Here is a 225,224-nt window from a genome sequence, read left to right as displayed (position 1 = left end):
CTGCAAGGCGGGCCACAACCGCATCGTGATCTGCACCCGCTGCTTGGGCGGCGCGAATGGCCGGACTGATCGCAAGGTGCTTGCGATGCCGCAACAATTGCGCGTTCACATGGTCGTAAAAGTGATGCAGCGTTTTTGACGTACAAGCGGCAAGCAAGGCGCGGTGGAACCGGTCGTGCAATGCCTCCCACGCATCAAAATCTGCTTCTGTCAGTTTGGCTGCATCCACCGTGAACCGGCTAAGTCTAAAATGGGCCGTGACGATTTCCTCTTCCCAGGCTTCGTCGCCCTGAACCATCGCATCCCGCAACATCGCCAGTTCAACCGTTTGCCGCGCATTGGTCAGGTCGTGCAGCTCCGCTTCGGACACCGGCGCCACGATAAACCCGCGATTTTCCCGCGAATGCACCAGCTGTTCGGATTCCAGACGCGCCAGAGCCTCCCGCATGGGTGTCCAGCCAAACCCGTATTGGGCGCATAGTTTCTTAAGGTTCAAAGGCGCATCAGGGGCCAGCCGCGTAAACAGAATATCCTGCTTTAACGCCTGATAGGCATCTTCTGTTTTGGACACGGGTGAGGGCTCCTGCTAGATGGCATCGATATATTTCGCGGCACATTCGGACCGAGTATATATATCCCCATCTGCAGGACAATCCGCGATTTACTTCCTTGCATCCGATCGGATCCGCGATGCGCTGTCCCCGAGCTACTGAATAAGACTACCCGCCAGAACGTATGCGACTCTCTAGGATTGTTGACAATCCTAGACTGCAACCTCACTGTCGCGTGGAAAGCCCTCCCCCAAAACCTTCGAATAGATAGCGACTTTTAGAATGACTGATACAACGCATACCACACACGATGCCGATGAAGATATTCGCAATCAGGACATTAAGATCTACATCAATGGAGACTTGTTCCATCGGGACGAAGCCAAGGTTTCGGTCTACGACAGTGGTTTTATGCTTGGCGACGGAATGTGGGAAGGTATGCGCCTTTATGACGGGGTCTGGGCCTTCTTTGACGAACATATGGACCGGTTTTTCGGTTCGTGCAAAGCTGTCTCTCTGGATGTGGGCATGGATCGCGCGGGCATTATGGAGGCGCTTACAAAAACGGCTGCGGCCAATGGGATGACAAGGGATGTCCACTGTCGTTTGATGCTGACACGGGGGACCAAGGTCAAACCCTTCCAGCACCCTTCGCTCAGCCGTTCGGGGCCGACACTGGTGATCATCATGGAGCATTCCAAACCGGTAGACAGCCTGCACAGCGCAGGAATCCGGCTTGCCTCTGTTCCGCAGGTGCGCGGTCTGCCCAACAGTCAGGACGCCAAGTTCAACAGCCACTCCAAGCTGAACTGCGTCATCGCCTGTTTGCAAGCAGAACAGGCCGGCGCGGATGAGGGGCTGATGCTGGACCCGCATGGTTTTGTGAATACCACCAACGCCTGCAACTTTTTCATTGTGCGAAAGGGGGAGGTTTGGACCTCTACCGGCGATTACTGCATGAACGGCGTGACCCGTCAAAAGGTGATTGATCTGTGCCGCGCAAACGACATCCCCGTGTATGAGAAAAACTACTCGCTCTATGAGGCCTATAGCGCGGATGAAGCTTTCCTGACCGGCACATTCGGCGCACAAACACCGGTGGCAGAAATTGACGGGAAAAAGATCGGTTCAGGCAATCGCCCCGTCATGGCCCGCATCCAGAAGCTTTACAAAGAGTTGATCCGCGAGAACGTTGCCGAACATCAGGGCTGATCACGTTCTTGGTCCTGACAGGACGGCCTTTTATAGCGTGCGGCGCGCCGCTTCGATCATGAAATCAATGAAGCTGCGCACCTTTGGGTCCTGCAAGCGCCGATGGGGATAGAGGCACCCCATGACCGAGGCAACCGGCGGCGTGTCCGGCAGGATTTCCACCAGACGCCCCGCTGTCAAATCCGCCGCCACATCAAAGCGGGGCTTGTTCACAATACCCCGCCCGTCCAGTGCCCACTGGGTCAGCACATCCCCGTCGTCGCTGTCATATTTCCCCGCCACTTCGCATTTTTGCGGTCCGTCCGGTGTCTCCAATGTCCAGAAGTATTCAGGAGAGCGGGGATAGCGCAGCAACAAACAGTTGTGATCGCCTTGCGTCAAATCCTGCGGTGATTTCGGCGTGCCGTGCTTTTTCAGATAAGACGGCGCTGCACACAGCACGCGCGGACAGTCGACGATTTTTCGCAGTTTCAACGTAGAATCCGGCGGCGTGCCGACGAAGAATGCCACATCCAGCCCGTCCTCCAGAATATCCACCTTCCGGTCCGACAGACGCAGGCGCACTGAAATATCGGGATAAAGGTCCACGAACTCCGGCACCAGCGGCGCAACGATACGTTTGCCCATGCCAAGGGGGGCTGTGACATGGATCGTCCCGCGTGGATTCCCTGCAAACCCCGCAATCACCGCTTCGGCATTTTCAAGGTTTTCAATCACCAGTCGGGCGTGGTCGTAAAAGCTGACCCCTGCATCTGTCGGGGACAGTTTACGGGTGGTCCGATTGAACAGGCGCACCGCAAGGCGGCTTTCCAGCTCTTTTATCCGGTTGCTTGCCACAGCAGGCGTCAGACGCAAATCGCGCCCGCCAGCGGTGATACTGCCCAGTTCGACCACACGTACAAAGACCCGAAGACTCTCCAGATAGGGCATAGCGTTAACCTTTCTCTCTGTAGGTAAACCCCTGCAATATCAGGGTGGAATCGCCAATTATCAACGAAACGTTGAAAAAGCTTACCATTCTGGCGTGTTTTTATGAACTGAAATCTGGGGCAAGACGGCATTCAAAGCAACGTCGAGAGGATACGACGATGACCCCACGCACCGAAATCCGCTTTATGCTCAACGGCCGCAATGTCTACCTGAGCGATATTTCCGCCAGCGATACGCTGCTGGATTATTTGCGGCTGAACCAGCGTCTGACTGGCACGAAAGAAGGCTGCGCTGAAGGTGACTGCGGGGCCTGCACCATTCTTGTGGGGCGCTTTCATCAGGGAAACTTGCGGTATGAAGCGGTGAACGCCTGCATCCGGTTGATGGCCTCGCTCGACCGATGCCATGTGGTGACAATCGAATACCTGAGCGGGCCGCAAGGCCGGTTACATCCTGTGCAACAGGCAATGGTCGAGCATCACGGCAGCCAGTGCGGGTTTTGCACTCCCGGCTTTGTCATGTCGCTTTATGCCCTCTGGATGCAGAACCCTGACCCGAGCGAAACCGAGATCGAAACCGCATTGCAGGGCAACCTCTGCCGCTGCACCGGTTACGCACCAATCATTCGTGCAGCCAAAGCGATCACGTCCTATGGCAGTGCTGCACATGACGTGTTGATCACGGAACGGGAGGGCATCACCCGAAACCTGAGCGCTCTTGAAGACAACCGTCGTGTGGAGCTGGTCAAAGATAACAGCCGCGCCATTCTGCCCGCGGATGTGGACGATCTGGCACAAGCATTGCTGGAATACCCGCAGGCCACCCTCGTCGCCGGTGCAACAGATGTCGGGTTGTGGGTGACAAAATTCCTGCGAGATATCTCTCCGGTTATTTTCCTGAACCATCTTGATGGGTTGAAACAGATCATCTCGGATGGATCTGGAATTAGCATTGGCAGCGGCGTCAGTTATTCGGATTGCGGGAAGGTGCTCTGTGAAACCTACCCCCACCTTTCTGCTTTTTGGGACCGGATCGCGGGATGGCAAATCCGCAATATGGGGACCATCGGCGGCAATGTGGCGAACGGCTCTCCTATCGGGGATATGCCCCCAGTCCTGATCGCATTGGGCGGCGAAATCACTCTGCGGCGTGGCACTGAACGGCGAAGCCTGCCGATTGAGGAGTATTTCATCGACTACGGCAAACAGGATCTGGCGGAGGGCGAGTTTTTGGAACAGATCACAATTCCCAAACCGCAAGCTGCCAATCTGCACGCTGCCTATAAAATCTCCAAACGGCGGGATGAAGATATTTCCTCTGTCTGCGCCGCATTCAACGTATCCGTGGACGATGGCATCATCACATCCGCCCGCATTGCGTTTGGCGGCATGGCGGCGACCCCGAAACGGGCATCCGCAGCGGAAGCTGCGCTGCTCGGCGCCCCCTTCAGCGAAGCCACTCTGATCAAAGCTGCTGCAAAACTGGCCGAGGATTTCACCCCGCTCAGCGACTGGCGCGCGTCCGCCGAATACCGCCTGAAAGTGGCGCAAAACCTGTTCCGCCGCTTTTATCTGGAACACAGCGAAACCGGCGCAGATGCGCGGTTGGTGCAGGCTTAAGGAGACGACCATGAAAGACGAAAGCTTCAAACTGGACCAGCGCCACGACTCTGCTGTCAAACACGTCACGGGCCGCGCTGAATACGCTGACGACATTCCCGAACCCGCCGGCACCCTGCACGCCTATCTGGGTCTGTCGACGCGCGCCCATGCCAAGCTGCTTTCGGTTGACCTGTCCGCCGTTCGCGGCGCGGCTGGTGTAGTTGGTGTTTTGACCGCTGGCGATATTCCGGGCGAAAACGATGTCAGCCCGACAGGGCGCAACGATGAACCGATCTTTGCCACAGACAAGGTAGAGTTCTGGGGCCAGCCGATGTTTGCAGTGGTGGCCGAAACCCGCGATGCCGCCCGCCGCGCGGCTTTGTTGGCAAAGGTAGATTACGAAGACTTGCCCCATACGCTCGACGCGGCAGAGGCCCGTGCGCAGGGCGGGGACTATGTGACGCCGCCGCTCAAACTGGAGCGGGGCGATGTTGCCCCTGCCCTTGCCGCAGCAGAGCACCGGATCAAAGGGCAGATGCGGGTCGGCGGGCAGGATCATATGTATCTCGAAGGCCATATCGCCTTTGCCATTCCGGGCGAGGATGACGACGTGTCAATCCATTCCTCAACCCAGCATCCATCTGAAGCGCAACATATGGTGGCCCGCGTGTTGGGCCTGAACTCCAGCGATGTGACGATCAACGTGCGCCGGATGGGGGGCGGGTTTGGTGGCAAAGAAACCCAGATGAACCTGTTCTGCGCCGTGGCTGCACTGGCCGCGAAAAAGTGGAACCGCGCGGTCAAAATCCGCCCCGACCGCGATGACGATATGTCCGCTACAGGTAAGCGGCACGACTTTGTGATTGATTACGACGTGGCCTTTGATGGCGAGGGAAAGATACAGGCGTTGGAAGGCAATTTTGCCGCCCGCTGCGGTTTTTCCTCGGACCTGTCCGGACCTGTGACGGATCGGGCGCTGTTCCATGCGGACAACGCTTATTACTACCCCAATGTGCTTTTGCATTCGCACCCGATGAAAACCAACACCGTGTCCAACACCGCCTTTCGCGGTTTTGGCGGCCCCCAAGGTGTTATCGCGGCAGAACGGATCATGGAAGAGATCGCCTATGCGCTGAACAAGGATACGCTCGAAATCCGGCGCGCGAATTTTTACGGCACAGAGGATCGCAATGTGACGCCTTACCATCAGACGGTGGAGGACAACATCATGCCCCGCATCATCGACGAATTGGAGGCGAGCGCGGATTATCAAGCACGGCGCAACGCGGTGCTGGCCCATAACGCCAAAGGGGGTATCACCCGCAAGGGCATCGCGCTGACGCCTGTGAAATTCGGCATTTCCTTTACAGCCACATGGTACAACCAAGCCGGTTCGCTGGTGCATATCTATAACGATGGCTCTATCGCGCTGAACCACGGCGGGACCGAGATGGGTCAGGGTTTGAACACCAAAGTCGCCCAGATCGCAGCGGATGCTTTCGGCGTGGATTTCGAGCGGATCAAGATCACAAAGACCACCACGGAAAAAGTGCCCAACACCTCGGCTACGGCGGCTTCCTCGGGGTCTGATCTGAACGGAATGGCAGCACTTGACGGGTGTGAGCAGATCAAGGCGCGGCTGGTGGAATTTGCCTGTCAGCATTGGCAGGCAAAACCGGAAGACATTCGTTTCGCCAATAACCTTGTCTATATCGGGGCAGATACGGTGGCATTTCCCGATTTCATCAAACAAGCCTACATGGCGCGGGTGCAACTTTCGGCGGCGGGATTTTACAAAACTCCGAAAATCCATTGGGACCGTGAAACGGGCAAGGGCCGCCCGTTCTATTACTTCGCTTACGGCGCATCCTGTTCAGAAGTCACGATTGACACTTTGACCGGCGAATATTCCGTGGATCGCACCGATATTCTGCATGATGTGGGACAGTCCCTCAACGCACAGCTTGATATCGGGCAGGTGGAAGGCGCGTTCATTCAGGGCATGGGCTGGCTAACGACGGAAGAGCTGTGGTGGGACAAGCAAGGCCAGTTGCGCACCCATGCGCCCTCGACCTATAAAATTCCGCTTGCCTCGGACCGTCCCCGTGAATTTAACGTGGCGCTGGCCGATTGGTCGGTGAACCGCGAAAAGACGATCAAACGGTCCAAAGCCGTGGGCGAGCCGCCCTTCATGCTCGGGATTTCAGTGTTTGAAGCGCTTTCCATGGCAGTGGCGAGCGTCGCGGATTACACCGTCTGTCCCCGCCTTGACGCCCCTGCCACACCGGAGCGTGTTTTGATGGCAGTGGACCGTTTGCAGGACAGGGGCTAAATCATGAGCCTCGCTATTTTTCTGTCTGATCCCTTTGAAACGATCCGCATCTGCCTAACCCGTGTGCGGGGTTCTTCGCCCCGTGGCGAAGGGACGGAGATGTTTGTGACAGGCGCGGGGCTGTATGGCACCATCGGCGGCGGGCAGCTGGAATATATGGCCATAGATGCGGCGCGCGCCCTTCTAAAACAAGGTGGAAACCACCGACAACTTGATATCCCCCTCGGCCCCGAGATCGGCCAGTGCTGTGGCGGGCGCGTCGAAATTTCTTTGCAAAGAATGAGCAATTATGCCCGCGATCAGGCGCTGTTACAGGCGCAGGCCGAACGGTCTGCCTATCCGCATCTCTATATCTTTGGGGCGGGTCATGTTGGCCGCGCTCTGGCCGCATTCGCCGAAGCTCTGCCCCTGCGCACCATTCTGATCGACAGCCGCAAGGACGAACTCATGCAATGCAACGCCCTTGTGGAGTTGCGCGAAAGCGCCCTGCCAGAGGCCGAGATTGATGCGGCCCCCGCTGGCAGTGCGTTCGTTGTGCTGACGCACGATCACGCGCTGGATTTTCTGCTGACCGCACAGGCATTGCAAAGGGACGATGCCGCCTATGTCGGGATGATCGGTTCTGCCACCAAACGGGCGAAATTCAAACGGTTTGCAGCGGAGAGCTATGAAGACTTACAGACCGGCGGCTTGACCTGTCCTATCGGCGCAATGGGGAGTGCCGACAAACGACCTGCCGTCATCGCCGCCTGTGTCGCGGCCGAAGTGATCACTGCATTGACCGGCAGCCCTGCTGGGGTTCGCGTAGAGAAGAAAGTTTTAATCGCAGAGTACTAAGCAATACGGCCCAAGCTGTGGAGGGAGGAAACGTCACAGCACGGACCGGATTATAACGGGGAGGAACCCAACAATGTCACACCCATCCTACAGCTACAGGTTATTCGCCCGTAGCGATTACAGCGCCTTCTGGGCGCTTTTCACCGATAACCTCGTCAATTTGATGGTGTTGTCAGCTGTCTGTCAATTTGTCTTTCAGATGCCTGCCGAGATCGTCTATGGCCGGATTGTACCGGGGGCCGCGATCGCGATCCTCGCCGGTGTGGCGGTCTACACTTTGATGGCGAAATGGACGGCCAACCGGACCGGACAGCACGTTACTGCCCTGCCTTACGGCATTTCAACGCCGGTGATGTTTGTTTATCTGTTCGGTGTGATCGGTCCGATTTACTGGATGACGCAAGACGCGGTTCTGGCGTGGCAGGTTGGTATTGGTGCCGGCTTTATGGGCGGCATAGTGGCCGCATTCGGGGCTGTGATCGGGCCGTTCCTAAAGCGGGTCACACCGCGCGCAGGGATGCTGGGCACGCTGTGTGGTATTGCGCTGGTGTTTATCGGGTCGGTGCCCTTGGCGCAGATTTTCGAAAATCCGGTGATCGGCTTTGCATCGCTCGCGATTATCCTGTGGGGATTGATCGGGCGGTTTCGCCTGCCGTTCAACATCCCCGCCGGCCTGCTCGCCATCGGGCTTGGCACTGTGGCGGCGATCATTTTGGGGCAGTCGTCCTTTCAGGTGGACGGGATCGGGTTCTATCCACCCCTGCCCTATATCGGCGATATGATTGCGGGTATCCAGTACCTGTTCGCCAATCCCGAACTGTTCCTTGTACTGGTGCCAGTGCAAATCTACAACTTCATCGAAACCATGAACAACGTCGAAAGCGCCGAGGCCGCCGGTGACAGTTATCCGGTCGGTTTTTGTCAGGTTACGGACGGGGTCGGCACTATGATCGGCGCCGTGTTTGGTTCCCCTTTCCCGACAACGGTTTACATCGGGCATCCGGCCTACAAGCAGATGAATGCCCATGCAGGGTATATCATTGGTGTTGGCGTGGTGATCGCGGCGGCTGCGTTCTTCGGTCTGTTGGCCTTTATCAACGGGGTGATCCCGATTGCCGCTGCTGCGCCGGTTCTGGTGTTTGTTTCTGTCAGCCTGATCACCAACACGGCCTATTCTGTGAAGCCGGCCCACATGGGCGCTGTCGCAATTGCGATCATGCCTCATGTGTCAAATTTTCTGGTCACAAAATGGGGCTCCCTGTCGAATGCACTGCGTAATTCCGGCGTGGAGGGGCTGCCCCAACTGGGTGATCCTGCGCTGACAGCAGCGCTGTTGCAAGAAGGCGCCCATTATGACGGCCACCTTGCACTGGCGCAGGGGGCGATCATCACAGGGCTTGTCTGGGGCGCGGTCTTTGCCGGCGTTATCGACGGGAAGTTCCGCAATGCCGGTTGTTTTGCGCTGGCGGCGGCGGTGATGTCCTCTGTCGGGATTATCCACGCGCCCGCGCTGCAATGGCCAGAGCTGGACAGTATCACCATTGGCTATCTGATCACCGGTCTGTTCCTTTTGATCTATCCGCTGCTTGCCCCGAAAGAGGATCTGCAATCCCGCGTGATTGTACCGGACGAGCCTGATCTTTTAGACACTTCAATGCCTGCCCAATAAACCAATATCCGGACAGGGCAGCCTGTCTTGTCCGGACCAACACAAAACCGAGAGCCCCATGACCGAGACACTACTGCGCGGACGCACCCTGACATTCCACCACCGACCTGAAGGGGTAGAGGACTCCGCCGCCTACACCTATGTCGAGGACGGTGCTGTCCTGATGCGGAACGGGATGATCGTGGCTTCGGGCAACTACGATCAGGTTCGCACACAGGCGCCAGGGGCCGAGGTCGTTGACCACCGCCCCCATCTGATCACAGCCGGTTTTATCGACACACATGTGCATTTCCCGCAGGTGCAGGTGATCGCATCTTGGGGCAGCCAGCTTCTCGACTGGCTGAACGGGTATGTGTTCCCCGAAGAGGCCCGTTTCATCGACCCCGTCCACGGGGATGAAATGGCCGGACGGTTCCTCGACTTGCTGACAGATCACGGAACCACCACGGCGGTTGCGTTTTGTTCGGTTCATTCTGCCTCGGTCGATGCCTACTTCGGCGCGGCGGCCGCGCGGAATATGCGCATGATCGGGGGCAAGGTGATGATGGACCGGAACGCGCCCGAGAATTTGCGCGATACACCGCAATCGGGTTTTGACGACAGCGCCGCGCTGATCGGCAAATGGCACGGGAAGGGCCGTGCAGGCTATGCGATTTCGCCCCGCTTTGCGATTACCTCTACACCCGAACAGATGGAGATGACAGCCGCTCTTGTCCAGCAGCATTCCGACTGCCATATCCAGACGCATCTTTCCGAAAACCGCGACGAGATCGCCTTTGCGACCTCTCTTTATCCCGACGCACATGACTATCTCGGGATCTATGAAGACTACGGATTGCTGAATGACAAGATGCTGCTTGGCCATGCCATCCACCTGAGCAACCGAGAGGTAGATACGCTCGCCGCGACCGGCGCCCATCCGGTGTTTTGTCCCACCTCTAACCTGTTTCTGGGCAGCGGCCTGTTTGACGACGCCCGCCTGCGTGGGGCGGGGACCACGAACGGAATTGCCAGCGATATCGGCGCGGGCACCAGCTATTCCATGCTGCAAACATTGAATGAAGGCTACAAAGTGCTGCAACTTCAGAACCAGAGCCTGCACGCCCTGCAAGCGTTTGACTGGATCACACGAGGAAATGCGCAGGTGCTGGGTCTGGCTGACAAAATCGGCACGCTGGACGCTGGCAGTGAAGCGGATGTTGTGGTCCTTGATGCGCGCGCCACGCCTGCAATGGCGCTGCGAATGGAACGGGTCGAAAGTCTCGCGGATGAGTTGTTTTTGTTGCAAACCCTTGGCGACGACCGCGCGATTGTGAAGACCTATGTGGCGGGTGAACCCTGCAAAAGCGCCCAATAGAAAAGCGCGACAGGGATTGCCTCCTGTCGCGCCTTACATCCGGTCTATCAGATTTCACAAAATTGCGGGGCCGATCGTCAACCCCGCTGCATCCGCCTGATTTTTGCAACAGCGCGGTCGAAGGATTCCTGATATCCCACCGGTTCAAAGAAGCGGCCATTGGCATCAAACAGCAACACGTTAGAGGAATGATCCATCGTATAGCCGTCATCCTGTGGCACTTTACGAGCGTAGATTTTGAACGCCTTCACGGCTTTCTCCACCTCTTCAGGGCTACCGGATACGCCAACAGCATCAGGCACCCAACCCACATAGTCCTTGAGGTTCTCCACCGTGTCCCGTTCCGGATCAACCGTGATGAAGAACACGCGGATCTGGTTGTCTGCACCAAGCTCTTCCTGCCATGTCGCAATATCCCCCAGGCTGGTCGGACAAACATCAGGGCAATGGGTAAAGCCGAAGAACACCGCAGAGGGGCGGCCCTTTAGACTGTCCTGTGTAAAGCTCTCACCGCTGGTGGTGACAAGTTCATAGTCCCCCGGCCCGATCACATCTGCCATCGCGTTTTGATAGCCAGGCTGGGCAAAACGGGCCCAGACAAAAAGCCCAAGGGCAATCAGGGCGACAACCCAGAGGCCCAGAATGGCATAGTGTTTACGTTGAAAAGTCATTTTATCTGCTCCGCTTTAGTGTCCATCGTGGGTTGAATGACCGCCCGATCCACGGGCGTTCGGGGCCTTGATGGCAAGCGGTACGGTGACCTCTCCGGCGGCTTCAAAAGTCAGGGTCACTGGCAGTACCTCACCTTTGACCAGTGGCTGTGTCAGCCCCGTGAACATCAAATGGAAACCGCCCGGTTTCAGTACAACGGTTTCACCCGCCGGGATCGCCAGACCGTCCTCTAGTTTGCGCATTTTCATCACCGAGTCCGTCATCGACATCTCGTGAATTTCACCGCCGGAGGAAACAGCGGTAGATACGGACACCAGACGGTCATCCGCGTCGCCATTGTTGGTCACCGTAAAGAACCCGCCGCCCACCGGCTGGTTTGGCAGGGTCGCACGGGCAAAGCCGTCTGTTATCGAAAGCTGCCCGAGGATCACAGCATGGGCTGAAGGCTTGCTGCTTGGATCCACTGTCACCTGTTCTGCGATGGCGAGACCGCCGAACCCTGCCAGAACACCGGCCAAAAGAATTGATTTATACATTAGATACTCCGAAAGATCGCGCAGGTGGACACACCACATCCCGCGCTTGTCTTGATGCGGACCTGTTCCAGTCCGCGCTACCAGTTTTGATTGCCTGAAAGCAGGCAGCTTTAGCTGAGCGTCGGAGGCGCGCGTACAGCGTAATGCGGTTGTTCGGCTTGTGTGTGACGGGTCAGCCCCGCCAGCGCCCGCCATCCGTCAAAGGGCAGCAGAATGGAAAGCGTTTCAACCGGACGGATCGTAGGTGCTTTGGATACGGTCAGACAAAACGGGCATTCATGCTTGTGGCCCGCAGTGCCACCTTCGCAAAAATCGGCACCTGTCAGGCCAAAGGCGAAAGCGGTTTCCAGCTTGTCCACTTCCCCTCGTTCCGGTGCCATCACTGTCGCAGAAGTGATGCCCGCCAAGGCAATCATAACTGCGGCACAGCAGGCCAGTAGGGAATATGTCAATCGACGGATCATAAGGGGCTTATACCCCTCAACATCCAGCAAGCTAAAGGGGCTGCGCCCCCGTGTCGCGTCTGTTCGCGGTGCGATCAGAAAGGGGGCGGTTTAATTGGTTTGAATTTTTTCCAACACCAGAAATGTCATCATGTTCACAGGCGGCAAGGGACGCTTTTCCACAAGCTTTAGGTTCGGTTGCTGAAGCACTGTGTCCATCGCGAAATCGGAATGCCAGCCGAGCAGATTGGCAAAAGGTGCAGACATTTTTTCAACCACCGCCATTGCGCCGTCTTCTTTGGCAAAGTGGTTGGTGATCACAATCTTTCCCCCCGGTTTGCAAACGCGGGCCATTTCTGCCATCACCCTTTCCGGCTCCGGCACCACAGACACGATGTGCATCGCAGCGACCGCATCAAAACAGTTGTCAGGGAAATCCAGCTCTCTCGCATCCATCTGGCGCAGTGCTTTTACGTGTTTCAGCCCCTGTTTTTCCACCTTGGAACGGGCCTTGTCGAGCATATCCGTGCTGAAATCCACGCCCGTCACATTCAGCTCTTCATGGTAGTGCGGCAGGGCAAGTCCGGTGCCCACGCCCACCTCTAGCACACCGTGGCAGTTTTTCTGGCGGTTGATGAACCCCACCGCAGCGCGTCTTCCGCTGCCAGTGATTATGCCGAACGTCTTGTCATAAACAGGAGCCCATCGCGCATACGAGGATTTGACTGCCTCAAGTTCCATCAAAACTACCCTTCTGTGTTTTTCTTCGCTCTTCGATCCAGTTGAAATGCCCGCACCAGTCCCAGCAGATAGATCACGCAGAACAGAACGAGTGTTGCCCAAAGATATGTGAACAACGCCGCCGCCATCAGCACTGCCACCAGCATCAGGTATTTTGCGTAAGTGCGGGCGATAGAGACGTTCTTGAATGAATATGTAGGCAGGCGGCTGATCATCAGCAAGCCGATCGCTCCGATATAAATAGCAATCGCAACAGGTGGGATTATCCCGATGTCAGGGAACAGGAAGGCCACAAACATCGGCAACATAACCAGCACCGCCCCTGCCGGAGAAGGCACGCCGATGAAGTGATCGGTTCCGCTGCTTGGGTCTGGGGACAGTTTTTCCAAACGGCTCGAGACATTGAACCGCGCCAAGCGCAGCACACAGCAGATCGTGTAACAAAGCACCGCAATCCAGCCCAATCCGGTGGTATCCGTCAGCGCCCAGTGGTGCAGGATCAACACCGGAGCCACGCCGAAATTCAGAAAATCCGCAAGCGAGTCCAGCTCCGCACCAACCGCACTGTCGCTGTTCATCATCCGCGCGAGCCGCCCGTCAATTCCATCCAGAACACAGGCCAGCAGGATAAGACGCACCGAGGTTTCAAAATCTCCCTGATACCCGAAACGGATCGCGGTCAACCCTGCACAGATTGCCCCGATGGTGATCACATTGGGCAAAAGCTGGAGTATGCTGATTTCCGCTTTAGTATCACTTGGGGGGGTGGACATGGCTTAATCCGTCCGCCCTGTCCGGCGCGGCTCGTCGCTGGTCAGATCAGCGAGAACCGTTTCCCCCGCGACCATATTCTGCCCCAGACACACCAGAGGCGCGACATCGTCAGGCAGATAGACATCCAGACGCGAGCCGAACCGGATCAGACCGAACCTTGCGCCAGTGCGGATGCCATCACCAACTTTTGAAAAACAAACGATACGGCGCGCCACCAGTCCGGCGATCTGCACGACGGCAATCTGGCGTCCGTCTTCCATTTCAATGCACAGGCTGTTGCGCTCGTTATCCGAACTCGCCTTATCCAGAGAGGCGTTAAAGAATTTACCCGGACGATAGGCAATGGCCGTAATCTTACCCCCGATTGGCGCGCGGTTCACGTGGCAGTTGAAGACGCTCATAAACACACTTACGCGGGTCAGGGGCGTATCCGCCATGCCAAGTTCCGCTGGCGGCACCGCTTTTTCGATCAGGGACACGACCCCGTCCGCCGGGCTGACGATCAGACCGTCCCGCTCCGGTGTGACCCGCTTGGGATCGCGGAAAAAGTAATAGCACCAGACTGTCAGGCCGACCCCAATCCAGCCGAGCACGTCAGCGATGAGGAACAGGACCAAAGTTACCGCTGCAAAGATAGCCACAAACTTGCGGCCTTCGGGGTGCATCGGTTTAATGAATGTATCGCGCATTTTCACGGAGAAGTTGCCTTTCGTGCCGAGTTGTCCGCTTTCTATCCCGAACACCAAGCACACTACAACGCGAAATATAACTGCTGCCATCTATCGGCAAGTTCAGGCGCTGTGAGCGATTAGCTGGCGGGCTAGAATGCACGGTATATGGCGTGCGTGTGTTCGCCTACATCAGGTTATACTCACTTTATGTATAGACATAATGCGATTGAGATTATACTTATTAACAAACTCGAAGGAGACTCACAGCCATGCCGAAACAGAACCGCCTGCTTACCGATTTGAATGCAGCAACTATGACGCAAACTGACGCGTCTTATGGAATGATCGAAGATGCGGCCATTGCGCTCGAGGGCGGACAGATCGTCTGGATCGGCTCTGACGCGAGTATTCCTGCGCAATATCAATCGTTTGAAAAGACATCTCTGGACGGAAAGCTGGTCACACCCGGCCTGATCGACTGTCACACCCATATCGTTCACGGCGGAGACCGCGCTGTCGAATTTGAGATGCGCCTGAACGGAGCATCTTACGAAGAGGTCGCCCGCGCCGGTGGTGGAATCGTCTCAACCGTGACAGCCACCCGCAACGCAAGCGAAGCCGAACTTACAGACGAAGCCTTGCGCCGCGTTGATGTATTGATCAGCGAAGGTGTCACCACGCTGGAAATCAAATCCGGCTATGGTCTGGATATTGAAACCGAACTGCGCATGTTGCGGGTTGCCCGTTCCATCGCGAACCACCGCCCCGTTCAGGTCGTAACCAGCTTCCTTGGGGCCCACGCAACACCCGCTGAATACAAAGACCGCGACGACGTCTATATAGACGAGGTATGCATCCCTGCCCTGCGCGCCGCCCACGCCGAAGGGCTGGTGGATGCGGTTGACGGGTTCTGCGAAGGTATTGCCTTCCAGCCGGATCAGATCGCCCGCGTCTTTGAAGTGGCTAAGGAACTGGGTCTTCCGGTCAAGCTGCACGCGGAACAACTGTCCAATCTCGGGGGCGCAAAACTTGCCGCCCGCTACGGCGCTTTGTCGGCGGATCATATCGAGTATCTGGATGAGGACGGTGTAAAAGCACTCTCAGATGCTGGAACCGTTGCCGTGATCCTGCCCGGAGCGTTCTATACGCTGCGCGAAACACAGGCGCCGCCGATTGATCTGCTGCGCAAACACGGCGTCCCGATGGCCTTGGCCACAGACATCAATCCGGGGTCTTCGCCGTTAAACTCCCTTCTGCTGACCCTGAACATGGGCTGCACCCTGTTCCGCATGACCCCCGAAGAAGCCCTGCGCGGTGTCACCGTGCAGGCGGCCCGTGCACTTGGCCTGACGGATCAGGGCACGCTTGCAGCGGGTCAAAAGGCCGATCTTGCGGTTTGGGATGTAAAGCACCCTGCCGAACTGGCCTATCGCATCGGATTTAATCCCCTCCACACCCGTATTTTCGGAGACCTTACATGACCACGCTTACCCTCACCCCCGGTTCTGTAACGCTGGACGATCTGGCCATGATCTACCGCGAGGGCACCAGTGTTAAACTGGACACCGCCTGCCACCCCGATATCATCGAAGCACATAAACGGATCGAGTCCGCCGCCAATGGGGATGCCGCCGTTTACGGGGTGAACACCGGCTTTGGCAAACTCGCCAGTGTTAAGATCAAATCCAAAGACACAGCAACTTTGCAACGCAACCTGATCCTGTCCCACTGCTGCGGCGTCGGGGAACCGATCGCGACCGGACACGCCCGCCTGATGATGGCGCTAAAGCTGCTGAGCCTCGGGCGCGGGGCCTCCGGTGTGCGGCTTGAGATCGTGCAACTGATCGAAGCCATGCTGGAAAACGGCGTGACGCCGCTGATCCCTGTGCAAGGGTCTGTCGGGGCCTCTGGCGACCTTGCGCCACTGGCCCATATGGCCGCTGTGATGATGGGACACGCCGAGGCGGAATTTGAAGGGGAAACCCTTTCCGGTGGCGAAGCCTTGAAACGCGCAGGCCTGACCCCTGTAGTGCTTGGCGCAAAAGAGGGTCTGGCGCTAATCAACGGCACGCAATTCAGCACGGCCTTTGCGCTTGCCGGATTGTTTGATGCGTGGCAATCGATGAGCTCTGCTTTGGTGACCTCTGCTTTGTCCACGGATGCCATCATGGGCTCCACCGCGCCGCTGCAACCGGAAATCCACGCCCTGCGCGGCCATGCCGGACAGATCGAAGCCGCCGCCACAATGCGCGACCTTCTGGAAGGCTCCGTCATTCGGGAAAGCCACCGCGAGGGTGACACCCGTGTGCAAGACCCCTATTGCATCCGCTGCCAGCCCCAAGTCACCGGGGCCGCGATGGACATGCTGCGCATGGCCGCCCGCACGCTAGAGATCGAGGCCAACGCCGCCACTGACAATCCGCTGGTGCTGGTGGGGGCCGATCTGATCGTATCGGGCGGGAATTTCCACGCCGAACCCGTGGGCTTTGCGGCGGATATGATCGCACTTGCCGTTGCCGAAATCGGCGCAATCGCACAGCGCCGCATCGCGCTGATCGTTGATCCGGTGCTGAGCCACGATCTGCCGCCATTTCTGACACCTAATCCGGGCCTGAACTCCGGCCTGATGATCGCCGAGGTCACAACCGCAGCCCTGATGTCTGAAAACAAACATCTGGCGAACCCTTGTGTCACGGACAGCACCCCCACCAGCGCCAATCAGGAAGACCACGTCAGCATGGCCGCCCACGGCGCTGTGCGTCTGGGACGCATGGTCGCCAATCTGGAGCGCATCCTTGGCGTCGAATTGCTATGTGCCGCACAAGGGATTGAATTCCGCGCGCCCCTGACCACCAGCGCCCCGCTGGAGCGTGTTGTGAAAGAACTGCGCAAGACTGTCGCCACGATCGAGGACGACCGCTATCTCGCCCCTGATCTGGAACAAGCGTCAACGCTGATCCGCACCGGCGCAATCCTGAAGGCCGCCGCCGTCACATCCCCCGCTCTCAGAGCCTGATCCATCCTATTACCGAGATTCATTTCGAAAGGTACCCCATGACCAATCCCCGTAAAAATGCCCGCGATGTCTTTCCCGCTACCGGCACTGAAATCACCGCCAAAAGCTGGCTGACCGAAGCACCCATGCGGATGTTAATGAACAACTTGCACCCCGATGTGGCTGAAAACCCGCACGAGCTGGTGGTCTACGGCGGCATTGGTCGTGCGGCACGTACTTGGGCGGATTTTGACAAGATCGTCGAAAGCCTGAAGGCGCTTGAGGAAGACCAGACCCTAATGGTGCAATCGGGCAAACCTGTTGGTGTGTTCCAAACCCACAAAGACGCGCCCCGCGTTTTGATCGCCAACTCCAACCTCGTGCCCCATTGGGCCAATTGGGACCATTTCAACGAGCTGGATAAAAAAGGTCTGGCAATGTACGGGCAGATGACTGCCGGATCGTGGATTTACATCGGCTCGCAAGGGATTGTGCAGGGCACCTATGAAACCTTCGTCGAGGCAGGTCGCCAGCATTTTGACGGCGATCTGAAAGGCAAATGGATCTTGACGGGCGGTCTTGGTGGCATGGGCGGTGCGCAACCTCTGGCGGCTGTGATGGCGGGGGCCTGCTGTCTGGCGGTGGAGTGTAATCCGGAATCCATCGACTTCCGCCTGCGCACCAAATACGTGGACGAAAAGGCCGAGACGCTGGACGAAGCGCTTGAGATGATCGAACGCTGGACCGCCGCAGGGGAGGCAAAATCCGTTGGCCTGCTGGGCAACGCCGCTGATATTTTCCCCGAATTGGTGAAGCGGGGCGTGCGCCCTGATATCGTAACAGACCAGACCTCGGCCCATGATCCGGTGAACGGCTACCTGCCGCAGGGCTGGACGATGGGACAGTGGCGCGAAAAGCGCGAGAGCGATCCAAAAACCGTAGAAAAAGCAGCACGGGCCAGCATGAAGGTGCAGGTCAAAGCGATGTGTGATTTCCACGCAATGGGCATTCCGACCGTGGATTACGGCAACAACATTCGTCAGATGGCGCTGGAAGAAGGGCTGGACAACGCGTTTGACTTCCCCGGTTTTGTGCCCGCCTATATTCGCCCGCTGTTCTGCCGCGGTGTCGGTCCGTTCCGCTGGGCCGCGCTGTCGGGTGATCCTGAAGACATTTACAAAACAGACGCCAAAGTGAAAGAGATCCTGTCCGAGGACGCCCATCTGCACAACTGGCTTGATATGGCCCGCGAGCGTATTTCATTCCAAGGGCTGCCCGCACGGATTTGCTGGGTGGGTCTGGGTGTCCGCCACAAACTGGGGCTGGCCTTCAACGAAATGGTGCGCAACGGCGAGTTGAAAGCCCCGATTGTGATCGGACGCGACCATCTGGACAGCGGCTCTGTGGCATCGCCCAACCGCGAAACCGAGGCGATGATGGACGGCTCTGACGCTGTATCGGACTGGCCCCTGCTGAACGCGCTTTTGAACACCGCATCTGGTGCGACTTGGGTGTCGCTGCATCACGGTGGCGGCGTTGGCATGGGCTTTTCCCAGCATTCGGGCATGGTAATTTGCTGTGACGGGTCAGAAGACGCCGACCGCCGCATTGCTCGGGTGCTTTGGAACGATCCGGCAACGGGCGTTATGCGCCACGCGGATGCGGGGTATGAAGAGGCCAAAGACTGTGCGCGGGAAAACGGCCTGAACCTGCCGGGAATTTTGTAATTTCCGCGGTCCGCACCAGCGGTTAGATCAATACACCGGCGCGCTCGACCAATGGGTTGGGCGCGTCGTTTTTATAGGGCAGCGATGCTTCGGCAGTGTGGTTAATCGTCGGTCAGCAGCTTCTGTGCGTTCGCGGCACTGACATCCCCGGACGCGACCAATGCGCGGGCGATCCGGTCTACGTCCGCACCCGTTGCACCGGCAAGGATCGCGATATTGCGGGCATGAAGCGCCATGTGACCCTTTTGGATGCCCTCGGTCGAAAGTGCGCGCAATGCCGCCATATTTTGTGCCAAACCGACAGCCGCCGTTACCTCGGCCAGTTCGACCGCAGATGTCACGTCCATCAGACGCAAGGCAGCCTGCGCAGAAGGATGGGTTTTCGTCGCCCCGCCCACCAGACCAAGCGCGAGGGGCAGTTCAATACTCCCCGCCAGCCCGCCATCCGCCGTCAGTTCCCACCGCGTCAGCGATGTGTAACGCCCGTCCCGCGCCGCATAGGCATGGGCGCCAGCCTCAATCGCGCGCCAGTCGTTGCCGGTGGCCAGAACGACCGGATCAATCCCGTTCATGATCCCCTTGTTGTGGGTCGCCGCGCGGTAGGGATCGATGATCGCCAGCGTGCAGGCCTCAACCATGCCTCTGGCCACATCCGCCCCGTTCAGATCCTTGGTATCCAGCGCCTCTGGGGGCAGTTCCACACGAGCGCGCACGATCCGTTTGTCCGCAAGATTGGACAGGATGCGCAGCCGCACCGTGCCACCTGTGATCTGTTCCACTTCGGGGGCAAGCGCCTCCGCCATCGTGTTGACAGTATTCGCACCCATTGCATCGCGCACATCAACGATCAAATGGGCCACCACCATCGGCCCAACAGGTGTGTCGTCGAAAACGTGAACCTCGATATCCTGACAGCCACCGCCAAGTTCGACCAACAGTGTGTCTTTCTTATTGGCCGCTGCAATCAGGCTGTCACGATTGGACAGGATACGCTGGCGGGCGGCATGGGGATCACCAAGCCCGAGCACTTGTACCTGTGCCCGCATCAAAGGCGCGGTTGCATTGGTTTTGAAACCGCCAAACCCCCGCGCAATTTTTGCCATGTAGGACGCGGCGGCCACCACCGATGGTTCCTCAACCGCCATCGGGACAAGGTATTCCTTACCGTTCACCACAAAATTCGTCGCAACGCCGAGCGGCAGTTCGAATTTGCCGACCACGTTTTCGATCATGCCATCGGCGCGGGCCATATCGAGAACATCCCGTCCGGCCAGAATATTCAGATCTTCGGGCGACAATCCGGCAGCCTGCCCGACAGCTTCAAGCCGTTGAGCAGGATCAAGCCCGCGCATGTTTTCAATCCGCGAGCAGATGTGGTTGTCTTGTGTCATTATAAACCTGTCCGGCCAAAGCCCTAGTAGAGTGTCTTTTGATAATTCGCTTGCATTGTCGCATCATCCACTACCTCAGCCTCTCCTGCGGCGTGATCGCGGATCATATCGCTGAGCGTGGCTACGGGCCGTTCGTCGGGCCAGTTCTCTGGTTTCCACAGTCCTGCGCGGATCGGTGCCTTGCCACAGTGCGTCAGTACTTTTTCCGCTGTTACCCGTGTGACCGTTTTAGGACTGCGCCCGTTGACCTGAAATTGCGCGCAAATCGCCGGATCGTCCAGAATTTCTGCGCGCCCGTTCACGCGCAGAGTTTCCCCTACCGTGGGAATTAGAAAGATCAGCGCCACTTGCGGGTTGGCCAGTATATTCATCAAACCGTCGATCCGGTTGTTGCCCGGACGATCCGGTATCAGCAACGTGGTATCGCTTTCTACCGTGACAAAACCCGCCGGATCACCCTTTGGCGACACGTCGAGAGTTTGCCCATTGCTTGTGGCCATAACCAGAAACGTAGAGTTTTCAATAAAGGCGCGGCAATGATGATCCAGCGTCGTGATCACTTTTGCCGCTGCCGCTGGAGAAGGGGCACCGTAAAGGCTGCGCAGTTGTTCGGGTGTCATAAAAATCAGGCTCCTGCATAAAGCAAATTTTGTTAAATCCGTATCCTGCACAAGTTCTGCATGCTCCAGCCCCCCGCGTCAAACCTGACCGATCCGGAAACCGCGTGACAGGTGGTTTCGCATTGCAAAAAGCAAAACCGCGCCGGGCGCCATTGACGCCAGTGTCACGGCCATGACCAGCCCGATATCGGTTTGGAACCCGAACAAGGAACTGATCGCCATGCTGATCGGCTTGCCGTTGGTGGTGGTCAGGATGCGGGCAAAAACCACCTCTACCCAAGAGAACATAAAGCAAAAGAAAGCCGCCACAGCGACGCCCGCCCTGATCTGGGGGATCAGGATCGACCAGATAAAACGGGGCCGCGAATAGCCATCAATAAAGGCGGTTTCGTCCATCTCCTTGGGGATTGCGGAAATGAAACCCTGCAAAATCCAGATGGAAATCGGCAAGTTGAACAGGCAATGGGCCAACGCGATGCCAAACACGGAATTGACAATCCCAAGGGCCGAGAACAGCTGGAACACTGGCAGCGTCAGCACGACAGGCGGGGTAATGCGAAAGGCGATGAAGGCCAGAAACAGGGATTTATCCCCCAGAAACGACATGCGTGAAAATGCATAAGCCGCAGGCAGCGCGACGGGAATGGTGATGCAGATGTTAATCAGCACGTAAGCAATGGAATTTGCGAAAGCGGCGCGCAGGTTGGGCTCAGTCAGGATGGTGGTGAAGTTGCGGATCGTGAATTGGCCGACCTCTAGTCCCTCATGGGGCAGCGTTGCAATAAAGCTGAGCAGGGTCATTTGCACAAGTGGCAAGCAGACGAAAACCATAAAAATCAGCAAGCCCGCGATCTTTATCGCGCCGAGGTGTCGATAGATCAGGATCATGACGCGGCCTTATCCTCCAGCTTGCCCTGCGCCTTGGTAAACAGCCACGCCACAGTCACGATGATTAGGAAATAGAGAACCGAGCGCGCCGCAGAGGGACCGTAATTAAACGCTTTTATTTCCTCCCCAAGATCAACCGCCAGAAACAGTGTCGCCTGTGCCGGACCGCCTGCGTTTATCGGGAACGCTTCGGTGTAGATCATAAAGGAATCCATAAAGCGCAGCAAAACGGCCATCAGCAGGACATTCTGCAAGCGTGGAAACTGGATAAACCGGAACACGTCCCAAGGACGCGCGCCGTCAATTGCAGCAGCCTGATAATAAGCGGCGGGAATGGTTGTCAGCGCCGAATAGCACAAGATCACCACAAGGCTAGTCCAGTGCCAGACATCCATCGCAACAATCACCACCCAAGTGTGAAGCACGGAATCCTTCCAATTCGCAGGCCATCCGAGAACCGCACCCAAACGCCCCAAAATTCCAGTGTCCGGATTGAGCAGGCTGAGCCACAGCGCGGGGATCATATTCCACGGTACCAGCAGTGGCAGTGCCACCACCACAAGCGACAAGCCGATCCAGATGCGCCCCCTCGGGATGCATAGGGCAAGCGCGATGCCGAGCGGAATTTGAATGAGTAGAACAATCATCGAAAACAGCGCACTGCGGGCAAAGCTCTGCCAGAAGCGGGCAGAGCCGATCAGTTCTGCGTACCATTCAAGCCCGACCCAAAAGCGCGAACTGAGGATGAAAATTTCAAAGAAGGAATAGTTCACAACCGTGATCAGCGGGATCAGCCCGATCAGGCCAAGCACTGCCATGGCGGGCAGCACAAAGAACCACCCGGTATTGTCTGTCGGTTTCATGCTAAGTCGCTCTGCGCCCCCGCAAACCTGCAGGTTCGGCAATCTCGACCTCAGTGCCCCAGCCGACGCAATCCTCCATAAGGGATTTGGGCAATTTGCCGTCTGTGTAGAACACATCCACGTCGCGCAGGGAACAGATGTTCAGGGGGGCTTTTCGCTGGAATTTCAGATGATCCGCCACGATCATGACCTTGCGGGACCGCTGGATCGCGGTGCTGCTGACCATGATTTCCTGACCGTCAAAATCCAGCAAATCTCCGTCCGTATCAATGGCAGAGCACCCCAGAACCGAGTAATCAAATTTGAACTGTTTCACCATCTCTACCGTTAACCCGCCCACAATACCGGAGTCCGCGCGGCGCAGGACACCACCCGCCAGGATGATCTCGCAGCTTTGGTTCGCGGCTAGAATATTCGCGATGTTCAGGTTGTTCGTCACCACCAACAGGTTTTCATGATCGAGCAGTTCCCGCGCCACCGCTTCCGTGCTGGTGCCGATGTTCATAAAAACAGATGCCCCATTGGGAATAGCCGCCGCACAGCGCTGGCCGATGGCCTTTTTGCCAGCCTCGTTCAAACGGCGGCGTTCTTCGTAAATGATATTCACCACCCCAGAAGGCATCACAGCCCCGCCGTGAACCCGCTCCAACCGCCCGCTTTCGGACAGTTCCGCGAGATCGCGCCGGATGGTTTGCACCGTAACATCGTAGCGTTCCGCCAGCCCGTCGACAGTGACTTTGCCTTGTTCCCGCGCAATTTCGAGAATTTCCTGCTGCCTGAAATTTGACACCATAATGATGTGTCCCTCTTCCCGTTTTCAACACCTGCCTTGGGTTGTCCTCCACCCTGCATCAATCAACGAGCGCCGACGAAGGTCAAGAGCGCGATTCGAGAAAGTTTGTGAAGCGCGGCGAAATATCGGTTAAAACGAAAAAATAAACAGAGCAAAATCAATGTTTAATCTGAAAAAGAAAATAAACGAACATTCGTTATTGCAACAAATCTGGAAATGCTGTTGGTATATTCCAAGTCACAAGCCGGAGGGTGGAGCCAAATTCGGTGATCGTTGTGATGGTGGAGGTATAAGTGAGTCAGCACGGAAATCAGGATATGATTGACCTGTTCGTCATTGGCGGCGGCATTAACGGATGCGGCATCGCCCGTGATGCGGCGGGACGTGGCTTGCGGGTTGAACTGGCCGAGATGAACGATCTGGCGTCTGCTACCTCTTCAGCATCAACTAAACTGTTCCACGGCGGATTGCGCTATCTGGAATACTGGGAAGTGCGTCTGGTGCGCGAAGCCCTGATTGAACGGGAAACCCTGCTCAAGGCGATGCCTCATATTTCCTGGCCGATGCGATTTGTGCTGCCCTATCACAAAGACATGCGCTTTGAGGGCGATACCCCCACGTCCAAACTGCTGGGATTTGTGATGCCGTGGATGAAGGGCCGCCGCCCTGCATGGTTGGTACGGCTGGGCCTGTTTCTTTACGATAATTTGGGTGGCCGCGAGATACTGGAAGGCACCAAGTCTGTCAGTCTGGACAACTCAGTCGACGGCGCGCCGCTGCAAGACCGCTTTCACAAAGCCTATGAATATTCGGATTGCTGGATTGAAGACAGCCGCCTTGTTGTGCTGAATGCACGGGATGCCGAAGCCCGCGGTGCGAAAATCAACGTGCGCACCAAGGTTGTGTCTGCCGAACAAGTGGACGGCCATTGGTCGATCACGCTGGAAGATACCGATACGGGCGACCAGCGCACCGTTACCGCGAAGATGCTGGTTAATGCGGGCGGGCCTTGGGTGGAAAACGTGATCCGCAACACCGCGCGGATCAACACAACCGAAGGCGTGCGTCTGGTGCGAGGCAGCCACATTGTGACCCGCAAGCTGTACGACCACGACAAATGCTATTTCTTTCAAGGCGAAGATGGACGCATCATCTTTACAATCCCCTACGAGACAGATTTCACCCTAATCGGCACCACCGACGCGGATCATGACGACGTGTCCCAAAAGCCGGAATGCACCCCCGAAGAACGGGATTATCTGCTTGAGTTCGCGTCAAACTATCTCAAGTCAACTGTCACCAAAGAGGACATCGTCTGGACCTATTCCGGCGTGCGCCCGCTTTATAATGACGGGGCAAGTTCGGCCACGGCGGCGACACGGGATTATGTGCTGAAGGTGGACACCTCTGCGGGTGCGCCGATGTTGAACGTGTTTGGCGGGAAGATCACTACCTACCGCCGTTTGGCCGAAACCGCGCTGGAAAAGATTGCGCCGCATTTTGACGGGTTGCCGGACCGCTGGACCGCTGGCGTACCTTTGCCGGGTGGTGATTTTCCGGTGCGCGGGGTTGAGGAGCTGAAAAGCAAGCTTTCTGCGCAATACGATTTTCTGTCCCCACGTTGGTGTGCCCGTCTGATCAAGGCCTATGGCACCGACGCTTTTGAAATTCTCGGCGATGCAAAATCTGCCGCTGATCTGGGGCAGGATTTCGGCAGTGACCTTTATCAACGTGAAGTGCTCTGGCTGATGGATAAGGAATACGCGCGCACGGCGCAGGATATCGTCTGGCGGCGCTCCAAATTGGGGCTGCGCATGACGCCACAGGAAATTGACGCGCTGGATAAATGGATGGCTGATAATTCTGCCACGAATTCCGGTCAGGCGCCCGCAAAACGCGCACAAGGAGAATAGCATGGCACTTGTACTTGAGGGTGTATCCAAGGTCGTGAACGGCCAGACCCATATCCACCCCACGGATCTTGAGCTGCGCTCGGGAACCATGAACGTGCTGCTTGGCCCGACTTTGGCGGGTAAAACATCCCTGATGCGCTTAATGGCGGGGCTTGATGTGCCCAACACCGGCAAGGTGTTCTGGGACGGCAAGGATGTCACCGGCATGCGGGTGCAGGATCGTGGTGTTGCGATGGTGTACCAACAGTTTATCAACTACCCTTCGATGACTGTTTATGAAAACATCGCCAGCCCGATGCGCCTTCTTGGCAAGACTGCGGCGGAAATTGACGCGGCTGTGAAGAAAGCCGCAGATCTGATGAAACTGTCGGAAATGCTGGACCGCAAGCCGCTGGAACTGTCCGGCGGGCAACAGCAACGGTGTGCGCTGGCTCGTGCGCTGGTCAAGGATGCGGGTCTGGTGCTGCTCGATGAACCGCTGGCCAATCTGGACTATAAACTGCGTGAAGAACTGCGCGCAGAGATCCCGAAGATTTTTGAGGAAGCCGGGTCGATCTTTGTTTACGCCACAACAGAACCTGAGGAAGCCCTGCTGCTTGGCGGGAACACGGCGACCATGTGGGAAGGCCGGATCACACAATTCGACAAGACCCCGATCGTCTACCGCCAGCCGGTAGATGCGACCACAGCGCGGGTGTTTTCCGATCCGCCGATGAACTTTCTCAACATTCGTAAATCCGGCGATACTTTGCACTTCGGCGACGGGCAAAGCGCCGGTTCCGCCGGATTTGCGGCTCTGCCTGACGGTGAATACGTGGCCGGTTTCCGGCCCAACCATCTGGAACTGGAAAACCGTGGCAATGCCACGCTGGAATTTACCGGAACCTTGCAGGTCAAAGAGATCACCGGATCAGAGACTTTCGTCCATCTGGATCATCACGGTGAAAATTGGGTGGGTCTGATCCACGGGGTGAAAGACCTTGAAATCGGGGTAGCGCTGAAAGTCTTTCTTGATCCCCGCCACGTTTACATCTTTGCGCAGGACGGCACATCTGTTGCCCCTGCTGCCTACGCTACAGAGACACAAACCGCGACAGCGACAGAGGGCTTGACCCATGGCTAAAATCACCCTCGACAATCTGGCTCATTCCTATCTGCCAAACCCGAAAGGGGAACAGGATTACGCCCTGAAAGAGCTGAACCACGATTGGGTGGACGGCGAAGCCTATGCGCTGCTCGGCTCCTCGGGGTGCGGGAAATCCACGTTGCTCAACATCATTTCCGGCCTGTTGCATCCCAGTCAGGGACGTATCCTGTTTGACGACAAGGACGTGACCCACGCGCCCACGACGGAGCGCAACATCGCGCAGGTTTTCCAGTTTCCGGTGGTCTATGACACGATGACTGTGCGGGACAATCTGGCCTTTCCGCTGCGCAATCGCGGGGCGGATGCGGCCTATGTGCGGGACCGTGTGCAACAGATCGCACAGATGATCGGCATGGAAGAAATGCTGAACCGCAAGGCCCGTGGACTGACCGCGGATGCCAAGCAGAAGATCTCGCTCGGGCGGGGGATGGTGCGTGAAGATGTGAACGCGCTGCTGTTTGACGAGCCACTGACGGTGATCGACCCACATATGAAATGGGAACTGCGCACGCAGTTGAAATCCCTTCACCACGAATTTGGCCACACCATGATTTACGTGACCCACGACCAGACAGAGGCGCTGACCTTTGCGGATAAGGTTGTGGTGATGTATGATGGTCGCGTGGTGCAAATGGGCACGCCGCAAGAGCTGTTCGAACGTCCTGAACATACCTTCGTGGGCTATTTCATCGGCTCCCCCGGTATGAACGTGCTGGATGCGACAGTGTCTGGCGACAAGGCGGTTCTGAACGGTACAGAAATTGCGCTTGGCCAAGGGTTCGGTGCGGTTTCTGGCAAGGTTGAACTGGGCGTCCGTCCGGAATTCACTACGCTGACCAGCGGAGACACCGGACTGCCCGTGACCGTTAAAAGGGTCGAGGACGTTGGCCGCCACAAGATCGTGCGCGCAGACTTCAACGGCACCGAGATCAACGTGATTGCCGAAGAAGGCAGCTCTATTTCACCGGATGCCAACCGGATCGTGTTCGATCCGGCGGGGATCAACATCTACGCGGACAGCTGGCGCGTTGCACCTGCGGGGGAGAAATAATGAACAAGACTGTCAACCAAAAGGCATGGTTCCTGATCCTGCCCGTTCTGGTGCTTGTCGCCTTTTCGGCTGTGATCCCGCTGATGACGGTGGTGAACTATTCTGTGCAGGACACTTTCGGTAACAACCAGTTCTTCTGGGCCGGTATCGACTGGTTCCGCGAAATGATGGCGTCCGAACGGATGTGGGATGCGCTGGGGCGGCAGATCGCTTTTTCCGCGATCATCCTCGCCATTGAAATTCCGCTCGGCATCTTTGTAGCACTGAATATGCCCAAGAAAGGGTTCTGGGCGTCCTTCTGTCTGGTACTGATGTCCCTGCCCCTGTTGATCCCGTGGAATGTGGTTGGCACGATCTGGCAGATTTTCGGTCGGGTCGATATTGGCCTGCTGGGTTACACGCTGGATGCAATGGGGATTGATTATAATTACACCCAGAACTTCTATGCCGCGTGGATTACGGTCATTGTTATGGATGTGTGGCACTGGACCTCGCTTGTCGCACTTCTGGCCTATGCCGGTCTGCAATCCATTCCGGATGCTTATTATCAGGCGGCCAAGATCGACCAAGCCAGCCGCTGGGCCGTGTTCCGTTTCATCGAGCTGCCAAAGATCACCGGCGTTCTGATGATCGCGATCCTGCTGCGGTTTATGGACAGTTTCATGATCTACACCGAACCATTCGTGGTGACGGGCGGTGGACCGGGTAACTCGACAACCTTCCTGTCGATTGATCTTGTGAAAATGGCGCTGGGGCAGTTTGACCTTGGACCGGCGGCGGCTTTCTCGATCATGTATTATCTGGTGATCCTGCTGATCTCCTATGTGTTCTACACCGTTATGACGAACCTCGATAAAAGGGATGGCCACTGATGTCTGTTTCTGCACAAAAACGCGGTGGCTTCCGCATCAAGGGCAACGCCATTGTCATGGGGCTCTATCTGTTATTCCTGCTGCTGCCGATCTATTGGCTGCTGACGATGAGCCTGAAGACCAACACGGAAATCCTGAACACATTTACTCTGTGGCCCCGTGATCTGACCTTTGACAACTATCTAACCATCCTGACGGATGCGTCTTGGTACACCGGCTATCTCAATTCGATGGCTTATGTAGTGATCAACATGGTGATCAGCCTCGCGGTGGCGCTGCCAGCGGCCTATGCTTTCAGCCGCTATACATTTATGGGCGACAAACACCTGTTCTTCTGGCTGCTGACCAACCGGATGGCACCGCCTGCGGTTTTCGCGCTGCCGTTCTTTCAGCTGTATTCCTCGGTCGGGTTGTTTGACACCCATATCGCAGTTGCGCTGGCCCATTGTCTGTTCAACGTGCCGCTGGCTGTTTGGATTTTGGAAGGCTTCATGCGTGGCGTGCCAAAAGAAATCGACGAGACCGCCTACATCGACGGCTATTCGTTCCCGCGCTTCTTTATCCGCATCTTCACCCCTCTGGTTGCCTCTGGCATCGGTGTTACCGCTTTCTTCCTGTTCATGTTCAGCTGGGTCGAATTGCTGCTCAGCCGGACACTGACCAGTGTGGACGCCAAACCTATCGCAGCCACCATGACCCGCACCGTCGGGGCTGCCGGTATTGACTGGGGCGTGCTGGCTGCTGCCGGTGTGCTGACCATCGTTCCCGGCGCATTGGTGATTTACTTTGTCCGCAACTACATCGCCAAGGGTTTTGCCCTGGGTCGCGTGTAAACAAACCGAAGGAGAGACCTTATGGAATGGATGGCATGGACCTGGCCCACTGCAATTTTCTTCGCAGTCATCGCCGCGACCCTGATCGTGTTCACGATCCTTGCGATTAAATTCCCCGAGACACCTCGGGTTGGCATTTTGCGGATTGAAACCACACGGGGGGATCGTCTGTTCATCACCCTGTTGGGGTCTGCCTTTATCAATCTGGCATGGCTCGCAACGACCGACGTGTCGCAATGGGGCGCGTTGATTGTCTGTTTTTTCTACGCCGTAGCGGTGTTTCGCTGGGTGTAATCAAAGTGGCCCACCGGCACGCAAGACCGGAAAGCCTTAATTGTTCAAACCTTGGGAGGAACAAAAATGAACTTGCGACTTAAAGGAACATCCGCGTTAAGCGTGGTGGCCTGTATGCTGAGCACGCCTGTGTTCGCAGATATGGACGCCGCCAAAGCGTTTCTGGATTCCGAAATCAAAGACATGTCCGTCCTGTCCCGCGCAGAACAAGAAGCAGAGCTTCAGTTCTTTGTGGATGCAGCCAAACCGTTTGAGGGCATGTCCATCAATGTGGTTTCCGAGACCATCGGCACCCACGAATACGAAGCCAACACTTTGGCACCTGCTTTTGAAGCGATCACCGGTATCAAGGTCACACACGACCTGATTGGTGAAGGTGACGTGGTTGAAAAGCTGCAAACACAAATGCAGTCCGGCGAAAACATCTATGACGCCTATATCAACGACTCCGATCTGATCGGCACCCACTGGCGTTACCAGCAAGCCCGCAACCTATCCGACTGGATGGAAGGCGAAGGCGCTTCTGTGACAAATCCGGGTCTGGATCTGGAAGATTTCATCGGTCTGTCCTTCACGACAGGACCGGATGGCAAGGTTTACCAGCTGCCGGATCAGCAGTTCGCCAACCTTTACTGGTTCCGGTATGACTGGTTCAACGACGACAAGAACAAAGCTGATTTCAAAGAGAAATACGGCTATGATCTGGGCGTGCCTGTAAACTGGTCTGCCTATGAGGACATCGCTGAATTCTTCACCGGCCGTGATCTGTCCCACATGGGCGTTGACGGCGACATCTATGGCAACATGGATTACGGTAAGAAAGACCCGTCCCTTGGCTGGCGCTACACCGATGCGTGGCTGTCCATGGCTGGTGCAGGCGATGTGGGTGAGCCGAACGGCCTGCCTGTGGACGAATGGGGTATCCGTGTGAATGAGAACTCCCAGCCTGTTGGTTCCTGTGTCGCCCGTGGCGGTGCCACAAACGGACCAGCAGCGGTTTATGCTGTGACCAAGGCAATCGAATGGCTGGAAAAATACTCTCCACCAGCGGCTGCCGGTATGACATTCTCCGAAGCAGGCCCAATTCCTGCGCAGGGTAATGTTGCACAGCAAATGTTCTGGTACACAGCCTTTACAGCGGCATCAGTAGAACCTGATCTGCCTGTAATGAACGAGGACGGTACACCGAAATGGCGGATGGCACCTTCGCCACACGGCGCTTACTGGTCTGAAGGCACCAAAATCGGCTACCAAGACGCCGGTTCCTGGACACTGATGAAATCCACACCTGTGGATCGCGCACAAGCAGCGTGGCTCTATGCCCAGTTTGTGACATCCAAAACTGTAGACGTGAAGAAATCCCACGTTGGTCTGACATTCATCCGTGAATCCACGATCCAGCACGACAGCTTCACCGAACGGGCGCCAAAACTTGGCGGTCTGGTAGAATTCTACCGCTCCCCTGCCCGCGTTCAGTGGTCCCCAACCGGTACAAACGTGCCTGACTACCCGAAACTGGCCCAGCTGTGGTGGCAGAACATCGGTGACGCAATGTCCGGTGCGAAAACCCCACAAGAAGCGCTCGACGCTTTGTGTGCCGATCAGGAAAAAGTTCTGATCCGTCTGGAGCGTGCAGGTGTTCAAGGCGACATCGGCCCGAAGATGAACGAGGAAATGGACCCAGAGCACTGGCTGTCCCAACCTGGTTCGCCTAAGGCCAAACTGGCCAATGAAGACGAAGAGCCAAAAACGGTTTCTTACGACGAGCTGATCAAATCCTGGCAGTAAGCCGGTGATCAAGGGGCGGTTCGCCGCCCCTGCGATCCGCAACACCGGACTGGCCCCGAATGCGCGGGCCAGTCCACCCCGCGCAGGCTTGCGGCCAAAGGCTTGACAGACGCCCGCGCACCGACATTCTATCGACATCTCAAAAACAGGTGGACATCCCATGACCCATATCCTCGCCATTGATCAGGGCACGACTTCGACGCGGGCCATTCTGTTTGACAAAAACATGAAACCTGTTGCCAGTGCGCAGGAAGAGTTCCGCCAGATTTTCCCCAACTCCGGTTGGGTCGAACATGATCCAGCGGACCTATGGGCGACGACAGCAGGCACCTGTCGCGCGGCGATTGAGCGGGCGGGATTATCCTCGCGCGAGGTGACGGCCATTGGCATCACCAACCAGCGCGAAACCACCATCGTCTGGAACGCCAAAACCGGCGCCCCGGTTTACAACGCCATCGTCTGGCAGGACCGCCGCACCGCTGAATATTGCCGCAGTTTGCGCGACAGCGGGCAAGGCGACATGATCGCAGACCGCACAGGATTGCTGGTTGATCCATATTTCTCCGGCACAAAACTGCGCTGGATCCTAGAAAACGTAGAGGGCGCACGCGAAGCAGCAGAAAACGGCGAACTGCTGTTTGGCACGGTCGATTGTTATCTGATCTGGAAGCTGACGGGCGGCAAGGTCCATGCCACGGACGCCACCAATGCAGCGCGCACCATGCTTTATGATATCCGCAAGGGCCGTTGGAGCAGTACAATTTGCGAACTGCTTGATATTCCGATGGAAATGCTGCCCGAAGTCAAGGATTGCGCAGCCGATTTTGGCAGTGCTCGGGCCGATCTGTTCGGCCATGAAATCCCGATTTGCGGCGTCGCGGGGGACCAACAGGCGGCCACGGTCGGGCAGGCCTGTTTCAAACCCGGGATGCTGAAATCCACCTATGGCACCGGATGTTTTGCCCTGCTTAATACGGGTGAGACCCCTGTTGTGTCAAAAAACCGGCTGCTGACGACGATTGCCTATCAACTCGACGGCAAACCAACCTATGCGCTGGAAGGGTCGATCTTTGTTGCGGGGGCCGTGGTGCAATGGCTGCGGGACGGTTTGCAGATTATCAAGGATGCAGCCGCGACCCAAGCGCTGGCGATGGAGGCGGATGACAATCAGGACGTGATCCTTGTCCCCGCATTTGTCGGCCTTGGCGCACCCTATTGGAACCCCGATTGCCGTGGTGCGGTGTTCGGGCTGACGCGGGGATCCGGTCCAGCGGAAATGGCACGGGCCGCGCTGCAAAGTGTCGGCTTCCAGACCCGCGATCTGCTTGATGCGATGTCGGCGGACTGGCAGGTCGACGGCGTGCAACCGACTCTGCGTGTGGACGGGGGCATGTCCGCGAACGACTTTGCCATGCAGTTCCTTTCTGACATTATCGCAGCGCCTGTGGACCGTCCGAAAGTACTGGAAACAACCGCACTGGGCGCGGCGTGGCTGGCGGGGATGCACGTGGGCCTTTACCCCGATCAGGAAACGTTTGCCAAAGGTTGGGCGCTCGACAAACAGTTCACGCCCGATATGAAAGAAGACCAGCGCAAAGCCAAATACGCCGGTTGGAAGAAAGCAATCGACGCCACGATGAGCGTTTGAGGTTCTGCGAAAATGACATTCACGAATTTCGCCTTTAGCGCCCCGAACTCGATCCACTTCGGGCGCGGCACATGTGATCTTGCGGCCAATCTGGCGGCAGGGTTCGGACGCTCTGTGCTGCTGGTTCACGGGGCGAACCCAAAGCGGGCCGACTGGCTGTTAACGCAATGCGCTGATGCAGGACTGAAGGTTGAAACCATCGGCTGCGCCGGGGAACCTGACCTGCCCCTGCTGGAAACCGCGCTGCCACGGTTCAAGGAAACACCGCCAGATCTGATCATCGCCCTTGGCGGCGGATCGGTGATGGATTTCGCCAAAGCCCTTGCCGCGCTGATCCCTTGTGAGGGCCCGCCCCGCGCCTACCTTGAAGGTGTTGGCGACGGGCGAACGCTCGACACCGCGCCGCTGCCGGTAATCGCGCTGCCCACAACGGCCGGGACGGGATCGGAAGTAACGCGCAACGCGGTGATCACCGTTCCCGATCGCGGCATCAAAGTCAGCCTGCGGGACCCCCGCATGATACCTCGTGTTGCCATTGTCGATGCAAGCCTGATGGAAAGCGCACCCCGCACCGTCAAATTATCCGCAGCACTGGACGCGGTGACGCAGGCTATCGAACCCTATCTTTCAACCAAGGCGAACCCGATGACGGACGCCCTGTGTCTGGCGGCGATTCCTGTCGGCCTATCCGCGCTGAAACCGCTGATTGAGGAAAATTCAGCGGAGGCGATGGACGAAATGGCCTGGGTCAGCACCTGCGGCGGGTTGGCGCTGGCGAATGGCGGACTGGGCGCAGTACACGGGTTCGCCGGAGTGATCGGCGGCATGACCAATGCGCCCCACGGCGAAATCTGCGGCACGTTGCTGCCAGCGGTCCTTGCCTCTCATCGCGCCCGCGCAGATGCAGACAGCGAGATCGCAAGGCGCACCGGTTGGGTGGTCTCTATAATTAGTGATATTTTCGGCAGCGCCGAACAGACAGACGGGCTGCAAGCCTTGCAAGATTGGTCCCGCGCACAAGGATTGCGCGGTCTTTCTGCGATTGGCCTGTCATCTGAAAGCTACGGGCAAACCGCAGAACTTTCGGCGCAGGCCTCTTCGATGAAAGCAAATCCATTCCTGCTGTCGATTGAAGAACTGACCGATATTCTGACCAAAGCGGCCTGATCGACGGTATCAGGCCTGCGGGAAATCCATTTCCGGCAGGTCGCGCAGGCTGTCGAGATCAAAGGTCCGCAGAAACTCCGATGTTGTCACAAAAGTATGGGGCGCACCGGCACGGGGGCTGCGGGGTCCGTTGGCAATAAGTTTGCGGTATTGCAGGCGGGACAGCAGATCGCGGTTCACGTCCTTGCCAAACACATCCTTCAAATCCGCGCGGCTGACAGGTTGCTGATAAGCGATGGTTGCAAGCACCAGCAGTTCGGCCTCGCTCAACCGCACCCCCTTATCGTCCCCGTGTCTGGCCTTGCGAATTGCAGGCGCGTATCTTTTGCGGGTGCGCATCATCCAGCCGCCGGAAACGGCCACCACCTCATAGGGACGGTGCGTGAGCGCGGCGTTTATGTCACCAATCAGCTTTTTCAGCGATGCGTCTTGCCCGATCACTGCCATCAATGTTTTCTTTGGGACCACAGTGTCACTTGCAAACAGAACTGCCTCCACCCGCGCCATCCACTCATGCCATCGTCTGTCGGGCGTCAATCCGGCAAGATCGCGATCAAAATCGTCTTCCTGCTCCATCACGCCAGCCCGTATAGTCGAAAGCTGCCCCGTCCGGTCAATTCTTTCGCCGCACCAAGACTGACCAAACGATCACAAAGCCGTCGGGCAGAACGATCGGTCATCGCAGTATTTGTGCCCTTGATAACGGGCGACAACATAGTGCTGGGCGAAACCGCATCTTCTTGCAGGAACAGCGCCACGGCATGGTCCGATCCCTTGGAGCGCAGTTTCGGCGCAATCTTTCGCAACACTGCCGCGCGACGACTGAGGTCATGGGCCATCCCAATTGCCGCTTTGGCAGAGCGGTTTAAAAGCAGATGAAAGTCCGGCTGTCGCAGATCGCGCAGAACCGCGCGGGTCATATAAAGCGCACAAAGCGGTAGTGGTGTCGACCAGCCAAGACCACGGGCCAGCACAGCATCCGCGCAGATCATCGCGGTTGCTTCTTCGCGCGGGTCGGCCTCTAGGATCAGACCTATAAGGCTGGCTGCTTGGGCTGCGGGGCTTCCGGTGGCTTCTGTCAGTTTCATCCAATGGGGTAGTGCCTCGGCGAAGGGGGTGGGCAGGGTCTCGCCCAATTGGTTGATCCAGTTCCTTGAGCGCAGCGGCAAGGCCGCGCTCCGCCGCCAGCGCAAATACATCTCTCCGGCGGGTCCCATCCCGTCACCGGGCCGTGTCAGATACACCGCATCGCGAATGGCCGCCGTGGTTTCGGCGCGCCCTTCAATGCGCAAAGCGGCCTCGCTCGCCAGCAAAGCCAAACGGTTGCGCAGCAACGCCACCGGAACCGCACCGCTTTGATCCGTGACCAGACCATGCAGCACACAAAGCGACGCGCCTGCCGCAAAGGCCATAGCCTCGGGTGTTTGCCCGTTCGCAGGCTCGGCCCAACGGGGTAACGGCGCGAAAGTGGTTTCTTGCGTAGGTGGGGTGATCTTTGCCTGCTTCATGCGATCAGGCTATCAGCATACGGCGGTTCAGGATATCGAAATCCATCAAACCGCCGCGCTTTTCATAGACGGTATCAGTCTTTCACAAACAGCTTTCGCGGCGTGTTGCAGAAACACTCATGGCCGGTCTCTGTGATCCTGATCGGCTCGGTTATTTCCAGACCGCCATCATCCAGCCACAGCGCTGGCATGAAATGGAACGTCATATCCGGTTCCAGCACCGTTTGGTCGCCGCGCCGGAAAGAGATCGTCCGCTCGCCCCAATCGGGTGGATAGCTGATGCCGATGGCATAACCGCAGCGGGAGTCTTTCTCAAATCCTGCCTTGTTCAGCGTAGCATTGAACGCATTTGCAATATCTTCTGCGCGATTGCCCGGTTTGGCCTGCTCCAGCCCCGCGTCGATCGCGTCGAGCACTGCGGATTCTGCATCGCGGTATTTCTGCGGCACTTCGCCGAAGAACAATGTGCGCGACTGTGGACACTGATAGCGCCGGTGCGCCCCTGCGATTTCAAAGAAAGTCGCCTCGCCTGTTTCCATCGGGCGATCGTCCCATGTTAGATGCGGTGCGGTGGCGTCCATGCCGGAAGGTGCCATGGGCACAATCGCAGGGTAATCGCCCCAGAAACCGTCCGCCCCGCGAATACCAGCGGCATAGATTTCGGCAACCAGATCGTTCTTGCGCATGCCCGGTTCGGCCACCTCAAGAATATGCTCGTGCATTACCTCAACGATCCGACCGGCGCGCTGCATATATTCGATCTCGCGTTCGGATTTCACAGCGCGTTGCCAGTTCACAAGGCCGGTCGCATCCTGAAGTGTCGCCTCGGGCAGTTCGCGAACAAGGGTCGCATGGGCAGCAGCAGCGTAATAGTAATTGTCCATCTCAACGCCAAGCCGCGCCTTTTCCAGACCCTTCTCCCTTAACAGGCCAGACAGATCCTCCATCGGGTGCTTTTCGGGGTTCTGAACATAGATATCGTCATAACCGCGGATGCAGTCGTCTTCCATGAACACGGTCCGGCGCGCGCCAAGGGCATCCATTCCGCGACCCCACCAGACAGGTTCACCCTCATGGGTCAGAATTACGGCTTGATAGGTGTAAAAGGACCATCCGTCATAACCCGACAACCAAGAGATGTTGGAAGGGTCGCTTACAATGATCGCATCCAGCCCTTTGGCCGCCATAGCCTTGCGGGTTTTGTCGATCCGACGCAGGTATTCTGCGGTGGTAAAATTTGCCTGAAAAGTCGTCATGGCACGTCTCCGGTAATGCGAATGTCAGAGTGTTTCCAGACCGGAGCGTCAGATAAATAAACAACCGGACAGGATGCAATCATTGGCATCACCTTTGGCGTTGATGTCAATGATAAGAAAGACTTTAACGCAATTAATGGGTGATTGCGGTTTAAAGCGACACTTAGATTACAAGCACCGGCATTTTCGCCAAACCGATCACCTTGTGAGAGACACTTCCAAGCAGATAACTGTCCCCTGAAGATCCAAGCCCGCGACTGCTTAACACGATCAGATCAGCTTCGTGTTTTTGGGCAAATTCGGTGATCGCCCGCGCCGGCCTGCCAGAGCGGACAAAGGCCCGCAGGTTGGTCACGCCCGCCTCTGCCATCACCGCTTTGCCGTGGTTAATAATCTCGGTTGCATGTTCCTTCATCGCATCGTCCAGATTGCCCGGATCACTGACCCGTACCATCGAAAGCGACGCCTCCAGCATAGAGTGGTGGCGATACACCGTCAGCAGCGTCACCTTTGCACCGGTCAGCAACGCCATTTCCGCCGCCTTGTGCAGCGCGCGGTTGGCCGTAACCGACCCGTCGTAAGGCGCAAGGATGTGGGTGAACATAGGCTTCCTCCTCCGGTCTATTTTGCGAATGCCAGATCACGCAGGAACAGCGCGATTTGTGGGAAAAAGATCAGGGCGACAGATACGCTCAGCAGCATCAGGATGAACGGCGGTGTGCCGCGCACGACCTCTATGTAGGGGCGTTTGAACACCGCTATGGCCGTGAAAATATCGCACCCGAACGGCGGCGTGGCCGAGCCGATCGCCACCTGCAGCGTGATCACTGTCCCCACAAGAACGGGATCTAGCCCGACAGATTTAACCACCGGCGCGAAGATCGGCACCAGAACGAGGATAACCACAATCGGGTCGACGAACATACAGCCGATGAAAAAGGCGATAGAGATCACGAACAGAACGCCGATGGACCCCATTTCATCAATGCCGATAGACCCCAGAATGGTCTGTGGAATTTGCGCGAACGAAATCACCCAAGAAAACGCAGCGCCAGCCCCCACAAGGATGAACACAACTGCCGTGATGAGTCCGGTGGATTTGGCAGTTTCATAAACGCCGTGCCAATTCAACGAGCGGAAGACGACAGTTTCAAGCAGCAAGGCATAGAGCACACAGGCGGCGGCAGCCTCCGTCGGGGAGAATATCCCACCGTAAATCCCGCCGATAATAATCGCGGGAAACCCGAGCGGCCAAAGCGCCTTTTGAACAGCCCGCGCCCGCTGGCCCCAAGTGGTTTTCTCCTCCGTTGGTACGTTATGGCGGATCGCGTAAATCACGGAATAGATTGAGAAAAGCAGCAGGATCAACAACCCCGGACCGATCCCCGCAATGAACAGTTCCGCAATCGAGGTGTTCGAAACAACGCCGTAAATGATCATCCCGATGGACGGCGGGATCAGGAAGGCAATATCCGAAGAATTCACGATCAGCGCCAGAATAAAGCTGTCCTTATACCCCGCCTTCAACATGCGCGGTCGCAACGGGGACCCAATCGCCACCACAGTGGCTTGGGTCGAACCGGACACCGCGCCAAACATGGTACAAGCCGCCGCCGTTGATACCGCAAGGCCACCCTTCATATGCCCCACAAAGGACATCACCATATCAATCAACCGGCCTGCAGACTGGCCCCGCGTCATGATGTCAGCGGCGAAAATGAACATCGGCACCGCAATCAGAGAGGCAGGGCGTATCCCCGCCATCATCTGTTGGATCATGGTTTCCATTTGGTCGAAGCCGTTAAACAGCATGAAAAACCCGACGAAAGCGCCGACGATCAAAGGGATCATCATTGGGAAGCCCAATAACAGCAGAACGATCATGATGGAAAAGATGGTTAACGCCATGGATCAGATCTCCTGCTCGTTGTCGTCGTAGCCTTCCAGCACGTTGGTGGACAGATAGATGTCCTTCTCAATCATGTTTTTCACAGCCGTTAGAAAGTATTGCAGCCCTGTCATGAAAAAGCCGATGGGCACCCAGACCAGCGGCATCCAGACCGGTATTTGCAGCGCGGGCAACACCCGCCCCCGACCGGCCTGCGTCATCAGATATTGCAGCGCGTACCACGCCAGACCGAACATAAACACGGCCGTCACCAGAGAGATCACGATCATCATCACCTTGCGCAATTTCGGCGGCATGGCGTCGAAAATGGCTGACATACGAATGTGCCGCCCGTGCCGTGCAGCATAGGAAATTCCGGCAAATGTAATCAGGATAATCAGAATACGATTAAGCTCTTCTGAGAAGAAGATCGAACTTTGAAACACAAACCGCCCCACCACGTTGGACATCGTGTTCGCTGCCATCAGCAGAACCCCAGCGGCGAGCATCAGGGATTCAATCCGGCTGATCCCGTTGTCGATGGTTCCAAGAAAGCCCGGCAAGCTGGATTCATAGGCCGTAAGGGGCGCATCATCGAGTCCGGTGGTATCGGTGTTCGATTGTTCCTGCGACCCGTGGTTTGCGTCTGTCACCTTTGGAATCCTTCGTATGAATAACTTAAGTTCGGAAAACAGAACGGTCCCCCAACCATAATCGGGGAACCGTGAAAGCGTAATTAAGGTCTATTTCTTAACGGCTTCCAGATCGGCCTTGAACTGCTCCAGCAGGCCTTTGCCGCTGTCACCTGTCATTTCGATGAAAGCTTCTTCGACCTGCGCAGCCGCATCACGGAAAGGCTGACGCTTTTCGTCTTCCAGCACGGTGATGGTGTAATCCGGCTTGGCCTCCTTGATCCCGTCAATAGAGGCTTGGGTCTGGCCCTTCTGGTACTCAAGAATATACTCGAAAGCTTCATCGGTAGCTTTCTGCACAACCTCTTTATCCGCATCAGACAGACCCTGATAGAAGTCCTGATTGGCCATCACAGCCGTGGTGAAGTTGTTGTGACCGATGTAGGTCAGATGCTCGCTCACCTCATACAGTTTGTTGGACAGGATGTAGAACGTCGGGTTTTCCTGCCCCTGAATGATGCCCGTTTGCAAAGCGCCATACACCTCGCCCCACGGCAGTGGTGTCGGCGTAGCGCCAAAGGCTTTGTAGCTTTCTACCAGCAGCGGATTCGTCATCACGCGCACTTTGACCTGATCGAAATCTTCCGGAGAGCTGATCGGTTCTTGCGTCGTAATACCCACTTCGCCCTCGGGGAACATGGTCAGCAGTTCCAGACCTTGCTCGGCATAAAGCTTCGGGAACATCTCGTTCACGGCTTTGGAGGTCCGGAAGAATTCGAACAGTTCTTCTTCATTGTCAGGTAACAGATACGGCACGAAGAAGACTTGCGCTTCAGGGATCAGTGCGCCGGTGAAACCCGGAGACTGGTCGACAAACTGAAGGATGCCAGCCTGCGCCTGCTCCATGATGTCAGCACTTTCACCAAGTGTGCCATATGGGAACAACTGGATCTCGTGATCGGAATTGGCTTCGATCACCTCCTTGAATTTCTGCGCATATTTGCCCTGAACCTCGTCCATGGCTTCCTCAAACGCATAGCGCCACGTGTCGGCATTCGCGGTGCCCATAGCAGTGATGGATGCAACAGAGGCCACAATGCCCCCCGCGAGAAGATTTTTAAATAGAGACATACAGTCCTCCTTAAACGCGCACAGACACGACCCGAAGACCGTGCTGCACAAATTGTCATGATTAATTAACCATTTCGAACCATGACAATCATGTCAATGCCAGTATTGAACCATGACAATTCCACCCAAGCGCGAGCGGCTTTAACGCGCGTTCAGGGTAGGCTCATCGGCCATAATGCCGGCAATAATGCGGATACCTTGGGAGAAATCAGGGAAACTCAACCCCCCGAGGGCGATACGAATCCCTGTATGATTCTCATGGGGGCCGATGCTGAAACTGGCCCCTGCCGCAACGGCGACACCCATCCGGCGGGCAGTGTCCACAAGATGTTGTTCCTGTTCGATGCAGTCCGTATTCAGCCAAACGTGCAACCCGTTCGGCGCCATTGTATAATCAAGCCCGCGAAACAGGTTTTCTACCACATTGGCGCGATCGGACAGCGCAGATCGCTGCCGTTCCAACAGGTTTTCAGCTGTCCCATCCATAATCCAGCGATAGGCGATTTCCGTCATCAGATTGGTCGCCATCCAGTTCATCACCAGATGCCTGTTTGCGGCGGCCCGTGCCAGATGATCCGGCACCACCAGATAGCCAACCCGCAAGCCTGGCAGGATAGATTTGGTCAGGCTGGTGAAAAACAAAACCCGCTCCGGTGCAAGTGCTGCAAGCGGCGGCGGCCCTTGCAGCAATGGCCCCCAAGCGTGGTTCTCAACAATCAGAATATCAAAGCGGCGTGCAATATCGACAATGCGGGCGCGGCGTTGCGCGGACATGACAAACCCCAGCGGGTTGGTTCCCCCCGGCATTAAATATAGCGCCTTTACAGGTTCTTGCAGGCATCTTCGCTCTAGCGCGTCGGGGCAGATGCCTTCGCTGTCCACATGCACCCCCTCCAGTCGCATTCCCAAATACCGCGTCAGCGACCTTAGGGTGTGATGCCCTACATCTTCGGTCAGTATCAGGTCGCCCGCCTGCGCCGCAGTCATCAGCGCCATGCTCATCGCGCTGGTGCTGCCGTTGGTGACAACGACACCGGAGCTGCCTGTATCCACACCACAAAGCTTCAGCCAGCGCCGCGCGGATTCCGGCTCTTCGTCTTGCAGTTCGTCGGGACGGAACCCCGACAGAACCGCTTGCGGCAAAGATCGGGCCATGCTGCGCAGGACCTTCTCCATCGCAATATCGTGGGTTTGGTCCAGCACCGGTTTGATCAGCGACATATCAAGCACTCTATCGGCGGTTTTGCGGCTTACGAAGGGAACCGGAATATCGTCCTGCGCCCCCCGAACAAAGGTGCCGCGCCCCACTTCGCCAACCACCCTACCCGCCTCGGTCAATTTATCATATGCCCGACTGACGGTTTGCACGCTCAGCTTCAGATCAAAGGCCAGTTTTCGGTGGGGCGGCAGTTGGTCCCCCGGTTTCAGATCGCCGTGCTGGATTGCAAGCTCGATGGCCTGCACCAACGAACGATACGCTGGACGGGTGATGGTTTCGGGATCAGGAAGCCAATTTGTCATGATGCGGGATACTCACTGTAATCAGTACAATTGACAAGCCCTCCCGTCACGCCCATGACTGACACATGAGCTTCACCAAACTTGATAAACGCGATATCGCCATTCTAAAGACCCTTTCGGCAGAGGGGCGGATTTCTAAAACCGCGCTCGCGGATCGGGTCAATCTAAGCGCGACGGCCTGTTGGGACCGGCTGCAACGGCTGGAGTCTTCGGGGCTTATCAAGGGCTACCATGCAGAGGTTGAACTTCGAAAGCTCGCGCCACATGTGACCGTTTTCGTTCTCGCAGAACTGGCCAACCATAACGCCGAGGCCTTCCAGACCTTTGAAGCCATCATAGAAAGCCACCCCGAGATCACCGGATGCTGGGCCTTGGGTGGTGGGTTTGACTATCTGTTACAGGTGATTAGCCGCGATATTGAAAGTTACCAGCAGCTTATCGATACGGTGCTGGAAGAAGATGCAGGGCTTACCCGATATTTCACCTATATTGTGACCAAAGCGGTGAAAAACGCGCCGTTGCCTTTCGACCTTCTGTTTGACACCTGAGCCGAAAAATCACCGCCCGAACATCGGTTTTGGGCGATAAATCATCGGAACTGGCCCGCAAATCCCGAAACACCCTCCCCCGCCTTTCCCCTAATCTGCGCGAAACAGGCCTCTTAGGAAGGATCGGACCCGATGACACAGCATACAACCTGCGCCCCCGCCGGATTTTCAAACCTGAACTGCCCCGCCCTTTGGCGCGAACTGTCCTATGTGGATGGCGCGTGGCAGGCCGGTGTATCTAACGAAGTTTTTGCGGTGACGGACCCAGCTAACGGGCAAACGCTCGGCCAGGTTGCAAAACTTGGTGCGCAGGATGCGCGGGAAGCCGTGAGTGCTGCGCAAGCGACTTTCGCGCAATGGTCAGGACTTCTGCCCCAAGAGCGGTCCCATATTCTGCGCCGCTGGTATGAACTTATGCTCGAACATAAAGAAGACCTCGCGCAGATTATGACAGCCGAGCAAGGCAAGCCGATTTCGGAATCCCGTGGCGAGATCGATTATGCCGCCGCATTCTACGAGTTTTACGCAGAAGAAGCCCGCCGCCCGAATATCGAAGGTGTCACATCTCATTTGCCCGATGCCGAGGTAGAGGTCTGGCGTGAACCTGTTGGCGTTGCTGCTTTGGTGACGCCGTGGAATTTTCCGTCTGCGATGTTGACGCGCAAAGCGGGCGCTGCGCTGGCTGCCGGTTGCACTGTGGTGGCCCATCCATCCGCCGAAACACCGTTTTCCGCACTGGCCCTTGCCGAACTGGGCGAACGGGCCGGACTGCCCAAAGGCGTGTTTAACGTCGTCACAGGCGACGCGGCCGAGATTGTCGGCGCGTGGATGAACGACAACCGCGTGCGGGCGGTTTCCTTCACGGGGTCCACTGAAATCGGGCGCCTGCTTTATTCGCAAGGGGCCGATACGATCAAACGTCTGGTGCTGGAACTGGGCGGACATGCACCGTTTATCATGTTTGACGATGCGGACATGGAACGCGCGGTTGAGGAAGGGATCAAAGCAAAATTTGCCACCTCGGGGCAGGACTGTCTGGGCGCAAACCGGTTTTTCATCGCGAAGGGCTGCTATGACACGTTTTGCGCAGAGTTCACCAAAGCGACCCAAGCACTGCGTGTTGGTGCAGGGATCGACGATCCGGACATCGGACCGCTGATGAATGAAAACGCGGTGGCAAAGCAGGAAGAACAGATCCGCGATGCGCTCGACAAAGGGGCACGGTTACTGTGCGGGGGCAAGCGCCACGAAAAAGGGCTGCTGTTCTTTGAACCGACTGTGCTTGCGGATGTGCCTGCTGATGCGCGCATCATGACCGAGGAAACCTTCGGACCCGTTGCGGCAATCGCGCCTTTCGACACCGAGGAAGAGGTAATCGCGCGGGCCAATGACACGGAATACGGGCTGGTTGCCTATGTTCACAGTCAGGACCCCCGCCGGATTTACCGTGCAAGTCGTGCGCTGCAATTCGGAATGGTGGCGGTGAACCGCACCAAAGTCACCGGCGCACCGATCCCGTTTGGCGGGGTGAAGCAATCCGGTCTGGGTCGGGAAGGATCGCGGCTGGGGCTGGAGGCGTTTACAGATGTGAAATACGTCTGCCGCGATTGGGCGTGATCAAAGGGACATAGTTAGAGCGGTGAGGCGATCACCTCCCGTGTGATCTGCTTTAACTTTCGCAGGCCGAGTTGGGCGAGCGTTATACTGATCTCTTGCGCCAGAACGTCCCGCATCTGGCGCAGGCCGGTCGCACCATTCGCTGCAATTCCATACGAAAACGGGCGGCCTGCAAAAACGAAATCCGCCCCCATCGCGTAGGCTTTGACGATGTCCTCGCCGCTTTGGATGCCGCTGTCATAAAACAGCGGGAACTCCGGCCCCAGTTCGTCGCGGATGGTCTTTAGCGCTTGGATTGCTGGTGGTGCACTGTCAAGCTGGCGGCTGCCGTGGCTTGACACTTGCACCGCATCCACACCGCATTCCTGCGCCCGCTTTGCGTCCCGCGCGTCCATTACGCCTTTCAACACCAGTTTGCCGAACCATTGATCGCGCACCCGTGCCAGCGTGACCCAATCCGCCCCGGCGCGGCTTTCCTCACGGTCAAACTCCCCGAAAGCGCCGCCGAAATTCCCCATCTGTGGTTTGCCCTTCACCAGTTGAGGCAAGGACCACGCGGGATGACAGGCAAAGTCTACAAACTGGCGCGGTCCAATGCGGAAGGGCATTTTGAACCCGCGGCGCAGCTCGCGCGGGCGGCGACCAACTTCTGGCACATCAACGGTCAGCACAAGGGTGTCATAGCCCGCCGCCTTGGCCCGCGCGATCAGCCGATCCGCCGTTTCGGTCGTGCGACTGATATAAAGCTGGAACCAGGCACTGCCTTGTGAGAGTTCCCACATTTCTTCAAGCGAGGTGGAAGCGACCGTGCTGACCCCGACAGGAATGGTATCCTTGGCTGCCATGCGCGCCAGCAAACGATCCGCTGACGGGCTGGAAAGATTGCACATTCCCATCGGCGCAATCCCAAAGGGTACCTTGGTTGTGCTGCCAAACACCTGCCCCGCAATGCTGCGCTCTTCGACGTTATTTAAAACACGCGGTTGCAGTTTGATCCCGTCGAGCGCTGCACGGTTTGTCCGCGCGCCGCATCCCGTCCCTGCCGTGCCGTCAATGTAATCAAACACCATCCAAGGCAACCGACGCTTCGCAATCCTGCGGGCATCTTCAAAGCTGTGAATCGCGTTATCAAAAAACATCACGCATGCGCCTTTCTAACGGTTAGGGCTTAGGGCAGCGGCACGTTCAGAACGAATTTGAACAGGGCGAAGAAACAGACCATGACCACCGCGCCGCTGCTCCAGTAAAGCAGAACCGTGCGAACGGTCCATTTGTCGTGCATGGCAGCGATCAAACCACCGGCAAAGGCGATCACGCCTGCTGGAAGGAACCCGATCAACGGCATGGCAAAACAGGCTGCTAGCATACTGACCACCAACAGGATACGCCGCCACCAACTGCCTGGCCCGAAGCCACCCCGGTCCGTGGGGCGCAGCAAGCGATTTATCAGCGACAGTCCTGCCGTTATAATCAGGATCACCGCCACTGTTTGCGGAAATACCTGACTGTCACGATCCGTATAACTCGCAGCGTCATAAAGGGTTGCCGCCCCGGCCAGCATGAAAAACGCCGATGTCAGCAGGGACCCGATGTGCCCTTGAGAGGTTGAAACGCTCATTCCGTGGCTCCTTCAGTGGCTTTTGCGCGGCGTCTTGCCATAAACACCGGCAGCACCAGCGTGATCAGGGTGAAGGCGATGATCCCTTGAGAAATCGGCCGCCCGAAGAACATCCCTGTCAGATTGTTGGTCGCTGCTCCGATGGTCCAGCCCTGCACGAAACCCTGTTCGGCAATCGGGCCAAGGATCAGGCCGAGCACGATGGGTGAAGCGGCAAATCCAAACCGCGCCACAACCCAGCCGAACACGCCAAGGCACAGCATAATCACCACATCCGAAATACTGTTGCGGATCGCAAAAGTGCCGATGATGGTCATAAAGCCGACTGCCGGAACCAGCACTGCTTTGGGGATGGTGACAATGGACTTATAGGCATAACGCCCGATCAGAAGGCCCGCAGGCAGCATCATAATCGTCGCGATGATCAACCCGTAGATAAAAGTGTAAACGATAGAGCCGCTTTGCTGGAACATAGTCGGACCGGTCCGCACGCCCTGCACCAACAACGCACCAAGCACGATGGCATCAGGGGGGGTGCCGGGAATGCCCAGAACGAGTGTCGGGATGAAACCACCGCCCACAGTGGCATTATTGGCGGATTCCACGGCCATGATTCCGTCGGGTTCGCCCTCGCCAAATTTTTGGTGGGGCTTAGCGCCGCGCTTTACTTCAGAATAGGCAACGAGACCGGCGACCGATCCCCCTGCCCCCGGCAGGATGCCGACCAAAGTGCCGATAATAGAAGAGCGGATCAGGTTGAATTTGGAGCGCATGGCAAGGCCGAATGCCTCTCCGATGCGCACGGATTTTACGTCTTTCTCTACCTTTAGATGCCGGTCCGGTACGGCCACCAGATCTATCAGGACGGGGATGCAATAGAGGCCGATCAAAGTGCCGACCACGCCAAAGCCGCTGATCAGGGTTTGGCTGCCAAAGGTCAGGCGGATGTCAGCGGAAATTTCAGCGACCCCAACCGTGGACAAGATCATCCCGAAAGCCCCGCCAGCTAGTCCTTTCATCAGGTTGCCTGTTGAAAGGGACGCGATCAGGGACAAGCCAAAGACCGACAGCCAGAAATATTCAACAGGGCCAAAAGCCAGCGCGACTTTGGACAGGGGTGGAGCGAGCAACAGTAGCGCAAAGGCCCCGATCAACCCGCCGCAGACCGATGCGAAACAGGCGAGCGCCACGGCAAGGTCTCCGTCACCCCGTTTGGCCATTGGATAACCGTCAAAAGTGGTGGCAATCGCAGAAGGTGTTCCCGGTGTATTTAGAAGAATGGCGGCGTAAGCCCCACCATAAAGGGCACCGGTATAAATCGCCCCCAGCAGGATCAGCGCCGAGGCGGGATCCATGCTGAAGGTGATCGGCACCAGCACCGCCAGTGCCATTGTCGCGGTCAAGCCGGGGATTGATCCAACAATCGTCCCCGCCGCCACACCGAATAAAGCCAAACACAGGTTAAACGGCGTCACGGCGGTTAGAAAATGGTCAAGATTCATAGAAGCCCCCCGGCATGATCTGTCTTATTTGATGAGTCCGGCTTCGCGGGCGTCTTTAAGATACTCTTCTTTACGCTCTGCCATGAAGGCATCCATGCCAGCCGCATCTACGTCAAGAAGGGCAAACCCCGCGTCGAGCATCTTTTGGCGGAAGGCCTCATCAGCGTTCACCGCGCTGATCATATCGGACCACATTTTAGTGGTCTCGTCGCTCGCCGTATTTGGCAGCGCGATCCCGCGATAGGCACCGCCTACCATGTCGTAACCAAGCTCTTTGAAGGTAGGCACATCGGGGAACAGCGGATGGCGTTCTTCCATCGCGACCGCCAGCATACGCACCGCATCGCCTTGCGCTGCACCAACTGTCGTGTAACCCCATTCCGCCTTAACCTGTTTGCCAAGAAGCGCCGTCACAGCCGCGCCGGTCCCTTTGAACGGAACATAGGTGGTCATCGCACCGGTCATTTTGTCAAACTTGATCTGTGCCAGATGGTTCGCACTCGCTTTGCCCGATCCCGAAATCGTCACCTGCCCTGGATTGGCCTTGGCGTCTGCCACCAGATCCTCAAGCGTTTGGTATGGGCTGTCCGCGGTCACGACAATCGCGTCCGGCGTGAAGTGGAACATATGAAAAATGTTAAGATCTTCGGTCTTGAAGCCAACATCTTTTTGGGCCGGTTTGATCACGATATGGGGAAGGTTAACGCCCATGATAGTCTGACCATCACTGCTCAACCCGTTGAGCGAGGCCCAGCCCACGGCACCCCCTCCACCTGGCTGGTAGGATACGACCAGATCCTGACCGAATTTTTCCTTAAAGAACGGCTGTTGCATCCGCGCAGAGATGTCGGATTCACCACCCGGACCAAAGGGGATAACGTAATTTACCGGACCGCTCAGCTCTGCCGATGCGACGGTTGCAAGGCTCGTTACCAGTGCCATTGCGGCACCGACCTTTAGTATGGTTCTTCTCAGCATAATTTTCCTCCCTATTGTGCTGTAAAGCTTAAATCTGTTGTCCTATCAGGTGTTTGCCTCTCGTATTGCTGTCATAAACCTGTCGCGGATCACGACCGGATCCTTAGTAATGACAGGGACCTTGATATTTCCACTTTCACATTTACACACGATGATCGTCATCTTGTCACCCGCAATCGCGTCTCGCATGACGTCCACGCAATCTTCGGCTTGACACTCTATCACGGTTTCACAACCGCAGGCTTTGGCCACTGCCGCCAGAGAGGTTTTCTTCCCTGCATAGGTCGGCTGATCGCCCGTTGACCCATAAGATCCGTTGTCGATGATCAGCAGAATAAAGTTGTCCGCCACGTTATTGGCAATGGTGGGCAGAGTACCAAAATTGGTTAACACCGACCCGTCCCCGTCAATGGAGATCACTTTTTTATCCTGTGCCAAAGCCACGCCAAGCCCGATAGACGAGGACAGCCCCATCGTCCCGAGCATATAGAAATTGGTCGGTTGATCGTCGAGCATATGCAGTTCCTGACTCGGCAGGCCGATATTGCACACGACAAGCTGGTCAGAAATGACGGGAACGAGCTCTTTTAAAATATCAGAACGGATCATTGGTCGCCGTAGCCTCCCCAGAAGGTTGCATCGGTCAGGATTGCCACCGGTTTGTTGCACATGAATGTATATTTAAGGATCGTGTCCAGCTCTTCTGCATCGGATTGCTGGTGGAAATGATAGGTCGGGATATGCAGCTGGTTCAGCAACGCCTTGGTGTGCACAGCCATTTCTACCTGACACGCCACCGGCTCCTTCAGCTCCCCGCGATAGGAAATCAACATCGGCAGCGGCATGCGATAAAATTGGGTGAGCGTAACGAGCGTATTTACAGTCACACCAATCGCAGTGTTCTGCATGATAATCGCCGATCGCTTGCCCCCCATAAAGGCGCCTGCACAGATCCCGATACCTTCGTCCTCTTTATTGCTCGGAATGTGATAGATATCCTTGCAGGCGTCGATCTCATCAATTACCCCTGCTAGTTGTTTACACGGAACGGTCGTCACCAATTCGATGTCGTTGTTCACGAAATCCGCGACGATCTTTTTGTCTATATCCACGGTATGATCCCAAAAGTTACATTTCCCAACTACCGTTGTTGTAAAGCTGAATTAAATCAAATCATTAATATTTGCGTTTAAGTAAAGCATCTGTTTATGTACAGCAAATCCCTTATTGCGAAAGCATCCGATGACCATCTCCCTGTTCAAAACCCTGATCGCCATTTCCGAACACGGCAGCTTTAGCGCCGCCGCCGAAAAGATTTGCGTCACCCACGCAGCTGTCGGCCAGCAGATGAAGCGGCTTGAGGATTCGTTGAACGTGTCGCTGTTTGACCGCTCTGCCAAAACTCCGCGCCTGAACCAGTTGGGTAAGGCGCTGGTCCCAAAGGCCAAGGCCGTAGTGGTGGAATATGATACGATCCTTCACGATCTGACTGGCGATCCCCGCATGATCGGGGAGTTGGTTCTTGGGGCTGTGCCCTCTTCCATTCGCGGGTTAATCCCGCAGGCGATGAAGCGATTGGTTCAGCTCTATCCCGATTTGCACATCCGCGTGGTGCCAGACCTGTCGCCCAACCTTTTGGAACAGATCGAACGAGGCACGCTGGATGCCGCCGTGCTGAGCGAGCCGACACGCTTGGCCCGCAATCTCGATTGGAAACCTTTCGTGCGCGAGGAACTGGTTTTGTTGACCTCGCCCGAAGTGACTGAAGACGACCCTTTCGAAATCCTCGCCAAAAAACCCTACATCCGCCACACGCGGCAAGCCTCTGTCGGGATGCTGGCAGAAGAATGGCTGTCTGACAACAAGGTGACAGTCCATGACGCGATGGAGATGGGGTCGCTTGAAAATCTTGCCAGTATGATTGCCCATGACCTCGGAGTTTCAATCGGGCCGAATATCTGCGTGCCCGACCCTATCTTTGAAGGGCTGCGGAAAATCCCGCTCGGCCCCACCGCGACGGCGCGGACCTTGGGCATTCTGACACGCACCGATTGTTCTAAAATCCAGCTGGTGCAGCGGTTGTATGATCAGGTTCATTGTACAATCGAAGACAATCACCCTGGACGGGCGTTGTAAAATTCTCTTTACCTAGAATAAAAATCATATGATTTGCGCAAGGAAAACTTTCGGATAGTTTTGGTGCAACCTAAGATATTTGCAGGACAATCGCCCCCCAATGACAGCCGGTTTTAATCCTCCCGCCCCACAGGCCTTGGCCGCATTAAAAGACATCGTCGGGGACAATGGCTGGAAAGCCGGCGCGGATATGGAGCGCTACTTTGAAGATCCGCGTGGACGGTTTACGGGTTTGGCAACGCTCGTGCTCATGCCGGATAGCGTAGAGATGGTTTCCCGAATTGTGCGGTATTGCGCAGGCGCGAAAATCGGGATCATCCCGTATGGCGGCGGAACGGGTGTCGTAGCCGGACAGCTCTCGCCTGACAGCGCCGACGCTGTAATTGTATCGCTGGAACGCATGAACAAAGTCCGCGAAGTGTCTGTAGAAGATGGGGTTTTAGTGGCGGAGGCCGGATGTATCCTGCAAGATATTCACGACTGTGCCGCACGTGAGAAAATGATTTTCCCTTTAAGCATGGCCTCTAAGGGCAGCTGTTGCATTGGCGGCAACCTCGCCACCAATGCGGGCGGGATACAAGTGCTGCGTCATGGCAACGCGCGTGATTTGTGTCTTGGGGTTGAGGCTGTGTTGCCGGATGGCTCGATCCTTCACGAACTCAGCCCTTTGCGCAAAAACAACACCGGTTACGATCTGCGCCACCTGCTGATCGGAAGTGAAGGCACGCTTGGGATCATAACCGCGGCAAGCCTCATTTTAAAACCGCAAGACCCCGAGTCCGTAACTGTATTCTGTGCCATTCGGGATCATTCCGATGGCGTAACCCTTTACAAGAATCTGCGGGCCGCATTGGGCGAATCTCTCTCCGCTTTCGAATTAATGAGCGGCTTCGGCGTCGATCTGGTGCGCAGCCATTTCCCCAAACTTCCCGCCCCCTTCGCACAAAAGCACCCATGGCATCTGTTGCTGCAGTTCGACGGACCAACAGGTCTGGCCGACACCGTAGAACAGGTGCTTGGGAAAATGTTTGAAGATAATCTTCTGATTGATGCCGTAATCGCCCAGTCCGAAACCCAGTCTGAAGACCTTTGGGCCTTGCGGGAAAACACGCCCGAGGCGAACCGGATGGCAGGTGCCTTTTGCAGCAGCGACACCTCGGTCCCTATTCGCAAGATTGGTGTTTTTGTGAATGAAACCAACGCCGCGCTGCGCGACATTCATGCAGGGTTGCGGATCAACACCTACGGACATATCGGGGATGGGAATATCCATCATAACGTGTTCGCCCCCGAAGGTACCCCGAAGGCAGAATTCATCCAAAGCCATCCCGACATCATTGATGCGGTGCGGATGGCGATCAATGAAGTGACCCACCGGAACGGCGGTTCGATCAGCGCAGAGCACGGCATCGGCCGTCTGAAAACCGCCGACCTTGAGGTTTATGCAAGCACCGCAAAACAGGCCGCTCTGCGCAGTATCAAGGCGGCACTTGATCCTGATAACATCATGAACCCCGGCACACTACTGCGCTAAATCACCTTCGCCCGCCTGCTGCCTTAACGTCATCGGCGAATTTTCACCGGCGCAAGCACGCTATGCGGGTGTTCCTATTGTTTTCACGCCGACAGGAACGTATAGTGAACACATGAGCACACGATCTATAGAATCCAAACTTGCCATCCTTAGCGATGCCGCGAAATATGATGCCTCCTGCGCCTCTTCTGGGTCCACCAGACGGGACTCCCGCGATGGGAAAGGGCTTGGCTCCAATGGCGGCAGCGGAATTTGTCACGCTTATGCGCCTGACGGTAGATGTATTTCGCTTTTGAAAATCTTGATGACGAATTTCTGCATTTATGACTGCGCCTATTGCGTAAACCGCGTGTCGTCAAACGTGGAACGCGCGCGCTTTACGGTGGATGAAGTTGTTAAGCTAACTATCGAATTTTACCGTAGAAATTATATCGAAGGCCTGTTCCTGTCGTCCGGTATTATCCGCTCCCCTGACGTGACGATGTCCGAAATGGTGCAGATCGCCCGCAAACTGCGGCATGAGGAAAATTTCCGCGGGTATATCCATCTCAAAACCATACCCGATGCCGCGCCGGAACTGATAGAGGAAGCAGGACTGCTTGCGGATCGCTTGTCGATTAACGTGGAACTGCCTACAGATTCAGCTGTGACCCAATACGCGCCGGAAAAAGATCCCGCGCAGATCCGCAAGGCAATGGGGCATGTCCGTTTGCGTAAAGAAGTCAGCAAAGATAAATCCCATACGGGCAAGCGCCCGCCGAAGTTCGCGCCTGCAGGGCAATCGACACAAGTCATCGTCGGGGCAGATGCGTCCAACGATGCGACAATCCTTGGCCAGTCCACGCGGCTTTATTCCAGCTACGGCTTGAAGCGGGTGTATTATTCCGCTTTCTCGCCCATTCCCGACAGCTCGAAAAATCTGCCGTTGATCCGCCCGCCCCTGCAACGGGAACACCGGCTTTATCAGGCGGACTGGCTGCTGCGGTTCTACGGGTTTGAATTGGACGAAATTACTGATGTGACCAAGGACGGAAATCTGGAACTGGATTATGATCCGAAGCTGGCTTGGGCGCTGGCCCATCGCGGGTTGTTTCCACTCGACGTGAATAAGGCCAGTCGGGAGCTGTTGTTACGGGTGCCGGGCTTTGGCGTGCGCACGGTCAATCGCATTCTTTCCACAAGGCGTCACCGCAGTCTGCGGTATGAAGATCTAACCCGCATGGGCATCTCCATGAAGAAAGCGCGCTCGTTTGTGACAGCCACTGGTTGGTCGCCCAACAAACTGATCGACAGCGCGGATTTGCGCGCGCGGTTTGCCCCCCCGCCAGTGCAGTTGAGCCTGTTATGACAATCCGGATGACCATGCCGATGATCGGCGCGGCACAGGCATGGCGGGATGCGGCGCGGGGTTTGATCAACGCGAACATTCCGCCTTGCGATGTCAGTTGGGGGGATGAAACCACCCCCGCCGGTCTGTGGGACTCTGCGCCGCCGCCCCAAACGGATACGGTTCTGACGGTTCCAAAAGAGTTCATCTCTCTCGCCCGTTCCGTGGTTTGGCACAGTGATCCCTCCCGCTTTGCGCTTCTTTATCGTGTGTTGTGGCGGCTGCGTGACATGCCCCATCTGCTGAGCGATCGGGCTGATCCCGAACTGGCGCAATTGCGGCGGATGGAAAAGAACGTGCACCGCTGTCAGCATAAGATGAAGGCTTTTGTGCGCTTCCGCGAGATCGGTTCACCCGATGATCCCCGCCGTTCTTTCGCAGCATGGTTTGAGCCGAGCCACTTTACAGTTGAACCAACTTCCACATTTTTCGCGCGGCGTTTTGGCGATATGGACTGGCGCATCATTACGCCCAGCGTCACCGCTAATTTCGTCAACGGAGAGATCAGTTTTAGTGCAGGACAGTCCAAGCCACCCCTGCCTGAAGACGCGAGCGAGCAGCTTTGGACGACCTATTTTCGCAATATTTTCAATCCGGCACGGGTGAAAGTGAAAGCGATGCAATCGGAGATGCCAAAGAAGTACTGGAAGAACATGCCCGAGGCGGCTGCAATCCCCGACCTGATCGCGTCAGCCCCTGCCCGCGTGCGCGCCATGAACGAGGCAGCCCCCTCCCTGCCGCCGCTTCGTGTTGAAAAGGTGCAACAACAACTGGCGCGTCTGCCGGAGTCTGTCTGGTCCGGCGATGCCGATGCGCTGCGTGCCGAGTTCTCTGCCTGTACCCGCTGTCCGCTGCATTGCAACGCCACACAAGCGGTCCCCGGCGAAGGGCCGATGGGTGCGTCTTTGATGATTGTCGGCGAACAACCCGGCGATACCGAAGATCTTGCGGGGAGACCATTCGTCGGTCCAGCGGGCAAACTGTTCGATCAAATATGTGCAGAAGCAGGTGTGGACCGCGACAAAGCCTATGTCACCAACGCGGTGAAACATTTCAAATTCAAACCCCGTGGCAAGCGCCGGATACACCAACAGCCGAGCACGACCGAAGTGGAGCAATGCAAATGGTGGCTTGATGCGGAGCGCACGGCCGTGCAACCCCGCGTAATCCTTGCGATGGGGGCGAGCGCGGCGCTGTCCCTTACCGGCAATGGTAAGAACATCGGACAGCGGCGTGGCAAGGTCCACCAGTTGGACGACGGAACACCGGTGGTGTTGACGTTCCATCCATCCTATCTGCTGCGGTTGCAAGATCCCGCCGCGCGGCAAGCGGCAACAGATTTGCTACGGGCAGATCTGGCGCGCGCCAATCAGCTTGCACAGGATCTTACGATCAGGGTTTGACCTGATGCCGGCGGCGTACACGTCCGGGCCGCCCCGCGATGGAAAGGCTCGCATCTGCGCGCGGGGTGCGGCTGATCACCCGCCCTTTAGACACCACACACAACCGCGCCGCCCGTAATCGCAGCGCCTCTATCGGGTTGGACGCATCCAGCACCACAAGCGAGGCTTGCGCCCCAACCCGCAATCCGTAATCTTGCAAGCCAAGGGTCTTGGCGTTGTTTGCAGTCACCATATCGAAACAGGTGCGCATTTCATCGGGACTGGTCATTTGCGCCACATGCAATCCCATGAAGGCCACATCCAGCATGTCCGCAGTGCCCAAGGAATACCAAGGGTCAAGCACACAATCCTGTCCCCAGCCAACATTGATCCCCATTGCCAACATTTCCTTCACCCGCGTCAGGCCCCGCCGTTTCGGGAAGCTGTCGTGACGCCCCTGAATGACGATGTTAATCAGAGGGTTCGGAATGGCGCTGATTTCTGCTTCAGCCACCATCGGCAACAGTTTGGAAACATAGTAGTTATCCATAGAGTGCATCGAGGTCAGGTGCGATCCGGCAACCCGCCCCTGCAACCCGAGCCGCGTGGTTTCATAAGCCAGCGTTTCGATGTGGCGCGACATTGGGTCGTCGGTTTCATCGCAATGCATATCTACCTGCAAACCACGTTCGGCGGCGATTTCGCAAAGTTCCTTCACGGATGCAGCACCATCTGCCATCGTGCGTTCAAAGTGGGGAATGCCCCCAACCACATCCACACCCATATCCAAAGCGCGGATCGTATTTTCCCGCGCGGTGGGATCACGATAGAAGCCATCCTGAGGGAAAGCAACGAGTTGCAGGTCAATGTAATCTTTAACCTTTGCGCGAACGTCCAGCATGGCTTCCACACCGAGCAAACGGTCATCACATGTGTCCACATGGCTACGGATTGACAGCAAACCCATGCTCGCCGCCCAGTCGCAATATTCCAGCGCGCGCGTGACCATATCGTCCTGCGTGACGATCTCTTTCAGCTCCCCCCAAAGGCCGATGCCTTCCAGCAGGGTGCCAGATTCATTGATCCGCGGCAGACCGTAGGACAGAGTCGCGTCCATGTGGAAATGCGGATCGACAAAGGGCGGTGACACAAGATCACCCTGCGCCTCTACGGTTTCTGCGGCTTCGGCCCCGTCGAGCGGTTCGATCGCTGCAATCAACCCGTCGCGTATGCCGATATCAGCCACCTGCCCGTTAGGAAGATTGCCCCCTTTTACGATCAGATCAAACATCAGCGTTCTCCTTTATTGAACGGCACCATCAGGGCGGCGGGAACTTCGGCGCGGCGTGACATCACGACAAGCGCAAGAATGGAAAGGATATAAGGCATCATCAGGAAGATTTGATAGGGTATTTCTGCCCCAATTTCAGTTTGTTGTACCCTGATCTGCAAGGCGTCGAAAGCGGCAAACAAGACCGCGCCAAGCAGCGCTTTACCTGGTCGCCAAGACCCGAAGACAACAAGCGCAATACAAATCCAGCCGCGTCCGTTCACCATTTCAAAGAAGAAACTGTCGAACGCGGACATGGTCAGGAATGCGCCCCCCATTGCCATAAACCCGCTGCCCACAATCACCGCCCCCATGCGGATCGCCGTCACAGACAGACCCTGCGCCGCCACCGCCGAAGGGTTCTCCCCGACGGCGCGTACCGCTAGACCCAATGGCGTGCGATAGAGCACGATGGCAACCGCAGCCACCAACAGGAATGCGAAATAAGTGAAGGGTGTTTGCGCGAATAATGCCTCTCCGACGAAAGGAATCTCCGAGAGGAGCGGAACTTCATACGGTTGGAAGGCGGCAATTTTTGGCGGGCTGGTCACTTCGGGCAAGGCCAAGCGATAGGCGTAATACGTTGCCGACGTGGCCAGAAGCGTTACGCCCAGACCGACCACATGTTGGGACAATCCAAAGGGGACTGTGAGCGTGCTGTGCAACAGGCCAAAGACCATGCCCACAGCAAAAGCCACGGCAACCCCGACCCAAAGACCGGTTCCCGAATAGACCGCCATCCAGCCTGCAAAAGCGCCGACGACCATGATGCCTTCGATCCCGAGGTTCAACACCCCTGCCCTTTCGCAGATCAACTCTCCCATGGTGGCAAGGATCAGCGGAGTTGCAATTCGGATGGCGGCGGCCCAAAAACTGGCGGTGAAGAGTATTTCGATAATGTCCATAATCAGCCTCTCACCACGCGGAAACGGGTCAGCATAATCGCCAGCACCATCATCAAGAGCGCGCTCGCCAGCATGATATCAGCCAGATAGGTCGGCACATCGGCCGCGCGGCTCATGCTGTCGGCGCCTACAAAAATGCCAGCAACAAACAGGGCCGCCACAACGACCCCAAGCGGATTCAGCAGCGCCAGCATCGCAACGATAATTCCGGTGTAACCAAACCCCGGCGACAGATCGAGCGTCAGACTGCCCTTCAACCCCGCCACCTCGGAGAAACCGGCCAGCGCGGCAAGACCACCGGACAGGAGCGCGGTTTTCACCAGCACACGATTGACCGGAATACCAGCGAAAGCGGCCGCCTCTTTATTCAAACCAACCGCGCGCATTTCATAGCCGAGCGTACTGCGGGTCTGAATGATCCAGATCATCACCGCTGAAATCAGCGCCAGTCCAAATCCCCAATGCAATCGTAATCCGTCAACAATGCGGGGCAAGCGGGCGTCGGGTATCAAGCGCGCGGACTTGGGCCAGCCCATGCCCATCGGATCTTTAAGAGGACCTTCCAGCAGCATAGAAATGAACAGCAAAAAGATAAAGTTGAACAGCAACGTGGTGACAACTTCATCGACACCAAACCGCGTCTTGAGCAAAGCTGGCACCAACAGCACAATCGCACCCGCCAGTACCGCGAAAAGAATGAGCACTGGCAGGATCGCAAAGGCAGGCCACTGCAGGAACCCCGTGCCCAGCACCACTGTGACCAAGGCACCCGCGTAAAGCTGTGCCTCTGCCCCGATGTTCCAGAATTTAGCCCGAAACGCGATGGCCACCGCCAGCCCCGTAAAAATAAGGGGCGTTGCACGGTTCAAAGTCTCGAGCACTGCAAATTTAGACCCGAACGCCCCTTTCAGAATCAACCCGAAGACTGAAAACGGATTGGCACCGGCGGCCATCGCCAAAAGAGAAGCCACCAGAAAGGTCGCCGCCAGTGCAGCGGCGGGTAGACCCAGCTTGCGCAAAACCGTCGGGTTTTCAATCGGTTCAAGACGCATGGTGACCCCCTTCTTCGCGCACAGGTTCATCGAACCCCTGCCCCGCCATCCACAATCCCAGCTCTGCGGGCGTTTTTTCACCCCGCGCAAATGTCGGAGACAAGCGGCCTTCCGCTATCACATAAATAACATCGGCCAAACCCATGATTTCATCCAGATCTTCAGAGATCAGCAAGACCGCCGCACCGCGATTCCGTGCTTCCAGTAGTTGGGAGTGCACATAATTCACCGCCCCGATATCAAGCCCGCGCACCGGTTGGTTCGCTAGAATGATTTGCGGCGCTGCTTCAAGAACGCGCCCCAAGATCAGCTTTTGCATATTGCCCCCCGACAGCAGCCGGATTGTTGTATCCGGCCCCGGACAGCGCACGTCGTATTTTTCAATAATCTCGCTGGCAAACCTATGGGATTTTCGCCAGTCGAGCCACCCTCCCCTGCTGAAGGGGGCATCGTTGTACCGTTCAAGTATAGCATTTTCCGTCAGATCAAAATCTGCAATCGTTCCCGTTTTGTGCCGATCCTCGGGAATGCGAGCGATCCCGTTTTGCACTGCCGTGCGGGGTGTCCATTTGGTGATATCCTCCCCTGCCAGTGCCAGCGAACCATCTGCAGGTTTGCGCTGCCCGCCAACAATCTCCGCCATTGCTGCCTGCCCGTTGCCCGATACTCCGGCCAACCCAATGATCTGCCCAGATCGCAAAGCCAATGAGACAGACTTCAATCCGGGGGCATTACCAATATCGCGCGTTGTCACGTCACGCAATTCCATCAGCGTCGCGCCCGGATTGGCTGGGGCCACGGACGGGGGTGTGGCCTCTGCCCCCATCATCAACGCGGCGAGCGCTGTTTTGTCTGTGTCTTTGATCGCGACCCCGTCCACCATTTTACCGTGACGCAGGACCACCACGCGGTCAGCGATGGCCATAACCTCGTGGAGTTTGTGAGAGATAAATATAATCGAAAGACCGTTAGCAATCGCCTGTCTCAGCGTTGCAAACAGGTCGTCCGTTTCCTGCGGCGTTAATACCGCAGTCGGTTCATCCAGAATTAGAATGCGCACATCGCGGTAAAGCGCTTTGAGGATTTCCACACGCTGTCTTTCCCCAACGCTAAGACTACCGACTTTCGCATCCGGAGACACAGCCAGATGGAAACGTTCGGACAATTCCACAATCCGCTGGCGCGCCGCTTTTCGATCAAGCCGCCCACTGAACAAGGGTCTTGTGCCTAGGGTGATATTCTCTTGCACGGTCATATTGTCCGCCAGCGTAAAATGCTGGTGGACCATCCCCACACCAGCATCCAGCGCCGCACGGGGGTTGCCCGGCGGAAGTGTCTTGCCAAAGACAGAAACCGTCCCGTTATCAGCCGTATACTGACCGAAGAGAATGTTCATCAACGTGGTTTTACCGGCTCCGTTTTCACCAAGCAGCGCGACGACCTCACCCTTTGCCAGAGAAAAGCTGACCGCGTCGTTTGCGGTCAGCTCTCCAAAGCGTTTGGTGATCCCGTCGAGGCGCAAAACCTCTTCTGGGTGTGTACTCATGAGGTCAGGATGACTTTGGCTCGGCGTCGTTGATCTCTACCGTGTAAGCACCGGATTTGATCTCAGCTTCGCGCGACTTCACAAGGTCCATAGCTTCCGCAGGCACTTTGCCCTCGAACGTCCCGAGTGGTGCAAGGGTTGTCCCGCCTTCGCCCATGAAGGAATAGACACCGTAATCAGCCGCCTTAAAGCTGCCCGCTTGTACTTCGGCAATGGCTTTGTCGAGCGTTGGTTCAAAATGCCAGATCGCGGACGCCACAACCGTTTCGGGATATTCCGCCTGCGTATCAATCACGTTGCCGATTGCCAGCACGCCTTTTTCTTTGGCTGCATCCGACACGCCGAAGCGTTCTGCGTACAAAACATCAGCGCCGTTTTCGATCATTGCGAAGGCTGTTTCTTTCGCTTTGGGCGGATCAAACCAGCTGCCGATAAAGCTGACCTGAAATTTGATGTCAGGGTTCATTTCCTTAGCGCCAGCCATGAAAGCGTGCATCAGGCGGTTTACTTCGGGGATCGGGAATCCACCGACCAGACCGATGTTGCCGGATTCTGTCATGGAACCGGCAATGATACCGGACAGATAGGACGCATCCTGAATGTAGTTATCAAACACCGCAAAGTTCGGCAGCGCGGCGTCTTCCTTGAAACTGGACCCCATCAGGAAAGCCACATCAGGATATTCCGCCGCAACTTCTCGGGCTTCTTGTTCGGCGCCGAAAACTTCGCCAATGATCAGCTTGTTGCCAGCTTCGGCATATTCGCGCAACACGCGGGCGTAGTCTGTGTTGCTGACATTTTCCGAGAACGAGTAATCGATATCGCCCCGATCCTGCGCGGTCACAGCCGCTTTGTGGATCCGGCTGACCCACTGCTGTTCTACCGGAACCGTATAAACGCCGGCTGTTTTAATCGGCTCGGCGGCAAAAACGCGCCCTGCCCCGACTGTACCGATTAACAATGAAGTTGCTGCACTCGTCCCCAAGAAATGGCGACGGTTCATTTTATTTGTTATTTTCACGGTTTATCTCCCTCTGGATGGCAACATGTAACGATGAGTCTGACCAACAGGTCAAGATTTTTTGCAAGCCTGTGACGACGCCACGTGTTGAACTGGTGGCTTCTCTATAAAGAACAGAAGCTTAGCGCAAGTTTCGATGAACAGGCTGGAGGGCTCTTTCGGCGCGCCGGAGACCGGTTTGCCTAGAATCCGGCCTTACTGCGCCTTTTTGCGCCAAAAGATGGATGACATGGCAGCAAATTGGTTAAGTATCTGAAAAATAACAGAAAGGTTATTGAAATGTTGACAATATACCATGAAATGGCTTTTTTCACCATGAAGGCAAAGGAAAAGGGGTAACCCGCGGATTACCCCTCCTGCATAGTAACCCGCGGGTTACTTTATTCATCCAGCGCCGCATTAAAGGCGCGGATGGCACGTTCCAATTGATCCTTGGGGACGCCTGCAAAATCAACCCGCCCCACGATCCGGCACTCTCCGTTTCGGGCCGTGACTTTCAATTCACCGACATGAAATTCGAACTTCTCTTTCGGCTCGCTCTTGATGGTTTTTGTGGTGCCAACAGATTTTGCGCCGGAGACAAATCCCGCCAATACCACCGCCTGCGCATCACGGTTCGCACAATTCGCGAGCGATTGGCGAAGCGCTGCAACATCGCCCTGCCCCGACTTCAACGCCCGCGCCACCTCTGCTCCGAGGTTGCGAGAAATGTCTTTTGGCCATTGAAGCGCGTCGCCAAGCGTTGTCAGCAGGTAAACAAAACTGCGAATATAAGAGCGCTTCATTTTATGAAGCGACGCATACAATCGCCCAACCAGCGCGTCAGGATCACTGCCGTCAACCTGATCATCCTGCGCCGCCGCGATAACAACTTGTGCCATCTCGGCAAAAGTCAGATCTTCACGGACCACGTTTTCTTCGACCATATCTATATAGCGCGTGATTCGATCATCTTCCGCACGATCCACCCGCGCCAAAATAGTTTCGAATTGGGCGTCGCCGGTTTCTTCCAGAAGTTGGGACAGTGCGGTAAACCTGCGCCAACCCTTCTTAAGTTGATATCCGCCATTAGCACCTAGAAAAACCTCAATAGGTTCCTTTTGCCCACGCTCCCGAATGGAGGCTTTTAGTTCATCCATCTCGGCGGATACAGCAACCGCTTCCAGTTCAAGCCGGTCCCGTGGCAATTCATCAGTTGAAATTTCCGACAGAGCTAAGGCCTGCAACACGCGCCCTTGTTCAGCAGCTTCGCGAAATTCCTTGGCGTCTCGTGCGTTCAAACGGCGCTGCTCAACCTTAGCTTCGGTGGTTTCCTGCAAACTATCCGCCGCTTCGCGCACCGCTGCGCCCATTGGACCAACGCTGCGTGATCTGCGGGACACGGGGCCCGTGGTATCCAAAGGGCCAAACCCGAATTTGTTCTTTGATGACATTACTTCGCTCCCTCACTGCTGTTTCTCTTGTCCCAAGCGTCGAGCACAGTTCCCAGAAACTCGCCGTAGGCCCGATCAAAACTGTGTCGCGCCCGCTTCCACGTTTCGCGCGTCATGTGGCGATAGTCCTGTTCATAGACAGACATCTGAAACCGTCCCGACTGTTCGACCGCACGGGTCATCTCAATCGGGTTCTGGCAAACATCCGCGCCAAAGACATTTCGGAAGGCATCCATCATGGCAGCATGCAGCGGATTGGTGTTTTCAAATCGCGTCATCAAAACGCGGATATCAGCAAAAGCTTTGGGCAGAGTGATCCCCGCATCCTCCGCCAAGGCGCCAAACCCGTCAGAAATATCTGCCATCGCATCCCCAAGCTGTCCCAGGTAGCTGGTTGTACTGTCGTATTCCCAATAGCCCGGACCGGATGGGATATACAGAATGTCCGCTGCAAACGCGGCGTTTAAGGATTGGTATCCGATCGCTGGCGGGCAATCAAAAATGATGATGTCATATTGATCGTCGGGCAGTTCATCCAGATAACGGGCCATGCACCCGAAGAAGCTCCAGGCTTTGTGCAGGGCACGGTATTGCGCAGATGCAAATTCAACAAAGGCCGCGTTGGCGCAGGACGGGATAATATCAATCGTCGGCCAGCAGGTAGGCTGGATAAAATCCTGAACCCGTTGCGCACCGATAGAACGCACATCATCAGGCAATTCTTCCGAAGAAGGGTAGGGGCAGTCGTCGGGATCGTCGTAGCTTTCAATGATGCGATCTGCCTCGCGGCAGAGATCACGACACATGATGCCCCAGACGGTGTTCCACTCCTTAACTTCGGTCAGCCCCATTGAGTGGGTCAATGTTGCTTGAGGATCGAAATCCACGCAAAGCACGCGATACCCGTCCAGTGCTGCGGCATTGGCAAGATGCTGGGCCACGACAGTTTTCCCGACACCCCCTTTAAAGTTCGATACAGCGGCCCGCATCGCGCGACCTTTCGGGCGCTTTGGAAGAAGCGTCTTGCCGCGGAACTTTGCACGGCGGCGCAGCTCGTTAATTTCTTCAAGGGAAAACCACCGCTGACGGCCGTCCTCTTCCGTGACCCCTTGGGGCAGGGAGGGGTCATCCATCAACTTTTTACGCAACGTGTCGGCTGACACATCGAACATAAACTGGCTAATCTCCCATATAGAGAAAGGACGGAGAGTTTTCACTTCTCCGGGGGAAAAGGTTGAACGTCTCACCGCTGCCTGTTGGGCGAGACTGCGTTCATTCATCTGTTGTAGGTCTTTATGATTGCGCATTGCTCTACTCTTGTTTTTGCCACATAGATGTTGAATAACGGGAATTGACAGAAAGAGCAAAAGCGAATTTTGGATATTTTCCTGTAATTCCCCGATTCGGGTGAAAAACAGGAAAATTGGACGGGATCGCAGGATAGAGCGAAAAATATGGGGACAGCTTCGCAGTAATATTGGCAAATAGGGTGACACCAACGGCCCGATAAGGTGACACTCTAGATGTCCCCCTTAACCAATAAACCTTATCTATTCCTCTTTTCTAAGATTTATTTGGGTTTTCCCGATATTTCAAAGCGATTGACAAATAACGGGATTTCGTGCCTTCTCCAGATGCAGACAGAATCGACACCAAAAAAAAGTCGATCGCACCAGAGGCAGACAGTATGACAGGCGAACTATGGAACCCAAGCGACTAACCGGCCCCGAAGCCGGGGCGCTTAAATATGACATTCTCACAGCTCTGACCCTAATCGGGTTGAACGGCACCGCAACCCAGCAAATGACCGTTCTTAGACTTACTGCGTTGGTAACAGCGCGGTATAACTGGCGGGCGAACGAACTGTCAGTTGGTCAGCGGGATATGGCGCGTATGTGGGCCGTAAATGAGCGAACGGTAAAACGGGAAATCAAGCGATTGCTCGATTGTAATATCCTGACCTGTAAACGGCAGGGTGTTCGGGGCAGGGTAGGGGCCTATGTGTTGAACCTCGCTGCTATCGCGAAATTGTCGGCGGATCAGTGGGAAACCATCGGCCCCGATTTTTCGGAGCGTATGGCAGGTTACTTTCCGCATCGCACAGAGAACGTGGTTAAGATAGATTTCGGGACCGCAACGGTGCCGTCCTCCGAACCCGATTCCAGAACAGAGGGCGAAGGCACATGGCGTGCCGTCCAACGAACGTTGCAGGCCAAAGACGAAGCGATTTTCAAGAACTGGTACTCCCGCCTAAGCCTCAAGGCTTGCAAAGACCGCAAAGCGGAGGTTCTGGCTCCGAGCCGGTTTGTAGCGAACTACATTCAAACACATCTTTTCAATGAGCTGCACCACGCTTTGGAGCAGGAATACGGTGTACTCGATGAGATAAAGATCACTGTGTGACGCTTTGAGCGGGTAAACCCTTCAAGGCCCGGCGGTTATCGTCGTAAAAATTGCTTAAAAGCGCCCTCGTTGACCAATTGTAAATGGATTCTATGCAAAGAGGCACAATATAAACAAGGCTTAAATAACTGTGATAAAACGTGAACACCGGCACCTGTTGGTGCCGGTGTCCGTAGCCCTAATACCCGCCTGTTTGGGGCAAGCATGGTAGAAGGGGTGCCGTAAAGGACAGGCTGACTGCAGACCATCCGAGTACGGCAATCTTTGATCAAGCGTCCTGTTTAGGCAGTTGGCCGAGTTGAACGTCAACAGTCAGTTCGCTTCCTTTGCGCAAAACAGTGACTGTCTGCTCACTGTCAGGCTGGGCGCCAGCGACCGCACGGGGCAGATCGCGAAGGGTTGCGATCTCTTTACCGGCGAAGGACATAACGATGTCACCAGCCTTCAATCCTGCCTTGTCAGCAGGGCTGTCAGCCTGAACTGCCTCAATAACTGCGCCTTTCGGGGCGTCATACCCAAGGACTGCCGCAACTTCATCGCTCATCGGACGGATCTGAACACCAAGCCAACCACGATCTATGGTGCCATCTTCCGCCAAGTCGGCCACGATTGTTTTCACCATATCTGCGGGAACCGCAAATCCGATGCCGACCGATCCGCCGTCCGGCGAGAAGATCGCGGTGTTTACCCCGATCACTTCACCGTCCGCATTAAACAAGGGGCCGCCGGAATTGCCCCGATTGATTGCTGCATCTGTCTGGATGTAATTGTCAAAAGGTCCCGATCTGATATCTCGGGATTTAGCCGAGATGATGCCAGTAGTCACTGTGCCACCCAACCCGAACGGATTGCCGACAGCAATCGCTTCATCGCCAACACGGATGTCCTCAGAGCTGCCGAATTTCACAACCGGCAATTCAACGTCGGCTTTAATCCGCAGCAACGCGATATCGGTGAGCGGATCGCTTCCAACAACAGTGGCGGTGAAGCTTCGTCCATCGGCCATCTTTACTTTCACTTCATCAGCGTCGGCTACAACATGATGGTTGGTCACGATGTCACCATCGGCGCTGATGATAAAGCCTGAGCCGAGACCCGTTTTAGGGGCGCTTTGCGGGGGGACGGGCATCTGGCGGCCGTACCGGTTCTGGAACTGCTGAAGAAGTTTGCTGTCAGCAGAAGCCGGCATGGCTTTTTGGGTAACTTCGATGAAAACCACGCTCGGGCTAACGGTTTCAACCAGATCGCCATAGCCTCCTGCGGGGACTGCAAGGGCTGCGCCCGGGGACAGGGCCATTGCGCCGCCCGTGGCAATGGTTGCAGCCATCAGGGCTGCTGTCAGGGTTTTGCGGGGTTTGGATAAATAGGTCGGTGTCATGTGATACTCTCCGTAGTCTTGTCTCTGTTCAAAGGAGATGGGGCATGTAACTAAGGATGACTTTGCAGTTGCTATACAAATTTGTAATCTTTGCAGAAGGGCTCTCTGCGCTAGGCTCTATCGGTGTTACAGCAGCACAACCGCTTGCGCTGTGGCGTGGATTATACGGGAAGGCCGGATGAAAATTCTTGTGATCGAAGATGATAAAACCACCGGTGATTATGTCGCCCACGGTTTGCGCGAAGAAGGCCACACCGTTGATCTGGTAGAAAACGGTCGCGACGGGTTAATCCGGGCGAGCACGGCGGATTTTGATATTCTGGTGATCGACCGGATGCTGCCTGATCTGGACGGGCTGTCCATTGTTAAAACCCTGCGCGGAGCAAAGAACCTGACGCCGGTTCTATTCCTGACCTCGCTTGGCGGGGTGGATGACCGGATCGACGGGTTGAACGCGGGGGCGGATGATTATCTGATCAAACCCTTCGCCTTCGGAGAGCTGTCCGCACGGGTTGCAGCACTGGCACGTCGACCGAAGATGGCCGCACAGGAAGATACACTTTACGCGGGCGATCTGACGATGGATCTGATCCGGCGCAAAGTCACACGCGGAGATGTCGAGATCGACCTTCTCCCACGGGAGTTCGCCTTGCTGGAACACCTGCTGCGGCGCAAGAACCGCGTTCAAACCCGAACCATGCTGCTGGAGTCGGTGTGGGATATCAGCTTTGATCCCCAGACCAATGTGGTGGAAACCCATATCAGCCGCTTGCGAGCCAAGGTGGATAAACCCTTCGACACAGAGTTGATCAAAACCGTGCGTGGTGCGGGCTACCGGATTGAGGCCCCTTGATTTATGGCTGAACGCGCGCCCCGATATATCAGCCTTTTGCAATCCTCCCCGCTGCGTCTGACCGTCGGGCTGATCACCATGTTTGCGTTGGTTAGCCTGCTCAGCCTCGGGGCGGCCTATCTGGTTATCCGCGATTCCATGCAACAAGCGATGCAATCGGATTTGACGCAGGAATTTGCGGGGTTCCAAGCCGCCCCGACCGCGGGTGCTGTGGCTGCACTGGTGAAAGCCGAAGCCGCCGTCACCCGATCTGATCGCCGTATCCTCAGCTATTCTGCGCCAGACGGGCGGCACTATGGCAACGGCTATGTTGCGTTGACGGGGGACGGGTTTCGCGTGCTGTCAATTTCAAAAGACGATGACCTGTCAGAACTGACCTATCTGGCGGTCAGCCGCCCGCTTTACGGGGGCAAATTGACCATCGCCATCAGTCGCGCACAGATTGATAACCTGAGCGATTTTTTCATTAACATTCTGTTGTTGAGCGTGCTGCCAACAACCGCTATCGGTCTGACTGCGGGGCTGGTTCTGGCGCGGCGCACGGCGCGTCGGATCAGGGCGATCGGGGATACGCTGGACAAAATGGCAGGCGGGGACCTTGGGGCGCGGGTGCCAAAACTGTCGGGGCGCACCGATGACCTGTCGTCCATTGCGACCCATGTGGACCGGATGGGACAGGCGCAGCAGTCTTCCGTGGCAGCCCTAAAACAGGTGTCTGCCGATATAGCCCACGATCTGAAAACCCCGATTCAGCGGGTCGCGGTGATGCTGAACCAAGCGCGCGAGATGCCGGACCTGCCGCCGGAACTGGAGGATCTGATGCACCGCGCGGGACAGGAAACCGAAGGGATCGTCGCGACCTTTCAGTCCTTACTACAGATCGCACAGATCGAGGGAGGCAGCCCGAAGTCCCGTTTTGCCCCCGTCGATCTGGCCAAACTGGCGGCAACTTTGGTCGAAGTCTATGAACCCTCTGCGGAGGAAACTGGCCATCATCTGACGATAGAGGCACCAGCAGATCACAGGTTTGAGGTGATGGGCGACAAGGCTTTGTTAGGTCAGGTGCTTGCCAATCTGATTGAAAACGCCCTGCGCCACACGCCAGAAGGCACGCCCGTTAATATCCGGCTGGAGCGGTCCGAAGCAGACATCGTGCTGAGCGTGGCCGACAAGGGTCCGGGCATCCCGGAGCAAGAACGCGACAACGTGTTGCGCCGCCTCTATCGGCTGGAACAAAGCCGCACCACGTCGGGCAGCGGTCTTGGGCTTAGCCTTGTGTCGGTCATCGCAGATTTGCACGAGGCCCGCCTGACGCTATCGTCAAACGAGCCGGGTTTGCGGGTTAGCCTGCGGTTTGCGTCGGCTCCTTCGGCTATTCCATAAACCAGCCGTGGCTGACCACCAGCGACTGTCCGGTCAGCGCGTTGGTGGGGAAGGCGGCGAACATATGCGCCACTTCGGCCACGTCTTCCACGGTGGTAAATTCCTGATCCACTGTTTTGCCCAGCATAACTGTTTTGATCACTTCTTCTTCGGAAATACCCAGCTCTTTGGCTTGCTCGGGGATCTGTTTTTCCACCAGCGGCGTTTTCACAAAACCCGGACAGATCACATTGGAGCGCACCCCGTGGGCAGCACCTTCCTTGGCAATCACACGGGACAGCCCCAGCAATCCGTGCTTCGCGGTCACATAAGCAGATTTCAGCGGCGAGGCTTCTTTGGAATGCACCGACCCCATCAGAATGACCGATCCGCCCCCAGCTTTATACATGTGGGGCAGGCAGGCTTTGGTGGTCAGGAACGCCCCGTCCAGATGGATCGCCAGCATTTTCTTCCAAGCGGAATAGGGGAAATCCTCTACCTTGTGGACAATTTGAACACCTGCGTTGGACACCAGAACATCAATCTGCCCCCAAGTGTCGATCACTTCGGCCACGCCGGCGTTTACGGCGTCTTCATCGGTAACATCCATTGCAACGCCGATCGCCTCGCCGGGGTATTCACCGCTTAGCCGCGACGCGGTGTCTTTGGCGGCATCAAGGTCCAGATCCGCAATAACAACTTTCGCGCCGTCTTCCATGTAACGCCGTGCAATAGATTCCCCGATCCCTCTGGCAGAGCCGGTAATAATGCAAACTTTGTCTTTAAGGTTCATTTCGCTTCCTCTGCGGTCCTGTTTCTATTCCATCTGTCCCCTGCAAGATCGTAAATACCGATCCGCCCTTCGGACTTGTGGCGATTTTCCCAATCCGGATGGGTCAGGGTTTCCATCACATCTTCGCGTCCTGCGGCCCAACGGTCCAGCATTGAATTGCGCGAAAACTCGTAATCTTTGGAGCCGCCTTCGTATCGGGCCTGTCGGTAAATCAGGTGTACGATTGCGATATCCGGTTCGTCTTCCTCACACAACAGCGCGCGGGCATCGGGATCGTTTTGCAGCTCTTTGGGCAGTTTTCTGAACAACCTGTCCGCTGCTTCGCGCTGCTGGTGCAGCCGTTTCATCATTTCGGTGTTGAAACGTGTACGGCTGGAGTACCGGATATCCTTAACGCGGGATTCAATATCCCAGACCGATTGCGGCACGGGGCCACGTGCGTTGAACAGGTCGATCTGAAAGATACACAACTCGTCGCTGTCACCGGGATGGTCGAGCACGTATTTCAGCGGCGTATTGGACACCAGTCCACCATCCCAGTAAAACTCACCCTCGATCTCCACCGCTGGAAATCCCGGCGGCAGGGCGCCGCTGGCCATAACATGTTCGGGGCGAATGGTTTCGCGGGCGCTGTCAAACCACGTCATGTTGCCCGTGGCCACATTAACCGCACCGATGCTCAGACGGGTTGGACCGTTGTTCAGCCGGTCGAAATCCACCAGCTCCAACAGTGTCTCGCGCAACTCCGAAGTGTCGTAATAGCTGTCCGCACCGTGCTGTCCGGGCAAACGCATCGGGGCAGGGGGAATGCGGGGTTGGAAGAAACCGGGCGCGCCTGACGTCATGGTCGCCGCTGCGCTGATGTTGTTGAAAACAGTCAGGGCGGTGTTAAATTTCAGCGGCGTCAGACAGGCAGTGTTCGCCGTGATCCGTGTCCAGAACGCCCGCAATTGATCAACACAGGTTTCCGGCGGATTGCCTGCGATAATCGCTGCGTTAATCGCGCCGATGGAAATGCCTGCAACCCAATCGGGATGGTGCCCGCGCGCGTCCAGTTCCTCTACCGCGCCCGCTTGATAAGATCCAAGCGCACCGCCGCCCTGCAGAACTAGAACGGTCTTTTCTGTGTCTGTCTCTCTGGTCATCTCTTCGCCTTCTTTGACCACATCTAGGCCGGATCAGGCCGAATGCGAAGGGAAAGCTGTTTCACCTTTGCGCGATTGCCCCGATTAGACGGTCACAAGCGTTGCCGGAGTTCTGTTTTCAACACTTTGCCGTAGCTGTTTTTTGGCAGAGCATTCACGATTTCATAGCGTTTCGGCTTTTTAAAGGACGCAATCTGCGCCTTACACCATTGATCGAGTTCTTCCGTGTCACGGTTTTTGCCATGCTCGAATACGATAAAGGCGACGACGATCTCGCCCCATTCGTCATCTGTGGCACCTACGACAGAAACCTCAAACACATCCGGATGGCCGAGCAGAACTTCTTCAACTTCGCGGGGATAAATATTGCTACCGCCCGAGATGATTACATCCTTGGACCGATCTGTCAGGGTCAGAAACCCGTCATCATCAAGCCTGCCCATGTCACCGGTTTTCAGCCAACCCTCGTGCAGGGTTTTGCGGGTCGCTTCCTCATTGTCCCAATACCCCGCCATAACACTATCGCCCCGCAGGATGATCTCGCCGGTTTCACCGCAGGGCAGATCGTTCATGGCTTCATCAACAACGCGCAAGCTGACGCAGGATTGGGCAAAACCGACTGACATTCGCCGCGCCTTTGCATCCGGATGGGTGCGGTCCGCCACCAAATCACGGGGCAGGGCGGTGATGGTCATCGGGCTTTCACCCTGTCCGTAAATCTGCACGAACTTTGGCCCAAGGACGTCTAACGCCTGATCTATATCCGCCAGATACATTGGCCCGCCACCGTATATTATTGTACGGTTACCCGTGCCATCATACCCTTCGGCTTTGGCGTGTTCCACCAGCCGTTTGATCATGGTCGGGGCTGCAAAGAACACAAGATTTCCAAAACGCTGCCCGAGTGTCGCGATTTCCGCAGGGTCGAACCCTTGGGAGGGCGGGATCAGATGACAGGCACCGGCGCGCACAAATTGAAAGTTATAAAGCCCCGCGCCGTGGGACATGGGCGCTGCATAAAGGGAAACGTCGTCGGGGAAAACCTGATCCACATCAAGGGTATAGCTGCCCACCATCGCGTGGATGTTCTTATGGGTGATCATCACACCTTTCGGGCGCCCCGTGGTGCCAGAGGTGTAGAACAGCCACGCCACATCTTCCGGTTCAACGGGTTGTGGCGGCTGGTATCTGTCACGGGGCAACGTGCGAAAGGCATCAAGGCCTAACTCGGGGCAGGGGAGGGGAACCTCGTCCCCAAATTCCGCGCCGGTTTCGGTAACCGCCAGCGATGCCTTTGCGTTTTTAATGATCCAAGCCGCTTCCCGCGGGTGGAGTTTATGATTTATCGGCACGATCACTGCGCCGATCCACAGGACACCGTAAAGGATTTCCAGATACTCGGCACAATTTCTGGTAAAAAGGGCAACGCGGTCGCCCTTTTGGATGTTGTAATGCGTTGCAAGATGCTGGCCGATGGCACAGCTTTGCGCTGCGAATTCTTCGTAAGTAGCGTGTAAAACCTCGCCCAAAAGGATTGCAGGGCGCGTGGGGCGGGCCCGCGCAGTCTGGTGCAACCAATGGGCGAGGTTCATGGCATCACGCTTTTACAGTTTCCAGTACAGAGACGTAATTGGCCACACCGGACCCGCCCATGTTAAAGACCAGACCAAGGTTTGCCCCCTCCTTCTGGATGCCGCCCGCCTGCCCCGTCACCTGACGAAAGGCCAGCGCGTGCATGGATACACCGGTCGCGCCGACAGGGTGGCCCTTGGCCTTCAGCCCGCCAGACAGGTTCACCGGCAAAGCGCCGTCTTTCAGTACAGTGCCGTCCTCCAGAGCCCGAGCGCCCTGACCCTTTTCGGTCAGGCCCATTGCTTCGTAGGTGAGCAGCTCGGCGATGGTGAAACAGTCATGCACTTCGGCAAAGTCGATGTCTTTCACGGTCGTGCCGGATTCTGCAAAGGCGTTCTGAAACGCACGCTCCGGTCCCTCAAACTTCAGGAAGTCGCGCGAAGACATGGGCAGCGTGTCGCTGACATGGGCCGCCGCGCGGAAACCGGCAGCCTTTGGGAAGTTCACAGCGTTTTCGCCGGTGGTCAGGACAACAGCCGCCGCCCCGTCCGTCACCAGCGAACAGTCAGTCAGACGCAGGGGCGGTGCGATTTCAGGGTTGCGGTTGGTGATCTGGCTGCAATCCTTAACGGTGAAGGGTTTTTGCATCTGCGCCAGCGGGTTATCCATCGCGTTCATATGGTTCTTAGAGGCAATCTGCGCCATCGCATCCAGTGGATTGTCGTATTGCTTGCCATAGGCCTTGGCCGCCAGCGCAAAGACCTGCGGAAAGCTTAGCCCCGCTTCGGTGGTGTCATTCTGATACCCCGCACCGGCCAGTGCCGTGGTGATATCTGCAGTTGGGCGGTGGGTCATCTTTTCAGCACCTACCACCAGAACGGTTTTCGCTTTTCCCGCCTTGATCGCATTCATCCCCGCATGGATCGCCGCCGAACCGGAGGCACAAGCGTTCTCCGCGCGCATCGCCGGTTTGAAGCGAAATTCGGGATAGGCCTGCATGATCAGCGAAGAGGCAAAGCCGTCACTCACCATACCGGAGTTAAAATGCCCCAGAAACAATGCGTCGATGTCACCCGGATCAACGCCCGCTTCCTCAATCGCTTCACGGGTGGCGGCGACGATCATATCCTCGAGATTTTCGTCAAGCCGGCCAAATTTCGTGTGGCCACTGCCGACGATGCAAATGTCATGTGTCATGGTTTTCTCCTCATTTGGCAGGACTATGGCAAGTTGGCTCCGCGGTGTCACTGGCAAAAAGGGGCGGTTTTTCCGGTGTGCCGCATGGTTACGCAGCTCCTTTGAGCCGCCGTAAACCTGTCACCTCGAAAAGGAAAAAGGCGTCATCGGATTGCTTTCATACATAATAGGCCGCCCTTAGCAAAAAGGACGGCCTGTCAGTTTTCCGATTTTTATTAACTTCAGAATCGCAGCGACAGGCAAGACATGCCGCCGTCAAGTTTTGCGCATTCCGCATTGTCGATCTGCACCACCTCAAAGCCCGCTTTATCGAGCATTTCTGCCGTTTCGGGGAATCCGTCGGGGCAAAGTACGAACTGGTTGAAACGGATGCTATTGGCGGCCGCTTCTTCCCCTTCGGCGGTGTGCAGAACACGGTAGCCTTCAAAACAACCTGAATCGTCCAGGCGCTTGGTAGAGAGAATAGTCTCTCCGTCCAGCAGCGAGCAATCGGTTTTGAAGTGCAGCACGCCAGGCGGGGTAAGGACCTCTCGCAGTTTGTGGCCCCATTCGCTGATGATGTTGCGCAGCTCTTCCACGCCTTGTTCATCTGTGCGATCCGAACGGCCCACCAGAACCTCGCGGCCTGTGACCAGAATATCGCCGCCTTCAATATGGCCGGGTCCTTCGATCCGGCGCACGTCGTCATAGACGCGGTGCAGGGTCGGGCTCATCTCCGCCACTTCCCCCATACGGCTGGGCGCACCGGGGCGCATCAGAACCGCGCCTTGGGGCAGGCACAGGGCCGTATCTTCCACGAAAACTGCATCGGGGAAATCTTCCAGCGGGGGCAGTTCGATCACCTCCGCGCCAGTCCTTTTCAAGGTCTCGACGTAATGGGCATGGGCCGCAAGCATCCGTTCGAGATCCGGTGTGCCGATGTCCTCGGCGCGCAAGCCTTCGGTGATGCTGGCGGCGGGTTTGCGGGTGATGGCGCGGGTAAATTCAAAGGTCGGGTCGGTCATACTGTTTCCATTTGCAAAGAATGTGCGTGCTTGATGATACGGTTGCAGGCCGTGTCAAAGGCGGCGTCATCCACCGTCAGAGCAACACGCACCCAGTCTTTCAGGGAGTCGCCAAAGGAACTGCCGGGCATGACTGCAACGTTGCCGTGTTCCAGCAGGTGTTTTGCATAGTCGAGCCCGCTCATGCCGGTGGAGGCCACATTGATCAGCGCGAACATACCCGCATTAGGGCGATGGACCACCAGATCGCTTTCGCCTGACAGCCGCTGCTCCAGAAGTGCGGCCCGTTTGGAGAAGCGTTCGCACATGCCCGCCGCCACAGTTGATCCGTCCCGCACGGCTTTTTCGGTCATATCCGCGATGAAGGGCTGGTTGCCGAACAACATGGTTTCCGCCAGCGGCAACAGCGCTGCGGTAAAGGCCTCCGGCCCCACAAGCCAGCCGCTGCGGAAACCGGGGGCGGCGTGGGATTTGGAGATAGAAGACGCCACAATCACACGGTCTGCCAGATCGGGGTAGGACAGCGGGGAGGTGAACGTGCTTCCGTCAAAAATCAGGTCCTCATAGACCTCATCCGAGATGATCCACAGATCATGTTTTTTCGCCAGCGCGCCGATTGCCTTAATGTCTTGGTCAGTAAGTATAGAGCCCGTCGGATTATGGGGCGTATTCAAGAAGATTGCGCGTGTTTTCGGCGTGATCCGGCTCTCGATATCGACAGCCTGCATGCGAAATCCGTTTTCGGGGCGCAGGGGAACCGGTACCATTGCGGCCCCGCTTGCGCGGATCACTCCTTCATAGGTGGCGTACATCGGATCGCCCACCAGAACCTCATCGCCGGTTTCTACGATGCCGGTGAAGATAGTATAAAGAGATGTCTGTGTCCCCGGAAAGCACATGATCTGATCGGGTGTGATCTCACGTCCGTTGCGTGTGCTGTAGCGTTCAGCCAGCGCGGCGCGAAGACCCGGTTCGCCCTCGCCGCTGGAATAGCCGGTGCGATGTTGGCCAAGCGCATCTACCGCTGCGGAAACGAGGACTTCGGGTGTCGGAACATCCGGCTCCCCGATGGTCAGTTCGATAATGTCCCGCCCCTGCGCGGACAGTTTGCGTGCAAGCGCATGGATTTCCCATTTCGCGCCGCCAAGCCCTGCAAGCCGGTCTGTGATTGCAGCAAGTTTCATGGCTCACCCTTCCTGAGTTGTAAGTAAATCTTGGTTCGTCTGTGTTGGCATGATCGGGGTCAGATTGAGCCCGATAATCGCCCCGACGGAACGCAGGCCGATGCGTGCCAGCTCTCCGGTTTCAAAGGCTTCGGGCAGTGCGCCGCCCTCCATCCACAGCCCGTCAATCACCGCGTTTGCCGCGATGGCCATGCGGCGTAAATCGTCTTTGGTCGCGGGCGTTCCGGCCTCTGACAGGGCGTCCGCGATCAGTGCTTCCAGCCGATTGCGAAAGTTGTAATAGGTGCGCTGGTGCATGGCACGCATATCATCGTCATTCCGCAAAGAGCTGATAAAGCTCGCCCAGAGCGTGACCGAACGGGTGTCCATCACCGGAGACGTCAGACCGGCGGCAACAAATGTACCAAGCCGGTGGCTTGCAGACACTTCGGGCGTGGCCACAGGAGTTGCTGTCAGTTCCGTCATCTGGTCCATGTGGAATTCATAGGCGGCTGCAATCAGCTCTTCCTTGCTGGAAAAGTAATGCCGGATCAGCCCTTGAGTCACGTCAGCCCTTTGGGCAATGGCCCGCACAGTGGCCCCGCCAATACCCTGTTCGGAAATCAGATCGAGGGCGGCATGGATCAGCGCCTCTTTCCGCTGGGCGGCGGATTCTCTTCTGAATTTCGGGCGGGATTCAGACACGGGGGCGCTTTCCTACAGTAATTATACGCTTGCATAATTACCCGAATCTTGCATTACTACAAGACAGGAATTGAGGGGGATACAAATGGGATTGGACGACAACCTCGCACAAGAGGCCGGCCAAAACACTGCGGACGAAGCCATCAAGGTCACGGATCTGCACAAATCCTTTGGTACGTTGGAAGTCCTCAAAGGCGTGTCCCTGACCGCCCAGAAAGGGGATGTCGTTGCTATTATCGGTGGCAGCGGTTCCGGTAAATCCACCCTGCTGCGTTGTATCAACTTTCTCGAAACGCCTACGTCCGGCACCATTACTGTCAGTGGTGAAGATGTAGAAATGCGCGCCGATGGCTCGCCCGCCAATCGCCGCCAGCTTGAACGCATCCGCACCCGTTTGGCGATGGTGTTTCAGGCGTTTAACCTGTGGACCCACCGCACCCTTCTGGAAAACGTGATAGAGGTTCCGGTCTATGTTCTGAAGATGCCCCGCGCCGAGGCGATCAAAAAGGCCAAGGTTCTGCTGGATCGGGTCGGGCTGGGTGATAAGGCCGAGACTTTTCCGTCGTTCCTATCCGGTGGCCAGCAACAGCGGGCCGCGATTGCCCGCGCACTGGCCGTGGATCCAAGCGTGATGCTGTTTGACGAACCGACCAGCGCCCTTGATCCCGAATTGGTGGGCGAGGTGCTGACCGTGATCCGCGATCTGGCCGCCGAGGGGCGGACCATGTTGCTTGTCACCCACGAAATGAAATTCGCCCGCGAAGTGGCGACACATATCATCTATCTGTACGAGGGCCGGATCGAGGAACAAGGCCCCCCCGACGCGGTTTTCGGCAATCCGAAATCCCCCCGACTACAGCAATTCTTAAAAACCGTAGGCTGGTAAACCGGCCCATTCAACAAGGAGACTATACTATGAAACTCAAGAATATCATCAAAGCGACAGTCGCAGCAGCGGTGCTGGGCGCAGGTGCTGCAACCGCAGATGAAGTTAAGATCGGCATCGCTGCCGAACCCTATCCCCCCTTTGCTTCGGTTGATGCCGCTGGCAACTGGAATGGCTGGGAAGTGGATGTGATCAACGCTGTTTGTGCAGCTGAGAAAATGGATTGTGTGATTACACCGGTTGCTTGGGACGGTATCATTCCATCCCTGACCAGTGGCACGATTGATGCGATCATGGCGTCCATGTCGATCACGGCAGAGCGGATGAAAACCATTGATTTCAGCGATCCTTACTACAACACACCAGCTGTTATTGTTGCTGATAAATCTATGGATATCGAACCTACTGCAGCTTCGCTGTCGGGTAAGATCATCGGCATTCAGGCTTCTACTATCCATCAGGCCTATGTGAACGAACACTTCAAGGATGCTGCTGAAATCCGCGTGTATCAAACACAGGACGAGGCCAATCAGGATCTGGTTGCGGGTCGCATCGACGCCACCCAAGCTGACAGCATCGCGATGGCGGATTTTGTGAATTCCGACAATGGCGGCTGCTGCGAGATCAAGGGCGCTGTTAAGGACGATCAGGCGATCCTTGGTAAAGGTGTTGGTGCCGGGGTGCGCAAAGGCGAAGATGCCCTGCGCGAGCAACTGAACGCAGGTATCAAGAAGATTTTGGATGACGGCACACACGCAGAAATCACTTCTAAATACTTCACGACCAGCATCTACTGATAAGACGCCGGTTTGGAAACTCTGTTAGATACGCTCGGTCTTGCACAGAGCATGGAACTGTTGTCGCTTTCGCCTCCGGGCTGGGGCGGCAACCTTCTACGCGGGCTGGTCAACTCTCTCCAAATCGCCCTAGGCGCATTTGGCATGGGGTTGGTGATCGGGCTCTTCGGAGCATATGGTAAACTTTATGGCGGGGTGGTCATCCGTGACCTCCTCGGCATTTATACGACTGTTATCAGGGCGGTGCCGGAACTGGTGCTGATCCTTATTCTTTATTACGTGGGCACCGATCTGATCAACAAAGCGTCCGAGGCGATGGGCTATGGCCGTGTTGAAATCAGCGGAGTCGTGGCCGGTATCTGGGTACTGGGTATCGTGCAGGGCGCGTATTCCACAGAAATTTTGCGCGGCGCTATTCAGGCCGTGCCCAAAGGCCAGATGGAGGCAGCGCGCGCCTACGGGATGCCCGCCTTTCTGGTTATGCGCCGCGTGACGATCCCTGCGATGATGTCTTTTGCGGTGCCCGGACTGGCGAACCTCTGGCTGATTGCGACCAAGGACACGGCCCTCCTGGCGATTGTCGGCTTTAGCGAACTGACCCTTGAAACAAAACAGGCCGCGGCCAGCACGCGTGCCTATTTCACCTTCTTTCTGGCGGCAGGTGCACTTTATCTTATTGTGACACTTCTTTCGGGGGTGGTGTTCGGGCGCATCGAGAAATGGGCGCGGCGCGGGCAGCCTTCATTGCGGACGGGGCAAAGCCGATGACCTTACGCGCCCTGTTCCAACCCCACCGCATCGTAATGATGGTGCTATTCGCAATCTTTGTGATCTGGTGTGCGATGTCCCTGCGTTGGGACTGGATACCGCAATACGCGCCGTTGGCTCTTGAAGGGCTTTGGCGCACGGTCTGGATTCTGGTTGTGACTTGTATTCTGGGATTCTTGCTGGCCATTCCACTGGGGCTGGCGCAGGCCATTGGCCCTTGGTATCTCGCCGTGCCGGCACGGGTGTTTTGCACCGTCATTCGCGGCACGCCGCTGCTGCTGCAAATCTGGCTGCTCTATTACGGGCTTGGTTCCTTGTTCCCGCAGATCCCGTGGATTCGCGGCAGCGATCTGTGGCCCTATCTGCGTCAGGCTTGGCCCTATGCGGTTCTTGCGTTGACCCTGTCTTACGCCGGTTATGAGGGCGAGGTTATGCGCGGCGCGTTCTCTAGCGTGAACAAAGGCCAGCTTGAGGCAGCCAACTCTTTCGGGATGCCCCGATTTACCATGTTCCGCCGCATCTGGCTGCCCCAAGCGATCCGCAACGTGCTGCCGACTTTAGGCGGTGAAACCATTCTCCAGCTGAAGGCGACACCGCTGGTCGCGACGATTACGGTGGTGGAAATCTATGCTGTTTCGTCCCGCGTGCGCTCTGACATGTTGATCGTTTATGAACCGCTTCTGCTGCTGGCGCTGTTCTATCTGATCATCGCTGGCATCATTACTTTGCTGTTCCGCAAGTTCGAAAATTCGGTCCCGACCCGTTAGCAGGGTCGCCGGCAAAAATCGTTGCATTTAAAACGACTCTTGATCGGCTTTGGCGAAACGGTTATTGCGATGCCAAGGCATTTTTGCTCTATGACTAGATGATAGCGATCCAAACCGACCCTGCATCAACCAAGGCGCAAGCGGATCAGCGATCAAGTTAACCCAGGGAGGATCCGATGAACCGGTTCATTAAAACATCTATCACAGCTTTGGCACTCGCCAGCGCGACAACATTTGCGCAAGCGCAAGAGGTCACCATCCGCGTGCACCACTTCATGTCCGCGAAGGCCCCGCTGCATTCCAAATTCCTCGTGCCATTGGCAGAGCGTCTGGCAGAAGCCAGCGATGGTCGCATCAAGCTTGAGCCCTATGACAGCATGTCCCTTGGCGGACGTCCGGGCGATTTGTTCGACCAGGCCGCAGATGGCGCGGTTGAGGCTGTTCTGACATTGCCAGGCTATACATCGGGCCGGTTCAACCGCACCGAAGTTTTCGAACTGCCCTTCATCATGCAAAACGCTGTGGCCACCTCCAAAGCCTATTACGACATGGTTGAAAGCGAATTGCAGGACGGTGAACTGGCAGACGTTAAGGTCCTGACCGGTTGGGTCCACGGCCCCGGTGTGATCCACTCTGAAGAGCCTATCGCCAAGCTGGAAGATCTTGCTGGTAAAGAAATGCGTGGACCGACCCGTCTGGTAACGGACCTGCTGGGCGAACTCGGTGCAACGCCGGTGGGTATGCCGTTGCCGAAGATCCCTGAGAACATGTCCAAAGGTGTGATCAGCGGCGCGGTTGTGCCTTGGGAAGTGACCCCTTCGATCAAACTGGCCGAACTGGTGAGCAATCACACAGAACTGGGCGGCGATCGCGCGCTTTATACGGCAGTTTTTGTTCTGGCGATGAACTGGGATGTGTATGAAAGCATGCCCGATGATCTGCGCGCCATTCTGGATGCTGAAACCGGCAAGGCGCTGGGTGCGAAAGCGGCACAGGCCATGTTGGATGCGGATGCGTTCGGTCGTTCCAAAGCTGAAGGCAACAACATCGTGCAGCTGGACGAAGCCGAAGTGGCGCGCTGGATTGAAGCGGCCCAACCTGTTTACGATCGCTGGGTTGCCCGTGCGAACGAAGAAGGTTTTGATGGCGCGGCAGCTATTGAACAGGCCAAAAGCCTGATCGCTGAAAACCAGTAAACCGACTTGAACCAAACCTGTCCGGTCCCCGAAGCGGGGGGCCGGACACCCCGAGCGGATATCCCCATGACATTTTATGAACGTACCGAACGCGGCATGACACGGCTTGCGGCTGGACTGGCCCTGCTTGGCGGCATGGGCCTGATTTTTGCGACACTCGTGACTTGCGTTAGCATCCTGCTGAAACTTGGCGGCCGCATTTTTGACAACACGACAGAAACTTTTTCATGGCTGCGCCCGATCCTCGGAGAAGAAGAACTGGTGACCTACGGCGTAGGTTTTGCCCTGTTCGCGGCCCTGCCGTGGGTGATGATCCAGCGCGGGCATATCAAAATCGACCTGTTCGAGCCGGTGTTCGGGAACAGGTTCAACCGCATTCTCGACCTTATCGGTGATGTGATTCTTGCGGCACTTGCCTATCTGATCCTGACCCGCCAGTGGTTCATGCTGTTCTCCAAAGCACGCGGGTCCAAAGAACCGCTCGGCAATCTTCTGTTGCAAGGGGATTTCGCAGGGGCGGCTGACAGGATGCGCACCAGTCAGGAATCCCAAATCCTCGGCCTGCCGCTCTGGCCGACCTATATCGTTGCTGAAATTTGCGTTGCGGTGTTCTTCGTTGTCGCCCTGTTTTGCGTCTGGCGCCGTATTCGCGCGCTGCTCTCTCCCTCTACTACGGAAGTCTGATCCATGCTGGACCTGATCTCAAATGCGCTGACGCCATTCCAAATCGGCATGCTCAGCTTTCCGGTGTTGCTGGTCTTGATCGGCTTTCGGATACCACTTGCGGCGGCGATGTTTATTGTCGGGCTGGTCGGCACCTATCTGGTGGCGGGCAACATGCGGATGATGGACAGCCAGCTGAAGACTTTTGCCTATGGCACACTGACCAATTATTCCCTCTCGATCATTCCTTTGTTCCTGTTGATGAGCGAATTTGCCACGCGGGGCGGGATGTCATCGGCCCTATTCAAAGCCGCCGAAGCGTGGCTGGGCCATCGACGCGGCGGGCTGGCGATGGCCGCGATTGGTGCCTCGGCCGGTTTTGGCGCGGTCTGTGGATCATCCCTTGCCACCGCGTCCAGCATGGGGCGCGTTGCCCTGCCGGAACTGGACCGCGCAGGTTATAGCGGCGCTTTGTCCACCGGCGCACTGGCAGCGGGGGGGACGCTTGGCATCCTGATCCCGCCATCGGTGGTGCTGGTAGTTTACGCCATCCTTGCCGAAGAAAACATTGAGAAACTTTTCACCGCAGCGCTCATTCCGGGCATTCTGGCGATGCTTGGCTATATGGCGACAGTTGCGATTTACACCCGCATGGTGCCGGGCAGCGGGAACAGCCTGCCACGGATGCCATACGGTGATCGGTTCCGCGCCCTTATCGCGGTCTGGCCTGTGGTGGTGATTTTCACACTGGTGATCGGCGGCATTTATACCGGCGCATTTTCCCCCACCGCTGCGGCGGCTGTGGGTGTGGCGGGCACTGCTATTGTGGCCATTTCGAAACGGGCGCTGAACTGGCCTGCAGTGAAAGAGGCGCTTTTGTCCACGGCGCGAACCTCGGGCATGATCTTTTTCATCATCCTTGCCGCAGGGGTGTTCAACTCTTTCCTGTCCTCGGCCCAAGTACCCCAAACACTCGCCGCAGTCTTTCTGGATGCAAGCCTCAGCCCATGGGCGATCCTGATCGGGATGCTGGTGCTTTATGTAGTGCTGGGAACAGTGATGGATTCTCTGGCAATGATCTTTCTGACAGTGCCGATTTTCGTACCGATCATCACGCAACTGGATTTTGGTATACCGCCAGCCGAAGTGGGTATCTGGTTCGGCATTCTGGTGCTGATGTCTGCCGAAATCGGCTTGATCACACCGCCAGTTGGCATGAACCTGTTCGTCATCAATGCGATGGCGAAAAACATCAGCATTCGGGAGACCTATCGCGGGTCATTGCCCTTCGTGGCGTCTGACATCGTCCGGATTGCTATTCTGGTGGCCTTCCCGTCGATCACGATGGTTTTGGTGCGCTGGTTCTACTGAGAAATTGCGCAGGCAGGTTAAGCCCTGCCTGCCGCCAGTGCAAGCCCGTCTGTCACTGCGGTGAAGACTTCAGAAAAACTATGGGTCGCATCGGGGAACTGTGCGTTCATGGCACGGGCCACAACGGACATCAGGCTCGATCCGCCCACATAGATCACCTTGTCAATCTGCGCGTACTTCAGCCCCGCCCGTTTCACTGTGTCCTGTGCTGCAACGCGCAAGGCAGTGTCGTAAGGGGTCAGCAACTCCAACAAAGTTTCGCCCGACAATGGTGCCTTTAGCTGCGGTGCAATTCCGTTTAGCGGGATCGCGGCATCGACCAGCCCTTTGTCCGCACTGATCTTGCCCTGTTCCACCCCGAATGCAATCTCGTGGCCCAGTTCATCCTCAAGCACTTCGGCCAGACGGTTAAGCTTGTCCATCTCCTCTGCCTGCCGCACCATATCGGCGACCATCTTGCGGTTCTGCGCGGTGTAGAGGAACGGAATTTTCTCCCAGGTTGCCAGATCATTATAGATCGCATTGGGCGCAGGTTTGGTGCCAGTCCCCATCACATCGCGCAGCAGGGTCCCCCTGCCAAGTAAAGGCATCACTTGGGCAAAACTTATGTCATGGTCGAAATCCGTACCCCCGATCCGTATCCCGTGATTGGCGAGGATTTCGACCTCTCCGTTACAGGTGCGAAACACCGAAAAATCCGATGTACCGCCGCCAATGTCAACGATCAGTCCGGTCTCGCCGGATTGGTCGAGCGCACCGCTGGCAATGGCGGCGGCTTCGGGTTCGGCCATGAAACTGACATCTTCAAATCCTGCGGCCAGATAACAGGCGCGCAGGTCGGCCTCGGCCTGATCTTCGCGCGGATCATCGCTGCCGTGAAACACCACGGGCCGCCCTGACAGCGCTTTGTCAAATTGCAGACCGGACTCTGACTCTGCGCGGGATTTGATCTCTGCCAGAAATCGTCCGATGATGTCGACAAAACTGATGCGCTCGTTAAACAACTGGCGCTTCTCGTGCATCAGGCTGGTGCCAAGCACCCGTTTCAACGCCCGCATGAACCGCCCTTCCGCCCCCGAAAGCAGGGCCTGATTGGCCGGTTCGCCGATCAACGTCTTGCGGGTTTCAAAGTCAAAGAAGAAGGTTGTGGGCAAGGTGGTGTCGCCCCCGTCCATCGTGATCAGTTGCGGTTTGCCATCGCGGAAATATCCTGCGGCAGAGTTCGACGTGCCGAAATCTATCCCGAGTGTGTGACTGTTCTGGACCATTGCGAAGGCTCCTCTGCTGAGACCGAAGCGGGGGTCTAGGGAGGTTGAAGGGGCAAGTCAAGCAGGGCTGCCCTGCCATCCTCAAAAGGCAAGGTATTGAAAAGCGCAAACCGCGGTCTACCGTTATCGGGACAGTTAAATCAGGCGGCACCCGCGCGATACGGTACGGTTCTGCCAAATCCGGAGAGGGCAATGACACAGGCCGACGCAATAGACACACCACAAACCGCCGCCAGCAAATCCGCAGGCAAAGCCAAAACAGCCGCGCTTTACCGGATGGCGATGCCGGGGCATCTGTGTCCGTTCGGGCTGAAGTCCAAATCCTTGCTGAAACGTAAGGGATATACGGTGGACGATACTCTGTTAACCACCCGCGAAGAGGTAGACGTCTTTAAAGAAGCCCACGGGGTGGAAATCACGCCGATCACCTATATCGACGGTGAACAAGTGGGGGGCTACACTGATCTGAAAGAATTTTTCGGCTACAAGGTCTCGGGCGAAGATGACACGACCTATCAGCCCGTCATCGCGATTTTTGCCTCTACCGCGTTGATGGCATTGGCGATTGTGCTGAACCTTTACGAAGGATTTCCGGTTCTGACCCTGTTTAAGTGGTTCTTTGCCATATCAATGGTGGCTCTGGCGATCCAGAAGCTTCAGGATGTCGAAGGGTTTGTGAACGGGTTCCTAGGCTACGATCTACTCGCCCGCCGCTATGTGCCTTACGGCTATGCCTATCCATTTGCGGAACTCTACGCCGGTATCGGGATGATGGCCCTAATTGGTCGCGACAGTTTCCTGATCTGGCTGGTTGCGCCGGTGGCGTTGTTCATCGGCTTTATTGGCGCGGTGAGCGTGATTAAGGCGGTCTACATTGACCGCCGCGAACTGACGTGCGCTTGCGTTGGGGGTGGCTCGAATGTGCCGCTCGGGGTGATCTCGCTGTCGGAAAATGTGATTATGGTTGGCATGGGACTGTGGATGCTCTTGCCGCAGATTTACGGTTAATTGGGGAAGGAAAAGTCATGCACACTGAAAGGACAGAAGGCGGCTGCTTGTGCGGCGAGGTCCGGATCATCGCCAAAGGGGAGCCGCTGCGCGTGGGGGTGTGTCACTGTCTGTCCTGCCGCAAGCATCATGGCGCCGTGTTTCACGCCTCGGCCATTTTCCCCGACACCGAAGTAGAAGTGCAGGGCGATTACAAATCCTATGAGGGGCGCGCCTTTTGCCCCCAATGCGGTTCCTCAGTCGTCTCCCGTAGCGGCGATGAGATCGAAGTGCACCTCGGCGCTCTCGATACGCCAAACGTATTCAAACCAACCTACGAGCTGTGGTGTTCACGGCGCGAAGACTGGTTGCCCGATTTCCCTGATACAAAATGTTACGCGGAAAACCGGACGGGCGGTGTCTAGCCGTTCTGCAACGCAGAAACCAGTGCCTGACGGAACAACCGGATTGCAGGGGTCGGGTCCTCTTCGCTTCGCGCCATGATGCCGACTGGACCGGCCATCGCTTGGGTGTCAATCGGAAGCTGGATCATCTGCCCCGCCGCTATGTCCCGCGTCACAACGCCCTGACTGATAACCCAAATCGCTTTGGCAGGTCCAAGTGTCATGGAACGACCAAACGAACTCGACACGGTTTCCAGCCGGTTCGGCCAGTCGGTGATCCCTTGTGAAATCAGAAAACGGTCCACCAAGGGGCGAATTGCGGCGTCATTGGGGGGGTAAAGGATCAGGCTATCGCTCAAAGCTTCCAGCCGCGTTTCTTGTGCCAGCGGGTGGTCCGCGGCGGCGGCAAAGACAACCTGTTCGGCATATAGTTGCGTGAAAGACAGACCGGTCATGGTTTCCGGCTGCCCCATCCGCCCCAACACCAGATCAAGCGCACCGGATCGCAACCGTTCCAGCAAGGTCCGAATGCCGCCGTCTTCAACAGTTACAGGGGTGGCAGGGGAAAGTTCCGCAAATTGCAGGATCACATCGGGCAGCAGATCGGCGGCAACACTGGGAAGCGTTCCAATCCGAAGCGGCGTGGCCCGTCCGGCGGACAGGGCATCAAGGCTCGCCAACCCGTGGCTGAGCGCGGCAAGACCCTGTTCGGCAAACTGGCGAAAAACGGCCCCTTCACGGGTCAAACGGATACCACCGCGATCACGGTGCAACAGGGTCACCCCGAGGATATCCTCCAGATCGCGTAGGGTTTTGGAAATCGCCGGTTGGGTCAGCATGATCTGTTCGGATGCGGCCTTCAGGCTGCCCCGACGTACTGTTTCCACAAATGCAGAGAGATGCCGCATTTTAATCTGACGTAACCGGTTACTTTCCATTATCGCAACTAAACCACCTGTTTTATCATTTTTTATACTGCGAAAAGTGTAGTAACAAGGGCCGAATAATCTCGGAGGCGGGTATGAAAACGCAAGTCGCAATTATTGGTGGTGGTCCGTCGGGCCTTTTGCTGTCGCAGCTTCTGGACAAACACGGCATCGACAGCATCGTGTTGGAGCGCAAGACCAAGGATTATGTTCTGGGCCGAATTCGCGCTGGCGTACTGGAACAAGGGCTTGTCAAATTGATGGAGCAGGCGGGTTGCGCCGAAAGAATGCACGCCGAAGGGTATCCCCATGACGGCACGCTGATTTCTTACGGAGATGAACTGTTCCGCGTTGACTTTGCCGCCCTGACCGGAACGCCGGTGATGGTTTACGGCCAAACTGAGGTGACCCGCGATCTGTATGAAGCGCGCGAACGGGCCGGTGGCAAGATTGAGTTTGAAGTAGAGGACGTGGTTATCAATGACGCTGATACCGACACGCCTTTTGTTACCTATTCAGTCGGGGGTGAGAGCCGCCGGATTGATTGCGATTTTGTTGCGGGGTGTGACGGGTTCCACGGTGTCAGCCGCCAGACGATCCCGCTGGATGTGCGCAAGGAATATGAAAAGGTTTACCCCTTCGGCTGGCTTGGCATCCTAAGTGAAACGCCCCCTGTTAACCATGAACTGATCTACTCCAACTCGCAGCGGGGCTTTGCGCTTTGTTCGATGCGGAATGAAAACCTCAGCCGCTATTACATACAGTGTTCGCTAAGCGACAGTCCGGCGGACTGGACGGACGAGGCGTTCTGGATGGAACTGAAACGCCGCCTTCCCAAAGAAACTGCAGATGCGCTGGTGACTGGTCCGTCGATTGAAAAATCTATCGCCCCGCTGCGGTCTTTTGTGACTGAACCGATGCGCTGGGGGCGGTTGTTCCTGTGTGGGGATGCGGCCCATATTGTACCACCCACTGGGGCTAAGGGCCTGAATACGGCGGCGTCTGATGTGAACTATTTGTTCAACGGCTTGCGGGACTATTACGAAAACGGATCGAAGGCAGGCATAAACACCTATTCCGAGAAAGCCCTGAAACGGGTCTGGAAAGCCGAACGCTTTTCGTGGTGGTTCTCTTCTATGATGCACCGCTATCCGGACCAGTCGGAGTTTGATCTGAAAATGCAGATTGCCGATCTGGAGTTTCTGCGCACCAACGAAGCGGCGCAAAAGGCGATGGCGGAAAATTACGTCGGCCTGCCCTACTAAGGAGACCCTGATGAGCACACGTTTTGACACAGGCATGAAAGTGCGCCGCGAGGTTTTGGGCGCAGCCCATGTGGATCGCGCCGAGGCAGCCAAAAGCGAATTTGACGCGCCGTTCCAGACCCTGATTACCGAAGGGGCATGGGGCACGCTTTGGGCGGATGACACCATTTCGCGGCGGGACCGGTCCTTGCTGACGCTGGCTATGCTGGCGGCGATGGGCAACTTTGAGGAGATCCCGATGCACATTCGCGCCACGCAAAATACCGGCGCCAAGCCTGAAGAAGTCATGCAGGCGTTTATGCATGTCGCCGTTTACGCAGGGGTGCCAAAGGCAAACCATGCCATTAAGCTGGCCAAAGAAACCTACAAGGAATTGGGGGTAGACCTATGAGCCCGATCAAACCCACAGGCGGTTTTATCCCAAGGGACCGGAACTGGCAGCCCGATGCCCTGACCCCGCCCTATAAAACCAGTGTGAAACGCAGTCCGCAGGCGGCGCTTCTGTCATTCCCAAGCACACTGTCCGAGGAAACTTCTCCGGTGTTCGGGCATAACATTCTGGGAGAGCTCGATAACGATCTGATCCTGAACTACGCCCAAGCGGGGGAATCCGCTATTGGCCCGCGCATCATCGTGCATGGTCGGGTGCTGGATGAAAACGGGCGCGGCGTACCCGGTGCGCTGGTGGAGTTCTGGCAGGCCAACGCAGGCGGACGTTACCGCCATAAGAAAGAGGCGTATCAGGCCGCGCTAGACCCGAACTTTGGCGGCTGCGGGCGGACCATAACAGCCGAAGACGGCTCTTATGAGTTTCGTACCATTCAGCCCGGACCCTATCCCTGGCCCAACGGTATGAATGACTGGCGTCCTGCCCACATCCATTTCTCGGTTTTTGGTCACGGCTTCGCCCAACGTCTGATCACACAGATGTATTTCGAAGGCGACCCCCATATCAAACTTTGCCCGATCGTTGGCGTGCTAAAAAGTCAGGAGGCCGTAGACGCCCTGACAGCGCTGCTGGACATGAACCGCACCGTGCCAATGGACAGCCGCGCTTTCAAGTTTGACATCGTGCTGCGCGGCCAGCGCCAGACCTATTTCGAAAACCGCAAGGAAGGGCTGTAACCATGACCCAACGGCTCGACTATCTTAAAGAAAGCCCCAGCCAGACCGCCGGTCCCTACGTTCATATCGGTTGCACGCCCAACTTTACCGGCATTGATATTTATGGCGGAGATCTTGGCACTTCGATGAAAACCGGTCCCGTAAAAGGGCAGGAGATCACCATTAGAGGCATCGTTTACGATGGCACCGGCACCCCGATGCGCGATGCAATGATCGAAATCTGGCAACCGGACGCGGCGGGGCTGTTTGCCTCTGCCAATGAAACCCGTGGGCAGGCCGACCCGAATTTTACCGGTTGGGGCCGCTCGCCCGGTGATATGAACACCGGCGAATTTACCTTTGAAACCGTCAAGCCGGGGGCCGTTCCCTTTCCCGACGGTCGGATGCAAGCGCCCCATATTACCGCTTGGATCGTGGCGCGCGGCATCAACCTTGGCCTGCACACCCGTATCTATTTCGCGGATGAACCGGAGGCCAATGCCGCCGATCCGATCCTGACACGGATCGAACACCAAAACCGCATTCCGACCTTGCTGGCAGAAAAGACCGCCGATGGAAGTTACCGGTTCGACGTTCATTTACAAGGTCCGTCCGAGACCATCTTTTTTGATATTTAGAGGCATCATGGAAAACCCCTGCATTATCTGCGTGGCAATCACAGGCTCTCTGCCGACCAAAGCCAACAACCCTGCGGTGCCAGTAACAGTTGCCGAACAGGTTGAATCCACCCAAGAGGCGTTTGAAGCTGGCGCAACAATTTGCCACGCTCATGTGCGCAACGACGATGAAACCCCCTCCGCCGATCCCGAAAAATTTGCGCGGTTGAAGGAAGGTCTGGAAGAACATTGTCCCGGCATGGTCATCCAGTTCTCCACCGGTGGAAGATCCGGTGCGGGTAAAGCACGGGGCGGGATGCTGTCGCTTGCGCCTGATATGGCGTCTTTGTCCGTTGGCTCCAATAACTTCCCGACACGGGTCTACGAAAACCCACCCGAACTGGTAGACTGGCTGGCGTCCGAGATGCTGGAGTATGGTGTTAAGCCCGAAGTGGAAGCGTTTGACCTCAGCCATATCCTCAAAGCGGCTGACATGCACAAAAAGGGTCAAATCAAAGACACGCCTTATGTGCAGTTCGTCATGGGCGTGAAAAACGCCATGCCGGTAGACCGCGAGGTATTCGACTTTTACATCAAAACCGTAAAACGCTTGTTTGGCGAGGATGCGGCGTGGTGTGCGGCGGGGATCGGTGCACAGCAGGTGGTGTTGAACGAATGGGCGATTTCCAGCGGTGGCCATGCCCGCACAGGACTTGAAGATAACGTCCGGCTGGATCGCGACACGCTTGCGCCTTCCAACGCGGCACTGGTGCGCCGTGCAGCAGAGTTTTGTGAGAAATACGAACGCCCTGTCGCCACATGGCAGCAAACGCGTGAAATTCTCGGGCTTTACCAGCCAACCGCCTGATCTTGTGAGCGGGGCCGGATTGCGGCCCCTTCACCTTAATATACGGCCTCATAGGCGGCGCAGCGTTCGGCTTCATCCATATCCTGAACCACGCTCAATTCGCCCCGTTTATGGGACACATAGACCGAGGCGAATTGCTCAGGGAACCAGTCGCACACGGTTTTATTTTCCTCAAACCGCGCTAGCGCTTCTTCCAGTGTCTCGGGCAGCCGGACATAGCCGCGCTCTGCCAGTTCAGCAGCAGGAAGTTCGGACAGGTCCTCTTGTGTTACGGCAGGGGCGGGCAGGTTTTCTTCAATGCCCTGACAGCCTGCGTGAATGATCGCGGCCAGTGCCAGATGGGGCGAAGCAGCCGCATCCGCCGCGCGGTACTCAAAATTATACTGACGGGCGATCTTTTCAGGATCATCCGAAGTTACCGGACAAATACGCACCGACGCTTCACGGTCCCGAAAGCCCAGATTGTTGAAAGCGGCGCTCCACCGGTGGGGGGTGAGGCGCAGATAGGACACAGCCGAAGGCGCGGTCAGCGCGATAATGCTGTCGAGGTATTTGAGAATGCCCGCAATAAATGGCGCCGTGACGTTGGACATGCCTGAAGGCCCGTCCGAATCCCAAGTGGCGGGTGTCCCGTCCGCGCTGGTAAAGCTCATGTGGATGTGGACCCCGTTGCCAACGCCAGCAGTGTCGCGGATCGGGGTGAAGGTCACAGATTCGCTATGGTAACGGGCCGTCATCCGGGTGACTTCGCGCAGGATCACCGCGTCATCGGCAACGCGAACACCTGTGGCGGGGCCGTTGGTTACTTCGTACTGGTTTTCACCGTATTCCTTCATAAACGTATCGGTTTCTAGTCCGCCCTGTTCCAATGCCGCCATCAGGGACTCCCCGAAGGCGCGACGTTGTGAAAAGCCGTTCAGGGTATAGCCTTGCGGTCCCGCAGGCACAGCGCCGTGGAACTGGAACTCATGCTCGAACGCGCCGAGCAAATCAACGCCGCCCACGCGCTTTAAACGCGCAAGAGCCTCCTTCAGGATGGACCGTGTGCAGCAATCCCAAGGGGCGCCGTGCAGGTCGGTAATATCCCCAAGCGCAAACCGCTCCACCGGCGCTTTTTCCCCGAGGTTTAACTCCACCAAGGTTTCGGCATCCGGCTTCAACAGCAAATCCCCAAGCGCGCCAAAAGGTCCGTCAGCGATATGTTCGAAGCAGGTGATCATTACATTTGTCGGGGTCCAGCCGACACCCTTTTTCATCCGGCTGTCGAGCTTTGACAGCGGAAAAGCCTTGCCCCGCGTGATGCCGGCCAGATCCGACGTGGCTGCGAAGACCAGCGGTTCAGATGTTTTCATCGTCTACTCCAAATTCAATGCGATTGGCATCCCATGCCTCGATACGGTCTTTTGTTTTGTCCCAGTTGGATTCAGCTACGCGGGTCACGATCCCTTCCAGCAACGCCATCGCGCCGGTGTAGCAATCCCACAGGGTGCCATTGTCAATCGGCACCGCCAGAACCTCGGTCGCGTGGGTTGCAACGGGTGACATCCACTGGTCCGTTAGCAGAATAATCTGCACATTCCGGTTGCGTTGCGCATTGGCGGCCAGCGGTGTCAGGCTCTTCTGGTAACGCCGGAAGTCGGCGACCAGCAGTATATCGCGGGGGCGCATCCGCAACAGGTATTCCGGCCAGACTTCGGGGTCGGGGGGCAGGTGAAACACCTTGCCCCTGATCTGGCGCAGGTGGCGGGACAGATAAGATGCCAGCGTATCGCTCATCCGGCCACCAATCACATAGACGCTGCGCTTGGGGTCGCTCAGCAGGGTGCAAACCCGTTCGAACTGCACATCCGTGACCGCTTGGGCGGTGCCGTCCACGATCTGGCGCGCCCGTTCCATGAACCCTGTCAGATAGGCCCCTTCCACCGGAACACTGGTTTTTTGCAGATCAACGGGAGAGCGCTGACCGTCTTTCAGTTCGCCGATCAACTGGCGCTGGAATTCCTGATACCCTGAAAACCCCAGCTTGGAGACAAAACGCGAGATGGTCGGAGAGGATGTTTGCGTCTTCTGCGCCAGCTCTTGTATCGGTTGGAGACCGGCAAACGGATAGTCCACCAGCAAGCTTGCGCTCAGCCGCCGCTCGGTTGCGGTAAACTCCGCTGACATGCCTTCTAAGCGGCTTTTTACATCCATCCTCGTGTCCTTCTGCCCCCTGTTTGAGGAAGCCTGCGGTCTTAACTGAACTAAAGCACATTAAAAGTTTTGTGTCAATTAGTACAAAAATGTTGACTCTGAAAGTTTTATGTCAATGCTGAGCCTGTAAGAAACAGGACCTCTGATGACCACATCACCCGCCAGACATCTTATCGCATCCTTGCTTGGTATTATCGCACTAAGTCTGATCGCCACCCTTGTCGCAACCACACTTGGACCGGCGAGCGAGCGGATCCTGACAGTATTTTTCATCTCGCTGATCGCGGTGGTGGGGATGGGGCTCTATTCTGGGAACAGTGGTATCCTTAGCTTTGGCCATTTGTCTTTCATGGGGATCGGCGCCTATGTTTCGGGGCTTTTGACCCTTCCGGCACAGATGAAGATGGCCACGCTGCCAAAGCTGCCGGACTGGTTGGCGGGAACTGAAACCGGCTTCCTGACGGCGGTGTTGATTGCGGTTCTGGTGACGTCTGTTGTGGCCCTTGTGGTGGGGTTGGCGCTGAACCGGCTGGAAGGATCAGCGGCGACGATTGCTACGCTGGGCCTGCTGATCATTACCCACGGTGTCATCATCGGCTGGCGGGATGTGACACGCGGGTCCCAGTCCTTTTTTGGTGTGCCGCGCGAAACCACCCTTTGGGCAGCGGCGATTTTCTGTATTCTGGCGCTGATTACGGCGCGGCTTTATCGGGACTCCGTCTCCGGATTGCGTCTGCGGGCAGGCCGCGAAAACGCCATTGCAGCCAGCGCGGTTGGCGTGAATATCCGCAAGGAACGGTTGATCGCATGGGTGTTGAGCGCGGCAATCATGGCGCTGTCGGGTGCGTTGATCGGTCATTTCCTCGGCGCGTTCAGCCCGAAAAAGTTCTACTTTGCCGACACATTCTTGTTGCTGGCAATGCTGATTGTCGGAGGCATGTCTACTGTCACTGGTGCCATCACCGGCGCTGTGACCATCACCCTTGTAACCGAAGTGCTGCGCCGCTTTGAAGGTGGGTTTAACCTCGCCGGACTGGAAATGCCCGCCGTTTTTGGTACCACGCAAATCGGCATCGGTCTGATCATTCTCTTTGCCATGTTCCGCAAGCCCGAAGGGCTCGCCGGTTTAAAGGAACTGGAGGAGCGTTTCTTCCCCGCCCACAAGCTGGGTGCGGCTGCGCAAGGTGCGGGCGACACTGTGAAGAATGTAGATCCAGCGCCCTTGGAAGGCAAAAATCTGACCATGCGGTTTGGCGGTCTGGTCGCGGTGAAGGACGTGTCTATCACAGTAAGCAGCGGCGAGATTCTCGGGCTGATCGGGCCGAACGGTTCAGGCAAGACGACCCTTTTGAACATGCTGTCCGGCGTGCTCGCTCCGAGTGAAGGGACCGTCCTGCGGGGCAATACCGATCTGACCAACGCGCAGCCCTACGAGGTGGCCAACCACGGCATCGCGCGCACTTTCCAGAATATCCGTTTGTTTGACACGCTGACGGTGTATCAGAACGTCCTGATTGCGGCGCTGTCTACGAATAAGGGCGAGCGGGCGACGCAGCGGTGCGAGGTTGCAATCCGTGCGATGGGGATCGGGCCGCACGCAGGCAGTGACGCCAACACCCTGTCCTACGGGGATCAACGCCGCGTAGAGATCGCCCGCGCCTTGGCCTGCGAACCGTCACTTCTGTTCCTTGATGAACCCGCCGCCGGGATGAACCGCGAAGAGACCGACGATTTGATGGCAACTTTGCAAAAACTCACCCGCGAGTTGGGGCTGGGCGTGCTGATCGTGGATCATGATCTCAAGCTGATTAACCAACTGTGCGACAGGATTATCGTGCTGAACGAGGGGGCTGAAATCGCGCAGGGCGATCCCGCTGAAATAAGAAAAAATCCGGCCGTAATAGAAGCCTATCTGGGTCATTCCTGACCCGCCAACACCAACATGGAGAAGACAATGAAAAAATTACTTACTCTGACAGCCGTGGGGGCCATGCTTGCCGCGCCCACCTTTGCCGATACGCTGCGCCTTGGCGCTGCGACCGCTCAGACTGGCGGGCTGGCACCCTATGATGCGCCGGTGATGGAAGGCATCCACATCGCCATTGATGAAATCAACGCTGCTGGCGGGATTGGCGGCACCACCAAGATTGAACTGATTGAAAAAGACGTGCGCTCTGATGCGGCGCAGACCTCTATCGCGGTGCAGGAACTGGTGGACACAGGCGTTTCTGCCCTGATCCTGCCCTGTGATGCGGACCCGTCGCTGGCCGCGATTGGGATCGTGTCTTCGGCTGAAATTCCGGCGATTTCCACTTGTGCGTCTTCGCCGACTTTGCCGATGATCGGCGGCGATTACATGTTCGCCAACTTCCCCGGTGACAACGTGCAGGCCACAGTTTCCGCGGCTTGGGCGCAAGAACAAGGGCACGACACCGCCTACATTATTTATTCGCCCGACAGCCAGTACACCACTATGCCACTCTATTTTGCGGAAGTGTTTGAGAAAATGGGCGGCAAGGTTTTGGGGCAGGACACCCATTCCATCGGCCAGCAGGACTTCTCTGCCATTGCTACACGGATTGCGGCGCTGCCGGAACAACCCGATGTGATTATGACCTCGTCTTACGAACCTGATTTTCCCTCTATGCTAAAAGCGCTGCGCTCTGCCGGTGTAACCAGCCAGATGATCGGGTCTGACGGGATCGACAGCCCGACCACATTCTCCCTTGGGGATGCAGGCGAAGGCGTTGTCTTTACAACAGCTGGCTATGCCGAAGAAGGCTCCCCGCTGGAAGCCTTCAACAAGAAATACATGGACGCCACCGGCAGTGAATCCCAAACGGTATTCAACGCTGTAGGGTATGACCTGATCAAAGTGATCGAAGCGGCGGTTCTGGCGGCGGACGGGTCAACTGATCCCAAAGCTCTGCGCGATGCCATCGCCAATCTCGAAAACGTACAGGGCGCAACCAGTGCGATCACCTACAAAGGCACCGATGGTATGCCCGTGCGTCAGGTCTCGCTGATCCGTGTGAAAGATGCGGGCCGCGAATTCCTCGGCTCGCCAAGTCCAGATGCCGCGCTGATCCCAGCGCCGCGCATGCAATAAGGACGCCACCCCATGCAATCGCTTCTTTCAGCAAACGACCTTCATGTCAGCTACGGCGCTGTGGAAGCGGTGCGTGGGGTGAGTTTTGACATCCGGCAGGGCGAGATCGTCGCCTTTCTGGGCGCGAACGGGGCCGGAAAATCGTCGATTATGAATGCGATTACCGGCCTTGTTCCAACGGCCTCCGGACAGGTGATGTTTGAGGGGCGCGATATTACCGGCGCCGCACCCGAAACGCTCGCGCCGAGTGGTCTGACCCTGTCCCCCGAAGGACGCCGTGTCTTTGGCACGCTGAGTGTCGCGGATAATTTGCGGATGGGGGCGTTTGCGCTGAACGACAAGGACGCGGTCGAAGCCGCCTATGCGCGGGTCTATGAACTGTTTCCCATCCTGCTGGAGCGCAAGGACCAATACGCAGGCACCCTGTCTGGCGGGCAGCAACAAATGCTGGCAGTCGGTCGGGCGCTGATGTCAAACCCCCGTGTGCTGCTGCTTGACGAACCCTCGCTCGGGCTGGCGCCCCTGATTGTGGACCAGATTTTCGATCTGATCCTGAAACTGCGCGATCAGGATGTGACCCTGCTTGTGGTGGAACAGAACGTCGCCAAGACCCTGCAAGTTGCAGACCGCGCTTATGTGCTGGTGAACGGCGAAGTGGTAGAGCAGGGCAAACCGGCGGAGCTTTCTGCCAGCGGCACCATGCAAGATGCCTATCTAGGAGCCAATTGACCTATGGATATTTTCCTACAGCAAACTGTGAATGCGCTGGCGCTTGGCGGGACTTACGCGCTGCTGGCGCTTGGGCTGGCGGTGGTGTTTTCTATCATGGGGCTGATCAACTTCGCCCACGGAGAACTGATGACGATCGCGGGCTATGTGCTGATGTATTGCGGCATTGCGGGGCTATCGTTTGTAATCGCAGTACCCCTTGCGCTGCTGGCGTCCGTTGTGGCTGCGGTGCTGATGGAACGGATCGCCTTTCGCCCCGTGCGCAACGGATCGGGGGCGACCATGCTTGTGACCAGTTTTGCTGTGGCGATGATTTTACAGGTGTTGTTCCAGAACCTGATCTCAACCCGCTCTCAGCCGGTGCTATTGCCTGCGATGCTGTCAGACAGTGTTCACATCATGGGGATGGTGATCGGGGTAAACAAACTTGCCGCGATCATCGCAACGGTTGTGATGCTGGTCTTCCTTGACTGGTTTATGAAACATCAGAAAACTGGCATCGCCATGCGCGCCGCGGCTGAAGATTTTGCCGTGGCCCGCCTGATGGGAATCCGTGCCAACACAGTTATTGCGGGGGCGTTTGCCCTGTCCGGTTTGCTGGCGGGTGTTGCAGCGGTGCTGTGGGTCAGCCAACGCGCTTCGGTTGATCCTTTGATGGGGTTCATGCCCGTGCTCAAAGCCTTTATCGCAGCGATCCTCGGCGGGCTTGGCTCCCTGCGCGGTGCAGTGGCCGGTGGCTTCCTGCTCGGTTTTATCGAGATCTACCTGTCCGCTTTCCTTCCCCCCGAGATGCAGGAATTCCGCGAACCAATCGGGCTAGGCATTGTTGTTCTGGTCCTGCTGTTCCGCCCTAACGGACTTATCCCCTCGGCCACATTGAAAGCGGAGAAAGTGTAAACATGGCGCTTACCGCGACACCGCAACACACGATGCTGGGGCCGGATGATCCGCCCCCGTTTGAAGTGGTTAACCCTGACAGCAACTATCCGGTTGTTCTGGTCTGCGAACATGCCGGTCGCAGAATCCCGACGATGCTTGGGGATATGGGGCTGTCACAGGATGATCTGAAAGCACATATCGCATGGGACATCGGGGCCGAACCGGTCGCGCGACACATGGCGGAGATGCTTGGCGCGACGCTGGTTCTTCAACGCTACAGCCGTCTGGTGATTGATTGCAATCGCCCGCCGGAAAGCGAAACCGCGATGCCTGTGATCAGCGACGGAGTGTCGGTGCCTGCAAACAGTCACATGCCAGCGGACCAAAAACGCCAGCGCATAGACGAAATCTTCACGCCGTATCAAACCGTGGTGGATGAACAACTGGCAAAGCCTACCTGCAAAGCTGTGCTGTCGATTCACAGTTTTACCCGCACGATGGCAGGTCAATACAGGCCGTGGGACATCGGCTTTCTGTTTCGCGACGATACTAAAACGTCCCACACGCTGGCCCGTGCTTTTGAACCCTTTGTGCCTGCCGCGCGCATCGGCCTGAACGAACCCTACCAGATCGACGACGAAAGCGACTGGTTTGTGCCACGCCACGGTGAAGCAAAAAACCTGCCTCATAGCCTGATCGAGATTTGTAACGACCAGATTGCAGATGCTGCCGGTCAGTCCCTCTGGGCAGGCTGGCTGGCGCAGGCCACCCGTGAATTTGTAGAGAAGGACCTGAAATGACACTCACCCGCGAAGTCCCGTTAGAGATAGAGCAATCGGCCCTGCTGTTTATCGACGTGCAGAATTTTGCAGCGCGCCGCGACGGTGGAGAGTTCAAGGACATGCCCGATGCAGAGTTCGACGCGGACTACGGCTGGTTCTTTGAGCAGATGAAAAGCCGCATCATTCCCAACATGCAACGCCTGCAAGCCGCCTTTCGCGCAGCCAAAGGCGAAGTGCTTTACACGACTATCGAAAGCCTGACGAAAGACGGGCGCGACCGCAGCCTCGATTACAAGATCACCGGTTTTAATGTGCCCAAAGGGTCTTGGGACGGCAAGGTGATTGATGAAATCGCACCGGGCGACGACGAGATCGTTTTTCCGAAATCATCGTCTTCGGTGTTTGTGTCCACACATATTGATTATGTGCTGCGCAACCTCGGGGTGAAGCAACTGGTGATAAGTGGAATTATCACCGATCAATGTGTCGAAGGTGCGATCCGCGATGCTTGTGATCTGGGCTATCTGGTCACGCAAGTCACAGACGCTTGCATGACCTATTCGCAAGAACGCCACGACCATTCGATCCGAACCATCAAAGGCTATTGCCGCCAGATGACAACGCAGGAGCTGATCGAAGAACTGGAACAAGCCAAGTCATGACCGGTGCGTCGCTTTATTCCCGTGATGAAGCGGCCTTATCCGCTCTGCAAAAATTGCGGTTCTTTCCGCTCGCAGTGGCGAGGGGCGAGGGCTGTTACCTGATCGAGGAAGATGGCCGTCGTCTGCTGGACCTTTCGGCGTCATGGGGCGCTGCAAGTCTCGGGCACGGGCATCCGGCCCTACGAGATGCGATTGACGGGGCACTGGCTGTGCAAGCCGGTGCCTCTATCCTGTCGGGGACAAATGCTATTGCTGTTGAGCTGGCGGAAACCCTGTTGCGTTTGACACCGGGGGACGGGGACCGCCGCGTCTGGTTGGGCCATTCGGGCAGTGACGCAAACGAGACTGTCGCACGGGTTGTACCTGCTGCTACGAAACGCCCACGTATGATGGCGTTTTCAGGGGCGTATCACGGCGGCACGCAAGGCTCTATGGCGGTGTCGGGACATAGCGCTCAGGACGGTGTGGCAAAGGAGGACGGGCTGACGCTCGTGCCCTATCCCGATCCTTTCCGCCCGTTTAATGGTGATGCCAGCGGGCAGGCATTGCTGGATTATATAGAACATTTGCTTGAAACCTCTTGTCCCGGGGAAGAGGTCGCTTGCTTTTTCATGGAGCCGATACAGGCGGATGGTGGGCTCATCGTGCCGCCTCCCGGTTTTTTGGGCGGACTGGCCAAGCTTTGTGCCCGATACGGTATTCTGACAGTCTGCGACGAAGTCAAAGTCGGTCTGGCACGCACAGGGTCGTTGCATTGCTACATGCACGAAGGTTTCACGCCGGATATTCTGGTGTTGGGTAAAGGATTGGGCGGCGGTTTGCCAGTCTCTGCGGTAATCGGTCCGGCATGGGTGATGGATCATGCGCCTGCTTTTTCCATGCAAACCCTGCACGGAAATCCAGTCTGCGCCGCTGCGGCTTTGGCGGTCTTAAAGACCATCGGGACCGAACATCTGTCTCACGCGGCGCGTGTGACAGGTGATGCGTTGCAGGGTCACATTTTGACTGGCGCGCAATCCGTTCCGGAGATTGGCGATGTTCGCGGACGCGGCTTGGCCGTCGGGGTGGAGCTGGTAGACCCGTCCACCAATGCCCCCGATGCTGATCTGGCGCGTAAAACTGTTTATCGGGCGTGGCAGCTCGGCGCGGTATTTTATTACGTCGGGATGCAGTCAAACGTGCTGGAACTGACGCCCCCACTGACCCTGACGGCGCAACAGGCCGAAGAGGGCGCAGCGCTGCTGTTGACAGCGGTTCAGGATGCCTGCGCCGGTTTGGTTAGCGATGCTGACGTCGCACCCTTTGCTGGTTGGTAGTTTAGACCGGCGCGACCGGTATGTTGTCGATCAACCGCACCGCGTCCAACCAGATTGTAACGATCGGACGGGCAAGGCAGTCTGCGATGGAATGATTGCCCCGCCTCTGTCCTTTGGTCGCTGTTTTTGCAGCGATCAAAGGACAGTATGATGCATAGGGCAATCATTAAGCGGCTTTATTGGGTCTGACCGGCGGGGAAGTTCTCCAGCTTTTGCAGGATCGGGCAGTCGGGACGGGAATCCCCTGCACAATCGCGCACCAGATCAGACAGAGTGCTGCGCATGGATTCCAGATCAGCTATCTTCGTTTCAATCTGCGAAAGGTGTTCCTTGGCGATCGCTCGGACATCTGCGCTTGCCCTGTCCTGATCCTCCCAAAGTGCAAGCAACGCGCGGCAGTCTTCAATCGTGAACCCCAGTGCCCGCGAGCGTGCGAGAAATACGAGTTTATGCACATCGCTCGGTCGGAAGGCGCGATAGCCGTTGGTATCCCGCAGAGGTTTGATCAACCCAATATCCTCGTAGTAGCGGATGGTCTTGGCGGGTAGCCCTGCCTGTTTGGCAACATCTCCGATATTCATAAATCCGGCTCCTATTGCGCGGCTGCAGGAACGAACGCCTGCTTGCCGGTTTCAGTTGTAGAGTGTTCGGGCAGCGCTGGTGTGATCCAGCGCAACCGCAGAGCGTTTGCCAGGACAAAGACGCTTGATAGTGCCATAGCGCCAGCCGCGAGTGCCGGAGACAGTAACCAGCCAAACAGCGGGTAGAACACGCCCGCCGCTACTGGGATCAGCAGTCCGTTGTAACTGAACGCCCAAAACAGGTTCTGACGGATGTTTGTCATGGTCCGCTGGCTGACGTTGATTGCGTTAACCACGCCTGCCAGATCGCCGGACATCAGAACCACATCAGCAGCTTCAATCGCGACATCCGTGCCTGTGCCGATGGCAATCCCTACGTCAGCGCGGGCAAGGGCGGGGGCGTCATTAATGCCATCCCCGACAAATGCGATGGGTCCGGCTTCCTGTGCGAGCTGTTCAATCGCACTGACCTTACCATCGGGCAGCACTTCGGCCACCACGGTATCAATACCCAGACGCCGTGCGATAGCATCGGCCGTGCCTTTGTTGTCTCCTGTGATCATCGCCACTGTCAAACCCAGTTCATGTAGGGCCGAAATGGCTTCGGGGGTGCCTTGCTTGATCGGGTCAGACACGGCAATTACCGCTGCCAGCTGGCCGTCGATTGCAACGTAAAGCGGGGTCTTGCCTTCATGCCCCAGCGCGTCGCCGGTGGTTTTGGCTGTATCAAGCGCCACAGACTCCCGTGTCATCAAACGGTCCGCCCCGACGAGAACGGTTTTTCCGTTAACGCGCCCGCTGATCCCGTAGCCGGTGATCGACTGGAACTCTGCAACGTCTGGCAGTTCCAATCCCTCCAGCCGCGCCTTTCGCACAATGGCTTGCGCGATCGGATGTTCGGAACTCGCCTCAAGCGCTGCAACGCTTTGCAACACCTCGGTTTGTGCAAACCCGTCTGATGCAATCATATCGGTGAGCTCGGGTCGCCCTTCGGTCAGCGTGCCGGTTTTGTCGAGCGCGACGGTCCTCACATCGTGCAGGCTTTGCAACGCATCACCCTGCCGGAACAATACCCCGAGTTCAGCCGCGCGACCGGTCCCCACCATTATAGAAGTCGGCGTTGCCAGACCCATTGCGCAGGGGCAGGCGATAATAAGAACCGCAACCGCAGCTACCAGCGCATAACCGAGCGTCGGGCTCGGCCCAAACACCAGCCAGCTGATGAAGGTCAGAACCGCTATGGCCATGACAGCAGGCACGAACCATAAGGTAATGCGGTTGACCAAACCCTGAATAGGCAGTTTTGCCCCTTGCGCGTCTTCGACCATGCGGATGATCTGGGACAGCATGGTGTCCCGTCCCACATGGGTCGCTTCAAAGGTCAGCGCGCCGGTGCCGTTCACGGTGCCACCAACGATCTTTGTATCTGCGGTTTTCTCAACCGGCACAGGCTCGCCGGTGATCATGCTTTCATCCACGAACGAATTGCCCTGCGTCACAACACCGTCCACAGGAATTTTCTCACCGGGACGCACCTGAAGCACGTCGCCCGCGACAATCTCTTCCACAGGCAGTTCCACGAAGGCACCATCCCGTTTCACACGGGCGGATTTTGCCTGAAGAGTCATAAGCTTGCGGATCGCCTCTCCGGTGCGCCCTTTGGCACGCGCCTCAAGGCTGCGCCCGAGCAGGATCAGCGTGACGATTACCGCGGCAGCTTCAAAATAAACTACGCGGGTGCCTTCGGGTAGGAAGGTTGGCGCGAATAGAGCAACCGTCGAGAACGCCCAAGCCGCGCCCGAGCCGACAGCCACAAGCGCGTTCATATCCGGTGCGCCTTTGAAGAGGGCCGGAAACCCCTTGAGGTAAAATACCCGTCCGGGCCAGACCATGACCAGCGTGGTCAGGATGAACTGGATGCCCCAGCTTGTGGTTTGGCCAAGCGTGGCCAAGATCCAGTGGTGAATCGCTGGAATGGCATGGCCGCCCATTTCCATCAAGAACACGGGCGCCGTGAGGGCAGCTGCAATCAGCGTCATGCGGCGCATATGGTCACTTTCAGCGGCCTTGCGTGCGGTGGTATCCTCTGCTGGGCCATCGTCACTGATGATGCGCGTCGGGTACCCTGCATCAGTGCCCACTTGTGCGATGGTTTTGGATGACACGTCAGTGCCAAGCACTTCGACCGTCGCTTGTTCATTCGCCAGATTGACCGAAGCAGATACCACGCCCGGCACAGCCAGAAGGGCCTTTTCAACCCGTCCGACGCAGGAAGCGCAGGTCATATTCTCAATCGCAAGGCGGACCGTAGATGTGCGCGCCGGATAGCCCGTAGACTCCAGCACAGCGACCACATCGGCTGCCTTCAAATTTGCTTCAGCTTGTATTCGTCCCGTTTCTGCCGCGAGATTCACTTCGGCAGACGTGACGCCTGAAACAGCGTTTAGGGCTTTTTCAACCCGCCCGACACAAGATGCACAGGTCATCCCGTCAATGCCGAAACTATAGTTATTCTTTCCGTCCATGACCGGTCCTCTTTGGTCTGTTTCCCCCGATATGGGGGTTCTAGTCACTGGAGGGTCAAGAAGGTATAAAATTATTTTTCAACCGATTGTAGTCAAAAGCCGCCCCTTACCTAATGTAGGGATGGGGTCGGAACCGTGAGAGAGGTCACAGCCTTCACAACAGCAGCTTTGATTGGGTCGATCACTTGCAGATTTAGCTGCTGTTCCATTTCAACAGCAAGACCACCCATACCAGCACAGCCCAGAACGATGGTTCGAATTTCAGGGTGGTCCTCTACCAGCCTGCGCGCCGCCGCAATCAGCCTTTTGTTCGCGGATTCCCGTTGTTGTTCAAAATCAAGAACCGCAATGGTGCTGGCGCGGATGCAGATTAAACGGTCCGTTAACCCATAGACTTTAGCATTGGCTTCAAGGACGGGAACCGACAATTCAGATGTGGTGAGAACTGCGAAGGGCTGGCCCAAATCATGAGCTGTCTGCATCGCGGCTTGCCCGATGCCAAACACGCGCTGTCTTGTGGTTTCTGTCAGGCCGGTATCGTCAAAGCAGGCGATCAAGGCCAGGTCGAAAGTGGTTTCCTGCAGAATCCGGAGCGTCCCTGGCAAAGCTTCCGCGCCGTCTGCTGCCCCTTGGATGGACGGCGGCCCGCTTGGATTCGTTCGTGTGCTCATGGTTATGCCAGCAGGCAAATGCTGTCTGGCCTCCGCACCGATCCGGTCCGTCATCTCGGCGGTGCCGTTGGGGTTTACCACCAATAAATGCGGCGGCATTACAGTGCCACCGCATTTTGGTTCTGGCTGGCGCGCCAGTCTTCTTCCGAAGGTGTCGCCAGGTCAAAAGTTTCAAAGCTGCGGCAATACCCGTGGCCGCCCATACGCCCCAAAGCATCAAGTGCGGCGGCGTCAACGTGGTAACGCTCGTTCACCAAACCGGGACGGGCGTGCATCGCAAGAACCTCGCCCAGCACGATTTCACGGGACTTGCCGATGTTCAGTGTCACATGGCGTTTGCATTCAAACCGGATCGGGGCTTCGGCAATCTGGGGGCAGTTCACGAACTCTCCGGGGATCATTGTCAGCCCCGCGGCGGTGATTTCATCCACATCTGACGGGAAGTTCACAGCCGTGGTGTTCATCGGGTGGAGATTCGCAAAATCCACGATGTTGACGGTAAATTCCTCGGTCACGCGGATATTATGGCCGGTGTCCTTAAAACGCAGGTCCTCGTGGTTTTCCACGCCAAGCGCAAGGATCGCAGGGTCCGACGACAGGCAGTTAAAGAAGCTGAAAGGCGCAGCATTCGGGCGGCCTTTTTCATCCACCGTTGTCACCCATGCAATCGGGCGTGGCACCACTGAACCAATCAGCAGTTTGTAACGGTCGCGGGCGGCCAGTTGTGAAAAGTCGAAGCTGTCTTGTGTTTTGGAAACGGACTCCATGGAAATCTCCTTGGAAAAAATGTGAAAAGGGGGCTGGCGTGCTTTAGCTGTTATGCGTGACATAACGGGCGAGAATATCGCTCACGTTGTCTTTGTCTTGGTCGTCCGGGTTCAGAAGCGCACGATCTTGTACGCCGTGAAGATGCGTGTGCATCTGGCTGGCAGCGCGCTCTGCATCGCCAGCTTCAATCGCCTCGATGATTTCCGTGTGCTCCTCCAAACCGCATTGCGCGGAATGGGCCTGTGCAAAACGGGCCAGAACCAATGAACACCGAGAGACGATTTCATTGACGTAATTGGCGAGGATTTTTGAACCTGTCAGTTCTGCCAGCAAAATGTGAAATTCCCCAGCCAGCCGGATGGAACGGGTCGTGTCCACGTCCAGATACTTCTTTTCTTCTGCCAGATGGGCCTTAAGCGCCTTAACGATGGGTTTCGCGTCCATCTTGCACAATCTTTGCATGACTTCCCGTTCAAGGCACTGGCGCATCTCGAATATATCGTGGGCTTCTTCGATTGTGGGATCAGCCACAGAGGCACCGCGATTGGGCTGGAGATCCACCAATCCTTCCGCATCCAGACGCACCAGCGCATTGCGCACGGTTGTACGGCTGACGCTGAATGTTTCCCCGATCGAATCCTCGGGAAGCTTCACGCCGGGCTTGAGCGCTTGTTCAATAATCGCCTTGCGAAGCGAATCATAGACCGGAAAACTGCGTGTCGAAGATTTATACATGTGAACCCTATACCATATATATGCTGCAGATTGTCAGCGATTGTGTCCACAGTATTGGATACAATGATTGAATACAATATTTAATTTTTTTGTAGCCAAATAGATTTTTTGTGGCTAACGTCGGTCGGAATAAGGCCATTTGACAGTTCCACAGCTGCAAATTTAGGGAGCTGCACGCTGTGAGAATGGTTTTATTGTTATAACCATGTATACGATCCAAACTGGATTTGTGTGCAATAACAGGGAATGAAAATATGAAATTTTCCAGAAAATTGCAGAGCATCACCTTCGGGGGGCTTGCCGCTGTTCTTCTTGCAACCACCAGCACTGCGGAAACGGTCCGTTGGGGCGCGCCCCGCGATATCGTTTCGCTTGACCCTTATTCTTACGGGGACAGCTATACGATCAACTTCCTGAACAATATTTACGAAGGTCTGGTTCGTTATAACCGCGATCTGGAAATCGAGCCTGCGTTGGCGACCAGCTGGGAAGTGGTGTCTCCGACCACATGGCGGTTCACGCTGCGTGAAGGTGTAAAGTTCCACGATGGCGCAGATTTCACGGCTGAAGATGTTATGGCCAGCCTGCTGCGCGTTACCGATGAAACTTCACCGCTAAAGGGCAACCTTCCCGCATACAAAAGCGCAAAGGTGGTGGACGATTACACCATCGATATAGAGCTGAACGGAGCATATCCGTTGTTGCTGAACGACCTGACGAACATCCATATCTTCGATAAGGGGTGGTTGGTTGCCAATAATGCAGAGAAGCCGACAGATGTAAGCGCAGGTATTGAGGGTTACGCGACTTTCAACACGAACGGCACCGGTCCTTTCATTCTGGAATCCCGCACACCCGAAGCGCAGACCATTCTGAACGTGAACGAAGGCTGGTGGGACGAACCAAAACACAATCTGACCCGCGTTGAATTTCAGCCGATTTCTTCCGCGGCGACCCGTGTGGCGGCTTTGCTGTCCGGTGAGGTGGATTTCGTAGACTCTGCCCCTGTGCAGGATTTGCCGCGTTTGGAGGCGGCGAGCAATCTGAAAGTGCTTGAGCGCACTGATCTGCGCACTGTGATGCTCGGCTTTAACCGTCGGGACGAACTGGTCGCCGGTGGTGAAAACCCGTTGAACGATTTGCGGGTACGTCAGGCGATGGAGCTTGCCGTTGATATGGACCTGATCCAGCAAAAAGTGATGCGCGGCAAGTCCCGCAATGCCGGCCTATTGGTTGCACCCTCCATCCCGGGGTATTCTGAAGAACTGGATACCCCAGCCGGTTATGATCCTGAAAAAGCCAAGACCCTTTTGGCCGAAGCGGGATATGAAGACGGGTTCGAATTCGACTTCGTTTGCACCAACGAAAGCTACGTCAACGAAGAACAGTTCTGTCAGGCCATCGCATCAATGTGGTCCCGCGTCGGGTTGTCCCCAAAACTGGACATCGGGCCGACCGCCAAGCAAACCCCGAAACGGGCCAACGGCAAAGCGGATGTTTACACTTTGGGTTGGGCAACCCTGCCGATGCTGGATACCTATTCCATCCTCGTTCAGGTGCTGCATTCCAAAACCGGTAATTCAGGCGTGTTCAACTGGGGCGACTGGTCCTATCCTGAACTGGACAAGCTGACCCAATCCGCCGCTGTGGAACTGGACCGTGACACACGGCTGCAAATGGAAACAGACGCGCTGAAAATCGCCAAGGAAGAGGTCATCATGATGCCGCTGCACCAGCAGCCGATGGCTTGGGCTGTGTCCAACGACTTCAGCGATTTCCCGCAGTTCCCTGATAACAAACCACGCATGTGGTATGTAACGAAGTAATTCTCCCGGACTGGGGCGGCGCTGGTCGTCGCCCCTCTTTTTAGCTCTCGCAACGGAGACCCTTGCAATGCTGGCTTTTATCATAAAGCGCCTCGCCAATGCCGTTTTTGTCATGCTCTCCGTGACGTTTCTGGCCTTTGTTATCTTTCGTTTCGTCGGTGATCCTGTGGATCAGATGTTGAACGAACAAGCCACCCAAGAGCAACGCGATGATCTGCGCGAACGGCTCGGGCTGGATAAACCCTTCCTTGTGCAATTCACGACTTTTGTCGGTCGCGCGGCGACTGGGGATTTCGGAATTTCCTTCCGCAACCAGCGCGATGTGCTGGATATGATCGCGGAACGGTTTCCCGCCACATTCGAGCTGGTGCTGGTAGCCACCTTCATATCGCTCATCGTTGGTGTGCCGATGGGGGTCATAACCGCCATCAAACGACAAAGCTGGTACGCCGAAACCATGCAGTTCACCTCTATCATCGGGATATCCTTACCCAGTTTTGTCGTCGGGATCGGATTGATCCTTGTGTTCTCTGTCTGGCTGGGCTGGTTTCCTGCCTTCGGGCGCGGAGACACGGTGGATCTGGGCTGGTGGACAACCGGATTACTGTCCCATTCTGGGCGGATGTCGATTGTCTTGCCCGCCCTGTCCCTTTCGTTGTTCCAGATAACGCTGGTAATGCGTTTGGTCCGCGCCGAGATGCTGGAGGTCTTGCGATCCGATTTCATTAAATTCGCAAGAGCACGGGGCATTCCCGCCCGCTCCATCCACTTCCGCCACGCACTGCGCAACTGTTTGATGCCGGTTGTAACGATGACAGCCATGCAAATCGGCGGGCTGATTGCCTTTGCCCTTGTTACCGAAACTGTCTTTCAATGGCCGGGAATGGGGCTGCTGTTCATCCAAGCTGTGACCTTTGTCGATGTCCCGATCATGGCTGCTTATCTGTGTATCGTTGCCCTGATTTTTGTCGTCCTGAACGCCATCGTTGACATGACCTATGCGGTGATTGATCCCCGCCTGAGAGGAGCCGAAAAATGAGCGATCAAACTTCTGGCAAAGCTGTGCCGACACGGATGGAACGGTTTTGGGACAGCGATCTTTGGTGGTCTTTCAAGTCCCACAAATCTGCGGTGGGCGCGGCCATTGTCCTGCTGCTGGTGATCATCACCGCCTTTCTGGCACCTGTGTTGTCCCCGCAAAACCCGTATGACCTCGCAGCGCTAGAGCTGTGGAACGCGGAACTGCCGCCGATCTGGATGGAAGGCGGACAGATGCCCTTCCTTCTGGGGACTGACGTGCAGGGGCGCGATATCCTGTCGGGTATCCTGTATGGAACGCGGATCTCGATCATCATCGGTATCGCATCGGTTGCGGTGTCCCTGGTGGTTGGCATCGGGCTTGGTCTGATGGCGGGCTATTACGGTGGCTGGATTGACAATGTGCTTATGCGAATTGGCGATGTGTTGCTGTCGATCCCGATTGTTCTGGTGGCGATCCTAGTGAGTTCCGTCGCGCAGCAGTTCCTGCCACCTGCGTTCCGTGAAGTTGGCGTTGCCGCCGTTCTTGTGCTGGCCATTGCGATGTATTCATGGGTCCAATACGCCCGTGTGGTACGCGCCCAAACTATGGTGGAGCGACGCAAGGAATACGTCATGGCATCCCGCCTAGTTGGTACTCCGGCGCGGCGTCTGATGGTGAAGCATATCCTTCCCAACACCCTGACGCCGATCTTTGTGGCCGCGACCCTGAACTTCGGTCTGGCGATCCTGATCGAAGCAACCCTGTCCTTCTTGGGTGTCGGAATGCCGCCAAACCAGCCTTCGCTGGGGACGCTGATCCGTGTCGGGAACCAATATCTGTTCTCGGGCTCTTGGTGGATCGTGCTGTTCCCCTCCATCCAGCTCTGCATTCTTGTGGTGGCTGTAAACATGCTGGGCGACTGGCTGCGCGACGCGCTGAACCCGAAATTGCGCTAAGCTTGAGCGTTTGAAGGAAAGAAGACTATGACCAATCTGTTGATTAAAAATCTGCGTATTCTGGACGGGGAGCCTACCGATCTGTTGATCGAAAACGGGCGCATTGCCAAAATCGCACCGGATCAGGAGGCAGGCACGACACCTGTGGAAGACGCAGGCGGGCACATCGCGATCCCTGCATTGACCGAAGCGCACACCCATCTGGACAAGTCCCTGCTGGGGTTCCCGTGGTATCACAACGATGTGGGCGGCGGCAATCTGATGGCGATGATCGACAACGAACGCCAGATGAAAACCCGCCTTGGCATGGACCCCCATGTGCAATCCATGCGCCATGCTTTGAAAACTGCCGGATATGGTGCGACCCTGATCCGCAGCCATGTGGACATTGATACCACCGGCGGATTGCGGGCGCTGGAAGGGGTGATGGAAACGGCGGAAAAACTGGCAGATGTGGTGGAAATCCAGACCGTGGCCTTTCCGCAATCCGGTCTGATGATCAGCCCTGGCACTGCGGAACTGCTGGACGAGGCGATGGCAATGGGTGCTGACCTGATGGGGGGGCTTGATCCTTGCGGTGTCGATCACGATCCTAAAGGCCACCTCGACACAATCTTTGCATTGGCTGAAAAACACGGCAAGGGCATTGATATTCACCTCCACGAACGGGGCGAACTCGGCGCGTTTTCGATGGAACAGACGCTGGATCGGGCCGAGGCTTTGGGCATGAAAGGCATGATCACGATTTCCCATGCCTTCTGTCTGGGGATGCCGGATCAGGGACGGGTGGAGGGCCTGCTGGAACGGCTCGCAGCGCTGGATGTGGCGATTATGACCACTGCGCCAGCCAGCAGTCCGGCTCCTCTGGTCAAACAATTGCAGGCGCACGGCATTCGCATCGGGTCTGGAAATGACGGTATTCAAGACACTTGGGGTCCTTATGGCAACGGCGACATGCTGGAGCGGGTGAAATTTGTCGGGCTGCGTAACAACTTGCGATCTGACAAGGAAATGTATCAGGCGCTGGACATCTGTGCAGGTGGCGGGGCTGTGGCGATGGGGCTGGAACGCCGTGCGCTGGAAGTTGGCGCACCGGGCGATCTGGTTTTGGTCGAAGGTGTTGCCGTCGCCCATGCAATTGTCACCCATGCGCCCCGTAAGCTGGTGGTGAAAGCAGGCAAAGTAACAGCCCGTGACGGTGCCACATTGATCGAGGCGCCCTGATGCGCTTTGACGATCTTCCCCTCGGGCAACGCCCTGCAGGCCGCTGGTGTCTGGCTGCCGACTGGATTGTTGTGGACACACCGCAAGGCCGTCGTTTGGTAGAACAGGGCGAAGTGGTGGTTGAGAACGACCGGATCATTTACGCCGGACCAAAGTTCGACGCAGAGGTGAGCGCCCGTTTTGACATGGGCGCGGCCCTGATCGCGCCGGGGTTCGTGGACCTTGACGCGCTGTCTGATCTCGACACCACGCTGCTGGCCCATGACAACTGGCCGAGCGAGCAAAAGGGCCGCGTCTGGCCGCAGTCCTATGTGGATCGCGGCCCCTATGAGATGTACTCGCCCGAAGAACTGGTGGCGCAGAAACGGTTCGCCTTCGGGCAGTTGCTACTGAACGGGATCACTTCCGCCGCGCCGATTGCATCGCTGTTTTACCGCGAGTGGGGCGAAACAGTTGCCGAGTTTTCCGCTGCTGCTGATGCCGCGCAGGAAATGGGTCTTCGGGTCTGGCTTGGACCGGCTTACCGCGCCGGTGGAATGGTTGTGAATGATGCCGCAGAGATGCGTGCAAGTTTCGATGAAGCGCGCGGTCTGAAAGGTCTGGAGGATGCGATTGGTTTTGCACAGTCCATAAAGGGCCGCGATCTCGTGTCCCCGATGCTCTCACCCGACCGTGTGGAAACCTGCACGCAGACCCTGCTGGAACGTACTATGGCCGCGGCGGAGGATCTGGATTGTCCGGTGCGCCTGCATATGGCGCAAGGCCTGATGGAACTGCAAACCGTGCAATCGCTGCACGGCAAAACCGCGCCGGAGTGGTTGCAGTCCTTTGGCGCATTGTCGTCCCGTCTGCTCGCGCCCCATGCGTCAGTGGCGACAGAAACGGACCTTGAACTTTACCGCGATGCCGGTGTTTCGGTGATCCATTGCCCGCTGGTGGCTGCCCGTCACGGTGGCGCGCTGCGCTCTTTCGCCAAGCTGCGGGATATGGGGATCAACCTTGCAATGGGCACGGATACCGCACCGCCCGATATGGTGCTGAACATGGCTGTGGGGATGATGGCCTGCCGGATACAAGACGGCCATACCTCGATCACCTCGGCCCAGATGTTTGACGCTGCAACCATGAACGGGGCCAAGGCCCTGCGCCGTGATGACATCGGCGTTCTGCGGGCCGGAGCCAAAGCGGATATCGCAGTGTTTGACATGGCGGACAGCTATATGGCACCGCGCATTGATCCGGTGCAAACCCTGATCCTTGGCGCGACAGGTCGCGTGACCAAGGCAACGATCGTGGACGGACGCCTGTCCATGCGCAACGGCGATGTGGCCGGTATCGATATGAAGGCCGCCCGCGCCGCAATGCAGGACCAGTTCGACGGACTGGTTGCAAAATACCCCGAACGCACCCTCGGGCATCCGCCTGTAGAACAGATTTTCCCCCCAACCTTTCCCCTGATGAATGGAGACTAGCATGATGGTTCAGCCCATTCCCGTGCCAGAAGACTCGATCAACGCCACCCCTGCGCTGGATGTGCAAGGGCTGAGCGTGGAGTTCCCGACAAGGCGCGGGGTTCTGAAAGCAATTGACGATGTATCCATGCAAATCGCACCGGGGGAAATCCTTGGGGTGGTGGGCGAAAGCGGGGCAGGTAAGTCCATCACCGGACTGGCGGTGCTGGGTTTGTTAGAGCACCCCGGACGGATTGCGCAGGGCGCGATTCATGTGGGGGGACGCCGCGTTGATACCTTGACCGAGGCCGAACTGACCAAGGTTCGGGGCCGCGAGATGGGAGCGATCTTTCAGGATCCCCTGACCGCGCTAAACCCGCTGTTTACTGTCGGCAAACAACTGGTGGAAACCATCCGCCTGCACACTGGTATGTCCAAAACCGAAGCAGAAGGCAGGGCCCTTGAACTGCTGCGCAGTGTTGGTATCCCCGCACCCGAAGAACGGTTGCGCCAGTATCCCCATCAGTTTTCCGGCGGTATGCGACAGCGTGTTGTGATCGCGCTTGCGCTGGCGGCGGGTCCACGGTTGATCATCGCGGATGAGCCGACCACGGCACTGGATGTATCCATTCAGGCGCAGATCACCGCGCTGCTACGCAAACTGTGCGACGAAACCGGTGTGGGCATTATGCTTGTGACCCACGACATGGGCGTGATCGCTGAGACTGCGGATCGGGTTTGTGTTATGTACTCGGGGCGTGTGGTGGAAAGCGGTCCGGTGGGTGATGTGATCCACAACCCCCAGCACCCCTACACCAAAGGACTGATGGCCGCGATCCCGAGCCTGCATGACCGTGTTGAGGTTCTCTCCCAGATTGACGGTTCCATGCCACGGCTGAATGCGCGGCCTTCCGGCTGTGCCTTCCACCCCCGTTGCCCCCATGCGGGGCCAAAATGCAGTGCGCAAAAGCCGCTGCTTCAGAAAGTCGGCACCACAAGTGCTGCCTGCTGGTTGCAACAAGGAGGAACCCAATGAACGAGCTTCAACAGGAAACCGCCCCCGCCCTTTCGGTCAGCCACGTCAGCAAAGTTTTTGATGTGTCCGCACCTTGGTTGAACCGTGTGCTTGAACGCCGCCCGAAGCTTTTCGTGGAAGCGGTGTCCGATATCTCCTTCACAGTGGAAAAAGGCACCTGCTTTAGCATCGTCGGGGAATCTGGCTGCGGCAAATCTACCGTCGCGCGGCTGGTGACGGGGCTTTACGCCACCTCTAACGGGGACATCAGCTTTGGCACCGGCGCAACGGGCCGACCGATCAAAGTTCAGATGATCTTTCAGGATCCCCATTCAAGCCTGAACCCGCGCTGGCGTGTCGGTGACATCATCGCAGAGCCGATCCGCGAGATGAAGCTGCGCAACAGTGAAGACGAAACACTGGCTCGCGTTCGTGAACTGCTTGAAACAGTCGGTCTTGGCGCTGATGACGCGCTGAAGTACCCGCATGAATTTTCCGGCGGCCAGCGACAGCGGATTTCCATTGCCCGTGCGCTTGCGTCAGAACCGGAACTACTGGTCTGCGACGAACCGACCTCGGCGCTGGATGTATCGGTGCAGGCGCAAATTCTGAACCTGATGCGTCGCTTGCAGGATGAATTGGGCCTGACTTATCTGTTTATCAGTCACGACCTAAGCGTGGTGCGCCACATGTCGACCCATATCGCGGTGATGTATCTGGGCCGGATCGTTGAACAGGCCCCCGTGGAGGAGTTGTTCACCAATCCACAGCATCCCTATTCCAAACTGTTGCTTGCGACGATCCCTGACATCGAAAACCCCAAACGCCGCGTAGAGGCACAGGCCGGTGAACCGCCAAGCCCGTTGAACCCGCCAAGTGGCTGTGCTTTCCATCCTCGCTGTCCGGTTGCCCTGTCAAAATGCAGCCAAAGCGCGCCTGATCTGTGTCCGACGTCCGCGCATGGGAAGGTTGCCTGTTTCGTGGCGCAGGACGCGAACAATACAGCAATGGAAAAAGCCGCTGTTTAGGGGCCATAGTTGTAGAGGCTGGAGAACAGCCCTTTTGTTACAGGGGCGAAATGGTGTAAATAGCGTAGGACCTGTTCTCGTCTGATGTTTGTTGAAAAGATTTCGCCCCGCCATGTGCTCTGCTTCTCGAACCCCCGCTTTTAACGCGCCTGTGGATGTTGTTCCTGCGGGGGCGTTTAGCTTCCCTGTGACCCGCGTCAAAGACACCCGTCGCTTTGGCTTTTTGGTGCTGCCGGAATTCACGCTGCTGGCGTTCAGTTCTGCAGTCGATCCGCTGCGCATTGCAAACCAGCTGGCGCAAAAACCGCTTTACGGCTGGGTCGTTCTGTCTGAAACCGGCGGTGCGGTTTGTTCTTCGTCGGGCGTTGATGTGGGCGCGCACGGGGATCTCGACGGGGTCACGCCGGATATGCATCTCTGGGTGTGTTCTGGCAATCGTGGCACTGAAGTTGCCTCTGCTGCTGTGCTACAGGCGGTGCGCAAGCACGCGCGGTTCGGCGGGAATATGGGCGGCATTTGCACGGGTGCTGCCACACTTGCACGCGCCGGCTTGTTGCACGATCGTCGGTTCACCTTGCACTGGGAAAACCAGCCCGGTTTTGTTGAAACCTTTCCCGAACTGCACCCCACCAGCCGCCGCTTTGAAGCGGATCGCGGCATGTACACCTGCGGCGGTGGTGTGGCTGCGACCGAAATGATGCTTTCGATTATTCAGGACGACTACGGAGAGGCCTTCGCGACTGCCGTGTCTGACATGTGTCTGAGCGGGGGAGACCTGTCACCGGCACGCGAACAACGCAGTTCAATTGCCAAGGCGATCAACTCGCGCGATCCAAAGGTGTTGGCGGTACTTCGGGCGATGCACGACAACATAGAAGACCCGCTGACGCTCGAAGAGCTTGCAGAAAAGGGCGAATTCTCGCGTCGGCAAATGGAGCGGCAGTTCAAGAAGCTGTTCGATGAAACGCCCGCCACTGTCTATCGCAACATGCGGCTGGACCGCGCGCGCACCCTGTTAACGGAGACCAACCTGAACGTCACCGAAATCGCTATGGCGGCTGGGTTCAGCTCTAACGGGTTGTTTACGCGGCATTACAAGGCCCGTTTCAATGAAACCCCCTATGGGCGTCGGGGCAAGATGCGGGATGAAAAATCAGAGCACGGCGCAGATCACGCTTAAAGGATCGGCCCAATGGTGGCGATGATATTGTTCCAGATCCGGCGATGATAAGGCCAGTTTGACACGTGAATTAACGTCACAGGATCGGCGCCGGAGATATAAACCTGCTGGCGCTCAAAAATTTCGCCCGCAAGGGTTTCGTCCTGAAACAGGATGTTGTTTTCAAAGTTCAAATCGAAGCTGCGAATGTCGAGGTTGGAAGAGCCGACCAGCCCCAGTCTGCCGTCTACAGTCAGGGTTTTTGCATGAAGCAGACCGCCCTTGTATTCGAAAATCTCACACCCTGCTTCGAGCAGCTTCAGGTAATAGCTCTTGCTGGCGGCTGCCACGATCTTGCTGTCGTTGCGTTTGGGGAACACCAGCGTTACCCGAACGCCGCGCAGCGCTGCGGTGCACAGCGCATCCAGAACGGTGCCATCCGGTACGAAATAGGGCGTTGAAAGGATGATCTGCTCGTGTGCGCAGGCAATGGCGGTTGAGAATAATTGCGGTGTGGCGCCGCGCCGCTCTACCGGTCCAAAGCCTAGTGCCTGTGCAGGGAACCCGTCCTTAAAAGGTGTCACCGGCTGTACGAGATCGTCAAGTGTTTCGCCCGTCGCCTGCGCCCAGTCACTGACAAACAACAGCTGGTTTTGCGCCACGATCGGACCTTCAAATCGCACCATAATATCGACCCAAGGGGCATATCTGGCTTTGACCAAAAACTCCGGATCGGCGTAGTTGCGGCTGCCGCAATAGGTGATCTGCCCATCAATCACGGTAATCTTGCGGTGGTTTCGCAGATCAAGACGGCTGGTCAGAATGGTGTGGAAAGGCCGGTCAAGCGGCAGCGCCACCGCCAGTTCTACCCCTGCCTCCTTCATCCGCCGCCAAAGTGTTGATTTGATCAACTTGCGCGACCCAAGCCCATCTGCCACCGCGCGACAGGTTACGCCCCGTTTCGTGGCGCGGATCAGTGCCTCTGCCAGATCGGTGCCGGTGTGGTCTTCCAGCCAGATATAGCAAAGCATATGTACATGGTGCTGCGCCCCGTCGATGTCCGCGACCATCCGTTGGAGCGTTTCCGCCCCGTCCGCCATAAGGGCTGCGTGGTTGCCGTTCACCGGATAAAACCCGTTGATCGAAGCGCCGTACCGGAACACGGACCGGTATTGGCGCGCGATGTCGGTGTTCACGTCTTCCTCGCGACCTTTCAGATCACCGGCATGGTCGTAAATGTTGCGCGACACCAACTGGCGTGCTTGCTTGGCCTTTTTACCAAGGTCGATTTCCCCGAACAGAAAATAAACAGCACTGCCTGCGAAAGGCACCACATTAAGCACCACAAACCACGCCAATCGGGCAGGGGGGGACAGGTCGTCCCGCAAAAGAATACGAAGCGTAAAGATTAATACGATTATTCCGTGTAGGCCAAGGAGGATATTTATGTGCACGCGTGTGATACCTCGGCGTCAATTACCACAGGCAAGTGGTCAGAGGCTTTCGCCGCCAGTGCGGAATGATGCACATGGCTCGACACCTGCCGGATATTACCGCGCAGCACAAACCGGTCGAGTGGAGCGGTGGGGCGGGCCGCGTGAAAACTGTTGCCCGGAAGGACCATTTCGGTTTCCTGACCTAAAAGATCACCCGCCGGACCGCCCCGCGCCCAGATGTTAAAATCTCCCGCCATAAGCACAGGATGGTCGGCCCGTTCCATATAGGCCCGCAAGGCCGAAAGCTGTCGCGCGCGTATGCGGCGGGTCAGCCCCAGATGGACGCCGATAACTTCTACACCAGGCTGTGCGAAACGTGCTGCTACGGCGCCGCGCGGTTCTAATGTAGGTAAATGAATGCGGTTGGCCTGTTTCAGATCAAGCGCGTTCTGACGGTAGAAAATAGCGTTGCCGTGCCAGCCGTGGCTGCGCGGTCGGATCGAAAGATCGGCCATGACATACCCGAGATCGTTTTGAAGTTGCGCCGCAGGCAAAACGCCGGAACGCTGTCCGACACGTTTGTCAGACTCCTGCAACACCACCACATCGGCGTCGATTTCGTGCAAGACCCGCACGATACGCTCTGCATCACGCCGCCAATCCAGTCCGACAGCCTTGCGGATGTTATAGCTGGCCACACGCAATTGTGTACGGTTGTTCATCGGCTGGACCATCTGCCCCAAGTCAGTTCTCCCGCGGCCCAAAGCTGGAGCGGGTTATTTTGCTGTTTCAATCTGTTATATAAGAACTGTTTGCTACAAAGCAATTTTTGATCCTTGCTGGCACGGGGCGCCGTGCTCTGGGTATATTCCCGCCTGTTTTGCTTGGGAACGGTATCGGGTGATTGACTATCCGAACCCGAGTGCCTAGCTTTTTGGTATGTTGAACAAAGCTGAACTCTCACGATTTCCTTTACTCAACCGCTCTTAACCCCGGGCGGTGAAAGCGCATGTGCGCTTGCAAGGCTTCCTGGGGTGTTTTCAAACAGCCAGTTGTGAAACAGGGCGCAAGGCGTCCGAGGAGTAAACATGAGCAATATCCGTCGTCCCCTTGAAACCAGCGTTGATACGCATGGCAAAACAACCCAACTGCCCGCCAAAGTGCCCCCGTTTTCCGGCGCAATCAGCGATCAGGAGCATCAGCAACTTCAGCGCCATCTGCGACAGTGTGAAACCGGACGCCGTCCGTCCACCCCGTTGATCACAGCTCTTTTGAAGCGCAAGATTTTCGGGGCGCGCGTGTTGGACACTGTGCAAGTCTGTGACGCGGTCACGGGCGGCAGTGTTGTAAGCTACACGATTGATGGCGGTCCAGAGCGGTCCGGCCTGCTTGTGCATCGTGCCAGACCCGGTGTCGGGGGCGGCGTTATTCCGGTGTCCTCTGTGCTTGGAGCGACGCTGATCGGGATGCGGGCTGGCGAAGAAGCGCCCTTGCTGTGCGAAGATGGCACAACTGCAACCTTATGTGTGTCACACGTCAGCCCTGCTGCCTGACACTCCTCTTTATTCTGTAAAAAACCATGTTCCGGTGTGGCCTGCGCTGCGCCGGTTTTTGTCGACTAAAACTAAATTTAAGATCAAGGAGATCTTCTGATGACCCTATCATCTGCGCCGAGCCGCAAGACACGCACGCCCCGCGCGCCGAAAATTGTTATCAACGCTGACGAGCTTGGCCATATCGAAGCGCTGGCAGAGGGGGCGCTGGATCGCAATCCCGATCTTGCGGATCGCCTGCTCGGAGAGTTGGGGCGCGCGCGGATCGTGAAACCGGCCAAGATGCCGGCCAATGTGGTGTCCATCGGGCGCAAGGTGACATACCGCGATGAAACGACAGGGCAGGTGAAATCAGTCACGCTCGTCTATCCTGAGGATGCGGATATTGATCGGCAGCGGATTTCCGTAATGACGCCAATCGGCGTTGCGCTTTTGGGGCTTGCAGAAGGGGCCAGTTTCTTTTGGGACACGAGAGATGACGAGCGTAAAACCCTGACCGTGATCGAGGTTGCCCAAAGCGCGGAAAATCCGTGATCGACCACCCGAACGCACAGGCGCGGGCGCAGTGGGTGTTTGAGGCCTACGAAAAAGTGCGCCCGCGTTTGCCACAGGTTGCTTTTTCTTGTGTACCCAAAACGGCGGACTCGCTGGAGCAGGTGGCAGAACCCTATGATCTGATCCTGTTCGATGCCTACGGTGTTTTGAACATCGGCGAAACCGCAATTGCGGGTGCGCCAGAGCGGATCGCGTCCCTAAGGGCGGCGGGTAAATCCGTGATGGTGGTCTCAAACTCTGCTGGCTATCCCAAAGCCACGATGATGGAGCGCTATGCCCGTCTGGGGTTCGATTTCACCGAACCAGAGGTCGTCACAAGTCGCGAAGCCTTGTTGCATCATCTGTCAGATTGCGCCCCTCGTCATTGGGGTGTGATGCTTAACCCGGCATATGGGACTGCGGAATTTGAAACCCACCGGATCAGTTTTCTGGCCGATGATCCGGTACTTTACGATCAGGTTGACGGCTTTCTGCTGGTGGGTTCAGACGGTTGGACGGATCACCGCCAGTCCTTGCTGGAAGGCTCAATCGCGCGGAACCAACGGCCTGTGATTGTGGGCAATCCGGATATTGTTGCCCCGCGCGAGGACGGTCTGTCCCGCGAGCCGGGATTTTTCGCCCACGCGCTGGCAGACGCAACAGGGGGCGAACCTGTGTTTCTGGGGAAGCCTTTTGGCAGCGTTTTTGAGCGGGCGCTTGCCCGCCAATCAAAGGCACCCGAGGCGGCGCGTATTTTAATGGTTGGGGACACGCTTCATACGGATATTCTTGGCGGTGGTTTGATTGGCGTGTCTACCGCTTTGGTGACGGGCTTTGGCGCACATTCCGGTGCCGATCCGCAGGCATTGATCGCGCGTTCCGGCATAGTGCCAGATTTCATCATCCCCCACATTTAACGCCCTCCGCGGGTTAGGGGGCTGACAGAATTTCGCGGATGATCTGGATGTCTTTGTTGCGCGACAGGCTTGGCGCATGACCACAGCCAACAAATTCCGTCAGTTGCGGTTTGGGTCCGCTATCGCACATTTGCGCGGCAATCTCTGCGGTCAGCATATCGGATGAAGCCCCGCGTATAACGTGGGTCGGTGCGGTGATCTGTTCCCATCGGTGCCAGCTGTGCAATTCGTCCGCAGAGGCGGAAAACTGGATGGTGATCGCCGGATCATAATGGAGCGTCAGATCTCCGGTTGCGGTGCGGCGCAGGGACGTGCGCGCCATGCGGTGCCAGAATTCATCACTCGCGGGACCGAAAGGATGATAGGCCCCGCGCAACCATTTTTCGCCCGCGCTGTACCCGGCGAAGCGGGGCAGATCGCCCACGTAGGACAGGATACGCTCTATCGAGGCTTTTGGCACTTCGGGTCCGATGTCATTGATCAACAGTTGTTTGATCCGGTCCGCATCCCGTCCCGACGCAAGCCGCATCCCGATCAAACCACCCATCGACGTGCCAAGCCATGACACGTTTTCCAAACCGTAAACGTCCAACAGGTCCGCGCTGATACCAGCATAATATTCGATAGAATATTCTGCTTCGGGGTTGGCAGACCAACTGGACAGCCCCCGCCCGATCATGTCAGGGCACAGCACATAATAACTGTCAGACAGAGCGCAGGCCATTTCGTCAAAGTCCCGCCCAGTGCGCGCCATTGCGTGGGACAGGATCAGTGGTGGATTGGACGGATCGCCCCATTCGGTGACGTGGATTTCGTGGTCCATCACCGGAACAATCGCAAAACGGGGGGTGGTCATCCGCGCACCCCTTTTTGCGTGATGGTCCCGACGATCCCTTTGGGAAAGAAATAGACCAGCAGGATGAAGATGATGCCCAGCCAGAACAGCCAGCGATCCGGGTTCAGCAACTCTGGCAGCAGCGGGATATTAGCAGTGGCATCTGCGGCGACGCCCATCAGGTCCCGCAGGTAGTACTGCGCAATCACCATCAGGACCGCCCCGATAACCGCACCCCACATGGTGCCCATGCCGCCAATCACAACCATCAAAAGGATGTCGATCATAATGGCAAAGGACAGCGCGGTGTCAGGTCCGGTGTATTTCAACCAGACCGCGTAAACCGTTCCGGCAAGGCTGGCAATGGCGGCGGAGAGGCAGAACACAAAGGTGCGGTAGGCGACAACGCGGTAGCCGATCGCCTCGGCACGGGCCTCGTTTTCACGGATCGCTTTCAGCACAGTGCCAAGCGGTGAACCGACCACCCGCAGCATGACAAAGAACAGTATCAGGCAGGTTACAAATACAAAGTAATAGGCAGCGAGCTTGCCGTTCAGTTTCACCCCGAAAATCCGCATCACTTTGCCGTCGTCACCTGTCATCAGTTTAAAGGCAGGTTTGAACAAATCCGGCGCGCGATAGGTGATCCCATCCTCACCGCCCGTGAAATGGGACAGTTGCGAGGCCAGAACCAGCGCGACAGAGGCTGCTGCCAGCGTGATCATCGCAAAGAAGATCGCTTTGACCCGCAGGCTGAGAAGGCCGATCGCGGTTGCCACAACCAGCGAGACCAGCACACCAGCCAGCCCGCCAAGGATCACAGCATCCCACCCCGGCCCCATCTGGCGCAACAGGATCGCCGCACCGTAAGCGCCAAAGCCAAAGAACATGGTGTGGGCGAAACTGACAATTCCGGTGTAGCCGATCAACAGATCATAGCTCGCCACCAGCACGATAAAGACACAGATCCGTGCGGCGACTTCCAATGCCCGCACGTCCTGAAACAGGAACGGCGCGAAACACAGCAGGGCGGCGATCAGCAACACGGTGGACTTGACGGCAATCTCGCCGACATTGGGATTGGAGACAGGAGCGGACATCTATTTCACCGCCGGACGCAGGCCGTTCGGCCGCCACAAAAGGATTATGGTCATCAGGATCATGTTTGAGGCCAACGCCAGTTTAGGCGCAAGAAAGCCGACGTAATTCGCTGTTAGCCCCACCATGATCGCGCCAAGCAAAGTTCCCTCAATCGAACCCAACCCGCCGATGATAACGACAATAAAGACAACGATCATCATCTCGCCGCCAAGGGCAGGGGTGATCAGGGTTTCGTATCCTGCCCACATGGCCCCGCCCACTGCGGCCAGTGCCGAGCCGACCATAAAGACACCGATGAACAGGCGGTCGATGCGAAAACCAAGGGATTCAACCATCTCGCGGTTTTCAACACCTGCGCGCACCAGCAATCCGATGCGCGAACGGTTGAGCACCAGATACAGACCGATAAAGGCCACCAGCCCCAGCGCAAAGGCGAACAGGCGGTAGACTTCAACACTGACGTTGCCAAGGATGATCGCGCCTTCCAGAAAATGCGGGCGCAGCACGGTGATCGGGGTGCCGCCCCAAAGTGCCAGAATGATCTGTTCGGACACGATTAACGCCCCCATTGTGATCAGGATCTGGCGCAAATGGTCGTGATAAACCGGACGGATAATAACGGTTTCAAAAAACCACCCCGCCGCGAGGCCGAATGAAGTCGCTGCAAGCAAGGCGAACACCAACGCCATAGAATTCAGGAACACACTGTCGGCCCCGACCCAACCGCTCAGCGCGGAGAGCACTGTGGCGGCAACGAATGCACCAAAGCTGATAAAGGCGGAATGGCCGAAGTTCAGCACGTCCATCAGCCCGAAAATCAGGCTTAGACCGGAGGCCATCAGGAAGACCATCATCCCCATCGACAGCCCCGCAATCGTCAGCGTCGCCCAAGATGCGGGTGCGCCAATCAGTACAAACGCCCCCAGCGCAAGCCCGACAGGCAGCAGGTAAACCCCGCCAAACCGCCCTAAAATCTGTGATAGGTTTTCCATGATACTCCTTAAGCAGACAGGCTTAGCAGCCGCTCTTGCAATTCAGTGTCAGCGGCAAAATCCGCCATTGTTCCGGCATGGGCCACCAGTCCGTCGTCAATCACCGCCATGTCGCGTCCGATGCTTTTGGCAAAGTGAAAGTTCTGCTCTACCAGCAGGATCGTGGCGTTTTGGGAAATCTCGCGAAAGGCTTCGGCCATCGCCGCGACGATTGACGGGGCAAGCCCCTTGGTCGGTTCGTCAATCAGGATCAACGCGCGGGGTTCGATTATGGCGCGGGCAACGGCGAGCATTTGTTTCTGCCCGCCAGACAGGCTCCACGCTTGTTTGGTCCAGAACTGCTCTAGTGCTGGAAACAGCTCGTATATCCGTTTCAGACGGGCTTGGTCGAACCGCCCCTTGTCGGTGGCAAGGATCAGGTTTTCCTCGACTGTCAGGCCGCCGAAGATGCCCATGTTTTCCGGCACGTAAGCGATGCCTTTGCGGGCAATATCTGCCGTGTGAAGGCCGGTAATATCCGCACCGCGAAAGGTGACAGAACCGGGGGTAGGGGTCCACAGCCCCATGATGGATCGCAGGGTCGTCGTCTTGCCCGCTCCGTTACGCCCCAGCAGCACAAACACGCCGCCTTCAGGAATATCCAGCGTCACACCATGCAGCACGGCATATTGGCCGATGTCGGTTTTCATATTGTTCAGGCTCAGAAGGGTCACGCGGTTTCCTCCGTTGCGGTGCCAAGATAGACGTCCCGCACAATCTGGCTCGACATCACTTCCTCGGGGGCGCCGTCTGCCAACAGTTCGCCGTTGTGTAACACAATGATCCGGTCCGCCAGTTTGCGCACTACATCCATCTTGTGTTCCACCAGCAACACGGTTTTTGTAGGGTCCGCCTTGATCTGGAATATCAGGTCGAGCACATCGGGCGCGTGATCCAGCGACATGCCCGCAGTGGGTTCGTCAAACATGTAAATATCCGGCTCCATCGCCATCAAAAGCGCCACCTCCAGTTTGCGCTGGTCGCCGTGGGGCAGTGCGGCTGCGGTAGTGTGGGCGACACCTGAAAGGCGTGTCGCCTCCAGGTAATGTTCGGCCTTTCGGGTGAGTTCGGTAAAGCTGTCTGCACGGCGCAACAGCCGCCAGCCGTGACCAGAGCGCGCCTGCACCGCAAGGCGGATGTTCTCAAGCACGCTAAGTTGGGGAAACAGATTGGTCAGCTGGAACGCGCGCCCAACACCCTGCCGCGCACGGGCAGAGGGCGACAGGCCAACCAGATTTTGCCCACCTTTCAAAACCTGACCCGAGGTTGCGGTCAACTGGCCGGAGATCAGGTTAAAATAGGTGGTCTTACCCGCCCCGTTCGGCCCGACGATAACCGTCAGTTCACCGGGATGAAAGGCGCAGGACACCTGATTGACGGCGACATGACCCCCAAAACGAATGGTCAGATCCCGCGTGACGAGAGATGGTTCGGACATTTAGAAAAATTCCTGTTGTCTGGACCGGCGCAGCCCATCGCGCGCCGGTCCTTTGGCAATCAGTTGTTGGTGCGGCCAACGGGGATGTTCATCTCCGAAGGTTCGATAATGCGCACCAGATCGGGGATCGCCCAGTCCACGTTCTCATCCACACGGATTTTAAAGTGTACCATGGATTGCAGCGCCTGATGGTCTTCGGGGCGGAATGTCATCTCGCCTTTTGGGGTGTCCCAGGACATGCCTTCCATCGCTTTAATCAGATCTTCGGTATCAAGGCTGTCGGCTGTCTCAATCGCTTTCACAACAGCCAGCGCTGCGGCCATACCACCTGCGGTAAAGAAATCCGGCGGGCCGTCAAAGCGGGCCTGATGTTCCTTAACCAGCCAGTTGTTCACCGGATTGTCGTAAGCCTCGTAGTAGTAATAAACGGCGCCTTCCATGCCCGGAAAGCGTTTGTAGGTGGGCAGAACCGGCAGGATATGCCCGCCCATGGAAATCTCGATGCCATAACGGCTCGGGTCGAGTGCCTGAATCTTGCCCGGCGCATCACCACCACCAGCGATATAAACGAGGATAACCTTGCGGCCTTCTTTATCCTTCAGCGCGTTGAACATGCGTTCGGCAGCGGCGGTGAAATCGGCAGTGCCCTGTGGCACGTATTCTTCGCTCACCACGGTCGCACCCGTACCGTCAAGGGCGGCTTTAAAGGCGGCGATCCCGTCCTGACCAAAGGCGTAATCTTCGGCAATCGTTGCCACAAACAGGTTTTCATCCGGCTTCAGTGCCAGCGCCTGTGCCTGCATATCCATGCTGGAGTTGCGCGAGGTTTTGAAGATGTAACGGTTGCTGTCCGGTCCGGTCAGACTGTCTGCAACTGCGGGTTCCACGATCAGAATTTTTTCGTATTCTTCTGCAATCGGCAGCATCCCTTTAGTCACACCCGAAGATGTGGCGCCAACGGCCAGCAGCACTTCATCGTCGCCATAAGCCTCGGCCAGAACGGCGCGGGCCACGTCAGGCTTGAACTGCGTGTCCTTGATAATCACTTCGATCGGGTGGCCCTTAACGGTGTTGGTCCCGTCGGTGGCATATTCCAGCCCCAGTTCGAAACCGGTCTGGGCCTGTTTGGAAAAAGCTTCAAAACTGCTGCCGGAAAGTCCGTGGATCAGGGCGATTTTGATCGGGTCTTCTGCCCATGCGGCGCTCGCAAAAGTGGCCGCGCCGGCCAGTGCAGCGGCCAGACGTGTGAATGTCTTCATAATATCCTCCCATAACGCGCGCTCCGGTGGTTGCCCATCGCAGACCCGTTGTTTAACTTGAACCTTGAAGGTCCAGCATTGGACCCGTTTGGGCAAGATGGTGGAAATACGTATGTGTTCTGATTTCGGCGACAACTCCTTGGCAGAACTGGCGTTTATCCATGCGCCGGTGGGGCTTGTCGTGACCCAGAACCGTGTTATCCGCGAATGTAACACCGCTTTTGCGCAAATGTTCGGGTATTCGCGGGACGAATTGTGCGACCAGTTGTTTTCGATCCTCTACCCCTCGCAGGAAGAGTTCGTGAACATCCGTGACCGTGGGGTGCAGCAGTTGCGCGCGACCAACAGCTATTGGGATGAACGGATCATGGCGCGTAAAGACGCAACCCTGTTCTGGTGCCGTGTGCGCGGACATACGTTCACGCCGGAAAACCCGCTGGAGCGCGCGGTTTGGAGCTTTGCCGACCTGTCCGCAGTGCGCCCCTATCTGCCACTGACCCGCCGCGAGCGCGAAATCCTGAGCCATCTGTCAGACGGTCTGACCAGCAAGGAAATCGCCCTTAAACTGGATATTTCCTATCGCACGGTCGAAGTCTACCGCGCCAAACTGCTTAAGAAGTTCGGCGTCAGCAACACCGGCGGATTGTTCCATTCCCTTGGCGGAATCGACAGTGAACATGTGGTGTCGGGCAACCGGAACTAACGCTGCCCGCCGTGGGTTATTCCGCCAGTTCGCGCATCACTTTGATCAGATCGGTTTTGCCCTCAAACCCGATGCCAACCAGTTCCGGCATGGTGATATGGCCGTCGATCACCTTAACCCCGTCGGGAAAGCCGCCATAGGGTTGGAACAGATCGGGATAACTCTCGTTCCCGCCCAGCCCCAGACCCGCTGCGATGTTTAGCGACATCTGATGCCCGCCGTGGGGGATACAGCGTTTCGGCGACCAGCCAAACTGTGCAAGCACATCGAGCGTTCGTTCATATTCCACCAAACCATAAGACAGGGCACAGTCAAATTGCAGCCAGTCCCGATCCGGCCGCATTCCGCCATAGCGCAGCAAGTTGCGGGCGTCCTGATGGGAAAACAGGTTTTCCCCTGTGGCCATGGGCGCGGGGTAAAATTCGGACATGGCCGCTTGCAGGGCATAATCCAGCGGATCGCCGATTTCTTCGTACCAGAACAACGGGTAGTCGCGCAGCATCTTGGCATAGGCGATGGCCGTTTCCAGATCAAAGCGCCCGTTTGCATCCACAGCCAGTTGCGCCGCGCTGCCGATTTCATCCAGAACGGCTTCGATCCTGCGCTGATCTTCCGCCAGTGACGCGCCGCCGATTTTCATTTTCACAACCGTATAGCCGCGATCAAGATAACTGCGCATCTCCGCGCGCAGCGCGCTGTCATCCTTGCCGGGATAGTAATACCCGCCCGCCGCATACACAAACACACGGGGGTCCGGTTTGATCCCCTTGCGCTCTGCCAGCAGGTGGAACAGCGGCTTTTCGGCAATCTTCGCAATCGCGTCCCACACCGCCATATCAAGCGTTCCAACCGCCACCGAACGTTCTCCATGCCCGCCCGGTTTTTCGTTCTGCATCATCGCAGCCCAGATTTTATGCCCGTCGAGGTTTTCTCCGCTGTTATCCAACAGAGTTTCAGGATCCGCCGTCAGGATGCGATCTTTGAAGCGTTCGCGGATCAGCCCACCCTGACCATAGCGCCCGTTAGAGTTGAACCCGTATCCCACAACCCGCCGTCCGTCGCGCACCTGATCGGTGACGACAGCCACCAGACTGGCGGTCATTTTGGAGAAGTCGATATAGGCGTTGCGGATCGGGGAAGCGATTGGTTTTGTGACTTCGACTATATCTATAATTCGCATGGGATGTATTCCTATTCTTTGCGATGTCCTGGATCAAGCTGCCCGAGAAGATCCAGAAGTTGTTCGTATTTTTCCAGCCCGAGCCGGTCTTTGAAATCGGCCACGATTTGCACCGCTTCTTCGGTGCGGTCGTCGATAATTTTCTGACCCTCTGGCGTGATCGCGATGATCTGTTTCCGGCGGTCCTGTTCACCACGGGTTTGTGTAATAAGACCCTTGTCGCGCATGGTTGCTGCAATCCGTGTCAAGCTGGGGAACAGCAGGCTGGCGCGGTCCGCCAGCGTGGTGGAGTCCAGCGCACCGAATTCCGAAAGCACCCGCAAGACCCGCCATTGCTGTTCGGTAATTCCAGTATCCGCAAGCATCTCGCGAATGGGTATCATCACACCTTCACGCGCGCGCATCAGGGCAATCGGCAGGGAGCGGGAGGTGGAAGGAATTTTCGAAGTCATCTGTAAACCGAATATAGAATTGTTTACCCATTCTTTACAGTTTTCCGACCCATGGCCAGTGCGTTCGGCGACTCCGCAGCGGAATTTTGCACGACGTTTTTCAGTTTCGCCGTTTAATGTGGTGCTAGGCGATCCAGCGTGCTCTGTACAACTTCAGGTTCAAACGCGCCGCGTTCTCCGATCAGAACGAGGGCGCTGCCCGTGTCTGTGTGTTCCGGTGCGCGGGACAGGGCGACACGGTTTCCCGCCAGCTGGAACAGGGTGGCTTCCGATTGGCCTTTGAACTGCACGAACCCTTTGGCGCGTAGCAGCATCGGAGCAAGGGTGGTTATCGCAGTCTGAAACTGTTGCAGATCCATCGGCGCATTGCAGCGCCACTCCAGATGGCAGAAGCGGTTTTCGGGGTGTACAGGTACGGTTGGATGATTGCGTGACGGAGCATCGCCAATAAACAGCGCCTCCAGCGGGATAGGCTCTTCCATATCGAGCATCAGTTTGTTGCCGCGAACCGACACAGCCAGCCGGAGCCTGTCTATGTCCGCCCCGTCCGCAATCGCGGTTTTTGACAGGCACAACACATCAGACCCGCGCAGTTGTGCCAGCCACAAAGGATCATTCTGCCGCGCAGAATCGGTAGCATCTATAATGCCGATGACGGTTTCCAGCCGCGCCTGTGTCCAGATCACCGGGTCCATCAGCGATTGCGTTATGCCCGCAGGATCAGCCACGCCGCTGGCTTCTATCACAATCAGATCAGGGACAGGATCGCGTGAAAGAACCTGTCTGAGCGTGCGCATCAGATCGCCTTGCAAGGAACAACAGATGCACCCGTTTTTCAGCCCGATCACCCCGTCCGCAGAACTGTCCAACAGGGCGGCGTCGATGTTGATCGAACCAAAGTCATTCACAATCGCAGCAATCCGGCGCCCGTGGTCCTGTTGCAAAAGGCGATTGATGAAGGTGGTCTTTCCCGCGCCAAGAAACCCTGTGACAAGTAGAACAGGGACGCTCACGCCGCGCCGCGTTTGATCGGCTGGCCGGGTGCTGCCGCGGTGTCCAATTTCCCGTCACGGATCACGAAGGTACCGTTCACCAGCAAGTGTTTTACCCCTTCCGACGGGCGGTTCATCGCGGTGAAATCTGCTTTGTCGATCAACGTTTCCATGTCAAATACAACGATGTCCGCATCGCAGCCTTCCTGCAAACGCACCTTTTTGCGGATCGCAGGGGCGCAGGTTTCGATAACCTTGGCCGGAAGCGTGGTGCATTTGGCCAGAGCCTCCATCAGGGGCATGGTTTCGCGTTCACGCACATGTTCGCGCAGAAAACGGGTGAACGTGCCGGAAGATCGCGGATGGGCCGACACGTTTTCAGGAAGCGGCCAGTCCAGTCCTTCATAGATGCTGCCGTCCTCGTTTATCCATGGCATGGCATCGGATGCGATAGACCCGCCCGGGTAGGTTACGGAAAGGTCCAGCAGGCGGCGGTGTTCATCGTTGGCTTCCACGTCAAGGAAGTGCCACATCACCAGATCGGTGGGATCTTCTTCCCGCGCGGTTCGCATATCTTCGCGCCCTGTAAAGCGGTGGTGGTTGCGGATCAATTCGATGTTTGAATAATCGCTACCGGTGCGGTTCTTAAAATCGGGGTCCATGAAAAAACCGGCGCTGACAACTGTTGCGCCGGTCCCGTAGGGATAGGCCTCGGTTGTGACAGGCAGGCCCTGAGCTTGGGCCTTTTTCACCAGTTCAACCACCCGTTCAATATCCATCAGCGAAGTAGAGTTCAGATGACATATGTGCATATGCGCGCCCGTGGCCCCCGCCAGCCCGATCAAGCGGACATAGCTGTCAACGGAGCTTTGCGGATCAATATTGCTGAGATAGGCGATATGGGTGAACGTGGGGGAGCTGTATTCATAGGCCAGATCGCAGATGTCGGCCATTTCCTTCACACCCGCACCGGGGGCATAGCCATTGGGCAAGCCGATCCCGATGGCACCGTCCTCCAGACCTTGGCGCACATGGGCGACGATCTCGGCGGTTCTTTCGGGGGAGGCTGCTTCGGTGGACCAGCCCATATCGTCCGATCCTGCGCCCATCTGGTCAATCGGATGGACCGAGGCGTCCAGTTCGATCGCGCCAAAGGCGGCCTTGCGCCCGAAAATCCACGCCGCTGCTGTGCCGTAGTTCAAGGCACGCGGCTTTTCTGCCTGCTGTGCGTACCAGTCCGCCACGGGCAATGCGCCCACTTCCAGTTCCAGCGTGGTTGTCACACCGTCAAAGGCCTGCATCCGGTCCGCAGCAACAGACTGGCCATGGGCGTGCAGGTCCAGAAAACCGGGGGCGACGATCAATCCGCTCGCATCAATGTCTTGCGGAGCGGTGCCGTAAAAACTGCCAATCGCCGCGATGGTCCCGCCGCTTATCGCAAGATCGCAAACCTGATCAAAGCCGGTCTCCGGATCCATAACGCGTCCGTTGCGCAGGATAATGTCAAAGCTGTGCGCCATGGGGGTCTCTTTCTAGGTGAAGGGGTTTTCCACTTTGGGCCAGTAGTTTCCGTCCCGTTTGGTAAAAGGTACGATGGTGAAATCAGGTGTTATCGCGCCCGGTGTGCCTAGGTGGATAACTTCGGCTGCAATCGGTGCGAACCCGTCATAAAAATGCTGCGAGGATTTGACCACGATGTATTTCATCGCGCTCAGGTCCATGCCAAGATTGGTGAAGGCTTCAGGATGAAACGTCTGAGTGCGCCGTGTGTTCACCACAATATGGATGCCATCGGATTCCAGCCAGACGCAATCGCCCATGTTCATCTCGGCCTTGCCAAGATGCTGGACAGAGTCCCGCTGTATCCCGCGCACCACCACGTTCAAATCGACCGGATCGCCGGACATCGGACCGATCTTGCCGCCGATCCGCACTGCCATTTCCGCGCCCTCGCCGGCATCTATACACATGCCCACAAGAACCGGATCCCAAAAGGTGGCGAAGGCAATATCTTTCAGGCCGCGCTTGATTGCCTCAACCAGTACAAAGGTGGAATCCGAAGGTGCGCCGCCTCCTGCGTTATCGGCAAAATCCGCCAGCACAATAGGGGCTGCGTTAAGGGCCACCGCCTTATCCAATCCGTCTGACATTGTGGGAAACTGGCGCAGTTGATCGCGCATTTCCCACAGCTCCTTCCCGAGCGCTTTGGCCCGTTGGTCTGCCAGTTCCGCATCGCCATCCGTAATTACCAGCGTGCGCGCGCCGCACCGCGGATTGTCACCCCAAGGGAACCCATGCACCAGAGACACCGACAGGATGCCGCCCGCCCCTTCCATTGCGGACATGCGATCCACGTAGCTGCGCACCGGTTCAAACGGGGTGTGATACATGGCCATCATCCGGCAGTCATAATCCCGCATCACGGGCTGCGTCTTGCCGGTTGCTGCATCGGCGCAAAGGGTGAACAGTTCCTCCGCCCGTTCCACCACGTCAACGTGGGGATATTCCTTGTAACAAATGATCGCCGTCGCATGTTCCAGCATCAGTTCCGTCAGATGGCAGTGGGGGTCAAGCTCCAGCCCGATCACCGCATCCGGCCCTACGATATCGCGCACCGCCAGCATCATATCGCCTTCGCAATCGTCATAGCCTTGGGCAATCATCGCGCCGTGCATCGACATCAGAACCACATCCACCGGCATGGCGGCCCGCAGATCATCCAGAATATCGTCGCGCATGGTTTCATAAACAGACCGCACGGTTGGACCGGCAGGTTGGGCGTAGGTGGACAGTCCTTCCGCCACGTCCCATCCCAAAGCCTCGGCCCGTTTGCGCCACAACGTTGCGGCTGCCGCGTAAAGACCCGCATCCCCACGTGAAGCTTCTTTGGTGTAAAGGTGCTCCTTAAAGCCGCTCCACCCTGTCGGGATCGGGGAAAAAGAGTTCGTCTCGGTTGCCAGAGAGGCCATAAACAGTTTCATTTCGCAGTCCTCAAGTCGGCGATAGCGTTGACCAGATCGGCCAGCACATGAATTAGGATTATCGTGAAGGCAATCGGGATGGCGATGCCAAAGACCACCATCGGCAGATCCATCGTTTCGGTTTGCCGCCCTGCCAGCCGCGCGATATAGCCCCGCGCGGGGTTGGTGTTCGGCCCAAAGAAGCTGAACCACAGGATGGGCAGAATGAAGCACATCACCCCGAAGGTCCGCGCAAGTGTAAAGGCCAGACCCTTGGCCCCGTGTGCCTTTAGCGCGTTCGGAAATAGGGTCGGGTCCAGCCGGTAACGATAGGCGCAGGACGCGCCAAGCAACCCGCCCCAGACCATAGAGAACCGCGCCAGCTCTTCGGTCCAGACGGGCGGTTGATGCAGAAGGTAACGGGCGATCACCTGCCAACCGGCAGCGGCCAGCATCACAGCCACAGCCAGCGCGGCGCCGATCACCGCCACGCGGTTCAACCCCCACGACAGCCGGTTGAGTGTATTGGAAATCGCCCGCATCTTTTAGCGCCCGACCGCTGTGTTCCAGGCTTCCAAGCCGCCTTCGGGCATTTTGGTCGACTCGTACAGCGGCTGGCTTGCCGCGCGGAATTTGCCACGCTCTTCAGAGGTCAGCTCAATCACTTCGATGCCCGCTTCTTCCAGTTGCTTCAGCACTTCGGCATCGTCGGACACCAGTTCGCGGTTGGCTTTATGGGCCGCATCTACGGCGTCTTGTACCGTTGCGCGTTCTTCATCCGTAAGGGATTGATACCAGTCTTCGGACGCAATGGCGACGCGGACAGAAGGGCTCATCTCTGCGTTGGTGAAATACTTTATGAAAGCCGTGTGTCCGTAGGTCAGCGGTACAAAGGCAGGGTTGACGTAACCACCCGCAACGCCGGTTTGCAGCGCATTTGGCACCTCGGACCATGAAACGATCGTGCCTTTGGATCCCCATTGTTCAAACGTGTTGATCTGCACCTCGTCGAGTGCGCGCATCCGCACGCCTTGCATGTCTTCAAACTTGCGGATTGGAACTTCGGTGGTAAAAATGCCGGTGGGTGTGCCGGTCATCACCAGATCAAGCACCCGCACGCCCTTTGGCGTTGTGCCTTCGTTGATCTTGGCCAGCATACCGCCTTCATCAAGGGCAGTGTCCAGTTGGTCCATATCGTCAAAGAAATAGGGCATCATCGAACCAAAAATGGTGGAATCAAGCGTGCCGGCGGATTTGGCGTCCGACATGGACACTTCGAGCAGCCCCTGACTGACCTGATCCAGCCGCTCTGCTTCTTCACCCAAAGAGTTGCGCTCGTATTCTGCGGCTTCTATGCCGTTGGCGTTCAGGTGTTTGCCAAAGGTGTGGGCCCAGACATATGTGCCGGATTTTTCCAAATCAGGCGGGCTGTCCAGCGCGATTTTGACTTCTGCCGTAGCGGGCATCGCAAAGCTTAGTGCAACGGCAGAGGCCGTCAGGATCTTTGTCAGTTTCATTGTATTTTCCTTCCCTGTTAAGTTGATTGATTTTATTTCCACAAGCCCAGCGTCCGGGGCAGCCAGAGGCTGATTTCCGGCGTAAAGACCAGTATTCCAAGTGCAATTACTTCGGCGACAATAAAGGGGATAACCGCGCGGGCGAGCTTCCAGTAGTCCACACCGGTGACGGTGGACACGATCAGCAGACATCCCCCCAAAGGCGGTGACACCAGCCCGATGCAAAGGTTAAAGCAGATCACAATCCCCAGATGCACAGGGTCCGCCCCGTTGGCGAGCGCAACAGGTGCTAGCAGCGGCACCAGCAAAGCCAGTGCTACGGGAACATCCATGATCATTCCGGCAATGATGAAGATCAGGTTCATCACCAGCAGAAACCCGACCGGCCCCAGTCCCATCTGTTCCACCAGACCTGCGATGGCTTGGGGGATGCGCTCCAGCGCGGCCAGATGACCGAAAGCCGCAACAGCGCAGAGGATCATAAAGATTGACCCTGTCAGAATGGCGGTGCGGGTAAAGCTCTCCCACAGATCGGTCAGGGACAGCGGCGTATAGAAGAAAGCGGCGATGACGGCTGCAAACACGGCCACGGCAGCGGCTTCTGTTGGTGTCATCCAGCCTAGCACGATGCCACCCACGATGATGATGGGCAGGCACAGGGCAGGCAGGGCTTTGAAGATAGCAGGCAGCAGGGCAGGGGCATCGCCTTTTTCGACGCGGGGGTGATCCTCGCGCCATGCAAACCATGCGTTCACCGCAAACAGAACAGCAGCCAGCAGCAGTCCGGGCAGGATACCGGCCACGAACAGCGCGGCAACGGATGTCTGCATCAAGGCGCCATAGAAAATGAGGATAATTGAAGGGGGTACAATCGGGCCGATAATCGACGAAGCTGCCGTGATCGCCCCCGCATATTCCGCGCTGTAGCCCCGTTCCCGCATGGCAGGCACCAGCGTGTTGGACAGCGCTGCCGCGTCCGCCACGGCTGAACCGGAGATGCCGGCGAAAAACACGGATGTCATGATGTTCACATGCCCAAGCCCGCCGCGCAGCCGCCCGATCAATGCCATAGACAGGTCGATCAGGGATTTGGTAACGCCCCCACGGTTCATCAGCTCTCCGGCGAGGATGAACAGCGGCATGGCAAGCAAGGAGAAAATGCTGATCTGGGAGAAAACCTTCTGGGGCAGAACCGCCAGATAGCGAGAGTTATCTGACAGAATAAACGTCAGCGCAGCGGCCCCCCCGATCACATAAGCCAGCGCCAGACCAGAGGCCAGCAAGGCGGCGGCGATAAGGGGGACGATCCAGATCATGCGACCAACCCTTTGCGTTCGGGGGACACGCGCGCTTGATCAAATCCGTGATCTATCAGATCGCTTGGCACCGGCTTTCCTTGGACAAGCGCGCTTGCCAGACGACCGGCGGCGGGGGCGGTCTGAATACCATATCCACCTTGCCCCGCCATCCAAAAGAAACCCTGCGCCGTGGTGGAAAACCCGATGACGGGTTCCTTGTCCGCCACAAAGCTGCGCAATCCGGCCCATTTGGTTTCAATCCGGCGGATGTCCAGATCAAAGGCTTTCATGATCCGGTCTGCACAGATCGCCACGTCCATTTCGTCCGGCTGCGCATCACAAGGATCGCTTGGCGTTTCATCCGCGGGGGATAACAGCAGCCGTCCGGCATCGGGTTTCAGGTAAAACTGTTCTTCGATATCGATGGTGATGGGCGCATCGCGACGGGTGAAGCCGGCAGGCTCTTGCACCATCATCGCAGTGCGGCGTTTCGGCTTTAGCCCGATGGCCTCGGCTTCGGCCAGCGCGCCGATCTGGTCCGCCCATGCTCCGGCCGCATTCACCACCACTGGCGCCTTCAATGTGCCCGCTTTCGTGTCGACCGACCAGCCGGTGGCGTCATGCTGAAGGGAAATAACCTCGGCATCCCGCAACAAGGTGCCGCCACGGGATTTGAACTGGCGCAGATACCCTTGGTGCAGCGCGGCCACGTCAATGTCCTGCCCGCCCCGATCAAGCATCCCTGCATTTGCATAGCCAGCGCGCAGCAGCGGTTGATGGTCCTGCAAGCCTGCCGCATCAAGCCGTTCAACGGCAGTGTCACGGGACGCGGTTTCGATTAGCGCGTCAAGGGCCGCAGCTTGATCTTCCCGCGCAATCATCAGGATTTCACGCGGCGTCAGCAGCGGCGCATCACAGAACCCTTCTGGCGGTGCATCGTAAAACCCGCGGGACGCCCGTGTCAGCGCACGCACCCCTTCCGGTCCGTAACTTGGCGCGAACACCGCAGCAGAGCGGCCCGTGGTGTGATAGCCCGGTTGGGATTCCATTTCAGCCAGCAAAACGGTGCAGCTTTCGGACAGATTGGCCGCGACCGAGGCTCCGGCGATACCGGCGCCAATGACGATCACATCGGCTGTCATGGTAGTTTGTGACATAAACACTTGCCCTTTCGTGGCGATTCCCACGGATCTCAGGCTATCCGCAGATTTTCAAAAAGCAACTAAAAATTATCGTATACGAAAACTACTTCCCTTTTCCGGAAATCTCGTTATAGTTTTATGACCATCCACTCCGCCCGATCAGAGGGATTATCTCCATGGCTGCACCAGATGATTTGGGATCACGGCTCAGACACTTGCGCAAAGCCCGGCAGTTGACGCTGAATGGTCTTGCAAAGCTCTCTGGCGTTTCGGTTTCGACCATTTCAAAGATTGAAAACGGGGCGCTGTCTCCAACGCTCGACAAACTGTTGCGCCTTGCCGACGGGTTGGAGCTGACTGTCGGGCAGCTGATCGGAGAGGACGACAGCGCCGGTGCGATACAAGTGCCGAACAGCCGGTTTTCTCCGTCCCGCGTGGGCGACGGGGTGGTAATTGATACGCCGAACTATGAATACCGCTACCTGTGTTCGGACCTTACGAACAAGCGGATGATGCCGATTCACGCGACGATCAAGGCTTCTTCTCTGGCGGATTTTGGTCCTTTGGAGCAGCATGGCGGCGAAGAATTCCTTGTGGTGATTGCAGGCGAAATAGAGGTCCATTCAGAGTTCTATGCGCCCGTCACACTGAAAGCCGGCGAAAGCATCTATCTCGATAGCACCATGGGACACGCCTATCTGAACACCGGTGGGCAGGACGCCGAGGTTTTCTGCATTTGCACAGAACCCCAACGCCTACAGGTCGGTGACGAACAGGTTTCTGATCAGTCCGGTTGATGGGCGATGAATTCAATCTCTACCACGGCGCCGGGAACCATCAGCCCTGAACAGACGGCAGATCGGGCAGGGGGATGGGACGGGAAGTATTCACCGTAGGCGCGGTTGAACGCGGCAAAATCCGCTGTGTCAGTTAACCAGATCGACGCTTTCACCACTTGCGACAAATCCGACCCGGCCTCCGCCAGAACCGCCTTGGCGTTCTCGATACATTGTTTGGTCTGGGCCTCGATCCCGCCTTCCACAATGCGTCCGTCTGCGCCAAAGCCAAGCTGGCCTGACAGCATCAACAGGTCGCCGACCTTGACGGCTTTGGACAAAGGAACCGGTGTTCCGTCCGGCAGTTTCACAGCGCCGCCGATAGTTTCGATTGGCATGGTAGTCTCCTCTTTGGTGTTGATTGAAGGTTTAAGTGGTGCGTCCCTTGCCGTCATTCAGCCGTGGCAGGAACCACGTTGCCAGTCCGGCAAGGGGCAGGAAGGAACAGAACAAATAGACCGAATCCACCCCGTAACTGTCCGCCAGCCCCCCAAGCATAGCTGCCGCGATGCCCCCCAATCCAAAGTTCAGCCCGTAAAACAAACCGCCGATCATTCCGATCCGGTTGGGCAACAGGTCTATCGCGTAGATCAAAATTGAGGCAAAGGCGCTGGCCATGATCAGGTTGATGACGACCGTTAGAACGCCGGTCCAAAACAGGTCTGCATAGGGCAGGATCAAGGTGAACGGCAGCGGACCAAGGACGGAAATCCAGATGATCCGGTACCGCCCGATCCTGTCACCGACAATTCCACCAATCAGCACGCCAAAGGCAGCAGCCAGCAGAAAAATGAACAGCATGATCTGGGCGGATGGAATGGACAGGCCGAATTCCTCAATCAGGTAGAACGTATAATAGGAGCGGAAACTCTCGTTATAGGTGTTCTTGGTAAACATAAGAAAGGTCAGTACAAACAGACCGATTCCGATCGTTAATGGGGCGTGGCGTGGTGCATCTGTGGCATCGCCGCCGCCATTAACCGCTGCGCGCAGGCGGAAGAACTCTGCGCTGATGCTGCGTTGTTTGCTGCCGATCCATGTCAGCAACATCATCGCCATCAGCGCGAGCACGGCAAACCCCGCAAGGCTCGGCTGACCCCAAGGCACGATGATCAAAGCGGCGAGCACGGGGCCAAGCGCACCACCCGCCTGACCGCCCACCTGAAAGATACCCTGTGCAAATCCGTGCCGCCCGCCAGATGCGTAGCGCGCCATGCGCGTGGCTTCGGGGTGAAAGATAGACGATCCGATCCCGATCAGCGCCACTGATACCAGTATCGTGCCATAGCTTGGCGCATAGGCAAGACACACCAGCCCCGACAGCGTGAACATCATCCCCACGACCGGTGAATAAGGCGCGGGGTGTTTGTCCGTGATCATCCCGATCACTGGCTGCAGCATCGCGCCCGCCACCTGAAACGTCAGAGTGATCATGCCGATTTGGGTGAAATCCAGCCCATAGGCGGCTTTCAGGATCGGATAGGACGCCGGAATAAGCGACTGCATCAGATCATTCAACAGATGGGTGATCCCCAAAATAATCAGAACGGCGAGATGCGTTTTCGGACGGGTTATAGCTGTCATGGGGCGCCACCTTACTTTGCTGGGCTCGGGCCCGCGTAACGAACCACAAGCCCCCGCCTTTCACAAGGGTCCGGCAGGGGCAGTGTTTAACGGGTGTTACGGCGCGAGGGTTTTCCAGTCAGACGCAGCTTCCATCTGCGCGGCGAGTTGCAACAACTTGCCGTCTTGCCCGAACGCGCTGACCAGTTGGACACCGATGGGCATACCCTCCGCACTCTGGTGGACCGGCAGCGTGATCGCAGGTTGGCCGGAGGCATTAAACGGCACCGAAAACGGGCTTTTGTCCAGAACCAGATCAACAAAAGCATCAAATTCGATGTCCTGATCCAGATGTGCCACGCCTAGCGGAAGTGCTGCGCCGTTGGTGGAGGCCGTCATCAGAATGTCGTATCTTTCGAAAAACGCGGACATCTTGCGCACTTCGGCGTTAACAACTGCGGCCCGTTGCAGGTATTCGTGCAGTCCGACATTTGCTGCATATCGCATGGACTTGCGGGTCATAGGTTCAAACCCTTCCATCGGACCTTCGCAAAACTCCGGCGGGAAAAATCCGGCGAGCGAACTGACAAGGAGGCGGAAGGCATTGGCGGTCAAGGTCTCAAAGTCGAAGTCCGGTCTGGCTTCTTCGACTGTATGTCCAAGATCGGCCAGCAGTTTTGCGGTATTCGCAACCGCTGCTGCGCTGTCGGGATCAATGGCTTTTCCATCAAACCGGTCTGTCAGAAAACCAATTCGCAACGGCGGAGGGGCTGTCTTGCACAGGGCTTCAAATCCGCCTTCGGGGGCAGGCGTAAAGTAGGGGCAACCGGCATCCGGTCCGGCTGTAATGTCCAGCAACACAGCCGTGTCGCGCACAGTCCGGCTGACGGCGTGTTCGTGGCTCATGCCGAAATTGGGATCACCGCGATGGGGGCCGATGGCATTGACGCCCCGTGTGGGTTTCAGCCCGACCAGACCGTTAAAGGCTGCGGGGATGCGAATTGATCCGGCGCTGTCTGTGGCGTGGGCCGCGGGCACCATGCCGCTGGCCACGGCTGCCCCCGCGCCGCCCGATGATCCACCTGCGCTGCGTTCAAGGTTCCACGGATTTCGCGTCGCCCCCCAAGCGCGGCTTTCTGTGGTGATCGTCAAGCCAAACTCGGGCGAGGCCGTGCGCCCCAACAGTGCGATACCGGCCTTGCGCAGCCTTGAAACAGTGGTGGAGTCAAACCCCATCTCGGTGCCCACAAATTTCTCGCTGCCATTAGACAGTGGCATCCCCTTAACCGGCGCGTGCAAATCCTTGATCAGATACGGCATCCCCGTAAAGCGGTCCGCCTGTTCGGTCCTATCCAGTTGGTCAAGCGCCTCTTCAAACCGTGTCAGCACCACCGCGTTCACCGCTTGGTTTTGCGATTCAATCTCGCGGATTGCAGTTTGCAGGATTTCACGACGGGACACATCGCCCTTTGCGGCAAGCGCACTTAGCCCGACCAGATCCTGTGCGACCCACTCTTCACGATTTAGCATTTAGAAATTCCTTATCCATTGAAGCACCTGAAACAATATTGAGGATCACCGCGTCGTCTTTGCTGACTGAAACATAGCAATGGGCCATGACCGCATCATAATAGACGCTGTCCCCTGTGTTCAGACGGATCGGTTCGTAAAGGTCGGTGTAAAGATCGACGGCCCCGCTTAGAACGACAACCAGTTCTTCACCGGCATGGCTGATCGGTGCCTTGAATTCCGAAAACTCCCGCGCGCGCACCGTGGCATAGGTCGCGTCAATCAGGCGGTTTTTGAGCTGGGTGGCAATCGGGTTGAACATGTAATGCCCAGCGTCAAGATCGGGCAGTTCGTTCTTGCGACAAACCGCCAACCGCCCCAACGGCGAGGGTTTCGGTTCAAGCGCCGATGCTCCGTCCAGAATAGAGACAATATCCGTTCCAAGCCCCTGTGCCAGCTTCAGCATCACGTCGTAGGTGGGCGAGAGGTGCGAGTTTTCGATTTTGGAAATCGTAGAAACCGCCAGCCCACTTGCGTCTGATACCTGCTGAAGCGTCAGGTTCTGACTGCGGCGCAGATTTTGGACCATCGCACCAAAAGCAGCGCGCTTGTTTTCTAAGGGGATGTCAGGTTTGCCAGTTGCCATGATTTTTTCCGATAAGAAAATTCCTTGACATTTTTCCTATCGTAAAACCATTCTGGGATCAAGGAGTTGATATGGGTTGGATAATTTTACTGTTGTTTGCGCTCGCCGCAGTGTTTTCGGGCGTCGCTATCAGCTACATCGCAGGTGCTGCTGCTGTGCTGGCCTTTGTGCTGACAGATCATAGCGCATATCTCGGGATTCTTCCTCAGAGAATTTTCAGCCAGATCGACGTTTTTACCTTTCTGGCGATGCCCTTATTTATTCTCGCGGGCGAGGCGATGACCAAAGGCGGCGTGACGCGGGTGCTGATTGATCTGGCGATGCTGGGGGTCGGGCGTCTGAAGGGCGGGCTTGGCTATGTGAACATCGCATCCAGTGTTTTCCTTGCGGGGATTTCCGGTTCGGCAGTTGCGGATGCGGCGGCGACCACCAACACGCTGGTGCCTGCAATGGTCGAAAAGGGTTACAAGGCAGATTTCGCAGCGGCCCTGACAGCGGCGAGTTGCGTGATTGGGCCGATTATCCCGCCAAGTATCGTGTTTATCTTTTACGGGGCGCTGATGAATGTTTCGGTAGCGGCCCTGTTTGCGGGTGGCATTGTGCCCGGCCTGCTGATGGCGGTGTTTCTGTTTGCCTATAACTTTTGGGTGGCACGACGCGAAAACCACCCCGGTGGTACGGGTGAGGCCTTGCCACCCGTCTTCCCCACATTGTTGCGGGCTTTGCCGGCGCTGCTCATTCCTGTGACGATCGTGGCGGGTATCGTGTTCGGCGTTGTCACCCCGACAGAGGCCGCAGCAATCGCTGTCGCAATCACCTTAGTTCTGGTGTTTTTCTATTCGTTGCTGAACCGGAACGGCCCGCGCCGTGCTTTGGTGGAAACGGCACGTCTGACATCGCAGTCGGTAGAGCGCACAGCGATGCTGACCGGTTCCATCTTTATGATCCTATTTGCCGCCGCCGTGTTTGGTTATCTGATGGGCATCCTGCGGGTGCCGGATCAAATTGCCTCTCTGGTGCAAAGCGCGGGGCTGACGAGCACATCTTATTTTCTGCTCGCCAGTGGCATTATGTTCGCGGCCGGAATGGTGATGGATGTTTCGATGGCGCTGGTGCTTTTGGTGCCGGTTTTAATCCCCGCAGCAATCGCTGGCGGGGCCGATCCGGTCCATGTGGGGGTGGTGAGTTGTCTGAACCTGACACTTGGCCTGATCTCTCCGCCGTTCGGGGGGTGCCTGATGGTAATTTCCTCGGCCAGCGGGGTGAATTATCTTCGGCTCAGTCTTGCGATTTTGCCGTTCCTGCTGGTGCAAATCGCACTGCTGGTTCTGCTTATTCTGATGCCCGACCTGACGCTTGCTCTGCCCCGCGCGTTGGGGCTCATCCGCTGATTTAACCAACTTGAACAACAGGAGTTTACAATGAAACAATCCCTTATCGCCGCAGCAACCCTGCTGCTGACCAGCGCTCCGGCATTCGCGCAGGAAATCAAAATCGCAGTCGGATGCCCGCCCGTGGCGGCCTGTTCGGATTATGTTTATGCCGAAGATCTGGCCGCCAGTTTGAAAGACCAAGGGCTTGAGGCAAATGTCTTCACAGGCGGCGCGCTTGGAAAAGATCCTGAAGTGGTGGACCAGCTTAGTCAGGGGTTGTTGCAGTTTGGTCTGACAAATTTTGTGATGATCAACGAGGTGGACAAGAACATTCTCGGCTTCCTTGCGCCCTATATGTTCGACGATATGGAACATTTCTTTCGCGCGACCCAAGACACCGAAAGCGACCTGTTGAACGGGGTGAAGGCGTCTATGGAAGCCCAAGGCATCAAGATCGCAGGTTTGCCGGGTCTGGGCGGCACGATGGGTGTTTTCAACGCCACCACGCCAGTCACCAAAGTCGAAGATATGGCTGATCTGCGGTTGCGGGCGATCGATTCCACACAGATCGAACTGTTCAAGGAATGGGGCGTTCAGGGTGTGGTGGTAGATATGCCCGAATTTGCCGGAGCCGTGCAGCAAGGCATTGTGGATGGCTATTTCAACCCGCCCGTTGTGGCACTAATTTTCCGCCACACGGAATTTCTCAAACATTATACAAACATCGGCGCGGGCACGCCTTTCCGCTCGGCCCTGATGTCGGCGGACTGGTACAACGATCTGGACGATGAAACCCGCGCCAAGGTAGACACTGCGGTAGAAACAGCTAACGCAAACAACCGTGTCTGGACCGCAAAAGCCGCCGCTGGCGAACTGGAAGGTTTGAAAAAGGCAGGCGTGACCGTTTCGGAACTGGAACCTGACGCCTATGCCGACCTGAAAAAGCGCAGTGCCGAAGCTTACGAAGCCTTGATGCCGCCCGCATCTGTAGAGCATTTCCGCGCTCTGGCTGAATCCACCCGTCAATGAGAGTGATCCAACAGGCAAGCGCGGCAGTTGACCGCGTATGCCTGACCCTAGCCAAACTTGCGCTGGTGGCCATGGTTCTAACCGTGCTGCTGCAAATCTGGGCGCGTTACGGATTTGACTTTCCCTTCACATGGACCGAGGAACTGGCCCGCTATCTTATGATCTGGGCGGGGTTGCTCGGGGCGACCTGCGCTTTCAAACGCAAGCTCGATCCTCGTGTGATCACGCCGAAGGATACAGGCACCGGGTCAGGCGCAGACGCAATGCGCTGGCTGCGTCTCGGCGTATCTGTTCTTGCCATCGGGATATTTTTGTTGCCGGTTCTGTACTATTCCTTTTACGGGCCGAATATGAACTTCGAGCGTGGCTTCATGTGGCGCAGCAGCAACCGCTTCTCCCCCGGGTTGGGGATAAATATGGCGCTGGTGGGCAGTGTTGTTCCGCTTAGCTGTGGCATCATTCTTCTCCATCTGATCGCCCAAGTAACCGAAAGAAATCATCGTTAATGGACAGTCCAGTTTTTCTCGACGCGCAAAAGCTCTCGCAGTTGATCACCTTCGCAGACCTTTTCGATCCGCTGGAAAAAGCGATGATCGCTGTGTCACGGGGGGCGGCCAGTCATCCGCCCCGATTTGCAGCACCCGTTAACGAAAAGGGGCGCATGGGGGTCATGTATGGAAGCCTCGCAACGCCTGCGGTTCACGGCGCTAAAATTCTAAGCCTGTTCCCCGAAGCTCCCGCCATGGGCCTGTCGAGCCATCAGGGGTTTGTGTCCCTGTTTGACAGCGAGACCGGGAGTCCTCTGGCGATTTGTGACGCGGACCGGATCACCGCAATGCGCACGGCGGCCATGTCGATGGTTGCCACCCGCGCTTTGGCCCGCCCCGACCCGCAAGTGATTACCGTTTGTGGCGCAGGGGAACAGGCGGAATGGCACATCCGGACTTCGCTTCATGGTTTTAAGACAGCGACCTTGCGCATTTGGGCAAGACGTCCTGAACAGGCCCGTGCCATGTCCGCGCAATTTTCGGACCAGTCCGACCGCGTTTGCGTGGTATCCGACCTTGGCGAGGCCATAAAGGGTGCGGATGTCATTCACACGACAACGGCATCTAAAACACCGTTTCTGTCTGGCGACCTCCTGGAGGCTGGCCAGCATATCAACCTCGTCGGGGCGAGCCTTGCGGACAGCCGCGAGATAGACGACAGGGCGGTGGCCCGTGTCAATGCCTTCACCGACTCCGCCGAAAGCGCCAGCCGCGAGGCAGGTGAATTTATCGGCGCACGTCAGGCAGGCGTGATTGATGACAGCTACCAAATCACCGAGATCGGCGCAGTGCTGGACGGGAAGGCGCAGGGCAGGGGCAGTCACGCAGAGATCACGGCCTATAAATCCCACGGGTTGATTGTGCAGGATTTGGTCGCTGCATATGAAGCTTACAAGAATTACAGTGCCTGACGCTGACACGCCGCATTTTCTTTACTCGCGATCCGCGATAGGACTTTGTGAAGACCAAGAAAGGTAAACCCATGATCCATTCGCCCTGCCCCCCCGTATCAGACGCGGATTGGCCCGAAGACATTGCCGACCTGCGGGAAGATTTCGCAGGTAAGCTGAATGTCTATCGCACGATGGCCCATCATCCCGATCTGCTCGCCGCTTGGGCGCCTTTGCGTCAGCATGTGGTGAAAAATAGCCATCTCGGGGCGATCCGTTCAGAAGTGGTCATTCTGCGCACCGGTGTGCGGCTCGGCTCGGATTATGAATGGGCACATCACGTCAGCCGTGCCCGCGCACTTGGCATGGAAGACGCGCGGATTGCTGCGGTTCGGGATATGCCAGAAGGAGAAGACGGCCTGATCGTGCGCGCAGTCGATGCACTGATCGACCACAAGAAACTGTCCCCCGCCCAAGAGGCAGAACTGGCAGAGGCGCTCGGGCGCAAGGCGGTGATTGATCTGATCGCAACCGTGGGGTTTTATTCTGTGCTCGGGTATCTGTTGCAAACCTATGACACGCCCATCGACGATGAAATCGCGGCTGAAATGGCCCACCATCCGCTGGGTTGACTCAGGATCATGGCGTGCTTCAGCGAGATCACTCTTTCCTAAGATATTGCTTGCTCAGGACTTTAGGAAAGGGCGCAGGAGGCTTGTTAGGGCGAACAGTATCGCGGCCACGCAAACAATTGTCGGCCCCGCTGGCGTGTCGAGCGTGAAGGCCGCTTGCATTCCGATCACCGCCGATGCTCCGCCGGTGAGAGCTGCGGCAAGGGCCATTTGTTCGGGTGTCCGCGCCAGCGGCCTTGCCGCCGCAGCCGGAATAATCAACATCGCAGCAATCAGCAGCGCGCCGACAACTTTGATCGCTACCGCCACAGTCACCGCCAGCGACAGGGTCAGGATCAATTGCTCGCGTTTGGGATCAATCCCGCTGGCATAGGCAAGCTCTTCGCTTAGGGTCGCGGTTAGCAGGGCCGACCAGCGCCATGCAATAAGGCCGATGACCAGCAACGCACCACCCCAGATGATCAGCAAGTCTCCGCGGGACACCGCCAGAATATCCCCGAACAGATACGCCATCAGATCAATTCGGACGCCCGACAGGAACGACACAGCCACCAGACCGAACGCCAGCGCGGAATGGGCCAGCACACCAAGAAGCGTATCCATGCCATAGCCGCGCCCCGCCAGCATCGTCACGGTGAGCGCCATCCCGAGCGCGACAGCCATCGCACCGGCAAAGATCGACATTTGCAGGGCGAGAGATAACGCCACCCCCAAAATCGCCGCGTGGGATGTGGCGTCGCCAAAATAGGCCATGCGCCGCCAGACAACAAAACTGCCCAAAGGGGCAGCAGCACAGGCAACGCCCACACCAGCAAGCGCGGCGCGTGTCATAAAATCATCAAGCATTATTCGGCGGCCTCTGTTTGTCTGTGGTTGTTCTTGTGGTCATGCGCATGGCCATGGTCGCAGTTTTCATCATGGGCGTGGTCATGTTCATGGCGATAGAGCGCCAGTGCCCCGCCGGTGCCGGTTCCAAACAACGCGCGGTATTCCGGCGCGGCTGACACAATATCCGGCGTGCCTTCACAGCACACATGCCCGTTCAGGCATATCACCCTGTCAGAGGCGCTCATCACCACATGAAGTTCGTGGCTAATCATCACCACAGCACAACCGGTTTCGCGGCGAACCTCTTCAATCTGGCGGTAAAACGCGGCCGATCCGGGCTGGTCCAGCCCTTGGGTGGCTTCGTCCAGCAGCAAAAGATCCGGCTCGTTTACCAGCGCACGCGCCAGCAGAACCCGCTGCAATTGTCCGCCCGACAGCGCAGACATTTGCCGGTTGGTCAGATCAGGCACACCGGCCCGTTCCAAAGCAGCGGCGCAGGTTTTGCGGTCTGCCTTGCTGTTGGGAAGCCGCAGGAAGCGGTTCACAGTAATTGGAAGCGTCGGGTCAATGTGTAACTTCTGGGGAACATAGCCGATCCGCAAGCCGGGTTTCTGGCTGATCCGCCCTGTTGAAGGTCGGATCGCGCCGATCAACGTGCGCAACAGAGTTGTCTTGCCAGACCCGTTAGGCCCGACGATTGTGACGATTTCTTTCGGGGTGACGGCGAAGGACACGTTGCGCAATACCGTATTCGCACCGTATCCGACACTTACGTTTTCGACGGAGACAAGGCTCATGCGGGGTCTTTCTTTACGCAGGACGGGCAGATGCCCTCGGCTTCGACCACGGCGCGCTCTATTTGGAAACCGGCGGCCCGTGCTGCATCCCCGAGCGAGCCGCGTGCCGGTGTGGATTTTGCCTCGGCTACGGACTGACACAAGCGACAGATCATAAAGGCCGGGGTGTGGCTTGCGCCAGGGTGGGCGCAGGCGATAAATGCGTTCAATTGTTCGATCTTATGGGCGAACCCGTTGGCGACAAGGAACTCCAGCGCGCGGTAAGCCACAGGGGGTTGTGACCCGAATCCCGCATCCCGCAATCTGTCGAGCATTTCATAAGCCCCGAGTGCGCGGTGTTCCTGCAAAAGAATCTCCAGAGACTTGCGGCGGGCAGGCGTAAAACGCAATCCCTTCTCGGCGCAGTGGGTCTCTGCGGCGATCAAAGCCTCGCTGATGCAATGGCTGTGGTCGTGGCATTCAAACCCGACTGTGTCAGGGCCAATCGCTTTTTTATGCGGCGTCGCACTTGTCATGTTATTACATTTCCACTACTCGACTTGTAATGTAATAAAATCACATGGAGCCGCTGATGTCCAGAAACCTCTTTCCTCTTGTTGTAACTGCGTTGACGCCCGCAGGTGTCGCGCTTGCCGATGCGCCGCGCGTGGCAGTAGATATTGCGCCGGTCCACTCTCTGGTGACTCGCGTTATGGAAGGTGTCGGCACGCCGTCCTTGATCGTTTCCCCCGGTGCCAGCCCTCATGAATATAGCCTGCGCCCGTCACAGGCCCGCGCCTTGCAGGACGCCGAAGTTGTGTTCTGGGTTAGCCGCGGAATGACGCCTTGGATGAAGGACGGGGTGGAAACCCTGACATCAGATGCGGCCGTGGTAGAGCTGTTAGAGACAGAAGGAACGCTGCAACTGCCCTTCCGTCAGACTGCGCTGTTTTCTCATGATCATGGCAACGAAGACGGACATGACGCGCACGACGATCATGCAAAGCATGAGAAAGATAACCACGCCCATGAAGAGCATGCTGAACACGAAGACGGGCACGATGATCACGACGATGATAGCAAGATTGATGATGATCACGAAAAGCATGAAGAGCACGCCGAAGACGGCCATCACGGCCATGCGCACGGCGATGAAGATCCCCATGGGTGGCTTTCCATTGATAACGGCGCACATTGGCTTGGAGTGATTGCGGCGCAACTGTCCGAAGTTGATCCGGAGAACGCCGAAACTTACCGTGCGAATGCGCAGGCAGGCCAAGCGGAGCTTGCCGTGCTCAAGACCGAAATTGCAGGGATTCTTGATCCGGTGCGGGCGCGGAATTTTATCGTGTTCCACGATGCCTATCAGTATTTTGAGAAGTCCTTCGATTTCCCCGCGTCCGGTGCCATTTCCCTGTCCGATGCGTCTGATCCCAGCCCTGCGCGGATTGCGGAAGTTCAGGGCCGTGTGGCCGATCAAAACGTGACTTGTGTCTTGAGCGAACCGCAGTTCAACCCGGGTATCATCCGTGCTGTGATGGATGGATCAGAGGCAAAAACCGGTGTTCTTGACCCGCTCGGCGCTGATCTGGAACCGGGGGCGGCGCTGTATCCTGACGTGCTGCGCAACCTCGCCAAGGCTCTCGCAGACTGTCTGTAACATGCAGTTTGCGCTGCCGGTGAGTTTCTCCGGCAGCGCAATGATTCTTGAAAAAATGATCTACAAATAAAAGAAATATCCCGACATTCGGGTCTTTTTGTGTATAATGACCCTAAAAAGGTGGGTTATATGGATCACATTGATCAGAAAATTCTTCAAAAGCTGCAAGAGGATTCGTCAATCCCGCAGCGGGAGCTCGCGGATCAGATCGGCCTGTCGCAGAATGCCTGCTGGCGGCGGATCAAGACGATGAAAGACACTGGCGTGATCGTCGGGGAAACTGTGCGGCTTGATCCGGCCAAGCTGGGTATGGGGCTGACGGTGTTTGTGATGCTGAAGACGCGGCAGCATTCGGTGACTTGGTTGCAGGATTTCCGCCGCCGCGTGCTTTTGATTCCGAACGTGGTAGATTTCTTCCGGATCGCGGGGGAGTACGATTATATGTTGAAAGTCGTAGCCGCTGACATCACCGATTTTGATCGGGTGTATCAGAAACTGATCGTGGACGAGGCGCTGGAATCCGTCACCTCGTTGATCACAATGGAAGCCATCGCCAACAACCGCGCCCTACCGCTTTAGGCGACGGCGCGGCTGTCCGGTTTGATAGAGAAACGGGCGGTGGACGGGTCCACGGTATAGTGCTTTTCCAATTCCTCCAGACGGGCGGTCAGTTCGTTTACACTGTCCAGCACATAACGCACTTGCGCGTCATCCATCAGATAGCTGAAGTTCAGCCGCACCCAACCGGGTTTGCGCATTTCCTTGCCGGCACGCAGATCGTTAAACAGGCCTTCGGATTCTGCCTGCGCGATATTCAGCAAGCGGTGCGCATAAGGGCCGGCACAGGCACAGCCGCCACGGGTCTGAATGCCGTAAACATCGCTTAGCATACGGGTGAACAGCTGGTGGTGAAACGGAGTGCTATCCGCGCGGCGCACAAGAAATGAAAAAATCGGCAGCCGGTCTTCCTGATCTGCCGCCAACAGAGACAGTTGCGGATTGTCACGCCACCCGTCAAAGGCCATCCGGTTCAGTTCTGCCTCGCGCTGCGTGATAAAGTCCTGCCCGATGGCGTCTTTTACCATAAAGGCCAGTGCGGCACGGATATCGCCGATCACATTCGGGGTTCCGGCTTCTTCCCGAGCGCTGATGCTGCTGGAATAGGCGTGGTCCCACGGCGAGACAAAAGTCACGGTGCCGCCACCCGGCCATGTGGGGGTGTCACGCACAACAGTTGTATCCCGCACAATCAACACGCCACTGCCCCCCGGTCCGCCGGGGAATTTATGGGTGGACACAACGACCGCGTCGATCAAACAATCCGGTGCCGCGTTCATGTCAATCGGAAGGTAGGGTCCGCCGCCGGCATAATCCCAAACTGAAAGGGCACCGTGGGCTTTCAGCAGCCGTGTGGTTCCCACAGGATCGGTGACAATGCCGGTCACGTTACTGGCGGCAGAGAAACTGCCTATTTTTACATCCGCATCGCTGCGCGACAGCAGCTCTGCCTCTAGTACCGCCAGATCCGGACCGCCCTGCGCGGTTTCGGGGATTTCCACGATCTCGGCATTGCTTTCGCGCCACGGCAACAGGTTGGAGTGATGTTCATAGGGGCCTACAAATACCACAGCTTTTTGAGCGGTGTTGACGCCGAACAGGGACACCAACCGGTTCAGTCCGGCCGTCGCACCAGCGCCAGTAAATACAACGCTGCAGTCGTCGGCATGGGTTAACCGCGCAATTTCCGCCCGCGCTTCGGCGCGAAGACGTGTCATGTAAGCCCCGCAATAAGATGCCTCGGTATGGGAATTGGCGTAATAGGGCAGGACGTGTTCGCGGATGTAATCCTCTACAGGACCAAGCGCCCGTCCCGATGCCACATAATCCGCATAGACCAGTGACACATTCCCGAACAGGCCGGGGATTTTCATACCGTCCCCGATCACGCTGTCACGCAGTTGGGCGACCAGATCGTCGGATTTCAGGGCATCGCGGAATGTAGATAAAGACATGGGGCACCTCTTTTGGGTAAAATACCCAAAGAGTCGATGTATTTTGACCCAAATACACCGTCGCATCCGCTTTCTTATGTGTCATCCATCGGAAAGTAAGGAAAGATAGCGATCAAATATACAGTTGAACCGGCAGGTCAGTCGGACCTCTGAAGCCAAATCCGCGAAACTCGACCGTGTGTCCCGCAACTGGTTGCACCCGCGGGAAGCGTTCAAACAGCGTTGGAAGCAATGAGCGACTGATAAAGTGGCGGTAGATGCCACCCCCCATGCAGCGGTGCGGGCCAAGACCGAAGGTTTGGTTTGCGGGGCCTTGACGGTGCAGGTTAAAACGCTCCGGTTCGTGCCAGTAATCCTCGTCGTGGTTGGCAGAGGCTTGGCTGACCAGCACTGTTTCTCCTGCGGGCAGGGTGACGCCGCGCAGGGTATAATTTTTCTGCACGATCCGCGGGCTTGTCTGAATCGGGGCAACCCAGCGCAGACCTTCCTCGGTCGCCAGATCCCAGCGGCCTGTGTCCAGACAATACTGGGTCTGTTCGGGGTTTTGCAGCAATCCGTGCAACGTAGTAAGCAGCGCATCGCGGGTTTCCACAACAGCCCCGCCGATGCAGATTTTCATGTTAGTTCTAATCTGGCTGAGCGGTAGCGGAGCATCTGCATTGGCCATGACAGCCAGAACCGAAGGGTTGGGATTGGCGCGGTGCTGCTCGATCATCCGGTCAAAACAGGCGTTCATCTCGCCGTTTGCTTTGTCGCTGATCGCAAACACATCTTCCGAAAAACCGCCGTTCATCGCCCCCGTGATCAGCGCATCGGCCCAGTCAAACAACTGCCCGTCCGGTTCCGGTTCTATGCCGAGAACCTGTTTCAAAAACGCTACCGTCATTGGCACCGCAAGGGCGCTGCGCAGGTCCACGGTTTCTCCTTTGGGCAGGGCGTCAACCGCTTGCGCTGCGATTGTATCAAAAACGCCTTGCCAGTGGTTGCGTGCAGGGGTGATGCGGAAGGTTTCCGTCATGGCGGCCCGTTCCACCTGATGGGCCTCACCGTCCTTGCGCATCAGAGTATGCCCGCCAAAAGCCCGCTGCATCGGCGTTGTTGGATCGCTGGAACCGAAATGCTGCGTATCGGTTTTCGCCAGATAGGTATCATCCGCCTTGGTCAGAATGATCCGGTTGATCGACGCAATTCGCGCGATGGGCATGTCGCGGCGCAGACGCCGGAAGACTGCGCCTGGATCGCGATCCAGCATGTCGAGCGTAGTTATTGTGTCAATCGGAACGGTCTTGCTCACAGGGGTGCCTCTGGCCGGAATGGGGAAATGCGAGCGACAGGATTATCCAACCGCGATGACGATTTCGACTTTGGTGGTAAGGGAGTTGCTGACCGTGCAGACAGATTTCGCCTGTTTGACGATCTTCTCTGCCAGTTCGGCGTCCTCAACAATGGAACCGACAACGGTGATCGTCACGGATTCGACCCGTCCCGGCAGATCGGTAGATTTCAACCCGTCCACCTTAACCTGAAACGGCTGCGGAGTGACCTTCTGCTGGTCTGCTGCCCATTGAACGGACTTCACGATGCAGGAACCAAGCGAGGCCAGCATCGTATCCACCGGAGAATTCACCGGCGGATGCGGCGTGGCATTGGCAGGATCGCCGTAGGCATAGAGGAAATTATCGCTGCCCTCAAAAATAACAAAGACGGGGCCAAAGGGTTTGGGTTTCAGTTTCAAAGCCATATCTGGGCCTTTCTAAAATAACAGGTCAGGAAGGAAGAGCGCGATTGCGGGGAACAGCGTCAGGATGAAAATCATGAACAGATGGATCACCCAGTAAGGCACGGTGGCAACAGCAACGCGACCAAGGCTGACCTGCCCATTTGTCAGGGCGCTAAGCACTGACAGGTTCAAACCCACCGGCGGGGTAATCTGGCCGATTTCAATCACAATGGTGATAAGCACGCCGATCCAGATCGCATCAAAGCCAAGGCCGGTCAGCAGCGGAAACACCACTGGCAGGGTCATGATCATCAGCGACAGCCCGTCAAAGAAACAGCCCAGTACCAGATAGACCAGCACTACGATCAGCAGGACGCTATAGGTGCCAAGCCCGCTGTCCGCCACGGTGGACAGGATTTGTTGGGGGATGCCCAGAACACTTACGGATTGCGCAAGGATCGTGGCGCCAAGCACCAGAAAGCCGACAGACGTGAACAGCAGCACTGACTGATAAATCGCCTCTATCAGTTTTTTGAACGTCAGATCGCCCCAAATGGACGAGATGATCACCGCAAGGACCACACCCACACCCGCCGCTTCGGTAGGGGTGGCAAACCCTGCAACAATGCTGCCGATCACCGCAAAGATCAGCGCCAGCAGCGGCCAGATCTGACGGAAACCGCGCAGCGCCAGCCAAAAGCCGACAGGGGTGTCATCGCGGGGCGCGATATGGGGATTTCGGATGCTTTTGACCAGTAGATAGGCCATGAACAGCAATCCGGCGAGCAAGCCGGGAATGATCCCCGCCGCGAACAGACGCCCGATAGAGGTCTCGGTCAGCGCCCCGTAAATCAGGAAGGACAGGCTGGGCGGGATCAACAGGCCAAGGGTGCCGCCCCCTGCTAGACTGCCCGTAATGGTGTCTTTGTCATAGCCCCGATTGGTCATCTCGGGATAGGCGACAAGGCCTACAGAAGCGGCGGTAGACAGGCTCGATCCGCTGACAGCGCCAAACAGGGTGCAGACAGCAATATTGGTGTGCAGCAAACCGCCCGGCACCCTGCGGAACAGGGGGGAAAACGCGGCATAGGCCTTCTGGCTGATGCCACTGCGCAACAGGATTTCGCCCAGCAGGATGAACATCGGCACAGCGCTCAGCGTGAAGGAATTGAATACATTCCAGATCGCGTCAATCGCAAGCGACGTTGCGCCATTGGAAAAGAAGTGCAGGATAGTCAGACCGGTCAGGCCAAGGGCCACGCCCAAGGCAACGCCGGTGCTGGCGGTGGCCAGAAGGCCGCCGATCAAAGTAAGCCAGAAAGACATCAGTGGGCTGATCCGTTAAGAGGTTGGTCAGGGTCGGGTTTAGGCATCCGGTCGATCAGTCCCAGCAGCCGCGCCACGAAAATGACCAGCGTCAGGAACAGGGACAGCGGCATCAGCGCCATCCAAGGGTACAGCAAAATCCGAGAGGTTTCGGTTTTGAGGCTACGTTTAAAGGCAAACTCGAACCACGGAATTGTCTCGTAGATCAGCCATGAAAAGAACACGATACCCACCAGCAGGGCCGCGATCTGGATGCCGGTGTGCATCGCGCCCGTCAAACGGTCTGCCAACAGCGCAACCCGCACATGTTTGGCGTTCAGCGTCACCATCGGCAGCCCCAGAAACAGCGAAACGCTCAGCAACAGGCCGACCACCTCTTCGGTGATATGAACCGGCGAATTTGCAAATTTGCGCATCAGCACGGAATACATGATGATGCCCACAATAGACACCATGCCAAGCGCAGCCGCGGAAGCACAAGCAAGGGCCAAGCCGTTCAGCCCCTGCGCAATCATGTGTTTAATCTTCTGCATCAGATCCGTCTTAGCGACCCAAGGCTTTTAGAACACGTTCGCGGTAGGCTGGCGCATTACCGCCGGCTTCTTCGGCCAGCATTGCCCATGTTTCTGTCACGGAAGACACAAACAATTCGCGGTCCGCATCGGAAAAATCCTCGGCCCAGGTCACACCCTGTTCGGCCAGTTTTTCACGGGCTTCCATTTCGCGGGCCTGATCATCTTCGTACTGGTTTGTACGGTTCCACAAGTCGTCCGCTGCTGTGGTGATCGCGGATTTGATCGCCTCGTCGGTTTCTTCCCAACGCTCAGTGGCCACACCAATCACGTAAGGACCGGACGCCATCGGGTAGAGGAACGACGCATGGCTCGCCACTTCTTGCAAGGAAACGGTGTGGGCATAAAGTGCTGGGTAAAGCGCACAATCCACAACGCCGGTTTTCATCGCCACATACATTTCTTCTTGCGGAATGATCTGGGCGGCAACACCAAGACGGGTGAAGGTTTCCACCTGATCCCGCGCCCAAACCCGCAGTTTCTTGGACTTCAGGTCTTCGATGGTGCGCACAGGTTCATCACGGCAGAACACGGAAACGGACAGCATCGGAATCGCCACATAACCAACCGAGGTTACATCCCAGTCTGTGAATTCCTCTTCGTAAATTTCCTGAACAGCCGGAATCGCTTTCTCAAATTCGTCGATCGATCCGATGGTGCCCTGTACCACCACGGAGCTGAGCGCAGGTGCGTCACGGCCCAGATAATTCGCCCACATCAGGCTCATCTCAACAGCGCCTTTTGGCAGGAATCGCAGTGTGTCGGTGTTTGGCAAACCAAGGGATCCGCCGCTGTAAAGCTTCAGCTCAAAATCGCCTTCAACGGTGGCGTTTACGTCTTTTACAAACTGTTCGATCTCTGCTGTTTCGGGGCGGGTTTCTGGCAGAAAGTTATTCAGCCGCCATTCTTCCGCGCTGACACCCGAAAGGGATGTCCCGAGGGCTGTCACACCAAGTGCGAGCGTTTGGATCAATTTTTTCATCGTAGTTCCTCCTGTGGAAGCTGTGTCAGCGCATTGGCGGAAACCCTAGCCGCGCTCACGTCAAATTTTAAACCAAAACCTATTGGTTTTGTCGTGTTTGTAACAGGTTATGAACCAAGAGTCGGGGGTAAATCAAAATATTAACCACAGTTTTGCGCAGATTGACGCAGAGAAATTGCACGGGTCGTCAATCGGTCACAACCATAGGTAAAGATGCGGCTGAAGCAGGGAAGGGCGACCCACGGACGAACGCAGTTGCGCCGGTGAACCGGTGCAATATCATGCGGACCGAAATACCGATTAAAGAACAAGACCAAAGGCATTGTCATGACATCCTCAATTACGATTCCCGCGCTGCAAGGCGTTGTTGATTTCGCGCTCTCCCATGAGACAAACTGGCCCCGTAGCATGTTCCATGACAACGGCGCTTATGCGGGCAGTTACGAGTGGCAGGAAACGGGCCCGTGGGCCGAGGTGGTCGGCCCCGTGACCGAACGGGGTGGACCGGCAGGGGTGATCCTGCATCACGGGAAACCGGTGGCAGAATGGGGTGATCCGGACCGGCCTGACATGACGTTTTCTATCGCCAAAAGTTATCTTTCGGTTTTGGCAGGACTGGCGGTTAAGGATGGTTTGATTGGCGATCTTGACGAGCCGATCAGCCGGAGCGTGGACGGCCCCCATTTTTCCTCTGCGCAGAACGCGGCGATCACTTGGCGACATATGTTGCAAATGAACAGCGAATGGCGCGGGGTGTTGTTTGGCAAGGATGACCAGATCGACCACCACCGTGAAATCGGGCCGGATGGGGACAACAGCAACAAGGGTCAGTTGCGCAAAGTCGGTGCGCCGGGCAGTCATTATGAATATAACGATGTGCGGGTAAACGCGTTGGCCTATGCGCTGCTACGGCGCTTTAACCGACCGCTGCCCGAGGTTCTGAAAGAGCGGATCATGGACCCGATCGGCGCGTCCGACACATGGCGCTGGGACGGTTATTCGACCTCATGGGTCGATCTGAACTGGCAGCGCGTGCAATCTGTGACAGGGGGCGGCCATTGGGGCGGCGGCATGGTGATCAGCGCCAATGATCACGCGCGTTTCGGTCTGTTCATCAGTCAAAACGGCAATTGGAACGGCGACCAGATCCTGCCCCAAGATTGGATGGCGCGGTCGCTGACACCCACCCCGACGCTTGAAAAGTACGGATTTCTGTGGTGGCTGAACCGTGGTCCGGGTGCAAACCCCGAACTGCCCTCTAACGCCTATAATGCCTTGGGGGCAGGGGGGAACTGCATCTGGATCAGCCCAGACGACAATATCGTCGCGGTGATGCGCTGGCTGAACTCTGCCGATCAGCCGGCGTTTCTGGAAATGCTCGTCAAAGCGATCCGCGGCTGAACTGGCGGCGCGGTCGTCAGTCCATGTCCTTCGGGCCATAGTTCCCGAACGCTGCAACCACCTCCTCCATCTGGGCGTCCGTCAGTATTTCGGGCGTTCCGGTGGAGAGTGCTAGCAAATAGACCCGCGCGAGATTGTCCAGTTCCTCCATCCGCCAAAGCGCGCGGTCAAGGGATTCCCCTGCTACCACAGCGCCGTGATTGGCCATGATGCAGCCGGTTCGCTGTGCCATTGCATCCGCGACCATGCGAGCCAGTTCGTCACTGCCAAACAGCGCGTAATCCACCAGCGGCACATCATTTCCCCCAAAAGCCGCGATCATATAGTGACAGGCTGGAATCGGGCGACGCTGCACTGCGATCGCTGTGGCGTGCACCGGATGGGCGTGGACAACCGCCGTCACATCCGGTTTGCTGTGCAGGATCGACTGATGGAACCGCCATTCGGTCGAGGGACGAATATCGCCCGACAGATCCGGATCGCCGGACAGCGGCATGGTGCACAGCATATCAGGACGCATCTTTTCGTATGGCACACCGGAGGGCGTGATCAGCATGCCCTCGCCGTAGCGCACAGAGATATTGCCAGAGGTGCCTTGATTCAGTCCGCTGTTTTTCATCCACAGACATCCGTCGATGATGCTTTGGCGCAGGGCGGTGTCTTGGGCGGGGGTCATAATGTGTCTTCCAGTAGTTTTTCAGCAGAAGCCGAGCATGTGATGAAATGGGTGACGTAGTCGCCGCGAATGGCGGCAGCGGCAGCACCAACGCGGTCCAGTCCGGCAGAGACAAGGATGCCCATCTCTTTGGCGCGCATCTGTTCCAGTGTGACTCCGATCAGCCTGTCCTCGTTCGGAGCGGGCATAGGCGTGCCTTCAAAATCTATCACGCGGCCGCATATTGCGGCAGCAGCCCCATCCTTGCGCATTTGCTCCAGTGTTGGTGCGTCCAGCAAGCCGGTCATGGCGATATGGCTGTCAGGGTCGGTGGTGCCTGCGGCAAAGATCACTTTCTTGCAATCTGTCACCATTTTAAGCTGCGCCGCTACCATCGGTTCGGCCTTCAATTGCTCACATAACTCTGCCGTGGACAGCATCAGCGGCACATGCAGATTGGCGCAATAGGCGCTAAACCGTTGCGCCAGCGTTGCTGCACAGTTCTCTGCCGCAAAGCCGATTTCAGAGGGTTTCGAGCCCAACAACTGCACAATCGTCAGATCGTCCATCATTAGTTTCGGCGCGATTTGGGCCAGCCGGTAAATCGTTTCGCCCCATGCGATGCCCAGATGATCGCCGGGTTCCAGAAGATGGGGCAACCAATCAGATGCTGCGCGGATCACCCGCTCTGCGGAGCGTTGTTGTGAACTGCCGTCCTCGGGCACCACCAGCGCATCAACCAGCCCGAATTTCGCTCGCAATTCGGACGCCAGCCGGTTGTTGCGAAACACATCGCTGTCCAGCGTAATGCGCACATAATCGCGGCGGCGGGCCTCGGCGAGATAATTAACCACAGAGGCGCGGCTGACATCGAGCCGCTTGGCGATTTCGTTCTGGTTCAACCCGTCATGGAAATAAAGCCATGCGGCCTCGATGATAAGATCGTCCTGCCGCGATCCGCGTCCGGCTGAATCAACGCCCGGACGCGCAGAGGAGGCGGACGCAGGCGCCACTTTTAGGCGCCTGCCATTTCAGGGAACAACGCAGCGAGCCCTTCGGGTGTCGCCTCGCATACGCCCCGTTCGGTGATCAGACCTGTGACCAGCCGGTTCGGCGTCACGTCGAAGGCAGGATTGCCCCCCGGTGTGCCTTCGGGCGTGACCTGAACCACACCGATCGAACCGTCTTCCATCGTGCCTTGAATATGGGTGGTCTCGCGCGGGCTGCGTTCCTCGATCGGGATCTCGGCCACGCCGTCATCCACGGTCCAGTCGATGGTCGGAGAGGGCAGAGCCACATAGAACGGAACCCCGTTATCATGGGCGGCGAGTGCTTTGAGATAGGTGCCGATCTTGTTGCACACATCGCCCCGCCGCGTGGTGCGGTCGGTGCCGACAATAACCATATCGACCTGTCCGTGCTGCATCAAATGGCCTCCGGCGTTATCTGTCACATAGGTATGTGGTACACCGTGGCTACCCAATTCCCAAGAGGTCAATGCCCCTTGGTTGCGCGGACGGGTTTCATCAACCCAGACGTGCAGCGGGATTCCGGCGTCATGGGCGTGATACATCGGGCTTGTGGCAGTGCCCCAGTCCACAGTCGCAATCCAGCCTGCGTTACAGTGGGTCAGCAAGCGGACAGGTTCACCGGCCGGTTTTTTCGCGGCGATTTCACGGATCAATTTCAACCCGTGTTCCCCGATCTGGCGGCAGATTTCCACGTCTTCATCCGCGATGTCATGGGCAAGCTGTAAAGCTGCCGCCGCACGCTCTGCTTCGGGCAGGGGGCGCATTGCCTCGCGACAACGGTTCAAAGCCCAACGCAAGTTGATCGCAGTGGGGCGGGTTTCATTCAACCGCTCCCACGCTGCATCCATATGGGCATCCGAGGCGTCCAGCTTTAACGCCAGCGCCATGCCATAGGCGGCCGTCGCCCCGATCAGAGGCGCACCACGCACACGCATTTCCACGATCGCGTCTTCAAAATCCTCCAGCGTTTTCACTTGCTGAGTGATAAATTCATACGGCAGGGAGCGCTGGTCGATGATCTCCAGCACGTCATCCTGTGCATTCCACCACAAAGAGCGGTAATGGGTGCCGTTTACTTTCATAGGATGTTCCTTGCGTTAAATGTCCGTGCCAGCGCGATCAGCGCTTTGGCATCTTTCAGTGTATCGGTTTTTAGCACCAGTTCTGCGCCCATTTGCAGGTTGCGGGCCTCAAGCGGCGCGCGAACGGTGGTGTCTTCAATGGTTTCAAAATCCGCATTATGGGCCAGCGACAGGCAACGGCGGTGCATTTCAATGCCACAAAACCGCAACGCGTCCTGCCAGATGTCCGCCAGAACACCGTCACAGGCTGTTTCGGAACTGTGGCCCTGATCTTCAAACAGGGATTTAGGAAATAACATGCCGGTGCGTTCGGTATTCCAAAGGTGGCGGAACTCTGCCTCAAAGCTGGACCAACATTCGGTGATCACGCTCAGAATCCAGTCTTGATAAGCTTCCAGATCGGTCCCCCGATGGGCGGGCTGGCTGAAATAGGCCATCAGGTAATTTGCGGTCAGCATCCCGATATCAAACCCCAGCGGCGCGTATTGTGCAAACTCGGGATCAATAACGCGGATTTCCGACTGTGTCGCCATGATAGATCCGGAATGCAGATCGCCGTGGACCATCGTTTCCGTGTTGGACGCGAATTTCGTCAGCATCACCTGCGCCATCCGCTTAAGTTCTATGTTGTTGCGCAGCTCGTTGATCACCGGTTCCAGTTCGGGGGTGTGATTGTTCAGCTCTGCCTCAAAGTACGGGTCGGTAAAAACCAACCCTTCGGTGATGGCGGGGATTTCCACATTGCCAGCGAACAACCCGACATCGGCCTTTTTATCGGCGGATGTCATCGACAGTTCGGAGCCGCGAAACGCCGTGCGGGCGCAGTATTTGCCGCAGAACGCGCCGAGATCGTCGACTTTTTCACCGGCAATCAGCTTGCTGCGCAGGATCACATGGGGGGAGAGGAATTCCATCACGATCAGCGCCTGATCCTCGTCAAAATGGTAAATCTCCGGCACAGTTCCCGGATCGCGGGCGGCCTGACGGGTCAGGGCATGATATTCAAAATAAGCGCGATAAAGCGGCAGTGGCCAGCTGTCTCCGACAAGGCGCACATAAGGCAGCGCTTGTTTTACGATAATGCTGCCCTGATCGCTTTGCACGATAAATACAAGGTTCAGATTGCCGTCGCCAACTTCCTTAACCTGCCAGCTTTCCGCATCCGTGCCGAGCCGTTCAGTGACCGCCGGAAGGGCGACCAGACGTGTTGAAAGTGTCTCTGGCGTCAGGGCCGTGTAATTCGCGTTCTCCATCCCGAAGTCTCCCGTTATTCCTGTGGTGTTTATCGCGACGGAAAGTGAACTAGTCAATAGACAAATGATTTGACAACTGTTGAAATGCTTACTATCGAAGGGGCGTGCCTCGGTTTGGCGGACTCAAAAACAAGATCTGGGAAAAAGCATGAAAGCCTGTGAAATCAGAGGACTGGAGAAGTCTTTCGGCCGCAATCATGTATTGCGCGGTATTGATCTGGATCTGGATTCTGGCGAGGTAGTGGTCCTGATGGGGGCCAATGGTGCTGGTAAATCCACCCTTGTGAAAATCCTCTGCGGGTTTCAGGGCGCGAACGCTGGTACCATGACGCTGGAAGGGCAGCCCTTTGATCCTGCGGATGCTGCAGACGCGATTGCGCGCGGTGTTGTGACAGTCCACCAGTCCATTGATGACGGTGTGATTCCCGATCTTGATGTAGCCACGAACCTGATGCTGAACCGGTTGACAGAGCACGGTGCAAGCTTGCTGGTGCGGGATCGCGCCTTGCGGGTGGCAGCGCGTAAGGTGGCCGATAATATGGGGCTTGATCTGGATGTGCGGGCGCGGGTGTCTGACCTGTCCGTTGCGGATCGCCAAATGATCGCCATTGCCCGCGCTATGGCCTATGACCCCAAAGTTCTTATTCTGGATGAGCCCACGTCATCCCTGTCAGCCTCTGAGGCGGAGCGCCTTTTTGCGCTGCTGGACCGGTTGCGCGAACAAGGCGTGGCCATTCTTTATATTTCTCACCGCATGTCCGATATCCGCCGCATTGCCGACCGGATCGTCTGTATGCGGGATGGCAAGATTTCCGGCGTTTTCGATCAGGCGCCGCTGGACTACGATGGTGCCGTTACGGCGATGCTCGGGCATCGGATGACGGATGTGAATATCGACGTTGCCTCCGGTGGGTCGGCTATTTTGGAAGTAGAGCGCGTGATGCTGGATGGCAGCGACACGCCGGTCAGTTTCTCTGCCCATGATGGGGAAGTCGTCGCCATCACCGGACTGCTGGGCAGTGGCAAAAGCCAGCTTGCGGATATGATTTTCGGACAGAAGCCGGTGAAGACGGGGCAGTTGCGGATTGACGGCCAGCCCTATGCGCCAGCCTCGGCTGGCCAAGCGGTTGCGGCGGGGGTTTTCATGTCTTCCAAAGACCGCAGCACCAATGCGGTGATCCCTGATTTTGATATCGCGAACAATATGACACTGCCGTTTCTGGGCAGTTTCAGCCGCCTGTCCCTGCTTAGTAAACGCAAACAACGCGGGGCGGCGACGGATATGATTAAACAGATCGGCGTCAAATGTCAGTCTGATCAGGACGGCATTGGCACCCTGTCTGGGGGTAACCAGCAGAAGGTTATGATCGGTCGCTGGTTGCTGGAAGACAGCCGCGTGTTGTTGCTGGATGAACCGTTTCAAGGTGTGGACATCGGCGCGCGCCGCGACATTGGCCGCCACATACGCGCCACCGCCAAGGGGCGCGCCACGCTGGTGTTCGCGGCCGAACTCGACGAAGCGCTGGAAATTGCGGACCGGATCATCGTGCTGCACGAAGGCGCGATTGTTGGCACCCATGAAAACTCAAACATCGACCTTGATGCGCTGATTGCGCAGGTCTCAGGGGCCAAAGACGCCCAAACACAGGCGAATTGACTATGAATAACGAGAAAATCCTAAACTTTGCGATCCGCTTCGGCTTTTTGATCCTTCTGATGGGGCTGGTGCTGTATTTCAGCCTGTCCGCCAGCGGATTTGCCTCTCCGCGGTCGGCGGCCTTTATCCTTCAATCCGTTGCGATCACGGGGATTCTGGCGCTTGGTGTGACCTGTACGCTGGTGGTGGATGGGTTTGATCTGTCAATTGGGTCTGTGGCGACAACTTCGCTGATGTTGTCTGCCTATGCGATGGTGATCCTTGAAATGTCGGCGTTTTCTGCGGTGATGCTGTGTCTATTCATGGGCGCTGTTGTCGGGCTGATCAACGGCCTGCTGATTGTGAAGTTCAAGGTGCCGGACCTGCTGGCAACCTTGGGAATGATGTTCCTGCTGATCGGTTTGCAACGGATACCGACACAGGGCAATTCCATCGCAACCGGCATGAAACTGCCTGACGGCAGTGTCGCTGAAGGCGCGTTTTCCCAAGCGTTCCTGTGGCTTGGCCGTCACCGGTTTGATATGGTGGTCGAACGTCTGGTTCCGGTTCCGGTTGTCATCTTCCTGATCACCGCCCTTGCCATTTGGGTGTTTCTGGAACTGACCCGTCACGGACGGTTGATGTATGCGATCGGCTCTAACGAGCGTGCGGCGGCCTTGGTTGGTGCAAATGTGAACCGCTACAAAATCGCTGCCTATATGATCTCCGGCGTAACGGCCTCTATCGGGGGCATCCTGTTGGCGGCGCGTCTGGGGCGTGGCGATATTGCCAGCGGTAACAATCTGTTGCTCGACAGTGTGGCAGCGGCTTTGATCGGGTTTGCGGTGCTTGGCGCGGCGCGTCCCAATGCCTTTGGCACCGCTGTCGGTGCGCTGTTTGTGGGTATCCTTTTGCAAGGGCTGACCATGATGAACGCGCCTTACTACACACAGGATTTCGTGAAAGGCGCGGTTCTTGTGATTGCGCTTGTCTTTACCTTCTACCTGAGCGCCAAGCGCGGTTCCGGTGGAAAAACCTAATCAACTGATGGGAGGAAAAATCATGTTGAGACGTCATTTTATTAAATTCGCAGGGCTTGCAGCCCTTGCCACAGGTCTGGGCAGCACCGCATTCGCGGATATGCCAGCCCCTCTGGACAAGCCGGAGGACGTAAAAATCGCGCTGGTGCGTTACCTGTCCACAGGCGATTTCTTCCAGTCTTACCTGTCTGGCGTGGAATCACAGGCGGCCGCAATTGGCATGGATCTTCGGGTGTTTGACAGCCGTCAGGACGCAGCATTGCAGGCGGATATGGTCGATCAGGCCATCGCCCTTGGCGTGGACGGGATCATCATTCAGCACGGTCTGACTGAATCCATGAAAGACGCTGCACAGCGCGCTGTGGATGCGGGCATCAAGGTTGTTGCGTTTGACGTAGATGTAGAAAACGCAGCGATCCCACAGATAGAGCAGTCCGACTATATGCTGGGTAAACTGGCGCTCGATCAGGCGATTGAAGATAACGGCACCGACTTTACCGCCGGTTACGTTTATGTTCCCGGCATCGCACCGCTGGACCGTCGTGATGTGGCTTGGGAAGAAGTGAAACAGGCCAATCCTGGCATCAAGGAAGCGGCTGTTTTTGGCACGCTCGACAATCCGATTGCCAATGCGGTTGCGAACCAAGCCCGTTCCATTCTGCAAGCCAACCCGACCATCAACGTGATGTTTGCGCCGTTTGACGAATTCGCCAAAGGGGTGAAAATCGCGGTGGATGAGGCCGGTCTGACACAGGATATCAAAATCTATTCTGCCGATGTCTCTACCGCCGATATTTCCGCCATGCGGGAACCGGATTCCGCTTGGGTTGCGACTGTTGCCACCAACCCGTCCGTTGTGGGTGAGGTTTCCGTGCGCACGCTGGCCCTGCTGCTGACCGGCGAAAACCCCGGCAACTCCGTTGTGGTTCCACCGACCCTGATCACGCAGGATTTCCTGAATGAACAAGACGTTAGCAACATGGAAGAACTGGGCGCCAAGATGCCACAATTCCAGCATGCAGATGTTGCGATGACGGACTGGATGCCACTTCCAGCACGCTAAATCGATCTATACCGGCCCGCTGTCACGGCGGGCCGGTGCCTCTAACGACCATCTTAACACCCAAAGGGTATCTGCCTTGTCCAGACCACTGCGCCCAGCATTTTCCAGCGAACCGCCCATCCGTGCGCCGTTGCGAGATCGTTCGCGCTGCGCCCCTTTGCATGTGTTTTTCTGCGTAAAGCGGTGGTGATCTAACCGCCTCTTTCGCCCCGAAACCGACCAACCGAATTTCCTTTTAAACCTGTCGGCCCCCCGCGCCGGCCAATGTGGAATATTGCCGTGAAGAACGAACGAACCACCGAAGACATTGCCCTTGGAATCCGCCGCCGCGTGTTTGAACATGCGATGCGCAACAATGGCGGGTATCTGTCGCAGGCCTGCTCCTCTGCCGAACAACTGGCTTGGCTTTATAATGAGGAACTGAACCTCGGCGCGCCAACTTTGCCGATGATCCCGAAACCGTTTGAGGGCGTTCCCCATGCGGACAATCCAGATTATCACACCGGAGCCGGATATAACGGTCCGTTTGAACCGGAGTATGATCGTCTGTTCATTGCCCCAGCGCACTACGCGTTGGTGGCCTATGCCACGCTGATCGAAACAGGCCGTATGGCGGCTGAGGGGCTGGAGATGTTTAACAAGGACGGCTCCAGCGTTGAAATGATCGGTGCAGAGCACAGCCCCGGCATGGAGGTGCATAACGGCACGCTGGGCATTGGTTTGTCTACTGCCGCAGGTCTGGCTTGGGCGCGTAAGCGTAAGGGCGAGAAGGGGCGCGTCTGGGTTTATATGTCTGACGGCGAAGTGCAGGAAGGCCAGACTTGGGAAGCGATCCAGTGCTGTGCGCACCACCGGATAGACAACGTCAAAGCGATCATGGATGTGAACCGCCAGCAATGTGACGGGGCGATGGATTCCGTCATGGAAGTGGGTGACATAAAAACCAAGATGGAAAACTTCGGCGCTGTAGTGGTCGAGGTAGACGCCCATAATGTCAACGACATGCGCGAGGCGGCCAAGACGAAACATGACGGGAAACCCCTGATCATTCTGGCCAACTCCAACCCGTTCCACGCCATGCCCATTCTGGAAGAACGTTTTCCGCGTCTTCACTATGTGCGTTTCAAATCCGAAGAGGAACGCGCCCGCATGAACATCTCAATCGCAGACTCGCTGGGTGTTGATCCCATCGACTACGCACACTGACCGGAGCCGTTAAAATGGTAGAAATGGTAAGCCGCCCCTACGAGCGGGCTTTTGAAAAACACGCACTCGCCAATCCCGAGGTTCTGTGTATCTCTGCGGATCTGACATCATCTTGCGAGATCGACAAATTCCGCGACAACCACCCCGACCAGTTCCTGTCTATGGGAATGGCCGAGCAAAACATGATGAGCTTTTGCGGCGGGTTGGGACTCGCTGGGTATCGTCCGTTTATCCACACCTTTGGCGTTTTCACTTATCGTCGTCCCTATGACCAGTTGATGGCGTCGATTGCCTATCCACGGCGCAAGGTGCGGATTATGGGGTTCTTGCCGGGTATCACGACACCGGGCGGCATGACCCATCAGGCTATTGAGGATATTTCGGTCATGCGCTCCATGCCGAATATGACGATCCTTGAAACCGGCGACGCAACCGAAGTGGAGAGCATCTGTGAAGCTGCCGACAGCATCGACGGTCCGGTCTATTGCCGCGTGCTGCGCGGCTCCATGCCCCGCCTGTTCGACACGCCGATCAAGGTCGGTGAAATGCGCGAGCTGAGCCTTGGCAATGATGTGCTGATCGTCACCGCCGGTATCACCACCGAAGAAGCCATGCGTGCAACCAAAGCGTTGGAAGCGGCAGGCGTTTCCGTGCGTCACCTGCATCTGCACACCATCAAACCTTTCAACGCCGAAGCGATCCTTGACCATATCAATGCGGTGAAAGGCGGGGTGATTACGCTGGAAAACCACGTCACCGAAGGGGGCATCGGGTCTCTGGTGGCAGAGGTCATGGCGGATAACGGTGTTGGCAAGAAACTGCGCCGTCTTGGGTTAAAAGACACCTATGCCCACGGGGGCAGCCGTGCCTATCTGATGCGCTACTACGGGTTGGACGCGCTGGCACTGACCCAAGGGGTTGAGGATTTGCTGGGTCAAAAGCTTGGCATTACCGAAACCGATCTGGCGGAAGCCCGTGTTGACGCGGTGCATTCGCTGGCCAAGGCCGAGGGTCTGTAATGGACCGCTTTACTGTAACCTACCGGATCGTTGCAGAGGATGACGCGGATGCAATGGCCCGCGCCGAAGCGATTGCGCTGGAAGACACAGTCGAAATCCCGCGCGATGTGGTTCCTACGGGCTATGTCGAGGATACAGTGCTCGGTCGGGTCGAGGCGGTCACGGCCTGTGGCAATGGCGTCTGGGTCGGGCGGATCGGGTATCACATGGATGCGGTGGGGCGAGAGCTGCCTCAACTGCTGAATGTGATCCTTGGCAACGCCTCTATCCTGCGCGGTGTGAAGGCCATCGACCTAAAGGCCAATGGTGCTCTGGCGGAACGGTTCCCCGGTGCGCGGTTCGGTGCGACGGGCTTGCGTGAACTGACGGGGCGCAAATCGGGGGGCTATGTCTGTCCTGTGATCAAGCCGCAGGGCAGTTCGTCCGAAACCCTTGCGCGGTTGTGTTACCTGACGGCGGTTGCCGGTGCGGATATCGTGAAAGAGGACCACGGACTGTCCAATCAGGATGCAGCACCGTTCAAGGAACGGGTCAAAGCCTGCGCCGCAGCGGTTCAACAGGCCAATCGCGAACGGGCGGATCAGGGCGACACCAGCCGCGCTCTCTATTTCGCGAGCATTGGCGGCCACGGCGATCAGGTACGTGATCTGGCGTATTATGCCAAAGACGCAGGGGCGACTGGTATTCTGTTGATCCCCGGTCTGTTCGGCTTTGATGCGATGAACCGGCTGGCACAGGATGCGGATTTCGGCCTGCCGATCATGGCCCACCCGAGCCATTTGGGGCCTTACGTTCTGTCACCCGATCACGGCTACAGCCACGGGATGTTGTTTGGCCAGCTGATGCGGATGGCGGGGGCCGATATTTCGGTCTTCCCCAATTATGGCGGGCGGTTCGGGTTCTCCAAGGACGAATGCAGTTCGATTGTAGATGCATGCCGTGCGGAAAATGGTGCCGGCCCTGCGATCCTGCCAAGTCCGGGTGGCGGCATGTCGCTCGACCGGCTTGGGGATATGATGTCCCACTACGGCGAGGATTGCGTCTATCTGCTGGGCGGCAGCCTGTTGCGCTATGGCGATGACATCGGGGATGCGATCCGCGAAATGCGAACGGCCCTTTCCGCGACCTGACAGATAAAAACAACCGGCGCGGGGAACCGTGCCGGTTTATTGCTTATGGTCATTCTGGCAGGCGGCCTCTTCCAGCGTGCGGATCATGTCTTTCATCGTCGTCAGAAACGCATCGTAGCGCTCCGGCCCGATGGCATCGTGCAAGGCTTTGACGTGGGCGGCGGCTTCGGTCTCCATCTGTGCCTGCATTGCGATGCCTTCTTCGGTCGCAATGCTTAGATGAATGCGCCGGTCACTGCCGGATCGCAGACGCTGGATCAGTCCCGCATCCTCCATAGACCGCAAGGCTTTGGTCACGCTCGACTTGTCCCGCGCCGAGGCCGTACCGATCTGCGTCTGGCTGATGCGGGGATTGCGCACGATCAGTGTCAGGATGGTGAAATGCCCCGGCTGCATCGCGTCCTTGCCAAGCCGCCTGCGAAAATCTTCATAGGCGACTTCATAGGCACGGCGCAGATACATGCCCATGAAATCCTGCAACATGCCCTGATCAATAGAGGCACTGTCTGGCGCAACATCCGCCCCGTATTTTAGAGGCGCATCTTCGGGGGGCGTCGGGTTTTGCTGTTTAACCATGCTCACCGCGCCAGTTCCGGCAGCACCATAACGATCCAAGGAAAGCCGATAATGATGATAATCCGTAGAAGGTCCGCCAGTACGAAGGGCATGATGCCACGGTACATTTCGCCGACAGATAGGTCGTCGATCACCGATTTGATCACGAATAGGTTCAACCCCACGGGCGGCGTAATTAGGGACAGTTCGGTGACCATCACCGCGAAGATGCCGAACCAGACCGGATCAAAGCCGAGTTGCGTGACAATGGGAAAGAAGATCGGGATGGTCAGCAGGATCATGGAAAGGCTTTCCATGAACATGCCCAGAAAAAGGTAGATCACCAGGATCGCCAGAATAACTGCCGTCGGTCCCAACCCTAAAGAGGTGATCAGATCGGACAGGGCGCCGGGCAGGCCGATCAGGTTCATGTAGTTCGAAAAGACCAATGCGCCGATCAGCACCAGAAACAGGCTGGCAGTGGTCTGGACCGTTTCCACCAGAGACTCCACCATATCGCGCCATGATAGCGAACGCCGCCACAGGGCAAAGGCCAGTGCGCCGGTCGCGCCCACTCCGCCTGCTTCTGTCGGGGTGAAGACGCCTTTGTAAAGTCCGCCGATAATACCGATAAACAGCAACAGGATCGGCCCGACGCTGCGCAGATAGCGTAAGCGAATGTCCCAGCCGACACGGGGCGCAGCAGGCGCGCGTGCAGGGTCCAATTGGGCCGCAACGCGGATTGCCGCCAGATAAAGTAGGATCGCAAGGATACCCGGAATGATACCTGCAATAAATAGGGAACCGATGTCCGTACCGGTCGCAATGCCGTATAGAACAAGGATCACAGAAGGCGGGATCAGGATGCCAAGTGTGCCCCCCGCCGCCACAGCCGAAGCCGCGAACCCATCCTTATACCCGTACCGGCGCATTTCCGGCACCGCCACTTTGGCCATTGTGGCCGCCGTTGCAAGGGATGACCCGCTGAGCGCGGAAAACCCGCCGCAGGCAAGGATTGTCGCCGCCGCCAGCCCGCCGCGCATGTGGCCGACAAAACCGTGGCACAGGCGGTAGAGGTCTTCGGACATCCGTGCTCGTGTCACAAAAACACCCATCAGGATGAACATCGGCAGCACTGATAGTTCATAGGACATGGTGGCGTTGATTGGCAGTTGCCCGATCATCCCCATCGCGGTGCGTTCCGACAGGTTGATCCAGATGCCCGAAAGCCCAACCAGCAGCATGGCCAGCGCAATAGGCATCCCGCCCATCATCAGCACAAAGACCCCGCCAAAAGAGATCGCTGCGATTTCCCAAACTCCCATTACAGGCTCCCCGGATGGTCTGAAGTTGCAGGACGGTTGCGCATGAAGGCCTCAACCGCGCACAGCAGAAAAGCCAGCGCAGCGACAACCAGCAAGACGGACATGCCCTGCGCGATCAGCCCCTTGGGCACCCGCAGTTCCATTGTCACCTCGTTATAGCGCAGCAACCGTTCCCCCTGTAACCAGACCCGCCATGCAATGAAGCCCATCAAAACAGCGCCGGTCATATCGGCGATAAAACCGGTAGCCCGCAGCAGTGCGGGCGGAAACCGGTCTACCAGAATGGTGACGGTGATATTGCTGCGCCGCCGGATCATCAGCGGGACAGCCGTGAAAACCATCAGGCCCATGCCGATCTCGATCATCTCAAAACCGCCCATCAAAGGACTGCGCAGACCGTAACGCATCACGACCCCGATGAAGGTCACGGACATGACGAAAAAGGCGATCAGGCCGGACAGCCATGCAAGGGCAAGGCAAAGCCTGTCGAAGACGGAGATTGCAGGTGTCATTACTGTCTCGGCTTGGAAAAAGGTCAGACGGCGCCCAATGAACCGGCGCCGTCTGTTGTGTCTTACTTAACCACGTTCACTTCGGTGTCCGCGCGGTAGTTCTGCACCATTGCGCGGGCGTAGGACAGGATTTCCTCGCCATTGAAACCCTTTTCCTTGGCGAGCGCGAGCCATTCAGTTTCCAGCGGTTTCAACGTCTCGCGGGCTTTGGTCACATCGGCTTCGGGTAGGGTGACAAATTCAACACCCTTCTCGTTCAGCTTCATTTCACCGTGCTTGTCGCCATTGGTCCATGCGAACCCTGACAGCATCGCAATCGCCATGCCGGAGTGTTTGTTGACCGCTGCCTGTTCAGCCTCGCTCAGCCCGTCCCAAGTGTCCTGATTGAAGGCCACCCAGAAAGTATCGGTATAGAGACCACCCGGAACACGGGTGATGGATGAAATAACCGGCGTGATGCCGAAGAAGTCGATGGATTCAGACGGGAAGGTAATCCCGTCCGCAACGCCGCGCGACATTGCGGTTTGTGCTTCGGTCGGGGGCAGTTGCACGGGGGACGCGCCCAGTTCGGACATGATCCGGCCCGTCACATTGCCACCCACACGAATGGTTTTGCCTTTGAGGTCTTCAAGCGTATCAACCCGACCTTTGGCCATGTTGATATTCGGGTTGGAGTGGGTGAACAGGCCAACCACATGGGCGCCGTCGTGTTCACCGTAATCCGCACCATATTTTTCATAGGTGAGCCATGAAGCAGCAGAGCCGGCCCACGGATCGGGGGACATGAACGGCAGGTCCATTACTTGCGTCAGCGGGAAACGGCCCGCGTTGTGGCCGGATACGCCGTAACCCACGTCAAACGCCTGATCGAGCAGTAGATCGAATTGCGCAGGGGGCGGGCCGAGCGCAGATGTCATAATCTCAAACTTCAGCGACCCGCCGGTTTCATCCTCAATCGCGGCAGCCCACGGTTTCAGGATGCCCGATACGATCAGGTGATGCGGTGGAAGCCACGATCCGACACGTATGGTTTTCGTATCCTGCGCCATGGCTGGAAGTGAACTGGCTGCCATCGCAAGCGCCAGTCCCCAAGTTGCTAATATTTTCATTTCACTCTCCCTTGTTGTCTTAATAAATCGATGATGCCTGTTTTTCGCGCCCTGTTAAAGCTTGCTTGGCCCGCTCAGTTTGTAAATTTCCAGCGCATCGGCTTCTTTGCCGCCCCGCGCGCTCAGCAAGCGGAACTGTTCTGCAGCGAGTGCCGAGAACAACACAGGCGAGCCGCAGGATTTTGCCAGTTCGCAAACGGAATCGAGATCCTTGAGCATGGTCTCCACATGCCCCAAAGGTGGTTCGTGCTGGGCATTGACCATACGGGGCAGGAAAATCTGCAACGGTTTGCTATCGGCAAACCCACCGGCGAGCGCTTCGGGCAGGCGGTTCGCATCGACCCCTGCATTGGTGGCAAGACGCGCGGCCTCGGCCAGAATGTTCATGGTACACCCGACAATCACCTGATTGCACAGCTTGGTGGTCTGGCCCGCCCCCGCCGGCCCCATCAGGGTGAAACGCGCGGCCATTTTCAACACAACGTTTTCAACCCTGTCGAAAACCTCCTGTTCGCCACCGGCCATAATCGCCAGCGTGCCTGCCTCGGCCCCCGGAACGCCGCCAGACACAGGCGCGTCGATCCAATCCATACCGGCCTGATCTTTCAGGCGTTCCCCCATGCTGCGGGTTGCGTCCGGTTGGATAGATGAAAAATCAACCAGAACCGATCCCCGCTTCGCGCCGCTTGCCACGCCGTTTTCCCCGAAAACAGCGGCCTCTACCGCTTTGGTGTCGGTCAAACACATGAAGACGATGTCCGAACGGGCCGCAACATCTGCCGCGTCTTGGCCCAGCTTTGCGCCTTTTTCCACCAGCGGCTGTGCCTTGGCAGCAGTGCGGTTCCAGACCGTCACCTCATAGCCTGCATCAATCAGACGGGTCGCCATTGGAGCGCCCATCAGGCCTGTTCCGATATATCCGACGGTTGGCGTATGTTGCATCATTCCATTCCTTTTCTGCGGGATGCCGGCCACTGCGCATTGCCCGCGTGCGTCACAGCGCCTTCATGGGCCTGTCCAACGGTGGCGGCGTATTTCGACAACAACCCTGCCTTATGGGGGGTTTCCGGTGCGCGCCAGCTTTTGCGCCGCTCATCCAGTTCGGCATCCGAAACATCAAGAGTGATTGTAGCTGCCGCGCCGTCGATTGTGATTGTATCGCCGTTTTGAACCAGACCCATCGGTCCGCCGGTGGCCGCTTCGGGGGCCGCGTGACCGATGCACATGCCCCGTGTTGCGCCCGAGAACCGACCGTCTGTCAGCAGCGCGACTTTCTCGCCCATGCCCTGACCGTAAATCAGCGCCGTCAGGCCCAGCATTTCACGCATGCCCGGCCCGCCGACGGGGCCTTCATTGCGCACGATCAGAATTTCGCCTTCTTTATAGTCGCGAGTGTGTACCGCCTCCACCGCATCGTCTTCGCTTTCGAAAACGCGGGCCGTTCCGGTGAAGGTCAGGGATTTCAATCCGGCCACTTTCAACAAAGCACCGTCGGGACAAAGATTGCCTTTCAGCACTACAACACCACCGGAGTCCATGATCGCATCTTTCACAGGGCGGATGATCTCTCCGTCCGGTGCCGGTGCGTCCTGAACTTCTTCGGCAAGGGTGCGGCCTGTAACTGTCAGCGTGTCACCATGCATATAACCATGCGCGATCAGTTCTTTGATCACCACATGGGCGCCCCCGATTTCGTAGACATCCTTCGCGTGATACTTCCCACCCGGACGCAGGTTGCCGATGAAAGGCGTCCGTTGCAGCACTTCGGCCACATCATCGGCGGTGAAAGGAATGCCAGCCTCGTTCGCGATGGCTGGGATATGAAGCGCCGTATTGGTGGACCCGCCCGTCGCCGCCACAATCGCGCAGGCGTTTTCCAGTGCCTTGCGGGTGACAATGTCACGGGGCAGGGGACCGCCCCGTTCGATCATATCCATCACCAGCGCACCGGCGCGGTGGCCAACGCCCTTACGCTCGGAATAGACACCGGGGATCATAGAGGAGTTCGGCACGGTCAGTCCCAATGCTTCTGACACCATCGCCATTGTGTTGGCCGTGAACTGGCCTGCGCAAGACCCGATAGTGGGTTTGCAGGCTTCTTCCAACTGGGTCAACTCGTCATGGGTCATCGTACCGGCCTGCACCGCGCCCACGGCTTCGTATGTGTCAAGAACGCTGACATCACGGCCCTGAAAACGCCCCGGCAAAGCCGACCCGCCGTAAACAAACACAGAAGGCACATTGCAGCGCACCATTCCCATGATCACACCGGGCAAGGTTTTATCACAGCCGCCGTAGCCAACCACCCCGTCATAGGCGTGGCCGTGGATCACGGCTTCGATGCTGTCGGCGATCAATTCGCGGCTGACAAGGCTGAACTTCATGCCTTCGTGGTTCATCCCGACACCATCGGACACAGAGATCGTCGTGAACTCCCGCGGGGTGCCGCCTGCCATTGTCACGCCTTCCTTGGCGTATTCGACCTGCGTGTAATGGGTCATGTTACAGGGGGTCGTTTCCCCTTTCTGGCTGACAACCCCGACCATCGGCTTGGCAATCGCTGCATCATCGAGCCCCATGGCGTGCATGAAAGCTCGATGGGGGCTGCGGTCCAACCCGTCAGTCGTAATACGCGAGCGGAGGGGCTTTTTAGGATTGGACGCCATTGGAAGGAACCTCAAAGAAAGTTGCAAAGTAGAAGGTTTATTCTTGAACAAGACACCCGAATCCCGTTTTGTGTCAATATTGAATTCGAGGATTTGCTATGAAACTGATCGCCAACATCTCTATGATGTTCACCGAACTGCCCTTGGTCGAGCGGCTGGCCGCTGCTGGTCAGGCCGGGTTTGAAGGGGTGGAAATCCAGTTTCCAGCGCCTGAAGAAACAGCCGAAATCGCCGCCGCCAGTGCTGCAAGCGGGATGCCGGTGACGCTGATCAACGTGCCACGCGGACCGGGGGATGCGGTGGGGCTGGCCTGTTTGCCGGATCAGCAAATCGCCTACCGCGCGGCGGTGCAAAGCTGCGCGAAGCAGGCAGAGACGTTGCAGGTGCGTAAAGTTAACGTACTGGCTGGACGGCCGCCGGAAGGGGCTTCACGGGCAGAATGTCTTACGGTTTTGAGAGACAATCTTATCTACACCGCGGATGTCATGGCAGAAATCGGCGTCAAGGTAATGATAGAACCGGTTAATCGTAACGATGTTCCGGGGTTCTTTCTAACCGGACTCTCCGAACCGCTTGCGCTGTTAGAGGACCTGTCCCATCCCAATCTTGCGCTGCAATTTGATTTCTACCACATGGCGATCACTGAACCGGACCTGCCCGAAGCGATCACGCGGGCCGGTGCGCGGATCGGGCATGTGCAATTCGCCGATACGCCAGGCCGTAATGAACCAGGCACCGGCACCGTCGATTTTGCAGCGGCGCTGCAAGCCTTGCGCGAAACCGGTTATAACGGCGAGGTCTCGGCAGAGTATAACCCGAAGCACAAGACGACAGAGGGGCTGGACTGGATGCCCGAATTCAAAAGGATGCTGACATGACACTAAGCGAAAAAGTCGCTGAGAATATTCTGAAGGACGTGCAATCCGGCGCACCGTTCAAGCCCTATAGCGAGACTCCGCCCCGTTCGGTGGAGTCCGCCTATGAGATTCAGGACATTTTGACGGGTCATCTTCAGGCCCCTGACGTCCGTGGTCCCGTTGCCGGTTGGAAGATTGCTGCAAATTCCGCAGTGCTGATGGAGCGTTTCAAGCTGAAAGAACCGGCCACAGGGCGGGTGTTCAGCAAGCAACGACAGGAAACGGGGGTGGAGTTGAAGGCGGCTGATTACGCCCAGTTCGCCTTTGAGCCGGAAATTGTCGCGGTGATGAAAGACACGCTCGTGCCCGGTGATACGCCTTTCACCGCAGCGCAGGTTGCTGCAGCAATTGACCGGTTTGTGCCGGGGCTGGAACTGCTTGATATGCGGCAAACGGATATGCCGAACGCCCATATTCCCGACGCTATCGCGCAGAATATATCGAACGTCGGCGCTGTCACGGGCGGGCCGGGTGTTCCGCCCGAAGCACTGGACACGGATGCGATCCGCACCGTTTTGCGCATAAACGGAGAGGTGCAGCACGATGTGACCGGTGCAGCGCCCCAAGATCCGCTGACAGCTGTGACTTGGCTTGCCAATCATCTGGCCTCGCGGGGCTTTGCGCTGGAAGCGGGACAGATTGTGATGTGTGGAACCCACAGCCCGATCTGGCACCACGAGGGCACCGGAGAGATCGAGGTTTCCATGTCGGGCTTGGGCAGTGTGAAAGCAACGCTCGCCTGAAAAAAACCAGCGAACGGGCGAACCTTAGGGGATCGCCTGTTCGCTCTCCCCGTCGCGCAGTTGTCCTGTCGCCAGCCAGCTGAGAACCAGCATCAGCGCGGCTGTGGCCAGACACATCGCTATGCCGCCAAGCTGGTAAGTGATCCCTGACAACAGCGTTCCCACCAGACGCCCCGCCGCATTGGCCATATAATAGAACCCCACATCCATCGTCACCCGCTGCGTATTGGTAAAGCCAAGGATCAGGAACGAATGCAGTGCGGAGTTCACGGCAAAGATCGCGCCAAAGACCAGCAGGCCGAGCACGACAATTACTGTGAGAGTTGGCGCAGGTTCCTTCGCCAGCCAAATCAACAACGCAAGTATTGCGGGAACGACACACAACATTCCGACCCATTTTTGCGCCAGCGCCAGCAGCTCTGATCTGTTACGGGCCGAGGCGTTCAGGATGCGCGGGGCGCTGCCCTGTACGACACCATAAAGAATGGTCCAGATTGCCATGAAACTGCCGATGGTGAAAAAGGCGGCGCGGTTGCTTGCCTCGGTGCCGTCGGACAGGACTGCGTAGAAATAGATCGGGATGCCGACCACGAACCAGACATCTCTGGCGCCAAACAGGCACAGGCGCGCGGCACTCAGCCAGTTGATGTTGCGGTTCTTGGAAAAGACCTCGACGAATTTTGCGTCGCGCCGCCCTGCGGGCAGGCCCTTTGGCATGGCGACCAGTGTGGCGATCAGGATGACGAACAGGATCAGAGCCATTGCCAGCACCGAAACCGTAAACCCGGCCAACCCCAACAGGGCCGCCCCAAGCAGAAAACCCGCGCCCTTTATCGCGTTTTTGGAACCGGTCAGCACCGCCACCCAGCGAAACAGGTTGCTGTCCCCCGCCGGTGCCAACACTTTGACAGCGCTCTTCGCGCTCATCTTTGACAGGTCCTTGGCCACACCTGAAAGCCCCTGCACAAGCATCACAAAAACAACCGAGGCCGTGATCGACCAACCGGGCGACAGTTGGGTCAGCGCGAGCAAGGCGACCACCTGCAAAGCCAGCCCTGCATATAGCGTGGAGGTCAGCCCGAAACGGGCCGCAATCCAGCCCGCCGACAGATTGGTGACAACGCCTGCGATTTCGTAAAGGACGAACAAGTAAGCCAACTGCACCGGCGAAAACCCGAGCGTGTGAAAGTGCAAAAGCACCAGCATCCGCAGTGCACCGTCTGTCAGCATAAACGCCCAATAGGCCGCCGTGACCGTTATATAGGCGGAAAATCCGGCCGCCCGTGTCACAGTCCAACACCCACCATCAGCGCCACATCCACCAGACGATGCGCATAGCCGTATTCATTGTCATACCACGCATAAATTTTGACCTGCGTGCCGTTCACCACCATCGTGGACGGTGCATCAATAATCGTGCTGCGGGTGTCGTTTGTATAGTCACAAGACACCAAAGGCCGCGTTTCATATCCAAGGATTCCTTTCAGCGGGCCGTCAGCGGCGGCTTGGAACAGGGCGTTCACCTCCTGCGCTGTGGTTTCACGCTCCAGTTCAAAAACGCAGTCGGTCAGAGACGCATTCAGCAGCGGCACCCTGACAGCGTGGCCGTTCAGCTTCCCTTTCAGTTCGGGGTAGATCAGCGTGATCGCCGTGGCGGATCCGGTGGTCGTCGGGATCAGATTGGTCAGGGCAGAACGCGCCCGCCGCAGGTCTTTGGCGGGGCGATCGACGATTGTTTGTGTGTTGGTCACATCGTGGATCGTGGTGATGGAACCATGCTTGATTCCGATCCCTTCCAGAAGAACCTTTACCACAGGCGCAATACAGTTAGTCGTGCAACTCGCCGCTGTGACGATGCTGTGGGTCGCTGGATCGTAGGTATCGTTGTTCACGCCATAGACAATGTTGGCGGTCTGTCCGTCCTTTACAGGCGCCGAGACAACAACTTTTTTCACGCCAGCGTTAAAATAGGGGGACAGTTTTGCCTCGGTCTTGAAGGCGCCCGTGCAGTCGATCACCACATCGACACCGTGCAGTGGCAAGTCTTCGAGCTTGCGGGTCTTGGTGACGGGGATTCGCGTTCCGTCAATGGTTATTGAAGTGTCATCCGCAGAAATCTCGGCGTTCCAGCGGCCATGAACGGAGTCAAATTCCAGCAGATGGGCGTGCATGGCGGGATCGCCCTCTGCATCATTCACAAACGCGATTTCCGCCCCTTGTTCCAGCAGCGGGCGCAGCGCCAGTTTCCCCATCCGGCCCAAGCCGTTAATTGCATAGGTTGTCATTGTTTCAATCCATTCCTGATCCGCCATCCGCCTGCGCGGAGTTTATCGCATGGATATGTAAAACTATTGTGACAAACAAGGTGGTTTGAAGGACCGGCAATCCAACATCGCCGGTCCGAGCTTGGTTAGTCTACGGCATAGACCTGTGGGGCGCCGCCGTCCTTCATACTGTAGACGGTGAAGGGTTCCTGTTTGGTGCCCCCCATCCCCGGAGACCCTTGCGGCATGCCGGGCAGGGAAATCGCAGAGATGTCCGGTTTTTCTGCCAGCATTTGTTCGATCACACTGACAGGGACGTGGCCGCTTACTGCGTAATCTCCGATAATGGCCGTGTGGCAACCCTGCAAACCTTCAGCGACACCGGCCTTGCGGTTGATCTCGCTCAGGTCATGGGTTGGGATGATCTCTACCTCAAAACCATGTTCGCGCAGGTACTCTCCGTGGACTTCGCAGCAGCCACAGGACGGGTCTTTATAAAGTTTAACCTCCTGCGCTGCGACCGGAGAGGAACCGCTTCCGATTGCAACAAAGGTGTAGACTGCGAGGGACGCCGCCGCTGTTCCCATTAAGGATAGGCCGCGCTTTTTGGTGATTTCGAATTTCATCTTCAGTTTCCTTATCTGTCGCCGGTGGTGTCCGGCGGAATTCATGTTGGATTGGTCGGGATCTAGGCTTCGGCACCGACACGGATTACGCCCATCATACCGGCGGCCTGATGTTCCAGAATATGACAGTGGAACATCCAGTCGCCTGGATTGTCCGCCACAAAGGCGATATCTACCTTTTCTTTGGGGGCCATCATGACAGTGTCCTGCCATTCCTTAAAACGCGTGGGCTGGTCGTTGCGGGCAATCACCCGAAAGCTGTGACCGTGGAAGTGGATCGGATGGGGCCACGCGGTACGGTTTTCCATGCTGAGGATATGGGACGTCCCCTGTGCGAGCTTCAAAAACGGTTCCTTCACCGGACCCTTGGCTGCGACGCCGTTAATGAACCACATGTTGCCTTGCCGCATCTGGTTCATCATGGACATCATACCGCCCCCCATCATGCCTTGACCCATCATGCCGCCGTTAAAAATCACTTCGTGCCGCGTGGCAGTGGCGAGATCCGGTTCGGACAGCGGGTTAGGTGCAAGCTCTATCGACCAATCCGGCACAGTGCTGCGCAGCAGCGTGGCATCATGGACGAAATCCAGCAGTTTGTATTCCATCCGGTTGTAAAACACATCCTGCACGGGCAGCGCTTCACCGGGTTTGCCGGACATATCCAAAACCAGATCAACGCGCATCGCAGGTCCGATAACAACCACGCCACTCTCTGGTGCATGGGGGCTCACCGGCTGCCCGTCGATTGCAATGACAATTGGCGATAACGCGCCAAAGTCCAACCCGAATATCCGTGCGTTGGCGGCATTGATCAACCGCAGCCGGATACGCTCTCCGGTTTTCACCGCGAGGCGGTCGGGCATTTTGCCGTTGATCGTGACCGTGTTGCCCATCCGCCCGCCATGGCCGGCGTCGTGCATGGAACCAAACCCGCCTGCGATCTCGCCGCCTTCTGTCAGACGCCAGTCGTCCAGCATCCATGTCAGGTCTCGGTCTACTTTTATCGGGTCGTGTTCTTCCACAATCAAAGGTCCGTATAGCCCGTGACCAACCTGCTTTGAACTGTTGTGGTGCGGGTGATACCAGAATGTTCCTGCGTCCTGCACGTCAAATTCGTAAAGGAATTTTCCACCTGCCGGAATCGCGGCCTGTGTCAGGTCCGGCACGCCATCCATTGCATTCGGGGTGCGGATGCCGTGCCAATGGATCGTGGTGTCTTCGGGCAAATCGTTCTGCGCTTCGATGCGCAGTCGCTCGCCTTGGCGCACGCGAATTGCTGCACCCGGAACTGCGCCGTTGTAATGCCAAACCGGCGTCAAACCGAAAGGGGCAGGGCGCAGGGCAGCTTGGCCAGTTGCAGCGCGTAGCGTGATGGGATTTCCCGTCGATGTGGCCGTTGCACCAGCGGCTATTTTTGTGGAGGCGGCAAAGGCCGCGCCGGAGGCGAGAAACTGTCGCCTGTTTAGAAATGGGGTCGTCAACATGTGGTCGTCCTTGAACTGTCATAGATGCGCGCGTTCAGCATTGAAGCCGCGCGATTGATTGCTACCCAAAGGGGCGGCGGTGTCAGGTTCAAAGAGAGGCTTTTGGCGGAAACGGTTCTGGCGGGGCGGCCATCCCAGAAAGTTTAGGCCCTTCACCTGCCTGTATTTGCGTGTCTGGCGCGGCGGTGGGAAACGACAGACCCTCGCCGAGCGTGCAAGCGCCGGTGCCCCCTGCCATGCAGTTCGTCGCACAGCCATCGTTGCAATTTGCAATCTGATCTGCTTGCGTGGGATCGCATCCAATACACTCTGCACTGGTTTTGGCGGCATCAACGTGATCCATTTGCGCCATCTCAACGGCGGGCGCAGATGCGCGCACCTCCGAAGGGGCGACTAGGGCCGTGAGTGCCAGCACAAGGCTGAGTATGAGGCAGATTACTGGTTTCATTGCCCCCATATGGGGGCTTCCAGTGGGGGAGGGTCAAGCTGGACAACTGATTTTCAGGCAAAAAACTGCGGAAAATTTGTCGCAGTCCGGTGTTGGTTGCCTGTCAGGGCTAAATCTTCGTAGGCGGATAAGGGGCACCAAGGGTTGACAGTGAGATGCCGATTAATTAACAACGCAATCATTAACGCATTAAGGACTATCATGCCCCATTTTCATATCGAATACTCCGGCAATCTCGAAGACGTCGTGGATATGGGCGCCCTGTGCGAAACGATCCGCGCCACGGCTTCTGCGATTGATACCTTCCCTACGGCAGGTATTCGTGTGCGTGCGATCCGTGTGGATCACTACGCAATTGCGGACGGCGATCCAAAACACGGATTTGTTGATCTGTCTGTGCGCCTGCGCGAAGGCCGCGCGGCTGACGTTAAACAAGACGCCATCGCACGCATTTTCTCTGCCGCGAAAGACTTCCTCGCCCCTGTTATGGCGACCCGTTCCATCGCGCTCTCTGCTGAAATGCGCGACATAGATGGGGCACTCTCCCCCAAATGCGGCACCATCCGCGATCACATGCCCGCTGCCAACTGAAGGACACATCATGACTGCACGCGACGATAACATCCATAAGCTTGAAAGCTATCTGCAGCGGTTCCGCGACACGGGGATCAAGAACCGGATTGGTGGCGCAGACACGGACGGAAGTGCCGGTGTGTTTCAGTCCACCTCCCCCGTTGATAAAAGCGTGATATGTGATGTTGCCGAAGGAAATGCGGCTGACATCGACAAGGCAGCGAACGCGGCCCATGATGCGTTTGCGGATTGGCGTGATCTGCCTGCGCTGGAGCGTAAGAAAATCCTGATCCGCATTGCCGAAGGCATCGAAGCGCGGGCCGAGGAAATCGCCTTGTGCGAATGCTGGGATACCGGACAGGCCTACAAATTCATGTCCAAAGCCGCCCTGCGCGGGGCTGAAAACTTCCGCTACTTTGCCGATCAGGTGGTGCAAGCGCGGGACGGGCAGCACCTGCAATCCCCGACCCTGATGAATATCACCACCCGCGTGCCGATCGGTCCCGTAGGCGTTATTACGCCGTGGAACACGCCGTTTATGCTGTCCACTTGGAAGATCGCTCCGGCACTGGCGGCAGGCTGCACTGTGGTGCACAAACCCGCCGAAGCCTCGCCTTTAACGGCCCGCCTGCTGGTGGAAATCGCAGAGGAAGCCGGACTTCCGCCGGGTGTTCTGAACACGGTGAACGGCTTTGGCGAAGAGGCAGGCAAGGCGCTGTGCGAGCATCCCAAGATCAAGGCGATTGCCTTTGTGGGGGAAAGCCGCACCGGTAGTCTGATCACCAAACAAGGTGCGGACACTTTGAAGCGCAACCATCTGGAGCTGGGCGGTAAGAACCCTGTTATCGTGTTTGACGACGCCGATCTGGACCGTGCGCTTGATGCTGCGATTTTCATGATCTATTCGATCAACGGCGAGCGCTGCACGTCCTCCTCCCGCCTGCTGATCCAAGACACCATCCGTGAAGAGTTTGAGGCAAAGCTGATCGAACGGGTGAACCGGATCAAAGTGGGCCATCCGCTCGACCCTGCAACAGAAATCGGGCCTCTGGTGACAGAGGTACATTTCAACAAGGTCACCAGCTATTTTGACATCGCCAAACAAGACGGCGCGACAGTCGCCGCTGGCGGCGAGGTTGTCGGCGAAGAGGGCTATTTCGTGCGCCCGACGCTGTTCACACAGGCCACAAACCAGATGCGGATCGCACAAGAGGAAATCTTTGGTCCGGTCCTGACCTCTATTCCTTTCAGCACCGAAGAAGAAGCGTTGCAGATTGCCAATGACATTCCCTACGGACTGACCGGCTATGTCTGGACCAACGATCTGACCCGTGCCCTGCGCTTTACCAACAAGCTGGAGGCGGGCATGATCTGGGTAAACTCGGAAAACGTGCGCCACCTGCCAACCCCGTTCGGCGGCGTCAAAGCCAGCGGCATCGGGCGTGATGGCGGCGACTGGTCGTTTGAATTCTACATGGAACAAAAACACATCGGTTTCGCCACCGGACAGCATAAAATCACCAAACTGGGAGCAAACTGATGCCTGTACCTGCACCAAACCTTTACCCCGACTTTAATACGATCCGCCTGTCCCATGCGTGCCTGAACGTCAAGGATCTAGCGGCCTCCAAGACGTTTTACACTGAAATCCTCGGGCTTCAGGTAACGGACGAGAGCGATACGCACGTCTATCTGCGCGCGATGGAGGAGCGGGGCCATCACTGCATTATCCTGCAAAAATCCGACCAGCCCGGCACGGTTGAGGTGATGGGCTTTAAGACTTTTGACGAAGAAGATCTGAATAAGGCTGAAACCTATTTCAAGGCCAAAGGTCGCCCGACTGAATGGGTGGAACGTCCCTATCAAGGCCGCACATTGCTGACATCTGACAACATCGGCATTCCGCTGGAGTTCTATCACAAGATGGACCGTTTGGAGCCTATCCACCAGAAATACGCGCTCTATCGCGGGGTGAAACCTTTGCGGATTGACCACTTTAACTGTTTCTCACCGGATGTGGATGCCTCGGTTGCGTTCTACAATGATTTCGGTTTCCGCGTGACGGAATACACCGAGGACGACGAGAGCAAGAAACTTTGGGCAGCATGGATGCACCGCAAGGGCGGCGTGCATGATATGGCCTTTACCAACGGCACCGGACCGCGGATGCACCATGTTGCGTTCTGGGTGCCGACACCGCTGAACATCATCGACCTGCTGGATCTGATGGCGACCACGGGTTATGTGGACAACATCGAGCGGGGGCCGGGGCGGCACGGAATTTCCAATGCCTTCTTCCTGTATATTCTGGACCCGGACGGGCACCGGATCGAAATCTACTGTTCGGATTACCAGACGGTCGATCCCGATATGGAGCCGATCAAATGGGATTTGAAAGACCCGCAACGCCAGACCCTTTGGGGTGCGGCTGCACCGCGCAGCTGGTTTGAACATGGCACCAATTTTGTCGGCGCCGAGACACGCGACTCTGACATTCAAGCCAGCCCCATCATCGCACCATGAGGACCCCAGACATGCGTTTTGCAACCTATACTGCCGAGGGTGGAACATTTTACGGCGCAGTGACAGACGCCGGAATGATCCCTTTGAACGACACCTTCCCGGAGTGGCCGACACTGCTGGACGCGATCAAAGCTGGCGGACTGGGCGAACTGGCCGAGGATGCGCAGGGACGCACGCCGAGCCATACCGATTATCAGTTCGAAATGGTTCTGCCCAATGCGCCGCGTATCCTGTGCGTCGGGGTGAACTTTCCCGACCGGAACGCGGAATATAAAGACGGGTCCGAACAGCCAAAATATATGTCGCTGTTTCCCCGTTTCGCCAGCGGTTTCACAGGCCATGACCGCCCGTTGATCCGTCCGCCAGAAAGTCCGCAGCTCGATTATGAAGGGGAAGTTGCGATTGTGATCGGCAAGGGCGGCCGCAGGATTTCGCAGGCGGATGCGTACGACCATATTGCAGCGCTGACGATCTGTAATGAAGGCACCATCCGCGACTGGGTGCGCCACGCGAAGTTCAATGTAACCCAAGGCAAGAACTGGGACAATTCCGGAGCAATCGGGCCGTGGCTGGTGCCCTTCACGGACGCAGCCCAACTGGATGACGCCCGCATCATCACTCGCGTTAACGGAGAGGTGCGTCAGGACGATGTGCTGTCCCGCATGATGCACCCGATCCGGCGCGAGATCGAATACATCTCTACGTTTATGACCCTGCAGCCCGGCGATGTTATCGTCACCGGCACGCCAACAGGCTCGGGCGCACGGCTCGACCCGCCGCAGTTCCTGAAACCCGGTGACGTGGTAGAGGTAGAGGTGAACACCATTGGCACCCTGCGCAATTTGATCGAGGATGAAGCGCAATGACCCCTGAAGACCACGCAAGGGCGGCGGCTGATTTGTTGCAGGCCGAGGCCTCCGGCACGCAGATCGGTCTGCTGACTAAACAGTTTCCCGAAATGGGTATGGATGACGCCTATGCGATCCAGAACGCGATTTATCGTGCGAAACTGGAACAGGGGCGCTCGGTTGTCGGCTGGAAAATTGGTCTGACCTCTAAGGCGATGCAATCAGCGCTGAACATTGATATTCCCGACAGTGGCATTCTGTTTGACGATATGGTTTTTGCGGATGGTGCAGTCGTGCCAAAGGGCCGCTTTATTCAGCCGCGCATCGAAACAGAAATCGCGTTTGTGCTGAAATCCGCAATCGGTGGCGCGGATGTGTCCCGCGATGATGTGCTGGCAGCAACGGATTACGTGGCTCCAGCGTTGGAAATCCTAGACACCCGCATATTGCGCGCCGATCCGGAAACGGGGCAGACCCGCAAGGTGTTTGATACCATTAGCGACAATGCCGCCAACGCCGGAGTTGTTCTTGGGGCGCAGCGCCACAAGGTGGATGCCTTCGATCTGCGCTGGGTCGGGGCGATCACTTCGCGCAACGATGAGGTTGAGGAAACCGGACTCGGAGCAGGGGTTCTGAACGATCCGGTAGAAAGCGTTGTCTGGCTCGCCCGTCGCATGGCGCAATACGGTCAAAGCCTCGCACCGGGGCAGATCATCCTGTCCGGCAGCTTTATCCGGCCCGTTGAATGTCCATCTGGGTCAAGAATTACAGCGGATTTTGCCGATTTCGGCTCTGTCAGCGTTTCATTTGAATAGGAATTTCCCCCATGCCAGCCCCGAAAAACACGTTCAAACAGGCCCTCAAAGACGGCGACCCGCAAATCGGCTGCTGGCTCGGGCTGGCCGACCCCTATATCGCCGAGATCAGTGCCGGAGCAGGGTTTGACTGGCTGCTGATTGACGGGGAACATGCGCCAAACGACCTGCGCTCCATTGTGGCGCAGTTGCAGGTGATCGCGGGGCGTCCCGCCCATCCTGTGGTCCGTCCGCCGATTGGCGAGGTCTGGATGATAAAACAGCTTCTGGATGCAGGCGCGCAAAGCCTGCTGGTGCCGATGGTGGAAACAGCCGAACAGGCGCGCGAACTGGTGGCGGCTGTGACCTACCCGCCCCACGGTTTGCGCGGTGTAGGATCAGCGCTCGCCCGTGCGTCAGATTTTTCGGGGATCGCGGATTATCTGACCACTGCCCGCGATGAAATCTGCCTGTTGGCGCAGGTGGAGAACCAGAAGGGTATGGAGGCGCTGGATGACATTCTTGCAGTGGAGGGTCTGGATGGCGTGTTCATCGGTCCGTCCGATCTGGCGGCGGATATGGGCTACATCGGACAGGCCGGTGCGCCAGCGGTGAAAACGGCTGTGCTGGATGCGATGGAACGGATCGTCGACAGCGGTAAAGCGGCGGGTATCCTGACCCTTGATACCGAATTACAGGAAAAATGCCGTGATTTGGGGGCAACTTTCATCGCAACCGACATCGATGTGACCCTGTTCGCACGAAATATGCGGGCCAGTGCAGAGCGTGCGGGTACCCTGCGGAAGGGCTAACCCAACCGGCGGATCGCATCCTTTAAGGTCATCCCTGCGCAGATTCCGTAGTCCGCTGCGGTCTGATTGGCGGCGCTGATTACGCCGGTTTCCAGTGCGGATGCGCTGTTGCCGATCTCGCAGCTGTGACAGTCCAAAGTTACCGCGGCAATGGTACGCCGGGCGAGCGCGGGCAGACGCGATAAACCAATATTGTTTTTGCCGATCCCGGCGTCCGAGAAGCTGATGAACCGTGCCTCCGCCTTACAGGCGCGGGCCGGATTGCCGCCGATCAGTCCCCCGTGGGAGCCCGTCACAATGATGCGCCCGGCGTCCTTGGCTGTTATAAGGGAGGCTGAATCTACGCACAGAACTTCAAGACCGTGCACGGTGACGACATCGCTTTCTTCTGGAACAGCCTCCATCATTCCGGCCGGTTCTGGTGCTTCGGACAGCAGTTTCGTAGCGTCTTTAACTGACAGTCCGGTTATAATCCCCAAACGCTGGGCCACCGGATTGGCATATGAAATTATTCCGTTGTCATAACTGTCCTGCGCCGAACCGATTTCCGCGCTCATACAGTCTACGGCACATCCTGCCATCCCCTGATCCGACAGCGCCCTTATTCCCGCAATACCTGCGTCATTCAGGCCTTTACCGGCATCATTCAAAATAACCGCGCGCAGTCCTGCACGGGATGCACAAGCGGCGGCAAACATCCCGCCGTGAGAGCCGCTGATCCCGATCCGCCCCTGCGCATCTGCATCAGCATCGGTAATCGAGTCATAGAATCGTAGTCCAGAAATCATGTTCCAGAAGATAATTCGTTTGACAGGTGTAGGCAATATATTCCTATTATCAAAACAAAGGTTCCGATAAAAGGAATGGGGAGGGATTGTAGTGTCGTTGGAAGCGCCGGTAGGCTCTATTGCCCGTGCACGCAATGTGCTTGGCGCGCTGGCGTCCCAGCCCCTCGGGGCGAGCCTGACCGAGATCATGGCACAGACCGAATTTACCAAGACCACAACCCATCGCGTGCTCGCATCACTTTTGGCGGTGAACTATGTGTATCAGGACCCCGACACGCGGAAGTATCACCTCGGCCATGCGCTGGCGTCCCTTGCGCGGGTGGCAAACCGGTCTGATCTGGCAGCACTGGCCAAACGCAGCATGCGCCGGATTGCGGATGCCTGTGAGGATACTGTGTTTCTGTCTGCCCCCGAAGGTGCAGCGTCGATTTGTGTCTGTCGCGAACTCGGCGCGTTTCCAATCCGCACACTGACGCTGGACGCGGGCAGCCGTTTGCCCCTTGGGGTCGGTGCCTCCGGTCAGGCGCTTTATGCGGTCACGGACAAACCCAAACGCCGCGCGGCGGCACGGGCAAATGTGGCTTGGATGGCAGAGTATAATTATACACCGGAAAAGGTCGAAGCGCTGGCCGAGGATTTTCATGGACTGGGTTACGCGTTGAACCCGTCTATTCCGGTTCAAGGCATGAGTGCGGTCGGCCTTCCGATCCTGACCAAAAGCGGTCGGGTCTGCGCGGCCTTCGGCATTGGAGCGATTAACGAGCGGATGAGCACGGAGCGTATTGAGGGGGAATTGATCCCGCTGCTGCGCCGCGAGGTAGAGGTGCTCTCTGATAAATTCACGATATTGGATCAGGAGGGGTTATTTTGAGCCTGTCAAATTTCGACCGAGAGGCGGGGCTGGCGCGTTTGCGCATGATGGAGCGGATTCGCGCGTTTGAGGAAACCGCCCGCAGCGCGGCGATAGACGAGGAACTGGTGCTTGGCGCGATCCATCTGTCGATCGGGCAAGAAGCTGTTGCCACCGGAGTGATCGAAACCCTGCGGCGGGATGATTACATCCTGTCCACCCATCGCGGCCACGGCCATACGCTGGCCAAAGGGGCGCAGGCGGATGCCATGATGAAGGAGCTTCTGGGGCGCGAAGGGGGATGTTGCGGCGGCAAAGGCGGGTCCATGCACATCGCGGATTTCGGTGTTCGGATGCTGGGCGCAAACGGCGTTGTCGGTGCCAATATCACCATCGCGGCGGGGGCGGCCCACGGGATTAAACTGCTCGGTGGGGATCAGATCGTGGTCTGTTTCTTTGGGGACGGCGCGTCCAATCGCGGGCCGTTTCTGGAAGGGGTGAACTGGGCGGGCGTGTTTAATCTGCCGATCCTGTTTGTCTGCGAAGACAACCAGTATTCCGCATCGACCCTGACCAGTGACATGACCTCTGGCAACATCGCGGACCGTGCCCGTGCGCTTGGGTTGCGCACCACCGAAGCGGATGGCAATGACGTGACAACTCTGGCGGCAACTGCAGCAGAGATCACTGCGCGCATCCGCGAAACCGGCACGCCGGAATTCCTGATGGCCAAGACCTACCGGATCAGCGGCCACACCTATTTCGATCCCGCCACCTACCGCCCTGAAGGGGAGGCAGAACGGATGCAAGCCACCACATGTCCCATCGCCCGCCAGCGTGAAGCGCTGGTTGCGGCGGGAGTGCCGAGCGCGGAACTGGACGCTTTGGCGAAAGAGGCCCATGCCGAAATGGACCGCGCTCTTGACGCGGCCCGATCGGCACCATGGCCTGCCGATGAAACCGCTTTCGCTGATGTGCAAGACATCGGCTCCCCCCTGCAGGAGGCGTTCTGATGCCTGTGATGAGTTATGCCGATGCCGCGAAGCTGGCGGTCGCAGAAGCCATGCGCGACGATCTTACAGTCTGGTGCGTAGGGGAAGATCTGGGCCGTGGGGGTGTGTTCAAACAATACACCGGACTGGTTGAAGAATTCGGGCCGCAGCGGATTTCCGATGCGCCGATTTCAGAAGCCGCCATCATGGGCGCGGCCTTTGGTGCAGCAATGGCGGGAACGCGGCCGATTGTGGAAATGCGCTTTGCGGACTTCGCGCTTTGTGCCACCGACGAACTGGTGAACCAAATCGCCAAGGCACGTTTCATGTTCGGCGGCCAAAGCCGCGCGCCGATGGTGATCCGCAAGCCTATGGGCATGTGGCGGTCCTCGGCAGCTCAACATTCGCAATCTCTGGAAAGCTGGTACACCCATATTCCGGGTCTTGTCGTCTGTTGTCCGGCCACGCCGCAGGATAACTATTCGATGATGAAGGCCGCCATCGCCTGTGATGATCCGGTGGTGTATCTGGAACACAAAAACATCTGGGCTTCCGAAGGGGAGGTGGACACAAACCACGCTGTCGATTTCGGCAAGGCCGCCCTGCGCCGTTCCGGTCGGCATGTAACGCTGGTTTCTTGGTCCCATACCGCGAATGTGTGTGTCGAGGCGGCGGAAACGCTCGCCCATCAGGGGATAGAGGCCGAGGTGATCGACCTGCGCAGCCTTTGGCCTTGGGACAAGGCGGCGGTATTTGACAGCGTGCGCAAGACCGGACGTTTGCTGGTGGCCCATGAAGCGGTGTCTGTCGCCGGTTTCGGTGCCGAAGTGGTGGCCACCGTAGCTCAGAATATTCCGATGAAAGCCCTGCCCAAACGTCTGGGCAGTCCGCGCGGGCTGATTGCCTATGCGCCAAACCTTGAAGACCAGATGCGTGTGACTGCACCGATGATTGCAAAAGCCGCGCAAGACATGATGGAGAACGAACCCGCATGAGTAATACCAATGAAATGACAGGGGGCGAAGCGCTCGTCCGGATGCTGCTGGCCCATAACGCGGGGCCGATGTTTGGCATGGGCGGCTTCCAGTTGCTGCCGTTTTACGATGCGGCGCGGCGGCTGGGGCTGGATCACAACCTGATCAACGACGAACGCTGCGCGGTGTTTGCAGCAGACGCCTATGCCAAAGTGTCTGGCCGTGTTGGGCTGGTGGATGCCACGCTTGGGCCGGGGGCGACGAACCTTGTGACCGGACTGGTTGAGGCGCTCAATGCGGGCAGCCCGATGGTTGCGATCATTGGCGATGCACAGCGCGATCACGCGGGCAAGAATATGACGCAGGAAACCGATCAGGTGTCCATCCTGCGCCCCGCCTGCAAGGAATTGCTGCGGGTCGAGGCGATCCAGCGCATCCCCGAAATCATGCGCCGCGCCTTTGAGGTTGCAACATCAGGCCGCCCCGGTCCGGTGATTGTCGATGTGCCCGAAGACATCGCCCACGGGCTTTATGGATTTGAGGAGTCCGATTTTGCGGTAGATCCCGCCCATGAATCCGCCCCCGCGATACGGTGTCGTCCTGCGGCGGAACCGCTGGCTAAGGCCGCAGACCTGATTGCCGCTGCCAAACGCCCGATCCTTTTGTGCGGTGGTGGCATCCATATTTCCCAAGCGACCGAAGCCGTCACCCGCTTTGCGCAAGAAAACGCCATCCCCGTTGCCCACACCATGAGCGGTAAGGGCGCGATTGCCTGCACCTCCGATCTGTCGGCAGGGCTGTTCGGGCGCTATGACCGGATTGCCAATGATCTGATCGCAGCGTCTGATTGTATCATTGTCGCAGGGTGCAAGCTGGGCGAGATTGCCACCAAGCGGTTTACCATCCCGACCAAGGGCCAGACGGTGATCCATCTGGACAATGTGCCTGAAGAAATGGGCCGCACCTATCAGCCGACTGTAAAGCTGTGGGGAGATGCGCGGGAAGGGTTGGACGATCTGTGCGATGCGCTTTCCGGTTCAGCCGCTGAACAGCGCAAAACGCGGGAAAGCTATCTTGCCGAAATCCCTGCCAAGATGAAAGTCTGGCACGATGAGGTCGCAGCAGAGCGGCTTTATTCCGAAGAAACGCCAATCAATATGGCCCGCCTGATCACCGAGCTGAACAACCACCTGCCCGAAGATGGCCACCTGATTGCCGATGGTGGATTTGCGGCCCATTGGGGTGGTTTGCTGTTCAACTCTAAAAAAGCGCGGCGCACGTTTGTACCGGATCGCGGGTTTGCCTCTATCGGGTACGGTTTGCCCGGTGCGATGGGCGCTCAGCTTGCCAACCGCGATGCGGTGGTTGTGGGGTTGACCGGCGATGGCGGGTTTAACATGGTGCTCGGAGAGCTGGAAACAGCGCGGCGAATGAAGCTGGGTGTGACAGTGATTGTCGTGAACAACGCGGCTTCGGGATATGTAAAGGCGCTGCAACACCTTATGTACGGGGAAGGGAATTACCAAAGCTCTGATCTGGCGGAAACGAATTACGCCAAACTGGCCGATGCGATGGGCTGTCACGGTATTCGGGTAGAGGACCCGTCGAAATTGGCAGACGCGCTGAAAGAGGCTTTTGCGGAAACCGACAGACCAAGCGTTATTGACGTGATGGTCACGCGCGATCCGGCAAAGATGCTGCCCGCCGTGGACAACCGGACGGTGCAAGTGAAGAAAGGCGACCGTGTGGCCTGATACACGATAGATTAACAACTTTTATTTGATTGGGAGGAGATCAATATGAAACGTAACTTTACCATGGTGGCCTGTGCCACCGCATTATTGGCCGGAACAGCAGGGGCCAAGGACATCGAAATGCAGTCGATTTTCCCACAGTCCCTGCCGTTGCTGGGCAAGCCGGCCTGGGATGTATCCGAACGGGTAGACACGCTGACGGCAGGCGGCATCAAGTTCGACGTGAAAGCACCGGGTGAAATTGTCTCTACGGGCGAGGTCTGGGATTCCGTTTCCACAGGCGCTGTCGAAAGCTCGTGGTATTCCATCGGCTTTGCAGAAGGCGTAGTGCCTGCCGCGCCGCTGTTTACCACTTTCCCTTTCGGTCCTGACATCAAGGAATACGCCGCTTGGTGGTATTATGGCGGTGGTCAGGACAAATGGTCCGAAATGACCGAGTCTCAATACAACATTAAAACAATCCACTGTTCCACACTGGTGCCCGAAGCATCGGGTTGGTTCCGCGACGAGATCAAAACGCTGGACGATCTGAAGGGCAAGAAGATGCGGTTCTTCGGTCTGGGCGCGTCTGTTATGGGCAAGATGGGGGTAGAAGCCCAGTCTATGGGTCTGGCCGATACAATGTCCGCGCTGAATACCGGTGCGATTGACAGTGCGGAACTGGGCTTTCCGTTTCTTGATAACATGGTCGGCATGTATGACCACGCCAAACACTACTACTTTCCGGGCTGGCACCAGCAAACCAGCTTCCTGAGCGTGATTATCAATCTGGATACATGGAACGATCTGAGCGATCAGGAACGCGCCATCATCGAAACCGCCTGCGAAGCACAAGTGCTGAAAACGATGGCCGAAGGTGAAGCGGTTCAGCTGGAGCCGCTGGCGAAAATGCAGGCCGAAAACGGTGTGATCGTGCACGAATGGCCAGCAGAAATCCTTGACGCTTACGAATCCGCATGGACCGAAGTGGCTGCAGAAAAATCCGCAGCGGATGCGGATTTCAAATCCACTTGGGAAAGCATCCAGACCTTCCGCAAGGACTACTCCGAGTGGAAGAACATCGGCTACCTGAAGTAAGCTGCACATGTAAGACCGGTCCGGCGGGGGAACTGCCGGACCGGATTTGCCTAAGGGGGGAACATGCACACCAGTCTGAAAATCGCTTCGGCGCTGACCACCATTTGCGACTGGGCCGCACGGCTGGCGGCGGTGCTGCTGTTCGTTCTGGTTGGCGTCATTATGTACGATGTGGTCGGGCGCAAGTTTTTCTCTACCGGATCATTCAAATTGCAGGAACTGGAATGGCACCTTCACGGCGTCATCGCGGTGTTTGCCTTTGGGTATGCCTATACGCGCGACGCCCATGTGCGGATTGATGTGATTGCAGGCAAGATGACACCACGCTTCCGGCTCTGGCTGGAGTTCTGGGTCGTTGTCCTGCTGGTCATCCCCTTTTTCCTGTTTATCGCGTGGTACGGCTATGAATTTGCGGCCCGCGCGTTTGAGCGGGGCGAAGGCGCAAACGGCGGACGCGGCTTGCCCCATCGCTGGATTATCAAATCCGCCGTGCCGATTTCCGCAATTCTGACCATTGCGGGTTGTACAGCAGTCGCCCTGCGCATTCTGGCCACACTGAAACGGCCCGATCTGATGACACAGACATTCCTTGAAAGAGGCCTATGGAAACGCTGACCGAATTCCTGCCCGCGATCATGTTTCTAAGCCTGATCGCAGGGCTGTTTACGGCCTTGCCAGTGCCGATTGTGCTGGCGGCTGTGACGCTGATCTTTGCTATTATCGCCCTTGCTTTGGGGGAGATGCGGTTCGTGCATCTGTCCCTTGTACCGACGCGGATTTACGGCGGGGTGATTGACAATGCGGTGCTGGTGGCCGCGCCCATGTTCATTTTTATGGGCGTTGTGATGGAGAAAACCCGCATTGCCGAAGACCTGTTGCTGACCCTGCAAAAGCTGCTGGTTCGGGTGCCAGGTGGTCTGGCGCTGGCGGTGGTTTTGATGGGCACCATTCTGGCGGCCGCGACAGGGATCATCGGGGCATCAGTTGTGATGCTGACGGTGATGGCCCTGCCAACCATGATGCGGGCGGGATATTCCGCCCCCTTGGCCACTGGAACGGTGGCGAGTGCGGGGACACTCGGTATCCTCATCCCGCCTTCGGTAATGCTGGTATTCATGTCGGACCTGCTGTCCCTGAACCTTGCCAAAGTCTTTGTTGCCGCCTTCCTACCCGGTCTGTTCCTTGCAGCAATCTATCTGATTTACCTCGTGACCCGTTCGATCCTGCGCCCGAGCGAAACGCCGGTGCCACGCGCTCTCACCACTGACGAACGCACCGGTCTCTGGCGCGAGGCGCTGGTTTCGGTATCCTTCCCGCTGATCCTGATCATTGCCGTACTCGGCTCTATCATCGGCGGTTTTGCCAGCCCGACCGAAGCCTCTGGCGTGGGTGCTTTTGCTGCGCTGTTTCTGGGGCTGATCCGTGGACGGATCACTTGGAACGTTCTGGGAGAGGCGACCGACAGTTCCCTGCGCACCATCGCACTGCTGTTTTTTATCTTCGCCACAGCCACCGCGTTTTCCTACATCTTCCGCAAAGTGGGCGGGGATGATCTGATTGTGGAACTTGCCCGCAGTCTGAACCTCGGGGATTGGGCGCTGTTGTTCATGATGATGATCATGGTCTTTGTGCTCGGCTTTTTCTTCGACTGGATCGAAATCACACTGATCCTGCTGCCAATTTTTGCCCCCATCGTGGACCTGATGGACTTGGGCGATCACATCGCCAAGAAGGATCTGGTCTACTGGTTTACCATTCTTGTCGCGGTGAACCTGCAAACCTCTTTCCTGACGCCGCCCTTTGGCTTTGCCCTATTTTATATGAAAGGTGCGGCGGGCAACCTTGTGGAAATGCGCGACATCTATCGCGGGATTATCCCCTTTGTGCTGTTGCAAGTTGCTGTGCTGTTCATCCTGATCTGGCAACCGGAACTGGCCATGTGGCTGCCCAGCAAGGTGCTGGGGAATTGAGCCGGATGGCAGACAAACGGGTCGCCATAATCGGTGCCGGATCGTCTGGCGCTGGGTGGGGCAACGGCAAGGCCACGGCGGTTCTGTTTGCGCGGGAGGGCGCGAAAGTGCTGTGCGTAGACCGCGTTGCGCAGGCCGCTGAGGAAACCGCAGCCCTGATCCGCAAAGAGGGTGGTATCGCCGAAACTGCTGTGGCGGATGTGTCCGATCCTGACGCTGGGGGGCAGGTGGCAGACCGCGCGAAATCGCTTTGGGGCGGGCTTGATGTGCTCGATTATAATGTGGGCATCAGCCAGCAGGGCGGTGTCTTAGAAACCACCGACGCGGATTGGGACCGCGTTTTTGACATCAACCTGACAGGCGCTTTGCGCATGACGCGGGCCGTTCTGCCGCTGATGCGCGCGCAAGGGAGCGGATCGCTGATCTATGTCTCCTCGCTGGCGGCGGTGTATTCCGCGCCCTACAGTTATGTGTCCTATGAGGTCTCTAAAATGGCACTGGTACGCTTTGCCCGCTCTGTCGCGCACGAGAACGCCAGCTACCAGATCCGTTCCAATGTGATTCTACCCGGAGTGATCGACACGCCCCATGTTACCGCCTTTGTGGATTCCAAAACCGACCCCGAAGAACTGGCCGCAAGACGGGCCGCGATGGTGCCGATGGGCCGGCAGGGCAGCGCGTGGGATGTGGCCAAAGCGGCCTTGTTTTTAGGGTCCGATGACAGTGCCTATATCACAGGGGAGTCCCTGAAAGTGGATGGTGGTCTGACCGCCTGACATGCCAAAGACCGGTCCAAAAAATCGGACCGAATTGCCCATTGCACGGCGGTGCGAACTGTCCTAACCATTGGCACAGACAAATTTTATCCGTCGGGGAGCCCACATCGGGCTGAGAGGTGTTCGCACCGACCCGTCGAACCTGATCCGGGTCATACCGGCGTAGGGAACGGGTACACTGCACAGGCGAACTCCGCCCGCAGTCCTTTCTTTTCGCTGGTCATCCCGTTAAACGATGGAGACAGACCAGTGACCGGCAAAACACCGATAGCGCTTAGCATTGCAGGGTCCGACAGTGGTGGCGGGGCAGGCATTCAGGCAGATCTAAAGGCGTTCTCCGCCAATGGTGTTTATGGGGCCAGTGTGATCACCGCGATCACTGCGCAGAACACACAGGCGGTCAGCGCAGTACATGAGGTGCCCGCCGATGTGGTCGCCGCGCAGATCGAGACGGTTCTGGCCGATCTTCCGGTGAACGCAATCAAGCTCGGCATGTTGTTTTCTCCACGCATTATTGATGCAGTGGCTGCGCAGCTTGCTGATTTCCAAGGTCCAATCGTTGTTGATCCGGTGATGATTGCAAAATCCGGCGATGCGCTGCTGCAAGAAGCCGCGATCAATGCGATGCGCGAAAAAATCCTGCCCCTCGCAACTGTACTGACGCCGAACCTGCCCGAAGCTGCAACGCTGCTCGGCTCCGCGGAAGCACAGACACCTGAAGCAATGGCAGAGCAGGCGAAGGCCCTGATGGCGCTTGGCCCGCGGGCGGTTCTGATGAAAGGCGGGCATTCCAGCGGCGACACCTGCACAGACGTTCTGATCGGGCAGGGGGCTGGTCCGCTCACCCTCTCTGCTCCGCGCGTGCACACCCGCAACACTCACGGCACAGGCTGCACCTATTCCGCTGCGATTGCGGCAGAGCTGGCCAAGGGCGTTGATCTGTCCGGCGCGGTGACAGCGGCGCACAGCTATTTGCAAGCGGCGATCAGGCCAGCGGACCAACTTTACATCGGGGCGGGGCACGGTCCGGTGCATCATTTTCACGGATACTGGACATGACAGAAGTCAGCATCATCGGCGCAGGGGTGGCAGGGCTATGCGTGGCCCGTACGCTGCTGGATCGTGGTGCGCGTGTCACCCTGATTGACCGCCAGCGCGAACCCGGTCCAGCGGCCTGTTCATGGTGGGCGGGCGGGATGCTCGCCCCTTACTGCGAAGGCGAAAGTGCCGAGGAACCAGTCGTGCGTCTGGGACAGGAAGCGGCCACTTGGTGGCAGGCCAAGACGCAAGCGGTCCACCGGCAGGGATCGTTGGTCGTGTCGCCGTCACGGGACCGCGCTGAACTAACCCGCTTTGCCCGTCGCACCACCGGATTTCGCGAAGTTTCAGGGGCTGAGATAGAAGCACTTGAGCCTGATCTGGGAGGGCGGTTTTCCAAAGGTTTGTTCTTTGAGACAGAGGCCCATCTTGCCCCACGCGAAGCCTTGCAGCAGTTGCGCCAGTCCGTACTGGCGGACGGCGCGGAATTTGTTGAGGCCGATGCAGACCCTGCCGATTATGCTGCCCAAGGACTGACGGTGGACTGTCGCGGGTTTCAGGCCCGCACCGATCTTACGGACCTGCGCGGCGTAAAAGGTGAGATGCTGGTGCTGTCCTGCCCTGACGTGTCCCTGTCCCGCCCGATCCGCCTACTACACCCGCGTATCCCGCTGTACATCGTACCCCGCGGTGACGGAATTTTCATGCTGGGTGCCACCATGATCGAAGGGCAAGCGGGCCAGCATGTGACCGCCCGCGCCCTGCTGGAACTTCTAAGTGCGGCTTATGCAATCAACCCCGCTTTTGGCGAGGCAGAGGTGCTGGAGATCGGCGTCGACAGCCGCCCTGCCTTTGCTGACAACCTGCCCCGCATCCGCCAGAGCGGCAATCTGATCCGCGCCAACGGGCTGTACCGGCACGGTTTTCTGCTGGCGCCTGCACTGGCGCGAATGGTGGCAGAGCGGATTTTTGACAAGACAACTCCGGAGGTGATGGATGAAACTGCAACTTAACGGCGCAATGATTGAAACGCAGGCAGAGGTGCTGGCGGGTTTGCTGGATGAACAGGGCTTTACTGGCGCGAAAATCGCAACGGCTGTGAACGGGGACTTTGTGCCTGCCCCTGCACGGGCTGCGCAACCCCTGAAAGATGGCGACCGGATCGAGGTGCTTGCCCCGATGCAGGGGGGCTAGGACATGCTCGATTTCTACGGAACCACCCTTGCCAACGGCTTCATGCTGGGCACCGCGCAATATCCGTCCCCTGCGATCCTTGCGGATGCGTTCCGACGCAGCCAAGCCAGCGTTGCGACAGTCTCCCTTCGTCGTGAGAGCGGGCAGGATCGGGCGGGGCAGGACTTTTGGCAGATGATCCGCGCGCTGGACGTGCATATCTTGCCCAACACAGCGGGTTGTCACAGCGTGAAAGAGGCTGTCACTACCGCCCATATGGCGCGGGAAGTGTTTGATACCAAGTGGATCAAGCTTGAGGTGATAGGAGAAGAAGACACGCTGCAACCGGATGTGTTCGGACTGGTAGAGGCTGCGCGTATTCTGACCGAGGACGGTTTTCAGGTCTTCCCTTACACCACCGAAGATTTGGTTGTGGCGGACCGTCTGCTGCACGCCGGTTGTGAGGTTCTGATGCCTTGGGGTGCACCAATCGGGTCGGGTCTGGGGTTGAACAACCTGTTCGGATTGCGGGCCATGCGCGCCCACTTCCCCGATGTGCCACTGGTGATTGACGCGGGTCTGGGCCTGCCGTCACAAGCGGCGCAGGCGATGGAACTGGGCTTTGATGCGGTGCTGCTAAACACTGCTGTCGCCAAGGCCGGAGACCCCGCAGCTATGGCCGAAGCCTTCGCCATCGCAATCCGCGCAGGGCAGTTGGCCGCCACTGCGGACCCAATGGAACCCCGCGACATGGCGGCCCCTTCAACCCCTGTAATCGGAAAGGCGTTTCTGTTATGAAGCTCGACCGTTTTTACCCCATTTTTGACAATGCAGATTGGCTGGAACGGCTGGTGCCTCTTGGCATAAAGCTGGTGCAACTGCGCATCAAAGATCGAACTCCCAACGAAATCCGCCATCAGATTAGATGCGCAAAAACTGTATGCGCACAGAACGACTGCGTTTTGGTCATCAACGATTACTGGCAAATCGCGATCGAGGAAGGCTGCGACTGGCTGCATCTGGGGCAAGAGGATCTCGACACCGCCGATATTCCCGCCATCCGAGCTGTGGGATTACGGCTTGGGATCAGCACCCACGACAGGGCAGAACTGAACCGCGCGCTGGATTTGACACCGGATTACATCGCCCTTGGCCCGATTTACCCGACCATTCTGAAAAAGATGAAGTGGCACGAACAGGGGGTGGATCGTCTGACAAAATGGCGTGACCGGATTGGCAACACCCCCCTGATTGCCATTGGCGGCATGTCCATTGACCGCGCTGCCGGTGCCTTTGACGCGGGGGCAGATGTGGTGGCGGCGGTGACAGACATCACCCTGAACACCAGACCCGAGGACCGCGTTCGCGCGTGGTTGGAAGCCACCCGATGAACCGGTATGAAAGACAGATGATCCTGCCCGAAGTGGGCGCAGAGGGGCAGGCGGCTATCTGTGCGGCCCGTATTCTTGTGGTCGGGGCAGGGGGGCTTGGTGCGCCGGTCCTGCAATATCTTGTCGGTGCCGGAGTGGGGAACATCAGGCTGGTGGACAGCGATACGGTTTCCCTGTCGAACCTGCATCGCCAGACTCTGTTCCGGCAGGACGATGTCGGCAAATGGAAGGCTGAGGCCGCCGCCGAAACCATGCGCCGATTGAACGGGGATTGCACGGTTACTCCCCTTGTCAAAGTGCTTGACCCGCACAATGCGGTTGAGCTGGTGGGACAGAGCACACTGGTGCTGGATTGCGCAGACAGTTTTGCTGTCAGCTATGTTTTATCGGATATTTGCCTGCGCCAAGGTGTGCCGCTGATCAGCGCCTCGGTGCTTGGTTTTGCCGGATATGTGGGCGGATTTTGCGGCACTGCGCCATCGCTGCGGGCGGTGTTTCCTGATCTGCCAGACCGCGCTGCCACCTGCGCAACGGCGGGTGTGATGGGGCCTGTTGTGGGACTGATCGGGGCGGCGCAAGCACAAATGGCGTTGGGGGTGATGATCGGGCAAAAACCCTCACCGCTTGGGCAGGTGATCAGCTTTGACATGCAGCGTTTTCACAGCGGTGGTTTCCGCTTTGACATGGCACCCGAACCTGTCGCGGACCTGATGTTTATCGCCGCGCCGCAGATCGCAAGGTCGGATTTTGTCGTGGACCTGCGTGGCAAGGACGAGGCACCTGCACCCGTCACCGCCACCGCGCAGCGCCTTACAGTTGCGCAGTTCGCGGCGGAAAACCCGAAACCGCTAACCGGCCAGCGGGCCGTTTTTGCCTGTCGCTCCGGCCTGCGGGCCTGGAATGCGGCGACACACCTGCGGTCCTACTGGGACGGCGAAATCTCTTTAATAGCTCTTGGCGATACGCCAGAAATCGAAAGGTAAACTTATGAAACTGACTTCCCTTGTTGCGGCGTTCTCGCTGACGGCTTCACCCTTGCTGGCGCAGGACAAGATGACCCTTCTTTTGGACTGGTTCGTAAACCCCGACCACGGGCCGGTGATTGTGGCGCAGGAAAAAGGCTATTTTGCCGATCAAAATCTGGAAGTGGAGATCGTCGCGCCCGCTGATCCCTCCGATCCGCCCAAAATGGTTGCGGCAGGTAAGGCGGATCTGGCGATTTCCTACCAGCCCCAATTGCATCTGCAAATCCATGAAGGTTTGCCCCTGCAACGGGTTGGCACACTGGTGGCCACGCCGCTGAACTGTCTACTGGCGCTGGAAGACGGTCCGATCAAATCCCCGGCGGATCTGGCGGGCAAGAAGGTTGGCTTTTCCGTGGGCGGCGTGGAAGAGGCCGTGCTCGGCTCTATCCTGCGCCACAACGGATTATCGCTGGATGATGTGGAACTGGTGAATGTGAACTGGTCCCTGTCGCCATCTCTGATGTCGGGTCAGGTGGATGCGGTCATCGGCGCGTACCGGAATTTTGAGCTGAACCAGATGGATATCGAAGGTGTCAAAGGCAAGTGTTTCTTTGTCGAGGAACAGGGCCTGCCCGCCTATGATGAGCTGATCTATGTGGCCAACACGGACACGATGGACAAGGACATGATCGCGCGTTTTCTGGCCGCGACCGAGAAAGCCACCCAGTACATCGTCAACCACCCGACCGAAAGCTGGGAGATTTTTGCCTCTACGTCTGCGGAATTGCAGGACGAGTTGAACGCCCGTGCTTGGGTGGATACCGTGCCCCGTTTCGCGCTGCGCCCCACTGCAATGGATGCGGGTCGCTATGCTGCGTTTGAACGCTTCCTAAAAGAGGCCGACCTGATCCCAGCCGAAAATCCTGTTTCTGCAATCGCTATTGATGTGACGGTGAAATGAGTATGGCTGATTATGGTAAAACCTTTGGACTGCTCCGGACAGGGGCAGGCCAGACTTGGACCGACTACACTTACCACGCCTTTGTCGAAGGATTGAAGGACGGCAGCCTGCCGCGTGAATCCTTTCTGCATTATCTGGTGCAAGACTACGTGTTCTTGGTGCATTTCGCCCGCGCGTGGTCGCTGGGTGTGGTGAAATCCGAAACGCAGCAGGAGATGCGCGTTTGTGCGCAGACGGTAGATGCCCTGGTCAATCACGAGATGTCGCTACACGTGAAAACCTGCGCCGCCGCGGGTATTGACGAGTCCGCCCTGTTTAACGCGGCAGAGGCGGATGCGAACCTTGCCTACACCCGCTATGTGCTGGATGCGGGGGTGCAGGGGGATTTCATCGATCTGATCGCGGCGCTTGCCCCTTGTGTGATGGGTTACGGTGAAATCGGGGTGCGGCTGGCGTCGGATAAATCCGCAGATACGCCCTACGCCGAATGGATCGCAACCTATGCGGACCCCGACTATCAGGCGGTTTGTGCGACGGTCGGGGAGATGCTTGATGATGCAGTCGCGCGGCGTATCGGGGATCTAAAAATCTCGCCGCGCCGCGCCGCTGTTCAGGCGCGATTTACCAAAGCCACAGCACTTGAAGTCGGCTTCTGGCAGATGGGATTGTCCCCGCAATGAACCAGCCGCCGGGGATAAAGCTGTCAGGGCAGCACCATTTGGACGGGCAGTTGTTGTTCAAAGCCGAACTGGAGCTGCCCGCCGGTGCGTGGACCTGCCTTTTAGGGCGGTCCGGTGTAGGAAAGTCGACCATCCTGCGGTTGATCCTCGGGCTGGACACTGGCGGGGTGTTTGACGGCAACATCGTTGCGAGTGACGGTGCGCCGCTGGATCGGCGCATCGGATATATGGCGCAGTCCGATCTGTTGTTGCCGTGGCTTACAGTGCTTGAAAACATCTGTATTGGCGCACGCCTGCGCGGTGCATCGCCTGATCTTGACCGCGCGCACGCCCTGTTGGCGCGGGTCGGTCTGGCGGATCGTGCGGGCGCAAAACCTGCTGCCCTTTCGGGTGGAATGCGACAGCGTGCGGCCCTTGCACGCACCCTGATGGAGGATCGCCCCGTGGTGTTTCTGGACGAACCGTTTTCGGCGCTGGACGCTGGTACACGGGCGGATATGCAGGAGCTCGCAGTAGAGGTTCTGGCTGGCCGCACCGTTCTCCTTGTCACCCATGATCCGGCAGAGGCGACACGGCTGGCCGATCAGATTGTTGTGCTTTCTGCAGAGGGGGCGACCCGTTGGCCGGTGCCCTCCACGCCGCCGCTGCGCGGTCTGAGCGATCCTGAAACGCTTCGCTGTCAGTCCCGTTTGCTGGATCACCTGCGCGGGGTGGCGGCATGAGGTTTTTGGACATTTTGCTCGCCCTCGCGCTTGGTCTGGGGTTGTGGCAGGGGCTGGTGATCCTGACGGATGCGCCCCACTTTATTCTGCCATCTCCATTGCGGGTCGCACAGGCGATGTGGAACAGCCGCGTTATCATAGCTGAAAACGCCCTTGTCACCGCCAGCGAGGTGGCGCTTGGCTTGCTGTTCGGTTCTTTACTTGGGGTGGCGACGGCGATCCAGCTTGCCCTGTCGCGAACTGCCGAGCGGATCATGCTGCCGATCCTTGTGTTTACGCAAGCGGTGCCGGTCTTTGCGCTCGCGCCGGTGCTGACGCTGTGGTTTGGCTATGGGATGGGATCAAAAATCGTGATGGCGGTGTTGATCATCTACTTTCCTGTCACATCCGCTTTTCATGATGGGTTGACCCGTATCGATCAGGGCTACCGCGATCTTGCGCAAAGCATGGGGGCGGGTAAGTATCAGTTTCTGCGCCAGATTCAGATCCCGAACGCATTGCCCAGTCTGGGAACCGGCCTGAAACTGGCGGCGGTTTATGCCCCCATTGGTGCGGTGATCGGGGAATGGGTCGGGGCGTCCAAGGGACTTGGCTATCTTATGCTGCTGGCCAATGGGCGCGCCAAGATTGACCTGATGTTTGCCAGCCTGATTGTGCTCGCCTGCCTGACAGTTATGCTGCATATTTCCGTGGGCCTGCTGGCAACCCGACTATCACGCTACGCCGGCGGCGGTGGCGCTTTGCGTCCGGTGTGACACAACAAAACGGCCCCGATGGGGGCCGTTTACTGGTCGGTTACATTCGATTAGAACCAGTAGGTCGGCACACCATAATGATCATGTGTGCGGCGTTCCCAATCGCGGTCTGTATACCAAGTGTCATGACGCTCCGGCGCGCCTTTTACTTCGAATTCGGTAATGTCAGTGACAAAGCCATCCTTGGCCGGATCATAGGTCAGCTTGGCCCAAGGCACGGGATGGTGTTCCTCTCCGAGCCCCATAAAGCCGCCAAATCCCATTACAGCGTAAGCCACATTGCCCGATTGCTTATCAATCATCAGATGATCAATCGCGCCGATCTTGGTTCCGTCAGCGCCGTAAACGTTTGTACCATTCACGTCTGCGGTAGAAACCAAGCTGTTGGTTGAAGTCGTCGTCATTTGAAAGTCCTCCTTTGTTAAGCGTTAGTATCCGCACAACGAACAACCGTCCCAGATTGTTCCCGCTTAACCTTCTGCATTTGACCACTGGCAAAAACCCACCGATCCCCACCCGCCGACAGCAGCGCGGTTTGCGATTTTCCGCCGCGCGTCGCGCCTTAGCGCCCCTTCACAATCACCTTTGGGAACTTTTTTGTGAGCGGCGCGTTATTTTACCACGAGCGCTCAGCGCCCGTTTCAGGCGTAGCCACTAAATGGAGAGTAAACATGCACGGAATTATTTATCTTGTCGGACTGGTCGTCGTTGTACTGGCTGTTCTTTCGCTGCTCGGCCTCGGCTGAGGTCGCCCAAACAATTAATTAAAGGATAAGCACATGACAGATCGAACTGAAGGTTTGGCTGCCGCGCCTGTCGCCTACCAGCATGACGGAAGCTATGTGGACTGGTCGTCCATTATTGCCGGCGCTGTAGTCGCATCTGGCATCGCGTTTGTGTTCACCACATTCGGCGCAGCCCTAGGATTGTCACTGGTCTCCCCCTACGAGGGCGACGGATCAGCGATGGCATCCATGATTGCGGTGGGGTCCTGGATGCTCTGGACTACCATTTCCAGCTTTATGGTCGGAGGGTATATTGCAGGGCGGATGCGTCGCCGGATTGATCCGGTAAACGACGACGAAGCTGCTGTACGCGACGGCATCCACGGGTTGGCTGTTTGGGGTGTAGCCCTGTTGCTCGGGGCGTTTCTGCTCGGCTCTACGGCGGATACAGCTGTAAAGGCAACGGCCGATGTGTCGACTGCGGTTGCAACTGTAGCGGATGACGCCGTGAACGTAGAAGCTGCTGCCGAACAACCCGCGCAACAAGCCGCAGCTGCGATGGATATGACCGAAGCGGAGGCCAAGGAAGCTGCCGAAACTGCGCGGATTTATTCAGTTATTTCCGCATTCATCGCAGGGGCGTCCCTGCTGATCGCTGCTGCCGGTGCCTATTGGGCCGCTGGCATGGGCGGGCAACACCGTGACGAAGGCCGCGTTTTCGGGCGCTTTGGCCGCTGGACATAGGAGGAAGTCAAATGGGTGCGATACTACTATGGTTAATCGGCGTCCCGCTTTGGATTGTTATTCTGCTGGTACTGCTGGTGTGAGACCTCGGTCTCACCTTTGAAACAGCAAAAGCCGTCCCGCTCGGGGCGGCTTTTTTAGTGCGATAAGGACGTTTGCCGCGTAATGGCTGAAAGTCCCGCATTGAAAAACAAACGGTTAGGTGGCAGGTCATAGCTGGTCAGGCCAGATAACCGGAGTTATATAGATAAGGTGACTATTCTTTCCTTTATCATACACCTCGCTGGGGCAACCATGCTGTTGCTTTATGGGGTGCGATTGGTGCGCACGGGGATCGAGCGTGCCTTTGGTGCGTCGTTCCAACGTATAATGACACGCAATTCCAATGTGACGGGCGCATCTGTCACCGGCTTGGTGCTGGCGATTATCCTGCAAAGTTCCGCAGCGGTCGGTTTGTTGGTCGCTGGATTTGCGGGGACAGCGGCGTTGGGGTTTGGGCAGGGGCTGGCTATGACCCTCGGGGCTGATCTCGGCTCTGCCTTGTTGATACAAGTCCTGTCGTTTCCGCTCGATTGGTTGGTGCCGCTGCTGCTGGCGGTTGGGGGTGCGTCTTTCATCCATTCAAGCAGCCGGAACGTCAAACAGGCGGGGCGGATTATTCTGGGGATCGCATTCATCCTGATCGCGCTGCGCTTTCTGCGCGAAACAATGGACCCGATCCGCGACAGCAATTTCTTGCCCGCGATTGCCGGCTATCTGGCGCAGGATTATGTGACCGCATTCATAGTTGGCGCCACGCTTGCCTTGGTGATGCATTCTTCGCTCGCGGTGGTTTTGATGTGCGTGACCTTGGTCAGCCTGAATGCCGTTCCGGTCGAGGCCGGCGTCTCGTTGGTGCTTGGGGCAAATCTGGGCTCTTCGGTGATCCCCGTGTGGTTAAGCCGTGGCATGTCCCCCCGCTCCCGCCGCGTGCCGCTTGCCAATCTGGTGATACGGGGCAGTTGGGCTATCTTGGCTTTGATACTGGTGAACAACCTTCCCGTCATGGCTGTACTGAGCAGTGGGCAGGCGGGGCAAACTGTGGTGAATGTTCACATCGCGTTCAATCTAGCGCAGCTGGCTTTCCTGCCGTTCTGCCGCTTTTTGGAGGCTCCGATGCTGCGGCTTTTGCCGGAAAAGCTTGACCCCGAAAACGTCACCCCCGTGTTGCATCGCAGTGTTCTGGATGATGAAACCCCTGTCTCCCCAAGTCTTGCGCTGGCTTCTCTTAAACGGGAGGCCCTGCGGATGACCCAGATTGTCGAAGGGATGATGCTGCCGGTGATGGATATTTACGGTACTTACGACGGCGACCGCGCCGATTATATCGCAAATGAGGATGACGCGCTGAACAGTGCGCTCGACAGTATCCGGCACTATGTGGCCGCGATCCCGAGCGACACCCTGCGCAAGAAAGAGAACAAACAGGCTCGTGAGTTGACCGAATATGCCATCGCCTTAAAGTCGGCTGGCGATATTATTGTCAAAACGATGTTGCCGCTGGCAAAAGAGAAGAAAAAGGATCGGATCAATTTTTCAGTGGCCGGACAGGCAGAGCTGGTAAGCATGCATGAAAGGGTGCTGGCGAACCTGAAACTTGCCTCAAACGTGCTGGTGTCAGATGATCTGGCAAGTGCTCGTCTGTTGCTGGAAGAAAAGGCAGAGATGACCCAGATGGAGCGCAGCAGCCGTAAAAAGCATTTGCGCCGTTTAAGCGAAGGCACCGCCAAGAGCTTTGAATCAAGCGATATTCATCTGGAAACCACACGGGCGTTGAAAGAGTTTAACAGTCACATCTCGGCAGTGGCCTATCCGATCCTGTATCGGGGCGGGCAGCTGCTGGAAACCCGCTTGATCGAAAAGATGGATCTCGACAAGTAGATCACCCCGGCACTGCTGCGGAACCTGTTGGTGCCGGGCGCATGTTATAATTGGCACCGGTCACATAGCTTTCGATTTTTTCGATCTGGGTTTGGTGCGCGACATTCTCGGCTCTTTTGGTTTCCTGACTGACGCGATCAGCCTGTGCCAGCGCCTCGGGCGACGGTTTGAACCGTTCCGCCCCGATCCCGATCCCAAAAGCCAACAAAGAACCGGCAACAATCGCGATGTTGGCTTTAGGGTGGGTGAAAATCCCCGCCAGCAGCCCAAGCGACACCAACGCGGCAGATCCACCGATATAGACAGCCAGCCACATTAGGGTCTGCGCCCCCTGCATATGGTCAAGCGCGAAAGAATTCAGATGCATGATGCCAAACATCACGCCCGTGGACACAACCACCAGTGTTGCAAAACGCACGCTGCCGCCTTCGTCTGTCTTACGCTTGTTGTTGTAGCCCGAACCCGCGAAACTATCGTCTCGTGGGGAAGTCTGTGAATAATCCGCCTGCAAAGCCATGCTCTTACCTTTCCGGTTTTTTATGAACGTCTGCTCGGGGAAAGAACGCTTTGGGCGGGCAAAGGTTCCGTTTGCCTGTGGATAACTTTTCCAACGGTCTTGGGTTTTAGTGGCATGGCAGGCAGTTAGCGGGTATTGGGAACCGAATTGGCAACCGAAGGTCTAGGCGTTGGAAACCGTAAATAACTCTCTTGGATGGTGCGCATGATTGCTTATCTCGGCCTATTCAGCGCTGCCCTTATTGCTGCAACGATCCTGCCTTTGCAATCCGAAGCCGCGCTGGTGGGGCTGTTGTTGACGCAGGACTATTCGGTGGCGGTGTTGTTTATGGTGGCGACGACCGGCAATGTGCTGGGTGCGGTCATCAACTGGTATCTGGGACGGTTCCTGCTGGCCTTCCAACACAAACGCTGGTTTCCGGCCAGTGAACAGCAACTGACCCGCGCGCAGGGGTGGTATCATCGCTACGGGCGCTGGTCCTTGCTCGCAAGCTGGTTGCCCGTTGTCGGTGATCCCTTGACGGTGGTGGCTGGCGTGATGCGCGAACCGTTGGTGCCGTTTCTTTTGCTCGTTACCCTCGCCAAAGCGGGCCGCTATCTGGTGTTGATTGCAGCGACACTGGCTTGGCTATAGATCGCCGGACGCGCCACCCACATGGGGCAGGTTCTGGGCTTTGACCTCGTGGATGTAGTCCATCGCATCGGTATCGCTTACTAGCTCCGCAGCTAATAAACCGGTGGTGGTTTCGCCGTGGACCACTCGGGCCTTCTGATCTGTGCCGGAAATCTGGCTTTTGCCAATGAAAGTCAACGGTCCCTCCACGCCGATCCGGTTGGCGTAAGCAACCGTCAGCTTGTTTTCGAGCGCGCGGGCGGGGACGATGATATCTGGCACCCAATGCTCCGGTGCCATCAGTGCGGTTGGTACCAGCACCGCCTGCGCCCCTGCTTGCGCGGCTTCGCGCACCAGTTCGGGGAACTCTACATCAAAGCAGATGAGTACGGCAAAACGGGTGTCTTTATAGTCGAACAGCAATGGCGTGGTGCCCGAATGGAACACCGATTGCTCCCACTCTCCGAACAAGGCCCGCTTGGTATAGATAAGCGGTTCAGTGGTTGCGGGGCGGAACACAAAAGCGACGTTCTTGGTGCCTGCATCGGTTGGCAGGTAACTGCCCAATACAAAAGCGACGCCGGTGTCATCGCATAAGATTTGCAGCGCCGCGATCTCATCCTGCGTAACTGCTGAGGCGCAAGGCGCGACTTCTACGGCGTCGCGGTAATAGCCGGTCAGGAAACATTCGGGAAAAACGAGGATATCCACGCCGTCTGCCTGTGCTTGGGCAAGGGCCGTTGCGACAACCTGCCGTGCAGCACCCACGCCGCCCGTTGGTGTTTCATCTTGCCAGACCCCGATGCGCATGACCCTAGTCCCCTTGTTCCGCGATAAACCCTTGTAGCACATTCACTGCATTAACGCCGATTTCCTCCACGTCATAGCCGCCTTCCATAATAAACTGTGTCGACAGTCCGGCGCGGGCAATATCCGCACCCATCGTCGTGAAATCATCGCTTTTTAGTTTAAAGAAACTGATGGGATCATTCTCAAACGTATCCACACCCAGAGAAACGATCAGCACGTCTGGTGCGTAGTCCGCGATGCGATCCAACCCTTTGGCCAGCGCCGAACGCCAGACCTCAAACGGGGTGTTGGGTGGCATCGGATAGTTGACATTGAACCCTGCGCCAGCACCACCGCCAGTTTCGTCGGCATGGCCGAGGTGGTAGGGAAAGGTTTCCAGCGGATCGCCGTGGAGCGAGACAAACAGCACGTCATCGCGGTTATAAAAGATGTCTTGCGTGCCGTTCCCGTGGTGGAAATCCACATCAAGTATCGCCACACGTTTCCCGCCTGTATCCAGATAGTGTTGGGCCGAAATGGCAGCGTTGTTCAGGAAACAATACCCGCCAAACATGTCTGCCGTGGCATGATGGCCGGGGGGGCGGCACAGCGAAAACACACTCCGCGCGCCGTTGTTGATCCTGTCCGCCCCTGTCAGCGCAACTTGCGCACTGGCATAGGCGGCTTCCCACGTGCCACCGCTGATGCTGGTTTCTCCGGCGAGCGCGTAATACCCGACCTGTCCTTCGATAAAACTAGGGCGCTTGTCTGACATCCGACGTCCGACCCAAGTGGTTGGCATAGCTTCCCCTTGGAAACCCGCCTCCTGCCAGCGCTCCCAAGCCGTTTGCAGAAATTCCACAAAATCCGGTTTGTGAATGGCGAGGATCGGATCAAGGCCAAAGTCATCGGGATCGCTCACCAAGCCGAGATTGGCCTCGCGCACTCGTTTGATCACATATTCAGCGCGGCTTGGCCGCTCGTGCGGCTGGACAAGCTGTCCGCCGAACAGTTCGCTCTTGGCATCCCGCAGCCGGTGCTTTTCTGTGAAAATCGTTTCCATCGCCCTCATTCCTTTGCAATGAAAGGCGCGGATAGCCTGCTGGCCGATCCGCGCCCTCCCTTGACCTTACTTCTTCAGGTTAGTCCAGATCTTGTCATAAACCGCTTGGGTTTCTGCGTCGCAGGCTTGCACAAACACGCCTTCGATACCGGCAGGCGGGTTGCCTTCAGGTTCTTCTGCAAGGGCAGGATCGTGGAATTCCTCACTGCCTTTAACAACATCACGGTAGCGCGCATAATTGGTGACCGCTGCGATGTTTTCCGGTTCCAGAAGGAAATCCATAAACTTCAGCGCGTTTTCACGGTTTGGCGCGTCTTTGAGCAGCACAACACTGTCCATCCAGTTGACCCAGCCCTGTTTCGGGAAAGCGTATTGCAAAGTGTCACGAGATTCCCGTGCCTTGGCCGCAAAGCCGTTAAAGATCATCCCAACAGCGACGTCGCCTGCGGCTAGAACTTCCTTGGCGGTGTCAGAGTTGAAAGAGGCCCAGTGCGGTTTGGCCGCTTGCAGCATCTCGTTCATCGCCTTGAGCTGTTCACGGTCGTTGGAGCATTGCGGAATGCCCATGTGAACCGCTGCCAATGCGAGAACCTCACCCTGACTGTCGAGGATGTTGATCTTGCCCTTCAGCTCTTCTGGCGGGTTAAAGACGATATCGGTTGAGTTGATGTCACCGGAATACTCTGCGGTATCTACGGAAAAGCTGGTGGTGCCGCCTTGATAGGGGATCGAGTGTTTCAGACCGGGGTCATAGGCCGGATCGGTGAAGGATTCCTTCACGTTGCCAATGTTTTTCAACTCGCCTGATGCGACTTCGTCGGCCAGACCTTCGCCGATCAGGATGGACACCATATAGTCGGTGGGAACCGCCACATCATAGGTACCGATTGCGCCCGCTTTCAGCGTGGCCAGCATCGCTTCATTGGAATCGTAAGTGTCCAGAATGACCTCTACATCATGTTCGGCGCTGAACTTTTCCAACAGCTCCTGCGGGATGTATTCAAACCAGTGATAAATGGCGAGTTTGCCTTCGGCCTGCGCTCCAGACGCGCCCATCAAAAGCGCCGTCGCGGCGGCTGTGCTTGTGAGTAGTTTTTTCATCTTTATCTCCACTGTTGGTTTTGGTTATGATTTTTTATCGGTTCTGCTGACGAGGTACGAAATCAGGACCATCAGGATCGAAAAGCCCAGAAGCATCGTCGAAATAGCCATGATGTTGGGTTTGATCCCCTGCTTCACCGCCCCGAATATCGCTGTGGGGAGTGTTTCCACTCCGGCACCTTTGACGAAGTTGGTGATGATGAAATCATCAAGGGAAATGATGAAAGCCAACAGATAACCCGAGATAATGCCGGGCAGCATCAAGGGTAGAAGGATTTTGGTAAACGCCTGTCGTTTGGTGGCGTAAAGATCTTGGGCGGCTTGTTCGTAAGTGTCCTCAATCCCCTGCATCCGCGCGGAAATCGGCAGGTAGGCGAAGGGGATGCAAAAGGCGATATGGGCCAGCAGGATGGTCAGCAAACCGCGTTCAAATCCGATGGAGTTGAAGAAGATCAACGTGGCCACCGCGGTGACGATTTCAGGCACCATCAACGGCAAAGAGATCAGCCCGAAAGACCACGCCCGCAGCCGGAATTTGCCGCCCCGCACCATCGCAGTCGCGGCAAGGGTTGCAATTGTGGTAGCCACGGTCGCGGCGATAATTGCGATGATAAAGCTGTTGCGCGCGGCCACTTTGAACTTGGCGCTTTCTGCACCGGTGAACACATCTGCATACCAGCGCAAGGAAAACCCTTCCCAGACTGCGATAGAGTCCGAGGCGTTCAGGCTGTAGACCGCCACCACGATCAATGGCGCGTAGAGCACGAACAGACAAAGCAGCGTGATCTGCAAGAAGCCGGTGTAGGATTTTATGTCGTAACTGCGTGTTGCCATCGCTCAGCCCGCCTCTTTGTCGCTGCGGGCCTGCGCCCGTGCATAGATCACCAGAATAATCAGCACCATCGTCAGCAGGATCATCGAGGCTGCCGCCCCAAACGGCCAGTTGCCCGCGTTGCCTTTAAACTGCTCTTCGATCAAAGAGCCGATCATGAAATTCTTTGCGCCTCCCAGCAGATCAGGTGCCAGAAACGATCCCAAAGACGGCACGAACACAAGGATACACCCCGCAATCACACCGGGCTTCACGGCTGGCAGCACAATGTGGCGCAGGGTGATCCATTTGTTGGCATAAAGGTCGGCCGCTGCCTCGCTGAGGGTGAAGTTATATCGCTCCACCGCTGCATAGATCGGCAGCACCATGAATGGCAGGTAGGAATAGAACAGCCCGACCTGAACCGCGAAATTCGTGTTGATCATATGGACCGGACCATCCACCAGCCCCGTTGCCATGAAGAAAGAGTTTAACGGCCCCTCGTCACGGAGCAAAAAGCGCATGGATACGGTGCGGATCAGCAGGTTCACCCAATAGGGAATGGTGATCAGAAACACCCATATCACGCGCTGCTTTTCAGGTCGGGTGGCGATGAAATAAGCGGTTGGAAACCCAATCGCGAGGCTGAGGAGCGTTGCAGCCCCTGCCTGCCAGATGGACCGCCAGAAAATTGCGATATAGGTCCACTCGATCTGCGCCGGATCATCCCCGAACAAGCCGCGATCAAAGAAGAACTGGTCATAAGCCGCGAGAGAGAACTCCCAAATCACGCCGCCACGGAACTCTTTGGTCAGAAAGGAATAGACCAGCATCAGCAAAACAGGTGCTAGCACCAGAAAGCTGAGAGTGACCCAAGCCGGAAGCAACAGCCAGTTGCGGGCTTCTTTGTAGGTGTCAGTGACGGCATTGCCGCCCGAGGTTGCGCCGCCTGCCATCAGTCTACCAGAAGCCGTGCGGCCCCATGCTCCATGTTAACGAAAACCGGCGAGCCGGGCTCGAATATGCGTTCGTTTCCGCGTGCGGAATTGGACGTGCGCACGGTGATTTGCGGCCCGTCCGCCAGATCCACCAGTGTCGTGATGTCGGTCCCGACAAAAATATTCTCGCGCACCGTGGCCTTCATTCCGGTGTCCGTATCCGGTCCGGTGGTCAGGATCAGTCGCTCTGGGCGCACGGAAAGGTGCACGTTTAATCCCGCAGTAACGTCTTCGATCGCCGGACAGGTCAGCGCATGGCCCCCGTCCAGATGACACACCGCCTGTCCGCTTTCGATCCGATCCACGGACACATCCAGCAGGTTGGTTTCACCGATGAAATCCGCAACAAACATATTGCGTGGGCTTTCGTAAATCTCTCTGGCGTCGCCCAGTTGTTGCAGTTCGCCCGAGGACATAACCGCGATCCGGTCGGACATGGTCAGGGCTTCTTCCTGATCGTGGGTTACGAATATGAAGGTAATGCCGGTTTCCCGTTGCAGGTGCTTCAGCTCCAGCTGCATCGCTTTGCGCAGCTTCAGATCAAGCGCCGATAGGGGTTCGTCCAGCAACAGTACCTTGGGTTGGGGCGCAAGCGCACGGGCCAGCGCGACCCTTTGCTGTTGTCCGCCTGATAGTTGCGAAGGCTTGCGGTTGGCGAATTGAGAAAGCTGCACCAGTTCCAGCATTTCGCCCGCCTTTTTACGGGAGTCAGCCTTGGAGTTTCCGCGCATTTGCAAACCAAACGCCACGTTATCGAGCACGGTTTTATGGGGGAACAGCGCGTAATTCTGGAAGACCGTGTTCACGGGGCGTTTGTGGGGCGGAAGGCCTTCGATTTCCTCGCCATAAAGAAAGATTGCACCTTCGCTTACATCCTCAAACCCTGCAATCATCCGCAAAAGCGTGGTTTTGCCACAGCCCGAGGGGCCGAGAAGGGTAAAAAATTCGTTGTCCTTGATCGACAGAGAGATGGTTTTCAAAGCGGTGAAATTGCCGTACCGCTTCACGGCTTCGCGGACTTCAATGGCGTTTGGATTTTCTAAAGACACAGGCGCTCCCCGGTGGCGGTGGTGTTGAAAAGGACTGTAAGAGAGGGTTAAGCTGTTGGTAAGAATTGTCTCCCTCAGTCGTTATTAGGGAAAACCTAATGCCGGATTAATGTGCGAAAACCGGGCGAAACGCGCTGATATTTGTCACTTTGAAAACGGCAGCCAAGGGGAATGCCTTGGGCATATCAGTGGCATAGCGGGCAGGGGGCTAATGTTGTCCCCTGCCTTGTTTTTCGCTTAGTCCACCGCCAGTTCGGTGATTTCGCGGCGGAACGGCAGGGCATCCCCGATGTCTTCGCCGTCCAGTTCCCGTGCATAGCGGTGGCCTGCATATGTGGCCCAAGCAATCGGTCCGGGCGCATTTGCATCCCCGATGATCTTCACCGATTTGATCCCCGCATCCGCCCATTCAGACTCCCGCGCTTTCAGGTCGTGGTACAGCCCGTTGTCTTCCAGCTTGCTGGCTACCATAACCACAGCATCGCAGCCGTAATCCTGCGTCATACCGGTATAGACGCAATCGGATTCAACATGATCTGCCTCTATGCGCGTGACGCCACGGTTCAGCACCACATTGACGCCCATGCCAGCCAGCTTCTTGTGGATCGCATGTTGCTCCAGCGTGTTAACCGTCCAGTCCGACAGATAGGCCGAAGGCGTAATGATCGTGACCTCACAGCCCGCGTTCACCAGCAGCTCTGCCAGAACGCCGCCCATATAATAATGATCATCGTCATAGATCACCACTTTGCCCGACGGAATTTTACCATCCATGATGTGATCCGGCGTATAGACCGGCATATCTTCGTTAATAGGCATCGGAACCACATGCTGGCGCGATACCCCATCGCTCCGCCACTTCGCGCCAGTCGCGATACAGATGTTTTCAAAGCCGAATTCCAGAATGCTTCCGGCATCAAGCGCGCTGTCGAAGTAGGTTTCCACGTTGGGTTTCTGGCTGATCTGGTATTCGCGGTAATCCACCACACGTCCCCAAGCACTTAGCCCGGGAAGCTGGCGTTCGCGGGTGACACGACCGCCCAACACTGTCTTAGCCTCGGCCAGTGCCACATCATAACCCCGCTCCGCCAATGCGCGGGTTGCCTCCAATCCGGCCGGACCGGAGCCGACCACCAGCACCGATGAACTGCTCCCTTTGGCGTTCATCTGTTCAGGATGCCACCCTTTGCGCCATTCCTCCATAAAGGTCGGGTTCTGGGTGCATCGGCTGATGGACATGGTCATATCGCCGGTGATGCAAATATTGCAGCCGATACATTCGCGGATGTCTTCTATCCGGCCTTCTTCGATCTTTTTGGGCAGGAACGGGTCGGCAATAGAGGGACGGGCGCAACCGATAAAGTCCAGCGTGCCGCTGCGGATCATCTTGGCCATCACATCGGGCGAGGTAAAACGACCGACACCAACGATGGGTTTGTCCGTAAGATCATGGATACCCCGAACGAGCTGTTCCTGCGCGGCCTCTTCCTTGAACCGCGACGGGCCGGAGCAATCTTCCCACGTACCCTGCGCCAGATCCCAAAGGTCCGGCAAGTCGCGGTTCATCTCTATGAAATCCCGCACCTCGGCGTTGGAAAAGCCCAGATCACCGATGGTTTCATCTAGGCTGACCCGCAGGGTGATCCCCATCGTATCCCCGACCGCATCACGCATGTCGGAAATCACTTCATTCACAAACCGCGCGCGGTTTCCCAAGCTGCCGCCATATTCATCGCTACGCTGGTTGGTGGCGCGGCTTAGAAAATGCTGAAAGATACCAAACCCGTGGGCGCCATATAGGCAGATCAGGTCAAAGCCTGCGTCTTTGGAGCGTTTGGCCGCATTCACAAACCAGCGGCGCAGGTCACGAATGTCCGATTTATCGAGCGCGCGCGCCTGGACCGGATCATTGGTAAAAGTACGGATTGGCATGGCAGAAACCGCCAGCGGAACCTCTTTACTATAGAGGTTCGGCCCGTTGATACCGGAATAGGCCAGTTGGATACCCGCCAGCGCACCGTGTTCTTTCATCTTCTCAGACATCTTGCGCAGCTGCGGTATGTCTTTGTCCTCCCACAGACGTAATTCGATGAAGGGTGTAATTTCCGAAGTGTGGTGCATCTCGCATTGTTCGGTAAACACCACGCCCCAGCCGCCTTGGGATTTGATTCCGCGCATGGCCGCAGCTGCTGACGGATCGCGATACCCGCCTCCGTTACAATGGGGCACCTGATAGAAGCGGTTCTTGGATGTTACGGGGCCGATGTCCATCGGCTCGAACAGAATATCATAACGGGGATCGCGCACGGGCACCTCCTGAAGCTGGAATTGTGCGTAGAGTAGCTGCCCCGTTTGGCGGGCAACAGTCTGGCTTGCAAAACCGCTGCTTAGGACGCGCCTAATCCGGCTTGGGGGTGTCTTTGGCGATTACATTCAGACCGGGCAGGTTCCCGTCACGGTATTCAGTCAGGCAGTGCTGTATGAAGGCGCGGATCACGCTGGCACTGTCCGCATCCTTAGAGGCAAGAAGCCCCATTTGCATGGGCCGCGCGTCCCCGTTCAGTGGCACAAAGCGCAGCGGTTTGCCATCGGGCGAAAGATCATTAAGAGGACGCACATTCGCGATGGAAAAGCCAAAACCATTGGCCACAAGACTGCGCATCACCGCCATATCCCTCGTGCGCTCGGCCACCTTGGGTTTGATGCCCGAGGCGCCAAAAAACGACAGGAAATATTCCGAACTGAACGGCAGGTCCAGCAGGATCATCGGGTAGGGCAGCAGGTCTTCGACACTGACGCTGGCGCGCACGGCCAGCGGGTGATCGGGTTTCAAAATCGCATAGGGCGGCAAGGTCGCCACCGGCTGAAACTTCAAATCGCTTGGCAGATCAAGATCGTAGGTCAGCGCCACATCAATTTCACCGCGCCGCAGCTTGGCGAAGATTTGCGCCTGATCAAGTTCGTGCTGGGTGACGCGTACATCGGGGAACAGCGCCTCAAAACTGGCCCGCAATGCAGGAACCACCATCTGGGCAAAAGTCAGCAACACGCCGATAGACAGCGGTCCTTGCACATTGCCAGATACATCCGCTGCCAGATCCACCAGCTTTTCCGCGTTATCCAATACCAGCTTGGCCTGCTTCATCATCTCGCGCCCTGCCAGCGTCAGGGACAGGCCTTGCGCGTGCTGGCGTACGAACAGCGGCAGGCCGAACTCTTTTTCCAGTTGGTTCACAGCGGCAGAGATTGACGGCGAGGACACGTTCACCTTTTCAGCCGCCATAGCGATACTGCCCATTTCGCCAACGGCCACGAAATATTCAAGCTGGCGCAGAGTGAATCTCAGCATGGGGTTTCCTAGTCCTTAGACGCAGCAGTGTGCAGCGGGTATACCCCTGTTATACGGGCAGGATTTTGCAAGGGGAAGACACGGCTTTCAGGGGTTAATCGTCGCCCGGCACCCCGTAGGACGGTGCCTCGCGCGGGTCGAGCGCCCGTTGCACATAGGCGTCCAACTGGGGTTTGTAGATGTCCCACGCGGTTGCGATGTTTTCGATCGGGCAATCGTCGGTCCAGTCACAGCGCAGATCGGCGACCGGCCAGCTAACCTTATCCACGATCATCATACCTGCGGAATGGACCGGACCAGCCTCTCCGCCTGCGGCCAGACCCGCGCGCATCGCCGCAATCAAACGGTCGCCGATATGCCCTTCCGCTGCTAAGTAGCCGTCCACAATCGCTTGGGGCACTGTGTCATTGGCAAGCAGATTGCCACCCGAGGCGACATTTTCGGCCATCGCCTGCGTCCAGATACCCAGAGAGTTCGGGCCTGAATGAATCGCCGTGCGCCCTTCGTAATCCACCGCCAGAACCTGACGGTACTCGATAAATTTGCCCCGCGCCTGCACCTGCGCAATCGCCTTTTCCGCCCCAAGCCCCTGACCCATCAGATCGAGCGTTAGGGGCCCAAGGCTCGGGTCCGTGACATTTTGCGTGGCAACCGCCCCCACCCCTGAGCGGGCATAGGAACACCGTGCGGCCACCGCAGGCGACGAAGACGAAATGGCGACACCGAACATTCCGGTGTCAGGGCAGCGGGCTACAAGAGAAAAGGTCATTCCGGTATCACCGCTGTGCCGTCGATTTCGACCAACCATTCGGGCCGCGCCAATGCTTGCACCACCAGTCCGGTGGAAACCGGATGCACGCCTTTGATGTATTCGCCCATTGTGCGGTAAACCGCCTCGCGGTGGCGTACATCGGTGATGTAGACCACCACTTTGACAAGGTGCTCCATCTCTCCGCCCGCTTCTTGGATCAGCTGCCGGATGTTTTGCATCACCTTATGGGTCTGTTCCACCGGATCATGACTGTCGATGTTCTTGGCGTCATCCAGATTTTGCGGACACTGCCCGCGCAGCCAGACGGTTTTGCCACCCTGAGTGACCACCGCCTGACACAGATCATTGTCGAGCTGTTGTTCGGGATAGGTGTCCGATGTGTTGAACTTGCGAATACGTGTATGGGCCATGAAAGATCCTCTGCAACTGGCGGGCGTGGGGGTGGGGTCGGCCACGCTCCTTGGCACTATGGCCCCAGAAATATGGGATTATCCGGTGGCGAAAAGTACGGAGTGCCTCAGCCTCGATTAGTCAACGCCTAACCCGATGGACTGCACAGCACCCCGCTGGCCGTGTTCATTTAGTTTCAGCCTAAGCAATGGTGCAAGATTTACTGTTTTTCAGCTTCCGGTCCGCCCCGTAGGGTGCCCCCAATGTCAAACCAGACACAGAAGGATGCCGGAATGCCCGTAGAAAAGACAGACACGTTGGTTGTTGGTGCCGGTCAGGCCGGAATCGCCATGAGCGAACATCTCGGTGCGCTTGGGGTGGATCATATAGTACTAGAACGGGATCGCATCGCTGAACGCTGGCGCACCGCTCGCTGGGACTCTCTCGTGGCCAACGGCCCCGCATGGCATGACCGTTTTCCCAATCGTGAATTTGACGGCAATGATCCCGAAGCTTTCGTCCCGAAAGAAGGTGTGGCCGATTATTTTGTTGATTACGCCGAGCAGATCAACGCCCCTGTGCGCTGCGGCGTTGAAGTTCATCGCGCGCGTCGCACCGCTGACGGATCTGCCTTTCTGGTAGAAACCAGCGCCGGACAGATCGAAACCAAACGGATCGTCGCGGCCACTGGCCCGTTTCAAAAGCCGCTGATCCCGCAACTGGTGCCGCAAAGCGCGGGTTTGACGCAAATTCACTCTCATGATTATCGAAATCCTGACCAGTTGCCCAAAGGAGCTGTTATGGTGGTTGGGGCCGGATCGTCCGGTGCGCAAATCGCTGAGGAGTTGATGGACTCCGGGCGTCAGGTTTACCTGTCTGTTGGTCCCCACGACCGCCCGCCGCGCAGCTATCGCGGGCGGGATTTTGTCTGGTGGCTCGGCGTGCTGGGCAAATGGGATATGCAGACGCCTGGACCCGGAACCGAACATGTGACCATCGCGGTGAGCGGGGCGAAGGGCGGCAAAACTGTCGATTTCCGCCGCTTTGCAGCGGGCGGGATGCAGCTTGTCGGAAGAACAGAGCGGTTTGAGGGAGGCAAGCTGCACTTTGCCAACGATTTAATAAAGAATGTTGCGCTCGGGGATGCGAACCATGCTTCGGTTCTGGATGAAGCAGACGCCTATGTGGCGCGCCACGGGATCGACCTGCCCGAAGACCCGCAAGAGCGTAAATGCTGGCCTGAACCGGCCTGTTTGACAGACCCGATCAAGGAACTGGACCTTGCGGAGGCCGGTATCACGTCAATCATCTGGGCCACCGGATTTTCGGTGGACTACAGTTGGCTAGAGATTGACGCCTTTGAAGACAATGGAAAACCGGTCCACCAGCGCGGTGTCTCACCGGAGCGTGGTGTGTATTTTGTTGGCCTGCCGTGGCAATCCCGCCGCGGATCGTCCTTTATCTGGGGCGTGTGGCATGATGCGAAATATGTGGCGGATCAAATCGCGATCCAGCGGGCCTATGACGCCTACCACCCTCCGGTAGCATTGGCGGCAAAAGCGGGTTGAGCTCTACCTTCTTGCCAAATGGCATGATGTGCGCTATATGATGCCATAAGGAGGGCTGTTATGGCGCTGCACCAACTGGAAACCAAGGCGCATGATTTTGCGCCTGACCCGATTACAAACGCGGAAGCCGCCGCCATGTTGCGCGCGGTTCTGACGCTGTTTGAAAAATGGGGCGTGATTGACGAAGAGGCCGCGACACTGCTGGACCTGCCGGTGCGCACGTATCGCCGCTGGAAGGCAGGTCAGCTTGGGCGGTTGGACCGCGATACCAAGGCGCGTCTGTCCAACCTTCTGGGTATCCACAAGGCGCTGCGTTTGCTGTTTAGTGAACCCCAACGGGGCTATGACTGGATCAAAGCGGACAACGCAGCGTTCAATGGCCGTTCTGCACTGTCCGTAATGCTCGGCGGTGAATTGACAGACCTGATGCGGGTGCGCCGCTACCTAGACGCAGAGCGCGGAGCTTGGTGATTACCCCACAGGATGTTCCCGTCAACCGGATCGAATGGAAGGGTGCGGTGCGCATTATCCGCAGCGTCTATCCCCCGATTGATCTGTTCGAAGACATCGCCGCCCCTGAAGACTGGCCGCTGCTGATCTCGGCAGAACAAAAGACCAACCCCCGCCTGATGGAGACCATCGGTAATCTGGATCTGATACCGCCACACCGGCGCGTTGGCGGGCAGGGGGCGAGCTATCTGATGGCGCCCTTCACCCATACCAGCACCGACAGGCCCAGCCGTTTTTCCGATGGCCAGCGCGGTGTGCTTTATGTGGCGCGGGACTTTGAAACGGCGGTTTATGAGACCATCCACCACCACGCACGGTTCATGGCAGCAACGGCGCAACCGGCGGGTTGGACCTCCCAATTCCGCGAATTGGTTTTGGACGTACGTGCCGACCTTTACGATCTGCGCGGTCAGGCGGCCGATGCGCTTCTTGACCCTGAAGATTACCAAGCCGCGCAGGCCTTTGGCGCGGCGATCCGTGCAGCAGACGGCCAAGGTATCGCCTACCCGAGCGTTCGGGGGGAGGGCGATTGCACCGGACTGTTTTACCCCGATCTCGCAGAGGCACCGGTGCAAGCGCGGCATTTGGATTACCACTGGGACGGAACCACCGTTGACCTGATCCGCGATGCAGGCGATGGCACGGTCTTTCGCGTCGATTGAAGCACGGCTGGCAAAGTCACTTCAAAGAGCGACCGTCATCAGGCGAATATGGCTTTGGGTTTGGGCCACATCCTTAATCGCACGGATTTTATCAAGCAGGGTGTCCAACTCCCGCAGGGAGCTGGTGCGCAGTTCCACCACCAGATCAAATTCACCGCTTAGGGTGGAAATATCCATCACACCTTCGATCCGTTTCAACGCTGCGATTGCGACTTTCCCGTCATCCGCAGCTACACGTATGAGGGTAAAGGCACTAATCTGCTGATCCTGCTGCCCGTCCCCAAGCTCTACCGTGAAGCGCTTAATGATCCCCTGATCCTGCATCCGCCCGATCCGGTTCTGCACCGTTCCGCGGGATATCTTTAACGTAGCGGCAAGATCGCTCGCGCTGGTACGGGCATCTTTACCAAGGAGCGCCAGAAGTCTTTGGTCTATGTCGTCCATATCCGGTTCCGTTTCGACTGATTTTGTCATTATGCCAAATAGTTGACGATTTGCTGTAGCTTCGCATCTTTTTTCTAACACCGCAATATTCGACGTTGCTTGCAGAAGCACAGGCGGCGGGACGTCCCGCCCAAAGATAAAAGGACAGAACATCATGAAAACAATCGCGGTTTTAGGTTTGGGAAAAATCGGCACGCTGGCGGCGGAACTGCTTCACGACGCAGGGTTCACCGTCATCGCCCATGACGTAAGCGCCCGAACCCACACACTGCCGTTTGAGATCCGCGCAACGGATGTGCAAGACGAAACCGCTATCAAAGCCGCATTTAAGGAGGTCGATGCCGTTCTCTCTTGTCTGCCCTATAACCTGAACGCCAAGCTGGCCAAGGCTGCGCTGGCCGCTGACATTCACTACTTCGATCTGACCGAAGATGTGCCGACCACCAAGGCTATTCTGGAGATGTCGAAATCCTCTCACCGTTTGATGGCCCCCCAATGCGGATTGGCGCCGGGGTTTATCGGGATTGTCGGGGCCGATCTGATCGCGCGGTTGGATGACTGCCGGTCCTGCAAGATGCGGGTCGGGGCGTTGCCGCAGAACCCGACGGGGCTGATGGGCTATTCCTTCAACTGGTCGCCGGAAGGGGTGGTGAACGAATATCTGAATGATTGCGAGGTTCTGGAGAACGGCGAGATCAAATCCGTTTCCGCGATGGAATGGATGGAAAAACACTACATCAATGGGGTGGAGCTGGAAGCTTTTACCACTTCCGGCGGGCTTGGCACCATGTGCGAAACCTATCTCGGGCGGGTGCCCAATATGGACTATAAGACTATGCGCTACCCCGGACACGCGGCGCAGATGAACTTTTTCTTTCATGAACTTCTCATGCGGGAGCGGCGTAAAGAGGCGGGCGAAATCCTTGTGAATGCCAAACCACCTGTCAGCGATGATGTGGTCTACGTCCATGCCGCCGCCGAGGGTCGGCAGGGCGGTGAACTGGCCCGCGAAGAATTTGTGCGGGCCTATAAACCGCGCGAACTGGCCGGTTCAACCCGCACGGCAATCGCCTGGACCACCACCTGTTCGGTTGTTGCAGTGATAGAAATGGTGCGCGATGGTGCTTTGCCCCAAAGCGGTTTTCTGAAACAGGAAGATATCCCGTTGGAGGCATTCCTAGCCACCAGAACCGGCGCAGTTTTTCAAACAGACCATTAGGGACCTATTAAAGTTCTTACACCGGCGCGCAATTGCTTGCCTCCTTACCCTCATTCATTCATATTCGTATAGAAGAATTTGAATGAGGGCGAAATGGCACTTTCAAGACGTAAGTTTCTAGCGGGCAGTGCGGGGGTGGCGACCGTCGCTGGACTGGCATTGCGGCCAAGGTTTGCCCACGCACAGCTCGTACTCGGTGATATGAAGATTGACGTGGTGAGCGATGGTTCTCTAACATTGCCCGGTGGGTTCCTGTTCGATCCGATGCCAAAGGACGAACTGGCGCCGATCCTTAAGAAATACGACCTGTCTGCGGAGGTTCTGACCCCGCCTTGCAACGTTACGCTGATGCGCCACGGTGATAGGACGGTCCTTTTTGATGTCGGCTCTGGTCCCGATTTCGCACCGAATGCGGGGACATTACTGGCCTCTCTGGAGGCACTCGGCGTTGTGCCTGATGACGTTACGGATGTGATATTCACTCACGCCCATCCCGATCACCTTTGGGGATTGTTGGATGATTTCGACGATCCGCTGTTTCCTGAGGCCAGCTATATGATCGGCAAAACCGAATGGGATTACTGGATCGATCCCAAAACCGTAGACGAAATCGGCGAGTCCCGCGCCTCATTTGCGGTTGGTGCGGCACGGCGGCTTGCAATGCTGGAAGACAGCATAACGTTCTTCAAAGACGGTGAGGAGATCCTTCCGGGTGTTGCGGCACGGGCCACCTTTGGCCATACGCCCGGTCATATGGCATTCGAGCTGCGTGACGGAAGCGAAAGCCTGATGATATTGGGAGATTGCATCGGCAACCACCATGTCGCGTTCGAAAAGCCGCAGTGGCATTCCGGATCGGATCAGAACCCCGAACTGGGTGCCAAAACGCGGATGGCCTTGTTGGATCAACTGGCCGCCGAAAAGATGCGTGTCGTAGGCTTTCACTTGCCAAACAGCGGGCTAGGGTACGTCGATAAGACTGCCGATGCCTACCGATTTATAGCGGAGTCCTAAGCATGAAACATTTGATCCCACTGTTCGTTATCGCTGCATTTCCAGCAGCCGCCAGCGAAGATATTGCCGATCAGTACCCCGGTTCCATTCTGTACGCCAAACCTGTTGAATTTATTCCCGGCGTATTCTCGGCAACAGGGGCAACCGCCCCGCCAACCTATGAGAATGCAGGCCACAACAATAACCTGAGTTTTATCGTGACAGACGAGGGCGTTGCCGTAATCAACGGGGGTGCGTCTTATGAACTGGCCGCAGCGTTGCATTCAGAGATAAAGGCCGTGACCGCGCAACCGGTGGTGTTGGTTATTAATGAAAACGGTCAAGGCCATGCGATGCTTGGCAACTCCTACTGGGCGGAACAGAATGTTGAAATCGTCGCTCATGTTGAAGCGTCCGCGGAGTTTGAGGAATACGGGGCGCAGTCTTTAAGATCTGCCCAAAACACAGTTAAGGAACGAGCAGAGAAAACGACTGTGGTTCTTCCGACGAAGACTTTTGAGGACAGCTACACCATCACACTTGGGGGTATCGACATAGAGGCGCGCTATCTTGGCCCCGCCCATAGCCCCGGAGATATCGTTGTCTGGCTGCCTCAAAAGAGCCTCGTGATTTCGGGGGATTTGGCGTTTCACGAACGTATGCTGCCTGTGTTCCCCCATACAATGACAGCGGAATGGATTGAAACTTGGGACAATGCCTTTGAAGCCTTGGGCGCTACCTATGTCATTCCCGGTCACGGCCATCCCACAAACATGGATCAGGTCAGACGTTACACCAGAGACTATCTGGTTTACCTGAGAGATAAAATTGGCGCACATTTGGAAGACGGGGGCGACTTGGCAGAAGCCTATTATGTGGATCAATCACCCTATGCGCATCTGGACACGTTTGAAGAACTGGCAACGAAGAACGCCGGTCGCGTCTACGAACAGATGGAATTCGAGTAGACCTCGGGTTATAGGGGCGGGTGTTACCTGAACTTATCGAGTAGAGTCTGTGCCTGCCCTTTCGATTGGGCAGGCCATTGCCAATCCAAAAACGCTATTAATCGCCAACAGCCTCGCGGACGATTTCATCAAGAAGGGCCTGAACCTCTTGCATCGGACCTTCGGGATAATTGCGATATCCGACCATGACCTTACCTTCACGCTCCGCCACGAATATACCGTAGGGGCAATGGACGATGTTCATTGGATCTGCTTCCATGACCTTCCGTGACACCACGGCCGAGCAGAACATGAATATATCTGCGTTTTCAAACAGTTTCACATCGCTGCCGACGTCCTGACCGGTGCGGTTCAACATTTCGCCAACGTGACTGATAAGGTCGATAACCAAACCCTTGTTCACAATCGCGCTTTCGACCCCAAAGGTGGCATCGTCAAAGGATCCATCGAAGGGGTAGGTCGTAGCTTCTTGTGCAAAAGACGTCGTCGCAGTCAGACACAAACCTATTATTCCAGCAAAAAACTTGTTCATAATCGTCTCCTTTGTTGAAATGTAAGCAGCGCGCAGTTCTGCACGCTGCTTTGAAACGGGATTAGGGACGTACGATGGTCCACCCGTTTTCGTCGAGCGTCATCAAATCGACCACACCGGCTGGGACCCGTTCAGCCACGGAAACGATCGGAGTGGCTTTCCCCTCCTTCTTCGTCATGGCATCGATTGTATTACCACAGGCGGCAAATGTCACGTTCGGCATGGAAGATCCGAAAGAGGACAACCGGTCCAGAACCGGCGATGTATCCTCGCGCAGCATGTGCAGTCCGGCGTTGAAGGCGACGATGCGCACTTCCACGGTTTCGCCGATGCTTTCGTAGTATTTGGTCACGTTCACGGCCACATTCAGAACAGTTGCCATCTTCTGGGGATTGTTGTCGCTAATTTGCAGCGCCAGTTTGTGATCTGCGAGACCATCCTGCGCAAAGGAAGCGGTCGCGGTAAAGGTCGCGAAAATTAACGCCGTCAGAATTTTGAAGAACTTCATGGTTATTTCCTCCCGTTGGCAACCTCTTTCAGGGCCGCCTAGTTAAGTTGTCGTTGGTCATATTTCGAGCTTTCGACCGGCATATGCCAACCGAAAGCTCGTGCAGGACTTTTCAGACGCGTAGGAGCCTTAGTCAGCGAATGACTTCAGGTATTCTATAATCGCCTTCTGGTCTTTTTCTTTCTTAAGGCCGGGAAAGGACATCTTGGTCCCTTTCATGTACTTCTTAGGTTTGGCGAGAAATGCTGCCAATTCTTCTTCGGTCCAGATCAAACCTTCTCCGGCCGCTGCCTTCATCGCTTTAGAGTACCTGAAGTCCTCAACCGCGCCGGCAGGATGCCCGACAATCCCGTTCAAGATCGGTCCGGCCCTGCTTTTGGCACTATCACCGACCTGATGGCAGGCTTTGCACTTTTTGAACACCTTTTCACCGGACTTGGCCAATGCCGCATCGAATGCAGGTTCTGCGGCGATCGGTTCTTCTTCCTTGGAAGCAGGTGCCGGTTCTGGCGCGGAATCCTCTTGAGACAGAACCTCGGCGGCTTGCTCCAGTTCTTCCGAGGCCCCTTCTTCCTTCGGGGTCACATCAAGAACCATCGCGCGCATAGTGACTTTCACGTCTTCCTTGCAATCTTTCATGCAGGGATCGCCGGATGACCATCTGCTGTATTCGGTCTCGGCACGATCATCGATGATAAAGCCGTTTGCATTTGGCATCTCAACATCGAAGAACGTGTCCTTGGACAGGACGAAATCGTCTTCGATCAGATCATTGGAATAAAGAATATAAGCAAGGATTGCGTAAGTGTCTTCATCCGACAGCGTGCCAGCGTTGCCGTACGGCATGGAACGACGGATATAGTCAAAAGCTGTGGACAGATGTGGCCAATAGGACCCGACAGTTTTCAGGGGGTCTTCCCGATCCAGCGTGTCGGCACCCCCGGCCAGCTTGGGCCAGTTGCCGATACCTTCGGCAAAATCCCCGTGGCAGGCAGCACATTGGGTTGCGAAGATTTCCTCGCCGACGATGGCATCACCCGATCCGTCCGGCAATCCGGTGCCATCGGGAAGAATATCCTGATCCCAAGCCGCAATTTCAGCTGGCAGGGCAGGGCGGCCCAGCCCGTATTTCTCGGCCAATGCCGATCCAGCAAAGGCCGTCGTTGCCACCGCCAGAGTTGCTATCTTAAGAAACTTCGACATTTTCGGCCTCTCCGTTTGATCGAACCAGCCATGTTTGAATGCTGTTATTGTGGTAGATTGAATTCAACCCGCGAACCTCGCGCAGTTGGGTTTTTGTCGGTTGGATGTAGCCCGTGTCGTCGATGGCGCGGGACTGCAGCATCATTTCGGATCCGTCCCAGTCCACATCAAGATAAAAGCGGGTCAGTGCCATCTTTTCGCCAGGCTTGCCCAGACGTGCAGTTTCCCAGCTTTTGCCACCATCGCGGGAGACATCGACGCGGGTGATTGCGCCGCGCCCAGACCATGCCAAACCTGTGATGACCAGCGGGCCTTTGCCGTGGGTGATCGGGGATTGGGGGCTGGGGCTTGTAACGACAGATTTTGCATCCATCGCCCATGTCCATTTCCGACTAGTCCCGTCTTCCAGTGTGTCAGTGTATTTGCTGGTTTCCTCCCGGCTTTCGACAGGACTGTCGAGCACTTCGATCCGGCGTATCCACTTCACCCACATGTTGCCTTCCCAACCGGGAACGACTAGGCGCACAGGGTAGCCGTGCTCTTTGCGTAGGGCTTCGCCATTCGCTTTGAACGCGACCAGAACGTCGTCGAGCGCTTTTTCCATTGGAAT

Annotated in this window: 224 protein-coding genes and 1 riboswitch (2 of these 225 running past the window's edge); of the genes, 110 read left to right on the top strand and 114 right to left on the bottom strand. The window is 57.0% G+C overall.

The window, feature by feature from the left end:
- Window positions 1–571 carry the 5' portion of a GntR family transcriptional regulator gene (locus tag IEX10_RS15280; protein ID WP_188677185.1) on the bottom strand. 143 nt of this gene lie to the left of the window's left edge, so only the first 571 of its 714 coding nucleotides appear in the window; the start codon lies at window positions 569–571; its stop codon lies off the left edge, out of view.
- A gap of 262 nt (window positions 572–833) precedes the next feature.
- On the opposite strand from IEX10_RS15280, the gene IEX10_RS15275 reads away from it, so the two are divergent.
- Complete coding sequence (locus IEX10_RS15275; protein ID WP_188677184.1) at window positions 834–1,763, top strand: aminotransferase class IV; 930 nt, start codon at window positions 834–836, stop codon at window positions 1,761–1,763.
- Between the two features lie 30 nt (window positions 1,764–1,793).
- On the opposite strand, the gene IEX10_RS15270 is transcribed toward IEX10_RS15275, so the two are convergent.
- Entirely contained in the window at window positions 1,794–2,693 is a 900-nt protein-coding gene (locus IEX10_RS15270; protein WP_188677182.1) for a LysR family transcriptional regulator, read from the bottom strand.
- 158 nt (window positions 2,694–2,851) lie between these two features.
- Between IEX10_RS15270 and xdhA the strand changes: the two genes are divergently transcribed.
- The 5 genes from xdhA to guaD all read left to right on the top strand — a co-directional run bounded on the left by xdhA (window position 2,852) and on the right by guaD (window position 10,489).
- On the top strand, window positions 2,852–4,312 hold the full coding sequence (xdhA, locus tag IEX10_RS15265) for a xanthine dehydrogenase small subunit (protein ID WP_188677180.1): 1,461 nt from the start codon (window positions 2,852–2,854) through the stop codon (window positions 4,310–4,312).
- A gap of 10 nt (window positions 4,313–4,322) precedes the next feature.
- Window positions 4,323–6,626: a xanthine dehydrogenase molybdopterin binding subunit gene (xdhB, locus tag IEX10_RS15260; protein ID WP_188677177.1), complete on the top strand. Its 2,304-nt coding sequence runs from the start codon at window positions 4,323–4,325 to the stop codon at window positions 6,624–6,626.
- Window positions 6,627–6,629: 3 nt separating this feature from the next.
- Complete coding sequence (gene xdhC / locus IEX10_RS15255) at window positions 6,630–7,463, top strand: xanthine dehydrogenase accessory protein XdhC (protein ID WP_188677174.1); 834 nt, start codon at window positions 6,630–6,632, stop codon at window positions 7,461–7,463.
- A gap of 73 nt (window positions 7,464–7,536) precedes the next feature.
- The gene (locus IEX10_RS15250; RefSeq protein ID WP_188677172.1) at window positions 7,537–9,132 is read left to right on the top strand and encodes a xanthine/uracil/vitamin C permease; all 1,596 of its coding nucleotides are present in this window, start codon (window positions 7,537–7,539) and stop codon (window positions 9,130–9,132) included.
- Between the two features lie 58 nt (window positions 9,133–9,190).
- A complete protein-coding gene (guaD, locus tag IEX10_RS15245; protein ID WP_188677167.1) occupies window positions 9,191–10,489 on the top strand; it encodes a guanine deaminase in 1,299 nt (432 codons plus the stop codon).
- Window positions 10,490–10,566: 77 nt separating this feature from the next.
- Here guaD and IEX10_RS15240 read toward each other — a convergent pair whose 3' ends face one another.
- The 6 genes from IEX10_RS15240 to IEX10_RS15215 all read right to left on the bottom strand — a co-directional run bounded on the left by IEX10_RS15240 (window position 10,567) and on the right by IEX10_RS15215 (window position 14,350).
- Entirely contained in the window at window positions 10,567–11,160 is a 594-nt protein-coding gene (locus IEX10_RS15240) for an SCO family protein (protein WP_188677163.1), read from the bottom strand.
- Between the two features lie 15 nt (window positions 11,161–11,175).
- Window positions 11,176–11,697, bottom strand: coding sequence for a copper chaperone PCu(A)C (locus IEX10_RS15235; protein WP_229678577.1), 522 nt, complete (start codon window positions 11,695–11,697; stop codon window positions 11,176–11,178).
- A 110-nt stretch (window positions 11,698–11,807) separates the two neighbouring features.
- Complete coding sequence (locus IEX10_RS15230; RefSeq protein WP_188677158.1) at window positions 11,808–12,161, bottom strand: hypothetical protein; 354 nt, start codon at window positions 12,159–12,161, stop codon at window positions 11,808–11,810.
- Window positions 12,162–12,251: 90 nt separating this feature from the next.
- The gene (locus IEX10_RS15225) at window positions 12,252–12,881 is read right to left on the bottom strand and encodes a class I SAM-dependent methyltransferase (protein WP_188677155.1); all 630 of its coding nucleotides are present in this window, start codon (window positions 12,879–12,881) and stop codon (window positions 12,252–12,254) included.
- Between the two features lie 5 nt (window positions 12,882–12,886).
- Window positions 12,887–13,654 (bottom strand): CDP-alcohol phosphatidyltransferase family protein, encoded by a 768-nt coding sequence (locus tag IEX10_RS15220; RefSeq protein WP_188677152.1) that lies wholly within the window; start codon window positions 13,652–13,654, stop codon window positions 12,887–12,889.
- 3 nt (window positions 13,655–13,657) lie between these two features.
- On the bottom strand, window positions 13,658–14,350 hold the full coding sequence (locus IEX10_RS15215; protein ID WP_188677151.1) for a phosphatidylserine decarboxylase: 693 nt from the start codon (window positions 14,348–14,350) through the stop codon (window positions 13,658–13,660).
- A gap of 245 nt (window positions 14,351–14,595) precedes the next feature.
- Here IEX10_RS15215 and hutI point away from each other — a divergent pair, with 245 nt between their 5' ends.
- The 3 genes from hutI to hutU are packed head-to-tail and all read left to right on the top strand — an operon-like array spanning window position 14,596 to window position 19,048.
- Window positions 14,596–15,807: an imidazolonepropionase gene (gene hutI / locus IEX10_RS15210; protein ID WP_188677149.1), complete on the top strand. Its 1,212-nt coding sequence runs from the start codon at window positions 14,596–14,598 to the stop codon at window positions 15,805–15,807.
- Window positions 15,804–17,342, top strand: a complete 1,539-nt coding sequence (hutH, locus tag IEX10_RS15205; RefSeq protein ID WP_188677146.1) for a histidine ammonia-lyase — start codon at window positions 15,804–15,806, stop codon at window positions 17,340–17,342. Before hutI ends, hutH begins: the two co-directional genes overlap by 4 nt.
- 38 nt (window positions 17,343–17,380) lie before the next feature.
- The gene (gene hutU, locus IEX10_RS15200; RefSeq protein WP_188677143.1) at window positions 17,381–19,048 is read left to right on the top strand and encodes a urocanate hydratase; all 1,668 of its coding nucleotides are present in this window, start codon (window positions 17,381–17,383) and stop codon (window positions 19,046–19,048) included.
- 101 nt (window positions 19,049–19,149) lie between these two features.
- Here hutU and IEX10_RS15195 read toward each other — a convergent pair whose 3' ends face one another.
- From IEX10_RS15195 to IEX10_RS15175, 5 genes are all read right to left on the bottom strand, one after another.
- Entirely contained in the window at window positions 19,150–20,439 is a 1,290-nt protein-coding gene (locus IEX10_RS15195) for a hydroxymethylglutaryl-CoA reductase, degradative (protein ID WP_188677140.1), read from the bottom strand.
- Between the two features lie 23 nt (window positions 20,440–20,462).
- Window positions 20,463–21,059: a pyridoxamine 5'-phosphate oxidase family protein gene (locus IEX10_RS15190; protein ID WP_188677137.1), complete on the bottom strand. Its 597-nt coding sequence runs from the start codon at window positions 21,057–21,059 to the stop codon at window positions 20,463–20,465.
- Between the two features lie 78 nt (window positions 21,060–21,137).
- A complete protein-coding gene (locus IEX10_RS15185) occupies window positions 21,138–21,947 on the bottom strand; it encodes a carbohydrate ABC transporter permease (protein WP_188677135.1) in 810 nt (269 codons plus the stop codon).
- Entirely contained in the window at window positions 21,944–22,810 is an 867-nt protein-coding gene (locus IEX10_RS15180) for a carbohydrate ABC transporter permease (RefSeq protein WP_188677133.1), read from the bottom strand. Before IEX10_RS15180 ends, IEX10_RS15185 begins: the two co-directional genes overlap by 4 nt.
- Window position 22,811: 1 nt before the next feature.
- Entirely contained in the window at window positions 22,812–23,603 is a 792-nt protein-coding gene (locus IEX10_RS15175) for a DeoR/GlpR family DNA-binding transcription regulator (protein WP_188677131.1), read from the bottom strand.
- Between the two features lie 317 nt (window positions 23,604–23,920).
- Between IEX10_RS15175 and glpD the strand changes: the two genes are divergently transcribed.
- From glpD to IEX10_RS15130, 9 genes are all read left to right on the top strand, one after another.
- Entirely contained in the window at window positions 23,921–25,516 is a 1,596-nt protein-coding gene (glpD, locus tag IEX10_RS15170) for a glycerol-3-phosphate dehydrogenase (RefSeq protein ID WP_188677129.1), read from the top strand.
- A gap of 1 nt (window position 25,517) precedes the next feature.
- Complete coding sequence (locus IEX10_RS15165; protein WP_188677127.1) at window positions 25,518–26,639, top strand: ABC transporter ATP-binding protein; 1,122 nt, start codon at window positions 25,518–25,520, stop codon at window positions 26,637–26,639.
- Window positions 26,632–27,714 carry an ABC transporter ATP-binding protein gene (locus IEX10_RS15160; protein ID WP_188677124.1) on the top strand — a complete coding sequence of 361 codons (1,083 nt, stop codon included), beginning with the start codon at window positions 26,632–26,634 and terminating at the stop codon, window positions 27,712–27,714. The genes IEX10_RS15165 and IEX10_RS15160 overlap by 8 nt, the downstream gene beginning before the upstream one ends.
- A complete protein-coding gene (locus tag IEX10_RS15155; RefSeq protein ID WP_188677122.1) occupies window positions 27,714–28,586 on the top strand; it encodes a carbohydrate ABC transporter permease in 873 nt (290 codons plus the stop codon). The genes IEX10_RS15160 and IEX10_RS15155 overlap by 1 nt, the downstream gene beginning before the upstream one ends.
- The gene (locus tag IEX10_RS15150; RefSeq protein WP_188677119.1) at window positions 28,586–29,419 is read left to right on the top strand and encodes a carbohydrate ABC transporter permease; all 834 of its coding nucleotides are present in this window, start codon (window positions 28,586–28,588) and stop codon (window positions 29,417–29,419) included. The genes IEX10_RS15155 and IEX10_RS15150 overlap by 1 nt, the downstream gene beginning before the upstream one ends.
- 21 nt (window positions 29,420–29,440) lie before the next feature.
- Window positions 29,441–29,713: a DUF2160 domain-containing protein gene (locus IEX10_RS15145; RefSeq protein ID WP_069300620.1), complete on the top strand. Its 273-nt coding sequence runs from the start codon at window positions 29,441–29,443 to the stop codon at window positions 29,711–29,713.
- A gap of 66 nt (window positions 29,714–29,779) precedes the next feature.
- Window positions 29,780–31,501, top strand: coding sequence for an ABC transporter substrate-binding protein (locus IEX10_RS15140; RefSeq protein WP_188677116.1), 1,722 nt, complete (start codon window positions 29,780–29,782; stop codon window positions 31,499–31,501).
- A gap of 160 nt (window positions 31,502–31,661) precedes the next feature.
- Window positions 31,662–33,149 (top strand): glycerol kinase GlpK, encoded by a 1,488-nt coding sequence (glpK, locus tag IEX10_RS15135; RefSeq protein WP_188677113.1) that lies wholly within the window; start codon window positions 31,662–31,664, stop codon window positions 33,147–33,149.
- 12 nt (window positions 33,150–33,161) lie between these two features.
- Window positions 33,162–34,316, top strand: coding sequence for an iron-containing alcohol dehydrogenase (locus IEX10_RS15130; RefSeq protein ID WP_188677110.1), 1,155 nt, complete (start codon window positions 33,162–33,164; stop codon window positions 34,314–34,316).
- Window positions 34,317–34,325: 9 nt separating this feature from the next.
- Here IEX10_RS15130 and scpB read toward each other — a convergent pair whose 3' ends face one another.
- The 8 genes from scpB to ehuR all read right to left on the bottom strand — a co-directional run bounded on the left by scpB (window position 34,326) and on the right by ehuR (window position 42,252).
- A complete protein-coding gene (gene scpB, locus IEX10_RS15125) occupies window positions 34,326–34,892 on the bottom strand; it encodes an SMC-Scp complex subunit ScpB (protein ID WP_188677108.1) in 567 nt (188 codons plus the stop codon).
- Window positions 34,892–35,824: a DUF1403 family protein gene (locus tag IEX10_RS15120; RefSeq protein ID WP_188677105.1), complete on the bottom strand. Its 933-nt coding sequence runs from the start codon at window positions 35,822–35,824 to the stop codon at window positions 34,892–34,894. The genes scpB and IEX10_RS15120 overlap by 1 nt, the downstream gene beginning before the upstream one ends.
- A gap of 74 nt (window positions 35,825–35,898) precedes the next feature.
- Complete coding sequence (doeA, locus tag IEX10_RS15115; protein WP_188677102.1) at window positions 35,899–37,080, bottom strand: ectoine hydrolase DoeA; 1,182 nt, start codon at window positions 37,078–37,080, stop codon at window positions 35,899–35,901.
- A 163-nt stretch (window positions 37,081–37,243) separates the two neighbouring features.
- Window positions 37,244–37,684: a universal stress protein gene (locus tag IEX10_RS15110; RefSeq protein ID WP_188677099.1), complete on the bottom strand. Its 441-nt coding sequence runs from the start codon at window positions 37,682–37,684 to the stop codon at window positions 37,244–37,246.
- Between the two features lie 17 nt (window positions 37,685–37,701).
- Window positions 37,702–38,988, bottom strand: a complete 1,287-nt coding sequence (locus IEX10_RS15105; protein WP_188677096.1) for a TRAP transporter large permease — start codon at window positions 38,986–38,988, stop codon at window positions 37,702–37,704.
- Between the two features lie 3 nt (window positions 38,989–38,991).
- A complete protein-coding gene (locus tag IEX10_RS15100) occupies window positions 38,992–39,621 on the bottom strand; it encodes a TRAP transporter small permease (RefSeq protein ID WP_373287541.1) in 630 nt (209 codons plus the stop codon).
- Between the two features lie 90 nt (window positions 39,622–39,711).
- Window positions 39,712–40,731 (bottom strand): TRAP transporter substrate-binding protein, encoded by a 1,020-nt coding sequence (locus IEX10_RS15095; RefSeq protein WP_188677093.1) that lies wholly within the window; start codon window positions 40,729–40,731, stop codon window positions 39,712–39,714.
- 141 nt (window positions 40,732–40,872) lie between these two features.
- Window positions 40,873–42,252, bottom strand: coding sequence for a MocR-like ectoine utilization transcription factor EhuR (ehuR, locus tag IEX10_RS15090; protein ID WP_188677090.1), 1,380 nt, complete (start codon window positions 42,250–42,252; stop codon window positions 40,873–40,875).
- 65 nt (window positions 42,253–42,317) lie between these two features.
- Between ehuR and IEX10_RS15085 the strand changes: the two genes are divergently transcribed.
- Window positions 42,318–42,800 (top strand): Lrp/AsnC family transcriptional regulator, encoded by a 483-nt coding sequence (locus IEX10_RS15085; protein ID WP_188677088.1) that lies wholly within the window; start codon window positions 42,318–42,320, stop codon window positions 42,798–42,800.
- Window positions 42,801–42,932: 132 nt separating this feature from the next.
- Window positions 42,933–44,417: an NAD-dependent succinate-semialdehyde dehydrogenase gene (locus IEX10_RS15080; protein WP_188677085.1), complete on the top strand. Its 1,485-nt coding sequence runs from the start codon at window positions 42,933–42,935 to the stop codon at window positions 44,415–44,417.
- A gap of 14 nt (window positions 44,418–44,431) precedes the next feature.
- Here IEX10_RS15080 and IEX10_RS15075 read toward each other — a convergent pair whose 3' ends face one another.
- From IEX10_RS15075 to comD, 6 genes are read right to left on the bottom strand one after another with little or no spacing between them, the layout of a single operon-like run.
- Window positions 44,432–45,556, bottom strand: coding sequence for an alpha-hydroxy acid oxidase (locus IEX10_RS15075; protein ID WP_188677083.1), 1,125 nt, complete (start codon window positions 45,554–45,556; stop codon window positions 44,432–44,434).
- Between the two features lie 29 nt (window positions 45,557–45,585).
- A complete protein-coding gene (locus IEX10_RS15070) occupies window positions 45,586–46,035 on the bottom strand; it encodes a tripartite tricarboxylate transporter TctB family protein (protein ID WP_188677080.1) in 450 nt (149 codons plus the stop codon).
- A complete protein-coding gene (locus tag IEX10_RS15065) occupies window positions 46,032–47,537 on the bottom strand; it encodes a tripartite tricarboxylate transporter permease (RefSeq protein WP_188677077.1) in 1,506 nt (501 codons plus the stop codon). Before IEX10_RS15065 ends, IEX10_RS15070 begins: the two co-directional genes overlap by 4 nt.
- A 24-nt stretch (window positions 47,538–47,561) precedes the next feature.
- Window positions 47,562–48,515: a tripartite tricarboxylate transporter substrate binding protein gene (locus tag IEX10_RS15060; RefSeq protein ID WP_188677074.1), complete on the bottom strand. Its 954-nt coding sequence runs from the start codon at window positions 48,513–48,515 to the stop codon at window positions 47,562–47,564.
- A gap of 45 nt (window positions 48,516–48,560) precedes the next feature.
- Window positions 48,561–49,124 (bottom strand): sulfopyruvate decarboxylase subunit beta, encoded by a 564-nt coding sequence (gene comE / locus IEX10_RS15055; protein WP_188677071.1) that lies wholly within the window; start codon window positions 49,122–49,124, stop codon window positions 48,561–48,563.
- Entirely contained in the window at window positions 49,121–49,627 is a 507-nt protein-coding gene (gene comD / locus IEX10_RS15050; protein ID WP_101656034.1) for a sulfopyruvate decarboxylase subunit alpha, read from the bottom strand. Before comD ends, comE begins: the two co-directional genes overlap by 4 nt.
- 130 nt (window positions 49,628–49,757) lie before the next feature.
- Between comD and IEX10_RS15045 the strand changes: the two genes are divergently transcribed.
- The 4 genes from IEX10_RS15045 (at window position 49,758) to IEX10_RS15030 (ending at window position 54,975) form a co-directional block, all read left to right on the top strand.
- Entirely contained in the window at window positions 49,758–50,651 is an 894-nt protein-coding gene (locus IEX10_RS15045) for a LysR family transcriptional regulator (protein WP_188677067.1), read from the top strand.
- A 100-nt stretch (window positions 50,652–50,751) separates the two neighbouring features.
- The gene (locus IEX10_RS15040; RefSeq protein WP_188677065.1) at window positions 50,752–52,185 is read left to right on the top strand and encodes an FAD-binding oxidoreductase; all 1,434 of its coding nucleotides are present in this window, start codon (window positions 50,752–50,754) and stop codon (window positions 52,183–52,185) included.
- 112 nt (window positions 52,186–52,297) lie between these two features.
- Window positions 52,298–53,533, top strand: coding sequence for a putative DNA modification/repair radical SAM protein (locus tag IEX10_RS15035; RefSeq protein WP_188677062.1), 1,236 nt, complete (start codon window positions 52,298–52,300; stop codon window positions 53,531–53,533).
- Window positions 53,530–54,975, top strand: coding sequence for a UdgX family uracil-DNA binding protein (locus IEX10_RS15030; protein WP_229678576.1), 1,446 nt, complete (start codon window positions 53,530–53,532; stop codon window positions 54,973–54,975). The genes IEX10_RS15035 and IEX10_RS15030 overlap by 4 nt, the downstream gene beginning before the upstream one ends.
- Here IEX10_RS15030 and IEX10_RS15025 read toward each other — a convergent pair.
- From IEX10_RS15025 to IEX10_RS14995, 7 genes are all read right to left on the bottom strand, one after another.
- Complete coding sequence (locus tag IEX10_RS15025; protein WP_188677060.1) at window positions 54,965–56,245, bottom strand: amidohydrolase family protein; 1,281 nt, start codon at window positions 56,243–56,245, stop codon at window positions 54,965–54,967. The two genes, IEX10_RS15030 and IEX10_RS15025, sit on opposite strands and share 11 nt — an antisense overlap.
- Window positions 56,245–57,189, bottom strand: a complete 945-nt coding sequence (locus IEX10_RS15020; RefSeq protein WP_188677058.1) for an ABC transporter permease — start codon at window positions 57,187–57,189, stop codon at window positions 56,245–56,247. The genes IEX10_RS15025 and IEX10_RS15020 overlap by 1 nt, the downstream gene beginning before the upstream one ends.
- A gap of 2 nt (window positions 57,190–57,191) precedes the next feature.
- On the bottom strand, window positions 57,192–58,241 hold the full coding sequence (locus IEX10_RS15015) for an ABC transporter permease (protein WP_188677055.1): 1,050 nt from the start codon (window positions 58,239–58,241) through the stop codon (window positions 57,192–57,194).
- Window positions 58,231–59,787 carry an ABC transporter ATP-binding protein gene (locus tag IEX10_RS15010; protein WP_188677052.1) on the bottom strand — a complete coding sequence of 519 codons (1,557 nt, stop codon included), beginning with the start codon at window positions 59,785–59,787 and terminating at the stop codon, window positions 58,231–58,233. The genes IEX10_RS15015 and IEX10_RS15010 overlap by 11 nt, the downstream gene beginning before the upstream one ends.
- A gap of 4 nt (window positions 59,788–59,791) precedes the next feature.
- Window positions 59,792–60,790: a BMP family protein gene (locus IEX10_RS15005; RefSeq protein WP_188677387.1), complete on the bottom strand. Its 999-nt coding sequence runs from the start codon at window positions 60,788–60,790 to the stop codon at window positions 59,792–59,794.
- A 398-nt stretch (window positions 60,791–61,188) separates the two neighbouring features.
- Complete coding sequence (locus IEX10_RS15000) at window positions 61,189–62,241, bottom strand: ParB/RepB/Spo0J family partition protein (RefSeq protein ID WP_188677049.1); 1,053 nt, start codon at window positions 62,239–62,241, stop codon at window positions 61,189–61,191.
- Window positions 62,241–63,548, bottom strand: coding sequence for an AAA family ATPase (locus IEX10_RS14995; RefSeq protein ID WP_188677046.1), 1,308 nt, complete (start codon window positions 63,546–63,548; stop codon window positions 62,241–62,243). The genes IEX10_RS15000 and IEX10_RS14995 overlap by 1 nt, the downstream gene beginning before the upstream one ends.
- 394 nt (window positions 63,549–63,942) lie before the next feature.
- Here IEX10_RS14995 and IEX10_RS14990 point away from each other — a divergent pair, with 394 nt between their 5' ends.
- Window positions 63,943–64,644 carry a DnaA N-terminal domain-containing protein gene (locus IEX10_RS14990; RefSeq protein WP_188677044.1) on the top strand — a complete coding sequence of 234 codons (702 nt, stop codon included), beginning with the start codon at window positions 63,943–63,945 and terminating at the stop codon, window positions 64,642–64,644.
- 268 nt (window positions 64,645–64,912) lie between these two features.
- Here IEX10_RS14990 and IEX10_RS14985 read toward each other — a convergent pair whose 3' ends face one another.
- Window positions 64,913–66,022: a Do family serine endopeptidase gene (locus IEX10_RS14985; protein WP_188677041.1), complete on the bottom strand. Its 1,110-nt coding sequence runs from the start codon at window positions 66,020–66,022 to the stop codon at window positions 64,913–64,915.
- A 178-nt stretch (window positions 66,023–66,200) separates the two neighbouring features.
- On the opposite strand from IEX10_RS14985, the gene IEX10_RS14980 reads away from it, so the two are divergent.
- Both IEX10_RS14980 and IEX10_RS14975 read left to right on the top strand, forming a co-directional pair.
- Window positions 66,201–66,875, top strand: a complete 675-nt coding sequence (locus IEX10_RS14980) for a winged helix-turn-helix domain-containing protein (RefSeq protein WP_188677038.1) — start codon at window positions 66,201–66,203, stop codon at window positions 66,873–66,875.
- 3 nt (window positions 66,876–66,878) lie between these two features.
- Window positions 66,879–68,258 (top strand): HAMP domain-containing sensor histidine kinase, encoded by a 1,380-nt coding sequence (locus IEX10_RS14975; RefSeq protein WP_188677035.1) that lies wholly within the window; start codon window positions 66,879–66,881, stop codon window positions 68,256–68,258.
- Here IEX10_RS14975 and IEX10_RS14970 read toward each other — a convergent pair.
- The 7 genes from IEX10_RS14970 to IEX10_RS14940 all read right to left on the bottom strand — a co-directional run bounded on the left by IEX10_RS14970 (window position 68,248) and on the right by IEX10_RS14940 (window position 75,816).
- Window positions 68,248–69,030 carry a 3-hydroxybutyrate dehydrogenase gene (locus IEX10_RS14970; RefSeq protein ID WP_188677032.1) on the bottom strand — a complete coding sequence of 261 codons (783 nt, stop codon included), beginning with the start codon at window positions 69,028–69,030 and terminating at the stop codon, window positions 68,248–68,250. The genes IEX10_RS14975 and IEX10_RS14970 overlap by 11 nt on opposite strands.
- On the bottom strand, window positions 69,027–70,175 hold the full coding sequence (locus IEX10_RS14965) for a patatin-like phospholipase family protein (RefSeq protein WP_188677029.1): 1,149 nt from the start codon (window positions 70,173–70,175) through the stop codon (window positions 69,027–69,029). The genes IEX10_RS14970 and IEX10_RS14965 overlap by 4 nt, the downstream gene beginning before the upstream one ends.
- A gap of 92 nt (window positions 70,176–70,267) precedes the next feature.
- Window positions 70,268–71,767, bottom strand: a complete 1,500-nt coding sequence (locus IEX10_RS14960) for a class I adenylate-forming enzyme family protein (protein WP_188677025.1) — start codon at window positions 71,765–71,767, stop codon at window positions 70,268–70,270.
- Window positions 71,768–71,771: 4 nt separating this feature from the next.
- Window positions 71,772–72,944: an acetyl-CoA acetyltransferase gene (locus IEX10_RS14955; RefSeq protein ID WP_188677022.1), complete on the bottom strand. Its 1,173-nt coding sequence runs from the start codon at window positions 72,942–72,944 to the stop codon at window positions 71,772–71,774.
- A 221-nt stretch (window positions 72,945–73,165) separates the two neighbouring features.
- Window positions 73,166–73,948 (bottom strand): dimethylarginine dimethylaminohydrolase family protein, encoded by a 783-nt coding sequence (locus IEX10_RS14950; RefSeq protein ID WP_188677020.1) that lies wholly within the window; start codon window positions 73,946–73,948, stop codon window positions 73,166–73,168.
- On the bottom strand, window positions 73,945–75,132 hold the full coding sequence (locus IEX10_RS14945) for a pyridoxal phosphate-dependent aminotransferase (protein WP_188677017.1): 1,188 nt from the start codon (window positions 75,130–75,132) through the stop codon (window positions 73,945–73,947). Before IEX10_RS14945 ends, IEX10_RS14950 begins: the two co-directional genes overlap by 4 nt.
- A 3-nt stretch (window positions 75,133–75,135) precedes the next feature.
- Window positions 75,136–75,816, bottom strand: a complete 681-nt coding sequence (locus tag IEX10_RS14940) for a TetR/AcrR family transcriptional regulator (protein ID WP_188677014.1) — start codon at window positions 75,814–75,816, stop codon at window positions 75,136–75,138.
- A gap of 85 nt (window positions 75,817–75,901) precedes the next feature.
- Between IEX10_RS14940 and IEX10_RS14935 the strand changes: the two genes are divergently transcribed.
- The 7 genes from IEX10_RS14935 (at window position 75,902) to IEX10_RS14905 (ending at window position 82,264) form a co-directional block, all read left to right on the top strand.
- Entirely contained in the window at window positions 75,902–76,702 is an 801-nt protein-coding gene (locus IEX10_RS14935; protein WP_188677011.1) for an ABC transporter ATP-binding protein, read from the top strand.
- A gap of 29 nt (window positions 76,703–76,731) precedes the next feature.
- Window positions 76,732–77,499: a transporter substrate-binding domain-containing protein gene (locus IEX10_RS14930; protein WP_188677008.1), complete on the top strand. Its 768-nt coding sequence runs from the start codon at window positions 76,732–76,734 to the stop codon at window positions 77,497–77,499.
- A gap of 51 nt (window positions 77,500–77,550) precedes the next feature.
- Window positions 77,551–78,267 carry an ABC transporter permease gene (locus IEX10_RS14925; protein WP_373287542.1) on the top strand — a complete coding sequence of 239 codons (717 nt, stop codon included), beginning with the start codon at window positions 77,551–77,553 and terminating at the stop codon, window positions 78,265–78,267.
- The gene (locus tag IEX10_RS14920) at window positions 78,264–79,034 is read left to right on the top strand and encodes an ABC transporter permease (RefSeq protein WP_188677002.1); all 771 of its coding nucleotides are present in this window, start codon (window positions 78,264–78,266) and stop codon (window positions 79,032–79,034) included. The genes IEX10_RS14925 and IEX10_RS14920 overlap by 4 nt, the downstream gene beginning before the upstream one ends.
- Window positions 79,035–79,210: 176 nt before the next feature.
- Window positions 79,211–80,230 carry a TRAP transporter substrate-binding protein gene (locus IEX10_RS14915; protein ID WP_188676998.1) on the top strand — a complete coding sequence of 340 codons (1,020 nt, stop codon included), beginning with the start codon at window positions 79,211–79,213 and terminating at the stop codon, window positions 80,228–80,230.
- A 66-nt stretch (window positions 80,231–80,296) separates the two neighbouring features.
- Entirely contained in the window at window positions 80,297–80,914 is a 618-nt protein-coding gene (locus IEX10_RS14910; protein WP_188676995.1) for a TRAP transporter small permease, read from the top strand.
- 27 nt (window positions 80,915–80,941) lie between these two features.
- Window positions 80,942–82,264: a TRAP transporter large permease gene (locus IEX10_RS14905; RefSeq protein ID WP_188677386.1), complete on the top strand. Its 1,323-nt coding sequence runs from the start codon at window positions 80,942–80,944 to the stop codon at window positions 82,262–82,264.
- Window positions 82,265–82,281: 17 nt separating this feature from the next.
- On the opposite strand, the gene IEX10_RS14900 is transcribed toward IEX10_RS14905, so the two are convergent.
- The gene (locus tag IEX10_RS14900; protein ID WP_188676992.1) at window positions 82,282–83,532 is read right to left on the bottom strand and encodes an Hsp70 family protein; all 1,251 of its coding nucleotides are present in this window, start codon (window positions 83,530–83,532) and stop codon (window positions 82,282–82,284) included.
- A gap of 192 nt (window positions 83,533–83,724) precedes the next feature.
- On the opposite strand from IEX10_RS14900, the gene IEX10_RS14895 reads away from it, so the two are divergent.
- A complete protein-coding gene (locus IEX10_RS14895; RefSeq protein WP_188676989.1) occupies window positions 83,725–84,540 on the top strand; it encodes a MauE/DoxX family redox-associated membrane protein in 816 nt (271 codons plus the stop codon).
- Window positions 84,541–84,557: 17 nt separating this feature from the next.
- Window positions 84,558–84,944, top strand: coding sequence for a GFA family protein (locus tag IEX10_RS14890; protein WP_188676986.1), 387 nt, complete (start codon window positions 84,558–84,560; stop codon window positions 84,942–84,944).
- On the opposite strand, the gene pcaQ is transcribed toward IEX10_RS14890, so the two are convergent.
- Window positions 84,941–85,831 carry a pca operon transcription factor PcaQ gene (gene pcaQ, locus IEX10_RS14885; protein WP_229678575.1) on the bottom strand — a complete coding sequence of 297 codons (891 nt, stop codon included), beginning with the start codon at window positions 85,829–85,831 and terminating at the stop codon, window positions 84,941–84,943. The two genes, IEX10_RS14890 and pcaQ, sit on opposite strands and share 4 nt — an antisense overlap.
- A 113-nt stretch (window positions 85,832–85,944) precedes the next feature.
- Here pcaQ and pobA point away from each other — a divergent pair, with 113 nt between their 5' ends.
- The 5 genes from pobA to IEX10_RS14860 are packed head-to-tail and all read left to right on the top strand — an operon-like array spanning window position 85,945 to window position 89,703.
- The gene (gene pobA / locus IEX10_RS14880; protein ID WP_188676981.1) at window positions 85,945–87,114 is read left to right on the top strand and encodes a 4-hydroxybenzoate 3-monooxygenase; all 1,170 of its coding nucleotides are present in this window, start codon (window positions 85,945–85,947) and stop codon (window positions 87,112–87,114) included.
- A 10-nt stretch (window positions 87,115–87,124) separates the two neighbouring features.
- Entirely contained in the window at window positions 87,125–87,505 is a 381-nt protein-coding gene (gene pcaC, locus IEX10_RS14875; protein ID WP_188676978.1) for a 4-carboxymuconolactone decarboxylase, read from the top strand.
- Window positions 87,502–88,239: a protocatechuate 3,4-dioxygenase subunit beta gene (gene pcaH / locus IEX10_RS14870; protein WP_188676975.1), complete on the top strand. Its 738-nt coding sequence runs from the start codon at window positions 87,502–87,504 to the stop codon at window positions 88,237–88,239. The genes pcaC and pcaH overlap by 4 nt, the downstream gene beginning before the upstream one ends.
- A gap of 2 nt (window positions 88,240–88,241) precedes the next feature.
- Window positions 88,242–88,856, top strand: coding sequence for a protocatechuate 3,4-dioxygenase subunit alpha (gene pcaG, locus IEX10_RS14865; RefSeq protein ID WP_188676972.1), 615 nt, complete (start codon window positions 88,242–88,244; stop codon window positions 88,854–88,856).
- 7 nt (window positions 88,857–88,863) lie between these two features.
- A complete protein-coding gene (locus IEX10_RS14860) occupies window positions 88,864–89,703 on the top strand; it encodes a 3-oxoadipate:acetyl-CoA acetyltransferase (RefSeq protein ID WP_188676969.1) in 840 nt (279 codons plus the stop codon).
- 35 nt (window positions 89,704–89,738) lie between these two features.
- On the opposite strand, the gene IEX10_RS14855 is transcribed toward IEX10_RS14860, so the two are convergent.
- Window positions 89,739–91,055, bottom strand: a complete 1,317-nt coding sequence (locus IEX10_RS14855) for a type I glutamate--ammonia ligase (RefSeq protein WP_188676966.1) — start codon at window positions 91,053–91,055, stop codon at window positions 89,739–89,741.
- Window positions 91,042–91,896 (bottom strand): MurR/RpiR family transcriptional regulator, encoded by an 855-nt coding sequence (locus IEX10_RS14850; RefSeq protein WP_188676963.1) that lies wholly within the window; start codon window positions 91,894–91,896, stop codon window positions 91,042–91,044. The genes IEX10_RS14855 and IEX10_RS14850 overlap by 14 nt, the downstream gene beginning before the upstream one ends.
- Window positions 91,897–92,041: 145 nt before the next feature.
- Between IEX10_RS14850 and IEX10_RS14845 the strand changes: the two genes are divergently transcribed.
- The 7 genes from IEX10_RS14845 to IEX10_RS14815 are packed head-to-tail and all read left to right on the top strand — an operon-like array spanning window position 92,042 to window position 99,373.
- Window positions 92,042–93,823 (top strand): branched-chain amino acid ABC transporter ATP-binding protein/permease, encoded by a 1,782-nt coding sequence (locus tag IEX10_RS14845; protein ID WP_188676960.1) that lies wholly within the window; start codon window positions 92,042–92,044, stop codon window positions 93,821–93,823.
- Window positions 93,824–93,850: 27 nt separating this feature from the next.
- Window positions 93,851–95,005 carry an ABC transporter substrate-binding protein gene (locus tag IEX10_RS14840; protein ID WP_188676957.1) on the top strand — a complete coding sequence of 385 codons (1,155 nt, stop codon included), beginning with the start codon at window positions 93,851–93,853 and terminating at the stop codon, window positions 95,003–95,005.
- Window positions 95,006–95,017: 12 nt separating this feature from the next.
- On the top strand, window positions 95,018–95,734 hold the full coding sequence (locus IEX10_RS14835; protein ID WP_188676954.1) for an ABC transporter ATP-binding protein: 717 nt from the start codon (window positions 95,018–95,020) through the stop codon (window positions 95,732–95,734).
- Between the two features lie 3 nt (window positions 95,735–95,737).
- Entirely contained in the window at window positions 95,738–96,631 is an 894-nt protein-coding gene (locus IEX10_RS14830) for a branched-chain amino acid ABC transporter permease (RefSeq protein WP_188676951.1), read from the top strand.
- 2 nt (window positions 96,632–96,633) lie between these two features.
- The gene (locus IEX10_RS14825) at window positions 96,634–97,413 is read left to right on the top strand and encodes an N-formylglutamate amidohydrolase (protein WP_188676947.1); all 780 of its coding nucleotides are present in this window, start codon (window positions 96,634–96,636) and stop codon (window positions 97,411–97,413) included.
- On the top strand, window positions 97,410–98,057 hold the full coding sequence (locus tag IEX10_RS14820) for a cysteine hydrolase family protein (protein WP_188676945.1): 648 nt from the start codon (window positions 97,410–97,412) through the stop codon (window positions 98,055–98,057). The genes IEX10_RS14825 and IEX10_RS14820 overlap by 4 nt, the downstream gene beginning before the upstream one ends.
- Complete coding sequence (locus IEX10_RS14815) at window positions 98,054–99,373, top strand: aspartate aminotransferase family protein (RefSeq protein WP_188676942.1); 1,320 nt, start codon at window positions 98,054–98,056, stop codon at window positions 99,371–99,373. The genes IEX10_RS14820 and IEX10_RS14815 overlap by 4 nt, the downstream gene beginning before the upstream one ends.
- A 176-nt stretch (window positions 99,374–99,549) precedes the next feature.
- Here the strand turns inward: IEX10_RS14815 and cueR are convergent, their stop codons facing one another.
- The 5 genes from cueR to IEX10_RS14790 all read right to left on the bottom strand — a co-directional run bounded on the left by cueR (window position 99,550) and on the right by IEX10_RS14790 (window position 104,653).
- Entirely contained in the window at window positions 99,550–99,954 is a 405-nt protein-coding gene (gene cueR / locus IEX10_RS14810; protein WP_188676940.1) for a Cu(I)-responsive transcriptional regulator, read from the bottom strand.
- Window positions 99,955–99,965: 11 nt separating this feature from the next.
- A complete protein-coding gene (locus IEX10_RS14805) occupies window positions 99,966–102,479 on the bottom strand; it encodes a heavy metal translocating P-type ATPase (protein ID WP_188676938.1) in 2,514 nt (837 codons plus the stop codon).
- A gap of 110 nt (window positions 102,480–102,589) precedes the next feature.
- Window positions 102,590–103,249 carry an aspartate/glutamate racemase family protein gene (locus IEX10_RS14800; protein ID WP_188676936.1) on the bottom strand — a complete coding sequence of 220 codons (660 nt, stop codon included), beginning with the start codon at window positions 103,247–103,249 and terminating at the stop codon, window positions 102,590–102,592.
- Complete coding sequence (locus IEX10_RS14795; RefSeq protein ID WP_188676934.1) at window positions 103,249–103,917, bottom strand: flavin reductase family protein; 669 nt, start codon at window positions 103,915–103,917, stop codon at window positions 103,249–103,251. Before IEX10_RS14795 ends, IEX10_RS14800 begins: the two co-directional genes overlap by 1 nt.
- Window positions 103,918–103,960: 43 nt before the next feature.
- Window positions 103,961–104,653, bottom strand: coding sequence for a GntR family transcriptional regulator (locus tag IEX10_RS14790; protein WP_188676932.1), 693 nt, complete (start codon window positions 104,651–104,653; stop codon window positions 103,961–103,963).
- A 254-nt stretch (window positions 104,654–104,907) separates the two neighbouring features.
- Here IEX10_RS14790 and IEX10_RS14785 point away from each other — a divergent pair, with 254 nt between their 5' ends.
- From IEX10_RS14785 to IEX10_RS14750, 8 genes are all read left to right on the top strand, one after another.
- Complete coding sequence (locus tag IEX10_RS14785) at window positions 104,908–106,479, top strand: ABC transporter substrate-binding protein (RefSeq protein WP_188676930.1); 1,572 nt, start codon at window positions 104,908–104,910, stop codon at window positions 106,477–106,479.
- A 67-nt stretch (window positions 106,480–106,546) separates the two neighbouring features.
- Complete coding sequence (locus IEX10_RS14780; protein ID WP_188676929.1) at window positions 106,547–107,518, top strand: ABC transporter permease; 972 nt, start codon at window positions 106,547–106,549, stop codon at window positions 107,516–107,518.
- The gene (locus IEX10_RS14775) at window positions 107,515–108,456 is read left to right on the top strand and encodes an ABC transporter permease (protein ID WP_188676927.1); all 942 of its coding nucleotides are present in this window, start codon (window positions 107,515–107,517) and stop codon (window positions 108,454–108,456) included. Before IEX10_RS14780 ends, IEX10_RS14775 begins: the two co-directional genes overlap by 4 nt.
- 27 nt (window positions 108,457–108,483) lie before the next feature.
- Entirely contained in the window at window positions 108,484–109,680 is a 1,197-nt protein-coding gene (locus tag IEX10_RS14770; RefSeq protein WP_188676924.1) for an amidohydrolase family protein, read from the top strand.
- Window positions 109,680–111,152 carry a chlorohydrolase family protein gene (locus tag IEX10_RS14765; protein WP_188676921.1) on the top strand — a complete coding sequence of 491 codons (1,473 nt, stop codon included), beginning with the start codon at window positions 109,680–109,682 and terminating at the stop codon, window positions 111,150–111,152. Before IEX10_RS14770 ends, IEX10_RS14765 begins: the two co-directional genes overlap by 1 nt.
- A gap of 1 nt (window position 111,153) precedes the next feature.
- Window positions 111,154–112,167 carry an ABC transporter ATP-binding protein gene (locus IEX10_RS14760; RefSeq protein WP_229678574.1) on the top strand — a complete coding sequence of 338 codons (1,014 nt, stop codon included), beginning with the start codon at window positions 111,154–111,156 and terminating at the stop codon, window positions 112,165–112,167.
- Window positions 112,164–113,174, top strand: a complete 1,011-nt coding sequence (locus IEX10_RS14755) for an ABC transporter ATP-binding protein (RefSeq protein WP_188676918.1) — start codon at window positions 112,164–112,166, stop codon at window positions 113,172–113,174. Before IEX10_RS14760 ends, IEX10_RS14755 begins: the two co-directional genes overlap by 4 nt.
- Window positions 113,175–113,286: 112 nt before the next feature.
- Window positions 113,287–114,354 (top strand): GlxA family transcriptional regulator, encoded by a 1,068-nt coding sequence (locus tag IEX10_RS14750; protein ID WP_188676915.1) that lies wholly within the window; start codon window positions 113,287–113,289, stop codon window positions 114,352–114,354.
- Here IEX10_RS14750 and cls read toward each other — a convergent pair.
- Window positions 114,351–115,787, bottom strand: a complete 1,437-nt coding sequence (gene cls / locus IEX10_RS14745; protein WP_188676912.1) for a cardiolipin synthase — start codon at window positions 115,785–115,787, stop codon at window positions 114,351–114,353. The two genes, IEX10_RS14750 and cls, sit on opposite strands and share 4 nt — an antisense overlap.
- Window positions 115,778–116,491 carry an endonuclease/exonuclease/phosphatase family protein gene (locus IEX10_RS14740; RefSeq protein ID WP_229678573.1) on the bottom strand — a complete coding sequence of 238 codons (714 nt, stop codon included), beginning with the start codon at window positions 116,489–116,491 and terminating at the stop codon, window positions 115,778–115,780. Before IEX10_RS14740 ends, cls begins: the two co-directional genes overlap by 10 nt.
- A gap of 366 nt (window positions 116,492–116,857) precedes the next feature.
- On the opposite strand from IEX10_RS14740, the gene IEX10_RS14735 reads away from it, so the two are divergent.
- The 3 genes from IEX10_RS14735 (at window position 116,858) to IEX10_RS14725 (ending at window position 118,773) form a co-directional block, all read left to right on the top strand.
- Window positions 116,858–117,322: a hypothetical protein gene (locus tag IEX10_RS14735; RefSeq protein ID WP_188676909.1), complete on the top strand. Its 465-nt coding sequence runs from the start codon at window positions 116,858–116,860 to the stop codon at window positions 117,320–117,322.
- Between the two features lie 99 nt (window positions 117,323–117,421).
- Window positions 117,422–117,856: a nucleoside diphosphate kinase regulator gene (gene rnk, locus IEX10_RS14730; RefSeq protein ID WP_188676906.1), complete on the top strand. Its 435-nt coding sequence runs from the start codon at window positions 117,422–117,424 to the stop codon at window positions 117,854–117,856.
- A complete protein-coding gene (locus IEX10_RS14725; RefSeq protein WP_229678572.1) occupies window positions 117,853–118,773 on the top strand; it encodes an HAD-IIA family hydrolase in 921 nt (306 codons plus the stop codon). Before rnk ends, IEX10_RS14725 begins: the two co-directional genes overlap by 4 nt.
- A 13-nt stretch (window positions 118,774–118,786) precedes the next feature.
- On the opposite strand, the gene IEX10_RS14720 is transcribed toward IEX10_RS14725, so the two are convergent.
- From IEX10_RS14720 to IEX10_RS14695, 6 genes are read right to left on the bottom strand one after another with little or no spacing between them, the layout of a single operon-like run.
- A complete protein-coding gene (locus IEX10_RS14720) occupies window positions 118,787–119,629 on the bottom strand; it encodes an alpha/beta fold hydrolase (protein ID WP_188676904.1) in 843 nt (280 codons plus the stop codon).
- Entirely contained in the window at window positions 119,626–120,708 is a 1,083-nt protein-coding gene (locus IEX10_RS14715) for a branched-chain amino acid ABC transporter permease (RefSeq protein ID WP_188676901.1), read from the bottom strand. The genes IEX10_RS14720 and IEX10_RS14715 overlap by 4 nt, the downstream gene beginning before the upstream one ends.
- On the bottom strand, window positions 120,709–121,701 hold the full coding sequence (locus IEX10_RS14710; RefSeq protein WP_188676897.1) for a branched-chain amino acid ABC transporter permease: 993 nt from the start codon (window positions 121,699–121,701) through the stop codon (window positions 120,709–120,711). It lies immediately after the preceding gene.
- An 8-nt stretch (window positions 121,702–121,709) separates the two neighbouring features.
- Window positions 121,710–122,414, bottom strand: coding sequence for an ABC transporter ATP-binding protein (locus IEX10_RS14705; protein ID WP_188676895.1), 705 nt, complete (start codon window positions 122,412–122,414; stop codon window positions 121,710–121,712).
- Window positions 122,411–123,178 (bottom strand): ABC transporter ATP-binding protein, encoded by a 768-nt coding sequence (locus IEX10_RS14700; protein ID WP_188676893.1) that lies wholly within the window; start codon window positions 123,176–123,178, stop codon window positions 122,411–122,413. Before IEX10_RS14700 ends, IEX10_RS14705 begins: the two co-directional genes overlap by 4 nt.
- A 59-nt stretch (window positions 123,179–123,237) precedes the next feature.
- A complete protein-coding gene (locus IEX10_RS14695) occupies window positions 123,238–124,437 on the bottom strand; it encodes a substrate-binding domain-containing protein (protein WP_188676890.1) in 1,200 nt (399 codons plus the stop codon).
- A 112-nt stretch (window positions 124,438–124,549) separates the two neighbouring features.
- Here IEX10_RS14695 and IEX10_RS14690 point away from each other — a divergent pair, with 112 nt between their 5' ends.
- A complete protein-coding gene (locus tag IEX10_RS14690) occupies window positions 124,550–125,140 on the top strand; it encodes a LuxR C-terminal-related transcriptional regulator (protein ID WP_229678571.1) in 591 nt (196 codons plus the stop codon).
- Between the two features lie 16 nt (window positions 125,141–125,156).
- On the opposite strand, the gene IEX10_RS14685 is transcribed toward IEX10_RS14690, so the two are convergent.
- The 9 genes from IEX10_RS14685 to IEX10_RS14645 all read right to left on the bottom strand — a co-directional run bounded on the left by IEX10_RS14685 (window position 125,157) and on the right by IEX10_RS14645 (window position 134,696).
- A complete protein-coding gene (locus tag IEX10_RS14685; RefSeq protein ID WP_188676887.1) occupies window positions 125,157–126,320 on the bottom strand; it encodes a mandelate racemase/muconate lactonizing enzyme family protein in 1,164 nt (387 codons plus the stop codon).
- 11 nt (window positions 126,321–126,331) lie between these two features.
- Window positions 126,332–126,772 carry a homoprotocatechuate degradation operon regulator HpaR gene (gene hpaR / locus IEX10_RS14680; protein ID WP_188676885.1) on the bottom strand — a complete coding sequence of 147 codons (441 nt, stop codon included), beginning with the start codon at window positions 126,770–126,772 and terminating at the stop codon, window positions 126,332–126,334.
- Window positions 126,773–126,885: 113 nt separating this feature from the next.
- Window positions 126,886–127,785 carry a CobW family GTP-binding protein gene (locus tag IEX10_RS14675; protein WP_188676883.1) on the bottom strand — a complete coding sequence of 300 codons (900 nt, stop codon included), beginning with the start codon at window positions 127,783–127,785 and terminating at the stop codon, window positions 126,886–126,888.
- A complete protein-coding gene (locus IEX10_RS14670; protein ID WP_188676881.1) occupies window positions 127,782–129,284 on the bottom strand; it encodes an amidohydrolase family protein in 1,503 nt (500 codons plus the stop codon). The genes IEX10_RS14675 and IEX10_RS14670 overlap by 4 nt, the downstream gene beginning before the upstream one ends.
- Before the next feature lie 12 nt (window positions 129,285–129,296).
- Window positions 129,297–130,745, bottom strand: a complete 1,449-nt coding sequence (locus IEX10_RS14665; protein ID WP_188676879.1) for a M81 family metallopeptidase — start codon at window positions 130,743–130,745, stop codon at window positions 129,297–129,299.
- On the bottom strand, window positions 130,742–131,266 hold the full coding sequence (locus IEX10_RS14660) for a TRAP transporter small permease (RefSeq protein WP_188676876.1): 525 nt from the start codon (window positions 131,264–131,266) through the stop codon (window positions 130,742–130,744). Before IEX10_RS14660 ends, IEX10_RS14665 begins: the two co-directional genes overlap by 4 nt.
- Window positions 131,267–131,269: 3 nt before the next feature.
- Window positions 131,270–132,241: a TRAP transporter substrate-binding protein gene (locus tag IEX10_RS14655; protein ID WP_188676873.1), complete on the bottom strand. Its 972-nt coding sequence runs from the start codon at window positions 132,239–132,241 to the stop codon at window positions 131,270–131,272.
- Window positions 132,242–132,273: 32 nt separating this feature from the next.
- A complete protein-coding gene (locus tag IEX10_RS14650) occupies window positions 132,274–133,557 on the bottom strand; it encodes a TRAP transporter large permease (protein ID WP_188676870.1) in 1,284 nt (427 codons plus the stop codon).
- Complete coding sequence (locus IEX10_RS14645; RefSeq protein ID WP_188676867.1) at window positions 133,554–134,696, bottom strand: NAD(P)/FAD-dependent oxidoreductase; 1,143 nt, start codon at window positions 134,694–134,696, stop codon at window positions 133,554–133,556. The genes IEX10_RS14650 and IEX10_RS14645 overlap by 4 nt, the downstream gene beginning before the upstream one ends.
- A gap of 161 nt (window positions 134,697–134,857) precedes the next feature.
- Here IEX10_RS14645 and IEX10_RS14640 point away from each other — a divergent pair, with 161 nt between their 5' ends.
- Window positions 134,858–135,478 (top strand): helix-turn-helix domain-containing protein, encoded by a 621-nt coding sequence (locus IEX10_RS14640; RefSeq protein ID WP_188676864.1) that lies wholly within the window; start codon window positions 134,858–134,860, stop codon window positions 135,476–135,478.
- On the opposite strand, the gene IEX10_RS14635 is transcribed toward IEX10_RS14640, so the two are convergent.
- From IEX10_RS14635 to IEX10_RS14620, 4 genes are all read right to left on the bottom strand, one after another.
- On the bottom strand, window positions 135,466–135,855 hold the full coding sequence (locus tag IEX10_RS14635) for a RidA family protein (RefSeq protein ID WP_188676861.1): 390 nt from the start codon (window positions 135,853–135,855) through the stop codon (window positions 135,466–135,468). The two genes, IEX10_RS14640 and IEX10_RS14635, sit on opposite strands and share 13 nt — an antisense overlap.
- A 31-nt stretch (window positions 135,856–135,886) precedes the next feature.
- Window positions 135,887–137,101: an MFS transporter gene (locus IEX10_RS14630; protein WP_188676859.1), complete on the bottom strand. Its 1,215-nt coding sequence runs from the start codon at window positions 137,099–137,101 to the stop codon at window positions 135,887–135,889.
- Window positions 137,102–137,197: 96 nt separating this feature from the next.
- Window positions 137,198–138,610, bottom strand: a complete 1,413-nt coding sequence (locus IEX10_RS14625; protein ID WP_188676855.1) for an amidase — start codon at window positions 138,608–138,610, stop codon at window positions 137,198–137,200.
- Window positions 138,597–139,235, bottom strand: a complete 639-nt coding sequence (locus IEX10_RS14620; RefSeq protein ID WP_188676852.1) for a helix-turn-helix domain-containing protein — start codon at window positions 139,233–139,235, stop codon at window positions 138,597–138,599. Before IEX10_RS14620 ends, IEX10_RS14625 begins: the two co-directional genes overlap by 14 nt.
- Before the next feature lie 71 nt (window positions 139,236–139,306).
- On the opposite strand from IEX10_RS14620, the gene IEX10_RS14615 reads away from it, so the two are divergent.
- From IEX10_RS14615 to IEX10_RS14595, 5 genes are all read left to right on the top strand, one after another.
- Window positions 139,307–140,626, top strand: coding sequence for a TRAP transporter large permease (locus IEX10_RS14615; RefSeq protein ID WP_188676849.1), 1,320 nt, complete (start codon window positions 139,307–139,309; stop codon window positions 140,624–140,626).
- A gap of 30 nt (window positions 140,627–140,656) precedes the next feature.
- Complete coding sequence (locus IEX10_RS14610; protein WP_188676847.1) at window positions 140,657–141,637, top strand: TRAP transporter substrate-binding protein; 981 nt, start codon at window positions 140,657–140,659, stop codon at window positions 141,635–141,637.
- Entirely contained in the window at window positions 141,634–142,143 is a 510-nt protein-coding gene (locus IEX10_RS14605; RefSeq protein WP_188676844.1) for a TRAP transporter small permease, read from the top strand. Before IEX10_RS14610 ends, IEX10_RS14605 begins: the two co-directional genes overlap by 4 nt.
- Window positions 142,143–143,096 (top strand): ornithine cyclodeaminase family protein, encoded by a 954-nt coding sequence (locus IEX10_RS14600; protein WP_188676841.1) that lies wholly within the window; start codon window positions 142,143–142,145, stop codon window positions 143,094–143,096. Before IEX10_RS14605 ends, IEX10_RS14600 begins: the two co-directional genes overlap by 1 nt.
- Before the next feature lie 71 nt (window positions 143,097–143,167).
- Window positions 143,168–143,707, top strand: a complete 540-nt coding sequence (locus tag IEX10_RS14595) for a carboxymuconolactone decarboxylase family protein (RefSeq protein WP_188676838.1) — start codon at window positions 143,168–143,170, stop codon at window positions 143,705–143,707.
- A gap of 54 nt (window positions 143,708–143,761) precedes the next feature.
- On the opposite strand, the gene IEX10_RS14590 is transcribed toward IEX10_RS14595, so the two are convergent.
- The 3 genes from IEX10_RS14590 to IEX10_RS14580 are packed head-to-tail and all read right to left on the bottom strand — an operon-like array spanning window position 143,762 to window position 145,847.
- Entirely contained in the window at window positions 143,762–144,553 is a 792-nt protein-coding gene (locus tag IEX10_RS14590) for a metal ABC transporter permease (RefSeq protein WP_188676835.1), read from the bottom strand.
- Window positions 144,553–145,332, bottom strand: coding sequence for an ATP-binding cassette domain-containing protein (locus IEX10_RS14585; RefSeq protein ID WP_188676834.1), 780 nt, complete (start codon window positions 145,330–145,332; stop codon window positions 144,553–144,555). The genes IEX10_RS14590 and IEX10_RS14585 overlap by 1 nt, the downstream gene beginning before the upstream one ends.
- Window positions 145,329–145,847, bottom strand: coding sequence for a helix-turn-helix domain-containing protein (locus IEX10_RS14580; protein ID WP_188676830.1), 519 nt, complete (start codon window positions 145,845–145,847; stop codon window positions 145,329–145,331). The genes IEX10_RS14585 and IEX10_RS14580 overlap by 4 nt, the downstream gene beginning before the upstream one ends.
- Before the next feature lie 56 nt (window positions 145,848–145,903).
- Here IEX10_RS14580 and IEX10_RS14575 point away from each other — a divergent pair, with 56 nt between their 5' ends.
- Both IEX10_RS14575 and IEX10_RS14570 read left to right on the top strand, forming a co-directional pair.
- Entirely contained in the window at window positions 145,904–146,971 is a 1,068-nt protein-coding gene (locus IEX10_RS14575) for a zinc ABC transporter substrate-binding protein (protein WP_268237049.1), read from the top strand.
- A 129-nt stretch (window positions 146,972–147,100) separates the two neighbouring features.
- A complete protein-coding gene (locus tag IEX10_RS14570; protein WP_188676824.1) occupies window positions 147,101–147,550 on the top strand; it encodes an Lrp/AsnC family transcriptional regulator in 450 nt (149 codons plus the stop codon).
- Here IEX10_RS14570 and IEX10_RS14565 read toward each other — a convergent pair.
- From IEX10_RS14565 to dctP, 6 genes are all read right to left on the bottom strand, one after another.
- Window positions 147,547–148,983 (bottom strand): aminotransferase class V-fold PLP-dependent enzyme, encoded by a 1,437-nt coding sequence (locus IEX10_RS14565; RefSeq protein WP_188676822.1) that lies wholly within the window; start codon window positions 148,981–148,983, stop codon window positions 147,547–147,549. The genes IEX10_RS14570 and IEX10_RS14565 overlap by 4 nt on opposite strands.
- Window positions 148,984–149,095: 112 nt before the next feature.
- A complete protein-coding gene (locus tag IEX10_RS14560) occupies window positions 149,096–150,277 on the bottom strand; it encodes a cytochrome P450 (protein WP_188676820.1) in 1,182 nt (393 codons plus the stop codon).
- 42 nt (window positions 150,278–150,319) lie between these two features.
- Window positions 150,320–150,724, bottom strand: coding sequence for an OsmC family protein (locus IEX10_RS14555; RefSeq protein ID WP_188676818.1), 405 nt, complete (start codon window positions 150,722–150,724; stop codon window positions 150,320–150,322).
- A gap of 12 nt (window positions 150,725–150,736) precedes the next feature.
- Entirely contained in the window at window positions 150,737–152,029 is a 1,293-nt protein-coding gene (locus tag IEX10_RS14550; protein WP_188676816.1) for a TRAP transporter large permease, read from the bottom strand.
- Window positions 152,029–152,562 (bottom strand): TRAP transporter small permease, encoded by a 534-nt coding sequence (locus IEX10_RS14545; RefSeq protein WP_229678570.1) that lies wholly within the window; start codon window positions 152,560–152,562, stop codon window positions 152,029–152,031. The genes IEX10_RS14550 and IEX10_RS14545 overlap by 1 nt, the downstream gene beginning before the upstream one ends.
- Before the next feature lie 10 nt (window positions 152,563–152,572).
- Window positions 152,573–153,583: a TRAP transporter substrate-binding protein DctP gene (dctP, locus tag IEX10_RS14540; RefSeq protein WP_188676813.1), complete on the bottom strand. Its 1,011-nt coding sequence runs from the start codon at window positions 153,581–153,583 to the stop codon at window positions 152,573–152,575.
- 327 nt (window positions 153,584–153,910) lie between these two features.
- Here dctP and IEX10_RS14535 point away from each other — a divergent pair, with 327 nt between their 5' ends.
- Window positions 153,911–154,984, top strand: a complete 1,074-nt coding sequence (locus IEX10_RS14535) for a serine hydrolase domain-containing protein (protein ID WP_188676810.1) — start codon at window positions 153,911–153,913, stop codon at window positions 154,982–154,984.
- Window positions 154,985–155,000: 16 nt separating this feature from the next.
- Here IEX10_RS14535 and IEX10_RS14530 read toward each other — a convergent pair whose 3' ends face one another.
- From IEX10_RS14530 to mtnK, 4 genes are read right to left on the bottom strand one after another with little or no spacing between them, the layout of a single operon-like run.
- Window positions 155,001–155,660, bottom strand: coding sequence for a class II aldolase/adducin family protein (locus IEX10_RS14530; RefSeq protein ID WP_188676807.1), 660 nt, complete (start codon window positions 155,658–155,660; stop codon window positions 155,001–155,003).
- On the bottom strand, window positions 155,657–156,652 hold the full coding sequence (locus tag IEX10_RS14525; protein ID WP_188676804.1) for a sugar-binding transcriptional regulator: 996 nt from the start codon (window positions 156,650–156,652) through the stop codon (window positions 155,657–155,659). The genes IEX10_RS14530 and IEX10_RS14525 overlap by 4 nt, the downstream gene beginning before the upstream one ends.
- 2 nt (window positions 156,653–156,654) lie before the next feature.
- Window positions 156,655–157,752 carry an S-methyl-5-thioribose-1-phosphate isomerase gene (gene mtnA, locus IEX10_RS14520; protein ID WP_188676800.1) on the bottom strand — a complete coding sequence of 366 codons (1,098 nt, stop codon included), beginning with the start codon at window positions 157,750–157,752 and terminating at the stop codon, window positions 156,655–156,657.
- Entirely contained in the window at window positions 157,749–159,005 is a 1,257-nt protein-coding gene (gene mtnK / locus IEX10_RS14515; protein WP_188676797.1) for an S-methyl-5-thioribose kinase, read from the bottom strand. Before mtnK ends, mtnA begins: the two co-directional genes overlap by 4 nt.
- A 148-nt stretch (window positions 159,006–159,153) precedes the next feature.
- On the opposite strand from mtnK, the gene IEX10_RS14510 reads away from it, so the two are divergent.
- The 6 genes from IEX10_RS14510 to IEX10_RS14485 all read left to right on the top strand — a co-directional run bounded on the left by IEX10_RS14510 (window position 159,154) and on the right by IEX10_RS14485 (window position 166,099).
- The gene (locus IEX10_RS14510; protein WP_188676794.1) at window positions 159,154–160,662 is read left to right on the top strand and encodes a sugar ABC transporter ATP-binding protein; all 1,509 of its coding nucleotides are present in this window, start codon (window positions 159,154–159,156) and stop codon (window positions 160,660–160,662) included.
- A gap of 2 nt (window positions 160,663–160,664) precedes the next feature.
- Entirely contained in the window at window positions 160,665–161,681 is a 1,017-nt protein-coding gene (locus IEX10_RS14505; RefSeq protein ID WP_188676791.1) for an ABC transporter permease, read from the top strand.
- 22 nt (window positions 161,682–161,703) lie between these two features.
- A complete protein-coding gene (locus tag IEX10_RS14500) occupies window positions 161,704–162,744 on the top strand; it encodes a substrate-binding domain-containing protein (protein WP_188676788.1) in 1,041 nt (346 codons plus the stop codon).
- 279 nt (window positions 162,745–163,023) lie between these two features.
- Window positions 163,024–163,950, top strand: a complete 927-nt coding sequence (locus IEX10_RS14495; protein WP_229678569.1) for a transketolase — start codon at window positions 163,024–163,026, stop codon at window positions 163,948–163,950.
- A 14-nt stretch (window positions 163,951–163,964) separates the two neighbouring features.
- The gene (locus tag IEX10_RS14490) at window positions 163,965–164,969 is read left to right on the top strand and encodes a transketolase family protein (RefSeq protein WP_188676783.1); all 1,005 of its coding nucleotides are present in this window, start codon (window positions 163,965–163,967) and stop codon (window positions 164,967–164,969) included.
- Entirely contained in the window at window positions 164,969–166,099 is a 1,131-nt protein-coding gene (locus IEX10_RS14485) for a RuBisCO large subunit C-terminal-like domain-containing protein (RefSeq protein WP_188676780.1), read from the top strand. The genes IEX10_RS14490 and IEX10_RS14485 overlap by 1 nt, the downstream gene beginning before the upstream one ends.
- 36 nt (window positions 166,100–166,135) lie before the next feature.
- Here the strand turns inward: IEX10_RS14485 and IEX10_RS14480 are convergent, their stop codons facing one another.
- The 6 genes from IEX10_RS14480 to ilvD form a co-directional block, all read right to left on the bottom strand.
- A complete protein-coding gene (locus IEX10_RS14480) occupies window positions 166,136–166,675 on the bottom strand; it encodes a MarR family winged helix-turn-helix transcriptional regulator (RefSeq protein ID WP_188676776.1) in 540 nt (179 codons plus the stop codon).
- A gap of 2 nt (window positions 166,676–166,677) precedes the next feature.
- Window positions 166,678–167,979 (bottom strand): TRAP transporter large permease, encoded by a 1,302-nt coding sequence (locus IEX10_RS14475; RefSeq protein ID WP_188676774.1) that lies wholly within the window; start codon window positions 167,977–167,979, stop codon window positions 166,678–166,680.
- Complete coding sequence (locus tag IEX10_RS14470) at window positions 167,979–168,491, bottom strand: TRAP transporter small permease (protein ID WP_188676772.1); 513 nt, start codon at window positions 168,489–168,491, stop codon at window positions 167,979–167,981. The genes IEX10_RS14475 and IEX10_RS14470 overlap by 1 nt, the downstream gene beginning before the upstream one ends.
- 62 nt (window positions 168,492–168,553) lie before the next feature.
- Window positions 168,554–169,600, bottom strand: a complete 1,047-nt coding sequence (locus IEX10_RS14465) for a TRAP transporter substrate-binding protein (protein ID WP_188676768.1) — start codon at window positions 169,598–169,600, stop codon at window positions 168,554–168,556.
- A 54-nt stretch (window positions 169,601–169,654) separates the two neighbouring features.
- Entirely contained in the window at window positions 169,655–170,542 is an 888-nt protein-coding gene (locus IEX10_RS14460) for an NAD(P)-dependent oxidoreductase (protein WP_194447476.1), read from the bottom strand.
- Window positions 170,542–172,266 carry a dihydroxy-acid dehydratase gene (gene ilvD, locus IEX10_RS14455; protein WP_188676763.1) on the bottom strand — a complete coding sequence of 575 codons (1,725 nt, stop codon included), beginning with the start codon at window positions 172,264–172,266 and terminating at the stop codon, window positions 170,542–170,544. Before ilvD ends, IEX10_RS14460 begins: the two co-directional genes overlap by 1 nt.
- 98 nt (window positions 172,267–172,364) lie before the next feature.
- On the opposite strand from ilvD, the gene IEX10_RS14450 reads away from it, so the two are divergent.
- The gene (locus tag IEX10_RS14450; RefSeq protein WP_188676760.1) at window positions 172,365–173,144 is read left to right on the top strand and encodes a hydroxypyruvate isomerase family protein; all 780 of its coding nucleotides are present in this window, start codon (window positions 172,365–172,367) and stop codon (window positions 173,142–173,144) included.
- Window positions 173,141–173,926, top strand: coding sequence for a 2-keto-4-pentenoate hydratase (locus IEX10_RS14445; RefSeq protein ID WP_188676757.1), 786 nt, complete (start codon window positions 173,141–173,143; stop codon window positions 173,924–173,926). The genes IEX10_RS14450 and IEX10_RS14445 overlap by 4 nt, the downstream gene beginning before the upstream one ends.
- Before the next feature lie 24 nt (window positions 173,927–173,950).
- On the opposite strand, the gene arsJ is transcribed toward IEX10_RS14445, so the two are convergent.
- The 5 genes from arsJ to IEX10_RS14420 all read right to left on the bottom strand — a co-directional run bounded on the left by arsJ (window position 173,951) and on the right by IEX10_RS14420 (window position 178,751).
- A complete protein-coding gene (gene arsJ, locus IEX10_RS14440; protein WP_188676754.1) occupies window positions 173,951–175,216 on the bottom strand; it encodes an organoarsenical effux MFS transporter ArsJ in 1,266 nt (421 codons plus the stop codon).
- A complete protein-coding gene (locus IEX10_RS14435) occupies window positions 175,213–176,211 on the bottom strand; it encodes an ArsJ-associated glyceraldehyde-3-phosphate dehydrogenase (RefSeq protein ID WP_188676750.1) in 999 nt (332 codons plus the stop codon). The genes arsJ and IEX10_RS14435 overlap by 4 nt, the downstream gene beginning before the upstream one ends.
- Window positions 176,212–176,336: 125 nt before the next feature.
- Complete coding sequence (locus IEX10_RS14430; protein WP_229678568.1) at window positions 176,337–176,816, bottom strand: DUF411 domain-containing protein; 480 nt, start codon at window positions 176,814–176,816, stop codon at window positions 176,337–176,339.
- A 62-nt stretch (window positions 176,817–176,878) separates the two neighbouring features.
- Window positions 176,879–178,303 carry a multicopper oxidase family protein gene (locus IEX10_RS14425; protein ID WP_188676747.1) on the bottom strand — a complete coding sequence of 475 codons (1,425 nt, stop codon included), beginning with the start codon at window positions 178,301–178,303 and terminating at the stop codon, window positions 176,879–176,881.
- An 88-nt stretch (window positions 178,304–178,391) separates the two neighbouring features.
- Window positions 178,392–178,751, bottom strand: a complete 360-nt coding sequence (locus tag IEX10_RS14420) for a hypothetical protein (protein ID WP_188676744.1) — start codon at window positions 178,749–178,751, stop codon at window positions 178,392–178,394.
- Window positions 178,752–178,952: 201 nt separating this feature from the next.
- Here IEX10_RS14420 and IEX10_RS14415 point away from each other — a divergent pair, with 201 nt between their 5' ends.
- From IEX10_RS14415 to IEX10_RS14390, 6 genes are read left to right on the top strand one after another with little or no spacing between them, the layout of a single operon-like run.
- Window positions 178,953–179,342, top strand: coding sequence for a 5-carboxymethyl-2-hydroxymuconate Delta-isomerase (locus tag IEX10_RS14415; RefSeq protein WP_188676742.1), 390 nt, complete (start codon window positions 178,953–178,955; stop codon window positions 179,340–179,342).
- A 10-nt stretch (window positions 179,343–179,352) separates the two neighbouring features.
- On the top strand, window positions 179,353–180,864 hold the full coding sequence (hpaE, locus tag IEX10_RS14410; protein WP_188676739.1) for a 5-carboxymethyl-2-hydroxymuconate semialdehyde dehydrogenase: 1,512 nt from the start codon (window positions 179,353–179,355) through the stop codon (window positions 180,862–180,864).
- A complete protein-coding gene (gene hpaD, locus IEX10_RS14405; RefSeq protein WP_188676736.1) occupies window positions 180,864–181,847 on the top strand; it encodes a 3,4-dihydroxyphenylacetate 2,3-dioxygenase in 984 nt (327 codons plus the stop codon). Before hpaE ends, hpaD begins: the two co-directional genes overlap by 1 nt.
- Window positions 181,848–181,858: 11 nt before the next feature.
- Entirely contained in the window at window positions 181,859–182,713 is an 855-nt protein-coding gene (locus tag IEX10_RS14400; RefSeq protein ID WP_188676733.1) for a fumarylacetoacetate hydrolase family protein, read from the top strand.
- Entirely contained in the window at window positions 182,710–183,510 is an 801-nt protein-coding gene (hpaH, locus tag IEX10_RS14395; RefSeq protein WP_188676729.1) for a 2-oxo-hept-4-ene-1,7-dioate hydratase, read from the top strand. Before IEX10_RS14400 ends, hpaH begins: the two co-directional genes overlap by 4 nt.
- An 11-nt stretch (window positions 183,511–183,521) precedes the next feature.
- Complete coding sequence (locus tag IEX10_RS14390; RefSeq protein WP_188676726.1) at window positions 183,522–184,301, top strand: aldolase/citrate lyase family protein; 780 nt, start codon at window positions 183,522–183,524, stop codon at window positions 184,299–184,301.
- On the opposite strand, the gene IEX10_RS14385 is transcribed toward IEX10_RS14390, so the two are convergent.
- Window positions 184,298–185,089, bottom strand: a complete 792-nt coding sequence (locus IEX10_RS14385) for a hypothetical protein (RefSeq protein WP_188676723.1) — start codon at window positions 185,087–185,089, stop codon at window positions 184,298–184,300. The genes IEX10_RS14390 and IEX10_RS14385 overlap by 4 nt on opposite strands.
- Window positions 185,090–185,180: 91 nt before the next feature.
- Between IEX10_RS14385 and IEX10_RS14380 the strand changes: the two genes are divergently transcribed.
- The 18 genes from IEX10_RS14380 to IEX10_RS14295 all read left to right on the top strand — a co-directional run bounded on the left by IEX10_RS14380 (window position 185,181) and on the right by IEX10_RS14295 (window position 201,167).
- Window positions 185,181–185,960 (top strand): IclR family transcriptional regulator, encoded by a 780-nt coding sequence (locus IEX10_RS14380; RefSeq protein WP_188676720.1) that lies wholly within the window; start codon window positions 185,181–185,183, stop codon window positions 185,958–185,960.
- Window positions 185,957–186,952, top strand: coding sequence for a thiamine pyrophosphate-dependent dehydrogenase E1 component subunit alpha (locus IEX10_RS14375; protein WP_229678567.1), 996 nt, complete (start codon window positions 185,957–185,959; stop codon window positions 186,950–186,952). The genes IEX10_RS14380 and IEX10_RS14375 overlap by 4 nt, the downstream gene beginning before the upstream one ends.
- Entirely contained in the window at window positions 186,952–187,926 is a 975-nt protein-coding gene (locus IEX10_RS14370; RefSeq protein ID WP_188676718.1) for an alpha-ketoacid dehydrogenase subunit beta, read from the top strand. Before IEX10_RS14375 ends, IEX10_RS14370 begins: the two co-directional genes overlap by 1 nt.
- Window positions 187,923–189,659, top strand: a complete 1,737-nt coding sequence (locus IEX10_RS14365; protein WP_188676715.1) for a thiamine pyrophosphate-binding protein — start codon at window positions 187,923–187,925, stop codon at window positions 189,657–189,659. The genes IEX10_RS14370 and IEX10_RS14365 overlap by 4 nt, the downstream gene beginning before the upstream one ends.
- Before the next feature lie 45 nt (window positions 189,660–189,704).
- A complete protein-coding gene (locus IEX10_RS14360; RefSeq protein ID WP_229678566.1) occupies window positions 189,705–190,736 on the top strand; it encodes a TRAP transporter substrate-binding protein in 1,032 nt (343 codons plus the stop codon).
- 63 nt (window positions 190,737–190,799) lie between these two features.
- Window positions 190,800–191,351: a TRAP transporter small permease subunit gene (locus IEX10_RS14355; RefSeq protein ID WP_188676712.1), complete on the top strand. Its 552-nt coding sequence runs from the start codon at window positions 190,800–190,802 to the stop codon at window positions 191,349–191,351.
- Window positions 191,339–192,706 (top strand): TRAP transporter large permease, encoded by a 1,368-nt coding sequence (locus tag IEX10_RS14350; RefSeq protein WP_188676707.1) that lies wholly within the window; start codon window positions 191,339–191,341, stop codon window positions 192,704–192,706. Before IEX10_RS14355 ends, IEX10_RS14350 begins: the two co-directional genes overlap by 13 nt.
- Before the next feature lie 5 nt (window positions 192,707–192,711).
- A complete protein-coding gene (locus IEX10_RS14345; RefSeq protein WP_188676704.1) occupies window positions 192,712–193,482 on the top strand; it encodes an SDR family NAD(P)-dependent oxidoreductase in 771 nt (256 codons plus the stop codon).
- Window positions 193,483–193,566: 84 nt separating this feature from the next.
- Window positions 193,567–193,668: riboswitch (TPP riboswitch) on the top strand.
- A 63-nt stretch (window positions 193,669–193,731) separates the two neighbouring features.
- Window positions 193,732–194,541 carry a bifunctional hydroxymethylpyrimidine kinase/phosphomethylpyrimidine kinase gene (gene thiD, locus IEX10_RS14340; protein WP_188676701.1) on the top strand — a complete coding sequence of 270 codons (810 nt, stop codon included), beginning with the start codon at window positions 193,732–193,734 and terminating at the stop codon, window positions 194,539–194,541.
- On the top strand, window positions 194,538–195,533 hold the full coding sequence (gene thiO, locus IEX10_RS14335) for a glycine oxidase ThiO (RefSeq protein WP_188676697.1): 996 nt from the start codon (window positions 194,538–194,540) through the stop codon (window positions 195,531–195,533). Before thiD ends, thiO begins: the two co-directional genes overlap by 4 nt.
- On the top strand, window positions 195,517–195,714 hold the full coding sequence (thiS, locus tag IEX10_RS14330) for a sulfur carrier protein ThiS (RefSeq protein ID WP_188676694.1): 198 nt from the start codon (window positions 195,517–195,519) through the stop codon (window positions 195,712–195,714). Before thiO ends, thiS begins: the two co-directional genes overlap by 17 nt.
- Window positions 195,715–195,717: 3 nt before the next feature.
- On the top strand, window positions 195,718–196,491 hold the full coding sequence (locus IEX10_RS14325) for a thiazole synthase (protein ID WP_188676691.1): 774 nt from the start codon (window positions 195,718–195,720) through the stop codon (window positions 196,489–196,491).
- Window positions 196,488–197,084, top strand: a complete 597-nt coding sequence (locus IEX10_RS14320; RefSeq protein ID WP_188676688.1) for a thiamine phosphate synthase — start codon at window positions 196,488–196,490, stop codon at window positions 197,082–197,084. Before IEX10_RS14325 ends, IEX10_RS14320 begins: the two co-directional genes overlap by 4 nt.
- The gene (locus tag IEX10_RS14315) at window positions 197,081–198,067 is read left to right on the top strand and encodes a HesA/MoeB/ThiF family protein (protein ID WP_188676685.1); all 987 of its coding nucleotides are present in this window, start codon (window positions 197,081–197,083) and stop codon (window positions 198,065–198,067) included. The genes IEX10_RS14320 and IEX10_RS14315 overlap by 4 nt, the downstream gene beginning before the upstream one ends.
- A gap of 4 nt (window positions 198,068–198,071) precedes the next feature.
- Entirely contained in the window at window positions 198,072–199,010 is a 939-nt protein-coding gene (locus IEX10_RS14310; protein WP_188676683.1) for an ABC transporter substrate-binding protein, read from the top strand.
- Window positions 199,007–199,690 (top strand): thiaminase II, encoded by a 684-nt coding sequence (tenA, locus tag IEX10_RS14305; RefSeq protein WP_188676681.1) that lies wholly within the window; start codon window positions 199,007–199,009, stop codon window positions 199,688–199,690. Before IEX10_RS14310 ends, tenA begins: the two co-directional genes overlap by 4 nt.
- Window positions 199,687–200,412, top strand: a complete 726-nt coding sequence (locus IEX10_RS14300) for an ABC transporter ATP-binding protein (RefSeq protein ID WP_188676679.1) — start codon at window positions 199,687–199,689, stop codon at window positions 200,410–200,412. The genes tenA and IEX10_RS14300 overlap by 4 nt, the downstream gene beginning before the upstream one ends.
- Window positions 200,409–201,167, top strand: a complete 759-nt coding sequence (locus tag IEX10_RS14295; protein WP_188676677.1) for an ABC transporter permease — start codon at window positions 200,409–200,411, stop codon at window positions 201,165–201,167. Before IEX10_RS14300 ends, IEX10_RS14295 begins: the two co-directional genes overlap by 4 nt.
- Window positions 201,168–201,217: 50 nt before the next feature.
- On the opposite strand, the gene IEX10_RS14290 is transcribed toward IEX10_RS14295, so the two are convergent.
- Window positions 201,218–201,571, bottom strand: a complete 354-nt coding sequence (locus tag IEX10_RS14290; RefSeq protein WP_188676673.1) for a PRC-barrel domain-containing protein — start codon at window positions 201,569–201,571, stop codon at window positions 201,218–201,220.
- A gap of 375 nt (window positions 201,572–201,946) precedes the next feature.
- Between IEX10_RS14290 and IEX10_RS14285 the strand changes: the two genes are divergently transcribed.
- Window positions 201,947–202,636, top strand: a complete 690-nt coding sequence (locus tag IEX10_RS14285) for a hypothetical protein (RefSeq protein ID WP_188676671.1) — start codon at window positions 201,947–201,949, stop codon at window positions 202,634–202,636.
- A gap of 294 nt (window positions 202,637–202,930) precedes the next feature.
- Window positions 202,931–204,556, top strand: a complete 1,626-nt coding sequence (locus tag IEX10_RS14280) for a Na/Pi cotransporter family protein (RefSeq protein WP_229678565.1) — start codon at window positions 202,931–202,933, stop codon at window positions 204,554–204,556.
- Window position 204,557: 1 nt separating this feature from the next.
- Here the strand turns inward: IEX10_RS14280 and IEX10_RS14275 are convergent, their stop codons facing one another.
- A complete protein-coding gene (locus IEX10_RS14275; RefSeq protein ID WP_188676667.1) occupies window positions 204,558–205,073 on the bottom strand; it encodes a hypothetical protein in 516 nt (171 codons plus the stop codon).
- Window positions 205,074–205,277: 204 nt separating this feature from the next.
- Between IEX10_RS14275 and IEX10_RS14270 the strand changes: the two genes are divergently transcribed.
- Window positions 205,278–205,706 (top strand): YqaA family protein, encoded by a 429-nt coding sequence (locus IEX10_RS14270; protein ID WP_229678564.1) that lies wholly within the window; start codon window positions 205,278–205,280, stop codon window positions 205,704–205,706.
- On the opposite strand, the gene IEX10_RS14265 is transcribed toward IEX10_RS14270, so the two are convergent.
- From IEX10_RS14265 to IEX10_RS14220, 10 genes are all read right to left on the bottom strand, one after another.
- Window positions 205,701–206,495 (bottom strand): nitrilase-related carbon-nitrogen hydrolase, encoded by a 795-nt coding sequence (locus IEX10_RS14265; protein WP_188676662.1) that lies wholly within the window; start codon window positions 206,493–206,495, stop codon window positions 205,701–205,703. The genes IEX10_RS14270 and IEX10_RS14265 overlap by 6 nt on opposite strands.
- Window positions 206,496–206,499: 4 nt before the next feature.
- Entirely contained in the window at window positions 206,500–207,537 is a 1,038-nt protein-coding gene (locus IEX10_RS14260) for a histone deacetylase family protein (RefSeq protein ID WP_188676660.1), read from the bottom strand.
- A gap of 66 nt (window positions 207,538–207,603) precedes the next feature.
- Window positions 207,604–208,638 (bottom strand): extracellular solute-binding protein, encoded by a 1,035-nt coding sequence (locus tag IEX10_RS14255; protein ID WP_188676658.1) that lies wholly within the window; start codon window positions 208,636–208,638, stop codon window positions 207,604–207,606.
- 24 nt (window positions 208,639–208,662) lie between these two features.
- Window positions 208,663–209,472 (bottom strand): ABC transporter permease, encoded by an 810-nt coding sequence (locus IEX10_RS14250; RefSeq protein WP_188676657.1) that lies wholly within the window; start codon window positions 209,470–209,472, stop codon window positions 208,663–208,665.
- A 3-nt stretch (window positions 209,473–209,475) separates the two neighbouring features.
- A complete protein-coding gene (locus IEX10_RS14245; RefSeq protein WP_188676656.1) occupies window positions 209,476–210,405 on the bottom strand; it encodes an ABC transporter permease in 930 nt (309 codons plus the stop codon).
- Window positions 210,405–211,496: an ABC transporter ATP-binding protein gene (locus IEX10_RS14240; protein ID WP_188676655.1), complete on the bottom strand. Its 1,092-nt coding sequence runs from the start codon at window positions 211,494–211,496 to the stop codon at window positions 210,405–210,407. Before IEX10_RS14240 ends, IEX10_RS14245 begins: the two co-directional genes overlap by 1 nt.
- 237 nt (window positions 211,497–211,733) lie before the next feature.
- The gene (locus IEX10_RS14235; RefSeq protein ID WP_188676653.1) at window positions 211,734–213,803 is read right to left on the bottom strand and encodes an oxidoreductase; all 2,070 of its coding nucleotides are present in this window, start codon (window positions 213,801–213,803) and stop codon (window positions 211,734–211,736) included.
- A gap of 91 nt (window positions 213,804–213,894) precedes the next feature.
- Window positions 213,895–214,845, bottom strand: coding sequence for a LysR family transcriptional regulator (locus tag IEX10_RS14230; RefSeq protein WP_188676649.1), 951 nt, complete (start codon window positions 214,843–214,845; stop codon window positions 213,895–213,897).
- A gap of 94 nt (window positions 214,846–214,939) precedes the next feature.
- Window positions 214,940–215,614: a DUF1028 domain-containing protein gene (locus IEX10_RS14225; protein WP_188676646.1), complete on the bottom strand. Its 675-nt coding sequence runs from the start codon at window positions 215,612–215,614 to the stop codon at window positions 214,940–214,942.
- Entirely contained in the window at window positions 215,611–216,027 is a 417-nt protein-coding gene (locus tag IEX10_RS14220) for a RidA family protein (protein ID WP_188676644.1), read from the bottom strand. Before IEX10_RS14220 ends, IEX10_RS14225 begins: the two co-directional genes overlap by 4 nt.
- 273 nt (window positions 216,028–216,300) lie before the next feature.
- Here IEX10_RS14220 and IEX10_RS14215 point away from each other — a divergent pair, with 273 nt between their 5' ends.
- Genes IEX10_RS14215 through IEX10_RS14205 form a run of 3 tightly spaced genes read left to right on the top strand, consistent with a single transcriptional unit; the run spans window position 216,301 to window position 218,747 of the window.
- Window positions 216,301–217,575, top strand: coding sequence for a flavin-containing monooxygenase (locus IEX10_RS14215; RefSeq protein ID WP_188677362.1), 1,275 nt, complete (start codon window positions 216,301–216,303; stop codon window positions 217,573–217,575).
- Between the two features lie 60 nt (window positions 217,576–217,635).
- Window positions 217,636–218,046, top strand: coding sequence for an MbcA/ParS/Xre antitoxin family protein (locus IEX10_RS14210; RefSeq protein WP_188676643.1), 411 nt, complete (start codon window positions 217,636–217,638; stop codon window positions 218,044–218,046).
- Window positions 218,040–218,747, top strand: coding sequence for an RES family NAD+ phosphorylase (locus IEX10_RS14205; protein ID WP_229678563.1), 708 nt, complete (start codon window positions 218,040–218,042; stop codon window positions 218,745–218,747). The genes IEX10_RS14210 and IEX10_RS14205 overlap by 7 nt, the downstream gene beginning before the upstream one ends.
- Before the next feature lie 21 nt (window positions 218,748–218,768).
- Here IEX10_RS14205 and IEX10_RS14200 read toward each other — a convergent pair whose 3' ends face one another.
- Window positions 218,769–219,191 carry an Lrp/AsnC family transcriptional regulator gene (locus IEX10_RS14200; protein ID WP_188676641.1) on the bottom strand — a complete coding sequence of 141 codons (423 nt, stop codon included), beginning with the start codon at window positions 219,189–219,191 and terminating at the stop codon, window positions 218,769–218,771.
- A 154-nt stretch (window positions 219,192–219,345) separates the two neighbouring features.
- Here IEX10_RS14200 and IEX10_RS14195 point away from each other — a divergent pair, with 154 nt between their 5' ends.
- The 3 genes from IEX10_RS14195 to IEX10_RS14185 all read left to right on the top strand — a co-directional run bounded on the left by IEX10_RS14195 (window position 219,346) and on the right by IEX10_RS14185 (window position 222,371).
- Complete coding sequence (locus IEX10_RS14195) at window positions 219,346–220,410, top strand: saccharopine dehydrogenase family protein (RefSeq protein WP_188676639.1); 1,065 nt, start codon at window positions 219,346–219,348, stop codon at window positions 220,408–220,410.
- 93 nt (window positions 220,411–220,503) lie between these two features.
- Window positions 220,504–221,424, top strand: coding sequence for an MBL fold metallo-hydrolase (locus tag IEX10_RS14190; RefSeq protein ID WP_188676637.1), 921 nt, complete (start codon window positions 220,504–220,506; stop codon window positions 221,422–221,424).
- Window positions 221,425–221,426: 2 nt separating this feature from the next.
- Window positions 221,427–222,371: an MBL fold metallo-hydrolase gene (locus IEX10_RS14185; protein WP_188676636.1), complete on the top strand. Its 945-nt coding sequence runs from the start codon at window positions 221,427–221,429 to the stop codon at window positions 222,369–222,371.
- Window positions 222,372–222,468: 97 nt separating this feature from the next.
- On the opposite strand, the gene IEX10_RS14180 is transcribed toward IEX10_RS14185, so the two are convergent.
- The 4 genes from IEX10_RS14180 to soxC form a co-directional block, all read right to left on the bottom strand.
- Window positions 222,469–222,903, bottom strand: a complete 435-nt coding sequence (locus IEX10_RS14180; protein ID WP_188676633.1) for a DUF302 domain-containing protein — start codon at window positions 222,901–222,903, stop codon at window positions 222,469–222,471.
- A 61-nt stretch (window positions 222,904–222,964) separates the two neighbouring features.
- Window positions 222,965–223,411, bottom strand: a complete 447-nt coding sequence (locus IEX10_RS14175) for a DsrE family protein (protein WP_188676631.1) — start codon at window positions 223,409–223,411, stop codon at window positions 222,965–222,967.
- Window positions 223,412–223,540: 129 nt separating this feature from the next.
- Window positions 223,541–224,614: a c-type cytochrome gene (locus IEX10_RS14170; protein WP_188676630.1), complete on the bottom strand. Its 1,074-nt coding sequence runs from the start codon at window positions 224,612–224,614 to the stop codon at window positions 223,541–223,543.
- Window positions 224,598–225,224 carry the end of a sulfite dehydrogenase gene (soxC, locus tag IEX10_RS14165; RefSeq protein ID WP_188676627.1) on the bottom strand. It continues 657 nt past the right edge of the window, so only the last 627 of its 1,284 coding nucleotides appear in the window; the start codon falls outside the window, past its right edge; its stop codon occupies window positions 224,598–224,600. The genes IEX10_RS14170 and soxC overlap by 17 nt, the downstream gene beginning before the upstream one ends.

The organism is Neptunicoccus cionae (assembly GCF_014643735.1).
Taxonomy (GTDB): Bacteria; Pseudomonadota; Alphaproteobacteria; order Rhodobacterales; family Rhodobacteraceae; genus Amylibacter; species Amylibacter cionae.
The sequence above is the reverse complement of the archived record's forward strand: the minus strand, read 5'-3'. Positions and strand labels throughout refer to the sequence as shown.

What these genes read in the sequence shown, in the direction of transcription:
- IEX10_RS15275 (WP_188677184.1), top strand. Translation starts at nt 834, where the DNA reads ATGACTGATACAACGCATACCACACACGATGCCGATGAAGATATTCGC.
- IEX10_RS15270 (WP_188677182.1), bottom strand. Translation starts at nt 2,693, where the DNA reads ATGCCCTATCTGGAGAGTCTTCGGGTCTTTGTACGTGTGGTCGAACTG.
- xdhA (WP_188677180.1), top strand. Translation starts at nt 2,852, where the DNA reads ATGACCCCACGCACCGAAATCCGCTTTATGCTCAACGGCCGCAATGTC.
- xdhB (WP_188677177.1), top strand. Translation starts at nt 4,323, where the DNA reads ATGAAAGACGAAAGCTTCAAACTGGACCAGCGCCACGACTCTGCTGTC.
- xdhC (WP_188677174.1), top strand. Translation starts at nt 6,630, where the DNA reads ATGAGCCTCGCTATTTTTCTGTCTGATCCCTTTGAAACGATCCGCATC.
- IEX10_RS15250 (WP_188677172.1), top strand. Translation starts at nt 7,537, where the DNA reads ATGTCACACCCATCCTACAGCTACAGGTTATTCGCCCGTAGCGATTAC.
- guaD (WP_188677167.1), top strand. Translation starts at nt 9,191, where the DNA reads ATGACCGAGACACTACTGCGCGGACGCACCCTGACATTCCACCACCGA.
- IEX10_RS15240 (WP_188677163.1), bottom strand. Translation starts at nt 11,160, where the DNA reads ATGACTTTTCAACGTAAACACTATGCCATTCTGGGCCTCTGGGTTGTC.
- IEX10_RS15235 (WP_229678577.1), bottom strand. Translation starts at nt 11,697, where the DNA reads ATGTATAAATCAATTCTTTTGGCCGGTGTTCTGGCAGGGTTCGGCGGT.
- IEX10_RS15230 (WP_188677158.1), bottom strand. Translation starts at nt 12,161, where the DNA reads ATGATCCGTCGATTGACATATTCCCTACTGGCCTGCTGTGCCGCAGTT.
- IEX10_RS15225 (WP_188677155.1), bottom strand. Translation starts at nt 12,881, where the DNA reads ATGGAACTTGAGGCAGTCAAATCCTCGTATGCGCGATGGGCTCCTGTT.
- IEX10_RS15220 (WP_188677152.1), bottom strand. Translation starts at nt 13,654, where the DNA reads ATGTCCACCCCCCCAAGTGATACTAAAGCGGAAATCAGCATACTCCAG.
- hutI (WP_188677149.1), top strand. Translation starts at nt 14,596, where the DNA reads ATGCCGAAACAGAACCGCCTGCTTACCGATTTGAATGCAGCAACTATG.
- hutH (WP_188677146.1), top strand. Translation starts at nt 15,804, where the DNA reads ATGACCACGCTTACCCTCACCCCCGGTTCTGTAACGCTGGACGATCTG.
- hutU (WP_188677143.1), top strand. Translation starts at nt 17,381, where the DNA reads ATGACCAATCCCCGTAAAAATGCCCGCGATGTCTTTCCCGCTACCGGC.
- IEX10_RS15195 (WP_188677140.1), bottom strand. Translation starts at nt 20,439, where the DNA reads ATGACACAAGACAACCACATCTGCTCGCGGATTGAAAACATGCGCGGG.
- IEX10_RS15190 (WP_188677137.1), bottom strand. Translation starts at nt 21,059, where the DNA reads ATGACACCCGAACAACTGCGCAGCCTTTACGGTGCCCCTTCTCCAGCG.
- IEX10_RS15185 (WP_188677135.1), bottom strand. Translation starts at nt 21,947, where the DNA reads ATGATCCTGATCTATCGACACCTCGGCGCGATAAAGATCGCGGGCTTG.
- IEX10_RS15180 (WP_188677133.1), bottom strand. Translation starts at nt 22,810, where the DNA reads ATGAAACCGACAGACAATACCGGGTGGTTCTTTGTGCTGCCCGCCATG.
- IEX10_RS15175 (WP_188677131.1), bottom strand. Translation starts at nt 23,603, where the DNA reads ATGGTGTCAAATTTCAGGCAGCAGGAAATTCTCGAAATTGCGCGGGAA.
- glpD (WP_188677129.1), top strand. Translation starts at nt 23,921, where the DNA reads ATGATTGACCTGTTCGTCATTGGCGGCGGCATTAACGGATGCGGCATC.
- IEX10_RS15165 (WP_188677127.1), top strand. Translation starts at nt 25,518, where the DNA reads ATGGCACTTGTACTTGAGGGTGTATCCAAGGTCGTGAACGGCCAGACC.
- IEX10_RS15160 (WP_188677124.1), top strand. Translation starts at nt 26,632, where the DNA reads ATGGCTAAAATCACCCTCGACAATCTGGCTCATTCCTATCTGCCAAAC.
- IEX10_RS15155 (WP_188677122.1), top strand. Translation starts at nt 27,714, where the DNA reads ATGAACAAGACTGTCAACCAAAAGGCATGGTTCCTGATCCTGCCCGTT.
- IEX10_RS15150 (WP_188677119.1), top strand. Translation starts at nt 28,586, where the DNA reads ATGTCTGTTTCTGCACAAAAACGCGGTGGCTTCCGCATCAAGGGCAAC.
- IEX10_RS15145 (WP_069300620.1), top strand. Translation starts at nt 29,441, where the DNA reads ATGGAATGGATGGCATGGACCTGGCCCACTGCAATTTTCTTCGCAGTC.
- IEX10_RS15140 (WP_188677116.1), top strand. Translation starts at nt 29,780, where the DNA reads ATGAACTTGCGACTTAAAGGAACATCCGCGTTAAGCGTGGTGGCCTGT.
- glpK (WP_188677113.1), top strand. Translation starts at nt 31,662, where the DNA reads ATGACCCATATCCTCGCCATTGATCAGGGCACGACTTCGACGCGGGCC.
- IEX10_RS15130 (WP_188677110.1), top strand. Translation starts at nt 33,162, where the DNA reads ATGACATTCACGAATTTCGCCTTTAGCGCCCCGAACTCGATCCACTTC.
- scpB (WP_188677108.1), bottom strand. Translation starts at nt 34,892, where the DNA reads ATGGAGCAGGAAGACGATTTTGATCGCGATCTTGCCGGATTGACGCCC.
- IEX10_RS15120 (WP_188677105.1), bottom strand. Translation starts at nt 35,824, where the DNA reads ATGAAGCAGGCAAAGATCACCCCACCTACGCAAGAAACCACTTTCGCG.
- doeA (WP_188677102.1), bottom strand. Translation starts at nt 37,080, where the DNA reads ATGACGACTTTTCAGGCAAATTTTACCACCGCAGAATACCTGCGTCGG.
- IEX10_RS15110 (WP_188677099.1), bottom strand. Translation starts at nt 37,684, where the DNA reads ATGTTCACCCACATCCTTGCGCCTTACGACGGGTCGGTTACGGCCAAC.
- IEX10_RS15105 (WP_188677096.1), bottom strand. Translation starts at nt 38,988, where the DNA reads ATGGCGTTAACCATCTTTTCCATCATGATCGTTCTGCTGTTATTGGGC.
- IEX10_RS15095 (WP_188677093.1), bottom strand. Translation starts at nt 40,731, where the DNA reads ATGTCTCTATTTAAAAATCTTCTCGCGGGGGGCATTGTGGCCTCTGTT.
- ehuR (WP_188677090.1), bottom strand. Translation starts at nt 42,252, where the DNA reads ATGACAAATTGGCTTCCTGATCCCGAAACCATCACCCGTCCAGCGTAT.
- IEX10_RS15085 (WP_188677088.1), top strand. Translation starts at nt 42,318, where the DNA reads ATGAGCTTCACCAAACTTGATAAACGCGATATCGCCATTCTAAAGACC.
- IEX10_RS15080 (WP_188677085.1), top strand. Translation starts at nt 42,933, where the DNA reads ATGACACAGCATACAACCTGCGCCCCCGCCGGATTTTCAAACCTGAAC.
- IEX10_RS15075 (WP_188677083.1), bottom strand. Translation starts at nt 45,556, where the DNA reads ATGTTTTTTGATAACGCGATTCACAGCTTTGAAGATGCCCGCAGGATT.
- IEX10_RS15070 (WP_188677080.1), bottom strand. Translation starts at nt 46,035, where the DNA reads ATGAGCGTTTCAACCTCTCAAGGGCACATCGGGTCCCTGCTGACATCG.
- IEX10_RS15065 (WP_188677077.1), bottom strand. Translation starts at nt 47,537, where the DNA reads ATGAATCTTGACCATTTTCTAACCGCCGTGACGCCGTTTAACCTGTGT.
- IEX10_RS15060 (WP_188677074.1), bottom strand. Translation starts at nt 48,515, where the DNA reads ATGCTGAGAAGAACCATACTAAAGGTCGGTGCCGCAATGGCACTGGTA.
- comE (WP_188677071.1), bottom strand. Translation starts at nt 49,124, where the DNA reads ATGATCCGTTCTGATATTTTAAAAGAGCTCGTTCCCGTCATTTCTGAC.
- IEX10_RS15045 (WP_188677067.1), top strand. Translation starts at nt 49,758, where the DNA reads ATGACCATCTCCCTGTTCAAAACCCTGATCGCCATTTCCGAACACGGC.
- IEX10_RS15040 (WP_188677065.1), top strand. Translation starts at nt 50,752, where the DNA reads ATGACAGCCGGTTTTAATCCTCCCGCCCCACAGGCCTTGGCCGCATTA.
- IEX10_RS15035 (WP_188677062.1), top strand. Translation starts at nt 52,298, where the DNA reads ATGAGCACACGATCTATAGAATCCAAACTTGCCATCCTTAGCGATGCC.
- IEX10_RS15030 (WP_229678576.1), top strand. Translation starts at nt 53,530, where the DNA reads ATGACAATCCGGATGACCATGCCGATGATCGGCGCGGCACAGGCATGG.
- IEX10_RS15025 (WP_188677060.1), bottom strand. Translation starts at nt 56,245, where the DNA reads ATGTTTGATCTGATCGTAAAAGGGGGCAATCTTCCTAACGGGCAGGTG.
- IEX10_RS15020 (WP_188677058.1), bottom strand. Translation starts at nt 57,189, where the DNA reads ATGGACATTATCGAAATACTCTTCACCGCCAGTTTTTGGGCCGCCGCC.
- IEX10_RS15015 (WP_188677055.1), bottom strand. Translation starts at nt 58,241, where the DNA reads ATGCGTCTTGAACCGATTGAAAACCCGACGGTTTTGCGCAAGCTGGGT.
- IEX10_RS15010 (WP_188677052.1), bottom strand. Translation starts at nt 59,787, where the DNA reads ATGAGTACACACCCAGAAGAGGTTTTGCGCCTCGACGGGATCACCAAA.
- IEX10_RS15005 (WP_188677387.1), bottom strand. Translation starts at nt 60,790, where the DNA reads ATGAACCGTCGCCATTTCTTGGGGACGAGTGCAGCAACTTCATTGTTA.
- IEX10_RS15000 (WP_188677049.1), bottom strand. Translation starts at nt 62,241, where the DNA reads ATGTCATCAAAGAACAAATTCGGGTTTGGCCCTTTGGATACCACGGGC.
- IEX10_RS14995 (WP_188677046.1), bottom strand. Translation starts at nt 63,548, where the DNA reads ATGCGCAATCATAAAGACCTACAACAGATGAATGAACGCAGTCTCGCC.
- IEX10_RS14990 (WP_188677044.1), top strand. Translation starts at nt 63,943, where the DNA reads ATGGAACCCAAGCGACTAACCGGCCCCGAAGCCGGGGCGCTTAAATAT.
- IEX10_RS14985 (WP_188677041.1), bottom strand. Translation starts at nt 66,022, where the DNA reads ATGACACCGACCTATTTATCCAAACCCCGCAAAACCCTGACAGCAGCC.
- IEX10_RS14980 (WP_188677038.1), top strand. Translation starts at nt 66,201, where the DNA reads ATGAAAATTCTTGTGATCGAAGATGATAAAACCACCGGTGATTATGTC.
- IEX10_RS14975 (WP_188677035.1), top strand. Translation starts at nt 66,879, where the DNA reads ATGGCTGAACGCGCGCCCCGATATATCAGCCTTTTGCAATCCTCCCCG.
- IEX10_RS14970 (WP_188677032.1), bottom strand. Translation starts at nt 69,030, where the DNA reads ATGAACCTTAAAGACAAAGTTTGCATTATTACCGGCTCTGCCAGAGGG.
- IEX10_RS14965 (WP_188677029.1), bottom strand. Translation starts at nt 70,175, where the DNA reads ATGACCAGAGAGACAGACACAGAAAAGACCGTTCTAGTTCTGCAGGGC.
- IEX10_RS14960 (WP_188677025.1), bottom strand. Translation starts at nt 71,767, where the DNA reads ATGAACCTCGCCCATTGGTTGCACCAGACTGCGCGGGCCCGCCCCACG.
- IEX10_RS14955 (WP_188677022.1), bottom strand. Translation starts at nt 72,944, where the DNA reads ATGACACATGACATTTGCATCGTCGGCAGTGGCCACACGAAATTTGGC.
- IEX10_RS14950 (WP_188677020.1), bottom strand. Translation starts at nt 73,948, where the DNA reads ATGACCGACCCGACCTTTGAATTTACCCGCGCCATCACCCGCAAACCC.
- IEX10_RS14945 (WP_188677017.1), bottom strand. Translation starts at nt 75,132, where the DNA reads ATGAAACTTGCTGCAATCACAGACCGGCTTGCAGGGCTTGGCGGCGCG.
- IEX10_RS14935 (WP_188677011.1), top strand. Translation starts at nt 75,902, where the DNA reads ATGGGATTGGACGACAACCTCGCACAAGAGGCCGGCCAAAACACTGCG.
- IEX10_RS14930 (WP_188677008.1), top strand. Translation starts at nt 76,732, where the DNA reads ATGAAACTCAAGAATATCATCAAAGCGACAGTCGCAGCAGCGGTGCTG.
- IEX10_RS14925 (WP_373287542.1), top strand. Translation starts at nt 77,551, where the DNA reads ATGGAACTGTTGTCGCTTTCGCCTCCGGGCTGGGGCGGCAACCTTCTA.
- IEX10_RS14920 (WP_188677002.1), top strand. Translation starts at nt 78,264, where the DNA reads ATGACCTTACGCGCCCTGTTCCAACCCCACCGCATCGTAATGATGGTG.
- IEX10_RS14915 (WP_188676998.1), top strand. Translation starts at nt 79,211, where the DNA reads ATGAACCGGTTCATTAAAACATCTATCACAGCTTTGGCACTCGCCAGC.
- IEX10_RS14910 (WP_188676995.1), top strand. Translation starts at nt 80,297, where the DNA reads ATGACATTTTATGAACGTACCGAACGCGGCATGACACGGCTTGCGGCT.
- IEX10_RS14900 (WP_188676992.1), bottom strand. Translation starts at nt 83,532, where the DNA reads ATGGTCCAGAACAGTCACACACTCGGGATAGATTTCGGCACGTCGAAC.
- IEX10_RS14895 (WP_188676989.1), top strand. Translation starts at nt 83,725, where the DNA reads ATGACACAGGCCGACGCAATAGACACACCACAAACCGCCGCCAGCAAA.
- IEX10_RS14890 (WP_188676986.1), top strand. Translation starts at nt 84,558, where the DNA reads ATGCACACTGAAAGGACAGAAGGCGGCTGCTTGTGCGGCGAGGTCCGG.
- pcaQ (WP_229678575.1), bottom strand. Translation starts at nt 85,831, where the DNA reads ATGCGGCATCTCTCTGCATTTGTGGAAACAGTACGTCGGGGCAGCCTG.
- pobA (WP_188676981.1), top strand. Translation starts at nt 85,945, where the DNA reads ATGAAAACGCAAGTCGCAATTATTGGTGGTGGTCCGTCGGGCCTTTTG.
- pcaC (WP_188676978.1), top strand. Translation starts at nt 87,125, where the DNA reads ATGAGCACACGTTTTGACACAGGCATGAAAGTGCGCCGCGAGGTTTTG.
- pcaH (WP_188676975.1), top strand. Translation starts at nt 87,502, where the DNA reads ATGAGCCCGATCAAACCCACAGGCGGTTTTATCCCAAGGGACCGGAAC.
- pcaG (WP_188676972.1), top strand. Translation starts at nt 88,242, where the DNA reads ATGACCCAACGGCTCGACTATCTTAAAGAAAGCCCCAGCCAGACCGCC.
- IEX10_RS14860 (WP_188676969.1), top strand. Translation starts at nt 88,864, where the DNA reads ATGGAAAACCCCTGCATTATCTGCGTGGCAATCACAGGCTCTCTGCCG.
- IEX10_RS14855 (WP_188676966.1), bottom strand. Translation starts at nt 91,055, where the DNA reads ATGAAAACATCTGAACCGCTGGTCTTCGCAGCCACGTCGGATCTGGCC.
- IEX10_RS14850 (WP_188676963.1), bottom strand. Translation starts at nt 91,896, where the DNA reads ATGGATGTAAAAAGCCGCTTAGAAGGCATGTCAGCGGAGTTTACCGCA.
- IEX10_RS14845 (WP_188676960.1), top strand. Translation starts at nt 92,042, where the DNA reads ATGACCACATCACCCGCCAGACATCTTATCGCATCCTTGCTTGGTATT.
- IEX10_RS14840 (WP_188676957.1), top strand. Translation starts at nt 93,851, where the DNA reads ATGAAAAAATTACTTACTCTGACAGCCGTGGGGGCCATGCTTGCCGCG.
- IEX10_RS14835 (WP_188676954.1), top strand. Translation starts at nt 95,018, where the DNA reads ATGCAATCGCTTCTTTCAGCAAACGACCTTCATGTCAGCTACGGCGCT.
- IEX10_RS14830 (WP_188676951.1), top strand. Translation starts at nt 95,738, where the DNA reads ATGGATATTTTCCTACAGCAAACTGTGAATGCGCTGGCGCTTGGCGGG.
- IEX10_RS14825 (WP_188676947.1), top strand. Translation starts at nt 96,634, where the DNA reads ATGGCGCTTACCGCGACACCGCAACACACGATGCTGGGGCCGGATGAT.
- IEX10_RS14820 (WP_188676945.1), top strand. Translation starts at nt 97,410, where the DNA reads ATGACACTCACCCGCGAAGTCCCGTTAGAGATAGAGCAATCGGCCCTG.
- IEX10_RS14815 (WP_188676942.1), top strand. Translation starts at nt 98,054, where the DNA reads ATGACCGGTGCGTCGCTTTATTCCCGTGATGAAGCGGCCTTATCCGCT.
- cueR (WP_188676940.1), bottom strand. Translation starts at nt 99,954, where the DNA reads ATGAATATCGGAGATGTTGCCAAACAGGCAGGGCTACCCGCCAAGACC.
- IEX10_RS14805 (WP_188676938.1), bottom strand. Translation starts at nt 102,479, where the DNA reads ATGGACGGAAAGAATAACTATAGTTTCGGCATTGACGGGATGACCTGT.
- IEX10_RS14800 (WP_188676936.1), bottom strand. Translation starts at nt 103,249, where the DNA reads ATGCCGCCGCATTTATTGGTGGTAAACCCCAACGGCACCGCCGAGATG.
- IEX10_RS14795 (WP_188676934.1), bottom strand. Translation starts at nt 103,917, where the DNA reads ATGGAGTCCGTTTCCAAAACACAAGACAGCTTCGACTTTTCACAACTG.
- IEX10_RS14790 (WP_188676932.1), bottom strand. Translation starts at nt 104,653, where the DNA reads ATGTATAAATCTTCGACACGCAGTTTTCCGGTCTATGATTCGCTTCGC.
- IEX10_RS14785 (WP_188676930.1), top strand. Translation starts at nt 104,908, where the DNA reads ATGAAATTTTCCAGAAAATTGCAGAGCATCACCTTCGGGGGGCTTGCC.
- IEX10_RS14780 (WP_188676929.1), top strand. Translation starts at nt 106,547, where the DNA reads ATGCTGGCTTTTATCATAAAGCGCCTCGCCAATGCCGTTTTTGTCATG.
- IEX10_RS14775 (WP_188676927.1), top strand. Translation starts at nt 107,515, where the DNA reads ATGAGCGATCAAACTTCTGGCAAAGCTGTGCCGACACGGATGGAACGG.
- IEX10_RS14770 (WP_188676924.1), top strand. Translation starts at nt 108,484, where the DNA reads ATGACCAATCTGTTGATTAAAAATCTGCGTATTCTGGACGGGGAGCCT.
- IEX10_RS14765 (WP_188676921.1), top strand. Translation starts at nt 109,680, where the DNA reads ATGCGCTTTGACGATCTTCCCCTCGGGCAACGCCCTGCAGGCCGCTGG.
- IEX10_RS14760 (WP_229678574.1), top strand. Translation starts at nt 111,154, where the DNA reads ATGATGGTTCAGCCCATTCCCGTGCCAGAAGACTCGATCAACGCCACC.
- IEX10_RS14755 (WP_188676918.1), top strand. Translation starts at nt 112,164, where the DNA reads ATGAACGAGCTTCAACAGGAAACCGCCCCCGCCCTTTCGGTCAGCCAC.
- IEX10_RS14750 (WP_188676915.1), top strand. Translation starts at nt 113,287, where the DNA reads ATGTGCTCTGCTTCTCGAACCCCCGCTTTTAACGCGCCTGTGGATGTT.
- IEX10_RS14740 (WP_229678573.1), bottom strand. Translation starts at nt 116,491, where the DNA reads ATGAACAACCGTACACAATTGCGTGTGGCCAGCTATAACATCCGCAAG.
- IEX10_RS14735 (WP_188676909.1), top strand. Translation starts at nt 116,858, where the DNA reads ATGAGCAATATCCGTCGTCCCCTTGAAACCAGCGTTGATACGCATGGC.
- rnk (WP_188676906.1), top strand. Translation starts at nt 117,422, where the DNA reads ATGACCCTATCATCTGCGCCGAGCCGCAAGACACGCACGCCCCGCGCG.
- IEX10_RS14720 (WP_188676904.1), bottom strand. Translation starts at nt 119,629, where the DNA reads ATGACCACCCCCCGTTTTGCGATTGTTCCGGTGATGGACCACGAAATC.
- IEX10_RS14715 (WP_188676901.1), bottom strand. Translation starts at nt 120,708, where the DNA reads ATGTCCGCTCCTGTCTCCAATCCCAATGTCGGCGAGATTGCCGTCAAG.
- IEX10_RS14710 (WP_188676897.1), bottom strand. Translation starts at nt 121,701, where the DNA reads ATGGAAAACCTATCACAGATTTTAGGGCGGTTTGGCGGGGTTTACCTG.
- IEX10_RS14700 (WP_188676893.1), bottom strand. Translation starts at nt 123,178, where the DNA reads ATGTCCGAACCATCTCTCGTCACGCGGGATCTGACCATTCGTTTTGGG.
- IEX10_RS14695 (WP_188676890.1), bottom strand. Translation starts at nt 124,437, where the DNA reads ATGAAGACATTCACACGTCTGGCCGCTGCACTGGCCGGCGCGGCCACT.
- IEX10_RS14690 (WP_229678571.1), top strand. Translation starts at nt 124,550, where the DNA reads ATGTGTTCTGATTTCGGCGACAACTCCTTGGCAGAACTGGCGTTTATC.
- IEX10_RS14685 (WP_188676887.1), bottom strand. Translation starts at nt 126,320, where the DNA reads ATGCGAATTATAGATATAGTCGAAGTCACAAAACCAATCGCTTCCCCG.
- hpaR (WP_188676885.1), bottom strand. Translation starts at nt 126,772, where the DNA reads ATGACTTCGAAAATTCCTTCCACCTCCCGCTCCCTGCCGATTGCCCTG.
- IEX10_RS14670 (WP_188676881.1), bottom strand. Translation starts at nt 129,284, where the DNA reads ATGGCGCACAGCTTTGACATTATCCTGCGCAACGGACGCGTTATGGAT.
- IEX10_RS14665 (WP_188676879.1), bottom strand. Translation starts at nt 130,745, where the DNA reads ATGAAACTGTTTATGGCCTCTCTGGCAACCGAGACGAACTCTTTTTCC.
- IEX10_RS14660 (WP_188676876.1), bottom strand. Translation starts at nt 131,266, where the DNA reads ATGCGGGCGATTTCCAATACACTCAACCGGCTGTCGTGGGGGTTGAAC.
- IEX10_RS14655 (WP_188676873.1), bottom strand. Translation starts at nt 132,241, where the DNA reads ATGAAACTGACAAAGATCCTGACGGCCTCTGCCGTTGCACTAAGCTTT.
- IEX10_RS14650 (WP_188676870.1), bottom strand. Translation starts at nt 133,557, where the DNA reads ATGATCTGGATCGTCCCCCTTATCGCCGCCGCCTTGCTGGCCTCTGGT.
- IEX10_RS14645 (WP_188676867.1), bottom strand. Translation starts at nt 134,696, where the DNA reads ATGTCACAAACTACCATGACAGCCGATGTGATCGTCATTGGCGCCGGT.
- IEX10_RS14640 (WP_188676864.1), top strand. Translation starts at nt 134,858, where the DNA reads ATGGCTGCACCAGATGATTTGGGATCACGGCTCAGACACTTGCGCAAA.
- IEX10_RS14635 (WP_188676861.1), bottom strand. Translation starts at nt 135,855, where the DNA reads ATGCCAATCGAAACTATCGGCGGCGCTGTGAAACTGCCGGACGGAACA.
- IEX10_RS14630 (WP_188676859.1), bottom strand. Translation starts at nt 137,101, where the DNA reads ATGACAGCTATAACCCGTCCGAAAACGCATCTCGCCGTTCTGATTATT.
- IEX10_RS14625 (WP_188676855.1), bottom strand. Translation starts at nt 138,610, where the DNA reads ATGCTAAATCGTGAAGAGTGGGTCGCACAGGATCTGGTCGGGCTAAGT.
- IEX10_RS14620 (WP_188676852.1), bottom strand. Translation starts at nt 139,235, where the DNA reads ATGGCAACTGGCAAACCTGACATCCCCTTAGAAAACAAGCGCGCTGCT.
- IEX10_RS14615 (WP_188676849.1), top strand. Translation starts at nt 139,307, where the DNA reads ATGGGTTGGATAATTTTACTGTTGTTTGCGCTCGCCGCAGTGTTTTCG.
- IEX10_RS14610 (WP_188676847.1), top strand. Translation starts at nt 140,657, where the DNA reads ATGAAACAATCCCTTATCGCCGCAGCAACCCTGCTGCTGACCAGCGCT.
- IEX10_RS14605 (WP_188676844.1), top strand. Translation starts at nt 141,634, where the DNA reads ATGAGAGTGATCCAACAGGCAAGCGCGGCAGTTGACCGCGTATGCCTG.
- IEX10_RS14600 (WP_188676841.1), top strand. Translation starts at nt 142,143, where the DNA reads ATGGACAGTCCAGTTTTTCTCGACGCGCAAAAGCTCTCGCAGTTGATC.
- IEX10_RS14595 (WP_188676838.1), top strand. Translation starts at nt 143,168, where the DNA reads ATGATCCATTCGCCCTGCCCCCCCGTATCAGACGCGGATTGGCCCGAA.
- IEX10_RS14590 (WP_188676835.1), bottom strand. Translation starts at nt 144,553, where the DNA reads ATGCTTGATGATTTTATGACACGCGCCGCGCTTGCTGGTGTGGGCGTT.
- IEX10_RS14585 (WP_188676834.1), bottom strand. Translation starts at nt 145,332, where the DNA reads ATGAGCCTTGTCTCCGTCGAAAACGTAAGTGTCGGATACGGTGCGAAT.
- IEX10_RS14580 (WP_188676830.1), bottom strand. Translation starts at nt 145,847, where the DNA reads ATGACAAGTGCGACGCCGCATAAAAAAGCGATTGGCCCTGACACAGTC.
- IEX10_RS14575 (WP_268237049.1), top strand. Translation starts at nt 145,904, where the DNA reads ATGTCCAGAAACCTCTTTCCTCTTGTTGTAACTGCGTTGACGCCCGCA.
- IEX10_RS14570 (WP_188676824.1), top strand. Translation starts at nt 147,101, where the DNA reads ATGGATCACATTGATCAGAAAATTCTTCAAAAGCTGCAAGAGGATTCG.
- IEX10_RS14565 (WP_188676822.1), bottom strand. Translation starts at nt 148,983, where the DNA reads ATGTCTTTATCTACATTCCGCGATGCCCTGAAATCCGACGATCTGGTC.
- IEX10_RS14555 (WP_188676818.1), bottom strand. Translation starts at nt 150,724, where the DNA reads ATGGCTTTGAAACTGAAACCCAAACCCTTTGGCCCCGTCTTTGTTATT.
- IEX10_RS14550 (WP_188676816.1), bottom strand. Translation starts at nt 152,029, where the DNA reads ATGTCTTTCTGGCTTACTTTGATCGGCGGCCTTCTGGCCACCGCCAGC.
- IEX10_RS14545 (WP_229678570.1), bottom strand. Translation starts at nt 152,562, where the DNA reads ATGCAGAAGATTAAACACATGATTGCGCAGGGGCTGAACGGCTTGGCC.
- dctP (WP_188676813.1), bottom strand. Translation starts at nt 153,583, where the DNA reads ATGAAAAAATTGATCCAAACGCTCGCACTTGGTGTGACAGCCCTCGGG.
- IEX10_RS14535 (WP_188676810.1), top strand. Translation starts at nt 153,911, where the DNA reads ATGACATCCTCAATTACGATTCCCGCGCTGCAAGGCGTTGTTGATTTC.
- IEX10_RS14530 (WP_188676807.1), bottom strand. Translation starts at nt 155,660, where the DNA reads ATGACCCCCGCCCAAGACACCGCCCTGCGCCAAAGCATCATCGACGGA.
- mtnA (WP_188676800.1), bottom strand. Translation starts at nt 157,752, where the DNA reads ATGAAAGTAAACGGCACCCATTACCGCTCTTTGTGGTGGAATGCACAG.
- mtnK (WP_188676797.1), bottom strand. Translation starts at nt 159,005, where the DNA reads ATGGAGAACGCGAATTACACGGCCCTGACGCCAGAGACACTTTCAACA.
- IEX10_RS14510 (WP_188676794.1), top strand. Translation starts at nt 159,154, where the DNA reads ATGAAAGCCTGTGAAATCAGAGGACTGGAGAAGTCTTTCGGCCGCAAT.
- IEX10_RS14505 (WP_188676791.1), top strand. Translation starts at nt 160,665, where the DNA reads ATGAATAACGAGAAAATCCTAAACTTTGCGATCCGCTTCGGCTTTTTG.
- IEX10_RS14500 (WP_188676788.1), top strand. Translation starts at nt 161,704, where the DNA reads ATGTTGAGACGTCATTTTATTAAATTCGCAGGGCTTGCAGCCCTTGCC.
- IEX10_RS14490 (WP_188676783.1), top strand. Translation starts at nt 163,965, where the DNA reads ATGGTAGAAATGGTAAGCCGCCCCTACGAGCGGGCTTTTGAAAAACAC.
- IEX10_RS14485 (WP_188676780.1), top strand. Translation starts at nt 164,969, where the DNA reads ATGGACCGCTTTACTGTAACCTACCGGATCGTTGCAGAGGATGACGCG.
- IEX10_RS14480 (WP_188676776.1), bottom strand. Translation starts at nt 166,675, where the DNA reads ATGGTTAAACAGCAAAACCCGACGCCCCCCGAAGATGCGCCTCTAAAA.
- IEX10_RS14475 (WP_188676774.1), bottom strand. Translation starts at nt 167,979, where the DNA reads ATGGGAGTTTGGGAAATCGCAGCGATCTCTTTTGGCGGGGTCTTTGTG.
- IEX10_RS14470 (WP_188676772.1), bottom strand. Translation starts at nt 168,491, where the DNA reads ATGACACCTGCAATCTCCGTCTTCGACAGGCTTTGCCTTGCCCTTGCA.
- IEX10_RS14465 (WP_188676768.1), bottom strand. Translation starts at nt 169,600, where the DNA reads ATGAAAATATTAGCAACTTGGGGACTGGCGCTTGCGATGGCAGCCAGT.
- IEX10_RS14460 (WP_194447476.1), bottom strand. Translation starts at nt 170,542, where the DNA reads ATGCAACATACGCCAACCGTCGGATATATCGGAACAGGCCTGATGGGC.
- ilvD (WP_188676763.1), bottom strand. Translation starts at nt 172,266, where the DNA reads ATGGCGTCCAATCCTAAAAAGCCCCTCCGCTCGCGTATTACGACTGAC.
- IEX10_RS14450 (WP_188676760.1), top strand. Translation starts at nt 172,365, where the DNA reads ATGAAACTGATCGCCAACATCTCTATGATGTTCACCGAACTGCCCTTG.
- IEX10_RS14445 (WP_188676757.1), top strand. Translation starts at nt 173,141, where the DNA reads ATGACACTAAGCGAAAAAGTCGCTGAGAATATTCTGAAGGACGTGCAA.
- IEX10_RS14435 (WP_188676750.1), bottom strand. Translation starts at nt 176,211, where the DNA reads ATGACAACCTATGCAATTAACGGCTTGGGCCGGATGGGGAAACTGGCG.
- IEX10_RS14430 (WP_229678568.1), bottom strand. Translation starts at nt 176,816, where the DNA reads ATGAAATTCGAAATCACCAAAAAGCGCGGCCTATCCTTAATGGGAACA.
- IEX10_RS14425 (WP_188676747.1), bottom strand. Translation starts at nt 178,303, where the DNA reads ATGTTGACGACCCCATTTCTAAACAGGCGACAGTTTCTCGCCTCCGGC.
- IEX10_RS14420 (WP_188676744.1), bottom strand. Translation starts at nt 178,751, where the DNA reads ATGAAACCAGTAATCTGCCTCATACTCAGCCTTGTGCTGGCACTCACG.
- IEX10_RS14415 (WP_188676742.1), top strand. Translation starts at nt 178,953, where the DNA reads ATGCCCCATTTTCATATCGAATACTCCGGCAATCTCGAAGACGTCGTG.
- hpaE (WP_188676739.1), top strand. Translation starts at nt 179,353, where the DNA reads ATGACTGCACGCGACGATAACATCCATAAGCTTGAAAGCTATCTGCAG.
- hpaD (WP_188676736.1), top strand. Translation starts at nt 180,864, where the DNA reads ATGCCTGTACCTGCACCAAACCTTTACCCCGACTTTAATACGATCCGC.
- IEX10_RS14400 (WP_188676733.1), top strand. Translation starts at nt 181,859, where the DNA reads ATGCGTTTTGCAACCTATACTGCCGAGGGTGGAACATTTTACGGCGCA.
- hpaH (WP_188676729.1), top strand. Translation starts at nt 182,710, where the DNA reads ATGACCCCTGAAGACCACGCAAGGGCGGCGGCTGATTTGTTGCAGGCC.
- IEX10_RS14390 (WP_188676726.1), top strand. Translation starts at nt 183,522, where the DNA reads ATGCCAGCCCCGAAAAACACGTTCAAACAGGCCCTCAAAGACGGCGAC.
- IEX10_RS14385 (WP_188676723.1), bottom strand. Translation starts at nt 185,089, where the DNA reads ATGATTTCTGGACTACGATTCTATGACTCGATTACCGATGCTGATGCA.
- IEX10_RS14370 (WP_188676718.1), top strand. Translation starts at nt 186,952, where the DNA reads ATGCCTGTGATGAGTTATGCCGATGCCGCGAAGCTGGCGGTCGCAGAA.
- IEX10_RS14365 (WP_188676715.1), top strand. Translation starts at nt 187,923, where the DNA reads ATGAGTAATACCAATGAAATGACAGGGGGCGAAGCGCTCGTCCGGATG.
- IEX10_RS14360 (WP_229678566.1), top strand. Translation starts at nt 189,705, where the DNA reads ATGAAACGTAACTTTACCATGGTGGCCTGTGCCACCGCATTATTGGCC.
- IEX10_RS14355 (WP_188676712.1), top strand. Translation starts at nt 190,800, where the DNA reads ATGCACACCAGTCTGAAAATCGCTTCGGCGCTGACCACCATTTGCGAC.
- IEX10_RS14350 (WP_188676707.1), top strand. Translation starts at nt 191,339, where the DNA reads ATGGAAACGCTGACCGAATTCCTGCCCGCGATCATGTTTCTAAGCCTG.
- IEX10_RS14345 (WP_188676704.1), top strand. Translation starts at nt 192,712, where the DNA reads ATGGCAGACAAACGGGTCGCCATAATCGGTGCCGGATCGTCTGGCGCT.
- thiO (WP_188676697.1), top strand. Translation starts at nt 194,538, where the DNA reads ATGACAGAAGTCAGCATCATCGGCGCAGGGGTGGCAGGGCTATGCGTG.
- thiS (WP_188676694.1), top strand. Translation starts at nt 195,517, where the DNA reads ATGAAACTGCAACTTAACGGCGCAATGATTGAAACGCAGGCAGAGGTG.
- IEX10_RS14325 (WP_188676691.1), top strand. Translation starts at nt 195,718, where the DNA reads ATGCTCGATTTCTACGGAACCACCCTTGCCAACGGCTTCATGCTGGGC.
- IEX10_RS14320 (WP_188676688.1), top strand. Translation starts at nt 196,488, where the DNA reads ATGAAGCTCGACCGTTTTTACCCCATTTTTGACAATGCAGATTGGCTG.
- IEX10_RS14315 (WP_188676685.1), top strand. Translation starts at nt 197,081, where the DNA reads ATGAACCGGTATGAAAGACAGATGATCCTGCCCGAAGTGGGCGCAGAG.
- IEX10_RS14310 (WP_188676683.1), top strand. Translation starts at nt 198,072, where the DNA reads ATGAAACTGACTTCCCTTGTTGCGGCGTTCTCGCTGACGGCTTCACCC.
- tenA (WP_188676681.1), top strand. Translation starts at nt 199,007, where the DNA reads ATGAGTATGGCTGATTATGGTAAAACCTTTGGACTGCTCCGGACAGGG.
- IEX10_RS14300 (WP_188676679.1), top strand. Translation starts at nt 199,687, where the DNA reads ATGAACCAGCCGCCGGGGATAAAGCTGTCAGGGCAGCACCATTTGGAC.
- IEX10_RS14295 (WP_188676677.1), top strand. Translation starts at nt 200,409, where the DNA reads ATGAGGTTTTTGGACATTTTGCTCGCCCTCGCGCTTGGTCTGGGGTTG.
- IEX10_RS14290 (WP_188676673.1), bottom strand. Translation starts at nt 201,571, where the DNA reads ATGACGACGACTTCAACCAACAGCTTGGTTTCTACCGCAGACGTGAAT.
- IEX10_RS14285 (WP_188676671.1), top strand. Translation starts at nt 201,947, where the DNA reads ATGACAGATCGAACTGAAGGTTTGGCTGCCGCGCCTGTCGCCTACCAG.
- IEX10_RS14280 (WP_229678565.1), top strand. Translation starts at nt 202,931, where the DNA reads ATGCTGTTGCTTTATGGGGTGCGATTGGTGCGCACGGGGATCGAGCGT.
- IEX10_RS14275 (WP_188676667.1), bottom strand. Translation starts at nt 205,073, where the DNA reads ATGGCTTTGCAGGCGGATTATTCACAGACTTCCCCACGAGACGATAGT.
- IEX10_RS14270 (WP_229678564.1), top strand. Translation starts at nt 205,278, where the DNA reads ATGATTGCTTATCTCGGCCTATTCAGCGCTGCCCTTATTGCTGCAACG.
- IEX10_RS14265 (WP_188676662.1), bottom strand. Translation starts at nt 206,495, where the DNA reads ATGCGCATCGGGGTCTGGCAAGATGAAACACCAACGGGCGGCGTGGGT.
- IEX10_RS14260 (WP_188676660.1), bottom strand. Translation starts at nt 207,537, where the DNA reads ATGGAAACGATTTTCACAGAAAAGCACCGGCTGCGGGATGCCAAGAGC.
- IEX10_RS14255 (WP_188676658.1), bottom strand. Translation starts at nt 208,638, where the DNA reads ATGAAAAAACTACTCACAAGCACAGCCGCCGCGACGGCGCTTTTGATG.
- IEX10_RS14250 (WP_188676657.1), bottom strand. Translation starts at nt 209,472, where the DNA reads ATGGCAACACGCAGTTACGACATAAAATCCTACACCGGCTTCTTGCAG.
- IEX10_RS14245 (WP_188676656.1), bottom strand. Translation starts at nt 210,405, where the DNA reads ATGGCAGGCGGCGCAACCTCGGGCGGCAATGCCGTCACTGACACCTAC.
- IEX10_RS14230 (WP_188676649.1), bottom strand. Translation starts at nt 214,845, where the DNA reads ATGCTGAGATTCACTCTGCGCCAGCTTGAATATTTCGTGGCCGTTGGC.
- IEX10_RS14225 (WP_188676646.1), bottom strand. Translation starts at nt 215,614, where the DNA reads ATGACCTTTTCTCTTGTAGCCCGCTGCCCTGACACCGGAATGTTCGGT.
- IEX10_RS14220 (WP_188676644.1), bottom strand. Translation starts at nt 216,027, where the DNA reads ATGGCCCATACACGTATTCGCAAGTTCAACACATCGGACACCTATCCC.
- IEX10_RS14215 (WP_188677362.1), top strand. Translation starts at nt 216,301, where the DNA reads ATGCCCGTAGAAAAGACAGACACGTTGGTTGTTGGTGCCGGTCAGGCC.
- IEX10_RS14210 (WP_188676643.1), top strand. Translation starts at nt 217,636, where the DNA reads ATGGCGCTGCACCAACTGGAAACCAAGGCGCATGATTTTGCGCCTGAC.
- IEX10_RS14200 (WP_188676641.1), bottom strand. Translation starts at nt 219,191, where the DNA reads ATGGACGACATAGACCAAAGACTTCTGGCGCTCCTTGGTAAAGATGCC.
- IEX10_RS14195 (WP_188676639.1), top strand. Translation starts at nt 219,346, where the DNA reads ATGAAAACAATCGCGGTTTTAGGTTTGGGAAAAATCGGCACGCTGGCG.
- IEX10_RS14190 (WP_188676637.1), top strand. Translation starts at nt 220,504, where the DNA reads ATGGCACTTTCAAGACGTAAGTTTCTAGCGGGCAGTGCGGGGGTGGCG.
- IEX10_RS14185 (WP_188676636.1), top strand. Translation starts at nt 221,427, where the DNA reads ATGAAACATTTGATCCCACTGTTCGTTATCGCTGCATTTCCAGCAGCC.
- IEX10_RS14180 (WP_188676633.1), bottom strand. Translation starts at nt 222,903, where the DNA reads ATGAACAAGTTTTTTGCTGGAATAATAGGTTTGTGTCTGACTGCGACG.
- IEX10_RS14175 (WP_188676631.1), bottom strand. Translation starts at nt 223,411, where the DNA reads ATGAAGTTCTTCAAAATTCTGACGGCGTTAATTTTCGCGACCTTTACC.
- IEX10_RS14170 (WP_188676630.1), bottom strand. Translation starts at nt 224,614, where the DNA reads ATGTCGAAGTTTCTTAAGATAGCAACTCTGGCGGTGGCAACGACGGCC.